This is a genomic window from Lysobacter sp. BMK333-48F3 (assembly GCF_019733395.1).
GTDB lineage: Bacteria > Pseudomonadota > Gammaproteobacteria > Xanthomonadales > Xanthomonadaceae > Lysobacter.
Window position 1 is genome coordinate 3,167,425 of sequence record NZ_JAIHOO010000001.1, and the last position, 226,570, is coordinate 3,393,994.

The 226,570-nt window shown below is 70.1% G+C and carries 203 protein-coding genes, 3 tRNA genes, 1 other RNA gene and 2 pseudogenes (2 of these 209 running past the window's edge); 113 read left to right on the plus strand and 96 right to left on the minus strand.

Translation table 11 applies throughout. The features are described from left to right. Positions 1–1,088: the 3' portion of a hypothetical protein gene (locus K4L06_RS13515; protein WP_221671858.1), read on the plus strand. The gene continues 505 nt to the left of window position 1, outside the view; the window shows 1,088 of its 1,593 coding nt (coding positions 506–1,593); its start codon lies beyond the left edge, outside the window; its stop codon occupies positions 1,086–1,088. Between the two features lie 121 nt (positions 1,089–1,209). Here the strand turns inward: K4L06_RS13515 and K4L06_RS13520 are convergent, their stop codons facing one another. Further along, entirely contained in the window at positions 1,210–2,607 is a 1,398-nt protein-coding gene (locus tag K4L06_RS13520) for a hypothetical protein (RefSeq protein ID WP_221671859.1), read from the minus strand. A 397-nt stretch (positions 2,608–3,004) separates the two neighbouring features. Here K4L06_RS13520 and K4L06_RS13525 point away from each other — a divergent pair, with 397 nt between their 5' ends. Then, positions 3,005–3,400, plus strand: a complete 396-nt coding sequence (locus K4L06_RS13525) for a ribonuclease domain-containing protein (RefSeq protein WP_255595121.1) — start codon at positions 3,005–3,007, stop codon at positions 3,398–3,400. Between the two features lie 484 nt (positions 3,401–3,884). Here K4L06_RS13525 and K4L06_RS13530 read toward each other — a convergent pair whose 3' ends face one another. After that, a complete protein-coding gene (locus K4L06_RS13530) occupies positions 3,885–5,273 on the minus strand; it encodes a hypothetical protein (protein ID WP_221671860.1) in 1,389 nt (462 codons plus the stop codon). A gap of 374 nt (positions 5,274–5,647) precedes the next feature. On the opposite strand from K4L06_RS13530, the gene K4L06_RS13535 reads away from it, so the two are divergent. Then, complete coding sequence (locus K4L06_RS13535; protein WP_221671861.1) at positions 5,648–6,184, plus strand: hypothetical protein; 537 nt, start codon at positions 5,648–5,650, stop codon at positions 6,182–6,184. Positions 6,185–6,239: 55 nt separating this feature from the next. Here the strand turns inward: K4L06_RS13535 and K4L06_RS13540 are convergent, their stop codons facing one another. The 5 genes from K4L06_RS13540 to K4L06_RS13560 form a co-directional block, all read right to left on the minus strand. Then, positions 6,240–6,668 (minus strand): hypothetical protein, encoded by a 429-nt coding sequence (locus K4L06_RS13540; protein ID WP_221671862.1) that lies wholly within the window; start codon positions 6,666–6,668, stop codon positions 6,240–6,242. 11 nt (positions 6,669–6,679) lie between these two features. Next, positions 6,680–10,003, minus strand: coding sequence for a winged helix-turn-helix domain-containing protein (locus K4L06_RS13545; RefSeq protein WP_221671863.1), 3,324 nt, complete (start codon positions 10,001–10,003; stop codon positions 6,680–6,682). 382 nt (positions 10,004–10,385) lie between these two features. Then, positions 10,386–10,607 carry a hypothetical protein gene (locus tag K4L06_RS13550; RefSeq protein ID WP_221671864.1) on the minus strand — a complete coding sequence of 74 codons (222 nt, stop codon included), beginning with the start codon at positions 10,605–10,607 and terminating at the stop codon, positions 10,386–10,388. Positions 10,608–10,770: 163 nt separating this feature from the next. After that, positions 10,771–11,412, minus strand: coding sequence for a TlpA disulfide reductase family protein (locus K4L06_RS13555; protein ID WP_221671865.1), 642 nt, complete (start codon positions 11,410–11,412; stop codon positions 10,771–10,773). An 86-nt stretch (positions 11,413–11,498) separates the two neighbouring features. Next, positions 11,499–12,398: a DMT family transporter gene (locus K4L06_RS13560; RefSeq protein WP_221671866.1), complete on the minus strand. Its 900-nt coding sequence runs from the start codon at positions 12,396–12,398 to the stop codon at positions 11,499–11,501. Positions 12,399–12,495: 97 nt separating this feature from the next. Between K4L06_RS13560 and K4L06_RS13565 the strand changes: the two genes are divergently transcribed. Then, a complete protein-coding gene (locus K4L06_RS13565) occupies positions 12,496–13,278 on the plus strand; it encodes a helix-turn-helix transcriptional regulator (protein ID WP_221671867.1) in 783 nt (260 codons plus the stop codon). Positions 13,279–13,360: 82 nt separating this feature from the next. Here K4L06_RS13565 and K4L06_RS13570 read toward each other — a convergent pair whose 3' ends face one another. Beyond that, complete coding sequence (locus K4L06_RS13570) at positions 13,361–14,842, minus strand: amidohydrolase family protein (protein WP_221671868.1); 1,482 nt, start codon at positions 14,840–14,842, stop codon at positions 13,361–13,363. A gap of 201 nt (positions 14,843–15,043) precedes the next feature. Here K4L06_RS13570 and K4L06_RS13575 point away from each other — a divergent pair, with 201 nt between their 5' ends. Together K4L06_RS13575 and K4L06_RS13580 are read left to right on the plus strand one after the other, a co-directional pair. Then, positions 15,044–17,236, plus strand: coding sequence for an AAA family ATPase (locus K4L06_RS13575; RefSeq protein WP_221671869.1), 2,193 nt, complete (start codon positions 15,044–15,046; stop codon positions 17,234–17,236). Next, positions 17,233–18,192, plus strand: a complete 960-nt coding sequence (locus K4L06_RS13580) for a hypothetical protein (RefSeq protein ID WP_221671870.1) — start codon at positions 17,233–17,235, stop codon at positions 18,190–18,192. The genes K4L06_RS13575 and K4L06_RS13580 overlap by 4 nt, the downstream gene beginning before the upstream one ends. A gap of 320 nt (positions 18,193–18,512) precedes the next feature. On the opposite strand, the gene K4L06_RS13585 is transcribed toward K4L06_RS13580, so the two are convergent. Continuing rightward, positions 18,513–20,519 (minus strand): M2 family metallopeptidase, encoded by a 2,007-nt coding sequence (locus tag K4L06_RS13585; RefSeq protein ID WP_221671871.1) that lies wholly within the window; start codon positions 20,517–20,519, stop codon positions 18,513–18,515. A gap of 561 nt (positions 20,520–21,080) precedes the next feature. On the opposite strand from K4L06_RS13585, the gene K4L06_RS13590 reads away from it, so the two are divergent. Beyond that, positions 21,081–21,341, plus strand: coding sequence for a hypothetical protein (locus K4L06_RS13590; protein ID WP_221671872.1), 261 nt, complete (start codon positions 21,081–21,083; stop codon positions 21,339–21,341). Positions 21,342–21,624: 283 nt separating this feature from the next. On the opposite strand, the gene K4L06_RS13595 is transcribed toward K4L06_RS13590, so the two are convergent. The 5 genes from K4L06_RS13595 to K4L06_RS13615 form a co-directional block, all read right to left on the minus strand. Continuing rightward, entirely contained in the window at positions 21,625–22,098 is a 474-nt protein-coding gene (locus K4L06_RS13595; RefSeq protein ID WP_221671873.1) for a hypothetical protein, read from the minus strand. A 106-nt stretch (positions 22,099–22,204) separates the two neighbouring features. Next, a complete protein-coding gene (gene minE / locus K4L06_RS13600; RefSeq protein WP_064750057.1) occupies positions 22,205–22,483 on the minus strand; it encodes a cell division topological specificity factor MinE in 279 nt (92 codons plus the stop codon). Positions 22,484–22,487: 4 nt separating this feature from the next. After that, positions 22,488–23,297, minus strand: a complete 810-nt coding sequence (gene minD / locus K4L06_RS13605) for a septum site-determining protein MinD (protein ID WP_221671874.1) — start codon at positions 23,295–23,297, stop codon at positions 22,488–22,490. A 25-nt stretch (positions 23,298–23,322) separates the two neighbouring features. Then, positions 23,323–24,195, minus strand: a complete 873-nt coding sequence (gene minC / locus K4L06_RS13610; RefSeq protein ID WP_221671875.1) for a septum site-determining protein MinC — start codon at positions 24,193–24,195, stop codon at positions 23,323–23,325. Continuing rightward, entirely contained in the window at positions 24,192–24,818 is a 627-nt protein-coding gene (locus K4L06_RS13615) for a GNAT family N-acetyltransferase (RefSeq protein ID WP_221671876.1), read from the minus strand. The genes minC and K4L06_RS13615 overlap by 4 nt, the downstream gene beginning before the upstream one ends. Before the next feature lie 143 nt (positions 24,819–24,961). On the opposite strand from K4L06_RS13615, the gene K4L06_RS13620 reads away from it, so the two are divergent. The 5 genes from K4L06_RS13620 (at position 24,962) to K4L06_RS13640 (ending at position 29,841) form a co-directional block, all read left to right on the plus strand. Beyond that, complete coding sequence (locus K4L06_RS13620; RefSeq protein ID WP_221671877.1) at positions 24,962–26,164, plus strand: sensor histidine kinase; 1,203 nt, start codon at positions 24,962–24,964, stop codon at positions 26,162–26,164. Continuing rightward, positions 26,161–26,814 (plus strand): response regulator transcription factor, encoded by a 654-nt coding sequence (locus K4L06_RS13625; protein WP_064746291.1) that lies wholly within the window; start codon positions 26,161–26,163, stop codon positions 26,812–26,814. Before K4L06_RS13620 ends, K4L06_RS13625 begins: the two co-directional genes overlap by 4 nt. A gap of 474 nt (positions 26,815–27,288) precedes the next feature. Beyond that, complete coding sequence (locus K4L06_RS13630) at positions 27,289–28,380, plus strand: SRPBCC family protein (RefSeq protein ID WP_221671878.1); 1,092 nt, start codon at positions 27,289–27,291, stop codon at positions 28,378–28,380. Positions 28,381–28,762: 382 nt separating this feature from the next. Continuing rightward, positions 28,763–29,149: a DUF423 domain-containing protein gene (locus K4L06_RS13635; protein ID WP_221671879.1), complete on the plus strand. Its 387-nt coding sequence runs from the start codon at positions 28,763–28,765 to the stop codon at positions 29,147–29,149. Next, the gene (locus K4L06_RS13640; RefSeq protein WP_221671880.1) at positions 29,149–29,841 is read left to right on the plus strand and encodes a DNA-3-methyladenine glycosylase 2 family protein; all 693 of its coding nucleotides are present in this window, start codon (positions 29,149–29,151) and stop codon (positions 29,839–29,841) included. Before K4L06_RS13635 ends, K4L06_RS13640 begins: the two co-directional genes overlap by 1 nt. A 340-nt stretch (positions 29,842–30,181) precedes the next feature. On the opposite strand, the gene K4L06_RS13645 is transcribed toward K4L06_RS13640, so the two are convergent. The 7 genes from K4L06_RS13645 to K4L06_RS13675 all read right to left on the minus strand — a co-directional run bounded on the left by K4L06_RS13645 (position 30,182) and on the right by K4L06_RS13675 (position 35,412). Beyond that, positions 30,182–31,588, minus strand: a complete 1,407-nt coding sequence (locus K4L06_RS13645) for an FAD-binding oxidoreductase (RefSeq protein WP_221671881.1) — start codon at positions 31,586–31,588, stop codon at positions 30,182–30,184. A gap of 210 nt (positions 31,589–31,798) precedes the next feature. Continuing rightward, positions 31,799–32,602: a M15 family metallopeptidase gene (locus K4L06_RS13650; RefSeq protein ID WP_221671882.1), complete on the minus strand. Its 804-nt coding sequence runs from the start codon at positions 32,600–32,602 to the stop codon at positions 31,799–31,801. A gap of 78 nt (positions 32,603–32,680) precedes the next feature. Next, positions 32,681–32,863 carry a hypothetical protein gene (locus K4L06_RS13655; protein WP_064746286.1) on the minus strand — a complete coding sequence of 61 codons (183 nt, stop codon included), beginning with the start codon at positions 32,861–32,863 and terminating at the stop codon, positions 32,681–32,683. Beyond that, positions 32,860–33,045: an Arc family DNA binding domain-containing protein gene (locus K4L06_RS13660; protein ID WP_221671883.1), complete on the minus strand. Its 186-nt coding sequence runs from the start codon at positions 33,043–33,045 to the stop codon at positions 32,860–32,862. The genes K4L06_RS13655 and K4L06_RS13660 overlap by 4 nt, the downstream gene beginning before the upstream one ends. Then, positions 33,042–33,407 (minus strand): hypothetical protein, encoded by a 366-nt coding sequence (locus K4L06_RS13665; protein ID WP_221671884.1) that lies wholly within the window; start codon positions 33,405–33,407, stop codon positions 33,042–33,044. Before K4L06_RS13665 ends, K4L06_RS13660 begins: the two co-directional genes overlap by 4 nt. A gap of 10 nt (positions 33,408–33,417) precedes the next feature. Next, the gene (locus tag K4L06_RS13670) at positions 33,418–34,281 is read right to left on the minus strand and encodes an SPFH domain-containing protein (protein WP_221671885.1); all 864 of its coding nucleotides are present in this window, start codon (positions 34,279–34,281) and stop codon (positions 33,418–33,420) included. 168 nt (positions 34,282–34,449) lie between these two features. Beyond that, a complete protein-coding gene (locus tag K4L06_RS13675; RefSeq protein ID WP_221671886.1) occupies positions 34,450–35,412 on the minus strand; it encodes a hypothetical protein in 963 nt (320 codons plus the stop codon). A 135-nt stretch (positions 35,413–35,547) separates the two neighbouring features. Between K4L06_RS13675 and purT the strand changes: the two genes are divergently transcribed. The 3 genes from purT (at position 35,548) to K4L06_RS13690 (ending at position 37,705) form a co-directional block, all read left to right on the plus strand. Continuing rightward, positions 35,548–36,747: a formate-dependent phosphoribosylglycinamide formyltransferase gene (purT, locus tag K4L06_RS13680; protein WP_221671887.1), complete on the plus strand. Its 1,200-nt coding sequence runs from the start codon at positions 35,548–35,550 to the stop codon at positions 36,745–36,747. A 40-nt stretch (positions 36,748–36,787) separates the two neighbouring features. Next, positions 36,788–37,195, plus strand: a complete 408-nt coding sequence (locus K4L06_RS13685; RefSeq protein WP_221671888.1) for a hypothetical protein — start codon at positions 36,788–36,790, stop codon at positions 37,193–37,195. Between the two features lie 150 nt (positions 37,196–37,345). Further along, positions 37,346–37,705: an ADP-ribosylation/crystallin J1 gene (locus K4L06_RS13690; RefSeq protein ID WP_221671889.1), complete on the plus strand. Its 360-nt coding sequence runs from the start codon at positions 37,346–37,348 to the stop codon at positions 37,703–37,705. 36 nt (positions 37,706–37,741) lie between these two features. Here K4L06_RS13690 and K4L06_RS13695 read toward each other — a convergent pair whose 3' ends face one another. Further along, positions 37,742–37,903, minus strand: coding sequence for an ATP-grasp domain-containing protein (locus tag K4L06_RS13695; RefSeq protein ID WP_221671890.1), 162 nt, complete (start codon positions 37,901–37,903; stop codon positions 37,742–37,744). Between the two features lie 188 nt (positions 37,904–38,091). Between K4L06_RS13695 and K4L06_RS13700 the strand changes: the two genes are divergently transcribed. Together K4L06_RS13700 and K4L06_RS13705 are read left to right on the plus strand one after the other, a co-directional pair. After that, on the plus strand, positions 38,092–38,649 hold the full coding sequence (locus K4L06_RS13700) for a hypothetical protein (RefSeq protein WP_221671891.1): 558 nt from the start codon (positions 38,092–38,094) through the stop codon (positions 38,647–38,649). Between the two features lie 88 nt (positions 38,650–38,737). Beyond that, complete coding sequence (locus K4L06_RS13705; protein ID WP_221671892.1) at positions 38,738–39,625, plus strand: hypothetical protein; 888 nt, start codon at positions 38,738–38,740, stop codon at positions 39,623–39,625. Between the two features lie 64 nt (positions 39,626–39,689). Here K4L06_RS13705 and K4L06_RS13710 read toward each other — a convergent pair whose 3' ends face one another. The 3 genes from K4L06_RS13710 to K4L06_RS13720 form a co-directional block, all read right to left on the minus strand. Further along, on the minus strand, positions 39,690–40,919 hold the full coding sequence (locus tag K4L06_RS13710; protein ID WP_221671893.1) for an endonuclease/exonuclease/phosphatase family protein: 1,230 nt from the start codon (positions 40,917–40,919) through the stop codon (positions 39,690–39,692). A gap of 138 nt (positions 40,920–41,057) precedes the next feature. After that, a complete protein-coding gene (locus K4L06_RS13715) occupies positions 41,058–41,504 on the minus strand; it encodes a hypothetical protein (RefSeq protein ID WP_221671894.1) in 447 nt (148 codons plus the stop codon). 131 nt (positions 41,505–41,635) lie between these two features. Next, positions 41,636–42,370, minus strand: coding sequence for an arginyltransferase (locus tag K4L06_RS13720; protein ID WP_255595123.1), 735 nt, complete (start codon positions 42,368–42,370; stop codon positions 41,636–41,638). A gap of 149 nt (positions 42,371–42,519) precedes the next feature. On the opposite strand from K4L06_RS13720, the gene K4L06_RS13725 reads away from it, so the two are divergent. Beyond that, positions 42,520–43,158, plus strand: a complete 639-nt coding sequence (locus tag K4L06_RS13725; protein ID WP_221671896.1) for an EF-hand domain-containing protein — start codon at positions 42,520–42,522, stop codon at positions 43,156–43,158. Positions 43,159–43,405: 247 nt separating this feature from the next. On the opposite strand, the gene K4L06_RS13730 is transcribed toward K4L06_RS13725, so the two are convergent. The 5 genes from K4L06_RS13730 to K4L06_RS13750 all read right to left on the minus strand — a co-directional run bounded on the left by K4L06_RS13730 (position 43,406) and on the right by K4L06_RS13750 (position 48,863). Then, positions 43,406–44,695 carry an RNA polymerase sigma factor gene (locus tag K4L06_RS13730; protein ID WP_221671897.1) on the minus strand — a complete coding sequence of 430 codons (1,290 nt, stop codon included), beginning with the start codon at positions 44,693–44,695 and terminating at the stop codon, positions 43,406–43,408. A gap of 248 nt (positions 44,696–44,943) precedes the next feature. Continuing rightward, the gene (locus K4L06_RS13735) at positions 44,944–45,795 is read right to left on the minus strand and encodes a hypothetical protein (RefSeq protein ID WP_221671898.1); all 852 of its coding nucleotides are present in this window, start codon (positions 45,793–45,795) and stop codon (positions 44,944–44,946) included. 1 nt (position 45,796) lies between these two features. Next, positions 45,797–46,696, minus strand: coding sequence for an acyl-CoA thioesterase II (gene tesB / locus K4L06_RS13740; protein ID WP_221671899.1), 900 nt, complete (start codon positions 46,694–46,696; stop codon positions 45,797–45,799). A gap of 85 nt (positions 46,697–46,781) precedes the next feature. Next, complete coding sequence (locus tag K4L06_RS13745) at positions 46,782–48,110, minus strand: hypothetical protein (protein ID WP_221671900.1); 1,329 nt, start codon at positions 48,108–48,110, stop codon at positions 46,782–46,784. A 192-nt stretch (positions 48,111–48,302) separates the two neighbouring features. After that, positions 48,303–48,863: an N-acetylmuramoyl-L-alanine amidase gene (locus tag K4L06_RS13750; RefSeq protein ID WP_255595124.1), complete on the minus strand. Its 561-nt coding sequence runs from the start codon at positions 48,861–48,863 to the stop codon at positions 48,303–48,305. 40 nt (positions 48,864–48,903) lie between these two features. On the opposite strand from K4L06_RS13750, the gene K4L06_RS13755 reads away from it, so the two are divergent. The 6 genes from K4L06_RS13755 to K4L06_RS13780 all read left to right on the plus strand — a co-directional run bounded on the left by K4L06_RS13755 (position 48,904) and on the right by K4L06_RS13780 (position 54,474). Continuing rightward, the gene (locus K4L06_RS13755) at positions 48,904–49,407 is read left to right on the plus strand and encodes an MOSC domain-containing protein (protein WP_221671902.1); all 504 of its coding nucleotides are present in this window, start codon (positions 48,904–48,906) and stop codon (positions 49,405–49,407) included. Between the two features lie 95 nt (positions 49,408–49,502). Further along, on the plus strand, positions 49,503–50,048 hold the full coding sequence (locus K4L06_RS13760; RefSeq protein WP_221671903.1) for a YqiA/YcfP family alpha/beta fold hydrolase: 546 nt from the start codon (positions 49,503–49,505) through the stop codon (positions 50,046–50,048). After that, positions 50,045–52,216, plus strand: coding sequence for a bifunctional 23S rRNA (guanine(2069)-N(7))-methyltransferase RlmK/23S rRNA (guanine(2445)-N(2))-methyltransferase RlmL (rlmKL, locus tag K4L06_RS13765; RefSeq protein WP_221671904.1), 2,172 nt, complete (start codon positions 50,045–50,047; stop codon positions 52,214–52,216). The genes K4L06_RS13760 and rlmKL overlap by 4 nt, the downstream gene beginning before the upstream one ends. 55 nt (positions 52,217–52,271) lie before the next feature. Continuing rightward, entirely contained in the window at positions 52,272–52,865 is a 594-nt protein-coding gene (locus K4L06_RS13770) for a methyltransferase domain-containing protein (RefSeq protein WP_221671905.1), read from the plus strand. A 256-nt stretch (positions 52,866–53,121) separates the two neighbouring features. Further along, complete coding sequence (locus tag K4L06_RS13775; protein ID WP_221671906.1) at positions 53,122–53,982, plus strand: pirin family protein; 861 nt, start codon at positions 53,122–53,124, stop codon at positions 53,980–53,982. 243 nt (positions 53,983–54,225) lie between these two features. After that, positions 54,226–54,474, plus strand: a complete 249-nt coding sequence (locus K4L06_RS13780; protein ID WP_221671907.1) for a hypothetical protein — start codon at positions 54,226–54,228, stop codon at positions 54,472–54,474. Positions 54,475–54,715: 241 nt separating this feature from the next. Here K4L06_RS13780 and aqpZ read toward each other — a convergent pair whose 3' ends face one another. The 8 genes from aqpZ to K4L06_RS13820 form a co-directional block, all read right to left on the minus strand. Next, positions 54,716–55,426 (minus strand): aquaporin Z, encoded by a 711-nt coding sequence (aqpZ, locus tag K4L06_RS13785; protein WP_221671908.1) that lies wholly within the window; start codon positions 55,424–55,426, stop codon positions 54,716–54,718. Positions 55,427–55,645: 219 nt separating this feature from the next. After that, positions 55,646–56,080, minus strand: coding sequence for a hypothetical protein (locus K4L06_RS13790; protein WP_221671909.1), 435 nt, complete (start codon positions 56,078–56,080; stop codon positions 55,646–55,648). Positions 56,081–56,218: 138 nt separating this feature from the next. Further along, on the minus strand, positions 56,219–57,076 hold the full coding sequence (locus K4L06_RS13795; protein WP_221671910.1) for a pirin family protein: 858 nt from the start codon (positions 57,074–57,076) through the stop codon (positions 56,219–56,221). A 191-nt stretch (positions 57,077–57,267) separates the two neighbouring features. Then, on the minus strand, positions 57,268–57,657 hold the full coding sequence (locus K4L06_RS13800) for a hypothetical protein (protein WP_221671911.1): 390 nt from the start codon (positions 57,655–57,657) through the stop codon (positions 57,268–57,270). A gap of 150 nt (positions 57,658–57,807) precedes the next feature. Beyond that, positions 57,808–58,371: a phosphoglycerate mutase family protein gene (locus K4L06_RS13805; RefSeq protein ID WP_221671912.1), complete on the minus strand. Its 564-nt coding sequence runs from the start codon at positions 58,369–58,371 to the stop codon at positions 57,808–57,810. 26 nt (positions 58,372–58,397) lie between these two features. After that, a complete protein-coding gene (locus tag K4L06_RS13810; RefSeq protein WP_221671913.1) occupies positions 58,398–58,889 on the minus strand; it encodes a heme-binding protein in 492 nt (163 codons plus the stop codon). A gap of 268 nt (positions 58,890–59,157) precedes the next feature. Further along, the gene (gene mfd / locus K4L06_RS13815; RefSeq protein ID WP_221671914.1) at positions 59,158–62,604 is read right to left on the minus strand and encodes a transcription-repair coupling factor; all 3,447 of its coding nucleotides are present in this window, start codon (positions 62,602–62,604) and stop codon (positions 59,158–59,160) included. Positions 62,605–62,775: 171 nt separating this feature from the next. Further along, on the minus strand, positions 62,776–63,402 hold the full coding sequence (locus K4L06_RS13820) for a GNAT family N-acetyltransferase (RefSeq protein WP_221671915.1): 627 nt from the start codon (positions 63,400–63,402) through the stop codon (positions 62,776–62,778). A 411-nt stretch (positions 63,403–63,813) separates the two neighbouring features. Here K4L06_RS13820 and K4L06_RS13825 point away from each other — a divergent pair, with 411 nt between their 5' ends. From K4L06_RS13825 to K4L06_RS13840, 4 genes are all read left to right on the plus strand, one after another. Continuing rightward, positions 63,814–65,898 (plus strand): TonB-dependent siderophore receptor, encoded by a 2,085-nt coding sequence (locus K4L06_RS13825; protein ID WP_221671916.1) that lies wholly within the window; start codon positions 63,814–63,816, stop codon positions 65,896–65,898. A gap of 149 nt (positions 65,899–66,047) precedes the next feature. After that, positions 66,048–66,962, plus strand: coding sequence for a cation diffusion facilitator family transporter (locus K4L06_RS13830; protein WP_221671917.1), 915 nt, complete (start codon positions 66,048–66,050; stop codon positions 66,960–66,962). 103 nt (positions 66,963–67,065) lie between these two features. After that, positions 67,066–68,100, plus strand: coding sequence for a DUF1963 domain-containing protein (locus tag K4L06_RS13835; protein WP_221671918.1), 1,035 nt, complete (start codon positions 67,066–67,068; stop codon positions 68,098–68,100). A gap of 7 nt (positions 68,101–68,107) precedes the next feature. Further along, complete coding sequence (locus tag K4L06_RS13840; protein ID WP_221671919.1) at positions 68,108–68,599, plus strand: GNAT family N-acetyltransferase; 492 nt, start codon at positions 68,108–68,110, stop codon at positions 68,597–68,599. A 51-nt stretch (positions 68,600–68,650) separates the two neighbouring features. Here the strand turns inward: K4L06_RS13840 and K4L06_RS13845 are convergent, their stop codons facing one another. Together K4L06_RS13845 and rlmJ are read right to left on the minus strand one after the other, a co-directional pair. Next, complete coding sequence (locus K4L06_RS13845) at positions 68,651–68,857, minus strand: hypothetical protein (RefSeq protein ID WP_221671920.1); 207 nt, start codon at positions 68,855–68,857, stop codon at positions 68,651–68,653. A gap of 259 nt (positions 68,858–69,116) precedes the next feature. Further along, positions 69,117–69,977 (minus strand): 23S rRNA (adenine(2030)-N(6))-methyltransferase RlmJ, encoded by an 861-nt coding sequence (gene rlmJ, locus K4L06_RS13850; RefSeq protein WP_221671921.1) that lies wholly within the window; start codon positions 69,975–69,977, stop codon positions 69,117–69,119. Between the two features lie 189 nt (positions 69,978–70,166). Here rlmJ and creB point away from each other — a divergent pair, with 189 nt between their 5' ends. Beyond that, the gene (creB, locus tag K4L06_RS13855; protein ID WP_221671922.1) at positions 70,167–70,841 is read left to right on the plus strand and encodes a two-component system response regulator CreB; all 675 of its coding nucleotides are present in this window, start codon (positions 70,167–70,169) and stop codon (positions 70,839–70,841) included. A 13-nt stretch (positions 70,842–70,854) separates the two neighbouring features. Beyond that, entirely contained in the window at positions 70,855–72,303 is a 1,449-nt protein-coding gene (creC, locus tag K4L06_RS13860) for a two-component system sensor histidine kinase CreC (protein ID WP_221671923.1), read from the plus strand. 162 nt (positions 72,304–72,465) lie between these two features. Here creC and K4L06_RS13865 read toward each other — a convergent pair whose 3' ends face one another. The 6 genes from K4L06_RS13865 to K4L06_RS13890 form a co-directional block, all read right to left on the minus strand. Then, positions 72,466–73,260, minus strand: coding sequence for an EAL domain-containing protein (locus K4L06_RS13865; RefSeq protein WP_221671924.1), 795 nt, complete (start codon positions 73,258–73,260; stop codon positions 72,466–72,468). Next, on the minus strand, positions 73,257–75,257 hold the full coding sequence (locus K4L06_RS13870) for a carboxypeptidase-like regulatory domain-containing protein (protein ID WP_221671925.1): 2,001 nt from the start codon (positions 75,255–75,257) through the stop codon (positions 73,257–73,259). The genes K4L06_RS13865 and K4L06_RS13870 overlap by 4 nt, the downstream gene beginning before the upstream one ends. A 32-nt stretch (positions 75,258–75,289) precedes the next feature. Continuing rightward, positions 75,290–76,084: a hypothetical protein gene (locus K4L06_RS13875; protein WP_221671926.1), complete on the minus strand. Its 795-nt coding sequence runs from the start codon at positions 76,082–76,084 to the stop codon at positions 75,290–75,292. Then, positions 76,084–76,542 carry a hypothetical protein gene (locus K4L06_RS13880; RefSeq protein ID WP_221671927.1) on the minus strand — a complete coding sequence of 153 codons (459 nt, stop codon included), beginning with the start codon at positions 76,540–76,542 and terminating at the stop codon, positions 76,084–76,086. Before K4L06_RS13880 ends, K4L06_RS13875 begins: the two co-directional genes overlap by 1 nt. Next, entirely contained in the window at positions 76,539–77,231 is a 693-nt protein-coding gene (locus tag K4L06_RS13885; RefSeq protein WP_221671928.1) for a hypothetical protein, read from the minus strand. The genes K4L06_RS13880 and K4L06_RS13885 overlap by 4 nt, the downstream gene beginning before the upstream one ends. Positions 77,232–77,328: 97 nt before the next feature. Next, complete coding sequence (locus K4L06_RS13890) at positions 77,329–77,946, minus strand: hypothetical protein (RefSeq protein ID WP_221671929.1); 618 nt, start codon at positions 77,944–77,946, stop codon at positions 77,329–77,331. Positions 77,947–78,434: 488 nt separating this feature from the next. Between K4L06_RS13890 and creD the strand changes: the two genes are divergently transcribed. The 3 genes from creD (at position 78,435) to K4L06_RS13905 (ending at position 81,455) form a co-directional block, all read left to right on the plus strand. Then, positions 78,435–79,838: a cell envelope integrity protein CreD gene (creD, locus tag K4L06_RS13895; RefSeq protein WP_221671930.1), complete on the plus strand. Its 1,404-nt coding sequence runs from the start codon at positions 78,435–78,437 to the stop codon at positions 79,836–79,838. A 118-nt stretch (positions 79,839–79,956) separates the two neighbouring features. Continuing rightward, positions 79,957–80,565, plus strand: a complete 609-nt coding sequence (locus tag K4L06_RS13900; protein ID WP_221671931.1) for a GNAT family N-acetyltransferase — start codon at positions 79,957–79,959, stop codon at positions 80,563–80,565. Then, the gene (locus K4L06_RS13905; protein ID WP_221671932.1) at positions 80,562–81,455 is read left to right on the plus strand and encodes a carbon-nitrogen hydrolase family protein; all 894 of its coding nucleotides are present in this window, start codon (positions 80,562–80,564) and stop codon (positions 81,453–81,455) included. The genes K4L06_RS13900 and K4L06_RS13905 overlap by 4 nt, the downstream gene beginning before the upstream one ends. A gap of 438 nt (positions 81,456–81,893) precedes the next feature. Here the strand turns inward: K4L06_RS13905 and K4L06_RS13910 are convergent, their stop codons facing one another. After that, positions 81,894–82,433, minus strand: coding sequence for a phosphatase PAP2 family protein (locus K4L06_RS13910; protein ID WP_221673633.1), 540 nt, complete (start codon positions 82,431–82,433; stop codon positions 81,894–81,896). A gap of 131 nt (positions 82,434–82,564) precedes the next feature. Beyond that, positions 82,565–83,674 (minus strand): annotated as a pseudogene (locus K4L06_RS13915) (glycosyltransferase family 1 protein); the annotation flags it as partial. A gap of 238 nt (positions 83,675–83,912) precedes the next feature. Between K4L06_RS13915 and K4L06_RS13920 the strand changes: the two are divergent. From K4L06_RS13920 to K4L06_RS13930, 3 genes are all read left to right on the plus strand, one after another. Next, positions 83,913–85,433 (plus strand): glucan biosynthesis protein G, encoded by a 1,521-nt coding sequence (locus K4L06_RS13920; protein WP_221671934.1) that lies wholly within the window; start codon positions 83,913–83,915, stop codon positions 85,431–85,433. Continuing rightward, positions 85,430–87,349, plus strand: coding sequence for a glucans biosynthesis glucosyltransferase MdoH (gene mdoH / locus K4L06_RS13925; protein ID WP_221671935.1), 1,920 nt, complete (start codon positions 85,430–85,432; stop codon positions 87,347–87,349). The genes K4L06_RS13920 and mdoH overlap by 4 nt, the downstream gene beginning before the upstream one ends. Before the next feature lie 70 nt (positions 87,350–87,419). After that, a complete protein-coding gene (locus K4L06_RS13930; RefSeq protein WP_221671936.1) occupies positions 87,420–89,132 on the plus strand; it encodes an AMP-binding protein in 1,713 nt (570 codons plus the stop codon). Positions 89,133–89,169: 37 nt separating this feature from the next. Here the strand turns inward: K4L06_RS13930 and ppx are convergent, their stop codons facing one another. The 5 genes from ppx to K4L06_RS13955 all read right to left on the minus strand — a co-directional run bounded on the left by ppx (position 89,170) and on the right by K4L06_RS13955 (position 96,816). Next, complete coding sequence (ppx, locus tag K4L06_RS13935; protein ID WP_221671937.1) at positions 89,170–90,699, minus strand: exopolyphosphatase; 1,530 nt, start codon at positions 90,697–90,699, stop codon at positions 89,170–89,172. 16 nt (positions 90,700–90,715) lie between these two features. After that, entirely contained in the window at positions 90,716–92,800 is a 2,085-nt protein-coding gene (ppk1, locus tag K4L06_RS13940; protein ID WP_221671938.1) for a polyphosphate kinase 1, read from the minus strand. An 18-nt stretch (positions 92,801–92,818) separates the two neighbouring features. After that, positions 92,819–94,174: a phosphate regulon sensor histidine kinase PhoR gene (gene phoR, locus K4L06_RS13945; protein ID WP_221671939.1), complete on the minus strand. Its 1,356-nt coding sequence runs from the start codon at positions 94,172–94,174 to the stop codon at positions 92,819–92,821. Between the two features lie 9 nt (positions 94,175–94,183). Continuing rightward, the gene (gene phoB, locus K4L06_RS13950; protein ID WP_221671940.1) at positions 94,184–94,891 is read right to left on the minus strand and encodes a phosphate regulon transcriptional regulator PhoB; all 708 of its coding nucleotides are present in this window, start codon (positions 94,889–94,891) and stop codon (positions 94,184–94,186) included. Positions 94,892–95,187: 296 nt separating this feature from the next. Further along, on the minus strand, positions 95,188–96,816 hold the full coding sequence (locus tag K4L06_RS13955) for a M48 family metalloprotease (RefSeq protein WP_221671941.1): 1,629 nt from the start codon (positions 96,814–96,816) through the stop codon (positions 95,188–95,190). 378 nt (positions 96,817–97,194) lie between these two features. Between K4L06_RS13955 and grxC the strand changes: the two genes are divergently transcribed. The 6 genes from grxC (at position 97,195) to K4L06_RS13985 (ending at position 102,071) form a co-directional block, all read left to right on the plus strand. Beyond that, entirely contained in the window at positions 97,195–97,470 is a 276-nt protein-coding gene (gene grxC, locus K4L06_RS13960) for a glutaredoxin 3 (RefSeq protein WP_221671942.1), read from the plus strand. Positions 97,471–97,729: 259 nt separating this feature from the next. Next, the gene (locus tag K4L06_RS13965; RefSeq protein WP_255595643.1) at positions 97,730–98,065 is read left to right on the plus strand and encodes a carboxymuconolactone decarboxylase family protein; all 336 of its coding nucleotides are present in this window, start codon (positions 97,730–97,732) and stop codon (positions 98,063–98,065) included. Positions 98,066–98,436: 371 nt separating this feature from the next. Further along, on the plus strand, positions 98,437–99,450 hold the full coding sequence (locus K4L06_RS13970; RefSeq protein WP_221671944.1) for an isocitrate dehydrogenase: 1,014 nt from the start codon (positions 98,437–98,439) through the stop codon (positions 99,448–99,450). Positions 99,451–99,677: 227 nt separating this feature from the next. After that, positions 99,678–99,911 carry a hypothetical protein gene (locus tag K4L06_RS13975; protein WP_221671945.1) on the plus strand — a complete coding sequence of 78 codons (234 nt, stop codon included), beginning with the start codon at positions 99,678–99,680 and terminating at the stop codon, positions 99,909–99,911. Between the two features lie 119 nt (positions 99,912–100,030). Beyond that, positions 100,031–100,267, plus strand: a complete 237-nt coding sequence (locus tag K4L06_RS13980; RefSeq protein WP_221671946.1) for a hypothetical protein — start codon at positions 100,031–100,033, stop codon at positions 100,265–100,267. Between the two features lie 460 nt (positions 100,268–100,727). Further along, positions 100,728–102,071, plus strand: a complete 1,344-nt coding sequence (locus K4L06_RS13985; RefSeq protein WP_221671947.1) for a Na+/H+ antiporter NhaC family protein — start codon at positions 100,728–100,730, stop codon at positions 102,069–102,071. A gap of 150 nt (positions 102,072–102,221) precedes the next feature. Here the strand turns inward: K4L06_RS13985 and K4L06_RS22735 are convergent, their stop codons facing one another. Then, on the minus strand, positions 102,222–103,457 hold the full coding sequence (locus tag K4L06_RS22735) for a lytic transglycosylase domain-containing protein (protein WP_221671948.1): 1,236 nt from the start codon (positions 103,455–103,457) through the stop codon (positions 102,222–102,224). Then, the gene (gloB, locus tag K4L06_RS13995) at positions 103,454–104,242 is read right to left on the minus strand and encodes a hydroxyacylglutathione hydrolase (protein WP_221671949.1); all 789 of its coding nucleotides are present in this window, start codon (positions 104,240–104,242) and stop codon (positions 103,454–103,456) included. Before gloB ends, K4L06_RS22735 begins: the two co-directional genes overlap by 4 nt. Positions 104,243–104,541: 299 nt before the next feature. Between gloB and K4L06_RS14000 the strand changes: the two genes are divergently transcribed. From K4L06_RS14000 to dnaQ, 3 genes are all read left to right on the plus strand, one after another. Further along, complete coding sequence (locus K4L06_RS14000) at positions 104,542–105,252, plus strand: methyltransferase domain-containing protein (protein WP_221671950.1); 711 nt, start codon at positions 104,542–104,544, stop codon at positions 105,250–105,252. A gap of 31 nt (positions 105,253–105,283) precedes the next feature. Next, a complete protein-coding gene (rnhA, locus tag K4L06_RS14005; RefSeq protein WP_343225760.1) occupies positions 105,284–105,754 on the plus strand; it encodes a ribonuclease HI in 471 nt (156 codons plus the stop codon). Positions 105,755–105,938: 184 nt separating this feature from the next. Continuing rightward, positions 105,939–106,673 carry a DNA polymerase III subunit epsilon gene (gene dnaQ / locus K4L06_RS14010; RefSeq protein WP_221671951.1) on the plus strand — a complete coding sequence of 245 codons (735 nt, stop codon included), beginning with the start codon at positions 105,939–105,941 and terminating at the stop codon, positions 106,671–106,673. 119 nt (positions 106,674–106,792) lie between these two features. Here dnaQ and K4L06_RS14015 read toward each other — a convergent pair whose 3' ends face one another. Further along, entirely contained in the window at positions 106,793–107,497 is a 705-nt protein-coding gene (locus tag K4L06_RS14015; RefSeq protein ID WP_064746225.1) for a PP2C family serine/threonine-protein phosphatase, read from the minus strand. 336 nt (positions 107,498–107,833) lie between these two features. Continuing rightward, positions 107,834–107,924: transfer RNA gene (locus K4L06_RS14020), tRNA-Ser, on the minus strand. Between the two features lie 130 nt (positions 107,925–108,054). On the opposite strand from K4L06_RS14020, the gene K4L06_RS14025 reads away from it, so the two are divergent. After that, positions 108,055–108,462: a DUF6165 family protein gene (locus tag K4L06_RS14025; protein ID WP_221671952.1), complete on the plus strand. Its 408-nt coding sequence runs from the start codon at positions 108,055–108,057 to the stop codon at positions 108,460–108,462. Between the two features lie 28 nt (positions 108,463–108,490). Here the strand turns inward: K4L06_RS14025 and K4L06_RS14030 are convergent, their stop codons facing one another. After that, positions 108,491–109,078 (minus strand): hypothetical protein, encoded by a 588-nt coding sequence (locus K4L06_RS14030; RefSeq protein ID WP_221671953.1) that lies wholly within the window; start codon positions 109,076–109,078, stop codon positions 108,491–108,493. A 215-nt stretch (positions 109,079–109,293) separates the two neighbouring features. Next, positions 109,294–110,379 carry a glycosyltransferase family 9 protein gene (locus K4L06_RS14035; RefSeq protein WP_221671954.1) on the minus strand — a complete coding sequence of 362 codons (1,086 nt, stop codon included), beginning with the start codon at positions 110,377–110,379 and terminating at the stop codon, positions 109,294–109,296. Positions 110,380–110,400: 21 nt separating this feature from the next. On the opposite strand from K4L06_RS14035, the gene K4L06_RS14040 reads away from it, so the two are divergent. The 8 genes and pseudogenes from K4L06_RS14040 to K4L06_RS14070 all read left to right on the plus strand — a co-directional run bounded on the left by K4L06_RS14040 (position 110,401) and on the right by K4L06_RS14070 (position 116,224). Further along, positions 110,401–111,150 carry a 3-deoxy-D-manno-octulosonic acid kinase gene (locus K4L06_RS14040; RefSeq protein ID WP_221671955.1) on the plus strand — a complete coding sequence of 250 codons (750 nt, stop codon included), beginning with the start codon at positions 110,401–110,403 and terminating at the stop codon, positions 111,148–111,150. A gap of 30 nt (positions 111,151–111,180) precedes the next feature. Next, complete coding sequence (locus tag K4L06_RS14045; protein ID WP_221671956.1) at positions 111,181–111,936, plus strand: MBL fold metallo-hydrolase; 756 nt, start codon at positions 111,181–111,183, stop codon at positions 111,934–111,936. Positions 111,937–111,996: 60 nt separating this feature from the next. Further along, entirely contained in the window at positions 111,997–112,995 is a 999-nt protein-coding gene (gene moaA, locus K4L06_RS14050) for a GTP 3',8-cyclase MoaA (RefSeq protein WP_221673635.1), read from the plus strand. Between the two features lie 41 nt (positions 112,996–113,036). Then, on the plus strand, positions 113,037–113,759 hold the full coding sequence (locus tag K4L06_RS22630) for a phytanoyl-CoA dioxygenase family protein (RefSeq protein WP_255595130.1): 723 nt from the start codon (positions 113,037–113,039) through the stop codon (positions 113,757–113,759). Further along, positions 113,756–114,226 (plus strand): annotated as a pseudogene (gene moaC / locus K4L06_RS14055) (cyclic pyranopterin monophosphate synthase MoaC); the annotation flags it as partial. The gene K4L06_RS22630 and the pseudogene moaC, both read left to right, overlap by 4 nt. A 218-nt stretch (positions 114,227–114,444) precedes the next feature. After that, positions 114,445–114,687 (plus strand): molybdopterin converting factor subunit 1, encoded by a 243-nt coding sequence (gene moaD, locus K4L06_RS14060; protein WP_221671957.1) that lies wholly within the window; start codon positions 114,445–114,447, stop codon positions 114,685–114,687. A 3-nt stretch (positions 114,688–114,690) separates the two neighbouring features. Then, complete coding sequence (locus tag K4L06_RS14065) at positions 114,691–115,113, plus strand: molybdenum cofactor biosynthesis protein MoaE (protein ID WP_221671958.1); 423 nt, start codon at positions 114,691–114,693, stop codon at positions 115,111–115,113. A 109-nt stretch (positions 115,114–115,222) separates the two neighbouring features. Beyond that, entirely contained in the window at positions 115,223–116,224 is a 1,002-nt protein-coding gene (locus K4L06_RS14070; protein WP_221671959.1) for a YncE family protein, read from the plus strand. A 9-nt stretch (positions 116,225–116,233) separates the two neighbouring features. On the opposite strand, the gene K4L06_RS14075 is transcribed toward K4L06_RS14070, so the two are convergent. Then, the gene (locus tag K4L06_RS14075; RefSeq protein WP_221671960.1) at positions 116,234–117,211 is read right to left on the minus strand and encodes an AraC family transcriptional regulator; all 978 of its coding nucleotides are present in this window, start codon (positions 117,209–117,211) and stop codon (positions 116,234–116,236) included. Positions 117,212–117,469: 258 nt separating this feature from the next. Here K4L06_RS14075 and K4L06_RS14080 point away from each other — a divergent pair, with 258 nt between their 5' ends. Next, positions 117,470–118,357, plus strand: a complete 888-nt coding sequence (locus tag K4L06_RS14080) for an NAD(P)H-binding protein (RefSeq protein ID WP_221671961.1) — start codon at positions 117,470–117,472, stop codon at positions 118,355–118,357. A 59-nt stretch (positions 118,358–118,416) separates the two neighbouring features. Here K4L06_RS14080 and ffs read toward each other — a convergent pair. Then, positions 118,417–118,513, minus strand: an RNA gene (gene ffs / locus K4L06_RS14085) — signal recognition particle sRNA small type. Positions 118,514–118,672: 159 nt separating this feature from the next. Between ffs and K4L06_RS14090 the strand changes: the two genes are divergently transcribed. Then, positions 118,673–119,407 (plus strand): metallophosphoesterase family protein, encoded by a 735-nt coding sequence (locus tag K4L06_RS14090; RefSeq protein WP_221671962.1) that lies wholly within the window; start codon positions 118,673–118,675, stop codon positions 119,405–119,407. 268 nt (positions 119,408–119,675) lie between these two features. Here the strand turns inward: K4L06_RS14090 and K4L06_RS14095 are convergent, their stop codons facing one another. Beyond that, positions 119,676–120,950 carry a glycoside hydrolase family 55 protein gene (locus tag K4L06_RS14095; protein WP_221671963.1) on the minus strand — a complete coding sequence of 425 codons (1,275 nt, stop codon included), beginning with the start codon at positions 120,948–120,950 and terminating at the stop codon, positions 119,676–119,678. A gap of 845 nt (positions 120,951–121,795) precedes the next feature. Here K4L06_RS14095 and K4L06_RS14100 point away from each other — a divergent pair. Together K4L06_RS14100 and K4L06_RS14105 are read left to right on the plus strand one after the other, a co-directional pair. Next, positions 121,796–122,794, plus strand: a complete 999-nt coding sequence (locus K4L06_RS14100; RefSeq protein ID WP_221671964.1) for a hypothetical protein — start codon at positions 121,796–121,798, stop codon at positions 122,792–122,794. Beyond that, entirely contained in the window at positions 122,791–123,783 is a 993-nt protein-coding gene (locus tag K4L06_RS14105) for a hypothetical protein (RefSeq protein WP_221671965.1), read from the plus strand. Before K4L06_RS14100 ends, K4L06_RS14105 begins: the two co-directional genes overlap by 4 nt. Positions 123,784–124,722: 939 nt before the next feature. On the opposite strand, the gene K4L06_RS14110 is transcribed toward K4L06_RS14105, so the two are convergent. After that, positions 124,723–124,815, minus strand: a tRNA-Ser gene (locus K4L06_RS14110). A gap of 289 nt (positions 124,816–125,104) precedes the next feature. Between K4L06_RS14110 and dnaX the strand changes: the two genes are divergently transcribed. The 5 genes from dnaX (at position 125,105) to K4L06_RS14135 (ending at position 129,400) form a co-directional block, all read left to right on the plus strand. Further along, positions 125,105–127,558, plus strand: coding sequence for a DNA polymerase III subunit gamma/tau (dnaX, locus tag K4L06_RS14115; RefSeq protein ID WP_221671966.1), 2,454 nt, complete (start codon positions 125,105–125,107; stop codon positions 127,556–127,558). 131 nt (positions 127,559–127,689) lie between these two features. Next, a complete protein-coding gene (locus K4L06_RS14120) occupies positions 127,690–128,010 on the plus strand; it encodes a YbaB/EbfC family nucleoid-associated protein (protein ID WP_221671967.1) in 321 nt (106 codons plus the stop codon). A gap of 13 nt (positions 128,011–128,023) precedes the next feature. Further along, complete coding sequence (locus tag K4L06_RS14125; protein ID WP_221671972.1) at positions 128,024–128,257, plus strand: hypothetical protein; 234 nt, start codon at positions 128,024–128,026, stop codon at positions 128,255–128,257. 16 nt (positions 128,258–128,273) lie between these two features. Continuing rightward, positions 128,274–128,867, plus strand: a complete 594-nt coding sequence (recR, locus tag K4L06_RS14130; RefSeq protein ID WP_221671973.1) for a recombination mediator RecR — start codon at positions 128,274–128,276, stop codon at positions 128,865–128,867. 179 nt (positions 128,868–129,046) lie between these two features. Next, a complete protein-coding gene (locus tag K4L06_RS14135; protein ID WP_221671978.1) occupies positions 129,047–129,400 on the plus strand; it encodes a histidine triad nucleotide-binding protein in 354 nt (117 codons plus the stop codon). 207 nt (positions 129,401–129,607) lie between these two features. On the opposite strand, the gene K4L06_RS14140 is transcribed toward K4L06_RS14135, so the two are convergent. Genes K4L06_RS14140 through K4L06_RS14155 form a run of 4 tightly spaced genes read right to left on the minus strand, consistent with a single transcriptional unit; the run spans position 129,608 to position 134,109 of the window. Then, on the minus strand, positions 129,608–130,093 hold the full coding sequence (locus tag K4L06_RS14140; RefSeq protein ID WP_221671979.1) for a Slp family lipoprotein: 486 nt from the start codon (positions 130,091–130,093) through the stop codon (positions 129,608–129,610). Then, positions 130,090–132,138 carry a DUF3488 and transglutaminase-like domain-containing protein gene (locus K4L06_RS14145; protein WP_221671980.1) on the minus strand — a complete coding sequence of 683 codons (2,049 nt, stop codon included), beginning with the start codon at positions 132,136–132,138 and terminating at the stop codon, positions 130,090–130,092. The genes K4L06_RS14140 and K4L06_RS14145 overlap by 4 nt, the downstream gene beginning before the upstream one ends. Further along, entirely contained in the window at positions 132,131–133,129 is a 999-nt protein-coding gene (locus K4L06_RS14150; protein ID WP_221671981.1) for a DUF58 domain-containing protein, read from the minus strand. Before K4L06_RS14150 ends, K4L06_RS14145 begins: the two co-directional genes overlap by 8 nt. An 11-nt stretch (positions 133,130–133,140) precedes the next feature. Further along, positions 133,141–134,109: an AAA family ATPase gene (locus K4L06_RS14155; protein WP_221671982.1), complete on the minus strand. Its 969-nt coding sequence runs from the start codon at positions 134,107–134,109 to the stop codon at positions 133,141–133,143. Positions 134,110–134,480: 371 nt separating this feature from the next. Here K4L06_RS14155 and K4L06_RS14160 point away from each other — a divergent pair, with 371 nt between their 5' ends. Continuing rightward, positions 134,481–136,337 (plus strand): glycosyltransferase family 39 protein, encoded by a 1,857-nt coding sequence (locus K4L06_RS14160; protein WP_221671983.1) that lies wholly within the window; start codon positions 134,481–134,483, stop codon positions 136,335–136,337. Between the two features lie 35 nt (positions 136,338–136,372). Here K4L06_RS14160 and K4L06_RS14165 read toward each other — a convergent pair whose 3' ends face one another. Together K4L06_RS14165 and K4L06_RS14170 are read right to left on the minus strand one after the other, a co-directional pair. Beyond that, positions 136,373–136,951 carry a Maf family nucleotide pyrophosphatase gene (locus K4L06_RS14165; protein WP_221671984.1) on the minus strand — a complete coding sequence of 193 codons (579 nt, stop codon included), beginning with the start codon at positions 136,949–136,951 and terminating at the stop codon, positions 136,373–136,375. Between the two features lie 37 nt (positions 136,952–136,988). Next, a complete protein-coding gene (locus tag K4L06_RS14170; protein ID WP_221671985.1) occupies positions 136,989–137,351 on the minus strand; it encodes a hypothetical protein in 363 nt (120 codons plus the stop codon). Between the two features lie 128 nt (positions 137,352–137,479). Between K4L06_RS14170 and K4L06_RS14175 the strand changes: the two genes are divergently transcribed. The 11 genes from K4L06_RS14175 (at position 137,480) to K4L06_RS14225 (ending at position 147,640) form a co-directional block, all read left to right on the plus strand. After that, positions 137,480–138,001, plus strand: a complete 522-nt coding sequence (locus K4L06_RS14175; protein WP_221671986.1) for a YceD family protein — start codon at positions 137,480–137,482, stop codon at positions 137,999–138,001. Between the two features lie 120 nt (positions 138,002–138,121). Then, entirely contained in the window at positions 138,122–138,316 is a 195-nt protein-coding gene (gene rpmF, locus K4L06_RS14180; protein WP_064748741.1) for a 50S ribosomal protein L32, read from the plus strand. Between the two features lie 287 nt (positions 138,317–138,603). Beyond that, on the plus strand, positions 138,604–139,584 hold the full coding sequence (locus tag K4L06_RS14185) for a beta-ketoacyl-ACP synthase III (RefSeq protein ID WP_221671987.1): 981 nt from the start codon (positions 138,604–138,606) through the stop codon (positions 139,582–139,584). Positions 139,585–140,500: 916 nt separating this feature from the next. Next, positions 140,501–141,442, plus strand: a complete 942-nt coding sequence (fabD, locus tag K4L06_RS14190; RefSeq protein ID WP_221673636.1) for an ACP S-malonyltransferase — start codon at positions 140,501–140,503, stop codon at positions 141,440–141,442. Positions 141,443–141,632: 190 nt separating this feature from the next. Next, positions 141,633–142,379 carry a 3-oxoacyl-ACP reductase FabG gene (fabG, locus tag K4L06_RS14195; protein WP_221671988.1) on the plus strand — a complete coding sequence of 249 codons (747 nt, stop codon included), beginning with the start codon at positions 141,633–141,635 and terminating at the stop codon, positions 142,377–142,379. A 128-nt stretch (positions 142,380–142,507) separates the two neighbouring features. Next, entirely contained in the window at positions 142,508–142,747 is a 240-nt protein-coding gene (acpP, locus tag K4L06_RS14200) for an acyl carrier protein (protein ID WP_031373652.1), read from the plus strand. Positions 142,748–142,902: 155 nt separating this feature from the next. Beyond that, positions 142,903–144,153 carry a beta-ketoacyl-ACP synthase II gene (gene fabF / locus K4L06_RS14205; RefSeq protein WP_221671989.1) on the plus strand — a complete coding sequence of 417 codons (1,251 nt, stop codon included), beginning with the start codon at positions 142,903–142,905 and terminating at the stop codon, positions 144,151–144,153. A gap of 349 nt (positions 144,154–144,502) precedes the next feature. Continuing rightward, positions 144,503–145,651: an endolytic transglycosylase MltG gene (gene mltG / locus K4L06_RS14210; protein ID WP_343225761.1), complete on the plus strand. Its 1,149-nt coding sequence runs from the start codon at positions 144,503–144,505 to the stop codon at positions 145,649–145,651. Further along, on the plus strand, positions 145,648–146,310 hold the full coding sequence (gene tmk / locus K4L06_RS14215; protein WP_221671991.1) for a dTMP kinase: 663 nt from the start codon (positions 145,648–145,650) through the stop codon (positions 146,308–146,310). Before mltG ends, tmk begins: the two co-directional genes overlap by 4 nt. Continuing rightward, entirely contained in the window at positions 146,307–147,284 is a 978-nt protein-coding gene (locus tag K4L06_RS14220; protein WP_221671992.1) for a DNA polymerase III subunit delta', read from the plus strand. The genes tmk and K4L06_RS14220 overlap by 4 nt, the downstream gene beginning before the upstream one ends. Continuing rightward, on the plus strand, positions 147,281–147,640 hold the full coding sequence (locus tag K4L06_RS14225) for a PilZ domain-containing protein (protein ID WP_064748727.1): 360 nt from the start codon (positions 147,281–147,283) through the stop codon (positions 147,638–147,640). The genes K4L06_RS14220 and K4L06_RS14225 overlap by 4 nt, the downstream gene beginning before the upstream one ends. A 270-nt stretch (positions 147,641–147,910) precedes the next feature. Here the strand turns inward: K4L06_RS14225 and K4L06_RS14230 are convergent, their stop codons facing one another. Continuing rightward, the gene (locus tag K4L06_RS14230) at positions 147,911–149,980 is read right to left on the minus strand and encodes a 3-hydroxyacyl-CoA dehydrogenase NAD-binding domain-containing protein (RefSeq protein ID WP_221671993.1); all 2,070 of its coding nucleotides are present in this window, start codon (positions 149,978–149,980) and stop codon (positions 147,911–147,913) included. 235 nt (positions 149,981–150,215) lie between these two features. On the opposite strand from K4L06_RS14230, the gene rpoE reads away from it, so the two are divergent. The 9 genes from rpoE (at position 150,216) to recO (ending at position 159,519) form a co-directional block, all read left to right on the plus strand. Further along, positions 150,216–150,818, plus strand: a complete 603-nt coding sequence (gene rpoE, locus K4L06_RS14235) for an RNA polymerase sigma factor RpoE (RefSeq protein WP_064748725.1) — start codon at positions 150,216–150,218, stop codon at positions 150,816–150,818. Then, positions 150,818–151,747, plus strand: coding sequence for a sigma-E factor negative regulatory protein (locus tag K4L06_RS14240; protein ID WP_221671994.1), 930 nt, complete (start codon positions 150,818–150,820; stop codon positions 151,745–151,747). Before rpoE ends, K4L06_RS14240 begins: the two co-directional genes overlap by 1 nt. Before the next feature lie 133 nt (positions 151,748–151,880). Beyond that, on the plus strand, positions 151,881–153,446 hold the full coding sequence (locus K4L06_RS14245; protein ID WP_255595137.1) for a Do family serine endopeptidase: 1,566 nt from the start codon (positions 151,881–151,883) through the stop codon (positions 153,444–153,446). A 187-nt stretch (positions 153,447–153,633) separates the two neighbouring features. Then, the gene (lepA, locus tag K4L06_RS14250; RefSeq protein WP_221671999.1) at positions 153,634–155,427 is read left to right on the plus strand and encodes a translation elongation factor 4; all 1,794 of its coding nucleotides are present in this window, start codon (positions 153,634–153,636) and stop codon (positions 155,425–155,427) included. Between the two features lie 232 nt (positions 155,428–155,659). Then, on the plus strand, positions 155,660–156,445 hold the full coding sequence (gene lepB, locus K4L06_RS14255) for a signal peptidase I (RefSeq protein WP_221672001.1): 786 nt from the start codon (positions 155,660–155,662) through the stop codon (positions 156,443–156,445). 68 nt (positions 156,446–156,513) lie between these two features. Next, positions 156,514–156,891 (plus strand): DUF4845 domain-containing protein, encoded by a 378-nt coding sequence (locus K4L06_RS14260; protein WP_221672002.1) that lies wholly within the window; start codon positions 156,514–156,516, stop codon positions 156,889–156,891. Further along, positions 156,884–157,543, plus strand: coding sequence for a ribonuclease III (rnc, locus tag K4L06_RS14265; RefSeq protein ID WP_221672003.1), 660 nt, complete (start codon positions 156,884–156,886; stop codon positions 157,541–157,543). Before K4L06_RS14260 ends, rnc begins: the two co-directional genes overlap by 8 nt. Before the next feature lie 158 nt (positions 157,544–157,701). Further along, on the plus strand, positions 157,702–158,595 hold the full coding sequence (gene era / locus K4L06_RS14270; protein WP_221672004.1) for a GTPase Era: 894 nt from the start codon (positions 157,702–157,704) through the stop codon (positions 158,593–158,595). A gap of 174 nt (positions 158,596–158,769) precedes the next feature. Beyond that, positions 158,770–159,519, plus strand: a complete 750-nt coding sequence (recO, locus tag K4L06_RS14275; RefSeq protein ID WP_221672005.1) for a DNA repair protein RecO — start codon at positions 158,770–158,772, stop codon at positions 159,517–159,519. 6 nt (positions 159,520–159,525) lie between these two features. On the opposite strand, the gene K4L06_RS14280 is transcribed toward recO, so the two are convergent. Then, a complete protein-coding gene (locus K4L06_RS14280) occupies positions 159,526–160,233 on the minus strand; it encodes a response regulator (RefSeq protein WP_221672006.1) in 708 nt (235 codons plus the stop codon). A gap of 45 nt (positions 160,234–160,278) precedes the next feature. Between K4L06_RS14280 and K4L06_RS14285 the strand changes: the two genes are divergently transcribed. From K4L06_RS14285 to rlmD, 3 genes are all read left to right on the plus strand, one after another. Beyond that, positions 160,279–162,300 (plus strand): YdbH domain-containing protein, encoded by a 2,022-nt coding sequence (locus K4L06_RS14285; protein ID WP_221672007.1) that lies wholly within the window; start codon positions 160,279–160,281, stop codon positions 162,298–162,300. A gap of 132 nt (positions 162,301–162,432) precedes the next feature. Further along, the gene (locus K4L06_RS14290; RefSeq protein ID WP_221672008.1) at positions 162,433–163,071 is read left to right on the plus strand and encodes a DUF1318 domain-containing protein; all 639 of its coding nucleotides are present in this window, start codon (positions 162,433–162,435) and stop codon (positions 163,069–163,071) included. Between the two features lie 166 nt (positions 163,072–163,237). Beyond that, a complete protein-coding gene (rlmD, locus tag K4L06_RS14295; RefSeq protein WP_221673639.1) occupies positions 163,238–164,581 on the plus strand; it encodes a 23S rRNA (uracil(1939)-C(5))-methyltransferase RlmD in 1,344 nt (447 codons plus the stop codon). Positions 164,582–164,614: 33 nt separating this feature from the next. On the opposite strand, the gene K4L06_RS14300 is transcribed toward rlmD, so the two are convergent. Next, a complete protein-coding gene (locus K4L06_RS14300) occupies positions 164,615–165,253 on the minus strand; it encodes a hypothetical protein (RefSeq protein WP_221672010.1) in 639 nt (212 codons plus the stop codon). A gap of 83 nt (positions 165,254–165,336) precedes the next feature. Between K4L06_RS14300 and K4L06_RS14305 the strand changes: the two genes are divergently transcribed. From K4L06_RS14305 to K4L06_RS14330, 6 genes are all read left to right on the plus strand, one after another. Further along, a complete protein-coding gene (locus K4L06_RS14305; RefSeq protein WP_221672012.1) occupies positions 165,337–165,861 on the plus strand; it encodes a CYTH domain-containing protein in 525 nt (174 codons plus the stop codon). Positions 165,862–165,950: 89 nt separating this feature from the next. After that, positions 165,951–166,961 carry a beta-N-acetylhexosaminidase gene (gene nagZ / locus K4L06_RS14310; RefSeq protein WP_221672013.1) on the plus strand — a complete coding sequence of 337 codons (1,011 nt, stop codon included), beginning with the start codon at positions 165,951–165,953 and terminating at the stop codon, positions 166,959–166,961. Further along, entirely contained in the window at positions 166,961–167,515 is a 555-nt protein-coding gene (locus K4L06_RS14315) for a hypoxanthine-guanine phosphoribosyltransferase (RefSeq protein ID WP_221672014.1), read from the plus strand. The genes nagZ and K4L06_RS14315 overlap by 1 nt, the downstream gene beginning before the upstream one ends. A gap of 1 nt (position 167,516) precedes the next feature. Continuing rightward, a complete protein-coding gene (locus tag K4L06_RS14320) occupies positions 167,517–168,275 on the plus strand; it encodes an S-methyl-5'-thioinosine phosphorylase (protein ID WP_221672015.1) in 759 nt (252 codons plus the stop codon). A 195-nt stretch (positions 168,276–168,470) separates the two neighbouring features. After that, entirely contained in the window at positions 168,471–168,677 is a 207-nt protein-coding gene (locus K4L06_RS14325; RefSeq protein ID WP_064748709.1) for a cold-shock protein, read from the plus strand. 453 nt (positions 168,678–169,130) lie between these two features. Then, the gene (locus K4L06_RS14330) at positions 169,131–170,771 is read left to right on the plus strand and encodes an acyl-CoA dehydrogenase family protein (RefSeq protein WP_221672017.1); all 1,641 of its coding nucleotides are present in this window, start codon (positions 169,131–169,133) and stop codon (positions 170,769–170,771) included. An 88-nt stretch (positions 170,772–170,859) separates the two neighbouring features. On the opposite strand, the gene K4L06_RS14335 is transcribed toward K4L06_RS14330, so the two are convergent. Further along, a complete protein-coding gene (locus K4L06_RS14335) occupies positions 170,860–171,087 on the minus strand; it encodes a hypothetical protein (protein ID WP_221673640.1) in 228 nt (75 codons plus the stop codon). 129 nt (positions 171,088–171,216) lie between these two features. Between K4L06_RS14335 and K4L06_RS14340 the strand changes: the two genes are divergently transcribed. Further along, a complete protein-coding gene (locus K4L06_RS14340; protein ID WP_221672019.1) occupies positions 171,217–171,393 on the plus strand; it encodes a hypothetical protein in 177 nt (58 codons plus the stop codon). Positions 171,394–172,453: 1,060 nt separating this feature from the next. After that, positions 172,454–173,653, plus strand: a complete 1,200-nt coding sequence (locus K4L06_RS14345) for a S1 family peptidase (protein ID WP_221672020.1) — start codon at positions 172,454–172,456, stop codon at positions 173,651–173,653. Between the two features lie 48 nt (positions 173,654–173,701). On the opposite strand, the gene K4L06_RS14350 is transcribed toward K4L06_RS14345, so the two are convergent. The 5 genes from K4L06_RS14350 to K4L06_RS14370 all read right to left on the minus strand — a co-directional run bounded on the left by K4L06_RS14350 (position 173,702) and on the right by K4L06_RS14370 (position 178,279). Further along, complete coding sequence (locus K4L06_RS14350; RefSeq protein WP_221672021.1) at positions 173,702–174,025, minus strand: hypothetical protein; 324 nt, start codon at positions 174,023–174,025, stop codon at positions 173,702–173,704. Positions 174,026–174,212: 187 nt separating this feature from the next. Next, positions 174,213–176,012 carry an ABC transporter transmembrane domain-containing protein gene (locus tag K4L06_RS14355; protein WP_221672022.1) on the minus strand — a complete coding sequence of 600 codons (1,800 nt, stop codon included), beginning with the start codon at positions 176,010–176,012 and terminating at the stop codon, positions 174,213–174,215. Positions 176,013–176,022: 10 nt separating this feature from the next. Beyond that, positions 176,023–176,640 (minus strand): YigZ family protein, encoded by a 618-nt coding sequence (locus K4L06_RS14360; protein WP_221672024.1) that lies wholly within the window; start codon positions 176,638–176,640, stop codon positions 176,023–176,025. Continuing rightward, positions 176,637–177,728 carry a hypothetical protein gene (locus K4L06_RS14365; protein ID WP_221672025.1) on the minus strand — a complete coding sequence of 364 codons (1,092 nt, stop codon included), beginning with the start codon at positions 177,726–177,728 and terminating at the stop codon, positions 176,637–176,639. The genes K4L06_RS14360 and K4L06_RS14365 overlap by 4 nt, the downstream gene beginning before the upstream one ends. Further along, a complete protein-coding gene (locus K4L06_RS14370) occupies positions 177,725–178,279 on the minus strand; it encodes an RNA polymerase sigma factor (protein WP_064748702.1) in 555 nt (184 codons plus the stop codon). The genes K4L06_RS14365 and K4L06_RS14370 overlap by 4 nt, the downstream gene beginning before the upstream one ends. Before the next feature lie 271 nt (positions 178,280–178,550). Here K4L06_RS14370 and K4L06_RS14375 point away from each other — a divergent pair, with 271 nt between their 5' ends. After that, positions 178,551–181,445, plus strand: a complete 2,895-nt coding sequence (locus K4L06_RS14375) for an EAL domain-containing protein (RefSeq protein ID WP_255595140.1) — start codon at positions 178,551–178,553, stop codon at positions 181,443–181,445. Here K4L06_RS14375 and K4L06_RS14380 read toward each other — a convergent pair. From K4L06_RS14380 to xseA, 4 genes are all read right to left on the minus strand, one after another. After that, entirely contained in the window at positions 181,435–183,321 is a 1,887-nt protein-coding gene (locus tag K4L06_RS14380; RefSeq protein ID WP_221672026.1) for a VWA domain-containing protein, read from the minus strand. The genes K4L06_RS14375 and K4L06_RS14380 overlap by 11 nt on opposite strands. 191 nt (positions 183,322–183,512) lie before the next feature. Next, entirely contained in the window at positions 183,513–184,991 is a 1,479-nt protein-coding gene (locus K4L06_RS14385) for an aldehyde dehydrogenase family protein (protein ID WP_221672027.1), read from the minus strand. 34 nt (positions 184,992–185,025) lie between these two features. Beyond that, the gene (locus K4L06_RS14390) at positions 185,026–186,672 is read right to left on the minus strand and encodes an acetolactate synthase large subunit (protein WP_221672028.1); all 1,647 of its coding nucleotides are present in this window, start codon (positions 186,670–186,672) and stop codon (positions 185,026–185,028) included. Between the two features lie 101 nt (positions 186,673–186,773). Then, the gene (gene xseA / locus K4L06_RS14395) at positions 186,774–188,153 is read right to left on the minus strand and encodes an exodeoxyribonuclease VII large subunit (RefSeq protein WP_221672030.1); all 1,380 of its coding nucleotides are present in this window, start codon (positions 188,151–188,153) and stop codon (positions 186,774–186,776) included. Positions 188,154–188,490: 337 nt separating this feature from the next. Between xseA and ispG the strand changes: the two genes are divergently transcribed. The 14 genes from ispG to K4L06_RS14470 all read left to right on the plus strand — a co-directional run bounded on the left by ispG (position 188,491) and on the right by K4L06_RS14470 (position 210,461). Next, entirely contained in the window at positions 188,491–189,762 is a 1,272-nt protein-coding gene (ispG, locus tag K4L06_RS14400; RefSeq protein ID WP_221672031.1) for a flavodoxin-dependent (E)-4-hydroxy-3-methylbut-2-enyl-diphosphate synthase, read from the plus strand. Further along, complete coding sequence (locus K4L06_RS14405) at positions 189,746–190,519, plus strand: phosphatase PAP2 family protein (RefSeq protein WP_343225762.1); 774 nt, start codon at positions 189,746–189,748, stop codon at positions 190,517–190,519. The genes ispG and K4L06_RS14405 overlap by 17 nt, the downstream gene beginning before the upstream one ends. Before the next feature lie 283 nt (positions 190,520–190,802). Beyond that, positions 190,803–194,081 (plus strand): S8 family serine peptidase, encoded by a 3,279-nt coding sequence (locus tag K4L06_RS14410; RefSeq protein ID WP_255595142.1) that lies wholly within the window; start codon positions 190,803–190,805, stop codon positions 194,079–194,081. 139 nt (positions 194,082–194,220) lie between these two features. Beyond that, a complete protein-coding gene (locus K4L06_RS14415) occupies positions 194,221–195,489 on the plus strand; it encodes a YadA-like family protein (RefSeq protein ID WP_255595143.1) in 1,269 nt (422 codons plus the stop codon). Positions 195,490–195,864: 375 nt separating this feature from the next. After that, a complete protein-coding gene (locus tag K4L06_RS14420; RefSeq protein ID WP_221672033.1) occupies positions 195,865–199,176 on the plus strand; it encodes a S8 family serine peptidase in 3,312 nt (1,103 codons plus the stop codon). Between the two features lie 243 nt (positions 199,177–199,419). Next, positions 199,420–204,750: an RHS repeat protein gene (locus tag K4L06_RS14425; protein ID WP_221672035.1), complete on the plus strand. Its 5,331-nt coding sequence runs from the start codon at positions 199,420–199,422 to the stop codon at positions 204,748–204,750. A gap of 15 nt (positions 204,751–204,765) precedes the next feature. Further along, positions 204,766–205,740 (plus strand): RHS repeat-associated core domain-containing protein, encoded by a 975-nt coding sequence (locus K4L06_RS14430; protein ID WP_221672036.1) that lies wholly within the window; start codon positions 204,766–204,768, stop codon positions 205,738–205,740. Continuing rightward, the gene (locus K4L06_RS14435; RefSeq protein WP_221672037.1) at positions 205,719–206,093 is read left to right on the plus strand and encodes a hypothetical protein; all 375 of its coding nucleotides are present in this window, start codon (positions 205,719–205,721) and stop codon (positions 206,091–206,093) included. Before K4L06_RS14430 ends, K4L06_RS14435 begins: the two co-directional genes overlap by 22 nt. A 2-nt stretch (positions 206,094–206,095) precedes the next feature. After that, on the plus strand, positions 206,096–206,671 hold the full coding sequence (locus K4L06_RS14440) for a hypothetical protein (protein WP_221672038.1): 576 nt from the start codon (positions 206,096–206,098) through the stop codon (positions 206,669–206,671). A gap of 12 nt (positions 206,672–206,683) precedes the next feature. Then, complete coding sequence (locus tag K4L06_RS14445; protein ID WP_221672039.1) at positions 206,684–207,559, plus strand: RHS repeat-associated core domain-containing protein; 876 nt, start codon at positions 206,684–206,686, stop codon at positions 207,557–207,559. 76 nt (positions 207,560–207,635) lie between these two features. Continuing rightward, complete coding sequence (locus tag K4L06_RS14450) at positions 207,636–208,136, plus strand: OmpA family protein (RefSeq protein WP_221672040.1); 501 nt, start codon at positions 207,636–207,638, stop codon at positions 208,134–208,136. A 673-nt stretch (positions 208,137–208,809) separates the two neighbouring features. Continuing rightward, a complete protein-coding gene (locus K4L06_RS14460) occupies positions 208,810–209,541 on the plus strand; it encodes a pentapeptide repeat-containing protein (RefSeq protein ID WP_221672043.1) in 732 nt (243 codons plus the stop codon). A 59-nt stretch (positions 209,542–209,600) separates the two neighbouring features. After that, positions 209,601–210,038, plus strand: a complete 438-nt coding sequence (locus K4L06_RS14465; RefSeq protein ID WP_221672044.1) for a hypothetical protein — start codon at positions 209,601–209,603, stop codon at positions 210,036–210,038. A gap of 63 nt (positions 210,039–210,101) precedes the next feature. Next, positions 210,102–210,461 (plus strand): hypothetical protein, encoded by a 360-nt coding sequence (locus K4L06_RS14470; RefSeq protein ID WP_221672045.1) that lies wholly within the window; start codon positions 210,102–210,104, stop codon positions 210,459–210,461. Between the two features lie 182 nt (positions 210,462–210,643). On the opposite strand, the gene K4L06_RS14475 is transcribed toward K4L06_RS14470, so the two are convergent. Next, the gene (locus K4L06_RS14475; protein WP_221672046.1) at positions 210,644–211,006 is read right to left on the minus strand and encodes a hypothetical protein; all 363 of its coding nucleotides are present in this window, start codon (positions 211,004–211,006) and stop codon (positions 210,644–210,646) included. Positions 211,007–211,355: 349 nt separating this feature from the next. On the opposite strand from K4L06_RS14475, the gene K4L06_RS14480 reads away from it, so the two are divergent. Then, positions 211,356–212,423 carry a sensor domain-containing diguanylate cyclase gene (locus tag K4L06_RS14480; protein ID WP_221672047.1) on the plus strand — a complete coding sequence of 356 codons (1,068 nt, stop codon included), beginning with the start codon at positions 211,356–211,358 and terminating at the stop codon, positions 212,421–212,423. Between the two features lie 15 nt (positions 212,424–212,438). On the opposite strand, the gene K4L06_RS14485 is transcribed toward K4L06_RS14480, so the two are convergent. The 13 genes from K4L06_RS14485 to parC all read right to left on the minus strand — a co-directional run bounded on the left by K4L06_RS14485 (position 212,439) and on the right by parC (position 225,027). Then, positions 212,439–213,056 (minus strand): hypothetical protein, encoded by a 618-nt coding sequence (locus K4L06_RS14485; RefSeq protein WP_221672048.1) that lies wholly within the window; start codon positions 213,054–213,056, stop codon positions 212,439–212,441. A 1-nt stretch (position 213,057) separates the two neighbouring features. Further along, positions 213,058–214,461, minus strand: coding sequence for a pectinacetylesterase family protein (locus K4L06_RS14490; RefSeq protein WP_221672049.1), 1,404 nt, complete (start codon positions 214,459–214,461; stop codon positions 213,058–213,060). 319 nt (positions 214,462–214,780) lie between these two features. Continuing rightward, entirely contained in the window at positions 214,781–215,650 is an 870-nt protein-coding gene (locus tag K4L06_RS14495; RefSeq protein ID WP_221673644.1) for a DMT family transporter, read from the minus strand. Between the two features lie 38 nt (positions 215,651–215,688). Continuing rightward, the gene (gene murB / locus K4L06_RS14500; RefSeq protein ID WP_221672050.1) at positions 215,689–216,729 is read right to left on the minus strand and encodes a UDP-N-acetylmuramate dehydrogenase; all 1,041 of its coding nucleotides are present in this window, start codon (positions 216,727–216,729) and stop codon (positions 215,689–215,691) included. A gap of 66 nt (positions 216,730–216,795) precedes the next feature. Further along, on the minus strand, positions 216,796–217,854 hold the full coding sequence (locus K4L06_RS14505) for a quinone-dependent dihydroorotate dehydrogenase (protein ID WP_221672051.1): 1,059 nt from the start codon (positions 217,852–217,854) through the stop codon (positions 216,796–216,798). Between the two features lie 233 nt (positions 217,855–218,087). Then, a complete protein-coding gene (locus K4L06_RS14510; RefSeq protein WP_221672052.1) occupies positions 218,088–218,312 on the minus strand; it encodes a hypothetical protein in 225 nt (74 codons plus the stop codon). Between the two features lie 76 nt (positions 218,313–218,388). Beyond that, the gene (locus K4L06_RS14515) at positions 218,389–218,619 is read right to left on the minus strand and encodes a hypothetical protein (RefSeq protein WP_221672053.1); all 231 of its coding nucleotides are present in this window, start codon (positions 218,617–218,619) and stop codon (positions 218,389–218,391) included. 146 nt (positions 218,620–218,765) lie between these two features. Continuing rightward, positions 218,766–219,059 carry a DUF4190 domain-containing protein gene (locus K4L06_RS14520; RefSeq protein WP_221672054.1) on the minus strand — a complete coding sequence of 98 codons (294 nt, stop codon included), beginning with the start codon at positions 219,057–219,059 and terminating at the stop codon, positions 218,766–218,768. A gap of 164 nt (positions 219,060–219,223) precedes the next feature. Continuing rightward, a complete protein-coding gene (locus K4L06_RS14525) occupies positions 219,224–219,451 on the minus strand; it encodes a hypothetical protein (protein WP_221672056.1) in 228 nt (75 codons plus the stop codon). A 194-nt stretch (positions 219,452–219,645) separates the two neighbouring features. Further along, positions 219,646–221,178, minus strand: coding sequence for an aldehyde dehydrogenase family protein (locus tag K4L06_RS14530; protein WP_221672057.1), 1,533 nt, complete (start codon positions 221,176–221,178; stop codon positions 219,646–219,648). Positions 221,179–221,273: 95 nt separating this feature from the next. Continuing rightward, positions 221,274–221,350, minus strand: a tRNA-Arg gene (locus K4L06_RS14535). A gap of 337 nt (positions 221,351–221,687) precedes the next feature. Beyond that, the gene (locus K4L06_RS14540) at positions 221,688–222,290 is read right to left on the minus strand and encodes a hypothetical protein (RefSeq protein WP_221672058.1); all 603 of its coding nucleotides are present in this window, start codon (positions 222,288–222,290) and stop codon (positions 221,688–221,690) included. A gap of 493 nt (positions 222,291–222,783) precedes the next feature. Further along, complete coding sequence (gene parC / locus K4L06_RS14545) at positions 222,784–225,027, minus strand: DNA topoisomerase IV subunit A (protein WP_221672059.1); 2,244 nt, start codon at positions 225,025–225,027, stop codon at positions 222,784–222,786. Between the two features lie 167 nt (positions 225,028–225,194). Here parC and K4L06_RS14550 point away from each other — a divergent pair, with 167 nt between their 5' ends. Together K4L06_RS14550 and K4L06_RS14555 are read left to right on the plus strand one after the other, a co-directional pair. Beyond that, complete coding sequence (locus K4L06_RS14550; RefSeq protein ID WP_255595145.1) at positions 225,195–226,019, plus strand: glutaminyl-peptide cyclotransferase; 825 nt, start codon at positions 225,195–225,197, stop codon at positions 226,017–226,019. 249 nt (positions 226,020–226,268) lie between these two features. Further along, a protein-coding gene (locus K4L06_RS14555) for an efflux RND transporter periplasmic adaptor subunit (protein ID WP_221672060.1) crosses the window boundary here: on the plus strand, positions 226,269–226,570 show its 5' portion. 859 nt of this gene lie beyond the right edge of the window; 302 of the gene's 1,161 nt are visible here — the first part of the coding sequence; the start codon lies at positions 226,269–226,271; its stop codon lies off the right edge, out of view.

Genomic DNA, 226,570 nt, shown 5'->3' on the forward strand with positions numbered 1-226,570 from the left:
CGCGCAACGCCGCGCGCGGCGACGCGTTCTATCGCCAGCAATTGGCCATGCTCGCGCAGTTGGCGCGCGAGCGGCCGCAGCCGGCCGATGCGGTCGAGTACGCGGCGGCGATGGCGGCGTATCAGCGTCTGATCAACCAGGACGAAGGACGGCCGCGCGAGGGCGCGCAGTCCGATGCCGCGATCGAGCGAGAACTGACCATCGCGCTCGACGCCGATCCGCACAGCAGCCTGGCCGCGCGCGAACTCGGCATCCGCCGCCTGCGCGCCTTCATGGGCGAGTTGTCGACGCCGATGCAGGAGGGCGAAATCGGCTCGCTGAAGCGCGAGCGCCTGCGACGCCAGCGCGACGCCGCGCAGGCGATGTTCGAGCGCGCCTTGCGCGCCAACCCGCGCTACGACGGCGCCTGGCGCGGCTGGGCCTGGGCCTGGCTGTATCGCCAGCCGGAACTGGCGCGGGGCGCCTTGTTGATCGATGCCGAACTGCGCAACGACGCCGGTGGCTCGCGCCAGGTGCGCGCGCGCATCGACGCGGCCGGCGGCGCGGCGGCGCAGCCGTATTTCGAGATCGTGCGCGCGCAGGCGGAGATCGCTGGGTTGAAGCAACGTCGCTCGTCGCTGCCGCCGGCACTGCTGGAGCAGTCGCGGCAGCCGCTGCCGGCCGTGCCGGAACTGGCCCGAGCGATCGCCGCCGAAGACCCCGTCGAGAGCACGAACAGCAACGCCTTCGGCCGCGCGCTCGGCGAGTTCCTGCGCGAGGCGGACGAGGGCGGGGCGAACGTGGTCGAGCGTTTCGCCGAGCCCTGGCAGCGCGGCGCCCTGATCGTGGCCAGCGACCCGGACTTGCGCGGCTGGCGCGGCTCCGGCGACGCCGCCAAGCGTTTCGACCGCCGTTTCGCCGGCGTGCCGCGGTTCCGCGTGGTGCGCAGCTTCGAACTGCCGGCCGGACTCGGCCGCAGCACCGCGGCAATCCTGTTCGTGCCGATCGGCGTCGACCCGCCGCGCGGCGACCTCGGCCAGTCGGTGCTGCTGCACGAGGCCACCGGCGAATGCGAGGGCAGCAATTGCCCGCGGGTGTTCGGGCGGTGAGAAGCTGAGGAGGGAGCGGAGAGGAGCGAGGAGTGAGCGAAAGCCGAAGCTTTTGCTCCTGCAGTTGCTCACTCCTCGCTCCTACACGCTAACTCCTGGCTCCTGTGCTCACTGCTCGCCTTCAGGCGTTCGGCAGTTCCCCGATCCCCACCCCGATGATCATCGGCACGTCCGAGGTCGTCGTGCCGGTGAAGGTGCGGGTGGCCGCGTCGGCGCGCCAGCCGGCGGCGCGGCTGCCGCCTTGCGCCTCGAAGGTGAAGGGGCCGATGCGCAGGCCGGTCGCGGCCTGGAACGGATAGCCGAAGCGGCGGAAGGTCGAGGTGGTGGTGCGGATCGCGAAGCTGGGCTTGTAGCCGACGTACATCGAGCGCTTGACCAGGCCGAAGAAGCCCTTTTCGCCGAATACCGCCTGGCTGCGTTCGTCGCCGAAGGCGCTGTAGCCGTGCGCGAACGGGCCGTCGATCAGGCTGCGGGCGAAGTCGCCGTCGTACCAGTCGCCGGGAGCGATGGCGATGCGGTCGACGGCGCGGAAGTCCAGCGACAGCTCGAGCTGGTGGTCGTATTCGAACTCGTCGATGCGTTCCCAGCGGTCGTCGATGCGCAGCTGCCAGAACAGCCGGCGCACCTTGCTTTGCCGGCCGGCCCAGGTCTGGCCGAAGTCGTAGGGCGCTTCGCGGTTGCTGAAACCCAGGGTCACGCCGGCCGGACCGTCGTCGCGGCGCGCGCGCTCGGTCCAGGCCTCGGCGTGCTCGGCGATGCGCCAGTCGGGGACCTTCGGCATGCGCAGCAGGTCCAGGTCGGCCAGGCGCACGCGATGGGCTTCGTCGCCGCAACGGCGCTGGGCGGCGCCGAGCTCGGCGTTGTCGCATTGCGCGACCAGCGCGGCGTAGTGCGCCTGGGCCTGGTTCATCGGCACTTCGGCGGCGACCATGCGGTTCTGGTAAGGGCGGCCGTCGCGGCTGCCCAGCCATTGGCTGAAGCTGGAGGCGTCCTCGCCGCCGCGGTTGGCGTGCACCGAAGCGGCCGAGGTCGCGGCCAGGGTGTATTGGTTGGTCGCCGCGACCAGTTCGTCCTCGGCGTCGATCAGGTGCCGGCGCAGGCTCGGGTACTCGGTCTCGGACTGGGCGACGTTGAGGCATTGCTGATAGGCCTGGTGCACCGTGTCGCCGCTGGAGACGAAGGCGGCGATCGCGCTCCATTGCGGCGCGGTGGCGCAGAAGTCGAACTGGGCGCCGGGGATGAAACCGGCCTGGGTGCGCGGCCAGTCCCAGGGCTGGGCCGGATAGATCAACTGGAAATCGTCGGGCGAGGCGTACAGCGAGTCGATCAGGGCGCGATAGAGCAGGCCCCAGGGTTTGTCGTCGAAGTCGAGATTGGCGGCCAGGCCGGCATCCAGGCGGGCGAGTTCGAGCAGGCGCCGGTCCTGGGCGCCGTGGCGGAATTGCGAAAGCGGACCAAGGTCGTCCTGCACGTCGAGGGTCTCTTCGGCGTCGGGTGCCAGGTAATCGGACTGGGACATGAGCGGCTCCTTGCTGCTGCCGCGCGGTCGGCGGCCGTGCCCGGTCTCGTCCGCCGGACGGCGGGGCGATCCCGGGCGGCGGCACGCGGCGGCCCGGTGTCTCAGCGTTGCTTGAACCGGCCACGCGCAACCTTACGGCAACCTTACGGTCGTCGATTTTGAGATGGATCAATGGTTTAGCGAATCGCGCGCGGCTGCGACGCAGACCGCGCGCGATCGTAAGTTCGCGGTAAGGCGAAGCCTTCGAGGCGGCGTCATGGTCGCTGTGCGGACGCCGATCCCCGGCGTCGCGGACCGCGCGGCCGGTCCGCTCGCATTCCGCAAGGACAGCGCCGTCTTCCTCGCCGCGCTTCGTCGCCGGCCCTCGACGGCCTCGGCGACCTCCAGGAGAACGACCATGAACGTCAAGATCGCCACCCCCGTGCTGCTCGCCCTGCTGGCCGCGGCGCCCACGCTGGCCCAGGCCGACGCGGCCAAGCCGCCGGTCTGCCGCAGCCTGCCGCCGGACATCAAGGAAGCCATGCGCAACATGTCGTACTGCATCACCATGCCGGACCCGATCCCCGAGTGCGCCCGCGCCGGCATGGATGTGCAGGTCTACAACAACGACCCGGCCAAGCTGCCGCGCGCGGCGCGCGGCCAGCAGTACTGGGAAGGCAAGATCCGCAAGGACGACGGCTCCGCCGGGCAGCGGCGCCTGGTCTATCTGGTGACCATGGGCGCGCGCAAGAACGTGGTCGAGATGCGTTACTACACGCCCGATCACTACCAGACCTTCTGCCAGATCCAGTGATCGCCGCAGCCGGCGGTCCGGGCCAGCGGCGTCAGCCGCGATCCCCCGAACCGGCGTAACTCAGCGCCACCACCGAAGCCCGGGCGACCGGGCTTCGGCATTTGCGACGATGCGGCCTCGAATACGGCATGCCGTGTCCCCGCTGCGACGGTCGCGTTACCAAAGGGCCGCCGGCACATCCGCGCCATCCGCCTGTAGGAGCGGCGTGAGCCGCGACATCCGAAGCGAGGTACGTTAGCGCCGCAACCGAAGCCCGGGCCTTCGGGCTCGTTTCCGCCTTGCCCTGGCAAGACGGGACTCCGGTCGCAAGCGTGGTATTTCGTCGCTTCGGATGTCGCGGCTCACGCCGCTCCTACAAGGCCGCGCCGCGTTGCGGCTCGGAGCGCCTCGAAAACGGCGACGCCGGTCGGGAGGCCCCGGCCGGCGTCGCTTGGCTTTTCTACCGCTCCGGGGCGAGCGTCACGCGCTCGCCCCCGGCTCGCGCTTAGGGCAGCTTGGAGATGCTCACGCCGATGATCAGCGCCTGGTTCGAGGTGGTGGTGCCGGTGAAGCTGTTGCCGGAGGCGCTGGCGTTCCAGCCGGCCTGCTCGCTGCCGCCGGCGGCTTCGAACACGAACGGCCCGATCCGCAGCCCGGTCGCGGCGCTGAACTTCTGCTTGAACGAGTCGAAGGTCGACTTGCTGGTGCGGATCGAGAAGCTCGGCTTGAAGCCGACGATCATGCCGGTCTTGAGCAGGGTGAAGAAGCCCTTCTCGCCGAACACGGCCTTGGTGCCGCCCCCGCCGAACTCGCTGTAGCCGGTGGTGTACGGGCCCTGGGACAGGCTGCGCACCACCGGGCCGTTGTACCAGCCCGAAGGCTGGATCTGGATCTGGTCGATGGCTTCGAACTCCAGCGAGACTTCGAGCTGGCTGTCGCTCTCGAACTGGGTCACGCGCTCCCACTTGCCGGCGACCTGCACCTCCCAGAACCACTGCCGCACCGACGCCGAACCGCCGGCCCAGGTCTTCTTGTAGTCGTAGGACGAGTCGCGCGCGGTGAAGCCCATGGTCGCGCCGGCCGGGCCCTCGCCGGCGAGCACCGCGTCGACCCATTCGGCCGAGTCCTGCGCCACCGCCCAGTACGGCACCTTGGGGAAGTTCTGCAGCGCGACCGATTCCAGCCGGGCGTAGAAGTCTTCGTTCTCGAACTGCTTCTGCGCGTCGGCCAGGCCCGGCGTATTGGCTTTCGCGACCAGCGCGTTGTAGGTCTTCTGGGTCTGCAACAGCTTGGTTTCGGCGGTGGCGAGCTTGGTCGCCCAGCCCTTGCCGGCGGCCGAGCCGAGCCAGTCGCTGAACGAGGGGTCGTTGTCCTTGACCTTGTCGCCGTAGCTGGTTTCGGCCTGGCGGTAGATGGTGTCGTAGTCGTTGCTCGCCTTGGTGACCTGCTGGTCGGCGTCGCGGATCTGCTGGCGCAGCTTGGGATCGTCGGTGGCGGCGAGGATCACGTTGAGGAACTGCTGGTAGGCGTCGTTGAAACGGTCGCCGCTGGAGACGTAGCTGCCGACCGCGCTCCACTGCGGCACGGTCGAGCAGAAGTCGTATTGCGCCGAGCCGATGTAGCCGGCCTGGGCGGTCGCCCAGTTCCACTTGGTGTACGGATACACCAGTTGGAACGTGTCCGGCGTCACGCCCAGCGAGTTGATCAGCGCGCTGTACAGCAAGCCCCACGGCTTCTGGTCGTAGTCGCCCGCGGCGGCCGCATCGTCGGCGACGAGAGCGTGCTGCTGCGCACGGCGCTCGTAAGCCTGGTCGCGGAACACGGAGACGACGTCGTCGTTGTCGTTGTTGCCCGGTTGGGCGTTGTTGGCATCCTGCGGTTGATTCTTGAGCATGGCCCTGGCTCCCTGAGCCCGCCGCTTGGCGGGTCCGTGCGGATACCGCGCGCCGGACGGCGCCGCGATCCCGGATGCGGCACGGCGCCGTCCGAGGCCGCCGACTGTGGGCGCGTCGCCAACGGCGTGCCTTACGGCAACCTTACTGTTCGCATCGGCCCGTGGTTTCAGGCGTTTACGGCGGTGTCCGGACGCGCGGGCGAACAGCGGTGATCGAAGGTGAGTGCGCGCAGCGGGCGTTGCGGGCGCGATCGTAAGCCGCCGGTAAGGTGCCGCGCGCGTTGCGCCGCCACAGTGGCGCCGCGTTGCCGCTCTGCGCGACGACGCGACGGCATCGGCCGTCGCGAAACCTCTTGCCGATGAGAGAACCGACCATGAAAACACTGCGATTGCTGACACTGTCGTGTCTGATGGCGTTGGCGACGACGCTCGTCGCGACGTCGCCGCGCATCGAGGCGGGCGAGACCACATCGCAGCCGGACGATAGCGACGATCTGGAAAAGAAAGACGTGGAGCGGCGATCCAAGCTGGCAGGCTGCCAGCTGATTCCTTACGCGATGCGGCGCGACAACTGCGTCACGGAAAGCGAGGGGCTGAACGGGGCGCAGGCCTGCGGCGCCAAATCCTGCTCGGGCGACACGCCGAAGCTCAACCCGATGCTGCTGCAAGCGTGGAAACGCTGCGCGAGCCGGCGCGGCGCGATTGTCGACGACTACCACAAGAGCCTGGCCGCGATTGGCCGCTACAAGGCGTCGGCGAAATACAAGGACTGGACAGCGGACGAACGCGCTGCGCTGGATACCTTGACCGGCAAGATCGAGATCGCGATGCGGGTGGGCGCGAAGGAACGCAACGCGGCCAATTCGATGGTCGTCTACTGCGAAAGCCTGATCCGCAAGGACGGAGGCTGACCGTTCGGCGAGACGTTCCGGGCGCTGGCCGCGCCCGGAGCGCCGTGCTCGGCGGTTACTTGGCTTTCTTGCTGGTCTTCTTGGTCTTGTTCGCCTGCGGGGTGATCTCCGGATCGTTGCCGACCTGCGGATCGCAGGGAACCATCGCCTTGCGCTTCATGTCGCGCACCAGGACCGAGAAGAAGATCAGGGTCGGCTGGTCGTTGCGGTTCATCAGGCTGACGCTGCGGCCGTCGGTAGCGATCTTGATGTCGTAGATCTGGTCCTTGGCGTCGGAGCTGAGCAGGCTCTCGATGACGAAGTGCTTGGACACGCCTTCGTCGAGCTTGTAGATCATCTGCACCGGCTTCTGGTCCTTGTAGGCCATGACCACGTCGGGCGAGAAGCTGTAGAAGTACTGGCCGCCGCCGGCGTTGCCGCCGAATACGACATAGGCGACGGTGAATTCGATGACGATGGGCTTGGGGGCCTTGGCTTTGGGCATGGTGGAGCTTCCTAGCGGGTGGATGGATCGTAGAAGGCGATGAAGTCGGGGTGGCGATAGCCGCTGCTGCGCAACCAGTCGAGCTGGCGCGCCGCGGCGTCGCGCGCGCCCAGGTGGACCTGGGCGCGGCTCCAGGCGTCGAGCAGGGCGCGGTCGCTGGAATCGGCGGCGCGGCCGGCGACCAGATCGCGCACCCGCGTCCAGTCGGCGCGGGCGAGTTCGGCCTGTCCGCGCGCGGCCGACCGCTCGCCGCGCCAAGCCAGGGCCCAGGCCAGCGCGGCCAGGCTTTTGGCGTCGCCCGGCGCCTGCGCCTGCAGCGCGGCCAGTTCGGCTACGGCGCGATCGACCAACTGCGGCTGGCTCGCGGTTTGCGGATCGACCTCGGCCAGGCGCAGGTTCAACAGCGCGCCGACCCGGCGCCACTCCGGCAGCGGTTCCTGTTCGGTCAGCAGCGGCGCCAGGCTGTCGCGGCCCTCGCGCAGCAGCGCGGCCGCGCGTTCGCGCGCGCCGCGCAGGGTCTCGATCCGGCCCGCATGCGCATAGGCGTGGGCGAGGTCGCGGCGCCAGGTGCTGTTGTCGGGTTGCTGGCGCACCAGCGCGCGCAGCAGGGTCAGGGTTTCGTCGACTTCGGTCGCGGCCTGTTCGGTATGGCCGCGATCGATGGCCAGGATCGAGCTGCGCAACAGCGAGGTCGCCAGCTTGCGCCGCCAGGCGTCGGCATCGGGCTCGCTGGCGACCAGTTCGCGCAGCATCCGGTTCTGCATTACGTAGCCTTGCGCGGCGGCGTCGAGCTGGCCGCGCGCTTCCTGCGAGCTGCTGAGCCAGGATAGGCTGTCGACCAGGTCGAAGCGCAGCGGCTTGTCGTCGGGCTTGTCCGCCAGCAGCCGCTGTTTGATCGCCACCGAGCGCGCGAACAGGTCGGCGGCCTCGGCGCTGCGCTGGCGGCTGTGGGCGAGAGTGCCGAGGTTGCTCAAGGCGTAGGACAGCTCCAACTGCCAGCGCGGGTCGGCCGGCGCGCGCGCGACCAGGGTTTCGCTGGCGCGCAGATATTCGCGCCAATGCGCATGTGCCGCGTCGAGGCGTTTTTGCTGATAGTCGTAGTAGCCCTGCCAATAGGCGACCGTGCCCGACTCGGCCAGCGCGTCCAGCGAATCGGGCGCGGCCTGGCGGGCCAGGCGCAAGGCCGCGGCGGCGCGCTCGAAGGCCTGGTGGGCTTCGTCGAAACGGCCCTGGTTCATCAGCACTTCGCCGACCGTGCGCAGGGCGCGCACGTGGCTGAGCAATTCGCCCGGCTGCATCCGCGCGTCCGGCATGCGCTCCAGATAGCGCAGGGCCTGGCTGCCGACGCTGTCGAGCAGCTTGAGGTTGCCGAGCGGCCGCAACTGTTCGGCCAGGTCGCCGAGCATGAAGCCGACCAGTTGCTGCGCCTGGTCGCGGTGCCGTTCGGCCTCGCGCCGCGCCTGCCAGGCTTGCAGCCCTAAGCCGGTCGCGGTCAGGGCCAGGACGCCGAGCGAACCCAGGGCGGCGGTGCGCAGCCAGCGCTTGCGTTGCTGCTGGCGCTCGCAGGCGTGCAGGAATTCGCGTTCGCCCGGGCCGAGTTCGGCCGGCAGGCGGCGCGCGGCTTCCTGCGCCTCGGCCAGCGGCCGTCCCGGGTTGAGCAGATGGTCGGCGCGGCGGCCGCCGTCGATCCAGCGCCGGGTCGCGCGCTGCAGGCGTTCGCGCGCCTGCAGCAGTTGGCGGTTGTCGTGCGCCCATTCGCGCGCGCGCGGCCATTGCCGCAGCAGCGCTTCGTGGGCGACGCCGAAGCCCGGTTCGCCGCCGCTGAGTTCGCCGACGAACAAGCGCGCGCGGATGAAGGCCTCGGCCAGCTCGCGCGCCGCCGGCGCCGGCAGCGACGACCACGACACCCGGCGCGCGGTGACCGCGTCGCTGTCGGGGCGGATCACGATCAAGGCCGCCAGCACCTGCTCCAGGCTGGCCTGCGCATCGCTGGGCAGTTCGCTGTAGACCTGCTCGGCGCGGTGGGCGAGGGCGCCTTCCAGGCCGCCGATCGCGCGGTACGCGGCCAGGCTCAGCACGCCGCCCGGCGCCTGGCGTTCGTACAGGGCCTGCAGGGTGTGCTGCAGCAGCGGCAGCGAATCGGGATGCTGCGCGGCGGCATCGCGCAGCAGGTCGTCCAGGCGCACCGAACTGTCGGGGTCTTCCTGGAAACTCAGCCCGGCCAGCGCGGCCGGGGCGCGGATGATCTGGCCGATCTCGCCCACCCGCGGGGTCAACAGGTCGATATGGCCGTCGCCGGCCTTGAGTTCGGCGATGCCCGGCACCTCTTCGATCAGGCGCGGGTAGAAGTCGCTGCGGGTGATCGCGATCGCGGCGACGCCGGCGCAAGCGCACAGGCTGCGCAGAGCGGCGCCGAGTTCTTCGCGGTCGCGCTCCAGCATCGCCGGCTCGGCCACCGCCGCTTCGGCGTGATCGATCGCCAGCAACAGGTGCGCGTCGGCGGCGCGTTGGCCGCCGAGGCGGACGAAGGCGTCGGCGATGCGCGCCTGCAGCGCCTCCGGCGCGTCGCGCAATTGCAGCGCCAGCGCGTCGGCTTCCAGGGCCAGGAACACCGGCCGGCCGGCCAGGCTCCAACCGCACAGGGCCTGGGCCAGGCGCGCGAGCACGTCGCCGCCGCGGCAGATGCCCAGGTCGAAGTACACCGTCGACAGCGCGTGCAGGCCGTCGAAACCGCCGGCCTGCTGCAGCAGCGGCATCACCCCGGCGCGCAGCAGCGAGGTCTTGCCGCAGCCGCTGGCGCCGGAAACCAGGACGAAGCGGCGTTGGCTCTGCACCTGTTCGCGCAGGGTCGACAGCAGCTCGGCGGTGGCGCGGGCGCGGCCGAAGAACACGCCGGCGTGGGCTTCGTCGAACGAACGCAGGCCGACGTAGGGGCTGCCTTCGGTCCAGGCGGCGGCGCGCGGCAGGCCGCTGCGGTAGTCGTCGGGAAAGGCGACCGTTGCGACCAGCCGGTAGCCGCGCTTGCGGATGGTCTCGATGTACTCCGGTTCGCGGCTGCTGTCGCCGAGCCGGCGGCGCAGCTGGGCGATGGTCTTGTGGACCGGGTTGTCGCCGTAGAAGGTGCCGCGCCAGATCTCGATCAGCAGTTGTTCGGCGCTGACCACCTCGCCGGCGCGCTCGGCCAGCGCGACCAGCACCTCCATCATGCGCGGCTCCAGCGCGGTGACCACGCCGTCGCGCACGATCGCCAGGCGATCGGGTTGGACCAGCAGCGCGCCGACGCGGAACTGCGACACCGAAGCCAGGTTCTTGATCCGGTCGATGCGTTGTGGCATCGCAGCGCACGCTCGTGGTTGGTCGTCGACGCGGGGAGGGCGCATGCCGGTGCATGCCCGCCCCGTCGTCTGCGCCACCGGACCTCGGTGCGGCAGGCGGGAGGCCGCGGCGTTGCGCCCCATCGCGACGCCGGCGGAATCGATTGCGCGCTAAAACTAGCAAAACCCTCGCTGCCCGTGTGTGTTCGCAGGCGAACTTTGCCGGGCGTGCCGGCATCGCGGGGCGATGGCCGCTGTGCGCGCCGGTTTGCGTTGGCTGCGCGGCTCCGGCGCGGCGCGGTGCGCGGCGCTCGCGCCTGCGAGGCGGGCGGCGACCGCGCCGACAAAAAAGCCGGCCCGGGGCGGCGCCCCGAGGCCGGCACAGGCTATCGGCCGAGGGGGATCAGCCGCAGCAATAGCAGACCAGGGGACGGCCGGGGCCGCCGGGGCCGAGATCGCCGCCGAATTCCGGGCACTCGCTGCGGCAGGCGAACGAGCTGCAGGATTCGGACTGCGCCGGCTCGGCGCCGTTGCCGGCGACGACCTGGAAGGCGCCGAATCCCATCGCGGCCGAGAACAGCAGGGCCGCCAAGACGATGCGGACGCCACGGTTACGCTTCTTCATTGCTGAGCTCCTGTCGATGTAAGCCGCGGTCCCGGTCGGGCCGGCGGCAAGGGACGCCGGAGCCCGGCACGATGCCGGCCCGGCCGAACCGGTGCGGCCGCGGCCGCACCGTCTGCGGACGCCGATGCGTCCGCGCAGCCGTCGCAACCGCCGACGGCGCAGATCACGGCCGCGCCGCCGCAGCGGCGATGGCCGGGGCCGCTGCGGCGCGCGGCGGCGTGGGCCGCAGCGCGCGCAGCAGTTCGCGCAGGGTGCGCTTGTCGTTCAAGGCGCCGATGTGGCTGTAGCGCACCCGGCCGTCGCGGCCGACCACCAGCAGCGCCGGCACCTGGCGCGCGCGGAACAGCGCCGCGGTGCGGCGATCGTCGTGGGCGACCAGCGGGAAGTCGAGCGCGTGTTCGCGCGCATAGGCGCGCGCCTGCTCGGGCGGGGCCAGGGCGACGCCGATCAGCTCGGCGCCGCCGGCGGAGGCCTGCGGCAACTGCTGCGCGACCCGCTTGAGTTGCGGCAGCGAGGCGCGGCAATAGGGGCAGGTGGTGGTGAAGAAGAACAGCACCTGGCTGTCGCCGCGCGGCTGGCCGAGCTCGATCGCCTCGCCGTCGAGGCCGCTCAGCGCCACCCGCGGCACGTACATGCCGACATAGGGCGCGGTGACGCGGTCGGCGAGCCAGCGCTGGTCCTCGCGCATGCGCCCGACCTGCCAGCCGAGGGCGACGACGAGGACGCTGGCCAGGGCCAGCGAGGCCCACAGCCAGCGCTGGCCGGTCGGCGAAACCGGTTTGGGAATGTCGGGTGGCGACGACATGCCGCCGACCCTAGCAGCGCGTTCCGGCGGCGAACTTGACGCGCCTCACAATGGCGAGGAGTGCGCGCGGTCGCAGCGGCCGCGGCTCAGCCGGCGCACTCCTGAGCCTGCAAGGCCGGCGCCGGACGCTGTTTCAGCAGTTGCGCGACCGCGACCCCGAGCAGGGTCAGCACGCCGCCGACCCAGTGATAGACCTGCAGCGGCTCGCCGAGGAACAGCACCGCGAAGGCGGCGGTGAACACCGGGGTCAGGTTCATCAGCACCGCGGTCTTGTCCGGGCCCAGGCGCAGCAGGCCGCGCATCCAGAACCACGGCGCCAGGGTCGAGGCGAGCAGGCCGGCGTACAGCACCAGCGGCAGGTTGTGCGCGGTCAGCGCCACCGACGGCGCCAACAGGAAACCGGGCAACAGCAGCACGGTGCCGCACAGGACCTGCAGGTACAGCGATTCGCCGTTGCCGATCGGCAGCGCCCAGCGCTTCACCAGCACGCCGTAGGCGGCGTAGGAGGTCGAGGCCAGCAGCATCATCAGCTCGCCGCGGCCCAGGCCCTGCTGCAGCAGACGCACCGGATGGCCGGCGCTGAGCAGCCAGCTCAGGCCGACGAAGGAGATCAGCGCGCCGATCAGCATGCCGGGCGAGGGGCGGGTGCGCAGCACGACCATGCCGATCAGCATCGTCATCGGCGGAATCGCGGCGATGATCAGGCCCATCGACATGGCGCTGACGCTGTGCGCGGCGAAGTAGGCCAGCGACTGGTACATGACCATGCCCAGCGCCGCCAGCACCACCAGCTTGCGCCAGTAGGGGCGCACCTGCGCGCGCAGCTTCCAGACTTTGGGCAGCATGAACGGGGTCAGCGCCAGCAGCGCGACCAGCCAGCGGTAGAAGGAAATCGCCGCCGGCTCGATCGCGCCGGCGGACAGCTTGCTGACGATCGTGTTTCCGGCCCAGATCAGCGTGGCCAGGATCGGCAGTAACACATGCATCGGGAACATCCGTACGACAACGTGGGGCGGCTCATTCTAGAATGTCGGGTAATCGGCAGATATCGATAACCAGACAGCGCATAGCGAGCTTCCGACAATGCCGCGCAAACATCGTTTCCATTACCCCTACCGGAGCCTGCCGGGCCCGCTGCTGCTGCGCTACGAAGCGTTGGCGGTGGACACCGAAAGCGCCCTGCACCAGCATCCCTGGGGGCAACTGGCGTTCGTCGAGTCCGGCAGCATGGCCTTCCTGGTCGAGGGTCAGCCGTTCTTCGCCCCGCCGGGCTATGCGGTGTGGATTCCGCCGCGCATGGACCACAGCTCGCACAACCGGCGCGAAGTGCATTGCCGGCTGATCAACATCGCCGAGCGCTATACGCCGCTGCTGCCGGTGGCGCCGGGCATCGTCCGCCTGCATCCCTTGTTCGTCGCCGGGGTCGAGGACCTGTTCGCGCGCGGGGTGGAAATCCCCGACACGCCGGCCGACCGGCGCCTGGCGCGGGTGCTGATCGACAAGCTGCTGGCCACGCCGATGCTGTCGCGCTTCGTGCCGCAGAGCGAGGACCGCCTGCTGGCGCCGATCCTGGACGCGCTGCAGCACCGCCCCGGCGACAACACCACCCTGGCGCAATGGGCGCAGCGCGTGCACACCACCGAGCGCACCCTGAGCCGGCGCTGCCGCGACGAGTTGGGCATGTCGTTCAGCCAGTGGCGCCAGCGGCTGCGTTTCCAGCAGTCGATTCCGCTGCTGGAGCAGGGCCGCAGCGTGCAGCAGGTCGCCGCGGACATGGGCTATGCCAGCGCGTCGGCGTTCATCGCCATGTTCGCCGAGCTCAGCGGTGCCACGCCGCAGAAGTTCCGCCAGGGGGCGGGGCGGTAGGGGAGCGAGAAGCGAGCGCAAAGGAGTGAGCAGCGAGTGGAGCGCGCTGCTCTTGCTCGCTCCTCTACGCTCACTCCTGGCTTCAGCGCTCGTCGGTCTTCGCCGCGTCCTGCGCCGCCTTCTCCGCCGCGCGTTGCTCGGCGACCTTGCGCCTGACCCCGTCGAGCAGGCCGTCCAGCGCCGCGCGGTCGTAGACCTTGCCGCGCAGGACGAAGGCGTCGATGCGCCGGGTCGCGGCGATGTCGCGCAGCGGATCGGCCTCGAGCAGGACGATGTCGGCGGCCTTGCCGGCCTCCAGCGAGCCGTAGCGGTCGTCGCGGCCGAGGAAGCGCGCGCCGTTGATGGTCGCCGCCTGCAGGGTCTGCAGCGGGCTCAGGCCGCTTTCGACGAAGCGCTGCATCTCGTCGTGCAGGCCGATGCCGGGATAGTTGTAGGAGTTGAGGAAGCCGGCGTCGGTGCCGGCCAGGATCCGCACTCCGGAGCGCTGCAGCAGCGGCAGGATCGCCGCGTTGCGCTGGTAGCGCCGGTGGCGGCGTTCGACCGCGGCGGCGTCGTCCTTGGCGGCGCGCTCCACCCGCCAGGCGTAGGTCGCTTCCAGGCCCGGGCCGATGTACTGCAGGTAGGCGTCGTCGCGGTGGTCGTCGCGGTCGAGGTAGGTGGTGACGTAGCTGCCGTTGAGGGTCGGGGTGATCGCGGTGCCGCGCTGGGCCAGGCGCCGGTAGGCGGCCAGGGCGGTGCGGCGGTCGAAGCTGGCCTGGATCCGGTTCCAGCCTTCCTTGCTGTCGATTTCGCCGCGGCGGACCATCGCGCTGATCTCGGCTTCCTTCGACGAGCCGGCCTTGTAGGCGTATTCGATGTGCTCGATCGAGCTCAGGCCGGCGGCGCTGACCTCGTCGACGGTCAGTACGAACGGCAGGTGCGCCGACACTTTCAGGCCGCGCGCATGGGCCTGTTTCAGCGCATCCACGAACAGTTCCGGGCTGAGCGTGTTGTCGGTGATCTTGACGAAGTCGACCTTCCAGCCCTGCAGGCGGTCGAGCGCGGCGGCGATCTCTTGGTGGCTGCCGACTTCGATGTCGCCGGGCCAGATCGACTTGTAGCCTTCCAGCTTGGGCCCGGAGGTGAAGATGGTCGGGCCTTCCAGCCGGCCCGCGGCGACCGCGTCGCGCCATTCGAACACGCTGGGGCTGAGGTCGCCGGCGGCGTCGCGCACCGCGGCGATGCCGTGGGCCAGGTACAGCGGCAGCAGGTTCTTGTTTTCTTCGATCAGCGCCTCGCCGCCGCCGAAATGCACGTGCATGTCCCACAGCGCCGGGATCGCGTAGCGGCCCTTGGCGTCCAGGCTGCGCTCGGCGGCGTAGTCGCCGGCGCGGGCGTCGTCGACGATGGCGGCGATGCGGTCGCCGCGCACGGCGATGGCCTGGTCGCGGCGCAGTTTGCCGGCGACCACGTCGACCACCGCGGCGTGGCGGATCAGCAGGTCGACGGGTTCGGCCGCGGCCGCATCGGCGGCGAAGGCGCAGGCCAGCAGGACGGCGGCGGAAAGGCGGGTCGGTCGGAACATGCGGGAACTCCGGAACGGCGGCCGCCGCCGCGACGGCCGAAAGCGGGTGCGATGCGCGCGGCGGGCGGATCCATTCTGCCCCAGCCCCGCGGCCGCGGGTCGCCGCGAACGCCAACCCTGTCTTATTCCGCCAGACCCGGCCACTTCATAATGCCGTTCACGCCGCGGCCAACGGTCGCCAGCGCCCAGCGGAGGGGCGGAATGAGGAAAGTCAAACGGATCGCCACGCCGCCGTCGCTGCGCCGGCCCGAACTGCTGGACTGGGCGCAGGCGCTGACCGAGTTCTACAGCCGTCCGGCCGACGAACGCCAGCGCCAGCGCGTGCCGTTCGAACAGTACGCGCGGCTGTTCCTGGCCGGCGACGTGCGCAGCGCGCTGGAAGCCCAGTTCGAGCAAAAATGCGCCTATTGCGAAGCGCGCCTGCTGGGCGACGGCGCGATCGAGCAGTTCCGGCCGGTATTCGCCGCGGCCGATGCCGACGGCGGCGCGGAGAGCCCGGATCATTACGGCTGGCTCGCGTTCGAGTGGCGCAACCTGATGCTGGCCTGCCGCGAATGCGCGGCCGCCAAGCGCAACCGCTTTCCGGTCGACACGCCGCGCGCCCTGCCGATGACGCCTTGGCGCTCGGCAGTGGCCAGCGAAGGCGCGTTGCTGCTCGATCCCTGTCGCGACGACCCGAAGCGGCACCTGGGGTTCAGCCCGCATGGCGAACTGGTCGCGGCGAGCGAACGCGGCGCGGCGACCATCGGGGCGCTGGGCTTGAACCGGCCGGGGCTGATCGCGGCGCGGCGCGCTGCGATGGAGCGCATGCTGGGGGCGATCGTCGCCCAGCCGTATCGCCTGGACGAAGGTTTCGCCGTGTCCGAGCTGGACACGCTGCGCCGCTTCGCCCACACCGCGGCGGTCGACCATGCGCTGCTCACGGTCTATGGGGCGTTTGCGCGCCGGCTGGGGCTGCGGGTGGAGCGCGACTTCCGCTTCGCCCGCGATCTGCCGCGCCTGCTCGGCCATGAGCAGGAATGGGAATCGGCCGCCCACGCCTACCTGGACGATCGTCCGGACGAGGCGCCGGAGGAGTTCGACTTCGATCCGCCGCCGCGCGCGGCGCGCGCGCCGGAACCGCGCTGGGACCCGTCCTACGTCGAGCGAGTGCGGATCTTCCATTTCAAGGGCATCGAACAGGTCGAGTTGAACCTCGGCGCCGGCACGGGCGGCGAGGCCGGCGCGCCGGGGGCGATGCTGCTGGGCGAGAACGCCGCCGGCAAGAGCACCGTGCTGCAGGCGCTGGCCCTGGCCCTGATGGACGAGCGCCAGCGCAACGGCAGCCGCGCCCAGGGACTGGAGTTCCTGCCGCGCCAGCGCGACTCCTGGGACGTGTCGATCCAGCGGCCCTACGTCGAGGTCTTGCTGTCCTCGGGCGAGAGCCGGCGGGTCGAGATCGACTCGCTGGGACGCTTCCAGACCCACGCCGGCGGTCCGCCGTCGATGGTGCTGGCCTACGGCGCGCGGCGGTTCTTCCGCGCCCACGGCCGGATCCCGGCGCACGGCATCCACCGCAGCCTGTTCGATCCCTTCGCGGTCCTGGAAGACCCGTCGACCTGGCTGACCGAGGCGCCGCGCGCGGCCTTCGACGCGGTCGCCCGGGCGATGCGCGAGATCTTCGCCCTGCACGGCGACGACGACATCTTCCGCAACCACAGCGGCCACGTGCTGGTGCGCGCCCACGGCCGGGTCACTCCGATCGAGCGCATGAGCGACGGCTACCGCGCCCTGTTCGCGATGGCGGTCGACATCATGCGGCGGATGGTCGAGGCCTGGGGCAACCTCGAGTACGCGCAGGGCACGGTGCTGATCGACGAAATCGACGTGCATCTGCACCCGCGCTGGAAGATCGAAGTCATGTCGGCGCTGCGCCGGGCCATGCCGCGGGTGCAGTTCGTGGTCAGCGCGCACGACGCCCTGTGCCTGCGCGGCATGCGCGACGGCGAGGTGCACGTGCTGTACCGCGACGAGGACGACCGCATCCGGGCGCGCGAGGACCTGCCCAATATCGAACTGCTGCGCACCGACCAGCTGCTGACCTCGGACATCTTCGGCCTGGCCAGCACCGCGCGGCCGGAAACCGAGGCGGCGCTGAACCGCTACGCCTATCTGCTCGGCCTGCCCGAGCCGCGCGCGGAGGAAGCGCTGGAGCGCCGGCGCCTGGGCGCCGCGCTGCAGGCGCTGCCGCGCGGCGACACACCGGCCGAACAGCTGATCGGCGAAGCCACCGAACGCTACATCGAAGGCCGCCGGCGCGGTTCGGCGATCGAGCGCGGGGCGATGCGCGAGGACGCGCTGGACGAGATCGTGCGCCGGCTGGAGCGCCATCTGGGCGTGGAGGCGGACGGATGAGGTACGTCGACCGCCGAGGCGTCGCGCCGCCGGCGTCGCTGACCCGCAGCGACGGCGCCGGCGCCAGGGAGCTCAAGCGCGCCCGCGGCCATTATCGCGACAAGAGCGCCGGCAGCTTCGCCTTCGCCGCCTACAAGGGCGCCGACGTGGCCGAGGCCATGCGCAGCCTGTTCGCCGGCAAGTGCGCCTATTGCGAGTCCTTCCACAGCGCCAGTTCGCCGACCGACGTCGAGCACTACCGGCCCAAGGCGGGTGTCGAGGGCGACGCCGCGCATCGGGGCTACTGGTGGCTGGCGGCCGACTGGTCGAACCTGCTGCCGAGTTGCGCCTTATGCAATCGCCGCAACGGCCTGCGCATCGCCCAGCCGGGGATGGGGCGCGCGGAAGTATCGGCGTTGGCGCCGGTGACGGTCGGCAAGGGCAATCTGTTTCCGATCCGCGGCCGGCGCGCGAGCGGGCCGCGCGGCGACTGCGAGGCCGAGGATCCGCTGCTGATCGATCCGACCCGGCGCGACCCCGCCCGTCACCTGGAGTGGCCGCAGGACAAGCTGTCGTTGCTGGCGCCGCGTTTCGACGGCCGCGAGCCCGACCCCTACGGCCGCGCCACGATCGACGTCCTCGGCTTGAACCGCCAGGACCTGGTCGAGGAACGCAGCCGCTATCTGGGCATTGCGCGCGTGTTGCTGGCCAATGCCGAGTTCGCGCTGACCGCAGCCAGCGTCCTGTCCGGCGCCGGCCTGCAGCAGAGCCTGCTGCGGTTCGACGAAAACCTGGCGTCGCTCAAAGGCATGTGCGCGCCGGACCAGCCGTATTCGGCGATGCTCGATGCGCACCTGAACCAGCGACTGCAAGACCTGCTCGCGCAGTACCGGGCCTTGCGCGCGCAGCGGCGAGCGAGCGCGAGCGAAGCGTCTGCGGGCGAACGGGAACTGGCCGAGGACGCGGTCGACGCCTGAAGTCCGCCGCGATGGTGGGAAAGTCGGTTTCGATCGTTGGCGCGGCGGCTGTGGTTTCTGCGCGTTCCGGTCGCGGCTGACGCCGCTCCTACAAGAGCCGGTGTCGCTTGGGGGTAGGAGCGGCGCAAGCCGCGACCGCGGGGTTGCAGGTCGTTGCGCGGCCGCGGGCGGGTTCGATGTCGCGACTTGCGTCGCTCCTACCCCGGTGCTGGGGTGATGGCTCCCCAATCCCCAATCCCTAATCTCTAATCCCCGCCCCAAAGAAAAACCGGCCGAAGCCGGTTTTTCCGTTTGCGCCGCGCGGCCGTAGCCGCGTTGCTTCAGCCCTTGGCCGGCTTGGCCGCCGCCGGCTTGGCCGGCGCCGCAGCGCCCGCCGCCGAGGCTTGCCAGCCGCAGCTCTTGCCTTCGTTCTGCTGCTTCAGCCAGGTCTGCAGCGGGGCGAAGTACTCCAGCACCGCCGAGGCGTCCATCTTCTCGCCGCCGGTCAGCTCCTTCATGGTCTGCTGCCAGGGCTGGCTGGCGCCCTTGCTCAGCATCGCCTGGAACTTCGCGCCGGCGGCCTTATTGCCGTAGAAGCTGCATTCGTACAGCGGGCCCTTGTAGCCGGCCGCGTCGCACAGCGACTTGTAGAACTGGAACTGCAGCACGTGCGAGAGGAAGTAGCGCGTGTAGGGCGTATTGCCCGGCACGTGGTACTTGGCGCCGGCGTCGAAGAACTCTTCGCCGCGCGCCTCGACCGGGGCCACGCCCTGGTACTTGGCCTTCAGCTCCCACCAGGCCTTGTTGTACTCGCCCGGCTTGATCGAGCCGTCGAACACGCCCCAGCGCCAGCGGTCGATCATCAGGCCGAACGGCAGGAACGAGACCTTGGCCAGGGCCATGCGCATCTGCGCGTTGATCAGGGATTCGTTGCTCTGCTGCTGAGCGCCGACCAGGCCGATCGACTGCAGGTACTTCGGCGTCATCGCCAGCACGATGGTGTCGCCGATGGCTTCGTGGAAGCCGTCGTGGGCGCCGGTCTGGAACAGCGGCGGCTGGTTGTTGTAGGCCAGGTAGTAATAGACGTGGCCGAGCTCGTGGTAGATGGTGGTGAAGTCTTCCTCGTTCGGCTTGATGCACATCTTGGTGCGCACGTCGCCGGACATGTTCATGTCCCAGGCGCTGGCGTGGCAGACCACGTCGCGATCGCGCGGCTTGATGAACTGGGTCTTGTTCCAATAGCTGTCGGGCAGCTTGGGCATGCCGAGCGAGACGTAGAAGTCCTGCGCGCGCTCGGTCATCTGCTTGGCGTTGGCCTGCGCGGCGTCGACGTCGACCTGCGCCTCGGCGCCCGGGCTCAGCTCATCGCCGGCTTTGGCGCGCTGGGCGTCGAGGTGCTTTTGATACTGGGCCGCCAGGGCGCCGTTGATGTCGAGGCTGCCGGCCTGCTGTTCGCTGTAAGGAGCGAGGATGTCCCACAGATTGCCCCAGTCCTGCTGCCACATGTTGCCGAGCAGATGCGCCGGCAGCATGCCGCCGGAGACCTGGCCCTTGTCGGCGCCGTACTTGGTTTCCAGGCGCGTGCGGGTGTAGCAGTGCAACTGTTCGTACAGCGGCTTGACCTGGCCCCACAAACGGTCGGTTTCGGCGGCCAGCTCGGCCGGGCTCATGTCGTAGCCCGAGCGCCACAGCTCGCCGGTGTCGGCGTAGCCCAGGTTCTGCGCGCCTTCGTTGACCAGCTCGACGAAGCGGGTGTAGTCCTTGCGCATCGGCTTGGAGATGCTGTGCCAGCCCTTCCAGGCGTCGAGCTGGGCGTCGTAGTCGCGGGTGGTGCTGCGCAGCACGTCCTCGAGTTCGCCCAACTGGCGGCATTCGCTGTCGTTCGGGCCGGTGCAATAGGTGCCCGAGCCGTACATGCCTTCCATGCGGGTCGCGATCTGGGTCAGTTCGGCGAGCCGGGCCGGATCCTTCGGCGCCGGCATCGCGGTGCCGATCTTCAGCAACTGGATCGCGCGCGCGGTGGCCGGCGACATCGGCTGGCCTTCGAACTTCTTGGATTGCTCGATCCAGCTGTTGAGCTGGCTCAGGTAGCGCTCGTTGGCCTTGGCCGAGAGCAACTGGCTGTCGTCGTTGATGTAGGTCGAGGACAACCACTGCGCCGCGGTCATCTCCGGGTACATCTTCTTGTACTCGTCGTTGACCCGGGCGATGAACTGGTCCGCGGTCTCGCCTTCGGGGGCGGCCGGCTTGGCGTCGCTGGAGGAGGGGACGGGTTCCTTCTTGCAGGCGCTCAGGCCGATCACGGCCGCAGCGATGCCGAGCGCCAGCAAGGCGCGAACATGTTTCATGGGTGCTCTCTCCAGGGATGTGCCGCGCTGTTCGCGCGTGGGCAGAAGGCTAGAGGCCGGGTCGGCCGGACGCAAGCCGTGTCGCGCAGATGTGCGAGACGCTTCGGTTCAGTGGCCGGGCGGGGCGATCGCGGCCGGCGGTTTCGCGCAAAGTCGGCAAGCAGCGGCGCCTGGAAACGTTTACCGGCATCGCTGCGGACGGCGGCTGTTGGCCGAGTCGGGCGAGTCGTCGAAAGTGCTGCGACCATGAAATGGTTATTTTTTCGTTATTAAATCAGCGCCATTCGTTAATTTTCTGGAAATACGCCTGCGGTGGCGCAACGATGTGCCCGAAGTCGCAGTGTTGTTCAGCTTTCGAAACACCGGTCGCGCTCCCGAATCGAACGCTGTCACACAAATCCATTTGACCCGTGACGCGAAATTGGAAAAAGTGACGTCCAGCGACAGCTGCGAGGCAGCTGTGCCGTCGGCGGGGAAAAGCCGGCGGCCGATCCAGGCTCAAGTGGGAACGATATGAATCAAACGACCGGGGCAGCGCACGAGCGAGGCCCGACCGCATGGGTGCGCGATCGCGATGGCGGCGAGAGCCTGTTCCGTCAGGATCTGCAATGGCACGGCGACGAACCGGTGGCCGTGTCCTCGCGCCGCACCGCCGATCTGGGGCGGGTGCTGTTCACCGCGCTGCTGGCCCTGGCGGTGGTGGGCATCGTGATGATGAACGGTCCGGCCGATGCCGGCCCGGTGCGGCGCAGCTCGTCCGCGCTGCCGGCGCCGGTGGTCGATGCCGAACCGGCGGCCGCTGCGGTTCGCGGCGCGCGCTGAGCGCGGCCGCGGCCGCGGCGGCACGGCCGCGATATGGAACTCGGTGGGGGTAGCGTCCGGAGGGGCGCAGTCAGGGGAAGGGAAGCGGCAAGAGGCGACGCCGGTTATGGGGATAGCCGGGCACGCAAAGTTCGAATGGCGTCGACGCCACGGAGGGCGTCGGTGACCGCTGGCGCGGATCGCGCGGCGGCGCCTGCGTTCGACCCCGACCCGCACGGCGGACGCGATCGCGCGCTGTCGCGCGCAGCCCCCGGATGAAGACGGCCGGCCGCGCCGGCACCGCTCACAAGACCAGGGTGCGCTCCGGCATCCGCACCAGGCCGTGCTCGGCCAGCCATTGCCAGGCGCTTTCCGCGTCCTGTTCGACATAGGCGCGCGCCGAACCGAGCCGGAAGCTGTAACCCCAGGCGTCCATGTCGGCGAGGATGCGCTCGCGTCCGGCGCCGGGAATGGCGTCGCCGAGCAGGGTCTGCAGCACGCACACCGCGTCTTCCTCGGCGATCGAGTCGGTGGCGTCGGTATGCACCGCGGCGCGGCGCTCCGGCGGCAACACGATCAGATGGCCGGCCTCGTGCAGCAGCGAGTGCACCGGGGTGTCGCCGCGCGCGTACACGGTGCTGCCGATCAGGCCGGCCTCGCTGTCGCCCCAGAAGCTGCCGGGGATGGCCTTGCCGTCGGCGACGCGCTCCAGGCGCAGGTCGTAGCGCGCCAGCAAGGCGGCGACGTCGTCGAAGGCGATATCAGCGAGAGTGAGCATGAGCGGCGAGCGGCGGCGCGATGGCGCCGCGATAGCGGAGTAGGGACGGACAGGGACGGAGGGGGTTAAGCGCGCTTAACCCCCTGCGTCCCTTGGCGGCGCGGGCTCAGGCCTGGGCCGGCGTGCCCGGGTTTTCCGGCAGGGCCACCGAGATGTCGAGGACCTTGTTGTCGCCTTCGCCGATCAGGTCGACCTTGACCGATTCGGTATCGACGTTGACGTACTTGCGGATCACTTCGAGCAGTTCGCGCTGCAGCATCGGCAGATAGTCGGGGCCGCCCGGGCCGCCGCGACCGGCGCGTTCGTGGGCGACGATGATCCGCAGGCGGTCCTTGGCGACCGCGGCGGTCTGCTTCTTGGCCAGCAGGAAGTCGAACAGACCCATGAGCTCAACCTCCGAAGATCTTGCTGAAGAAGCCCTTCTTTTCCACCTGGGTGAAGCGCATCGGGCGGGTATCGCCGAGCAGGCGGGCGACCGCGTCGTCGTAGGCCTGGGCGGCGTCGGATTCGGTTTCCAGGATCACCGGCTCGCCCTTGTTGGAGGCGTTGAGCACGTCGCCGGATTCGGGGATCACGCCGACCGTCTTCAGGCCGAGGATTTCCTCGACGTCGCCGATGCTGAGCATCTCGCCGGTTTCCACCCGCTTCGGGCTGTAGCGGGTCAGCAGCAGATGCTCTTTGACCCGTTCGCCGTTCTCGGCGCGGCGGGTCTTGGACGAGAGCAGGCCGAGGATGCGGTCGGAGTCGCGCACCGAGGAGACTTCCGGATTGACCACCACCACCGCCTGGTCGGCGAAGTACATGGCCAGGAACGCGCCCTTTTCGATGCCGGCGGGCGAATCGCAGACGATGTAGTCGAAGCCGTCGGCGACCAGGTCGTCGAGCACTTTCTGCACGCCTTCCTTGGTCAGCGCGTCTTTGTCGCGGGTCTGCGAGGCGGCCAGGATGAACAGGTTCTCGAAGCGCTTGTCCTTGATCAGGGCCTGCTTGAGGCTGGCTTCGCCGTTGACGACGTTGACGAAGTCGTACACGACCCGGCGTTCGCAGCCCATGATCAGGTCGAGGTTGCGCAAACCGACGTCGAAGTCGATCACGGCGACCTTGTGGCCGCGACGGGCGAGCCCGCAGGAAAGGCTGGCGCTGGTCGTGGTCTTGCCGACGCCGCCCTTGCCCGAAGTGACTACGATGATCTCGGTCAAAACACGTTCCTCCAATGGTGCGGCGTCAATCGAGCGCCGCAATTCTGATTTGCTCGTCTTCCAGCCAGACCTGCACGGCCTTGCCGCGCAACTCCTTCGGGATGTCTTCAAGCACCTTGTAATGGCCCGCGATCGCGACGAGTTCGGCGTAGAACTCGCGGCAGAAGATGCGCGCCTTGTTGTTGCCCTGGGCGCCCGCCAGCGCGCGTCCGCGCAGCGGGCCGTAGATGTGGACCGAGCCGTCGGCGATGACCTCGGCGCCGGCGCCGACCGTGGTCAGCACGGTCAGGTCGCGGCCGTCGGCGTAAATCTGTTGCCCCGAGCGTACCGGGGCGGACTGGATCAGACCAACCGAAGAGGACGAGACCCCAGCCGCCGCTCCGCTACCCGAGCGCGACGCGCTGTCCGGCCCTGCGTTGTGGCCGCGCGACGCGCCGTCCGGCCCGGCCGCTCCGCCCCGCACCGGTTCCGCGGCCACCGGCCGCGCCCGCTCCGGCTCGGCCGGCCGCGCCGGTTCCGCCGCCCGCGCCGGCGCCGCCTCGGCCGCGCCGTCCGCCCGTTCGTACGAAGCGCGGAACTTGGCCAGCAGGGGCAGGCCCAGGGCCTGCGACAGGCGATCGGTCTCGCTGGTGCCGTAGGCCAGGGCGACCGGCAGCACGCCAGCCTCGCGCAGGCCGTCGATCAGGGCCCGGGCGGTGGCCGCGTCCGGGGTCTGGCTGAGGCCGCCGAAGTCGATCACCACCGCCGCGCGGCCGAACATGTTCGGCGCGCGCTGGACCCGGGAACGCATTTCCGCGACCAGGCGGTCGACGTCGAGGGTGCGGATGCGCAGGTTGGCGATGCCGACCTGGCCGATTTTGAGTTCGCCGGCCTGTTCGTAATCCACGGCCACGCTCACGGGCAGGTACCGGTGGGGCGCGGGGCGAGGGCCGCCTCGGCCTGGGCGACGCGCGCCGCCGGCACCCGCGGCCGGGTCAGCCAGTCGACCAGGGGCAGGGCGTCGCCGTAGGTTTCGCGCACCCAGGGATAGCTGCACAGCGGTTTCATCAGCATCGCCGCGCGCACGCCGGCTTCCTCCATCACGTGTTGGCCGACCTCGCGGAAGCCGAAGCTGCCGTGGAACAGCAGGGCCGGGTCGTTGCCGCCCTCCAGGAACACTTCGCAGGCCAATTGCGGATAACGCATTTCGGCATAGCTCTGCGCATCGGCGTAGAACGCGCGGCCGACGCCGCCGCCGCGGCGGCGGCTGGCGACCACGATGCGGTCGATATAGAAGAAATCCGGGTAGCGCTGGTGGAACCAGCGGAAATTGCTGCTGTCGTGGGCGCTGTCGGCGCCCATGCCGATCAGGAAGCCGGCCAGGCTGCCGTCGCGTTCGGCGACGCGGAAATATTCGGCGGTATCGAAAAAGTGACGCAGACGGGCCGCATCCAGCGGCAGGATCGCGGGTCCGGCGGCATTGTTGAGGGCAAGGACGGAATCCAGCTCGTGCTCGCGCACGTCGCGGACGACGATCGACATTCCAGGCTCCAGGTATTCGAAAACCGGCAACGCGTTCCGTGCCGGCGCGCCCGATTATCGCATGGCCCCGGCCCCGCGGCGAACGCCAAATGCATGACTTTCGGATGGCTGTGTTAGGCCCCGCGTACCGTTAGCATGCGTTCATGCTGGCTCGCCTGACCCATACCCGACTGCTGCGCTACGCCGGCCTGTTTACCTGGGGCCTGGTCGGCTCCTGGCTGCTGTCGATCTGGCTGGACCCGGATTTCTTCCAGCCCAGCCATGGCGAGCCGGCGTCCGGGCTGTATTTGCGGATCCTGCGCTGGGTCGCGGTTTACATGACCTTCGGCGCGGTCTACTGGTGGATCACCCGCTCCTTGGGCGAGCGCCGCATCGGCCTGCTGGACTACCTGCAGTTGCTGGTGCTGGGCGGCTGCGCGATCGGGATCAGCTACTACTCCAACAGCGGCCTGGGCAGCGTCCTGCTGATGGTCCTGGCCGGGCTGCTGCCGTGGATGGTGCCGCTGCGGATCGGCGTGGCCGGGCTGATGGTGCTCAACCTGGTGATCATCCCGGTGTTCATCGAGGCGCTGCAGATGCCGCCCTTGGTGGCCGTGCTGCAATCGCTGCTGTACACCGGCTTTTCCGGTTTCGTGTTCCTGACCGCGTTGGTCGCCAAGCAGCAGACCCAGGCGCGCGAGGACCAGCGCCGGCTCAACGCCGAATTGCGCGCGACCCGGGCCCTGCTGGCCGAAAGCGCGCGCATCAACGAGCGCACCCGGATCTCGCGCGAGCTGCACGACCTGCTCGGCCACCACCTGACCGCATTGAGCCTGAATCTGGAAGTCGCCGGACACTTGTCCGAAGGCCGGGTCAAGGAGCATGTGCAGCAGGCCCACACCCTGGCCCGGTTGCTGCTGACCGACGTGCGCGAGGCGGTCAGCCAGTTGCGCGAGAACGGCGCCATCGACCTGGCCCTGGCGCTGCGGCCGCTGGCCGAAAACGTGCCCGCGCTCGACATCCGCATGGACATCGACGAGCCGCTGACCCTGGACGACCCCGAGCGCGCCCACGTGCTGCTGCGCTGCACCCAGGAGATCATCACCAACGCCGTGCGCCACGCCGGCGCCGAGCATCTGTGGATCGACGTGCGCCGCAACGACGGCCACATCGTCATGAGCGCGCGCGACGACGGTCGCGGCGCCGATCATCTGGTCGCCGGCAACGGCTTGCGCGGGATGCGCGAGCGTCTGCAGCAATACGGCGGCCGGCTCAGCATCGAAACCCGCGCCGAAGCCGGCTTCTGCCTGCAACTGACGCTGCCCGCCACCGCGGCCGCCATGGCCCGCGAAGGAGCTTTGACATGATCCCCAACCCCATCCGCGTGTTGCTCGTCGACGACCAGACCCTGGTCCGGCAGGGCGTGCGCTCGCTGCTCGCCCTGGCCGACGGCATCGAGGTCGTGGCCGAGGCCGGCGACGGCCGCCAGGCGGTCGAGATGATCCCCACGCTGCGTCCGGACGTGGTCCTGATGGACATGCGCATGCCGGTGATGTCCGGCCTGGAGGCGCTGCAGGCGCTGGCGCGCTCGGGCTACCTGCCGCCGACCATCATCCTGACCACCTTCGACGACGACCAACTGGTGCTGGCCGGGCTCAAGGCCGGGGCCAAGGGCTATCTGCTCAAGGACGTCTCGCTGGAGCAACTGGTCGGGGCGATCCAGACCGTGGCCGAGGGCGGTTCGCTGGTCCAGCCGGCGGTGACCCAGCGCCTGCTGTCGGGCCTGGAGCACATGCGCAACGATTTCGTCAGCCTGGACCGGCCGGACCCGCTGACCGAGCGCGAGACCGAGATCCTGCGCCTGATGGCCGGCGGCTTTTCCAACAAGGAAATCGCCAATTCGCTGGGCGTGGCCGAGGGCACGATCAAGAACCACGTGTCCAACATCCTGTCCAAGCTCGGCGTGCGCGACCGCACCCGGGCGGTGCTCAAGGCCTTCGAGCTGCAGTTGGTCTGAACCCGGAGCGTCCCGGCGCGCCCCGGCACCGCGCGCCGGGCCCGCGCGAGCGCGCGGTGGGCGGCGGCGTCTGTCGCCGGATTCCGCGCCCGCGGCGTGCAGGCGAGGGCCGGGGGACCGACGCCGGCGGGGCCGGAACGGCCGGCCGCGGCCCCGCGCCGGACATCGGCGCGTTTCGCCGGCCGCTGCGACTGCGGCGCCCGGACCGGGCACCGACCATCGCCGCCTTGCGGACTTGTCCGGATTTGTGCATCGGTGCCGCCGGCCTTGCGGCATACCTCGGCGAATGTGCCGCAGCAGCCGCAAAAACCCCGGGTTTTCAGCGGTTTTTCTTCGTCGCCGCAGTGTGCGGGGCGCTCGCTCGGGCAGGGGCGGAGATTCTTGCTTGTGACGGGTGCCACTGCCGGGATTTATCTTGCTACGATTGTGGGTCTGCGCCCCGGCCCGACCCGGGCCCGGCCCTGGAGAACCTGAATGACCCGTCTTATCGAGATTCTGATTTCGCTGGCGATCGTCGCCGTGCTGTTCCTGGTAGTCGGCGTGGTTCTGCCGTCGAGCCGTCACCTGTCGCACTCGGTTGAGACCAACCGCAAGCTCACCATCGTCTTCGACACCTTGAACAGCATGCGCCGTTTCAAGGATTGGAACCCGCTGGTGCTGCGCGATCCCAACATGGAAGTGAAGCTGGTCGGCAAGGATGAGGGCGTGGGCGCCCGCCTGGAGTACTCGTCCAAGGAGCGCGGCCTGGGCAAGGGCAGCTGGGAAATCGTCAAGAGCGAAGCGGGCAAGCTGGTCGGGTTCAAGATCAGCAATCCGGAACCGGGCGAGAACAAGCGCACGCAGTTCAGCCTGCGTCCGACCGGCAAGAACAACCGCAACGTCGAGATCACCCAGACCTACGACGTCGACTACGGCTGGAACCTGCTCGGCCGCTACTCCGGCCTGTACGTCAGCAGCAACGTCGGCGAAGACATGAAGATGGGCCTGGCCCGCCTGAGCAACCTGCTCGCGACCGTGCCCAACTACGACTACGCCAAGCTGTCGGAAACCGATCCGAACAACGCGCCGAAGATCGTCGACCGCCCGGCCGAGAACGTGCTGACCGTGACCGCCGCGGTCGAGCGCAACAACGACAAGATCAAGGCCCAGATCCAGGGCAACATGGAGTGGATCAAGAAGGTCATCGCCGCCAACGGCCTGGAAGCGGTCGGGCCGGTCCGCATCGTGACCAACGAGTTCGGCACCGAAACCTACTCCTTCGACGTGGCCCAGGTCGTGCGCAAGATCGGCGACACCAGCCCGGAAGCGGCCAAGCTCGACGTCAAGGTCGACGGCGCCGGCAATCCGGTGAAGGCCGAGTACTGGCCGGCGACCAAGGTCGTCGTCGCCACCAGCGGCGGCCACAACATCGCCGGCCTGCCGCCGGTGCGCGACGCGGTCCGCGCCTGGGCGCTGACCCGCGGCTACACCACCACCGAACGTCCGTACGAAGCCTGGAAGGCCGGCATCGACGCCAGCTTCGACCCGGCCCTGGGCCAGTTCGACGTTTACTGGCCGGTCAAGTAAGCCGGCCCGGCCCGCGCTCCGCGCGCGGGCCGCACGCGACACCCGAGAACGCGCCGCGCAAGCGGCGCGTTTTCTTTTGCCTGAGCGGGCCCGATGCCCGCCTGTAGGAGCGGCGTCCCACCGGGATTTCCTTCGGTCATGAGCCGCGACCGCCGAAGCGGTGGACGCAAGCGCAACCACTGAAGCCAAGATGCATCGACGCCAGAGAGCTCGAGTGCTTCGGGTGCCGCATGCAAGCCGCTTCGGCGGTCGCGGCTTATGGCTGGAAATCCCTGCGGGACGCCGCTCCCGCACCAGCGACGGGCGCCGCTACACGAACCGCAACATGCGCACAGCAGCGGCTGCTATCGTGATCGCCCGACGACCCGCGCAGCCCGAACGCATGAACGCTTCCGCCGTTCCGCCCGAATCGCTCGCCCTGCCGCTGCGCGCGCGTGCGCTGGCCGCCGCCGGCGCCGTGCTCGCCGCGCTGGCGGTAGCCTTGTCCGCCTATGCCGCGCATGTCGCCGATCCGGCTGCGCAGTCGCGCCTGCAGATGGCGGCGGTGTTCGCCTTCGGCCACGGCGTCGCCCTGGCCGCGCTGGCGCCGCGCGCGCGACGCCGGCTCGGGCAATGCGCGCTGGCCGGCCTGCTGCTCGGCGTGCTGATGTTCGCCGGCGGTCTGACGATGGCGTATTTCGCCGGCACCTCGACCCGCCTGCTGCCTTATGGCGGCAGCCTGATGATCCTGGCGTGGCTGGTCTACGCCGCCGACGCGGTGCGGCGCTGATGCCGCGCCAGACCCGCGGTTACGACACCGAAGCGGCGCACGCCTGGTTGAGCAAGCGCGACCGCAAGCTCGGCGCCTGGATGCGCAAACTCGACCGCCAGCGCCCAGGGCCGATGCCGGCCGACCCGCGCTGGCGCCAGCGTTTCGACCCGGTCGATGCGCTGGCGCGCGCGATCTTGTTCCAGCAGCTCAGCGGCAAGGCCGCCTCGACGATCGTCGGCCGGGTCGAAACCGCGATCGGCAGCGACCGCCTGCACTACGACACCCTCGGCCGCTGCGACGACGCGGCGCTGCGCGCCTGCGGCGTGTCGGCGAACAAACTGCTGGCGCTGCGCGACCTGGCCGCACGCGAGGCGCGCGGCGAGATTCCCGATTTGCGGCGCATGGCGACGATGAGCGACGACGCCCTGGTCGAAGCCTTGGTGCCGATCCGCGGCATCGGCCGCTGGACCGTGGAGATGATGCTGATCTTCCGCCTGGGCCGCGCCGACGTCCTGCCGGTCGACGACCTGGGCGTGCGCAAGGGCGCCCAGCGCGTGCATGGCCTGGACGCCATGCCGGCGCCCAAGGCCCTGGCCGAACTCGGCGAGCGCTGGGGCCCTTACCGCAGCTACGCCAGCCTGTACTTGTGGCGCATCGCCGACTTCGCCGACGGCGCGGCCAAGCCGGCGACCAACCGTTCGCAGGATTGAGCCCCTCCGATCCTGCGTGGCATGCCGCTGTAGGAGCGGCGTAAGCCGCGACCGCGATACAACAGGTCGCTGCGCGGCCACGGCTGGTTCGATGTCGCGACTTGCGTCGCTCCTACCCCCGCGATGGGGTCGCGGCTCGATCGTTGGTGGGGTGGCGGGGCATATCGCGTTCCGGCCATAAGCCGCGGAGCGGACGCGCACAGAAAGCAAAGCCGTCGACATTCATCGAAGACGAAGGGCTATCGCCTGCTCTTGGGGCGGCCGCATTCCCTGGGGTATCTATCCTGTGCTGGCCCTGCGGTTTGTCGGGAGGCTGTGTGTGCGGCCGGTCCGGGACGTACTACTCGGGAAGATACTTGTCCCACAGCCGGTTGCGGAATCGCCGCTGCGGATCGATCCCTTGCTTCAGCTCGGCGAATCGCTCCGCGCCGGGATATCCGCGTCTGAACTGCTGTCGAGTGGCGTGCAGCCGATAGGGCAGGTAGTGGCGGCCGCCGTGATCGAGAGCCAGGTCGATAAGGCGTCGAGTCCATTGCCCGGCGACCGCGTCGGCGCGTTCGCCGCTGCGTTGCTTGTGATACAGAACGAAAGAGAACACCGGTTGCGGCGACCAGCTCAGAAGCGATTCGCGGTCGGCTGGAGCATGTCGGATAGAAACGTTGAGCGCATGCACTTCGTTGTCGCGCAGGATCTTGGCCATGGCCCGGGAGAAATCGACGAAAGCCGGCGCCGGCACGAAGTACTCTTGCAGCAGGTAGGTCGAAAGTCGTCGAGTGGCCGGCTCGAGTTCGGCGATGTCCAGGCTTGCTTCGCGATTGCGCCATAGCACCTCGCGCTGGTGCAGCATGGCTTCGACCGAGTAGCGATCGCGCAACCACGGCCCGAACGGCATTTCGGACACGCTCCAGATCAACTTGCGTTCGCGGCGGTAGTCCGCGGCGCGAGGCGTGAGTCGTTCGGCGAGCGTCGGTGCCTCGTCGGTGCGATTCCAGGTTACCGCCACCGGCGCATCGAAGCGCGGCGGCAGCAAGTCCGCGTTGTGCAGCACGCTTGCCGGATCGGCCAGCACTCGCTGTGCGAACCATTGGGGATAGTCTTCCAGCGGTACCCGTTCGACCCGACGTTCCAGACGTACGTTGTCGGTCAGGTCGAACTCTGCTTCTGTTATCACTCCCAGCCCGCCATAACCGCCAATCGCCGCGCGCAACAGTTCCGGCTCACGATGACGGTCGAGTTCGCGCACGCGGCCTTCGGCGTCGACCAGTTGTAACGCCCTCAGGCTATGGATCAGCGCACCCTTGCCGACGTAGCGACCATGGCAATTGACCGAAAGCGAGCCGCCGATGCTGAAACTGGCGTAGCTTTGCATGATCGATACCGACAGGCCCAGCGGGTCGATCAAGTCTTGCAGGTCGCGCCAGAGCATGCCGGCCTGCACGCGTGCGGTGCGGCGTTCGACGTCGATGGCGACCGGCCGATTCATGCCGCGCATGTCCAGATGCAGCGAACCGTCGCAGGCGATTTGTCCGCCCATGCTGCAACGCGCGCCGCCGACGGAGACTGCGCCGCGACTCGACCTCAGCGCGGCCGAGACCTGAGCGACGCTGACGGGGCGCGATACTTGTCCGGCGCGGACGTAGTCGATTCCGGAGATGTCGCGCAGCCAGCGCGGGTCGCTATCGATTCCCCCGTCGCGCTGGCAGCCTGCGATGCTGGCGGCCGCAATCGCCGCTGCCGTCTGAAGCATGCGGCGGCGTCCAGGGTCGGCGCAGGTGTCGTGGCGCCGTGAAGGCGAAGGGCCGCTTGCGTCCATGCTCGTCCTTTAACAGATACGGAGGCGATCATTCGCCGTCGAGCGCGACAATACGTCCATGCAGCTAAACCGGCGGCAAACGTTACAAAGCCGGCCCGCCAGTACTGGCCCGACGGCGCGCAGCGGTGGCTCGGACGCGTATCCTCAACCCAGCGCGCAGCGCCAATGCCAAGGCTCGTACACGATCCCGTGCGGGTTGTCGCGCGGGTAGCTCATGAGGTAGCCGTAGCCGCCGGCGTGTTCGCGCAGCCAGGCGAAGGCGGGGGTGGTTTCGAAGGATTCTTCGGCCGGCGCTTCGCCCGAGGTGCCGATGTCCAGGGCCAGGCCGCTGTGGTGCTCGCTGTAGCCGGGGGCGGCGTTGACGCTGAGGATCTGCTCGACGCTCTGGCCGCGGGCGAGTTTGCGTTCGAAGATGCCGAGTTGGTAGTCGTGGCTGCGGTAGCCGGAGATCGCGTCGAGCACGATGCCGTCGCCCAGGGCGGCCGCGCGCAGGTGGGTCCAGGCGCGCGCGGCGGCGGGGTGCAGCCACAGCGGGCGGCCGAAGCGGTCGCGGCCGGCGTAGCCGAGGCGGTCGGGCTCGGCGACCAGGTCCAGGCCGGTGCGGGCCTGGTAGCCGTTGCAGTCCAGGCCCAGCGCCTCGAGCCGATGTTCGATCCGGTCCAGCGGCAAGTCGTGGATCTGCAGCAGGCCTTCGCGGCGGTACTCGGTGGCGCGTTCCAGCGCATCCAGGGCGGCGTCCAGGCCGGGCTCGCGGTTCAGCCGCGGTACCAGCGGCAGCAGGCCTTCGGCGAGGTCGGCGGCGAGGAAGCGGCCGTCGCGCTTGCGCCGCAGCAGGTGCCGCGCGCGCGCCAGGGCGCGGGCGTCGTGGTTGCTGCGCGCGCGCAGCAGGCCGCCCGGCCAGAGTTCGATCTCCGGCGTGTTGATCAGCAAGTGGGCGGGGCCGCGCATCGGCTCAGGTTAGCCCGCGCGCCGCGGCGGCGCCATCGCGGTAGATGCGGCGGGCATGCGCGACGCAGCGCATCGCGCTCAGGCCGGGCGCTTGAAGTACAGGCGGGTGCCGAGAATGGCGGGGTCGTGTTCGACCGCGACCAGTTCCCAGCCTTGCGCGCCGCGCGCGTCGAGCTCGTCCTGGATGCGTTGGCGGGTCGGCGCTTCGAACAACTGGTAGGTGATCTCGGTGACGTGGTGGGTCCACTTCGGGGCGGTCATGGCTCGTTCTCGGCGGGCGGGGGCTCCGGCTGCCGCGGCAGCCGTCCGTTGCGACGCAGGGCGTCGCGCAGGACATATTCGATCTGAGCGTTGAGCGAACGCAACTCGTCGTCGGCCCAGCGCTGCGCCGCGGCGAGCACGTCGGCGCTGATCCGTAGCGGATAGGCCTTCTTGTCGCTCACCGCGGCCGCTTCCGTTGGCCGTCGTCGGGGTCGCGGTAGCTGCGCCGCGCCGCCGCGACCGCGCGGATCAGCAGCACGGCCAGGCCGTTGACCGCGACCAGCAGGGCGAAGGTGACGCCGGTGACGCGGCCGTTGTCGCCGTTCGCCCAGTAGTAGCCCAGCGCCGCGAACAGCATCGCCATCGCGGTCAGCGCCAGCAGGCGCGCGATCCGCGCCGCGACCGCGTCGGGGTCGCGCAGCCGTTGCGCATCCAGGCCGTTGACCAGATGCAGATTGCCGCGCGCGACCAGCACCGCGCAGACCAGGATCGGCATCGAGGTGATCACCATCGCTGCGGGCAGGATGAAGTCGTCCAGATCCATCGCCGGGCCCTCAGTACAAGGTGCCGGCGTTGACGATCGGCTGGGTGCTGCGGTCGCCGCACAGCACCACCAGCAGGTTGCTGACCATCTGCGCCTTGCGCTCTTCGTCCAGGTGCACCACGCCGTTCTTCTGCAGTTCGGCCAGGGCCATCTCGACCATGCCGACCGCGCCGGCGACGATCCGGGTGCGCGCCGCGATCACCGCGTTGGCCTGCTGGCGCTGCAGCATGGCGTGGGCGATTTCCGGCGCGTAGGCGAGGTGGCTGATGCGCGCGTCGATCACGTTGACGCCGGCGTCGGCCAGGCGTTCCTGCAGCTCCTGCTTGAGGTGCTGGGAGATCTCGGCGGCGTGGCTGCGCAGCGACAACTGGCCGTCCTCGTGCTGGTCGTAGGGATAGCTGGTGGCCATCGCCCGCAGCGCCGACTCGGACTGGATGTGGACGAAGGTTTCGTAGTCGTCGACGTTGTAGACCGCTTCGGCCGAATCGACCACTTGCCAGACGATCACCGAGGCGATCTCGATCGGGCTGCCGTCGAGTTCGTTGACCTTGAGCTTGCCGCTCTCGAAGTTGCGCACGCGCTGGCTGACCTTGCGCTTGGAGTACAGCGGGTTGTTCCAGCGCAGGCCGTTGTCCTTGACCGTGCCGACGTACTTGCCGAACAGGCTCAGCACCGCGGCCTGGTTGGGTTCGACCATGTACAGGCCGGTCAGGCCGAACACCGCCGCCAGGCCGATCAGGGCCGCGACGACCAGCAGCACGGGCTGGCCGTTGTGGGCGCCGGCCAGGAAGCCGTAGACGGCCACCAGCAGTACGACGAGCAGGCCCAGCAGGGTCGGGATGCCGGGCAGGGATTGAGTGGGGTTTTCCTTCATGGCGGCGTCTCGTCCGTTGGGCTGGATGTATTGATATCAAATTGATATCAGATTGCCCAGGGCCGCTCGTCGGAGGGCGCGGCCCCGCTCCGACACGCGGACGCCCGGAGCCGGTTCGGTCTGGAGAGCAGGCGATGCGACGTCCGGCCGCGACGCGGCGCGAAGCGCTCAGGGCACGATGCGGTACAGCGGCGCCGGAATGAATTCGCCGGTGGCGTACAGGCTGCGGCCGTCGGCCGACCAGCCCAGGGCCTCGGCCTGCGGCAGCCAGGGCAGGTCGCTGACCCGCGGCTTGGCCGCGACCGCCTCGGCCCAGGTCTGGCGCGGCGCGCGCGGGTACTGCAGCAGGTAGCGGTAGGTCATGACCGCCAGGGTGCGGCCGTCGGGCGAGACGTCGGCGGCGGTGACCTGTCCCTGCAGCTTGGCCCGCGCCGGGCTGTTGCGCCGGGTCTGCTCGTCCGGTTCGGGGATGCCGGCCAGGGCGCCGAGCCGGGTCGCGGTCTGCAGCGCGTTGCCGGCCGGCATCAACGGCACGGCGAACAGCTCCGGCGGCCGGCGCTTCTTCGAAATCAGCAGCACCTGCTTGCGCTGGATGTCGACCGCGACCGCCTCGCAGTCGCGCGCCCCGTCGGGCCAGCGGAAGGCGATCGACCAGGCCGGCTTGAGGCGCGCGTTTTCGAGCTTGGCCGGTTCCTCGATCACGTGCAGCTGCAGGCTGCGGCGCAGGCCGCCGTTGTCGCCGGTGTCGGCGATCAGCAGGTAGGCGCGGCCGTCGAGTTCGAACCCGGCGATGTCTTCCCAGTCGGTCTTGGTGACGCCGTCGATGCGCAGCGTCGCCAGCCGGTCGCCGTTGGCCGAGACCGCGAACAGGCGCTCGGGATTGCCGCCGTCGTCGTGCATCCACAGCACGTCGGGGTGGCGGCGCGAGGCGGCCAGGCCGCTGATTTCGGACAATTGCGGGTCCAGCATCATCCCGGCCAATTGGCTGCTGCCGTGCGCCGGCGGCGGCGATTCGGCCGCGCAGGCGGCCAGCAGCAGCGCCGCGCACAGCGACAGCGCGCGGCGGGCGCGGGCGGGCGGCGGAGCGGAGGCGACGGCGCGCGCGGCGGGCCGAGGGCGGGGGAATCGCATGGCCACAGGATCGCATGCGCGGCGCGCGGCGCCATAGCCCATCGGGCCGAAGTCCGCGGCCTGCGGCCCGCGATTCGGGCACGGGCGCTAGACTAGCCGTCCCATCGCCCCCGCCCGCTACACGAAGGAATCCGCATGACCACGCTCGGCACGCCGCTGTCCCCGTACGCTTTCCGCGTACTCCTGCTCGGTTCGGGCGAACTGGGCAAGGAAGTGGCGATCGAACTGCAGCGCTTCGGGGTCGAAGTGATCGCCGCCGACCGCTACGCCGACGCCCCGGCGATGCAGGTCGCGCACCGCAGCCACGTGCTCGACATGCTCGATGGCCAGGCCATCCGCGCCCTGATCGCGGCCGAGCGGCCGAACCTGATCGTGCCGGAGATCGAGGCCATCCATACCCAGACCCTGGTCGAGCTGGAGCGCGAGTTCGCCGAGCGCGGCAGCGACACCCGGGTGATCCCGACCGCGCGCGCCGCGCGCCTGACCATGGACCGCGAAGGCATCCGCCGCCTGGCCGCCGAGACCCTGGGCCTGGCGACCTCGCCCTACCGTTTCGTCGACACCGCCGAGGACTACCGCGCCGCGGTCGCCGCGCTCGGCCTGCCGTGCGTGGTCAAGCCGGTGATGTCGTCCTCCGGCAAGGGCCAGAGCCTGGTGCGCAGCGAGGCCGACATCGACGCGGCCTGGGATTACGCCCAGACCGGCGGCCGCGCCGGCGCCGGCCGGGTCATCGTCGAAGGCTTCATCGACTTCGATTACGAAATCACCCTGCTGACCGTGCGCCACGCCGGCGGCGTCACTTTCTGCGCGCCGATCGGCCACCTGCAGCGCGACGGCGATTACCGCGAAAGCTGGCAGCCGCAGCCGATGAATCCGGTCGCCCTGGCGCGCGCGCAGGAAATCGCCCGCGCCATCACCGACGACCTCGGCGGTTGCGGCGTGTTCGGCGTCGAACTGTTCGTCAAGGGCGACGAGGTCTGGTTCAGCGAGGTCTCGCCGCGCCCGCACGACACCGGCCTGGTGACCCTGATCTCGCAGGACCTCAGCGAGTTCGCCCTGCATGCGCGGGCGATCCTCGGCCTGCCGATCCCGACCATCCGCGAGCACGGCCCGTCCGCGTCGTGCGCGGTGCTGGCGCAGGGCCACGGCGTGCCGGTGTTCTCCGGCGTCGACGCCGCGCTGGGCCAGATCGACACCCAGTTGCGCCTGTTCGGCAAGCCGCGGGTGGAAGGCCAACGCCGGGTCGCGGTGACTCTGGCGCTGGGCGAGGACATCGACACGGCGCGGGCCAAGGCGCGCGAGGCCGCGGCGCAGCTGCGGGTCGAGCTGCGCTGAGCGCGCGGCCGCCTCCCTTTTCACTCTCACCGGAGCGACGATGAACGAGACTCGAGGCTATGCGGTGTTCTTCTTCCCGCAGGCGCTGGAAGTGCTGGGCGACGCGATCCGGCCCTACCTGCTCGACGGGCCGGTCGGGCCGCATCTGCTGTGCCGCGAGATCGATACCGGCGGTGCGTTCACCGAAATGACCCTGGAAGGCCGCGACCCCGACGGCCGGGTGGTGTCGCTGGAGCTGATGGTGCCCGGCAGCATGGTGCGGATGATCGTGTCCGCGCACGGCGAGGGCTCGTTCGGTTTCGGCTCGCGTTTGCGCGGGGCCGCGCCAGCGGCGCCGGGCGCGGCGCAAGCCGGCGCGCCGCCATCGGGCGGCGCCGCTGCCGCGCCGGCGACGCCGGATGCGCCAGCGACTCCGAACGCGGCCGGGCAGGAAGAACCCGAGGGTTGAGCGAGCTGGGCCGCCGTGCGGGTTTCGCGTGCGGCCGTGCCGGCCGGCGTCGCGATGGCGGCGGCTTGCGCCCAGCCGCTACGCTGTATCCGGGCGCGATCGGTGTTGCGCCAAGCTGGCGCCGCTGTCCGGCGCCGATGAGGTCTTAGGATGAGTACCGCTCCCACCGTCACCCTGTATCGCCCGGTCGGCCCGGAAGAACTGGTCCTGTTGCGCGACAGCGGTTTCAAGCGCTGGCCGCCGCGCCTGCCGGAACAGCCGATCTTCTATCCGGTCACCAACGAACGCTACGCGGCCGAGATCGCCGAACGCTGGAACGTCCAGGACAGCGGCTACGGCGCGGTGACCCGTTTCGAGGTCGACGCCGCCTTCATGGCCCGTTACCCGCTGCAGAAGGTCGGCGGTGCGCACCATACCGAGTGGTGGGTGCCGGCGGAGGAACTGGAGCAGCTCAACGACCATATCGTCGGGACGATCGAGGTGATCGCGGAGTTTCATCCGGTCGAGTAAGCAAAGGCCGCTGTCCGAACGCCGGTGCCGGATGGATCAGCCGGCCTCGGCGAAATGCCGGGTTACCGCGACCACCACTTTCTCGATGTCGTGGGCGTAGAAGCCCGACGAGTTGAAGGTGTTGAACTCGATCACCTTGTAGCCCTCGTCGGTGGTCGACCGTTCAACGTGTAGCGCTTCGCAGAGAATAGTGTGCAATAGATGTCGGTTGTCCAGTCTGTGCGGATTCAGTAAATAAAGTGTGCTTATTGCGGCTCAGGTTGACGAGCGAAAAATTCTGCGAGTGTGGGCTTTACAGTATCTGTCGGTTGGTCGAAACTTGAGCCGCCACTTATGTGAGGTGGTGAACCAACATCGATGACGAAAACTCATTCAAGGACTGAATCATGAGAATCGGGCTGCTCGCTTCTGCTTGTCTTCTACTGTTGGCCTCGGCTTCTGCGGCATCGGCTGTTTATACGGATTCCAGTGTGCATGGGCGTGGGGACGCTCAAGCCAGTATCAATGCCGCCACGGCTCAGGTCAGGTCGAAAGCTGCATTGATCCAGTATGTGTCCAGCAACAGCAACTCTCCCTTGCGAAAGCTCCCGCCGCTGGTTCTGCAGAATTTCGTCGATAGTGTCGTATTCACGCCAAGAGGGGTTGGCTCCTATTCGTACCTGGGTCTTTCTTCGCACCTCAGTACTACCGAGGTTTACCAGGTGCTCGCTCTCATCGGTGCTCAGCACACCATTTCGAGCATTCCGGGCCTGAAAGTTGCTTCTCCCGCCGAGGCTTTGATTGTCCGCCCAATGAGCGATGTCTGCGAAGACCCCAATTCGCCCATGTGCCAAGTCAACGGGGGTAAGGCTAAGACGGACTATGTCTGCTCTATCGACTGGGGCACCGAATACAACTGCAACTTCAGTTTCGGCGATATCTGTGCGAGCAACTGCGGAAAGTGATTTCCATCGGTTGATTATGGGCGCTAGACAGTGGGTCTAGCGCTCTTTTATCGAGGAGCGGATGGTGTCGCGGCTAAAGATTGCGGGCGTGGCGATAGCGCTGATGATCATTGCTGTCCAGGCGTCGGCTGGGCCGCGTGAAGATTATCAATCTGTCATGTTGACGCTCAGTCGGAACTCCAGCCTGTCGACGGATGTCAAGACTGATAGGTTGAGTGAGGCATACGCCTTGCATTTTGAAGGGCTGGTGCGACGGGAGGGTATGTCGCCCGATGACCTTCAAGCGCTGTTCGACGCATCGAACATGTTGGCTAGCTACACCATGTACTTCAGGAGCGGAGAGAACTCTAACTACGTCGCAAACATGGTTTATGCGCGTGAAGTGCTTGCGTCTCTCGGCGTTCACTCTGAGCGAAACGATCAGGATCTTTATGGCGCCTTGATTGCGGCGCGGCGATTCGATGAAGCTAGGGGCCTTGCGCGAGCGAGCGTGGTTCTAGGGCGTCAGGCTCCTTTGGAGTTTGATATTGCCAGGGATTTTAGTCCGGTGCGCTCGGGCTATTTTGATCTTCCGAGCGGCGGTCGAAAATTTATACTGCGCAACTCAGCTGCAGCGGGAAGCGGTGTGCGCGTCATTGTCGTTTCAGGCTGTCATGCCGCTCGGGATGCTGCTCGTGGAATTGCCAGCGACGCTGCTCTTCGCGAAGCATTCCTGCATGCAGATGCGTTGTGGTTGGCGCCGGCGGATAGGGCTTTTGATTCGGCCGAGATTAGGCAATGGAACTTGGAGTTCCCGGATAGTCCCATTCGAATTGCTTTCAATCATGCCGCGTGGAAAGGCGTGGATTTTTCCCGGCAGCCGGCTTTTTTCTTCTTCAAGGACGGGCGCCTGGTAAGCAAGAGCGTTGGTTGGAGTCGCTCCGGGCCACCGCAGGCGCTGCTCAAAGCGTTGCGCGACACTGGGCTTATACGTTAGCGGCTCAAATCATGCGGCAGGACTACAGCGGAAGCGGCTGGCCTGCGCTCACGCATCGCCGAACTCAATCCGCCAGATCCACCCACACCAGATGATGATCGCTGGCGTCGGCGATCTTCGCCGCTTCGCTGTCGGCCTTGGGCCAGAACACGCCGCGCTCGCGCACGCTCCAGCCGCGCGAGGGCAGGACGTAGTCCAGGCGCAGGGTGCCGGCCTTGGGGCCGAAGTCGCCGGTGTGTTCGGCGGTGTCGCCCTTGCGGGCGAAGCCGTAGGCGGCGGCGCGTTCGGCCGCGCCTTCGCTGCGCGGCGCCGGGCCGGCGGCGACGCGCGGGTGGTCGAGCAATTGCTTGATCGCGCTGGGCATGCCGTCGCCGTCGGACGGGTCGGCGTTCATATCGCCGACGACGACGAAGCGGGCGCCGTCGGCGAGCCCGCCGCAGCGGCCCTGGTCGTCGCATAGCCAGGCCGGCGCGCCGCCGTCGAGGTAGCGCGCCCACAGGCCGATCTCGTCGTAGTTGCGCGCGCCGTTGCGGTCCTCGGGGCCGTCGAACACCGGCGGGGTCGGGTGCGCGGCGAGGAAGTGCAGCACGCCCAGCGGGGTCTTCACCGGCACGTCCCAGTGCGATTTCGACGACAGCCGCATCTGCGGCCACACCGCCGGCGCGTACCAGGACTTGCCGCTGGCCGGGTCGCGCGGCTGACGCGCGTTCGGCAGGTTCGCCCACTTGAAGGTCTGAAAGCTGCGCACCGCGGCGGCGTCGATCGGGTACTTCGACAGCACCAGCATGCCGTACTGGCCCGGGTGCAGGCCGTAGCCCCAGGCGTCGTTGCCGCGCGCGCGGTCGCTGCGCGCGGCGGTGCCGGACTGGCCGTCGCCGTCCAGGTCCAGGCCGCTGGGCACGCCGGTGTTGACCGGGGCCAGGTAGCGGTAGGGGTAATGCAGCGCTTCGCCGCCGCCGGGCTGGGCGACTTCGAGGTAATCGCGCTGGAACAGGTCGGCGGCGCGCTGCTGCGGGTCGTAATCGAACTCGTTGAGCAGCACCAGGTCGGGGCGCACGCGCTGCAGCACCGCGGCGATCTTGCGCGCGTTGCCGTCGCCGGCTTCGAGGCGGCGGATCAGGCCGCCGGCGCTCTCGTCGTACAGCGAGGTGTTATAGGTCGCCACCCGCAGCGCCGTGGCGGCATCGGTCTGCGAACGCAGCCAGCCTTGCGGATCGCCGTGGACGTTCACTTGGGTGCAGGCGCCGAGCATCGCCGCGGCGAGGGCGGCGCAGAAAAGGGGGAGTCGTGACATGCGCGCATGATGGCACGGTCCTTCGGCGCGGTTGATTACAGGGCCGGGCGGCTCGGCGCCGCGCGGCGCCGCAAACGACGACGCCCCGGCGGGGCCGGGGCGTCGCGGGTGGCAACGGTCGGAACCGTCGCCGCCGGATTACAGGGTGCAGCCGAACGCGGCGTACTGGGCCTTGCTCTGGTCCAGGGCCATCTTGCAGGCCTGGGCCAGGCCGGCCTTGCCTTCCGGCGTCGAAGCGGCCTGCTTCCAGGCGTTGCGGCTGGAGTCGATGCCGGTCTGGAACGCGGCGCGCTGGGCTTCCGGCACCTTGTCGGCCAGGCAGGAGGCGATCTTGTTGAGGTAGTCGTCGCACTCGGCGACGCCGACGCTGTCGGCGGCCGGGGCGGCGGCAGCGGCCGGATCGGTCGCGGCCGGGGTAGCGGCCGGAGCCGAGGCGTCGGCAGCCGGAGCGGCGGCGGCATCGGCGGCCGGAGCCGCAGCGGCGTCGGTCGCCGGGGCGGCGTCGGCCGGCTTGTCGGCCGGCTTGTTGCAGGCGGCCAGAGCCAGAGTGATGGCAGCGGCCAGGAACAGGGTGTTGAACTTCATCGCGGACTCCATGTGGCGGTGATTGAATCGGGTGGCGGCTCCATTGCCATGCCTGGGCGGCGCCTTCCCGCGTGTCGTGGGACTAAGGTCACGACCGGGCAACGTGATACACGACCTGAACGAGACGAGTGTTACAAATGTGTAAAAACGCGCCAATCTCGTCCGTCGAAGGCCTCGAGCGGACGGAAGCGGCGCTTGTAGTCCATCTTCGGATGGCCGGCGATCCAGTAGCCCAGGTACAGATGGCTGCGACGCTCGCGCCGGGCCCATTCGATCTGGCGCAGGATCGCCAGCGTGCCCAGGCCGCGGTCGGCGTACTCGGGGTCGTAGAAGGTGTAGACCGCCGATAGGGCGTGGTCGACCACGTCGGTGACCGCGACCGCGAGCAGGCGGCCGTGGCCGGGCTCGCGCAGTTCCAGGAAGCGGTTCTCGCTCCAACTGCCGATCAGGAACTGGTCGAACTCGACCGCGCCGTGGCCGTCCATGCCGCCGCCGGCGTGGCGCGAGGCCAGGTAGCGCTTGTACAGATTCAGTTGCTCGGCGGTGCGCTCGGCGGCGTGCACGCGCATCTCGACCGCGGCGTTGCGGGCCAGGCAGCGGCGCTGGCTGCGGTCGGGGACGAAGCGCTCGACCGGGATGCGCACCGCGACGCAGGCGCGGCAGGCGGCGCAGTGCGGGCGGTAGACGATGTCGCCGGAGCGGCGGAAACCCCAGCCCAGCGCATGCGGGTACCAGTCGCGCAGGCGCGGGTCGCGCGGGTCCAGCACCAGGTCGCGAGCGGTGCGCTCGGGCCAGTAGCCGCAGGCGTGCTCGCCGGTGTGGAACAGGCGGAGGTCGTCGCTGTCCGGCTGCGGTTGCGTGCCCATGCGGCCAGCATAGCGCCGCCCGCGCGCGCCGCGCATGGCCTGCGTCGCTGTCTTGCGACTGAACCTGGCCGGACCGATGTCAACCGGTTCGCGGCGCGGGCGTTGACCGTCTATCGGCGCCGCGGTGGCGCCCGTCGAGGAGTCAACGCATGAACCGTTCCCCCCTTTACGTCGCCGCCCTGGCGGCGCTGGTGTTCGCCGGTGCGGCCGCGGCCGTGCCTCCCGCCGACGGCGCCGCGCAGCGCCCGCGGATCCAGCTCGACGCCAACCAGGACGGCGTGATCAGCCGTGAGGAAGCGGCCAAGGTGCCGCGCCTGGCGGAGAAGTTCGACAGCCTGGACAAGAATCGCGACGGCAAGCTGGATGCGAGCGAGCGACCGCAGCGCCGCGGCGGGCGCGAGCACGGCGGCCGCCATGGCGGTCCGGGCGGCCACGGCGGCATCGGCGCGCTCGACGCCGACGGCGACGGCCGGATCAGCCGCGCCGAGGCGGGCAAGTCGCCGCGCCTGGGCGAGTCCTTCGAACGCATCGACCGCAATCGCGACGGCTATCTGGTGCGCAGCGAACTGCGCGCCCACCACGAGGCCGAGCGTCCCAAGCGCGACGCCGAGCGCGCCAAGCGTTTCGACGAGCACTTCGCCGCCGCCGACCTCAACCGCGACGGCAAGCTGAGCAAGATCGAGGTTGAGGAAAAGATGCCGCGGCTGGCGCGCAGCTTCGCCTTCTACGACGAAGACCGCGACGGTTTCCTGACCAAGGCCGACCTGAAGCCGACGCCGCATCGCTGAACCCCGGCGACGGCCCGGATCCGTCGCGGCCGACCGCCGCGACGCCGGCATGCCCAGCACGACCGGGCATGCTCCCCCTTGGGCGTGCGGAGCACGCCCGTTTTTTTTGGGGATGTCGCGTGCGGAGCACGCCCGTTTTTTTGAGGGGGATGTCGCGTGCGGAGCACGCCCGCTTTTTTGAGGGGGGTGTCGCGTGCGGAGCACGCCCGTTTTTTGGGACGTAGCGTGCGCGGCGCGCCGATCCGGCTCAGCCGAAGCGGCCGGTGTGATAGAGCAGGTACACGACGATGCCGGTCAGCAACAACGAACTCCAAGCGATCGCCTTCGGCCCGAGCACCCAGCGGTACATGCGATCCTGGCGCGGGTCGCGCCCGGTTTCGCGTTGGATGCGCGCCATGCTCGGCGCCATCAGGCGCGGCATCGAGTACAGGTATTGCCACAAGGAAATCGCCTGCGCCACAGCCAACAGCGCGATCGGCACGACCCAGCCACGGCTGAATTCCAATGCCGCCAGCACCATCAGCGCTGCGGCAGTGCCCACTACCGAGATCTCCCAGATCAGGCGCACGATCAGCCGGCGCTCCTGCGGGGTGCCGGCGAACGAGAGCAGGTAACGGGAGATCAGCACCGTCATGGTCGCGCCGCCGATGAAGCCGCCGATCAGCGGACCCATCGACGCTTCGATCCATGCGGCGTAGCGCAACGACAGCGCGGCCGCGTCGAGCGGGGCGCCGGTCACTGCCTCGGTCACCGGCGAAACCACCCGTTCGAGTACGAACATGAGCACGCTGCCGCTGACGCCGCCCATGGCGCCGACGGCGCTACTGGCGCCGAACTTGCTCGCCAGCCCCGAACCCAGCGTACCGGCCGCGACCGCCGCCGTGGTCGTGCCGCCCGGGCCGATCACGCCCAGGGCGCTGGCGACCAGGGTGGTGAAGCCCACCGAGGGCGCGCTGGCCTGGGCGAACGCGGCGAAGCGTTCCAGCAGTTCGGCGCGCACCGTGCTGCGCGCGCGCGACAGGCGCTTGCGCACCGCCGCGTCGCTGAGCCCGAGCAGGGCCGCGACCTGTTGCGAGCTCTGGCCTTCGCGGTAATACAGCAACAGCACTTCGCGGCTCTCGTCGGGCAGGGCCGAGATCAGCTCGGCGGCGGCCTGCGCGCGCTCGAGCTGGATCAGGCGCTCGACCGTGCTGGGCTCCGGATCGGCCGCGGCGGCGATCGCCGCTTCGAAATCGTCGGCCTCGCGCGGCTGGCGCGAGCGCGCGCGCAGGTGGTCGTGGGCGAGGTTGCGGGTGATCTGCCGCAGCCAGGGCAGGAAGCTGCTCGGGTTGTGCAGCTTGCGGATGTTCTGCCAACCGCTGAGGAAGGCCTCCTGGGCGATGTCCTCGCTGGCGGATACGTCGCGGACCATCGCCAGGGCGATCGCGGTGATCGAGTTCTGGCAGGCGGAGACGATGCGCGAGTACGCGGCGGCGTCGCCGTTGGACGCCGCCGGCAGGTCGCCGCCGATCAGCGAGTTGAGCGCCTCGGCGTTCATCGCGCGGCCTCCGCGGCGACGGCCGGGGACGCCGGCAGGGCCGGTGCGAGGAAGGGGCGGAACGGGTGCGGGCAGGACATCGGGTCGGTCTCCGGGCGGCGGCATCGCGCGATGCCTGTTTCCCCAGACGTCGCCCCTGCGGAAATGTGACCACGCCGGCCGCACGGCTGTCCATGCGGCCGATCACCGGCGCCGCCGATCGAACGATCGGACCAGGCGGGGGCGCAAACCGAGCCGGCGGCGCCGGCTCAGCCCATCGCGCGCACGGTCTTGGCCACCCGCACCACCGTCCAGCGCCCGCCGACCCGCTTGACCTCCAGGGTCTTGTAGGCCGCGGCCAGGCGGTGGTGGTAGGCGCTGTATTCGATCGTGCCGGCATCGGCCGAGCTCGGCCGGAACGCATGCACCTCGATCAGCTCGGCCGGCTTGCCATCGAGGGCGTGGCTGCCGCGTTCCTCGTCGGCGACTTCGACGCACTGGCTGGCCGGCAGCAGGCGCAGGCCCGGCCGGGCCAGGGCGGTCAACAGCTTGCGCGGCGCATCGCGCCGGTCGACGCGCAGGCATTGGGTGGTCTGGTCGGCCTCGGCGAGCTGGTGGGCGAACACCGCCTGCGCCAGCGCCGCCGGCGTCGCCGCGGTCTTGCCGTCGAAGGCGTGCGCGGCCAGGGCGACCTCGGCCGGGTCCTTCGCCGGAGTCGGCGCCGGCCGGTTGCGCAGGTTGTGGAACATCGCCAGGCCCAGCACCACGGCGATGCAGACCAGCAGGCCGACCTTGATCCGCAGCGCGCGCTTCTGCCCCGGGGTGCGGGCCTGGTCGATCCGCGATTCGAAGCGGAACGGCGCGTGGCTGGGTTCCTCGGCGCGGGTGCTGTCGATCAGTCCGGCCTCGCGCAGCAGATCGCGCGCGCGCAGCTGGTCTTCGGAACGGATCACCCATACCGCCGGCCGCTCGGGCGCCTGCTCGCGGTAGCTGAAATTGGAGCGGCGGTTGCCCTTGTAGGAACGGTCGTTGGTGACCCGCACCTCGATCCCGGCGTCGCGCAGCAACTGCGCCACGCCTTCGACGTTTTCCAGCCGCGAACTGCTGAATACCTGCCTCATGTCATTCCTTCGCCGGCACGTGGCTCGCGCTGGCGGCGTCCTTGACCACGCGGATCAGGCCCTCCTGCGCGCTGCTGGCGACCAGGCGGCCGTCGCGGTCGTAGATCTGCCCGCGCGCCAGGCCGCGCGCGCCCTGCGCGCTGGGGCTGTCGATCGAGTACAGCAGCCATTCGTCGGCGCGGAACGGGCGATGGAACCACAGCGCGTGATCGAGCGAGGCCATCTGCACGTTCGGCTGGTAGTAGCTGATCCCGTGCGGAAAGGTCGCGGTGCCGAGCAGGTGGAAATCCGAGGCGTAGGCGAGCAGGGCGCGGTGCAGCTCGGGCGCGTCGCCGACCCGCTCGCTGAGGCGGAACCAGACCTGCTGGTACGGCGGGCGCTTGGGCGGATTGAGTTCGTCGCGCGGATAGACGTGGCGGAACTCGAACGGTCCCTGCCGCGACAGCCAGCGCTGGACCTTGTTCGGCAGCGAGGCCATCACCTCCGGCGGCACCGCCGGCGCCGGGTCGATGTCCTCGGGCTTGGGCACCTCCGGCATCGACAACTGGTGTTCGCCGCCGTCCTGGTCTTCCTGGAACGAGGCGGCGAGGAAGAAGATCGGCTGGCCGTGCTGGATCGCGGTGACCCGGCGCACCGAGAAGCTGCCGCCGTCGCGGGTGCGGTCGGCCTGGTAGACGATCGGCGCCTCGATGTCGCCGGCCTTGAGGAAATAGGCATGCAGCGAATGCGCGGTGCGCGCGGTCTGCAGGGTCGCCTGCGCCGCCGACAGGGCCTGGCCGAGGACCTGGCCGCCGAACACGTATTTGGTGCCGATGTCGCGGCTCTGACCGCGGAACAGGTTGTCTTCCAGCCGCTCCAGCGACAGCAGTTCGATCAGTTCGGAGACGGGCGAGGTGGTCATGCGGCCGGGGCCAGGGGGCGAGGCCGGCAGTATAGCGAAGGGGCAAGGACGGGCCGGCCGGCGGGCCGGCCCGTCGCGGCGCGGTTCAGCGCGGGCAGTAGCGCGGCGGCACGCTGACGCGCAGGTCGGCGAGGAAGATCGCCGGGGCGTTGACGCCCGCGATCAGCCGGCCGTAGCCGGAGACGAAGGCGGTGCGCAGGCCGTCGGCGCTGATGCTGGCGTAGCTGCTGTCCTGCGGCGAGCCGTCCTGGTAACCGGGCGACAGCAGCTCGGTGGCGCCGTTGCTGCGGTCGCGACGATACAGGCCGGCCGGGCTCCACTGTCCTTGCGACGGCGAGCTGAAGGCCACATGCCGGCCGTCGTGGTCCAGGGCCGACCAGCGGCTCTGGTACGGCGTCGGTGCGTTGCCCGGATTGATCGTGATCATCTCCAGCGTGCCGGCGACGGTGTCGCGGACGAAGATCTGCGGCGTCAGCGGCGACGTGCTGCCGGTGAGGTCGGCTGCGGAACTGCGGAACGACACGTAACGGCCGTCGCCGCTGATCGCGTCGACGTCGGTGGCGCCCTGGCTGGGGATCAGGCCGTCGCTGCGGCGGTCGACGAGCTGGTTGCGGCCGGCGTCCAGGTCGCGCAGGTAGACGTGCGGAGTGGTGGACCAGACGATGTCTTCGGCGATCAGGTTGAGCGCGCCGCTGCGGAAGGCCAGGTGCCGGCCCTGCGCGTCGATGCGCGGGTACTGGCCTTCGGCCGGCTTGCCATCGCGGTCGCGGCTGACCAGGGCGAGGGTGTCGGCCTGCAGGTCGTAGACGAACACGTTGGTGCCGGAGGTGTCGTTCGGCACCAGGTTGTTGGCGGCGGACTGGAACGCGAGATAGCGGCCGTCCGCGCTCAGCGAAGGCTGATCGCTGGGGCCGTTGCTGCCGGCGGTGCGCGCGGCGCTGACCCGGCGGATCCGCTTGGGATCGCCGACCGGGCGGTGGCGGTCGAGCAGGAACACGTCGGTATGGCCGTTGCTGTCGTTGTCGCCATAGACCAGGTTGCTGGCGCGCGAGGCGAAGGCGACGTAGCGGCCGTCGCCGCTGATCGACGAGCGCCCCATCGAGCCGCCGGAAGCCTCGTTCGGGGCCTTGCCGTCCCAGGTGAGGCTGGCGACTTCGGTGCGCCGGCAGAACACGTCGTAGACGAACACGTCGGCGCCGATGAAGCCGTCGGCACCGGGCGCGACGAAGCCCGATGCGGTCGAACTGAACGACACCCACTGGCCGTCGGCGCTGAGTTCGGGGTAGTAGGCGTTGATCGACGCGTTGGGGTTGTCGTAGGCGTGGCTGATCAGTTGCAGCCGCGGTTGCGCGGCGAGCGGAGCGGCCGCGAGCGCGAGCGCGAGCGCGGCGGCGAGGGCGGTGGCACGGGTCATGAGTAGGGCGTCCTTGATCCTGTGGGGAGAATGCGCGCCGCTGCTGCGGGCGCTTGCGCCGCTGCGATGCCTGTCGGCGCTTCCTGTCGGCGCGGGATCAGTATCCAGGCAGCGCGGATCGCCGGGCGAGAACGAAACCCGGGTTTCGTCGCGGCTACGGCGGGTTCCGTCGCAAGCCGTCGGCGGCGAGGCTCAGGGCAGGCGCTGCAGCCCGCAGCCGGCCAGCACCTGCGGCCAGGGGAAACGCGGGCCGGGGTCGCGCTTGCGCACGACCTCGACTGCGGCGTCGTCGCTGGCCGCGACCCGGCTGGTGTCCAGGTCTTCGTGGCCGGCGATATAGCGCAGCGACGGCAGGCGCGCGCGCAGGTCGGCGAGCAGGGCCAGCAGGGCCTGGATCTGCGCCGCCGGGTAGGCCTCGTCCATCGCCTGGTGGCGCGAGTCCAGCCAGTGCGGATAGCGCCCGGTGTTGACCAGCTCGATCCCGATCGAGCGCGGGTTGTAGCCGCGCACGTGGTGGGCGATGCGGTCCTCGGCGACGTAGCGCAGGGCCCGGCCGTCGCGGTCGAGGTAGTAATGGCCGCTGTTGCCGGTGCCCGAGGCCGGATAGAGCACGCGTTCGCCGTATTCGCGCGCGGTCGCCAGGTCCGGCAGTTCGGTGCAATGGATCACCACCAGGTCGATCGCGCCGGGTTCGCGCGCGTCGAGGCGGGCTTCGTAGGGCAGGGGGGCGATCGTCAGGTTCAGGGGCGGCATGGGCCCGGATGCTACCATTCGCCTTCCTACGGAGCCCGCCATGACCCTGCCGCCTGCCGACTCCGCGCTCGCAAAACTGATGGCCACCCTGCCGCGGCCCGGCCGGGTCGAGTGGATCGGCGTGCGCCCGGCGCGCGGCGTGCTCATGCAGGCCCTGGACGAAGTCGTCGCCACCGCCGGCGCCGGCCTCGCCGGCGACCGTTACAAGAACGCCAGCGGCAAGCGCGGGATCACCCTGATCCAGGCCGAACACCTGCCGGCGATCGCCGCCCTGGCCGGCCGCGACGCGGTCGAGCCGGCGCTCCTGCGGCGCAATATCGTCGTCTCGGGGTTGCCGCTGATCGCGCTGAAGGACCGCCGCTTCCGCCTCGGCGAAGCCTTGCTGGAATGGACCGAGTCCTGCGATCCGTGCTCGATGATGGAAGCGGCGCTGGGCCCGGGCGGCTTCAACGCCATGCGCGGCCACGGCGGCGTGTGCGCGCGGGTGGTCGAGGGCGGACGCATCCGCCGCGGCGACGCGCTGGTGCCGGCGCCGGACGCCTGAGCGCGGCGCGCGGATCGCCCGCCGGCGCGGACCGCGGTTGCGGCCCGTGCGTCTCCGGCGCGGCGAATTGAAACTACTTCACTCAGATCGGACCGATGGCCATTAGCGGACACTGCATTCTTTCCCACGGCTTCGAAAGCGGCCCCGACGCGACCAAGGTCGCCGCCCTGGCCGAAGTCGCGCAGCGTTGCGGCTGGACCCACGAGCGCCCGGACTACACCGACCTGGACGCCAAGCGCGAAGTCAGCTCGCTCGGCGACGTGATGGCGCGCCAGCAGCGTCTGCTGGACCTGGCCCGCGCCGCCGCCGCGCGCGGGCCGCTGCTGCTGGCCGGTTCGAGCCTGGGCGCCTACATCTCGGCGCAGGTTTCGCTGCAGGTGCCGGTGGTCGGTCTGTTCCTGTTGTCGCCGCCGACCGCGATGGGCCCGGCGCCGGCGCTGGATGCCGCGCCGGTGCCGCTGAGCATCGTCCACGGTTGGGACGACGAACTGATCCCGGCCGCCGAGGTGGTGGCCTGGGCGCAGCCGCGCCGCGCGCGCCTGCTGCTGGTCGACGACAGCCACCGTTTGTCGGCGCACGTCGAGGCCAGCGCCGAGGCCTTCGCGCGCCTGCTCGAGCGGATCGGCGGGAGCGCGGCATGAACAAGTTCTACGCCAGCTGCGGCAAGGGCCTGGAATACCTGTTGGCCGACGAACTGGTCGCGCTGGGCTGCCATCGCGCCACCGCCGCCACCGCCGGGGTCAACGTCGAAGGCACGCTCGCCGATGCGCAGCGCGCCGTGCTGTGGTCGCGCCTGGCCAGCCGGGTGCTGTGGCCGATCGCCGAATTCGACTGCGCCGACGAACACGCGCTGTACCACGGCGTCGCCGCGGTCGACTGGACCGAACACCTGGAAAGCGTGCACACCCTGGCGGTGGACGCGCACGTGTCCGGCGAGGCCATCACCCATGCGCGCTACGCCGCGCAGCGGGTCAAGGACGCGGTGGTCGACACCTTGCGCGCGCGCACCGGCGCGCGCCCGGACGTCGATACCGAAAGCCCGGACCTGCGCCTGAACCTGGTGGTGCGCAAGGGCCGGGCGATCCTCTCGGTCGATCTCGGCGGCGGCTCGCTGCACCGGCGCGGCTGGCGGCAGAAGCAGGGCGAAGCGCCGCTGAAGGAAAACCTGGCCGCGGCGGTGCTGCTGCGCGGCCAGTGGCCGAAGCTCTACGCCCAGGGCGGCGCCCTGTTCGACCCGATGTGCGGCAGCGGCACCTTGCTGATCGAAGGCGCGCTGATGGCCGCCGACGTCGCCCCGGGCCTGCAACGCCACGGCCTGCTGCCGCCGACGCGCTGGCGCGGTTTCGACTTCGCCGGCTGGCGCGCGCTGTGCGACCAGGCGAGGGCGCGCGAAAGCGCCGGCCTGGCCGCGCTGCGGCCCGCGTTCGCCGGCAGCGACCTGGACCCGCACGCGATCCGCGCGGCGCGCGAAAACGAGGCGGCGGCCGGTCTGACCGGCTTGATCCACTGGCAGGTCGCCGATGTCGCGCAACTGCAGGCCTTGCCGATCGACGCCGGCGATGCGCCGGGAGTCGCGGTCTGCAACCCGCCTTACGACGCCCGCCTCGCCGCCGACCCCGCGCTGTACCGCGCGCTCGGCAGCGCGCTCAAGCGCCTGGTGCCGTCCTGGCGCGCCAGCCTGCTGTGCGGCGACGCCGAGCTGGCCCAGGCCACCGGCCTGCGCGCGAGCAAGAAATATCAGGTGTTCAACGGCGCGATCGAATGCGCGCTGATCGTCTGCGATCCGATCGCCCGGGTCGGCCATGCCGAGCAGCGCGCGCAAGCCCAGGACGCCGCGCCGGCGCCGCTAGGCGAGGGCGCGCAGATGGTCGCCAACCGGTTGCGCAAGAACCTGCGCAAGCTCAAGTCCTGGCGCGAGCGCGAAGGCGTGACCTGCTACCGCGCCTACGACGCCGACCTGCCCGAGTACGCCGCGGCGATCGACGTCTACGCCAGCGACGAGGCGCAGCCGCGCACCTATCTGCACGTGCAGGAGTACGCGGCGCCGGCGACGATTCCCGAAGCCGACCAGCGCCGGCGCTGGAACGAACTGCTGGCGGCGGCGCGCGAGGTGTTCGCGGTGCCGCGCGAGCAGATCGCGCTGAAGACCCGCGCCCGCGGCAAGGGCGGCAGCAAGTACGGCCAGTTCGACCACCGCGGCGAGTTCCTGACGGTGCGCGAAGGCGCGGCGCGGCTGCGGGTGAATCCCTTCGACTACCTCGACACCGGCCTGTTCCTCGATCACCGGCCGATGCGCCTGCGCATCGCCGCCGAGGCGCGCGGACGCCGCTTCCTCAATCTGTTCGCCTACACCGGCGCGGCGACCGTGCATGCCGCGGTCGGCGGCGCCAGCGAGACGACCACGGTCGATCTGTCGGCGACCTATCTGCAATGGTGCGCCGACAACCTGCGCGAGAACGGCATCGCCGGGCCGCAGCACCGCCTGGTCCAGGCCGATGCGATGCAGTGGCTGGAGGCCGACCGCGGCCGTTACGACCTGATCTTCTGCGACCCGCCGACCTTCTCCAACTCGGCCCGCGCCGACGATTTCGACATCCAGCGCGAACACGTGCGTCTGTTGCGCGCGGCGGCGGCGCGCCTGGCCGACAACGGCGTGCTGTATTTCTCCAACAACTTCCGCCGGTTCCGCTTCGATGCCGAGGCGGTGGCGCAATTCGCCCGCTGCGAAGAGATCAGCGCCGCGACCGTTCCGCCGGATTTCGCCCGCGACGCCCGGATCCACCGTTGCTGGCGCCTGGAACCGCGTTGATGCCGTTGTTTTCGTTTTTGCCGTTCGCCGGCCGTGGTGCGATGGAGTCTGGCCGATGAAACCCGTACGCAAGCCCGGCGCCTGGACGTTCTTCCGCCAATGGCTGAAGAACCCCTTGCGGGTCGCCGCGGTGGCGCCGTCCAGCGCCGAACTGGCCGCGGCGATGATCGCCGAACTGCCCGACGACGTGCGGCGGGTGATCGAACTCGGCGGCGGCACCGGCGCGATCACCCGCGCCCTGCTCGAGGCCGGCATCCTCGAGCGCGACCTGCTGGTGCTGGAACTCAACGAGGAACTGCACGCGCACCTGCAGCTGCGCTTCCCGCGCGTGCCGGTGCTGCTCGGCGACGCGCGCATGCTGCCGGACCTGGCGCGCGAGCAGGGCTATCTGGAAGACGGCCCAGCCGACGCGATCGTGTCCGGCCTGGGCCTGCTGACGATGCCGCATCCGCTGCAGCGCGACATCCTCGCCGCGGCCTTCGACTGCCTGCGCGAGGGCGGGGTGTTCGTGCAGTTCACCTACGGCCCGAGCGCGCCGGTCGCCGAAGCGGTGGCGCGCGGACTGGGGCTGCAGGTGCATCGCGGCGAATTCGTGCTGCGCAACGTGCCGCCGGCGACGGTGTACGTCTACCGCAAGCCGCAGCGCTGAGCGCAGCGGCGTCGGTTGCCGGCAGGAGCGCCGTCGCACAGCGATCTGCTTCGGCCACACGCCGCAACGCCGCGGCAGTGGGCGCCGGCGCCCCCTTCGAAGCCGGCCTTGAAGGCTCCATCCCGCGGCGACCGTCGCCGGGCGATATTGTTTCATTTATGTAATTGATGATTGCAGTATCGTTGCCATTGTTCTGAATTTGCCGTGACATCCTAGCCGCCATCGCCGATCCGGCGTGTCGAATCTGGAGCGTCCCATGGCCACCGCCACCCCCATTGCCTATGCCCGCGTCGGCCGCAAGCTGCGCGGTCAGCCGACCTCGGACGGCGCCGGCGTGCGCCTGACCCGGGTCATCGGCGGCCCGCAGCTGCCCGACCTGGACCCGTTCCTGCTGTTGGACGAGTTCGGCACCGACCGTCCCGAGGATTATCTGGCCGGCTTTCCCGAGCATCCGCACCGCGGCTTCGAGACCGTCACCTACATGCTCGACGGGCGCATGCGCCACCGCGACAACCACGGCAACGAAGGCGTGCTGGTGCCCGGCAGCGTGCAGTGGATGACCGCCGGCCGCGGCCTGGTGCATTCGGAGATGCCCGAGCAGGAGCAGGGCCGCATGCGCGGTTTCCAGTTGTGGGTGAACCTGCCGGCGCGGGACAAGATGAGCGAGCCCAAGTACCAGGAATTCGCCCCCGAGCGCATCGTCCAACTGGCGCCGGCGCCGGGCGTGCAGATCAAGCTGATCGCCGGCCGCATCGGCGAGCTGCGCGGCCCGATCGCGCAGCCGGCGACCGACCCGGTCTACCTCGACCTCGCCTTGGACGACGGCGCCTATTGGGAATACGAGCTGCCCGAAGGCCATAACGCTTTCGCCTACGTCTACGAGGGCGAAGCGGCGATCGGCGAGGGCGAGGACGCGCGCACGGTGCAGGCGCAAGAGTTGGCGGTGCTGGCCGGCGGCAGCCGCTTGCGGGTGCAGGCGCGGCATCCGGACACGCGCCTGATCGTGGTCGCCGGCCGGCCGTTGCGCGAGCCGGTGGCGCGCTACGGCCCGTTCGTGATGAACACCAAGCAGGAACTGATGCAGGCCTTCGTCGACTTCCAGGAAGGCAAGTTCTGAGGCGCGATGCGGCGGCGGCCCCGCCGCCGTCCCGCAGTGCGAACGCCGAAGGGCCGCGCGCGAGCGCGGTCCTTCGCCGTTTTCCGGCCTGCGGTCCGGAGCGGCGGGCGCGAGTGTTGCAGAAACGAATGGCCGACCGCTGCGGGCCGGTGCGTTGATCGAGTATGGAGCGCAGCGCGGCGGCGTCGGCCGCCGCGGTTGCGATGACGCGCGGCACGCCGCGCCCGCATGGAGCAATCGCCAATGGCTACCCGACTCGATCCCAAGCAGTTCACCATCGTCGCCACCTTCGTCTCCGCCGGCGTCGCCGCCGGTGCGGGCGGCTTCGTCATCGTCGGCGGCAAGCTGAAGAAGGTGCCGCCGCGCGGCATCAAGCAGTTGCAGGCGGCGTATCAGATGCTGGAAAGCGCCGACGGTCTGGCCGCCGGCCGGCTGAAGACCGACTTGCAGAACAACGCGGTGCAACTGGCGCAGCAAGCCGTCGGCGCCTGAGCCGGCGCGGGCCTGCGCCCGTCGCGGCAACGCGGCATTCGGCCGTGCCGGCGCAAGCCGGAATCCATTCCGCTCGCCTTTCCACCGGCGCCGTTGCGCCGCGAGAGGCCAAGCCATGCGGCGAGCGGTGTTCGCGGGTCGGAATGGATTCCTGCTTGCGCCGGCGCGGAACCGAGGCGCAGGCGAGAAAAACGAAAAGCCGCGCTCGCGCGCGGCTTTTCGTGTCGCGCGGCGGGACGGTTCAGTCCTTGCCGAGCCAGCGATAGATCGCGCCGCCGAGCAGGCCGCCGAGGGTCGGCGCGACCCAGAACAGCCACAGCTGGCCGATCGCGGCCGGGCCGGCGAACAGCGCCACGCCGGTGGAGCGGGCCGGGTTCACCGAGGTGTTGGTGACCGGGATGCTGATCAGGTGGATCAGGGTCAGGCCCAGGCCGATCGCGATCGGCGCGAAGCCGGCCGGCGCGTTGCGGTGGGTGGCGCCGAGGATGATCACCAGGAACATCGCGGTCATCACCACTTCGGTCAGGAACGCGGCGTGCATCGAGTAGCCGCCCGGCGACATCACTTCGTAGCCGTTGCTGGCGAAGGTGCCGGCCGCGGTCGGGTCGATCGAGAAACCGGCCGCGCCGCCGGCGATCTGCAGCAGGACGAAGCCGGCCAGGATCGCGCCGACGACCTGGGCGACGATGTAGGGCGCCAGATCCTTGGCCGGGAAACGGCCGCCGGCCCACAGGCCGAAACTCACCGCGGGATTGAAGTGGCCGCCGGAGATGTGGCCGAGCGCGTAGGCGCCGGTCAGCACGGTCAGGCCGAAGGCCAGCGACACGCCGAGCAGGCCGATGCCGAGCGGATTGCCGGGCCCGCCGAAATTGGCGGCGAGCACGGCGCTGCCGCAACCGCCGAGCACTAGCCAGAACGTTCCGATGAGCTCTGCACCGAGTCGCTTGATCATGTCGTTTTCCTCCGAGTGATGGGACGTGCCCTCGGCCGGGGATCGGACGGCGTTCCCGTTCAGGCGGGGAACGACGCGTCGCGACCCCATTCAGCCGGGTCGATTCTCATGCTGGCGGATAACGTGAAAATGAGCAATCGGTCACAAAAATGTGCCGAGAGCGAATCCCCCCGCAAGCGCGGCGCAGAGTGCCGCGCCGCGCGTGCAGAGCCGGTGAGGTCAGCGGTTGCTGCTCAGTCGGGTCGCGGAAAATCGCAGGCCCTCGGCTTGGCCGAGAACCTCCTTCAGCTGTTCCGGCGAGTTCGCCTGCAACCAGATGTGGGCGAGCTTGCCGCTGCCGACCTCGATCAGGGTTTCGCGCACCTGCACATTGGGTTTGCCGGCCAGTTCGCCGCGGTACCAGTGCATGGAATGGCCGTCGATCGAACCGGCTTCGGCGCGGTCGCCGCGGCGCGGCGCGAACGGCGACTTGGCGGCGATGTACAGGCCGAAGGCCTCGCTGCCGTCGCTGTTGCGGATCGCCCGGCAGAAGTCCGAATCGGCGCCGGCGCGGTATTCCCAACGCAGGCTGCTGCCGTCGGGCAATTGCGGGCAGGCGCCGTTGTCGCCGGCGGGCTCCTGCGCCTGGGCGCAGGCAAAAAACAGCAATACCAACCATGGCCAAGCGTGTTGGCCTTTCCCACCTGACTTCACGACACGTCCCCCTGAACCTGGAATAGGTCAAACGGTGTTGAGAGCCTTTGCAGGTTGTGACCTTAGTCCAGTTCGAACCGGTTGACAAACGTTAAAGCACTATTCAGGTAACGGAATGAACTCATGCTCTCCGGGAATAAGGCCGAAGCGGCCTTCGGCCCAGTCGAGCTTGGCCTGCTCGATCCGCTCACGCGAGGACGAGACGAAGTTCCACCACAGGTGGCGCGGGCCGTCGAGCGGTTCGCCGCCGAGCAACATCGCCTTGAGCGGGGTCTTGGCGCGCAGCCGCGGGCGGGTGCCGGGCTCGAGCACGACCAGGTGTTTCTCCGGCAGGTCGGCGCCGTCGAGCTGGGCCTGGCCCTCGAGCAGATACAGGGCGCGCTCGGCATGGCTGTCCTCGATGTCGAGCTGCGCGTCCGGATCGAGGTCGATGGCGACGTAGAGGGTGTCGGCGAACACCCGCACCGGCGACTCCTCGCCGAAACCGCGGCCGGCGACGACGCGCAGCCAGGCGCCGTCGCGGCGCTGCTGCGGCAGGGTCGCGGCGGGGTGGTGATGGAAGGCCGGCGCGGTTTCCTCGAACGAGCGCGGCAGCGCGACCCAGGTCTGCATGCCGTGCAGCGCGTGGCCGTCGGCGCGCGGGCCCTGCGGGGTGCGCTCGGAGTGGGCGATGCCGCGGCCGGCGGTCATCCAGTTGACGTCGCCGGGCTGGATGTCCTGCACGCTGCCGAGGCTGTCGCGATGGCCGATCGAACCGGCCCAGAGGAAGGTCACCGTGGCCAGGCCGATGTGCGGATGCGGGCGCACGTCGATGCCGTGGCCGGGTTCGAACAGCGCTGGCCCCATGTGGTCGACGAACACGAACGGGCCGACCGAGCGGGCCTGGATGGACGGCACGGCGCGACGGACCTGGAAGCCGCCGAGGTCGTGGACGCGCGGGGCGATGATCGTGGTCATGGTCGCGATTCCTGCAGGACGATGCCTGCAGGGTGGCATGAGTCGGCGACGATCGCGCTACCGATGCTGCAACTGCGTGTTGCGACGGCGAGGCCGTGCGCCGCCGCCGACGGTGGCTATGCGGCGGCGCCAGTCGATGGCCGCGTGGACCGCAGCTTCGGCAGGGCGAGCTGCGGCGTGCGGCGATGCGGTCACTTCGCCTCGATCTTGAGCGTCGCGTTCGGCGGATCGGCGAAGTCCAGGCCCTGCACTTCGATCGTCCAGGCGCCGGCGCTGTGGCGCGGATCGCTGACGGTGTTGAACGACAGCGGCGTGCGCGCGCCGTCGGCGGCGGTGAATTCGAACGCCAGCACCGCATCGCCGGCCCAGACGCATTGCAGCTTCGGCGGGCAGCGCGAGTCGGCGCTGACCGCGGCGAAGCGCAGGCGCGCGCCGTCGGGCAGGGCCAGGCTGTCGCCGCGCGCCAGGGCGGTCGGCTGGCCGGGCACGGCTTGGCGCGGCGCGGCGCCGCCGGGGCCGGCATGGGCGCAAGCGGTCAGCGCGGCGACGGCGAACGCGAGGGCGGCGAATCTGGATTTCATCGGCGGCTCCGGGCGGCAGGACGGCAACGAGTCTAGCCCTTGCCGGCGCGACGCTGCGCCGACGCCGTCACGGCACCGGAGTCGGTTCGCCTGCGGATCGCTTCCGGCTCCCTGCCGGCTCCCTTCCCATTCCGGCGGCGACGGCGCGCGTTACCGGCCGGGTGCGGATTCCGGCCCGGTGTCGCGGCCTACGCGCAATTGCGCGCGGCCTTGCGCATCCACCCGCACCCACATGCGCCGGTCGTACTCGTGTTCGCTCATCGGCTCGACCGCGCAACCGCACAGGGCTGCGGCGATGCCGGGCGCGGTATTGCTGTGCGCCACCACCAGCACCGTGCCTTGCGGCCAGTCGCGGCGCAGGGCAGCGGCGAAATCGGCGGCCGGCTGTTTGGCGTCGTAGAGCGTGACCTGCAGGCCGTGCGCGGCCGCGGCCGGTGCGGCGGTGTCCTGGGTGCGGCGATAGCCGGTCGCGTACGCGGCGCGCAGCGGCGTGCGCGCGAGCGCCTCGATCAGGCGCTGCGCGCGCGCCTGACCGGCTTCGGCCAGGCCGGGGTCGCGCGGGTCGTCGGCGGCCTTCTCGGCGTGGCGCACGATCAGATAGGTGGCGCCGGCGGCGGTGTCCACCACGGTCGGTGCGTCCGGCTTGGGCGCGGTGGCGCAGGCCGACAGCAGCGCCGCGCAGGCGGCGAACGAAAGGCGGTGCAGAACGTTCATGAGGGCATCCCGATTCGCTGGCGAGTTCATGGGCGCAACAGATCGGCGCCGGCCTGGGCGATGGCGCCGTCCTGCGCCGCCTGCGCGCCGGACACGCCGATCGCGCCGATCACCTGCTCGCCGAGCAGCAGGCGCACGCCGCCTTCGATGGGCAGCGCGTTAGGCAGGCCGAGCACCACCGCGTTGCCGCCTTCGAGCAGCTTCTGGTGGAAGACCGAGTCGCGGCGGTAGTTGGTGGCGTGCACGGCCTTGCCGATCGAGACCTCGACGCTGGAATTGGGCGTGCCGTCCATGCGCTGGAAGTGCAGCAGCCGGCCGGCCTCGTCGACGATCGCGATGGCGACGTTCAGGCCGTCGGCGCGGGCTTTGTCCTCGGCCGCCTGGGCGATGCGCTGCGCCGCGGCGAGGTTGAGCACGGTGCGCTGGCTCAGCTGCTGCTTGAGCGGCGTCGCCGCCGGGCTCGGCCAGGAGGCGGAGGCGAGGGCGGCAACGAGCAATACGGACGGCAGACGCAGCATGGCGGACTCGGACCGGGAGATGGCGCGAGAGTAGCGGCGTTGCGGGCGCGAGGGCAGTGCTGTTGGTCTTGCGGGGGGAAGGAAAAGGCAACGGCAAAAGCAAAAGCAAAAGCAAATCCCCCCTGGCCCCCCTTTTTCAAAGGGGGGATCGATAGGTGGGTCGCAAGAGGGGGGCGATAGGTGGGGCGGCGCTGCGTGTGCGTTTTTGCTGTTGCCCCCTTTGACAAAGGGGGGCGGGCGACCGCGTAGCCGGCGCGGCGGATTTGCTTCAGTGCTTGGTGTCGAGCAAGGTCAGCAGGCCCTTGGCGGCGGCCAGGCGCGCCGGCGGGTCGGGCAGGTCGAGCTTGATCCTGAGCTTGTCCGGGCCGTCCATCTGGTAGAGCTTGGGCTGGCCCTGGATCATCTTGATGATCGACATCGGGTCGACGTTGGGACGTTCGACGAATTGCAGGCGGCCGCCCTTGTCGCCGAGGTCGAGCTTGCGGATACCCAGCGCGGTCGCGCCGAGCTTGAGTTCGGCCACCGCGAACAGATGCTTGGCCGCGTCCGGCAGCAGGCCGAAGCGGTCGATCATCTCGACCTGCAACTCGCGCAGTTCGTCGCCGTTGCGCGCGCCGCTGATGCGCTTGTACAGGGTCAGGCGGGTGTGCACGTCGGGCAGGTAGTCTTCCGGGATCAGCGCCGGAATATGCAGCTCGACCTCGGCGCCGCGCGCTTCGGCCGAGTCCACGTCGGGCAGCTTGCCCTGGCGGATCGAGCGCACCGCGCGCTCCAGCAGTTCGGTGTACAGGCTGAAGCCGACCTCGGCCATCTGCCCGCTCTGGTCCTCGCCGAGCAGTTCGCCGGCGCCGCGGATTTCCAGGTCGTGGGTGGCCAGGGTGAAGCCGGCGCCCAGTTCGTCCATCGAGGCGATCGCTTCCAGGCGTTTCTGCGCGTCGGCGGTGATCGAGCGCTGGTCCGGGATCACCAGGTAGGCGTAGGCGCGGTGGTGCGAACGGCCGACCCGGCCGCGCAGCTGGTGCAACTGGGCCAGGCCGAACTTGTCGGCGCGGTTCATGATGATGGTGTTGGCGTTCGGGATGTCGATGCCCGACTCGATGATGGTCGTGCACAGCAATACGTTGAAGCGCTGCTTGTGGAAGTCGAGCATGACGCTTTCCAGCTCGCGCTCGGCCATCTGGCCGTGGGCGATGCCGATCCGCGCTTCCGGCACCAGCTCTTCCAGCTGGCGCTTCATCCGGCCGATGCTTTCGACGTCGTTGTGCAGGAAATACACCTGGCCGCCGCGCGAGAGTTCGCGCTGGAAGGCTTCGCGCAGCTGCATGTCGTCCCAGGGCACGACGAAGGTCTGCACCGCCAGGCGGTGCGCCGGCGGGGTGGCGATGATGCTGAGGTCGCGCAGCCCGGCCATGGCCATGTTGAGCGTGCGCGGGATCGGCGTGGCGGTCAGGGTCAGCAGGTGGACGTTGGCGCGCAGCGCTTTCAGCGCTTCCTTCTGGCGCACGCCGAAGCGCTGTTCTTCGTCGACGATGACCAGGCCCAGGTCCTTGAAGCGCACGTCGCTCTGCAGCAGGCGGTGGGTGCCGACCACGACGTCGATCTTGCCCTCGGTCAGCTTCTCCAGTTCGGCCTTGATCTCCTTGCCGGTCTTGAAGCGCGACAGCACTTCGACCTTGAGCGGCCAGTCGGCGAAGCGGTCGCGGAAATTGCGGTAGTGCTGCTCGGCCAGCAGGGTGGTCGGCACCAGCACCGCGACCTGCTTGCCGGCGGCGGCGGCGACGAAGGCCGCGCGCACCGCCACTTCGGTCTTGCCGAAGCCGACGTCGCCGCAGACCACCCGGTCCATCGGCTGGCTGCTGGACAGGTCGCGGATCACCGCCTCGATCGAAGCGTGCTGGTCGGGGGTTTCCTCGAACGGGAACGCGGCCGCGAACGGCTCGTACATGACCCGGTCGACGTCCAGCGCCAGGCCGGCGCGGGCCTGGCGCTTGGCCTGGATCTCGAGCAGTTCGGCGGCGACGTCGCGGACCTTCTCGGCGGCCTTGCGCTTAGCTTTGGTCCACTGCTCGCCGCCCAGCGAATGCAGCGGCGCGGTTTCGACCGAGGCGCCGGAATAGCGGCTGATCAGGTGCAGTTGCGCGACCGGCACGTACAGGCGGTCGCCCTTGGCGTATTCGATTTCCAGGTATTCGCCGGGCTGGCCGCCGGCCTCGAGCACGATCAGGCCGCGGTAGCGGCCGACGCCGTGGTCCTCGTGCACGATCGGCGCGCCTTCGGACAACTCGCCCAGGTCGCGGATGATCGCTTCGGGCTCGCGGCCGACGCGCTTGCGCCGGCGCGGTTGCGAAGCGCGTTCGGGGAACAGTTGGCGTTCGGTCAACACCGCCAGCGGCGGATGGTCGAGGGCGAAGCCGTCCTCCAGCGGCGCCACCGCGATCGCGAAGCGATCGGCGCCGTCGCGGAACCCGCGCCAGTCGGCGACCACCTGCGGGCGCAGCTGCGCGGCCTGCAGCACTTCCAGCAAGGCCTCGCGGCGGCCGGCGCTGTCGGCGGCGATCAGCACCCGGCCGGGGTAATGGCCGAGGAAGGACTTCAGCGCTTCGGCCGGCGCGGCGTCGCGCGCGGCGACCGGCAGCGCCGGCGCCGGTTGGTCGCCGAGGGCGAGGGCCCGCTCGCGCTGCGCATGGCCTTCGCCGCACAGCTCGATGCGCCGGCCCTGGTTGAGCCGTTCGCGCAGGCCGACCGGGGTCAGGTAAAGCTGGTCCGGCGGCAGCAGCGGCCGTTCGATGTCGTGGCGGCGCTGTTCGTAGCGCTCGCCGGTGTGGCTCCAGAACTGGTCCGCGGCTTCCAGCGCGCCGTCGGCGAGCACCGGCAGGGCGGCTTCGTCGAGATAGTCGAACAGGGTCGCGGTCTGTTCGAAGAACAGCGGCAGGTAGTACTCGATGCCGGACGGCGCCAGTCCGGCCTTGAGGTCCTGGTACAGCGCGCTGCGCCGGGTGTCGAGGTCGAAGCGCTCGCGCAGCGCGTCGAGCGCGCGCTTGAGCGAGGCCTCGTCCAGCGGCACTTCGCGCCCAGGCAGCATGCGCACCGCCTCGATCTTGTCGAGCGAGCGCTGCGACTCGGGATCGAAGGCGCGGATGGTTTCGATTTCGTCGTCGAGCAGCTCGACCCGGAACGGCGATTGCGCGCCCATCGGATAGACGTCGAGCAGGCCGCCGCGCACGGCGAAGTCGCCCGGGTCCAGCACCTGCGGCACGTGCCGGTAGCCGGCCGATTCGAGCCGGCGCTTTTCCGCGTCCAGGTCCAGGCGCTGGCCGACGGCCAGGTCGAAGCTGCCGCCGACCACGTGGCGGCGCGGCGCCAGCCGTTGCAGCAGGGTCTGCACCGGCACCACGACGATGCCGCGCTGGAGGCCGGGCACGCGGTGCAGCGCCGCCAGGCGCTGCGAGACGATGTCCGGGTGCGGGCTGAAGACGTCGTAGGGCAGGGTTTCCCAGTCCGGAAACGCCAACACCGGCAAAGCCGGGTCGGCGCCGAGCAGGGTGCGCAGGTCGGATTCGAGCTGGTGCGCGCCGTGGTTGTCGCGGGCGATCGCCAGCAGCGGCGCGTCGTGTTCGGCGGCGGCGCGGGCGAGCGCCCAGGCCAGGGCGGACGGCGAGGCCGGCGCGCGCCACCAGGCGCGCTGCTGGCCGGTCTTGGGCAGAAGAGAGGGCACAGGGCAGCGTTTTTCGCGGGGGGCGCTAGGTTAGCTTTCCCCCGGGACCGCGTCACGCCGCGCGGTGCCGGCGGTCATCGCGGCCTCGGTCGCTGCGCGCGGTCCTGCGCGCGACGACGAACGCCGCGCCGCCGCGGCGCTCGATCGCGCATCCGCAGCGGAGCGATCCGCTCAGCCGGACGAGGGTTCGTCCCGATCGGGCTCGGCCTCGTCGCCCAGCTCCGCATCGCCCAGGCCTTCGGCCTGCGACGGCGGCTTGGCGCGCAGGTCCAGCACCACCCGGATCAATCCCGGCGAGTCCTGCTGGAATTCGCGTTCGAAGCCCAGCGACTGCGCCAGCGACAGCATCGGCGCGTTGTGCTCGAACACGTCGCCGTACAGCCGATGCACCTTCTTGCCGCGCGCCCACTTCACCAGCCGGGTCATCAGGTAGCGGCCCAGGCCCATGTTGGCGATGTAGCGGCTGACCAGGATCGCGAACTCGGCGTCGCGGGTGCGCTCGTCGACGGCGATCCGCGCGACCGCGCCGACCAGGGCTTCGCCGGGAGGGAAGGGTTCGGCGGCGACCAGGGCGAACTCGGTGCGCGGATCGATGCGGGTGAAGCGCTCGGCCATTTCCGGCGTGAGCTCCTTCAGCGCATACAAGAAGCGCTGACGCACTTCGTCGGGCTGCAACAGGGCGAAGCCGGCCCGCAAGGGCTCGGCATCTTCGGGCCGGACCGGGCGTATCAACACCTCGCGTCCGTTGGGGAGACGCTGGCGTTCGTGCCAGGGCGGCAATCGTTCACGCGTGGCCATGGGTTCGATAGTGGCACATTGTGACGGATTTAGCCCTTCCTCTTTGCGATGCCGGTCGGAGCTTCCCGACCGGCGGGCTGCGGCATGCCGGCGAGGCGGCAGCGGGACGAAGGGCATGGTCCCGTGCGGGGCTTCGGCGGCCTGGGTTTCTTGACGCAGTCCATGCCTGAAATGAGAATTGGTTTCATCATGGCCGGCTAAGCGCGGCCTGACAACTGCCGTTCGCCAGCCAGACCCACGCCTAATGTGCGTAGGTCGAGCCAGCCTCGCCCTCATCTCCCCGCCCGGACGTCCCGCCGGCGGCCCGTTCGCATGCTCCGTCCGCCGTCCTGCGCGCTCGTCGCGCGGGGCGGGGGTGCGCCTGCGCGGCGGCCGCGGCGCGGGCGCACGGGCCGTCCGCGGAACCCGTCCATGCCTGCAAAAATGTGCTTTTCCCCGCTCGCCCTCGGTCTCGCCGCCGTCGTGCTCGCCGTGTCCGCGCCGGCGCGCGCCGACGACGAGGCCACCCGCCTGGATGCGGTGGTGGTGGTCGCCGACCGCGCCAGCACCGCGACCAAGACCGATACGCGCCTGATCGAAACGCCGCAGTCGATCAGCGTGATCGGCATGGAGCAGGCCGCCGACCGCGGCGCGCAGAACCTGCAGGAAGTCCTGCGCTACTCGGCCGGCGCGGTGGCCGAGGCCTACGGCCTGGACACCCGCAGCGACGTGGCGCTGGTGCGCGGTTTCTCGCCGGTATCGTTCCTCGACGGCATGACCCGCCAGATCGGCTCCAGCCTGGTGCCGCGGCCCGAGCTGTACACCCTGGAGCGGCTGGAACTGCTGCGCGGCCCCTCGTCGATGCTGTACGGCGCCGGCGGCTCCGGCGGCGTGCTCAACCAGGTCAGCAAGCGCCCGCAGTTCCAGCGCGCCGGCGAAATCGGCCTGAGCCTGGGCAGCCACCAGCGCCGGCAGCTGCAGTTCGACCTCACCGGCCCGCTCGACGCCGCCGGCACCCTGGCCGGGCGCATCGTCGGCGTGGCCCGCGATGCGCAACTGCAGACCGATCGCCTGCCCGACGATCGCCGGGTGCTGGCGCCGTCGCTGACCTGGCGTCCGTCGGACGCCACCACGCTGAGCTTGCTCGGCCTGTGGCAGCACGACCGCAGCGGGTCCAGCCAGCAGTTCCTGCCGGTCGTGGCGACCCTGCACGCGCCGCCCGGCCGGCGCCTGCCTTCGCACCGCCTGCTCGGCGAGCCGCAGGCCGACCGCCTCGACAGTCGCCAGTCCAGCGCCGCGCTGCTGTTCGAACACGCCTTCTCCGACGCGCTGCGGCTCAACAGCGCACTGCGTTACGCCCGTTCGCGCACGCGCTTCACCGAGATCTATCCGGACGTGTACTCCAATCCGGCCGATCCTTTCATCGACCCGGCCAAGCGGGTGCTGGCGCGTTCGGCGTACATCAGCAATCCCGACATCGCCACCCTGACCAGCGACCACAACCTGCAGGCCGAGTTCGCCACCGGCGCGCTGCGCCACACCGTGCTCGCCGGCATCGACTACCTGCGCTTCCGCCAGACCGCCACCACCGGCTTCGGCGCGACCACGCCGATCGACGCCTACGCGCCGGTGTACGGCGATTTCGTCCTGCCCGCATTGAGCCGGCAGCCGCGCCAGGACCAGAGCCAGCTCGGCGTGTACCTGCAGGACCAGATCCGCTGGGGCCGGGCGACCGCGGTGCTCGGCGCGCGCCGCGACCGCGCCCGCACCCAGGTCGAAGGCCAGGCGCAGATCGAGGACTACGCGACCAGCTACCGCGCCGGCCTGATCGTCGACGCCGGGCGCGGTTTCTCGCCCTACCTCAGCTACAGCGAGTCGTTCCTGCCGATCGGCAGCCTGGATTTCTTCAACCAGCCGTTCAAGCCGCAACGCGGGCGCCAGTACGAACTGGGCCTGAAATGGCAGCCGCGCGCGCAGACCCTGCTGACCCTGGCCGCTTACGACATCCGCGAAAAGAACCGCCAGACCAACGACCCGGAGAACGTGCTCAACTCGGTGCAGACCGGCGAAGTCAGCGCCAAGGGCGTCGAGTTCGAGGCCAGCCATCGCTTCGACGGCGGCTTCTACCTCACCGCCAGCTACAGCCATAACCGCGCCGAGGTCGCGCGCAGCAACTTCGCTGCGGAGGTTGGCCGCCAACTCGCCGACGTGCCCAAGCGCCTGGCCTCGGCCTGGGGCGTGAAGCAGTTCGACTGGGGCGACGACGGCCGCATCCGCCTGGGCCTGGGCCTGCGCGAGGTCGGCCCGACCCTGTCGATCGGCGGCAACGGCCAACTGCGCACGCCGGGCTACACCCTGGCCGACGCGCTGGTCGCGTTCGAGCGCCCGCAGTGGTCGTTCGCGCTGAACCTGACCAACCTCGCCGACAAGCAGTACTACGCGCCGTGCCGGGCCTTCGGCGATTGCTTCACCGGCAACGGCCGCAACGTCACCGGGACGGTGACCTACCGGTTCTGAAGCCGGCTTGTGCGGCGGCCGGGCCACGCCGGCCGCCGCGGGGCGCCCCCGCCGCGGCCGATGCCCGCGAGCCCCGGCTTTCGGCCCTAAACCGCCAGCATCGGCAATGCTAGACTCCGCCGCTTGAAACCCGAAGGAGCAGTTCAGTCATGGCAGGTGGTGGTGATTCGACCCGCGCGATTCTGTTCGCGCTAGGCGCCAATTTCGCGATCGCGGTGTCCAAGGGCGTGGCGGCGTTCTTCACCGGCTCCAGTGCGATGCTGGCCGAGACCGTCCACTCGCTGGCCGACTGCGGCAACCAGGGCCTGCTGATCCTGGGCCTGAAGCAGTCCAAGCGCCCGCCGTCGCCGGACTACCCGTTGGGCTACGGCAAGGCGATCTATTTCTGGTCGTTCCTGGTCGCGGTGATGCTGTTCACCGTCGGCGGCATGTTCTCGCTGTACGAAGGCATCCACAAACTGCAGCACCCCGAACCGCTGAAGCAGTGGTGGTGGGCGGCCGGCGTGCTGACCTTCGGCATCGTCGCCGAGGCGATCTCGATGCGCGCCTGCCTGCAGGAAGTGGCCAAGGCCCGCGGCCAGCGCACCTTGTGGCAATGGTTCCGCGAAAGCCGCCAGGCCGAACTGGTGGTGATCTTCGGCGAAGACCTCGCCGCGCTGCTGGGCCTGGTGCTGGCGCTGGCCGCGGTGATCATGACCGTGGTCACCGGCAACCCGATCTGGGACGCCATCGGCACCGTCAGCATCGGCGCGCTGCTGATCATCGTCGCGGTGTTCGTCGCGATCGAGGTCAAGGCGATGCTGATCGGCCAGAGCGTGGACCCGCTGCGCCAGCAGCAGATCCGCGAGTTCCTCGACGCGCGCCCGGAAGTGGCGCGGGTGATCAGCGTGATCACCCTGCAGCTGGGCAACGAGGTGATGGTCTCGGTGCAGGCGCAGATGCGCGAAGAGCACAGCGTGGCCGGGCTGACCGAGCAGATCAACACGGTCGAACGGGCGATGAAGCAGGCCTTCCCGGAAGTGCGCTGGAGCTTCTTCGAGCCCGACGTCGCGCGCGGCGACTGAAGACCGCCTTTCGCGGGCGGTCCGAACGGGCCGGAAGCGCACTGCGCTTCCGGCCTTTTTGTTGGCGATAATCGTCCCGACGACGACGGATGGACCCCGAACGATGAAGACCGGCCAAGCGGTATTGCTGTCGATGGCGATCGTGGCGGCCGCTGCGGCGGCCCTGGGCGGGGTGGGCTACCTGGCCTATCGGCAACTCGACGACAACGTGGCGCAACCCAGCCGGGCGGGGCTTGAAGATGCCGCCGGCGAAGCGCGCAGCGCGGCCGGGCCGTCGGCAGGGGACAGCGGCAAGGGCGGCGGCTGCGCGATCCAGGACCCGGACGCGAGCGCCCGCGCGGTGCTGGCGCCGGTGGCCGCCGCGGTCCAGGCCAGCCAGCGGCCGGTGGCGCGGATCGAGCTGAGCGAACTGAAAACCGATGCGCCGCGATCGAGCAAGGTCGGCGGCCGCGCCTATTGGGCGGCCGGGCGCGACTATCCGCGCGATCCACAGGGCCGGCCGCTGTTCCTGCTGGCGCAGATCGATTTCGCCGAACTGCCGGCGATGCCGGGCTACCCGCGCCAGGGGCTGTTGCAGTTCTTCGTCGCCGCCGACGATTACTACGGCGCCGGTCTGGATCGCGCCCACGGCGAGGACCGCATGCAGGCGCTGACCGAGCCGCGCGGTTTCCGCGTCGTGTACTGGCCGCGCATCGACGCCGCCGCGGTCGCGCCGCCGGCCGAGGCGCTGAAGGGCGAGGGCCTGCCGTTCGATCCGGCCCGGCCGCGGCGGATCCGTTTCGTCGCCGACCACGAGACCATCGGCGGCAACGACGCCGGTTTCGAGCGCGTGCTGGGGCGCGAGGTCGACGGCCTGATCGCCGACTACCGCAAGCTCCATCCGGACGCCGACGCCGAGGAACTCGGCGACGACGTCGCCGCCTACCTGGAGCGCGCCGGGCACAAGCTCGGCGGCTACCCGGATTTCACCCAGTCCGACCCGCGCGCCGCCGGCGACCGGCGCGTGCTGCTGTTGCAACTCGACAGCGACGAGGCGCTGATGTGGGGCGATTCGGGCATCGCCAACTTCTTCATCGACCCCGACGACCTGGCCCGCGCCGACTTCAGCCGCGTCGCCTACCACTGGGACTGTTACTGAGTCCGCGATGGCGCAGCCCGCAACCGAATCAGCGCGTCTGCGCCGGTACCGCACCAGCGACCGCGCGGCCTGCCTGGCGTTGTTTTCCGGCAACGTGCCGGAGTATTTCGCCGAACTCGAACGCGCCGACTTCGTCGCCACTCTCGACGACATCGCCGACTACTGGGTGCTGGAAGCGCCCGGTGAGGGCGTGGTCGCCTGCGGCGGCTATGCGCCGGTCGAGCGGGAACCCCGCACGGCGGCGTTGTGCTGGGGCATGGTGCGGCGCGACCTGCACCGGCGCGGGCTGGGCGAACGCCTGCTGCGCGAACGCCTGCGACGCCTGGATCGCGATCCGGCCTATGCCCGGGTGTTGCTGGAAACCACCCAGCACAGCTGCGGCTTCTACGCCCGCTACGGCTTCGTCGCGGTGCGCGAGGTGCGCGACGGCTTCGCCCCGGGATTCGATCTGGTCGAGATGCGCCGCGCCACGCCGCACGCGGACCCAGCGCGGCGATAACGGCCGGAGGCGCGCCTCCGGCCGTCGATCCGGGCGGAGACCCCGCTCAGATCAGGGCAGCACGCAGCCGCAACGGCGATAGCAGTTGTAGTAGTCGACCCAGCAGCGGGTGCCGCCGCTGTTTTCGCAGTTGGTCAGCGCGGTTTCGCAACCCAGCCGGCAGGTGTTGTTGCAGGCGAACGCGCCGGCGCTGCTGGCGATGGTCATGCCGAAGGCGAACGCGCACACGGCGAGAAAACCGATCTTCTTCCTGATCATGCGAAATCCCTCTCTTCCGCCCGTCATTGGGCGGCGCCGTGATACGACGCCGGCTGCGGCCGATGCAAGCGGCCCGGTGCGCGCCTGCGGCTGCCGGCGGTCCGGCGGCCTGGCGAAAATCCGCGGCGGGAGGGCAAGGCCCAGGCTGCGCGGCGTGGCCGCGACGGCGCGGGAGCGCGCCGGGCGGCCAGTAAGGAGCCTGCGCCAAGCGTGCGTTCGGACGCGATTTTCGCTGCGTTGCAGCGCGTCGCTGCGCGGCTCAGTCGGGCCGCTTGAGCCAGTTCAACGCGCCCTCGGCGGCGTCGGTCTCGCCCAGGGTGCGGGCCAGCGCCGGCAGCGCCGCGGACAAGGTCGCGTCCAACTGCCAGGGCGCGTTGAGCAGCAACAGGCCGCTGCCGTTCATGCGCAGCGGCGAATCGTCGGCGCGCACCAGCAGTTCGACGGTCAGGATCGACTTGGCCGGCAACGCCGCGGCGCGGCGGTAGAACGGCTGCAGCGCGCGCCGGCGCTTGATCGGGTACCACAGCGCGTAACAGCCCTGCGGCCAGCGGGCCAGGCCCTCGCGCAGCGCCGCCAGGGCGGTGTCGAACTCGTCGAGCTGGGCTTCGTAGGGCGGGTCGATCAGGACCAGGCCGCGGTTGTAGCGGGCCGCGCCGATCTTCGGCGGCAGCAGCGCCTTCATCGCCGCATAGCCGTCGCGGGCGTGCACGGCCATGCGCGGGTCGGCGTGGAAATGCTGTTTGAGCTGGCCGGCTTCTTCCGGCTGCAGCTCGCAGGCGGCGATGCGGTCGTCTTCGCGCAGGGCGTGGGCCAGCAGCCAGGGCGACCCCGGGTAGGCGGCCGGGCCGTGCACGCTGCGGCAGGCCCGCACCGCGGCCAGGTAACGCGCGATCGCCGGCTGCTTCGGCGCCTCGGCGATCAGCCGCCCGATCCCGCCCTCGGCCTCGCCGGTGCGCTGGGCCGAATTGCCGTCCAGCGGATACAGCCCGCGCCCGGCGTGGGTGTCCAGCGCGAACACCGGCGCCGGCTTGACGGTCAGCGCGTCGCACAGGGCCAGCAGGGCGACGTGTTTGAGCACATCGGCGTGGTTGCCGGCGTGGAAGGCGTGGCGGTAGTTCATTGGGGGGCCGGGAATGGGGAATCGGGAATGGGGAATCGGAAAAGCGAAGCGCGGCTTGGCCGGGCCATTATGAGGCCATGAGGATCGGGCCGTTTTTCGCCTGAAGCGACATCCGCCGGCCCGGCGAGGCATCATGAGCGACGCCAGCGCTTTCCGATTCCCCATTCCCGATTCCCCATTCCCCGCCCCATGCGCATCCTCCTGGTAGAAGACGAATCCGCCATCGCCGACACCGTGCTGTACGCCCTGCGTGCGGAAGGCTACGAGGCGGTGCATTGCCTGACCGGGGGCGAGGCGCTGCGCGAGGCGGCGCGGGTGGCGTTCGACCTGGCGGTGCTGGACGTCGGCCTGCCCGACATCGGCGGCTTCGCCTTGTGCCGCGAGTTGCGCCGCGAGCGCGATCTGCCGGTGATCTTCCTGACCGCGCAGAACGCCGAGGCCGACCGCATCCTCGGCCTGGAGATCGGCGCCGACGATTACGTGACCAAGCCGTTCTCGCCGCGCGAGCTGGCGACCCGGGTGCGGGTGGTGCTGCGCCGGGTGCGGCCCGGCGGCGGCGAGGCGGCGCCGGCCGAGGACGGCTTCGTCCACGACCCCGAGGGCAAGCGGATCCGCTACCGCGGCCAGGCGCTGGACCTGACCCGCTACGAATACGGCCTGCTGGCGGCGTTGTTGCAGCGGCCGGGCGCGGTGCTGTCGCGCGCGCAGCTGATGGACCGGGTCTGGGGCGACGCGCTGGACAGCGGCGACCGCACCGTCGACACCCATATCAAGACCCTGCGCGCCAAGCTGCGCGAGGTCGCCGCCGACGCCGACCCGATCCGCACCCATCGCGGCCTGGGTTACTCGCTCGACAACGGTTGAGCCGGAGCCGGCGATGCGCATCGGCCTGCGGATCTTCCTCGGCTACTTCCTGATCGTCGCGGTCGCGGCCTTCCTGCTGGCGCGGGTGTTCGTGGCCGAGGTCAAGCCCGGCGTGCGCCAGGCGATGGAAGACACCCTGGTCGACACCGCCAACGTGCTGGCCGAGCTGGCCACCGACGATTTCCTCGCCGGGCGCATCGACCGCGGCGATTTCGCCAAGCGGGTGCGCTCGCTCGACGGCCGCGACGTCGGCGCGGCGATCTGGGGCTTCCGCAAGCCGGAAACCAGCTACCGCGTGTACGTGACCGATGCGCGCGGCATCGTCGTGTTCGACAGCAGCGGCGCCGCGGTCGGCCAGGACTATTCGCGCTGGAACGACGTCTACCTGACCTTGCGCGGGCGCTACGGCGCGCGCTCCAGCGCGGTCGATCCGGCGCGTCCGGACGACACCGTGATGCACGTGGCCGCGCCGATCCGCGACGAGCGCGGGCGGGTGATCGGTTCGCTGACCGTGGCCAAGCCGAACGCCGCGATCGCGCCGTTCATCGCCCGCAGCCAGGCGGTGGTGACGCGCTGGGGTTTCGTGCTGATGGGCGCGGCGCTGGCGGTCGGGGTGATCGTGTCGTGGTGGCTGTCGCGCCAGATCGGCCTGCTGCGGCGTTACGCGCAGGCGGTCACCGCCGGCAAGCGCGCCGATCCGCCGCACGCCGCCGGCGAGTTCGGCGAACTCGGCCAGGCCCTGGAGACCATGCGCGCGCGCCTGGAGGGCAAGCAGTACGTCGAACAGTACGTGCACACCCTGACCCACGAAATGAAAAGCCCGCTGGCGGCGATCCGCGGCAGCGCCGAACTGCTGGAATCGCCGCCCGGCGACGCGCCGATGCCCGACGCCGACCGCGCCCGCTTCGCCGGCAGCATCCGCCGCCAGGCCGAGCGCCTGGCGCAGATGATCGACAAGCTGCTGGCGCTGGCCGCGGTCGAGCATCGCCAGCGCCTGGAGCGGCCGGAGCCGGTGGCGTTGGCGGCGATCGCGCGCGAGGCCGCCGAGCAATGCGCGCAGCGGATCGAAAGCGCCGGCGCGCGTTTGCTGCTGGACCTGGACCCGAGCCTGCCGCCGGTGCGCGGCGACGCCTTCCTGTTGCGCCAGGCATTGATCAACCTGCTCGACAACGCCGCCGATTTCTCGCCGCCGGGCGGGGAGATCGCGCTGCGCCTGCAGGCGGTCGGCGAGGCGCAGCGGATCGAAGTCGGCGATCGCGGGCCGGGGGTGCCGGACTATGCCCTGGGGCGGGTGTTCGAGCGGTTCTATTCGCTGCCGCGGCCGGCCGGCGGCAGCCGCAGCAGCGGCCTGGGCCTGTGCTTCGTCGCCGAGGTGGCGTCGCTGCACGGCGGCGTGGCCGAGCTGCGCAACCGCGGCGACGGCGAGAGCGGGGCGATCGCCGGGATGTCGATCCCGGGGTAGCCGGAGCGCGGGCCGTGTAGGAGCGGCGCCCCACAGGGATTTTTTCCGGCTGTTTTGTCGCAGCTACCGGGCTTCGGACCGCGGCGTGGTAGTTCGCGGCTTCGGTGGTCGCGGCTTACGCCGCTCCTACAGAGGCGGTTACGCCGCTGCAGGGACGCCGGATCACAGGGCGCGGCGATCGATCGCGCGTCCGCCGACGGCGGCCCATACGTCGGGCGCGGGCTGCGGCCAGCGGCCGACCTGGGCGCGGGCGTACAGATAGCCTTGCTGCAGCACGATCCCCATCGCTTTGAGCTGGGCCGCGTCGGCCTGGGTTTCCACGCCCTCGGCGATCAGGGCGATGCCCAGTTGCGCGGCGATCGAGACCAGGCCGGCGACGATCACCTGGCGGGGACGGTCGGCGGCGATGCCGCGGACCAGGCCGATGTCGATCTTGAGCAGGTCCGGCGGGCAATCGGCGAGCAGCGCCAGGCCGGCATAGCCGGCGCCGAAGTCGTCGATCGCGGTGGCGTAGCCCCAATCGCGCAGCGACCGTTGCGCTCGGCTCCAGGCGTTGCGCGCGATCGGACAGGACTCGGGGAACTCGAACACGATGCGCTGGCCGTCCAGGCCCAGCGACTGCGCCTGGCGGTGCAGCTCGTGCAAGGCGATCGGGTCGCCGAGCATCGACGAACCGAGGTTGATCGACAGCCGCTGTCCGCCGGGCATGTGCGCGGCGGCGCGCAGGGCCGCGCGCGCCAGGCGCCGTTCCAGGTCGGCGCGCGCCGGCGCGTCCAGGCCGGCGAACAAGGCCGCGGCGCCGTCGCTGCCGGCGCGCCGCCCCAGCGCTTCGTAGGCGAACACCTCGCGCCGGGCGAGATCGACGATGGGCTGGAAGGCGATCGCGAACGCGCCCGAAACGGCGCAACGCCGGCTCGCGGACTGGGCCGAACGCGGCGGCAGGGGTACGGCGCTCATCGCGGCCGTACCGCCGGAATGTCGACCCGCGCGTTGCGCCGCACCGTCACCTCGATGCGGCGGCGGGCGAACTGTTCGCGCACCGACCACGGCAACGGCAGGTTGTCGGCGATCACCTCCAGGGTGTGTTCGCCGACCGAGACGCGCGGAAAGGAGAATTCGCCGTTGCTGTCGGTGCGCACCGCGTAGCGGCCGTCCAGGACCACGGTGACGGCGGCTGCGGCCTGTTCGGAGGCGGCGCGCACGCCGTCGTCGTTGTCGTCCAGGAACAGCGAGCCGGCGATGCCGCCGGTGGCCGCGCCCGGCGCGCCGCCGAGCACCGCCTGGCTGCGGCCGCGCTGGCGGTCGTAGCGCAGGCTGAGCAGCGCCGAGCGTTCGCGCGGCAAGGCCAGGAACGGCGATTCGATCGCCAGCGGGTCCAGCGCGAACGGCGAGCGCTGGCGGCCGCGGCTCTGGTACACGGCCAGGTTGAGCGACCAGCGCGGCGCGATGCGCCAGTCCAGGCCGAGGTTGAGGTCGGTGCCGCGCAGCGCGCTGGCGCCGTCGCCGTAGGTCCAGCGCGCGTTGCCGTCCAGGCTGACCCGCGAACCCAGGGCCAGGCCGCCGTAGAAGGCCAGGGTGGCGGTGCGGGTCGAACCGAGTTCGGCGTCGGCGATCTCGCCGTAGCCCAGCGACACCGACAGCCGCCGGCCGGCGCGCAAGGGCAGCGCCTGATCGAGGCTGGCCTGCCAGCTGCGGCCGGCGCCGGCGCCGTCGGCGTGGTCGAACTGCAGCCGGGTCTGGCCCCAGTCGCCGGCGCGGTCGGCGAACAACTGCACCGCATGCGCGTTGCCGTCGGCGTGGCGCAGGCTGAGGCTGGCGCCGTAGCCGATGCGGCTGCTGGTCTGGTAACGCGCGTAAGCGGTGGCGTACTGGCCGTCGAAGCCGTCGCCGCCGATCGAGCGGATGTCGTCGATGCCGGCGTTCCACTGCCAGCGTCCGTACTGGTAGCCGATGCGGTAGTAGCCGCCGCGCACGTCCTGATTGATCGGCAGCGCGCCCCAGGCCAGTCCCGGGTCGAGCGAGAACACGCCGTAGTTGTGGCGGTAGCGGCCGCGCCTGGCGCTGGCGTCGATCCAGGCGCCGGCGGCGTCGCGGCCGTCGCTGCGGCTGCCGAGCAGATTGAACTGGACGCTGTCGTTGGCCGAGTGCCAGGCGCCGGCCCAGTGCGCGGCCTGACTGTCGCCGGAAGCGAAGCCGATGTCGCCGCGGCCGTCGGCGACGATCCGGCCGCCGCTGCCGAGCAGCGCCAGCGACTGGCTCCAGGCCGCGCCGCTGCGCCACTGCACGCCGGCCGCGGCGACCCGGCCGTCGCCGGGGTCGAAGCCGATCATGCGCCGGCCGTCGTAGACGCCGGCGCGGCCGAACGCGGCGTAGGCGGTGGTGCCGCTGGCGTCCTGCCGCCACTGGGTGCTGGCGCCGGCCAGCGGCGCGGTCGGCAGGAAGAACCGGTACTGGTTGCGTTGCAGCTCCGGCGCGGGGGTGTTGAGCACGCCCAGGCCGTTGTCCAGGCGCCAGCCGCCGTCGAGGTAGAGGTTGCGCTGCCACAGCGTGGCCAGCCCGCCCCAGTCGCGGCCGTCGCCGTCTTCGCCGTGCAGGCGATCGCTGCGGAACAGGTTCGCGTCCAGCGACAGGCTGCCGTGGTCGGCGGTTTCCCAGAAGCCGCCGGCCGAGAGGCCGTGCTCGTCGTAGCTGCGCTCGCCGCGTTCGCTGCGCGCCAGGTGCAGCTCGACCCGCAGCGCGCGCGGCGGACCGTCGTCGGCGGGCGCTTCGTCCTCGTCCGGCGGCAACGGCGCCAGCGCCTGCGGCGCGATGATGCGGTCGCGGTACGCGCCCGGGTCGGGCGCGGTCTGCGCCATCGCGACCGGCGCGACGAACAGGGCGCCGGCGATGGACCAGGCCAGCCGGCGCAGCATCGGCCGGCTGACGCCAAGCCGGCTGACGCCAAGCAAGTCCACGCCAGGCCAATCCACGATGGGTGGGACTGGCCTCATCGGGCCAGCACGGCGTCGAGCTCGAGCCGCTGCTTGTCCCAGTCCAGGGCGCCCTTGAGCCGCAAGGGATAGGCCACCGGCGGCGCCGGCGTGGCCGGGTCGTCGCCCTGCGGCTGCAATGCGATCAGCCGCGTTTCGCCGGGCAGGATCGGCAGGTTGGACGGTGCGAAGGCGAGCTTGCGGCCCTGCGCGTCGGTGCCGTCGATCAGGCCTTCCAGGCGCGAATGGGCGTTGCCGGCGTTGTGCACTTCCAGCACCGGCAGATCGCGGCCGTCGATCCGCTCGACCCGGCTGGCGCGGGTCTGCAATCGCGCCGCGGCATCGCCGACGGCCAGGTAGACGATGATGCCGATCCGTCCCGACACCGGCAGCGCCACCGCGCCGCGCACGGTTTCCGGCTCGCCTTCCAGCAGGATCGCGAAGCGGCACTCGCCGGCCGGCGCGTCGGCCGGCACCGCGACCTCGAAGCGATAGCGCCGCTTGCCCTGCGCGCCGACCTCGATCTGCGCCGCTTCCAGGCCGACCCACGGCCGGCAGCTGCCCGGGGCGAGGGCTTCGTCGAAGATCGCCGCGCCCTGCGCGTCCAGGCGCCAGTCGGCGGTCTTGAGCGTGTAGCGCGCCGCGGCCGGCGACAGGTTGGAGATCTCGACCACGTTGCGGTAGGTGGTGCCGGGCTTGGCCGAGTCTTCGAAGCGCGGCGGCGAGACCAGGGCCGAAAAGCCCTGCGCGGCGGCGCAGACGGGCAGGAGCGCGAACAGCGCGGCGAGGGCGCGCAGGCGGGCGAGGCGCATCACGGGGTGTCCAGGTCGATTTCGAAGGAGAAATGCAGTTGTTCGGCGCGCGCCAGGCGCTGGCCGTCGGCTTGCAGGCTCAGGCGCACGGTGTCCTCGAGCAGGCCGGCCGGCAGCGGGCCGGCGTAGACCAGGGCGCGCTCGCCGGCGCGCAGCGCGCCCGGCAGCAGGCGGCCGCGAGTGGTCCACTCGGCCAGGATCGGACCGGACGGCGAAGCGGGCAGGGTCATGTAGACGCGGCCCTGGCGGCCCTGCCACGGCGACAGGTCCAGGCGCACCAGCACGGTCAAGGCGCCGGACACGGTCTGGCGCGCGTTGCGGCCGGGCACGGCGTCGTCCCAGCGCATCTGCACGTCGTTGTCGAGCACCTGGCTGGCGCTGTCGTCGACGCGGAAGGTCGCGGCCGGGGCCAGGCCGGCGCACAGCCACAGCAGCACGATCGCAAGCGCGCGGCTCATGGCGCGCTCAGGGTGTAGACCACCCGCCCGGTGTAGGTGCCGGCGGCGACCACCGCGTCGTTGCTGTAGCGGAAACGGTGACAGCTTTCGCGCCAGGTGTTGGCCGGGAAGCTGGCCAGGGTCTGCACGCCGCCGTTGAAGCTGCCGGCCGGGATCGGCTGGGCGTCGGTGTCGCCGTTGCCGCTGCTGGCCCAGGCGATCTGGGTGAAGGGAATGCTGTCGCCGCTGCCGTTGCCGAGATTGGCCGGCGAAGAGACGGTCAGGCTGGCCGAACCGGTGGTGGTCGAACGGCGGTAGAAGCCGCCGACGTAGACCTCGTTGGGCACGTTGCAGAAGGTGTAGCCGTCGTAATGGCTGGTGGTCTGGGTGCCGTCGCTGGTCATCAACTGATCGCTGCCGTTGCCGAGCTGGGCGGCCGGCACGGTCACCGAGACCTTGTTGAGCGTGCCGCCGGAACCCGGCGTGCCCCCGCCTTGGTAGGTGCCGGTGAATACGCCGTTGCCGACGCGCAGGTAGACCGCGCGCGTGCCGGGCGAGATGGTGACCACGAAAGCCTGGGCGGCGCCGAACCACAGCGCGGCCAGCGGCAACAGGGCCCAGCGGGACGTGCGGCTCTTGATCGGATTGATCTTGATCGCGCTGATCTTGATCGGGCTGATCTGGCGGATTGCGCGCAGCGACGGCGTCATGACGGCGGTTCCGGTGCGGAGGCGGAGACGTCCTCCCGCGGCGGACCGCGGGAGGCGGTGGCGTAGCGGGCGGCGCCAGGCGCCGCCGGCTCGCCGCTTACGGCATCGAAGCGGTGTAGGTGACGCGGCTGTTGTTGGCGTTGACGCCGCCGTACACGCCCGGGGCGACGACGTTGTTGTTGAGGTAGGTGTAGGTCCAACGCGCGCTGCGGTTGACCACCTTGCCGCTGGCCGGGGCGATGGTCAGCGGGGCCGAGGCGCCGTCGGTCAGCGTCGGCGCCGGCAGGGCGGCGGTGTCGCTGGCAGTGGCGATCTGGCTGTAGGAAATGGTGTCGCCGGCGGCGCCGTTGCTGAGCGCGCCCAGCGCGGTCGCGCCGAGGGTGATGTTGCCGTTGTTGCCGACCACCTTGGCGGTGACCTCGCCGTTGCCCAGGTCGCCGGAGGTCGCGGTCGCGGTCACGGCGGCGCCGTTGCCGACGTTGGCGGCCGGGACCGCGAAGGCGATCTGGTTGACCGTGGCGGTGGTGGTGTAGTCGGCGCCGCTGCCGACGCGCAGGAACAGGATCTTCGGAATCGTGATCTGGAAGTCGAGCTTGGCGGCGGCGGTCAGCGGGGTGGCGCTGCCGGTGCTGTACTGCGATTCGGCCTGGGCGAGCAGCGGCGCGCCGGCCAGCAGGGCGACGGCCAGAAGAGAGGTCGGAAGCTTGCGCATCATGCGGTGTCCAAAGGAGGTGGGCGGCCGGGGCTCCGGACGCTGAGGGCAGGCAAAAGCATGTTCCGTGCCAAGAAATGTGATCGATAGCTCATTGAAATTGTTAACAGCAAGTGATTTTTGCGTGAGAAGAAGTGAGTCAGAAGCTGACCCCAGGCGTCGGTTTGCGTCTTTTCGGGCCAGGATCGGCACGTCCGCAGGCCCTTAGCGGTCAGAAAACCGGGCGATAACGGCCTGTACGCCGAAGATCGCGTCGTTTCCCAATTCAGATTTATGAAGGCGGCGGAGGCGGCCGACCGCTGCGCCGCGGCGCCGGACGGGTAGCGAAAGCAGGGCCGAAACCTGGCGTCCGTGCCGGGGCGGTGGTCCGGCCGCGCATCGCGTCGCGTGCGTGCTTCACCGCTGCTTCACTGCCGCCACACCGCCGGGCCATCGCCTCTACGCACGGGCTGCGCAAGCTGCGCTCCGAGTTCGTAACCAGGAGCAAGACCATGCGGGTGTGGCTGAAGATGTTGTTGGTGCTGGGGATGACCCTGGCGATCCTGATTCCGCTGCTGATGATCGGCGGGATCATCGACGAGCGGCAGGGCTATCGCGCCGAGGCGGTGAACAAGATCGCGCGCAGCTACGCCGGCGCGCAGGCGTTTTCCGGGCCGGTGCTGGTGGTGCCGTACGAGGACACCTGGATCGAGCAGCAGAAGGACCTCGACGGCGCGATCAAGCAGGTGCGCCGCCGCGAGCTCGGTCACTGGACCTTCTTCCCCAACAAGCTCGACGTCGACGGCGAACTGCTGCCGCGGGTGCGCCAGCTCGGCCTGCACAAGGTGCGGGTATACGACTGGGCCGGCAGCGCGCGCGCCGACTTCAGCGCGACGATTCCGGCCGAGCCGGCGGCCGACCCGGTCCGCAACGGCCGGGTGCGCAGCATCGGCCGGCCGTGGATCAGCTACGCCTTCACCGACGTGCGCGGCCTGCGCGCGCCGAAGCTGCGCTTGAACGGGGTCGAGGCGGCGATCGAGGACGGCCTGGGCGCGCGCGACGGCGGCGGCATCCATGCCCGCCTGGCGATCCCGGCGCCGGGCGCCCAGTTGCGCCTGAACACCGAGCTGAGCTTCGTCCTCGGCGGCACCGAATCGCTGGCCCTGGTGCCGCTGGGCAAGAACAACCGCTTCGCCCTGCATTCCAAGTGGCCGCACCCCAACTACGGCGGCAGCTTCCCGCCCAGCTCGGACGACATCGGCAAGGACGGCTTCCGCGCCGAATGGCAAGTGGCTTCGGTGGCGACCAACGCCCAGCGCCAGTACCTGGCCGGCACCGTGCTGCCGGCCGTGCACCTGGCCCGCGACGAGGCGGCCAACGAGCCCGGCGGCGAGATCAACGCGGTGCAGGTGACGCTGAAGGACCCGGTCAACGTCTACAGCCAGGCCGATCGCGCGACCAAGTACGGCCTGCTGTTCGTGCTGCTGACCTTCGTCGGCTTCTTCATGTTCGAACTGATCAAGCAACTGCGCATCCACCCGATCCAGTACGGCCTGGTCGGCCTGGCGCTGGCGATCTTCTTCCTGTTGCTGGTCAGCCTCAGCGAGCACATCGCCTTCGGCCAGGCCTATCTGGCGGCGAGCGCGGCCTGCATCGGCCTGCTGGTGTTCTACCTGAGCGCGGTGCTGCGCAGCCTGGTGCGCGCGCTGGGCTTCGGCGCCATGCTGACCACGCTGTACGGCGCCCTGTACGGGCTGCTGGTGTCGGAGGACAACGCCCTGGTGCTCGGCGCCGGCCTGCTGTTCCTGATCCTGGCCACGATCATGGCGGTGACCCGCAAGGTCGACTGGTATCAGCTCGGCGGCGGCCTGCCGCGGCGCGCGCCGGTGCCGGACCCGCCGGTCGGCCCGGCCTGAGCCCCCGCGCTGCGCCCGGAGGCCCCGGGCGCAGCGCAACGGCGGTTGCGCAAACCTTGATACAGAAAAAATCGCGCCAGGGACGGCGCAGCGCACCGGCGCTGACTAAGATGGAGCGATGAAAAAGCCGATGCCCGTAATCCGCAGTTTCGCTGGAGTGGAAATCGCCCCGCATCTGCCGGCATTGGCCGAACTGCGCATGCGGGTGTTCCGCGAATGGCCGTATCTGTACGACGGCGACGCGCAGTACGAGGAGCGGTACCTGCGCACCTATCGCGACTCCTGGCGCAGCGTGGTGGTGCTGGCCTTCGACGGCGGCCGGGTGGTCGGCGCCTCGACCGGGCTGCCGCTGAGCGACGAGACCGACGAGATCCGCGCCGCCTTCGACGGCCACCTGGTCCAGGTCGAGCACGTGTTCTACTGCGGCGAATCGGTGCTGCTGCCGGAGTATCGCGGGCTCGGCGTCGGCCACCGTTTCTTCGATCTGCGCGAGGCGCACGCGCGCGCGCTAGGCGACCTGCGCTGGACCACGTTCTGCTCGGTCGAGCGCGACCCCGACGACCCGCGCCGGCCGGCGTTCCATCGCGGCAACGAGGTCTTCTGGCGCAAGCGCGGCTATACCCATCGTCCCGAACTGCGCGCCCACCTGAGCTGGAGCGAGATCGGCTGCGGCGAACAGCCGCATACCCTGAGTTTCTGGCTGCGGCCGTTGGAGCGAGCGCGATGAGAGTGGCGGTGGCCAAGTACCGGATCGGCGCGCCGCGCGATTTCGCCGAGTTCGCCGACAAGCAGGCGCAGTGGCTGGCCGAGGCGCGCGCCGGCGGCGCGCAGGTGGCGGTGTTGCCGGAGTATCTGTCGCTGGAGCTGGGCGCGACCTTCGGCGCGGCGACCCAGGGCGATCTGCACGCTTCGCTGGTCGCCACCCAGGCCTATCACGGCGCCTGGCTGGAACTGTTCGGCCTGCTCGCGCGCGAACTGCGCCTGCACGTGGTCGCCGGCAGTTTTCTGTTCGATCCCGGGCACGGCCGTTATCGCAATCGCAGCTACGCCTTCGCGCCCGACGGCGGGCGGGTGTGGCAGGACAAGCTGCAGCTGACCGGGTTCGAAAAGCGCGCCGGGGTGATCGAGGCCGGCAACGAATTGAGCGCCTTCGCCCTGGGCGCGGCGCGCGCGGGCATCGCGATCTGCTACGACATCGAGTTCCCGCTGCCGGTGCGCGCGCAATGCGAGGCCGGCGCGCGGCTGCTGCTGGCGCCGAGCTGCACCGACACCGACGCCGGCGCGACCCGGGTGCGGGTCGGCTGCCTGGCGCGGGCGCTGGAGAACCGCTGCTTCGTCGCCCAGGCGGTCACCGCGGGCGACGCGGCCTGGAGCCCGGCGCTGGACGTCAACACCGGCGAGGCCGCGGTGTACGCGCCGATGGACGTGGGCCTGCCGGCCGACGGCGTGCTGGCGCAGACCCGCGGCGGACAACGCTGGGCCTATGCCGACCTGGACTTCGCCGCGCTCGAGGCCAGCCGCGCGCAGGCGCAGGTCGCCAACGACCGCGACTGGCCCGGCCAGCACGCCCCGGCGATCGCGCGGGCGAGGTTGCAGGGCTGGGAGCCGCGGGGCTGATCCACGGTCGTCGCGCAACCCGCGCGCCTGTAGGAGCGGCGTCCCACGGGGATTTGCTCCGGTCATGAGCCGCCCATCGAAATGACGTGCGCAAGCGCGGCCGCAAGAAGCCTGCATGCACGAGGCTGTTCAAGCCAGCGCCTAGTGTTCGAATCGCTTCGGCAGCGGACGTGGTATGGCCTCGCTTCGGTTGTCGCGGCTGACGCCGCTCCTACAGGGGCAGGCCGACGGCGCCGCGAGATCGGAGCAGGGCGGTCGCGGCTTGTGACCGGAGGAAATCCCGTGGGACGCCGCTCCTACCCCGGCTGCGCGCTCCCCCCGAGGCAGCATCGCCTTTCCCCCCTTTGCAAAAGGGGGCAGGGGGGATTTGCTCTTCCCGATTCCCGATTCCCGATTCCCGATTCCCGATTCCCGATTCCCGATTCCCGATTCCCGGCCTCACCACAACGACACGCCGGGCACCAGCCACAACGACAGCCCGGCCAGCGCGCTGCCGATCGCGGTCGCGGCGAGCACGTCGCTGGGGTAATGCAGGCCCAGCACCACGCGCGAGGCGGCGACGCTGGCGGTGAACGGGATCAGCAACCAGGCCAGGATCGGGTAGTGGGCCATCGCGACCAGGCTGAAGGCGACGGCATGCAGGGTGTGGCCGGAGGGAAAGCTGAACTCGTCCAGCGGCGCGACCCAGGCGTGGATGCGCTGGTCGGAGGCGAACGGACGCGGACGCCGGGTCCAGCGCTTGAGCAGTTTGTACAGCGCCAGCGCGATCACCCCGGTCGCGGCCAGGTGCAGCGAGGCGCGCAGGCCGTCGTAACCGTCGGCGACGATCAGGCCGGCCATCAGCGAGTACCAGAACACGCCGTCGCCGAGCCGGCTGATCGCGGCGAAGTAGGCGCGCGAACCGTTGCGTTCGCCGAGCCGGTTGGCGCGCAGGCACCAGCCGGATTCGCCGTCGCTGAGGCGTTTGCGCAAGGGCATGCGGTTCATGCGACCTCCTGGGGCGGTTTGCCGGGAGCGGTGGGGGGAGCGACGGTTTCGGCCGCGGGCCGAGCGGCGGTTTCGGCGCCGTCGTCGCTGCGGCGCGGGCGCCCGGGCGTGTTGCGTTCGGCCAGGCCGCGCAGCAGGGCATCGAAGTCGGCCGCGACCTGTTCCGGGCGCAGGCCGGCGATTGCTTCGCGGCCGGCGCGCGCCATCGCCGCGCGCAGCGCGTCGTCGCCGCCGATCCGCACCGCCGCGGCGACGAAGCCGGCGTCGTCGCCGTCGGCGATCGCCGCGCCGTCGACGCCGTCGCGCAGGTGTTCGTGGGCGGCGCCGTAGTCGAAGGCCACCGTCGGCACCCCGCTGGCCATCGCTTCCAGGGTGACGTTGCCGAAGGTCTCGCTGTGGCTGGGGAACAGGAACAGGTCGCCGCTGGCGAAATGGCTGGCCAGGGCGGGGCCGCGCTGCAGGCCGCAGAAGATGAAGTCCGGGTTGTCGCGCTGCAGCTTCTCGCGCGAAGGCCCGTCGCCGACCCAGACGAAGCGCGCCTGCGGCCGTTGCGCCTGTAGCGAGCGGAACGCGCGCACCGCCAGGTCGAGATTCTTCTCCGGGGCGACCCGGCCGACGTAGATCGCCGCCAAGCCGTCCTCGCCCAGGCCCCAGTCGCGGCGCAGCGCGGCGCTGCGTCGGTGCGGGGCGAACAGCGCGGTATCGACCGCGCGCGGCAGCCGCACCACGTCTTCGAAGCGGCGCGCGCGCAGGAACTCGACCAGCTCGCGGGTCGGCACCAGGGTCGCGTCGGCGCCGTTATGGAAGCGGCGCATCCAGTCCAGGGCGACGCCACCGAGCCAGGGCGCGCCGTAGTCGCGCATGTACTCGTCGAAGCGGGTGTGGAAGCCGGTCGCGGCGGGGATGCCGAGCCGGCGCGCGGCGCGCAGCGCCGACCAGCCCAGCGGGCCTTCGGTGGCGACGTAGATCGCGTCCGGACGCTGCCGGGTCCAGGCCGCGCGCAGGCGGCCGGCGCAGGGCAGGCCGAAGCGCAGCCCCGGATAACGCGGCAGCGGCAGGCCGCGCACCAGCAACTCCTGCCCCGGGCCCCGGGCTGGGTCGCCGGCCTGGCGCGGCCGCACCAGCTCGACCGCGTGACCGCGCTCGCGCAGACCCTGTTCCAAACCCTGGACGGTCAGGGCGACGCCGTTGATCTCCGGCGGATAGGTCTCGGTGACGATCGCGTAGCGCATGCGCGGCTCCCGGTTTGGGCAAGCCTGGGCGCGCGGCATGTCCCGGCGATGGCGCCGGCATGACCGTGGCATGACGCGGGCCGGGGCCGACTTCGAGACCGTGACGCAAAGCGCATTTGCCCGCCGCGGAACGGGTCGGGCCCGGGCCGTCAATGCCGGCACACTGGGGTCACGTTCCGGAGTGTTAACAACCCGATCCCTACAATCGCCCGATTCATTGGATCCGGATCCCCCGCCGGTGCACCGACGCGAGCTACTCAAAACCGGGCTGTCGTTGCCTTGGCTGGGCCTGGGCGCGGCCTCGCCGTGGGCGGCGCTGGCCGCGGCCGGGCCGGCGCGCCCGTTCGGCCCGGACACGGTGCCTGCGCTGGCGCGCGCGCTGGCCGCGAAACCCTACCGCGCCGGCGACAGCGAGCTGCCGCCGGCGCTGGCCGCGATCCCCTACGACCGCTACCGCGACATCCGTTTCGACCCGGCGCAGGCGCTGTGGAAGGCCGAGCGGCTGCCGTTCCAGCTGCAGTGCTTCCACCGCGGCTTCCTGTTCAAGCAGCGGGTCGACGTGCACCTGGTCGAAGCCGGGCAGGCCACGCCGCTGGTGTACCGGCCGCAGATGTTCAGCTTCGGCGCCGCGCCCAAGCCGCAGCAGGACGACCTGGGCTTCGCCGGTTTCCGCATCCACGGCCCGATCAACCGCGCCGACTACTACGACGAAGTCGCCGCCTTCCTCGGCGCCAGCTATTTCCGCGCGGTCGCCAAGGACCTGCTGTACGGCCTGTCGGCGCGCGGCCTGGCGCTGAACACCGGCGCCGGCCAGGACGAGGAGTTCCCGGCGTTCACCGGTTTCTGGATCGAACGGCCGGCGCGGCGCGCGCGCAGCATCGTGGTCCACGCCTTGCTCGACAGCCCCAGCGTGGCGGGGGCGATGCGGTTTTCGATCACCCCCGGCACCGAGACCGTGTTCGACACGCAGTTGCGGTTGTACCCGCGCGTGGCCCTGCAGCGGGTCGGCATCGCGCCGTTGACCAGCATGTACCACTTCGACGCGGCCAACCGGGTCGGCATCGACGACTTCCGTCCTTCGGTGCACGACTCCGACGGCTTGGCGTTGTACAACGGCGCCGGCGAGCAGATCTGGCGCCCGCTGCACAATCCGCGCGCATTGCAGGAAAGCGCGTTCCAGGACCGACGCCCGCGCGGTTTCGGCCTGATGCAGCGCAAGCGCGCCTTCGCCGACTACGCCGATGCCGAGGCGCATTACGAGCGCCGGCCCAGCCTGTGGGTGGAGCCGCTCGGCGATTGGGGCGAGGGCGCGGTGCACCTGATCGAGATTCCGACCGGCGACGAATACCACGACAACATCGTCGCCTTCTGGCGCCCGCGCGCGGCGCTGGCGGCCGGCCGCGAACACCGTTACGACTACCGCCTGCACTGGTGCGCGCGCCACGCCTGGAAGCCGGAGCTGGCGAGCGTCGCCGGCACCCGCATCGGCGCCGGCCGCGACGGCGCGCGGCGGGTGGTGATCGACCTGGAGGGCGGCCGCCTGGCCGCGCTCGGCCGCGACGCGCGCTTGCGCGCGTCGGTGTGGGCCTCGGCCGGCCGCGTCGTCGACGCGGTCGCGCACGCCAACGCCGGCACCGGCGGCTGGCGCATGGCCTTCGAATTGCAACCGCAGGACGCGCGCGCGATCGAATTGCGCGCCGTGCTCGAAGACGAGCGCGGTCCTGTTTCCGAAACCTGGCTTTATCGTTGGACCGCATGAATCCCACCGTCGCTCCGTTGCACCGTCCCAGTTCCGTGCCGTTCGAGGCCTTGCCGCCGGAGTCGCCGTTGGCGATGCCCGTGCAGACGCTGTCCGCCGGCGCGCTGTCGCGGGCGCCGCTGCCGACCGTGCCCAGCGCGATGGCCTGGCGCCGCCTGTACGTGATCGGCGGCGCCGCGCTGCTGACCCTGGTCGCGGCCTATCAGATCCTGCGCGTGCTCTACGTCGGCGGGCTGAATCTGCTCGAAGGCGTGCTGTTGCTGCTGTTCGTGTTCCTGTTCGCCTGGATCGCGCTGGCCTTCACCAGCGCCTTGGCCGGTTTCGCCCTGATCCTGTCGCGGCGGCGTTGGCGGCTGGGCCTGAAGCAGGACGGCGAACTGCCCGCGCTGGGCGAACGCACCGCCTTGCTGGCGCCGACCTACAACGAGGACCCCGAGCGGCTGATGGCCGGCCTGCAGGCGATCTACGAATCGGTCGCCGCCACCGGCCAGCTCGACCGCTTCGACTTCTTCATCCTCAGCGACACCACCAAGGAACCGATCCGCCAGGCCGAGATCCGCGCGTTCCAGGCGCTGCGCGAGCGCACCGGCGGCCAGGCGCGGATCTTCTATCGCCGGCGCAAGAACAACGCCGAGCGCAAGGCCGGCAACATCGCCGAGTGGGTGCGCCGCTTCGGCGCGGCCTATCCGCACATGCTGATCCTCGACGCCGACAGCCTGATGACCGGCGAGGTCATCGTGAAGCTGTCCGGAGCGATGGAGCGGCATCCGGACGTGGCCCTGATCCAGACCCTGCCGATGATCGTCAACGGCCAGACCCTGTTCGCGCGCATGCAGCAGTTCGCCGGCCGCGTGTACGGCCCGGTGATCGCCTACGGCATCGCCTGGTGGCACGGCGCGGAAAGCAATTACTGGGGCCACAACGCGATCATCCGCACCCGCGCCTTCGCCGATCACGCCGGCCTGCCCGAACTGCGCGGCCGGCGCCCGTTCGGCGGCACTGTGCTCAGCCACGATTTCGTCGAGGCCGCGTTGATGCGCCGCGGCGGCTGGGCCCTGCACATGGTGCCGGGCCTGGTCGGCAGCTACGAGGAAGGTCCGCCGTCGCTGACCGACATGCTGGTGCGCGACCGGCGCTGGTGCCAGGGCAATCTGCAGCACACCGCGGTGCTGCCGGCGCGCGGCCTGCACTGGATCAATCGCCTGCACCTGCTGATCGGCATCGGCCATTACTTCACCGCGCCGATGTGGGCGATGCTGATGCTGATCGGCCTGGCGATTCCGCTCGACCACGCCGGTTTCTTCAACTGGGACAGCGTGCGCTTGCCGGGCTTCTCGCCCAGCGCCTACTGGCGCGACCAGGACCCGGACCGGGTGCTGTGGGTGTTCGTGGCGACCATGGCGGTGCTGCTGGCGCCGAAGTTCATGGCCTACCTGGCCCTGCTGACCGATCCGGAAACCCGGCGCGGCTGCGGCGGCGCGGTGCGCGCCTTCGTCAGCATGATCTTCGAGACCCTGCTGGCGGCGCTGATGGCGCCGATCACCATGTACGTGCAGTCGCGCGGCGTGGCCGAAGTGCTGGCCGGCAAGGACTCGGGCTGGGAGTCGCAGCGCCGCGACGACGGCAGCCTGCCGCTGTCGGGGCTGATCCGCAGCTACGGCGGGCTGAGCCTGCTCGGCTTGTTGATCGGCTCGATGGCTTATGTGATTTCGCCGCCGCTGGCGGCGTGGATGTCGCCGGTGATCCTGGGCCTGGTCGTGTCGATCCCGGTGGTCGCGTTCACTTCTTCGCGCGCGCCGGGGCTGTTCCTGCGCAAGCTCGGGATCTTCCGCATCCCGGAGGAAATCGCCCCGCCGCCGGTGCTGGTGCGGGCGCGGCAGTTGCGCATCGAGGCGGCCCAGCGTTCCTCAGCCTGAGTCACGGATCGGCCGCGGCCCGGGCGGCCGCGGGCGTTTGCGCGGTGCGGCGAGGGGCTATGCTCGGCGCATGGACCAGACCCGCGACGCTCCCGATCCCGCGCTGAGCCACGTCGTCGGCGCGACCGCGCCAGCGCTGCTGGACGAAACCATCGGCGCGATGCTCGCCCGCATCGCCGCCGCCTGGCCCAAGCGCGAAGCGCTGGTGGTGCCGCCGCAGCACCTGCGCCTGAGCTGGCGCGCGTTCGACGCCGCGACGACCCGGCTCGCCGCCGGCCTGCTCAGGCTCGGCCTGGCGCCCGGCGACCGGATCGGGGTGTGGTCGCTCAACCGCGCCGAATGGGTATTGCTGCAGTTCGCCAGCGCGCGCGCCGGGCTGATCCTGGTCAACATCAATCCGGCGTATCGCACTCACGAGCTGGAATACGCCTTGAACCTGGTCGGCTGCCGCGCGCTGGTGATCGTGCCTTCGTTCAAGAGCTCGAACTACCTGGACATGCTGCGCGAACTGGCGCCGGAGCTCGGCCGCCACCCGCCCGGCCTGCTGCGCGCGCGGCGCCTGCCGGACTTGCGCCACGTACTGATCATGGGTGCGGGCGAGCCGCCGCCGGGCGCGCACGCCTTCGATGCGGTCGCCGCCTGCGACGACCCGGCCGCGCACGCGTTGCTGCGCAGCCTGAGCGAGCAGCTGTCGCCGGACGACCCGATCAACATCCAGTTCACCTCCGGCACCACCGGCGCGCCCAAGGGCGCGACCCTGACCCACCGCAACATCGTCAACAACGGCTTCTTCGTCGGGCAGGCGATGCGGCTGAGCGAGCGCGACCGGCTGTGCATCCCGGTGCCGTTCTATCACTGCTTCGGCATGGTCCTGGGCAATATGGCCTGCGCCACCCACGGCGCCTGCATGGTGATTCCGGGCGAAGGCTTCGATCCCCTGATCACCCTGCAGACGGTCGCCGCCGAGCATTGCACCGGCCTGCACGGCGTGCCGACCATGTTCATCGCCCAGCTGCAGCACCCGCGTTTCGCCGAGTTCGACCTGAGCAGCCTGCGCACCGGCATCATGGCCGGCGCCAACTGCCCGATCGAGGTGATGAAGCAGGTGGTCGGGCGCATGCACATGGAGCAGGTGACCATCGCCTACGGCATGACCGAGACCAGCCCGGTCAGCTTCCAGACCGTGCCCGACGACCCGCTGCAGCGGCGCGTGGACTCGGTCGGCCGGGTCCACCCGCATGTGGAAGTGCGGATCGTCGACGAGCGCGGCGCCACTGTGCCGCGCGGCCAGGTCGGCGAGCTGCTGACCCGCGGTTACTCGGTGATGCAGGGCTATTGGGGCGATCCGCGCCGCACCGCCGAGGCGGTCGACGGCGAGGGCTGGATGCATACCGGCGACCAGGCCACGATCGACGCCGACGGCTATTGCCGCATCGTCGGCCGGCTCAAGGACATGCTGATCCGGGGCGGCGAGAACGTGTATCCGCGCGAAGTCGAGGAATTCCTCTACACCCATCCGGCGATCGCCGATGTGCAGGTGTTCGGCGTGCCCGACGAGAAGTTCGGCGAGGAAGTCTGCGCCTGGGTCCGCCTGGCCGAAGGCGCCGCGCTCGATGCCGAAGCCCTGCGCGGCTTCTGCCAGGGGCGCATCGCCCACTACAAGATTCCGCGCTACGTCGAATTCGTCGACGCTTTGCCGATGACGATCAGCGGCAAGCCGCAGAAGTACCTGATGCGCGAGCGGATGGTCGAGCTGTTGGCGCGGCGCCCCGGCGCGGGCTGAGCCGGGCGCAGGCGCGCCTCGCCGCGGACCGGTCGGCTTACGACGCCAGCAGCTTCAGCGCGATCCCCAACCCGGCCATGTCCTGCGGTTCGCCCTCCAGGTCGGCGCGGATCAGCGGCCGCGACTCCAGCCAGCGCCTGGACACGGTCAGGGTCAGGGTGCCGCCGTCGGCGTGAGCGTCGAGCTGCGGGATCGGATCGGACTCGTGGGCGCGGTGCAGCAGCACCGCCAGGCGCAGCAGAGCCGAGCTGCGCCGGACCGCGGCGAGCAGGCGGTCGGGCAGGGCCTCGAAGGCGGACTTGGGAATGCCGCGGCGGTGGGTGCGCACTAGCGCGGCGAGGAATTGCTGCTGCTGGCGCGAGAAGCCGGAGATGTCCGAATTCTCGATCACGTAGGAGCTGTGCACGTGGTACTGGCTGTGGGCGATGGCCAGGCCGAGCTCGTGCAGGCGCGCGGCGCGCTGCAGCATCAGCCGGTCGTCGGCGTCCAGGCTCCAGCCCTTGGCGACCTGGTCGAACAGTCGCATCAGGGTCGCCTCGACCCGCGCCGACTGCTGCTCGTCGATGCCGTAGCGCTTGACCAGGGCCGCGACCGCCGCGTCGCGCGGATCGTCGGCGCCGCCGCGGCCGAGCATGTCGTACAGCACGCCCTCGCGCATCGCCGCCTTGCTGACCGCCATGCGCTGCAGGCCGAGCACGTTGAACGCGGCCTCCAGGATCAGGATGCCGCCGGCGATGATCGGCCGGCGGTCGGCCGACAGGCCGGGCAGGTCGATGGCCTCGATGCGCTCGGCCTGGAGCAGGCGCTCGCGCAGCTGCGGCAGGGCTTCGGCGGTGACCGCGCCCTTGGTCAGCTTCATCGCCGCGCAGATCTCGCCGATCGCCTTGTTGGTGCCGGACGAGCCCAGCGCCTCGTGCCAGCCCAGCGCGCGGTAGGTGCCGGCGAACTGCTGGAACTCGGCCGAGACTTCGTTCAGCGCGTCGCGCCATTTCTTCTTCGACAGCTTGCCGTTTTCGAAGAAGCGGCGGGTGCTGGCGACGCAGCCGACCTGCAGGCTCTCGCGCTCGATCGCCTCGAAGCCGCTGCCGACGATGCATTCGGTGGAGCCGCCGCCGATGTCGATCACCAGCCGGCGCTCGCCGGGCTTGGACGGCTGAGCGTGGGCCACGCCGAGGTAGATCAGGCGCGCCTCTTCGCGGCCGGAAACGACTTCGATGGCGTGGCCCAGGGCCGATTCGGCAGGCATCAGGAAGGCCTGCGGCGCGGCCAGGCGGCGCACGGTATTGGTCGCGATCGCGCGCACCCGCTGCGGCGGCACGTCGCGGATGCGCTGGCCGAAGCGCGACAGGCAATCCAGCGCGCGCTGGCGCACTTCCGGCGCCAGGCCGCCCTTGCGGTCCAGGCCTTCGGCCAGGCGCACGGTCTCGCGCAGGCGGTCGACGGTGCGCAACTGGCCCAGCACGTAACGCGCGACCACCATGTGGAAACTGTTCGACCCCAGGTCGACGGCGGCGAGCAGGTCGCCGTCCTGGAGCGGCAGGCGGGTGGTCGGGAACAGGTTATTCATGGCGCGGAATTTTCGACTATCCGCACAGTTTGGCCAACAGGGTGGCCTGGGCCGAGTGCGGCATCGCGCCGTCCTCGGGCGCCACCCGCTGGTAGCGCCCGTCGGCGCCGAGCTGCCAGGCGTTGAGGTTGTCGTTCAAGTAATTGGCCAGCGCCTCCTCATAGACCCGCGCGCGCAGGTCCGAATCCAGGATCGGAAAACCGGTTTCGACCCGGCGCAGCAGGTTGCGCTCCAGCCAGTCGGCGCTGGAGCAGAACAGGTCCGGGGCGCCGTCGTTGGCGAACCAGTAGACCCGGTGGTGTTCGAGGAAGCGGCCGACGATCGAGCGCACCCGGATGTTGTCGGACACGCCTTCCACGCCCGGGCGCAGGGTGCAGGCGCCGCGCACGATCAAGTCGATCTGGACCCCGGCCTGCGAGGCCTGGTACAGGGCGCGGATCACCTGCGGCTCGTTCAAGGCGTTCATCTTGGCCACGATCCGCGCCGGCTTGCCGGCGCGGGCGTGCTTGGTCTCGCGATCGATCCGCTTGAGCACCCCTGCGTGCAGGGTGAACGGCGATTGCAGCAGGCACTTGAGCTTCAGCGACGGCGCCAGGCCGGACAGCTGCTGGAAGATCAGGTGCACGTCGTTGCCGATGTCCGGGTCGGCGGTGATCAGGCCGAAGTCGGTGTAGGCGCGCGCGGTGCCGCTGTGGTAGTTGCCGGTGCCCAGGTGCACGTAGCGTTTGAGCTTGCGGCCCTCGCGGCGCACGATCAGCAGCATCTTGGCGTGGGTCTTGTAGCCGACCACGCCGTACACCACCTGCACCCCGGCCTCCTGCAGCCGGTCGGCTAGGCCCAGGTTGGCCTCCTCGTCGAAGCGCGCGCGCAGTTCGACCACCACGGTGACGTCCTTGCCGTTGCGCGCGGCCTGGACCAGCTGCTCGACGATCGGCGAATCCTTGCCGGCGCGGTACAGGGTCTGCTTGATCGCCAGCACGTTCGGGTCTTCGGCGGCCTGGCGGATCAGCTCCAGCACCGGCGCGAACGAATCGAAGGGGTGGTGCAGCAGCAGGTCGCCGTCGGCGACGGTATCGAAAATGCTGTCGATGCCGGCCGGCACGCGCTGCTGGTAGGAGGGGAACTTCAGCTCCGGGCGCTGCACCAGATCGTAGACCTGGATCACCCGGTTGAGGTTGACCGGGCCGTTGATGCGGTAGACCGCGTTCTCGGGCAGGTCGAAGTTCTCCAGCAGGGTGCGCACGATCGGCTTGGGGCACTGCTCGGCGATCTCCAGCCGCACCGCGCGCAGGTAGCCGCGGCCGATCAGCTCGTCGCGCAGGGCCAGGGCGATGTTGTCGACCTCTTCCTCGTCGACCAGCAGCTCGGAGTTGCGGGTGACCCGGAACTGGTAGGCGCCCTTGACCTCCATGCCCGGGAACAGCTCGTCGACGAAGGTCGACAGCACCGAGGACAGGAATACGAAGTCGTGCTTGCCGCCGGACACGTTCTCTGGCAGCTGGATGATCCGCGGCAGCGAGCGCGGCGCGCGCACGATGGCCAGGTTGCCGGCGCGGCCGAACGCGTCCTTGCCCTTGAGCACGACGACGATGTTGAGCGACTTGTTGAGGATCTTCGGGAACGGATGCGCCGGGTCCAGCCCCAGCGGCGACAGCACCGGCATGATCTCGTCGCGGAAATAGGCGCGCAGCCAGCGGGTCTGGCGCGCGTTCCAGGAATTGCGGCCGAGCACGCGCACGCCGGCGTCCGACAGCGCCGGGCGCAGCACCTCGTTCCAGCATTCGTACTGGGCCTTGACCAGCTCGGCGGCGCGCTCGTGGATGTGCGAGAGCACGGTCTGCGGCGCCAGCCCGTCCGGGCCCGGCGCCAGGCCGAGGTCCTGGGCGTGGCGCAGGGTGCCGGCGCGGATCTCGAAGAACTCGTCGAGATTGGTGCAGGAGATGCACAGGTACTTCAGCCGCTCCAGCAGCGGCACCTGCGGGTCCTGGGCCTGGGCCAGGACGCGGAAGTTGAAGTCCAGCTGCGACAGCTCGCGGTTGAAGTACAGCGCGCTGTCGCGCAGCGGGTCGGTGTCCAGCGGTGTTTCCGTCATCGCGTTCATGGCGCTACAGCGGCGGTCCTAGGGCAGTGCTTCGGGAAGAGTATCGGAATAGCCGTCGTAGGCGTCGCGACGGCGCAGCCGGTCGGCGCCGAAATGGCAGGCGAAGGTGCTGCCGCGGCCGACTTCGCTGGCGATTTCCAGCCGCGCCTGGTGCAGGTTCAGCACGTGCTTGACGATCGACAGGCCCAGGCCGGTGCCGCCGCTTTCGCGCGAGCGGCTGGTGGACACGCGATAGAAACGCTCGGTGATCCGCGGCAGGTGCGCGGCGGGAATGCCGTAGCCGCTGTCGACCACCTCCAGCACCGCGCCGCGCGCCAGGCCGTCGCTTTCGGGACGGAAGCGGATGCGGATGGTGCCGCCGGCCGGGGTGTAGCGGATCGCGTTGCTGACCAGGTTGGAAAAGGCGCTGTGCAGTTCCTTGTTGGAGCCGAACAGGTCGACCCCGGCCAGGTCGTCCATCGCGATCTCGTGCCGGCCTTGGCTCAGGGCGTTGGCCTCGCGCCTCAGCGTGGCCAGCATCGAGGCCATCGCCACGGTCTCCTCGCCGGCCAGCCCGTCCTGCGATTCCAGCCGCGACAGGGTCAGCAGGTCCTCGACCAGTTGGGTCATGCGCTGCGACTGGCGCTGCATTTCGGCCAGCATCGGCGCCCAGTCCGGGTGCTCTTCCGGATCGAGCATGTCCAGGTAGCCGTGGACCACGGTCAGCGGGGTGCGCAGCTCGTGCGAGACGTTGGCGACGAAGTCGCGGCGCATCTGCTCCAGCTGCAGCAACCGGCTGACGTCGCGCGCGACCAGCAGCCACAGGTTCTCCGAATACGGGATCAGGCGCAGGCTCAGGGTGATCGCCGGATTCCACGGCGAGGCCGCTTCCAGCGGCTCGGCGTTGCGCCCGGAGGCCAGCCAGTGCGCCAGTTGCAGCGGCTGCAGGCGCTGCACCACCGGCGCGCCGATGTCGCGCGGATAGCGCAGCCCGAACAGGCCGTTGGCGGCTTCGTTGAACCATTGGATGCGCTGGCTGTTGCGCTCGACCACCACGATCGCGTCGGGCATCGCCGCCGCGGCCGCGCGGTAGGCGCGCAGCATTTCGATCAGGCGGCGCTTGCGCCCGCGCATCTCGGCCTGGCTGCGGTGGAGCAGGCGGTCCAGTTCGTTCCAGATCCCTTCGCCCAGCGGCGGGGTCAGGCGCTGGCGCGCGGTCAGCCGGATCAGCACCCGGCGCAGACGCCAGTAATGCCAGGCGACCACGCCCAGGGCGGCGGCGGTGACCACCGGCCAGGGATGGCCGATCAGAACGCCGAGTACGGCCGCAGCGACCAGGATCAGCGCGAGCTGACCCAGGGTGCGGAACCAGGCGGAGCGTGCGCGGGGCGGCATACCCCCAGCTTACGCGGCGAGCGAAGCGGAAAAACGATACCCGGCGCCACGAACGGTCTGGACCATGCCATCCAGGCGGTGCGGCTCCAGGGTCTTGCGCAGTCGGCGGATGTGCACGTCGACGGTGCGCTCCTCGACGTAGACGCTGCCGCCCCAGACGTGGTCGAGCAGTTGGGTGCGCGAGTAGACCCGCTCGGGGTGGGTCATGAAGAAATGCAGCAGCCGGTACTCGGTCGGGCCGATCTGCACCGGCTGGTCGCCGCCGTCGGCCTGGGCGAACACCCGGTGCGCGGCGCCGTCGATGCGCAGCGGGCCGACGCCGACGCTGCCGTCCTCGTCGTCCTCGCGCGAGCGGCGCAGCACCGCGCGGATCCGCGCCAGCAGTTCGCGCGCCGAGAACGGCTTGACCACGTAGTCGTCGACCCCGGCCTCGAGCCCGCCGACCCGGTCGTTCTCTTCGCCGCGGGCGGTGAGCATGATGATCGGGATCTCGCGGGTCAGCGATTCCTTGCGCCAGCGCCGGGCCAGCTCCAGGCCGCTGGTGCCGGGCAGCATCCAGTCGAGCAGGATCAGGTCCGGCACCCGGTCGGCGATCGCCGCCTGGGCCTCGCGGGCGTCGCCGGCATGGACCGGCTCGTACTCGCCCTTGCGCAGGGCGAAGGACACCATGTCGCGGATGGCGGGTTCGTCTTCGACTATCAGGATGCGCTTCTGCACACGGTCACCGGGGGAGGCTGGGGAGGGCCTTGAAACCGCGTCAGTACACTACCGTTTTATGACTGCTCCGTGACATGGGACGGGCGGTCTTGAGCGGACTGTGATCGCCAGCGTCGCCGCCGCGGCGCGGAGGGAAACCCCCGGGGGGTGGGGCTTGCGCGGATCAGGCGCCAGTTTCGCCGGCGATGACGGCGCGATCGGCGACGCTCGAGTTTGGCCGCCAGATGACATGGGCATGGCAGTCGGCCGCGCGCCGGCGCGGCCGCCGGCGGCAGGGCGCCGCGCAGGGAGGCCGGTTACTGGCGCCGCAGGTCCTCGTCGCGCACGCCCTGGCGGCGCAGTTCCAGCACGGTCGGGGTGATCGCGGCGATGCGCGCCTCGATCCGGGCGCGGGCGTAGTAGTCCAGGTCGGGCTTGCGCTTGAGGTTGTTGAGCTGGACCAGGGCCTGTTCCGGCCGGCCGCGCAGGTAGGCGGCCTCGGCATAGGCCTCGCCGGCGCGGATCGCGTCGCCGGCGATCTCGCAGGCGCGGGCGTAGGTCTGCTGCAGCAGCGGGTCTTCGCCGCCGCCGCCGAGCAGGGGCCGCAGCACCGCCTGGGCGCGTTGGCCGGCGGCCGGCGTATTGCGGTCGGTCAGGACCTTGGCGTAGCCCAGGGCGACGGCGCGGTTGTTCGGGGTCTGCCGCAGCAGGGCCTCGAAGCGGGCGTCGGCGGCCGCGGTCTGGCCGGCCTGGGCCTGCGCCTCGGCCAGGGCCAGGCTCAGCCACATTTGCCCGGGGTGCTTGCGCAGCAGCGTCTCCAGCGCCGGCACCGCGGCGCCGGGCTGATTGCTGCGCATCTGCGCCAGGGCCATGCCGTAGCGCTGGGCGTCGCTCTGGGTGCCCAGGCGTTCGTATTCGCGCACCGCGTCGCGCGGCGAATTGGCGCTGAGCACGCGGATCCGCTCGCGGGCGAAATCGAACACGCCGGTGCCGCCCGCGGTCAGGGCCTGGTCGCTGATCCGGATGCCGCTGGGCAGCAGCGGGTTGTCGCTGCTGTCGGGCAGGCTGAAGGGCGTCTTGGGAATGCGCTCGACCCGGGTCGCGTCCGGCGTGGCGGTGATCGCGGTGACGCTGTTCTTGGCCGCGATCTGCTCGGCGCGCTCCTTGGCCTCGCTGATCCGGGTGGTGGTGACCGGGTGGGTCATCAGATAGTCCGGCGTCTCGCCGTACCAGTTGGCCTTGTTGCTGCGCGAGACCAGCTGCATGCGGGCGAAGAAATCGGCCATCGCGGTGGTGTCGTAGTGGCTGCGCGACAGGGTCTGGATGCCGATCCGGTCGGCCTCGGACTCGTTGGAGCGGGTGTAGTTGATCTGCCTTTGCTGCATCAGGCCCATGCCGGAGCTGACCGCGGCCATGGTCGCGTCGTCGCTGGAATTGCCGCCGGCGGCCTGGGCGGCGACGATCGCGCCGAGCATCGCCAGCAGGATCGGCAACTGGTCGCGCTGGGCGCGTTCGACCCCGCGCAGCACGTGCTGTTGGGTGACGTGGGCGATTTCGTGCGACAGCACCGCGGCGACTTCGTCCTCGCGCTCGGCGGTCAGGACCAGGCCGGAGTTGACCCCGATATAGCCGCCGAGGGTGGCGAAGGCGTTGATCTGGCGCTCGCGCAGCATGAAGAAATTGAACGGCTGGCGCGGCTTGTCGCTGTTGGCGGCCAGGCGCGTGCCCAGCATCTCCACCCAACTGTCGACCAGCGGGTCTTCGAGCAGGTAATCGTAATGGCGCAACTGGGCCAGCATCATCGCGCCGTACTGGCGCTGCTTGGCCGGGGTCAGCAGTTCGCCGGCCGAGGAACCGATGTCCGGCAGCTTGGATTCCTGCGCGTCGGCGCAGAGGCTGCCGAGGGCGAGGGTGACGGCGGCGGTGAGCAGGGCGATGCGGCGCAAGCGGTGGTCCTCGGGCCGGCGGGGCCGGTCGGCTGGGTGCGGCGACGCGGCTGGAGTACGCGCGCAGCGGATGCATGGCAGGATGCCGCCCGGATCGGCGGACGGCGTGAACACGGTGTTAACTTCGGCGCCTCGTCTTCGGTGCGTTCACCCTGGGATCGGTAGCGTCGGCAAGCCGGCATCCGATCGAAGACGGCCGCGGCGGTTGCGCGCGGCCGGTATCCTTCTTGCAGACGCCTTGTTCCGGACGCCGGCGTATCGAATGCCGGTGGAGTGCGTTCCGCCGGCGAACTTTAAACTCGCCGGGTCTGCGCCCATGTTTCGAGCGCAAGCCTTCGACCGCAAGCGCACCCCAGAGTTCAGGCAGGAGAAACCGTTTTGAGCGACACCGCCCCCAGCACGCCCGAAATCCTCATCTACACCACCGCGATCTGCCCCTACTGCGTCGCCGCCAAGAACTTCCTCAAGAGCAAAGGCCAGCAGTGGACCGAGGTCCGGATCGACCTGGAGCCGGGCGAGCGCGAGAAGATGGTCGCCCGCACCCAGCGCACCAGTGTGCCGCAGATCTTCATCGGCCAGACCCATGTCGGCGGTTACGACGACATGATCGCGCTGCACCGCGCCGGCGGCCTGGAGCCGTTGCTGGCGGGGTGAGCGAGCGCGCCCAGGCGGCACCGCCGCCTGCGCTCGCGAACGCCCGGCCAGGGATGGCCGGGCCGGACGATCCGGAGCCGGCCAAGTCGCGCCAGGGACGGCATGCGCGGCGGTTCATTCTCCGCGCCCAGCCCCTCTATGCCATAGCTTCTTATCCAAGCTTCTTACCCAAGGACCCCGCGTGAGCCATCCCCCCGCCGACGACGCCGCCTCGTCGCAGCAAGACCGAGTCGCCGAATTCACCGCGTTCCGCAAGCGCATGAACGAACGCATCCTGGCCGAACCCAACCAGGTCGTGCGCCGCTTCTTCGCCCTCGACACCCAGACCTACCAGGCCGGTGCGCTGGACGTGAAGACCAAGGAGCTGCTGGGCCTGGTCGCCTCGCTGGTGCTGCGATGCGACGACTGCATCAGCTACCACGTCGCCCAGTGCAAGGAAGCGGGGGTGAACCGCGACGAAATGTTCGAGACCTTCTCGGTCGGCCTGGTGGTCGGCGGCTCGATCGTGATCCCGCATCTGCGCCGCGCGGTCGATTTCCTCGACCGGCTCGAACAGGGCGAGGCCCAGGCCCCGGCCGGCCACGACCACGGCTGAATCCCCTGTAGGAGCGGCGTAAGCCGCGACCCCGAAGCCCGGTGCCTCCGTTTTGCGACGGCGGGACCGGGTTTTCGCGTCTTGAGAGGCCGCGAGACTGGCGCCATGCCGCAGGGCGGCCGCCTGCGCGGTCGCGACTTGTGACCGGAGGAGATCCCTGTGGGGCGCCGCTCCTACCCTTTGGCGAGCGCCCGAAGCCGCCCGGCTTGGCCGAATCGGGCCGCTGGGGGCGAAACCGGCCATCCGACCTTGGTCCAGTACGGCCGCGAATGCAGGGCGGGACGGCTTCCGGCATAATTGTGCGGTTAACACTTTCGTTTCGTGCGCCGCGCCACAGCGCCGCGCGCCCTACCGCTGGAAGAACCTTTCTCATGACGCAAACGATTACGGTCATCCGTGGCGACGGCATCGGCCCCGAGATCATGGACGCGACCTTGCACGTGCTCGACGCGATGAACGTCGGCCTGTCCTACGAGTTCGCCGACGCCGGCCTGGTTGCGCTGGAAAAGCACGGCGAGCTGCTGCCGCAAGCCACCATGGATTCGATCCGCAAGAACCGCATCGCGCTGAAGAGCCCGCTGACCACCCCGGTCGGCGAGGGCTTCAGCTCGATCAACGTCGAGCTGCGCAAGCGCTTCGACCTGTACGCCAACGTGCGTCCGGCCAAGTCGTTCCCGAACACCAAGTCGCGCTTCCCCTCGGGCGTGGACCTGATCACCGTGCGCGAGAACACCGAAGGCGCGTACATCGGCGAAGGCCAGTCGCTGTCGGAAGACGGCGAAGTCGCGACCCTGACCCAGAAGATCACCCGTCGCGGTTCCGATCGCATCGTCCGCTACGCCTTCGACCTGGCCCGCAAGACCGGCCGCAAGAAGGTCACCGTGGTGCACAAGGCCAACATCCTGAAGTCGACCTCGGGCCTGTTCCTGAAGACCGCGCGCGAAGTGGCGCAGCAGTATCCGGACATCCAGTGCAACGAGATGATCGTCGACAACACCTGCATGCAGCTGGTGATGCGTCCGGAGCAGTTCGACATCATCGTCACCACCAACCTGTTCGGCGACATCATCTCCGACCTGTGCGCCGGCCTGGTCGGCGGCCTGGGCCTGGCCCCGGGCGCGAACATCGGCACCGACGCGGCGATCTTCGAGGCTGTGCACGGCTCGGCGCCGGACATCGCTGGCAAGGGCATCGCCAACCCCTGCGCGCTGCTGCTCGGCGCGGCGCAGATGCTCGATCACCTGGGCCAGCCGGACAAGGCGACCAAGCTGCGCGACGCCATCGTCGCCACCCTGGAAGCCAAGGATTCGCTGACCCCGGACCTGGGCGGCGAAGCCGACACCCTGACCTTCGCCAAGGCCATCGCCCGCCGCGCCGCGGCCTGAGCGACACCGCCCGCTGCGATCGACGACGGGGCGCCTTCGGGCGCCCCGTTCGTTTTTGCGGCGCGCCGCACGCCTGCGCGCGGCCCGCGGCGCTAGGCTCCTGCGGCGAGATTCCGGCAGGTCGCCGTCGACTGCCCGAAGGGGCCGCGCGCGCATTCAAGCCCGTCACCGCTGGGGAGCGGCGGCGGCCCCGCATCCCGGCGGTCAGGTTCGCATCGAGGAACGACATGAAGATCAGGAAGATGAAGGGCAAGGCCTTGGCGTTGCTGGCGATCGCGCTGATGGCGGCGGCCGGCACCGTCGCCGCGATCCCGCCGCGCAGCACCTGCACCGCGGAAAACCAGGGCCAGCGGGTCAAGGAATACGGCGCCAACGGCACCTCGCGCATCTACCAGTGCGAAGACGGGGTGTGGTTGCTGTATGCGATCTGCGATTACCGCGGCTGCGTCATCGTGATCTGAGCGATCGCGGCATGAGACCGGCAGGACGCCGTCGACTGCCGAGCGCGCCGCCAGGCGCGCCACGGGCGCCGCATCGCGACGCGCCTTTCCGGCGGCACCTTGTATGCATTGAGGCATCCATGAAGATCAGGACGATGAAGGGCAAGGCGATCGCATTCGTGGCGATCGTGTTGATGAGCGCCGCCGGTACCGTCGCCGCGATTCCGGCGCCGGGCACCTGCACCGCGGAAAACCAGGGCCAGCGGGTCACCGAACGCTCCTGGGACGGCAGCTCGCGGATCTATCTGTGCGACGAAGGCGTGTGGCAGACCTACGCGATCTGCGACCGCTACGGCCGCTGCGTCATCGTGATCTGAGCCCTCGCGCCGGCGCTCCGGGCCGTCTGCAACACGGCGGCCCGGCGCCGGCCGGCCAACGCGATATCGACGGGGCGCCTGCGGGCGCCCCGTTTTCGTTGGCCGCCGCCCTCATCCGCCCTGCGGGCACCTTCTCGGCTCTGCACTTCCTGCGGTCGCCGCAAGCGGGAGAAGGGAAGAGCAGAAGCGATGTAGGGGGGCGGCTGGCAGAAGGGGAGAGGACCGCCGCGTATCGCCCCCTCTCCCGCTTGCGGGAGAGGGCTGGGGTGAGGGTGGGGCGAAAGCCTCCAGGCCAGGCTAAAGCCCTGGGCCGACACCAAACCCCAATCCCCAATCCCCAATCCCGAATCCCGAATCCCGAATCCCGAATCCCGAATCCCAGCTTTCCACCCCCGGCACTCGACATTCGTGATGCTGCGCTGCAAAATCGCCCAGTTTTCTATTCCATTCGGATGAAGAGATGAATGATCCGTCCCGCCCCGGCGCGCCCCTCTCGCCGAGCGCGCTGGCGCTGAGCCCGCTGCTGGTGTTCCTGGCCCTGTTCTTCGGCGCCGGGCTGTACTTCACCGCGCACGGCGATGCGATGGGCTTCTATCAGCTGCACGCGCCGGTGGCGATCCTGCCGGCGCTGGCGCTGGCCGCCTTCATCGCCTGGCGGCGCGGGATCAAGCCGCTGGACACCCTGCTGCAGGGCATGGGCGACCACAACGTGGTGCTGATGTGCCTGATCTTCCTGCTCGCCGGCGGCTTCGTCGAAGTGTCCAAGGCGATCGGCGCGGTCGACGCGATCGTCGCGCTCGGGGTCGGCAACGTGCATCCGGCGCTGCTGCTGCCGGCGCTGTTCGTGGTCGCCGGCTTCATCTCGATGTCGCTGGGCACTTCGATGGGCACGATCGCCGCGGTCGCGCCCATCGCGTTGGGCGTGTCCGACGCCTCCGGCCTAGACCGCGCCCTGGTGCTGGGCGCGGTGATCGGCGGCGCCACCTTCGGCGACAACCTGTCGGTGATCTCCGATACCGCGATCGTCGCCAGCCGCACCCAGGGCTGCACCATGCGCGAGAAGTTCCGCGAGAACTTCAAGCTGGCCCTGCCGGCGGCGCTGGCGACCCTGGTGCTGCTCGGTTTCCTCGGCGAGACCGCGCCGGTGGAAACGCCGGATCCGGTCTCGCCGTGGCTGATCCTGCCCTATCTGATCGTGCTCGGCCTGGCCATCGCCGGGATCGACGTGATCATCGTGCTGAGCCTGGGCCTGGTGGTGGCCGGCCTGTTCGGCGTGTTCTTCGCCGAGGACTTCGGTTTCGCCGCCTACACCAGCCATATCTGGGACGGCTTCGAGAGCATGGTCGAGATCACCCTGCTGTCCTTGCTGGTCGGCGGCCTGGGCGCGCTGATGAAGGCGGCCGGCGGGCTGGCCTGGTTGGCCCAGGTGATCGGCAAGTTCGCCCGTGGCCACCGCAGCCGCCGCGCCGGCGAGATCAGCATCGCCGCGCTGTCGGCGACCACCGACGTGTTCACCGCCAACAACACGGTCGCGATCCTGATCAGCGGCGGCCTGGCCCGCGACGTCGCCCAGCAGCACGGCGTGCCGCCGGCGCGCGCGGCCAGCGTGCTCGACATCTTCGCCTGCGTGACCCAGGGCGTGCTGCCCTACGGCGCGCAGATCCTGCTCGCCGCGTCGCTGAGCAAGGTCTCGCCGCTGCAACTGGTCGGCAACGTCCACTACAGCTGGCTGCTCGGCGGGATCACCCTGGTGGCGATGCTGTGGCCTGCGCGCAAGCGCGCGGCCGAGGCGGCGGCGGGCTGAGCGCGCTGGCGCGCCAGGCGCAGCGCGCGAGCGATTCGCCCCAACCCGGCCGACCGTCTGCGTGGGGACGGGCAATAGGCAAGGACCGCGCCGATCGCCTGCGGCGCTGACCCGGTTCGCTGCCGCCGCCGGTTCCGGCCCGGCCGGGGTTCAGTCCTGCTTGCGCCCTGGCGCGTCGATCAGCAAGGCCTGGCCCGGCTTGAGCACGGCCTTGGGACTCAGGCCGTTGCGCTGCAGCAGGTCGGCGACGCGGATCCGGTAGCGCTTGGCGATGGTCCAGGCATTGTCGCCGCGGCCGACGGTATGGCGGCGGCCGGCGCCGGGCTCGCCCGGCGGCGCGGCGTCGGCTGAGGTACGGGTGAGCGGGGCGTCGGCGGCGGAGCCTTCGATGGCGCTGGCCGGGCTCGAGGGCAGCGCGCCTTCGGCCACGGCCACCTCGGCCGCGACCGGCCCGGGCGAGCCGATCGCCGGCTTGGCCACCGCCAGCAACGGCGCGCGCTTGCCGCCGGCGCGGGCGATGCGGCCGTCGCGGAAGGCCGGGTTCAGGCGCAGCAGCCGGGCCGGGTCCTGGTCGGTGCGCGCGGCCCACTCGCCGATGCTGTCGACGTCGGCCGGCACCTGCACCGCCTCCAGCCGCGGCACCGGGCGGTCCAGCGCGGCCAGCCACTCGTCGCGGTCGTCGGCCTGTTCCATCAGGCAGGACAGGGCGTGCAGCTTGCGCACATAGGCGGTGGTGATCTCGGACAGGCCGCTGAGGCTGTCGTGGCGGGTCTGGGCGATCGGCGTGCCGGCGCGCCGGACCGCGTTGAGCACCCGGTACTCGCCGGCGTTGTAGGCCATCACCGTCAGCCGCCAGTCGCCGCCGAACATGCCGTGCAAGGTCTTGAGGTAGCGCACCGCGGCCTGGGTCGACTCGACCGGCGACAGGCGGCCGTCGTAGCCCTCGCGGATCGGCACGCGATGGTTGCGCGCGGTCATCGCGATCATCTGCCACAGCCCGGCCGGGCCGGCGGCGCTGCGCGCGCCGGGGCGGTAGCCGCTTTCGACGAACGGAATCAGCGCGTACTCGGTCGGCAGGCTGGCCTCGCGCAGCGCGTCGACCACGTAGCCGAACAGCGGCAGCAGGTCGTCGTCGGAACGGGCCAGGCGCTTGGGCGCGGTGGCGAAGTGCTGGCGCCAGCGGCTGCTGACCCCGGGCTCGCAGCTCGGGTCGGCCAGGCCCTCGCGGAAGCGGCGGTAGATCTCGCGGCCGTTGCGGGTGCTGGCGGCGGCCTCGTCGGCGGCGGGCTCGGCCGCAGCCGCCGGCGCGGCGCCGAGGGCGAGCGCGCAGGCCAGGGCCGCGCCCAGGGCGAGCCGGCGGACGCCGTGCGAGGCGGCCGCGTTCACGCCTGGAACCCGTCTTTCCAGCGCCGCAATTCGGCGAAGGCTTCTACCTCGTCGGCCGGCGCGCGGCCGAGCCGGGCGGTCAGCGAACGCAGCACCGCGGCTTCGCGGCTGCGCAGGAAGGGGTTGGTCGCGCGCTCCTCGGCGAGCGAGCTGGGAACCGAGGGGCGTCCGGCGTTGCGCATGGTCTGGGCCTGTTCGATGCGGCGCCGCAGCGCCGGATTGTCGGGTTCGACCACGCGCGCGAAGGCGGCGTTGGCCAGGGTGTATTCGTGTCCGCAACAGACCCGGGTGTCGTCCGGCAGGGCGGCCAGCCGGGTCAGCGAGCTCAGCATCTGCGCGGCGGTACCTTCGAACAAGCGGCCGCAGCCCAGGCTGAACAAGGTGTCGCCGCTGAACAGCAGGCGCTGCCCGTCGCTGCCGCTGCGGTCCAGGTAATAGGCGACGTGGCTGCGGGTGTGGCCGGGCACGGCCAGGACCTGCAGGGTCCAGCCGGCGACATGGACCCGAACCCCGTCGTCGACCCGCACCGTGGCCTGGTCGATGCGTTCGTCGTCGGGAGCGAACACCGGCAGGCCGGGCCAGCGCTCGCACAGCGCGGCGGTGCCGCCGATGTGGTCGTTGTGGTGGTGGGTCAGCAGGACCCCGACCGGGCGCAGGCCGTTGGCGGCCGCGGCCAGCACCGGCGCGGCGTCGCCCGGATCGACGATCAGCGCGGTCTCGTCGTCGCTGCCGCACAGGGCCCAGATGTAGTTGTCGCTGAGGGCGGGCAGGGCGAGCAGCCGCATCGTCGGTCTCCTGGCGGACGCCGGCGGCGCGCCGTCGGCGTGGGCGGGTGGCTGGGCTGGTCCGGCCGGCGCCGCAGGCGCACAGTCCGGGCGAGCGCCCGCCGCGGTCGGGGCCGGCCCAGGGCCGGCCGCCGGTCGGTACGCGGGGAGGGCGGCTCGTCGCCGCCGGCGATGGCCGGACCACGCCGGCGTAACCGCGATCTGCGACCATGGCGGCGAACTCCGGCTCCGTCCGGGCGCCGCTTTCGGCGCCGCCGACGGTCCCCGCCAGTTCCGCCCCGTCCCTGCGAGACGCGACCATGCCCGCCCTGTCCCACGGCCGTCAACCCGAAGTCGACCCCGCCGGCGCCCTGCGCTGGTTCGGCGAGGTCGCTGGGCAAGGCCTGCTCGAGGTCGAGGCGGCGGCGATGAGCCGGGTCCTGGCGGCCAGTCCGGCCTTGCCCTGGGCCTGGTTCGGGTTGCCCGCGGCGTCGGCGCCGGGCGGGCGCGGGGTGGCCCTGCGCCGCAGCCGCTACGGCTTCGACGGCGCGGTCCGCTGCCGGCTGCCGCTGCCGCTGGCCAGCGAGGCCTTCGGCGCGGTCCTGCTGCAGCACGTGTTCGACGACGGCGCCGACCCGCGGCCGTTGCTGAGCGAATGCGCGCGGATCCTGGCCCCGGGCGGGCGGCTGTGGCTGGCGACCCTGAACCCCTGGAGCCCCTACCGGCTGCGCTGGGCGCGTAGCGGCCTGATCGCCCGCGACGCCGGCCACTGGCAGGCGATGCTGCGCAGCTCGGGCTTTTCCTCCGATGCGGTCAGCCTGCAATGGCTGGGGCCGCGCTGGCGGGTCGCCCACGGCGACGCCGGGGTGGCCGCGGCCGATGTGTTCCGCGCCGGAGTCGCGCTGACCCTGACCAAGCGCGTGCATGCGGCGATTCCGCCGCCGCGGCTGCAGGTGCTGCGCTGGCAGGGCAGCGGCGGATTGATTCCGCGCGCCCAGCGCGGCTCGACCCGGGGCGCGCAACGGCGATAATGTCCGGCTGCCGTTCAAGAGAAACCGCTGCGTGAGCCAAACCAGTCCGGGCGCCGACAAGCTCGTGGAAATCAACACCGACGGCGCCTGCCTCGGCAACCCCGGCCCCGGCGGCTGGGCCGCGCTGCTGCGCTACAAGGGGCGCGAGCGCGAGCTGTCCGGCGGCGAGCCGGACACCACCAACAACCGCATGGAGCTGATGGGCGCGATCATGGGCCTGGAAGCGCTCAACGAACCGTGCAAGGTGGTGCTGACCACCGACTCGCAGTACGTGCGCCAGGGCATCACCCAGTGGATCAACAACTGGGTGCGCAAGGGCTGGAAGACCGCCGGCGGCGACCCGGTCAAGAACCGCGACCTGTGGGAGCGCCTGCACGCCGCGAGCCTGCGCCATTCGATCGAGTGGAAGTGGGTCAAGGGCCATTCCGGCGACCCGGACAACGAGCGCGTGGACACGCTGGCGCGGGTGCAGGCGGAGCGGCTGCGGCCCTACCGACCGTAATGCATCAACGAGCGAAGACCGGGAGCGGCGCAGAGCAACCTCGCACGCGACGAGGTCGCCTAGTGCCGAGCAACCTCGCACGCGACGAGGCCGCCTAGTGCCGAGCAACCTCGCACGCGACGAGGTCGCCTGGCGACGAGCAACCTCCCGCACGCTCGCTCCCGGCATCTGAGACAATCCCCCCATGCGCCAAATCATCCTGGACACCGAAACCACCGGCCTGAGCTGGGAGCGCGGCAACCGCGTGGTCGAAATCGGCTGCGTCGAGTTCGTCGAGCGCCGCCCGACCGGCCGCACCTATCACCAGTACATCAAGCCCGATTGCGAGTTCGAGGCCGGCGCGCAGGAAGTCACCGGCCTGTCGCTGGAGCGGCTGGCCAACGAACCGCGCATGGAAGCGGTGGTCGAGGAGTTCCTGGCCTTCATCCAGGGCGCCGAGCTGATCATCCACAACGCGGCCTTCGACGTCGGCTTCCTCAACAACGAGCTGTCGATCTGCGGCGCCCAGTACGGCAAGCTCGGCGACCACGTCAGCAACATCGAGGACTCGCTGCTGCTGGCGCGGCAGCGCTTCCCCGGCCAGCGCAATTCGCTGGACGCGCTGTGCAAGCGGCTGGGCGTGGACAACTCGCACCGCCAGCTGCACGGCGCGCTGCTCGACGCCCAGATCCTCGGCGAGGTCTACATCGCCCTGACCTCGGGCCAGGAAGAGATCGGCTTCGGCGACACTGCGGTGGCGGCGCAGGACGCCCAGGTCAGCCTCCAGGTCGACCTCGGCGCGGCGCGGCCGCGGGTGGTGGTGCACGCCGACGAACTGGCCGCGCACCGCGCGCGGCTGGAAAAGCTGCGCAAGAAGGCCGGCAAGTGCGTGTGGGACCAGGTCCTGCCGGAACCGGCGCTGGAAGCGGCCGAGGCCTGAGCGCGCGAGCCGCGCACGCAAAGCGCGCGCCGGTCCGCGGCGCGGCTTTGGAAATGTTTGGAATTTCTTGGTTCTTCGGGCGCTCGTCTAAAAACGCCCGTCGGCCGGGCCGGCGCGGCTCAGTGGCTGCGCACCAGCACCACGGTGACGTTGTCCGAACCGCCGCCGTCCAGGGCCGCGGCGACCAGCGAATCGACGCATTCCTGCGCGCTGCAATCGTTGTGCGCCAGCACCCGGGCGATGCTGCGGTCGTCGACCTCTTCGGTCAGGCCGTCGCTGCACAGCAGCAACTGCATGCCCGAGCGCAGTTCGCCGGTCATGGTCTCGACGTTGAGATTGCGCGGGTCGGTCACTCCCAGCGCCTGGGTCACCACGTTGCGGTGCGGATGGCTGCGCGCCTGTTCGTGGGTGATCGCGCCGTTGGCGATCAGCTCCTGGACGTAGCTGTGGTCCTGCGAGAGCTGGGCCAGATGGCCGTCGCGCCACAGGTAGACCCGGCTGTCGCCGACCCAGGCCACTTCGAAGCGGTTGCCGGCGATGCGCGCGGCGACCACGGTGGTGCCCATCGGCAGGGCTTCGTTGCGCCGCCGCGACATGCGGATGATCTCTTCGTCGGCGATCCGGATCGCCTGCGCCAGCGCGGTGCCGTTGCGCACTTCGCGCACGATCACCTCGCGCGCCAGCGCGCTGGCGACCTCGCCGTATTCGTGGCCGCCCATGCCGTCGGCGACCAGCCACAGCCCGAGTTCGCTGTCACCGTAGTAGGTGTCTTCGTTGAGTTCGCGGCGCAGGCCGACGTGCGTGAGGTGTCCGAATTCGATCATCTGCCGGTCGTGCCGTTCGCGTCCGTCGTGTGCGCCAATGCAATGAACGGAATCATCGCGGTCCAGCGGCCGCGTAGCAAGAAAGCGTGATCCCTGCACGGCTTCATGCACGAGGGTGGATGAAGGCCGTGTATGCGTTCGATAACGTGGCCCGGCTGCAGGCGTGAGTCGCGTGCCTGCAAGCGGGGTAGCCGGCAGCCTGGCCCGCGCCGGCCGAACCGGCGATGAAGCCCGCCTCGCTGCCGGACTGGCCGCACGCTCGCGTGGACGAGCGTGTCGCCGGGACCGGCGCCGGAAAACAAAACGGGCCCCGAGGGGCCCGTCGTGTTGCGTATCTGGCGGAGAGGGGGGGATTCGAACCCCCGGTACGCTATAAACGTACGCCTGATTTCGAGTCAGGTACAATCAACCGCTCTGCCACCTCTCCGGGTGCGTGCGAGCCGAGAATGATACGGGGTGCCGCGCCCGCCGACAAGCGCTTCGTGCCGGGCCGCCCGGCGACCCGGATCGTCGCGGGCTACACTAGCCGCCCCTACGCTGACGAACGGCTGCGCGACATGTCCGAAATCCTGGTTCCGGTGTCCTTTGGCGAACTGCTCGACAAGATCGCGATCCTGCAGATCAAGTCCGAGCGCATGAGCGACGAGGCCAAGCTGGCCAACGTGCGCAACGAGCTGACCGCGCTGGAGAAGACCTGGATGGCGCACCCGGCCGCCGGCCACGACATCGTCCGCCTGCGCGCCGACCTCAAGGCGGTCAACGAGCGCCTGTGGGTGATCGAGGACGACATCCGGATCAAGGAAAAGCGCCAGGAATTCGACGCCGAGTTCATCCGCCTGGCGCGCTCGGTCTACGTCGAGAACGACGAGCGCGCGCGGGTCAAGAAGCAGATCAACATCGCCCTGGGCTCGACCTACGTCGAAGAGAAGTCCTACCAGGACTACGGCAGCGGCCCGATCGGCTGAGCGCCGCGCCGCGGGCCGCGCCCGCGGCTCAGTGGCGGCGCGGATCCAGCGCCGCCTCGTACAGGCGTTGCTGCAGGCTGGCCGGATGAGTGGCCGCGTCCGGCCAAGCCGGCTCGCTGCGGCCGCGGGTCGGCGCGGCGATCCCGAGCCCGGCGAACAGGCGGGCGAAATCGCCCGCCGCGGCCGGGTCGGCGCGGCCGAGTTCGCCGAGCAGGGCCTCGATCAGGTGCCGGCCCGGCAACAGTTGGAAGCGCCCCCGGGCCTCGAGCTTGACGATCGGCGCCTCGTGCAGCGAGCGCTGCTCCGGGCCGTGCCAATAGCCGATCACCTCGCCCTCGTCGTTCTCGATCACGAAGCTGATGTAGGCGCTGACGCCCTCGATCGCGGCGCAGCGCGCGCGCACCATCGGATCGGCCAGGTCGGCGCGGCTCAGATAGCCCTCCGGGTCGAGCAGGGCGGGCTGGTAGTCGTGATCGATCACCGTGCAGCCCAGTTCGGCGAGCAACTGCAGCAACGGCGGATGCTGGCGCCGCCACAGGCGCAGCAGCGCCTCCAGGTCGGCGGGCAGGGAACCGGGCGGCGGCGCGTGGAAACCGGCGTAGGCGGCCGAAGCCATGGGCAGCGTCTCGTTGGGGACGGTTCAACGTCGCATCGGGCCGTGTCGGTCAGACGACACCGCACCTTCGTTAACGCAAAACCCGGCCGATTCAGGCCGCGCCAGCGGTCCGGCCGGGTTGCGTCGGGGAATTAGGCGGGCAGGGTATACGTACCCGTATGGAGTAGAAACTCGGCCAGCGCCGGCCGGCGGCTGGCCCGGCCGCTGGCCCGTGCTCAGGCGCCCGCTTGCGCCGGGTGGTCGGCGCGGTAGCGCTCGAACGCGGCGATGCCGTCCTCGACCGTGATCAGGTCCATGACCCCGTCGTGCTCGATCTTGCGGCCCCAGCCGATTTCGGCCGCGGGCTTGCCCAGGTACTTGCGCGCGGCGTCGTCGTAGCGGTCGGCGCAATAACGGCGGTCGCTGTAGGGCCCGCTGCGCGCCGGATTGCTGGCCGCGTGCAGGCCCAGCACCTTGGTGCCCATGGCGTTGGCGATGTGCATCGGCCCGGAGTCGGGGGTCATCAGCAACTGGCCGCGCTCGAGCAAGGCCGGCAGTTGCTTGAGCGTGTCCTTGCCGACCAGGTCAAGCGCGGGATGGCGCATCGCGGCCAGGATGGCGTCGGCGGTGTCGCGTTCGAGCTGGCTGCGGCCGCCGCACAGCACCACCCGCCAGCCGCGGTCGGCGGCGTGGTCGGCGACCGCGGCATAGCGTTCGTTGCGCCAGTTGCGCAGCACGTGGCTGGAGCAGGGCGAGATCAGCAGGGTCGGCACGCCGTCCTGCGGCCACTGCGCCCGCGCCCATTCGCGCGCCTCGTCGGGCACCGGCAGGTCCCAGCGCACTTCGGTCTGGCGCAGCCCCAGCGGTTCGCAGAAGCTGCCGATCGCGTCGAGCACGTGGATGCCTGGGCGATCGGCGATGCGTTCGTTGACGAACAGGCCGTGCAGGTCCTTGGAGCGGGCGCGGTCGTAGCCGACCCGGCGCCGGGCCGGAACGAAGGCCGACAGCAGGTTGGCGCGCGCGGCGACCTGCATCTGCAACAGCGCCTCGAAGCGCCCGTCGGGCAGTTCGCGCTGGCGCAGCGCGCGGCCGACGGCGCGCATGCCGGCCAAGCCGGTCTTCTTGTCGTACTCGACGAACTCGACCCCCTCCAGGCCGTCGAGCAGGCGTCGTTCGCCCTTGCCGATCAGCCACACGATCGAGGCCTGCGGGCGCGCCGCGCGCAGGGTCCGCACCAGCGGCACGACATGGGTCACGTCGCCCAGCGCCGACAGGCGCAGCAGGCATAGGGAAGGCGAAGAACTGAGAGGCGATTGGCTCACGTGCTTGTTAGACTCGGACGGATGACGGGTTATGACGCCGCCGAGGGACTGACGCCGTACCGCGACGACAGCGGCTACGGTGCGATTCTGTTCGACCGCGAGCGGGTGCAGCAAGCGCTGCCGGAGTGGTTCTCGCCCGCGCACTGGGGCGCCAAGGCGCGTCCGGTCGACAGCGGCGGCCGCGGCGGGGCCTGGTTCGTGGACGCGCCGTTCGGCCAGGCGGTGCTGCGGCGCTACCTGCGCGGCGGCCTGGTCGCGCGCTTCAACCGCGACCGCTACTGGTGGCAAGGCGCCCACCGCACCCGCAGTTTCGCCGAGTTCCGCCTGACCCGCGAGGTCGCGCGCAAGGGTCTGCCGGTGCCGATGCCGGTCGCGGCCTGGTACCGGCGTGACGGGCTGCACTATTACGCGGCGATCCTGATCGAGCGCCTGAACGACGTGCGCTCGCTGGCCGACCGCGCCGCGGTCGCCGGCGACGGCGCGCCCTGGGAGGAGGCCGGCCGGCTGATCGCGCGCTGCCACCGCGCCGGGCTCGACCACGCCGACCTCAACGCCACCAATCTGCTGTTCGACAGCGGCGGCCGCGGCTGGGTCATCGACCTGGACCGCGGCGCGATCCGGATCCCGGCCACCGCCTGGCGCGAGCGCAATCTGGCCCGGCTGCTGCGTTCGCTGCAGAAGCTGCGCGGCGCGCGCTCGCCGGCCGAGGTCGAGCGCGATTTCGCCCGACTGCGCACGGCCTATGACCGCGCCTGGGAACGTGGTTACTGAAAGAGTGTTCGGTCAAAGGCGAGGGTGGGCATGAGTTGGCGGTTGCGTCTGCACGGCGTCGGCAATGCGTCGGCGGTGGAATTGGGTTCGGCGATGGCGACGCTGGAGCGCGACGGCGAGCCGTGGCTGACCGTCGACTGCGGCGGCGAAGGCCTGACCGCGTATCTGGCCCACTACGGCCGGATGCCCGAAGCGCTGTTCGTCACCCACACCCACCTCGATCACGTCGCCGGCTTCGAGCGCTTGTTCGTCGCCCACTATTTCGATCCGGCGAAGCGCGGCAAGGTGCGCCTGTACGTGCCGGCGCCGGTGGTGCCCTTGCTGCACCAGCGCGTGGCCGACTACCCCAACGTGCTGGCCGAGGGCGGGGTGAACTTCTGGGATGCGTTCCAACTGGTTCCGGTCAGCGGCCATTTCTGGCACGACGGCCAGCGCCTGGAAGTGTTCGCCACCCGCCACCATTGGCCCGACAGCGCCTTCGGCCTGCGTCTGCGCGGCAGCGCGATCTGGACCGGCGACACCCGGCCGATTCCCGAGGTATTGGCCAAATACGCCGACGCCGGCGAACTGATCGCCCACGACTGCGCCCTGCACGGCAACCCCTCGCACAGCGGCATCGAGGACCTGGAGCGCGAATACCCGCGCGAGTTGCTGAACCGCTGCGTCCTGTACCACTACGGCAGCCGCGAGGAAGGCGACGTGCTGGCCGCGCGGGGGTATCGTGTGGGCAGGCCGGGCGAGGTGATCGAGCTGGCCGAGCCCCATCAGACCCAGGTGCCGTCCTAGGTGAATGCCGTCGCAGCGCAGGAGCTTGCCGCACGGGCCGCTGGCGAAGCGGCGCCGGCGCTGCCGCTCGACCGGCTCGGCCGGCCGCTGCGCGACCTGCGCCTGTCGCTGATCGAGGCCTGCAATTTCCGCTGTCCGTATTGCATGCCGGCCGATCGGGTCGGCGACGACTACGGCCTGGACGCGGCCGGGCGGCTGAGCTTCGACGAGATCGAAACCCTGGTGCGCGGCTTCGTCCGCATCGGGGTCAGCAAGCTGCGCCTGACCGGCGGCGAACCCCTGCTGCGCAAGCGCCTGCCCGAACTGATCGCGCGCCTGGCGGCGATCCCCGGCCTGGACGATCTGGCCCTGACCACCAACGGCTCGTTGCTGGCGCGACAGGCCAAGGCCCTGCGCGAGGCCGGCCTGCGCCGTCTCACCGTCAGCCTGGACGCGCTCGACCCGGCCTTGTTCCGGCGCCTGTCCGGCGGCCGCGGCGAGGTCGCGCAGGTGCTGGCCGGGATCGATGCGGCGCATGCGGCCGGGTTCGGGCCGATCAAGCTCAATTGCGTGGTCCAGCACGGGGTCAACGAAGACCAGGTGCTGCCGCTGGTCGAGCGCTTCCGCGCCGGCGGCGACGTGCTGCGCTTCATCGAATACATGGACGTCGGCAACTGCAACGGCTGGAGCCAGGCCGGCGTCGTGCCCTCGCAGGCGCTGCGCGACCGGATCCATGCGCGCTGGCCGTTGCGCGCGCTCGACGCCAACTACCGCGGCGAAGTCGCCTCGCGCTACGGCTTCGTCGACGGCGCCGGCGAGATCGGCTTCGTCTCCTCGATCAGCGCGCCGTTCTGCGGCGACTGCCATCGAGCCCGGGTCTCCGCCGACGGTCGTCTGTACACCTGTCTGTTCGCCGCCGAAGGCAGCGATCTGCGCCCGCCGCTGGCCCAGGGCGAGGACGCCTTCGCCGCCCACCTGGCCCGGCTGTGGTCGCAACGCGGCGACCGCTACAGCGAGTTGCGCGCCGCCGACGCGCCGCGCCCGCGCCGGCATGTGGAGATGTTCCTGATCGGCGGTTGAGCGCTGCGGCGCGGGCCGTGCGGAGCGGGCACAATCCAGGCATGAACGCGATCGCCGCTGCGCATGTCCAGCCGACCGGGGCGCAGCGATTGCGCAGCCAGGGTTTCCTGCTCTGGCCGGGCGCGCTGTCCGGCGCGGACCTGGCGCGGGCGGGCGCGCAGGCCGATGCGGCGGTGCAGGGGCTCGACGAGGCCGAGGCGGGCAGCCGCGATCTGCTCGCCCACGCCGGTTGCGCGGCCTGGGTCGCGCCCTTGCGGCGCCTGCTGGCGGCGTCGGACGTGCTCGACGCGGACGCCGTCGCGGTGCAAGCCAGCTTGTTCCGCAAGAGCGCGTCGCGTAACTGGAAGGTCGCCTGGCACCAGGATCTCTCGGTGCCGGTCGCCGAGCGCATCGAACATCCGCAGTTGCGCGGCTGGTCGCGCAAGCAGGGGTTGGATTTCGTCCAGCCGCCGGTGGGATTGCTGGCACGGCTGACCGTGGTGCGCCTGCACCTGGATCCCTGCGGCGGCGGCGACGGTCCGCTGCGGGTGGTGCCGGGCTCGCACCGGCACGGGCGTTTGCGCGCATCGCAGGCGCAGGCATTGCGCGCCGGCGCGGGCGAAACCGAATGCAGCGCGCAGCCCGGCGATCTGCTTATCATGCAACCCTTGCTGCTGCATGCCTCGTCCAAGGCGGTCCGACCGCAGGGCCGGCGGCGGGTGCTGCATTTTCTGTTCGGACCGCGCGAGCCGGGGTACGGACTACGCTGGAGTGTGACGATTTGAGCGCCGATTCCGCCCTGACCCATATCGATCGCGACGGCCGTCCGGCGATGGTCGACGTGTCCGCCAAGGCGACCACCGCGCGCGAAGCCGCGGCGCGTTGCCGGGTGACGTTTCCGGCCGCGGTCGCCGCGCAGTTGCGCGCCAGCGGGCTGCGCAGCAAGAAGGGCGCGGTGATCGACACCGCGATCGTCGCCGGCACGATGGCGGTCAAGCGCACCCACGAGCTGATTCCGTTCTGCCATCCGCTGCCGATCGACGGCTGCCGGATCGCCATCGACTGGGACGGCGAACGCAGCCTGGCGATCGATTGCGCGGTGCGCACCACCCATCGCACCGGGGTCGAGATGGAAGCGTTGACCGGGGCCACGGTCGCGGCGCTGACCGTGTACGACATGTGCAAGGCCTTGTCGCATGCGATCGTGCTCGGCCCGGCGCGGCTGCTCGGCAAGCGCGGCGGCAAGCGCGATTTCGGCCGCAGCGGATTCGCCGAGGACGCCATCGCGGCGGCGAAGCCGCGCCAAAGCGCCGCGAAGCGGGCGGCTGTGGCCAAGCCCGCTACCGTCAAGCCTGCCGCAGCCAAGCCTGCCGCGGCCAAGCTTGTCGCAGCCAAGCCCGCTGCAGGCAAACGCGTTGCCGGCAAGCCGGGCCCGGCGCGGCCGGCGCGTGCGCGTCGCGGAGGCGCCGCATGAGCCGTCTGACCGTGCTGTATTTCGCCAGCCTGCGCGACGCCGCCGGCGTCGCCAGCGAAACCGTCGACGCCGACGCGGCCGATCTGCGCGCGTTGTACCAAGTCTTGCGCGCGCGCCACGGTTTCGCCCTGCCGGTGGAGCGGCTGCGGGTCGCGGTCGACGGCGCCTTCGCGCGCTGGGACGACGCGCCGCGCGCGGGCAGCGAAGTTGCCTTCATTCCGCCGGTGTCGGGAGGCTGAGCGATGACCCGGTTCCGATTGTCCGAGCAAGCCTTCGACATCGCGCCGCTGCGCGAGCGCCTGCTCAGCGAACGCGCCGGCGCCTACGCCAGCTTCGAAGGCTGGGTGCGCGACCACCACGGCGGCCGCGCGGTGGCCGGCCTGCGCTACGAGAGCTATGCCGCCCTGGCCGCGGCCGAAGGCGAGCGGGTGCTGGACGAGGCGCTGGAGAAATTCGCCATCGTCGAAGCCTGCTGCGTGCACCGGGTCGGCGAGCTGGCGATCGGCGAACTGGCGGTGTGGGTCGGGGTCAGCGCCGCGCACCGCGACGCCGCCTTCGCCGCCTGCCGCTACATCATCGACGAGACCAAGCGGCGGGTGCCGATCTGGAAGCACGAGCGCTACGCCGACGGCGCCGCCGACTGGCTGCATCCCGAACCGCCGTAAACGCGGTCGCGCGAATGCGACGCAGGTGCGCGGCCGCTGGCCGGCGTTACGCTAGGCTCCGCTCGACGCCGTCGCGCGCTGTCGCGAACCTCATCGGAGCCGGACCGCCATGCGCTTGCGATCCCTGGGACTGGGCCTGTATCTGCTGATCGCGCCTGCGGCCGCGGGCGAACTGCTGGTCGGCAACAAGGCGGCCGACACGGTCTGGCGCCTGTCGCTGGACGACGGCCGCAAGCTCGGCGAATTCGCCAGCGGCCACGGCCCGCACGAAATCGCGGTCGACGGTGCGCTGGCGGTGGTCGCCGATTACGGCGACAAGGACGCGCCCGGACATACCCTGACCGTGCTCGATCTGCAGGCAAGGCAAGCGCCGCGGCGGATCGAGCTGGGCCGCCATGGCCGCCCGCACGGCCTGCGCTTCCTGCCCGGCGGGCGCGAATTGCTGGTCACCACCGAGGCCAGCGCGCACTTGCTTCGGGTCGACGTCGCCAGCGGCCGGATCGTCGCCGAGATCGCGCTCGGCGAGGGCCGCGGCCACATGGTCGCGCTGAGCGCCGACGGCGCCAGCGCCTACGTCAGCAAGATCGACCGCGGCAGCCTCAGCCGCATCGACCTGGACGACAACCGCAAGACTGCCGAAGTCGCCGCCGGGGCCGGCGCCGAAGGCCTGGCGGTGCGGCCCGGCAGCGGCGAAATCTGGGTCGGCAACCGCGACGCGGGTACGGTGACGGTGCACGACCCGCGCGACCTGTCGGTTCGCGCGACCCTGGACAGCCCCGGCTTTCCGATCCGGGTTGCGTTCACCGCCGACGGCCGCTACGCCCTGGTCAGCAACGCGCGCGCGGCGACGCTGTCGGTGTTCGACGCGCGACGCAAGCGCCTGCAGGCGCGCATCGCCTTGGCGCGCGAGGGCGCGCAGTACCGCGACACGCTGCTCGGCCGGGCCGCGTTGCCGATCGGGGTCGTCGCCGATCCGCAGCGGCCGCGCGTCTATGTCGCGATCAGCGGCGGCGACGAGATCGCGGTGATCGACCGTCGCCGCTGGCGGGTGACGGCGCGTTGGCCGACCGGACGCGAGCCCGATGCGCTGGCGCTGACGGCGGCGCCCTGAGCGGTTTCTTCAGGCGTCGAGCGCGACCGTCGCTTCGCCCTGGCGCGCGGCGCCCGGGGTGATGCCGAGCACGCGCTTGAACGCGCGCGAAAACGCGGCTTCGGACTGGTAGCCCAGTTGCTCGGCGATGTCGGCGACGGCGCGGTCGCCTTCGCGCAGCCAGGTCAGGGCGATGTGCATGCGCCAGCGCGCCAGGTATTGCATCGCCGGCTCGCCGACCAGTTGGTGGAAACGCGCGGCGAAGGCCGAGCGCGACATCGCCGCGACTTGCGCCATCGCCGCCAGGGTCCAGGCGCGCGCCGGTTCGCGGTGGATCTGGGCGATCGCGCGGCCGATCTGGCGGTCCTGCAGGGCGCCCAGCCAACCGCTGCGCGCGGCCGGATCGCGTTCGATCCAGGTGCGGATGGCCTGGATCACCAGGATGTCGGCCAAGCGGGTGATCACGGTTTCGCTGCCGGGGCGCAGCTCGCTCGCTTCGCTGGCGACGAAGCGCAGGGTGCTGCGCAGCCAGTCGCTGCGCGGACCGTCGTCGGCGTCGTCGCGGCCGACGTGCACGACCTGCGGCAGCAGGCCGATCAGCCGCTGCGCGGCGGGATGGTCGAAACGCACCACCGCGCACAGCAGCCGCGCCGGCGCGCCGCCGCCGCCGAGGCGGATCACCTCGTAGCGCTCGCCGGCCTGCGCTCGCGGCAGATCGAACAAGGGCGTGGCGAGTACGCCCGGCCGGCTGCACAGGCGATGGCCGAGGCCGTGCGGGACCAGCAACAGGTCGAACGGCCGCAGCGGCAGCGGCGCGCGGCCGTCGAGCTCCAGCCAGCATTCGCCCTGGGTGACCACGTGCAGCATCAGGCACTGCGGCATCGCCGGCAGGGCCAGCCCCCAGGGTTCGCTGAACTCCGAGCTGCAATAGAACGCGCCGCTCATGCGCAGCGAGTGCAGGGCTTCGCCGAGCGGATCGAGCGGCGACCAGACGTCGGGGGCGGGCATGGGGGGAGTGTGGGGCGCCGCGGTCGCCCAGGGCAAGGCGTCGACGCTGAGGAGACAGAAGACAGCGGCTGCGGGATTCCGAGTCCGCGCTCCCGCCCTCCTGGACGCGCGATCAAGAATCCGCGACGCCCCGGCATGGGCCGGCGGCGGCCGCGGGACGAGAGTGGGCGGCAACGAAGGCGAGCCCGCGACACGGTTCTCGCGCTGCTGGTTCCTCGTTTCTTTCCCCTCGTTCCCAGCCCCAACAGGAGTTCCGCCATGTACGTCGTCATGGGCGCCACCGGCCACACCGGGCGAGCCATCGTCCACCATCTGCTGCGCGCCGGCGTGCCGGTGCGCGCGCTCGGCCGCAACCGGCAACGCCTGGCGCCGCTGGCCGCGGCCGGCGCTGAGGTCCGCGCCGGCGATCCGGCCGATGCGGAGTTTCTCGCCGACGCCTTCCGCGGCGCCGCGGCGGCCTATACCTTGCTGCCGTACGAGATCTCGGCGCCGGGCTATCACGTCGCCCAGGACCGCCAGGGCGAGGCGATCGCGCGCGCCCTGCACAGCAGCCGGCTGCGCCATTGCATCGCCCTGAGCAGCCTCGGCGCCGATCTGGAACAAGGCACCGGGCCGATCCTGAGCATGCGCCGGCAGGAGCAGCGTTTGAGCGCGATCGACCGACTCGATCTGCTGGTGTTGCGCGCCGGCGCGTTCATGGAGAACTTCCACGGCGCGCTCGGTTCGATCCGCGCCTGCGGCTGGGTCGGCGACGCGTTCGCGCCGGACGCGCCGCTACCGATGATCGCCGCGCGCGATATCGCCGAAACCGCGGCCTGGGCCTTGCTGGCGCGGCGTTGGCGCGGGGTGGAGGTGCGCGAGGTGCTCGGCGAGCGCGACCTGAGCCATGCCCAGGCCACCGCGATCCTGGGCGAGCGCCTGGGGCGGCCCGACCTGGAGTACCGGCAACTGGACGCGGGCGATGCGGTGGACGCGCTGGTCGGCGCCGGCTTCGCCCCGGACCTGGCCGCGGCCTATGTCGAGCTGGCGCACAGCATCAACGCCGGGCTGATCCGGTCGCTGCAGGGGCGCAATGCGACCAACACCACGCCGACCCGGTTCGAAGACTTCGCCGCGGAGCTGGCGCAGGCCTGGCGGGCGATGTGAGGGGAGAGGCGCGCGACGTAGGTGCGGTCGGGCGTTTTCGGGCCCGGAAAAGGCGGCGGCCCCGCAAGCGTGACTCCGGCGCCCGAATCAGTCGATACCGTTGCTGCCTTCCGGCCCTGGCGGGGTTTTCGACCTATCGTCGCGGAGGCGCCAACGGGGCCACCATAGACTCGGCGATGCGCGGGCGCGTCGCGAGGCCCGGCATTCTGCCTGAGCCCCCGCCGCGACGCAATCGCGGCGGGGGCCGGCGTTCAGCGCGGCGGTCCTGGCATGCGGCGGCGCGAGGGATGGGCCGTTCGGCCGTAGAATCGGCGCATGCGCCTGGCAGTGCTCTCCGATATCCACGGCAACCTCGCCGCGCTCGAGGCGGTGATCGCCGATTTCCGCGCCCGCGGCGTCGAGCGCGCGCTCGACCTGGGCGACCTGCTGTCCGGGCCGCTGCAAGCGCGCGAAACCGCCGACCGCCTGATCGGCCTGGGCTGGCCGACCATCGCCGGCAATCACGAGCGCCAGGTGCTGAACGACCCGCCCGAGCGCATGAGCGCCTCCGACCGCCATGCCGCCGGCGAATTGCGCGCCGACCAGCGCGATTGGCTGCGCAGTCTGCCGCCGAGCCTGCGCCTGGACGATGAGGTGCTGCTGGTGCACGGCACCCCGGCCAGCGACCTGGAATGTTTTCTGGAAACCGTCGATGCCGGCGGCATGCGCGCGGCCAGCGCCGCGGAAGTCGCCCGGCGCGCCGGCGCCGATCCGGCGCGGCTGATCCTGTGCGGCCACACCCACGTGCCGCGCGCCGTGCGGCTCGACGACGGCCGCCTGATCGTCAATCCCGGCAGCGTCGGCCTGCAGGCCTACGCCGGCGAACACCCGCATCCGCACCGGGTCGAGAACGGCACGCCGCAGGCGCGTTACGCCATCGTCGAACGCGACGCCCGCGGCTGGCATGCGCAACTGCTGCAGGTCGATTACGACTGGGGCGCGGCGGCGGCGCTGGCCCGGCGCAACGGCCGCGAAGATTGGGCCCGCGCGCTGCTGACCGGCCGGGTCTAGACGCCCGCAACGGTTCATCGCGCGCTGGTTCCCTTCGCCGGCTCGCTGCAGGAGCGGCGTAAGCCGCGACACGGGACGCGCAGCGCCCGCACCGCCCTTCGCCCCTCGAAATCGAAGCAAGCGCTTTCAGAGCAAGGCGCACGTCCTGTGCGCCGCCCCTGGGATTCGCGATCGTTCCTACGGCCGCCGTTTGGCGGATTCGTCGGCGCAACAGCCGCCGAGTCTTCGCTCTGAGCTGCGGCGCGATCCACGATCGCAACGGTTCACATCAACGCTGCACCACGAACGTCGCCGCGGTCGCGTTCAAGGTGTTGCACTGCTCGAACAACAAGCGGTCGCGGTTGACCGTGGCATAGGACTCGTGCCGGCCCATCAGCTGGCAGGACTGCCACTTCACGAACGGCATGTCGCCGTTGCGCGGGCGGTAGGTGACCGGGAACGACACCGGGCCGACCGAGGATACGTGCGACCAGGCCGCGTCGGTGCAGCTGATGAAGGTCAGGCTGCCGTTCTTGGCGTCCCAGCCGCAGTTGAGCAGCTTGCTGCTGGTCGAACGCAGCTCGAAGCGCACGCCGATCACCACCAGGGTCTTGACCGTGTTGGAATGGCTCTGCGCCGGCAGGTCGAAGAACACCGACGGCACCTGCGGGTCGGTATTGGTGTGGATCCACGAGCCGCCGTAGACGTTGATGTAGCCGCCCTTGGCGAAGCGCAGCAGGGTGCCGCTCTTGTACTCGAACTTGCAGTCGCGGAACCAGAAATTGAGAAACTGGTCCTGCTGGGAGAATTCCGGCGACATGCCCGAGTGCAGGAAGGCGTCGCTCAACACCACGTCGTTGGTCAGGTGGCAGCGGTTGAACGACCACTCCGAATTGAGGTTGGAATCGCTGGGGCCGTCCAGGCCGATGATGCGCTCCCACGGCCCGCGCCATTCGACGTCGTCGAAGGCGAAGTCCTGGTTGGAATCGTTGACCGCCGACCAGGCGAACAGCCAGCTCAGGCCGGCGCGTGCCGAACGGAAGCCGATCTCGCGCACCCGGAACTGGCGCAGGCGGCCGGCCGCGGTCATCAGGTTGTTGTTGAAACGGTCGCCGCTGACCAGCGGCGCGTCGAACAGGATTTCCGAGCTGCGCTTGCCCTGGCCTTCGATCACGTAGTTGCGCAGTTGCGGGCCGACCATCGGCAGCAGCGCGTCGGCCTTGGTCACCCGGTACACGCCGGCGGGGAAGTACAGATGATGGGTCAGCCAGCCGTTGCTGTTGACCGAAGCGAACACCGCATCGCGCGCGCGCTCGATCGCCGCGGTGTCGTCGGTGCTGCCGTTGCCGAGCGCGCCGTGGTCCTTGACGTTGACCCGGCCGTCGGCCGGCAGCGCCAGGGTGCCGACAGCGGCGGCGGTGCGGCGCGGCGTCGGCGCGACGGCCGCGGCGGCGGCCGCACCGGCGCCGGCGGTGGCCGCGGCCATCAGGCCGGCGGCGCCGATCAGCTGGCGGCGCGAACGCGAAGTCGGAGTGGCGTCGTTGCCGGAAGATTTCTTGCTCATGAGAATCCTTGTGTAGTGGATGCGCCCGCAAGGGCGAGGGCCGCGACGGCGGCGGGGGCGAACGCGGGTGGAGCCGGTCCGTCGCAAGCCGCGCGCAATCTAGGCGCGACGCCTCGATGGAATTGCGATGCGCAACGCAGTTCGCCTGTGCAACTGCGATGGCAGTTGTAACGAAAGGTTGTAGTGAGTCCGCAGTCGCGCTCTGTCCATACGCCGACGCGCCGCACTGCGACCGCCGGTCGGCGATGGAAGGCGCTTGCGCTGCATTGCGTGCGTTGGCCGCGCGACGATGCGCCGCGCGGCGGACTGCGTCGGGTATGGCGCGATGCCGGCGCGCGGGTGCTCAAGCCGGCCGGGGCAGGTTGTCGGTAGCAGGCCGTCGAGAGCGCAGGTCGCCGGGAGTAGACCTGTCAGAGCAGGAGAGCGATGGAGGCAAGGTGGCTGCGGACGGTACGGCCCGATCGTCGAGCGGGATGCAGCGGGTGGCCATCGCCGATGAAACAAAAATGCCCTCGAGCGGACTCGGGGGCTTTCTTTACTTCAACTTAATCGCGCCGGACTGCAATCGGCATCTGGTCGAGAACACGCCGCATGCGGCCTGGTACGCCGCGCCTCGTCTCGGTTCTTGCGAGGCGGGCGGTCCATGATGGAACGCGCCGGTGCGGTACGGGATAACTTGCCAGGCGATCATGGGGCGGCGATGCTTGGGGCAAGATGCGTTGGAAGACCCATGTATCGGAGCGGTCTGGGCTTGACGCTGCGTCGCCCCCTGGTTCCGCGCCGCCGGGAGCTTCGCGTATCGGCAGTCGCAATCGCTGTGCCCGAGATGCGCAACGGTTCCGAAAATGCGCAAGCGCCCGGGCGCGTATTACGACGAAAAAAGTACGGTCGCAATAGAGAGAAGGGAGTTCCACGCATTCCTCACCCGTTCTCGATCAGTTGCAAACCGGTTCCGGAAGCGATTACCACAAGGAGAATGTGAAATGCGGGGATCCGTAATACTGGCTTCGATATTGTTCGGCTGCAGCTTCTCCGCAGCCACTGCAGCCACCAATCAGCGTGTATCCGACGGCGGTCGTACGCAGATCCAGACTCAGCAGCAAAGCCGTCTCCAGGCCCTGGCCAAACGGGGTCGTTACAGCAATTACCAGCAGTTGTTGGGGGCTAGCCAAGTTCAAGTCAAGCACGGCGCGGTGGGCGGGGGGCTCAAAGGCGCGCGGCCCACACCCGAGCAAGTGCAAGCGTTGACGCAGCAGACCGCGGTCGACCTGGCGGCGCTGGGGTTCACGGCAAAGGACGTGGCGGTCTACCGGCAAAGCGAGATTGACTTGTTCGATATCGCGCAGCGGTTTTTTGCGGGCAGCACCACTGCCGCCGAGCAAATGCTCATGGCCGACACCGTGGTCATAGCAACAGCAGGCAAGACGATGGACGGTCGGGCACGCTTGGATGGGTTCTTGTCGACGAGTCCGTTTACCGTTGTGAAATCGCTTAAGGGCGCGCGGGCGCCAGGCGACACGGTTTACGTCCCACGAAAATCCGGGGCGAACCCGGATGGCACCGTCCTGACCGTAACCTCCGACATCGAATTCACGGTGGGAAAGAAGTACTTGTTGGTATTGTCGAAGAATTGGTACGAGCAGTGGGTCGCTGAGAAGCGCAAGCAAACCGAGGCCGGTTTCATCGCGGTGCCGTATCTGGCGTACGAAATACTCCCCAACGACACCCTGCGGGACGGTCCGCGCGCCACGCGCTCGGGCGAAGACCCGCGCAGTATCGCCGAGGCTGCGAACGAGTTAAAGAAGTTTTCTCCTGGCAAGCGTAGCGCCGGGAGCACGCCATGATTTCGGCTCGCATGCTTGTGGCGACGGCCCTGGCCGTCTGCGGCTTTCAAGCGTCGGCCCAGGCGCCGGTCATCACTTCGCAATGGGAGGCCGCCTCGGTCAATATTGGGTTTCACGACTCAGTTTCGGCCTGCATCTTTTCCAGCATAGGGGCCAGCAATACCTGGAACCGCGTGGGAGTGGATTTGCATCTGCAGACCGACTCGCTTGCGACGCATCCTCGCGTTGATGAGCAAACTCAGGCCTACAATTATTCGCACATAACCGTCGAAGACGACGCGCAGCTGCTTCCCGGCGCCCTTATGGAAGCCCGGATCATGACGAATTCCCAGACGGGAACGATTCTGAACGCCGATATATTCGTGGATCGGCGGCACATGAATCAGACTCAGGGGCTGTTCCAGTTCAGTTGCGATACCGGCAGTAGCGTGCCGCCGGACAAGTACGACTGGGAGTCGGCGATCCTTCACGAGTTTGGGCATGCTGTCGGCTTTCAGCACACCTACGACCAGACCGGTTGTTCGATGTACAAAACGCTGAAAGAGGGCGAGTCGCGTAGGGTGCTGTGCGAAGCCGAAAGGCAGGAGTACATCCGAGCCTACGGTTTGACGTTCAGGATCATGGCCCTCGAGAACGTGGCGGGGCCGCAGGGTGCCAATATTCTGGCCCGAGTCTTCTACAAGGGCGCGCCGGTCTTTCCGGTTAGGAGAGAGACGAAAATCGTCGAATGCGCCAGCGGCTGGGAGTGCAGCGACTACATCGGAACCTACAGTGCTCAAACGCCGTCGCCGCTGACTTTCTATTTCAGGTGCACTAATACCACGCCCCTTCCCACTGCGACATTCCGTTGGCGCACGACGCTGATAGACGCCAATGGGATGAAGACCAACAGTGTCGACCACACCAGCACTTGCACCACTCCGCCCGGCGCGACCCAGACCGACAGCGCAGATCCTGTGGGCGGCAACAGGATCATCATTACCCAGTGACATGAAGAACAGACGCGTGTTCTTTAGCGCGATACCGGGCAAAGAATCCGATAGGCAGAAAGAACTAAGTCCCTGAGGATCGGGGCTTAGTTCTTTGTATGGGGAATTCCTGGCCATGCCGGACCAAAATCCAAGAGGGTTTGGCCATGAAGCGATGCCCCAACTATGAGGGTGGTCGCGACGTCTACCTAGAACTCTTATTTTTAGGCCTATGAAGCGTGCGTCGATACAGGGGCTTAGGCCCACGTTGGTCCGGAAAGGGTAGGGGTTGCCATGGATCACATCGAGGCGATCCTCAAAAACGTTGCTTGGAGCGACCGCTACGATGAAGATTCGTTCAACGGCGCCCTGCATGAGCGGGCCGTCTGGGACACTGAGAAGTGCTGGGAGTTGGAGGCCTCATTTACTTCCTTGCCGCTCACCCAAGGATTTTCCCCGGCTGATGTGTCCCCTGTTCCGCCTCTTCAGCTACACCATGGTCAGTCTCGGAGCGGACTTCTATCCAAACGATGCCTTCAGGATCGATAACCTGACTATGCGCAGGTCTATGACTACCGGGAGAGGGCCCAGCTTGTCTTCGAGGGAGTGTTCTCGGGAAACATGCCGGTTCAGTCCTCAGGCTTTGGGACGCCCAACCGACGGTTTTATGCCAACGATTGATTCAGGCCGAAGCCGCTTCATCGGCTCGGCCTAATTCGAGCACTGTCGTAGAGCAGGCACTTGGCGAGTCGTAAGGGGGGCGAACCTTCGACCTATGGGTCAAGAGTCAACTGTTCGACGAGTCGAAATAATTTGAACTCGGAAGTCTGCGAGGCTGCCGGCGCCGGGGGCGGGCCCAGCCGCTGGCCGTCCACCGCGCTGCGGCCTGGGGCGGGCGTCTCGCATGCGGCGAGCACAAAAAAGCCCCCGAGCGGACTCGGGGGCTTTCTTTACTTCAACTGGCGGAGAGAGGGGGATTCGAACCCCCGAAGCGCGGTTTAGACGCTTACACACTTTCCAGGCGTGCTCCTTCAACCACTCGGACACCTCTCCGGGATCTGGCGGTCCGCCTGGGCGGGCCGTTCAGAGCCGGGAATTCTAGCCTTGCAGGGCCCTGGGGGACAAGCTGGGCGGCGGCGGGGCGGTCTCTGCCCGGTGCGGGCGGCCCGGGTCCGGTGTGTGGCGGTCGGGTTGCGCCCTTGCTTCGAGGGGCGGGCGCGAGGGGCCGGCGTGGCACAATGCGAGGGTCTCCCCCGCGTCGCGCCGGCCTCCGCTCGCGCGCGCCGTCGCGCCGCCGCGTTACCCTGGCGCTTCGTCCGCACGCCTCATCGCAAAGGATCCGATGTCGTATCTCGTCCTCGCCCGCAAGTGGCGCCCCAAGCGTTTCGCCGAACTGGTCGGGCAGGAGCACGTGGTGCGTGCGCTGACCAACGCGCTCGGCACCGGGCGCGTGCACCACGCCTTCCTGTTCACCGGCACCCGCGGCGTCGGCAAGACCACCATCGCGCGCATCTTCGCCAAGTCGCTGAACTGCGAGCGCGGCACCTCGGCCGACCCCTGCGGCGAGTGCGCGGCCTGCCTGGACATCGACGCCGGGCGCTACATCGACCTGCTCGAGATCGACGCCGCCAGCAACACCGGCGTGGACGACGTGCGCGAGGTGATCGACAACGCCCAGTACATGCCCAGCCGCGGCCGGGTCAAGGTCTACCTGATCGACGAAGTCCACATGCTGTCGAAGTCGGCGTTCAACGCGCTGCTGAAGACGCTGGAGGAGCCGCCGGGCCACGTCAAATTCCTGCTCGCCACCACCGACCCGCAGAAGCTGCCGGTGACGGTGCTGTCGCGCTGCCTGCAGTTCAACCTCAAGCGCCTGGACGAGCAGCAGATCAGCGGGCAGATGACCCGGATCCTCGCCGCCGAGCAGATCGGCGTCGACGAATCGGCGATCCGCCAGCTGGCCAAGGCCGCCGACGGCAGCCTGCGCGACGGTCTGTCGCTGCTCGACCAGGCGATCGCCTACGGCGGCGCCGGCGGCGATACGCGCCTGGAGGGCAGCGCGGTCGCGGCGATGCTGGGCTCGGTCGACCGGACCCGGGTCGGCGCGGTGCTGGCCGCGCTCGGCGACGGCGACGGCGCCCGGCTGATGGCCGAGGTCGCGACCCTGGCCGAGTTCTCGCCCGATTGGGGCAGCGTGCTGGAGTCGCTGAGCGACGCCCTGCACCGGATCCAGGTCCGCCAGTTGGTGCCGGAAGCGGCGGTCGAGGCCGACGGCGTCGACGTCGACGCGTTGGCCGCGCAGCTGCGGCCGGAGGTGGTGCAGCTGTGGTACCAGATGAGCGTCAACGGACGCCGCGACCTGCCGCTGGCGCCGAGCCCGCGCGCCGGTTTCGAAATGAGCGTGCTGCGCATGCTCGCCTTCCGCCCCTCCGGCGCGGCCGAACCCGGCCCGGCGCCGGGCTCGGGCGGACGCAGCGAGCCCGCGCGCGGCCGCGACGCCGCCGCCCAGGCGGCTGCGGCGATGCGCGAAATGGGTGCCGGCCCGGTACGCGAGGGCGCGGCGCGCGAATCGGCGCCGTCCGCAGCGCCTGCTGCGGCGGCGAAGACGTCGGTCGCGCCTGCCGCGTTCGAGCCCGCTCCGGTCGAACCCGCTCCGGTCGAACCCGCGGCGCGAGCGCAACCGGCGCGCGACGCGTCCGGTTCCGGACCGTCGCCGCGTTCGGTCGCGCCGTTCGAAGCATCGCCGTTCGTAGCGGCGTCGTCCCAACCGAAGCCGGTCGAGCCCGCGCCTGCCCGCAACGAGCCGGCCCGGATCGAGCCTACGCCTGCGCCGGTCGCCGCTGCGCCGGCGAGCGAAGCGCCGCTGTGGCCGGACGAGGAACCGGCGCGCCGCGTCGAGCCGGCGCGTCCGCCGCAGCCGGTCCATGCGGTCCGCGAGGAAGCGCCGCTGTGGCCGGAGGACGATGCGCCGTCGCGGCCGGCGTCGGGCCGGTCGGAGCCTGACCGGTCGGAGTTCGCTCGTCCGGAACTGGCTCGCGGCGAGTTGGGCGGTGAGGGACGGGCTCATGAGGCGTTGGCCCATCAGAAGCCGGCCCATCAGGAGCCGACCCATCAGGAGCAGGCGCGCCCGGTGCCGCAGGACGCCCCGGCGCCGGCCGTCGAGCTTGTCCCGGTCGAACCCGACCCGATCGAATCCGTCCGTACCGAGTCCATCCATACCGAGTCGCAGCCGGCACGGGTCGAACCGATCGCCGCCGAACCCGAACCGCGCGCGCCCGCAGTCGCGGTCGCGCCGCCGCCCGGCGTGGTGCCGGACGAAGTGCCGCGCGAAGACATGTTCGCCAGCCAGGCGCCGCGTGCGTCCGAGCCGATCAGGATGCCGGCGCGCGCCGGCGCGGGCGGCGGCATCGCCGACGCCGACGCCTGGCACGCCCTGGTCGATGCCAGCGGCCTGCGCGGCCCGGCGCGGATCCTGGCCGAGCATTCCGGATTTCTCGGCTATGCCGACGGCGTGCTGAGCCTGTCGCTGGGGCCCAACGACGACCACCTGCGCGCGCCGGCGTTGATCAAGATGGTCGCCGACGCGCTGGCCCAGCGGCTCGGCGCGGCTCCGCAGATCCGCTTCGAGACCGAGGCCGGCGGCGAATCGATGCATGCGCGCAACCTGCGCGCGCGCGACGAGCGCCAGGCTTCGGCCGAGGACATGTTCATGAACGATCCCGACGTGCGCCGGCTGATCGACGTTCACGGCGCCAAGCTCGTGCCGGACTCGATCCGCCCTTACGACGAGCCCTGAGCCCTTGCGCGGCGCCCGCCGCGCCCTCATCCCTTCGAGCGGGCGCCGTCCTCGCGCGGCGCCGCTGTCCGGATCCGGTCGCCCCGACCGGCTCCTCCAGATTCCCAACACGACCACGAGGCAGGACCACCATGCGCGGCAACATCGCCCAACTCATGCAACAGGCGCAGAAGATGCAGGAAAACGTGCAGCGCGCCCAGGAAGAACTGGCCAAGATCGAAGTCACCGGCAGCGCCGGCGGCGGCATGGTCAGCGTGACCCTGACCGGCCGCATGGACTGCCGCAAGGTCCGCATCGACCCGAGCGTGCTGTCCGACCAGGAAATGGTCGAGGACCTGATCGCCGCCGCCTTCAACGACGCGGTCAACAAGATCAACGCCGAGTCGCAGGCCAAGATGTCGGCCGCCACCGCCGGCATGCCGATGCCGCCGGGCATGAAGCTGCCGTTCTGAGCGACGCGCGTCCATGAACCTGCACATCGGCGCCACCGCCGCGATAGTCGCTGCCGGTCTGCTCGGGCTCGACGCCTACGCCACCTGGGCGATCTGGCGCGAGCCGGACCTGACCGGTGCGCAGAAGGGGCTGCAGTCGGCGCTGGTCTGGCTGCTGCCTTTGCTCGGCGCGATCGTCTGCCTCAACGTGGTGCGGGCGATGAACCGCGAGCCGGCTGCGCGCAGCGGCTTCACCATCAGCGAATGAGCGGACCTCGGCGCGCATGAGCAGCAGCCTGCTCGAACAACTGATCGACGCGTTCCGGGTCCTGCCCGGGGTCGGGCAGAAGTCGGCCCAGCGCATGGCCTACCACGTGCTCGAACGCGAGCGCGCCGGCGGCCAGCGCCTGTCCCAGGCCCTGGCCGAGGCGATCGACAAGATCGGCCATTGCGTGCGCTGCCGCGACTTCAGCGAGAGCGAGGTCTGCCCGACCTGCGCCAGCGCCGCGCGTGACGCGCACCTGTTGTGCGCGGTGGAATCGCCGGCCGACCGGCTGGCGATCGAACAGGCCACCGGTTACCGCGGCCTGTACTTCATCCTGCAGGGCCGGCTGAGCCCGCTCGACGGCATCGGCCCGCGCGAACTCGGCCTGGACGCGCTGGCCGCGCGCCTGGCCGAAGGCGAGGTGCAGGAGCTGATCGTGGCCACCAACCCGACCGTCGAAGGCGAGGCCACCGCCCACTACCTGGCCCAACTCGCGCGCCAGCACGGCGTGCGCCCCAGCCGCCTCGCCCACGGCGTCCCGCTCGGCGGCGAGCTGGAGTACGTCGACCGCGGCACGCTGTCGCATGCGTTCGGCAGCCGGAGCGAGATGTAGCTGGGGGCGGGGAATGGGGAATCGGGAATAGGGAATGGGGTGAGCAGGGCGCTGAGGGCGGGTTGGGTCCATCGTTCGCTGCGGATGAAAGGTTCGAACGGGAGCGGGGGCGAGGATTCGTCCGCCGCCGCGAGGTACGATTCCCCATTCCCCATTCCCCATTCCCCATTCCCGGCCCCATGACCGACTCGACCATCTTCGGCAAGATCATCCGGCGCGAGCTGCCGGCCGACATCGTTTACGAAGACGCGGACCTGATCGCGTTCCGCGACATCGCCCCGCAGGCGCCGGTGCACGTGCTGTTCGTGCCGAAGACGCCGATCGCCACCCTCAACGATCTGCAGGCCGATCAGGCCGCGATCGTCGGCCGGCTGGCCCATGCCGCGGCGCAGTACGCGCAGCGCGAAGGCTTCGCCGAAGACGGCTACCGCATCGTCATGAACTGCAACGGCCACGGCGGCCAGACCGTGTTCCAGTTGCACCTGCACCTGCTCGCCGGCGACCAGCTCGGCCGCTTCGGCACCCCGCGCTGAAGCAGCGCCGCGCAGCGCGCGTTCGAACCGCTGCCGCCGCACCTCCCTTCGCCCCAAGCCTTTCCCCCTTTGAAAAAGGGGGGCAGGGGGGATTTGCCCTTGGCTCTTGCTTCGGCGCCCCCAAAAACCCCACCGGCAAAACCAACGAAGGCGCCCAAGGGCGCCTTCGTCGTCACTGCCTCGCGCGACCGCGATCGCGCGCCGCGCTCACCACCAACCCCACCACGGCCACGGCGCCGGACGCTCGATCACGTCGACCCGTTCGCGCACCGGCCACAGGTAGACCACGTCGGCGTCGAGCTGCGGGAAACGGTACTCGTAGCCGCCGATGCGCCGCGACTCGTAGCCGGCGATGCGGCCGGTGAAGGTGACTTCGCGGTTCTTCTCGAACAGCGCCGGGTCGTAGAACCCGGAGCGGCAGGCCAGGAAGCGGCCGCCGACGTCGTCGCTGGCCCAGTACGGCCGGCCCGAATCGCCGAGCCGGGTCGAGATCATCTCGAAGCAGGTGCGGTTGGCCTGCGGCTCGACATCGACGATCCGGCCGCCCCAGCGCACCACCGCGCCGGTGCTGTCGTTGGCCGCGGCGTCGGCCGGGGTGATGGGCGAGAACGCCCCCTGTAGCGGTTTGGGCTGGGTGGCGCAGGCGCCGAGCAGCGCGACACCGACAGCGATAACGGCAAGACGCAGCTTCATCGTCGTTCTCCAGAAGGGCCGGGCCGGTGCGCGCGTAAGGCCCGGACCAGTTCGTTGCGCAGCGCTCGGGCCTCGCGCCGCCCGGGTTCAGTACCAGCGTAGCGCCAATCGCTGAAATGTTGGCTGAGCCGGAGCAAGCTTTCGCCCAATTCCGGTCGCGTCCGGCCGACCCGCTCGGCCCAGGCCAGGGCCGGCTCGTGCGGCTGGCGCTCCAGGCCCAGGCGCCGGTAGCGCCGGCCCAGGGCGCGCCAGGCCCGCACCACCGGGTCGCGCTCGCGTTCGCCGCGGCTGCTGAGCCAGACCATCCACAGCCCGGCGAGGCTGGCGAACAGCACGAACAGCAGTACCAGCTTCTGGTTGTCCAGGCGGTCGACGCCGAACGGCTGCAGCATGCGCTGCTGGCGGCTGGCGTCGAAGCCGAGCACGAAATCGTTCCAGCCGCGGCGCAGCCAGTCGCTGAGATTGAACAAGGGCGTGGCCGCGGCGATGCCGCCGAACAGGCCGCCGGTGCCGGGCCGGCGGTCGGCCAGGGTGTCGTAGATGCGCTCCGGCGCGACCGCCGCGGTCGGGTCGACCCGGATCCAGCCGCGCCCGCTCAGCCAGACCTCGGCCCAGGCGTGGGCGTCGGAACGGCGCACCAGCCAATAGTTGCCGACCGGGTTGTAGTAGCCGCCGGCGTAGCCGGTGACCACCCGCGCCGGGATCCCGGCGCCGCGCATCAGCACCACGAAGGCCGAGCTGAAATGCTCGCAATAGCCGGCCTTGTGATCGAACAGGAATTCGTCGACCGAGTGCCGGCCGAGCAGGGGCGTGGCCAGGGTATAGGCGAACTCGCCGCGGATCATCGCCATCGCCCGGCGCACGATCGCCGCGTCGTCGGCGCCGGCTTCGCTGCGCCAGCGCTGGGCCAGGGCCAGGGTGCGCGGGTTGTAGCCTTCGGGCAGTTCCAGGGCCATGCGCCGGATGGTTTCGCGCAGCTGCGGCTCGTAGCTGGCCGGCGGCGCCGAATGCAATTGCCAGCGGGTCAGGGTGCTCAGCGGGCGGCGCGTGTAGAGGTTGTGGTCCAGGGTCAGCCGCGCGCCCGCAGGCGCCGCGCGCGGCAGGTCCAGGGCGACGAAGTCGCGGGTGTCGGTCGGTTCGACCTCCAATTCGTAGTCCCAGCCGTTGCCGGCGGCGCGGATCGGCGCCGCCGGCAGGCCCTGGACCCAGCGCGAGCGGGTCCATTCGCGGCCGTCGAAATTCCACAGCACCGGCCCGCGCCAATACATCTGCGAGGTCGGCGGCGCGGCGCCGCGGAAGCGCGCGCGCAGGGTGACGGTCTCGTCGTTGAGCAACTCGACCATCTCGCCCGGGCTCATCCGGTCCGACAGGCCGGGCTTGGCCAGGGCGCGGTCGGGGATGCCCCACAGCGGCGAGCTCAGGCGCGGGAACAGCCAGAACACCGCCAGCGCCAGCGGCAGGCCGATCGCGATCAGGCGGCCGATCGCCAGCAGACGCTGGCTCGGCGGCAGGGCCGGTTCCGCGGCGCGCGCCGGGTCGGGACGCGATTCGTATTCGGCCAGGCGCTGCAGCGTCGCCAGCGCCAGCATCGCCGCGGCCAGGCCCAACGCCAGCGACCACGGACCCTGGTCGAGCAGGAAGGTCGCGAACGGGCCGAACAGGGCGAAGCCGATCAGGCTGCGCGCGTCGCGCAGGGTGTAGGTCTCCGACGGCTTGAGCGCGAACATCGCCGCGAGCAGGGCGCAGCCGGTGTCGCGGCCGAGCGAAAACCCGGCCAGCACCATGACCGCGCCGACCAGACCCAGCACCATCAGCAGGCGCAGCGTGCTCGGCAGCGGGCGGCGCCAGGACAACAGACCGATGCCGACGCCGACCGCGGCGATCAGCCCGGCGATGCTCGGCGGCAATTGCAGCAGCAAGGGCAGCAGGCAACTGGCGCCGGCCAGCAGGGTGGCGCGCCGCGCCGACGGCGGCAGGCCTTCGGCCGGCGCGGCGTCGACGGCGCGCCGGGCGGACGCGGCGAAGGGCAGGCGCAGCTCAGCCATGCGGCATCAGCGCCAGGGCGCGCAGGCAGGCATGGCGATGCGCCGAGCCGCTGCCCGGGCCCAGCGAGGGTTGGTGGGGCAGGCTCAGCCGGTAGCGGCACCCGTCGCGTTCGGCCTCGTCGACCCAGCGCGCCAGGCGCGATATGCGCGCTTCCTGGTCGAGCCCGGTCAGGCGCTGCCATTCCAGTTCGACGTCGGCGCCGAGCGGTTGTTCGTATTCGCGCACCAGCAGGATGTCGCGCCGCGCCGAATGCTTCCAGGAGATGGTCCGGCGGGCGTCGCCGGGACGGTAGGCGCGCAGATGGTGGACATCCTCGCCGGCCGGGTGCAGCCGGGTCACGGCCTGGTCGCCGCCGCCGGTCGGCAGCGGCGGACCGTGCGGTTCCGGCGCCGGGTAGACCAGCAGCGGCGCCTGCGGCCAGACCAGGGCCCAGGCCCGCGCCAGGCCCAGCGGCCGGGTGGTCCACACCCGCAGCCGCGGCAGTTCGAGCCAGCCGCGCCGTTCGGTGAGCACGCGCAGCGCCGCTTCGCCGGCGCCCTGGTCCAGGTCGAGCGCGGCGACCCCGGCGCCGAGCGCGCCTTCGTCGTCCACGCGCAATCCGCGCCGGGCGCGATCGGGCTTGGCCCGCGCATGCACCCGCACCGTCATCGGCTGGCCGGCCGGCACCGGTTCGGCGTCGATCGCGACGATGCTCAGCCCCGACAACTGCAACTGCGCGGCGATCAGGCTGGCCAGGCCGGCGCCGGCCAGCAGCAGCGCCAGCAGCAGCGCCGGGTTGTTGTTGTAGTTCAGCGCGCCCAGCAGCATGGTCGCCAGCAAGGCGCCGTAGAACGCACCGAAACCGGTCGGCAGCACGTAGATGCGGCGGCGGTCGAACCGAGCCGGCAAGGCTTCGCGGCGGCGCGGCCGGGTCAGCGCCAGCAGGCGCCGGCGCCATTGGCTCAGGCGCGGCTGCGGCGATGGCGCGGCGGTCGTTGCGGCCTGGGCCATGCGCGACCGGTTCAATCCACCGCCACGGCGAACAGGATCGACTTGGCCACGTCGGGGCCGGCATCGGCCTCGGCCACCAGACGGTGCGAGGCGACCGCGGCGAACAGCGCCTGCACGTCCTCGGGCACCACGTGCGAACGGCCGAGCAGCAGCGCGTAGGCGCGCGCGGCGCGCAACAGGGCCAGGCCGGCGCGCGGCGACAGGCCGACCCGCACGCCCGGGTGCTTGCGGCTGCGCGCGAGCAGCGCCTGCACGTAGCCGATCAGGCTGTCGCTGGCGTAGACCGCGTCGACCGCGCGGCGGATCGCCAGCACGTCTTCGGCGCTCAGCAGCGGCCGGGTCTGGGCGATCAGGTTGCGCCGGTCGGCGCCGGCCAGCAGGTCGCGCTCGGCGGCTTCGTCCGGATAGCCCAGGTGCAGGCGCAACAGGAAACGGTCGAGTTGCGAGTCCGGCAGCGGATAGGTGCCAGACAGGTCGACCGGGTTCTGGGTGGCGATGACGAAGAACGGATCGGGCAGGGCGTGGGTGCGCCCGTCGACGGTGACCTGGTGTTCGGCCATCGCTTCCAGCAATGCGCTCTGGGTGCGCGGCGGCGCGCGGTTGATCTCGTCGGCGAGCAGCACCTGGGTGAACACCGGCCCGGGATGGAACTGGAACTGGCGCGACTGCGGATCGAACACCGACACGCCGACCACGTCGGCCGGCAGCAGGTCGGAAGTGAACTGCACGCGCTGGAACTCCAGCCCCAGGGTCGCCGCCAGCGCATGCGCGAGCGTGGTCTTGCCCAGGCCGGGCAGGTCTTCGATCAGCAGGTGGCCGTCGGACAGCAGCGCGACGAAGGCCAGCCGCACCGCCTGCGCCTTGCCCAGCACCAGCGAGTTGACCTGGGCCTGCGCCTGCTCCAGGGCGCTGCGCAGGGCGTCGGGTAGGATGGTCTCGCGCTGCGCCGGATTCGCCGCCGTGGTCTTGCCTGCCGTCATCGTGCTGGGTTCCTGTGTCGGTATCGTCGTCGCTGCGATGCCGCGTCGCGCCGTCGTCGGAGCATCATCGCGCGCGGTCGCGATCGGTGCAGCCGCCGGTTGGGTGCGTGCGGATGTTCTGGGACGGGCATCAACAAAAATCGGATGTCGATAAAACCAGCGTTCGCCGTGCCGGCGTTCGCGTGCGGATCTCGCCTGCGGCCCGGCCGTGCGGGCTTCGCCGCAGGCGTTCGGTCGAGCGGCCCGGTCGTGCGGATTTGCCGAGTCTGGCGCGCCCGCGACGATCGCCCGAACGGCGGCGTGCGAGGATTCGTGCGCGCCGATGCGCGGCAGGTCCAACCCCATTCGAAGTGTAGCGAGGTCGAGCGTCGATGCGGCAACCCAAGCAGGACACAGGCGATGCCGCGCGCGCGTTCTGGGCGCTGTGGAGCGTGTTGCTGGCGTTGAAGGCGGCGGTGGCCGCGCGCCTGCCCTTGTTCGTCGACGAAGCCTTCTACTGGCAGGAGGGCCAGCATCCGGCCGCGGCCTATTCGGACCTGCCCGGGCTGACCGCCTGGCTGACCCGGCTCGGGGTCGAACTCGGCGGCGCCCAGGCCTGGGCCTTGCGCCTGCCGTTCCTGGCGGTCGCCGCGCTGGTGCCGCTGTTGCTGGTGCGGATGACCGCGCGCGAGTTCGGCGCCCGCGCCGGCTGGGTCGCCGGCTGTTTCGGCCTGCTGCTGCCGTTGGCGGGCACGCTCGGCCTGCTCGCCTTGCCGGACGCGATGATGGCGCTGGCGACGCTGCTGTGCCTGGACGCCGGCGCGCGGCTGTTGCGCGAGGTCGATGCGCGCGCGGCGGTGGAACTCGCCGCCGGGCTCGCCCTCGGCGCGCTCAGCCACTATCGCTTCATCGCCGTGATCGCGGTCGGCGGCGCGGTGCTGCTGTTGCTGCCGGAAGGGCGGCGCGCCCTGCGCGACGTGCGCGTGCTGATCGCCGCGGCGATCGGCGCTTCGGCCTGGGCGCCGCTGGTGGCCTGGAACATGGACAACGCCGACGCCGGGTTGCGCTTCCAACTGGTCGACCGGCATCCCTGGGCGTTTCACGCCGACGGCCTGTGGTTCGTCGCCATTCAGGCCTTGCTGGTCACTCCGCCGCTGCTGGCGGCCCTGGTCCTGGCCGCCTGGCGCGGCGCCCGCGCGGCGACGCCGGCGGCGCGCTACTTCGCCCTGTCCGGGGCGCTGATCGTGCTGGGCTTCTTCGCCCTCGGTTTTTTCGCCGATACCGAACGGGTCAGCTTCCACTGGCCGTTGCCGGGCTATCTGGCCCTGCTGCCGTTGTTGCCGGGCGTGCTCGCGGCCTGGCCGCGCTGGGCGCGCGGCCTCACCGCGGCGCTCGCCGGCGCGGCGGTGCTGGCGGTGCTGGGCTATTACGTCGCGGTATCGGTGCCGGCGCTGCGCGCGCGCAGCGCCGGCGAGAAGTGGTACCCGTCCAACTTCGCCGGCTGGAACGAACTGGCCGCGCAGGTCGAACGCCGCTTGCGCGAGTCGCCGCCGAACACGCGGGTGCTGGCCGACAACTTCAAGATCGGCGCCGAACTCGGCTTCGCCCTGGGCGATGCGCGGATCGAAGTGCTGGATCATCCGATCAACCACAAGCACGGCCGCGCGCCGCAGTTGCGCCTGTGGGGGCTGGAGCGCGATCGCCGCATCGATGTCGCCGGCGAGCCGGCCTTGCTGGTGGTCGGTGCGACCGAGGTCGACTACAAGCACCTGCTGCAGCGTTACCACGACCTGTGCGCGATGCTCGGGCCGTTGCCGGCGCCGCAGGCGCTCAACGTCGATCACGGCCGGCAGCGTTTCCTGCTGTTCGCGCTCGACGGCCGGCCGCGTCAGGGCGCATGCACGACGCCGGCGATGGCCTGGGTCGACGCGCCGGCGGCCGGCGCGCGGGTCGGGCGCGAGTTCGAGGTCGCCGGCTGGGCGTTCAAGGACGGCGTCGGCCTGGCCCGGGTCGAGATCCTGCTCGATGGGCGGCCGCTGGCGCCGGCGCAGTACGGGCGCGAGTTGCCGGGCGTGCGCGAGTTCTGGCGGATCAGCAACGATCCCCAGCATCCGCGGATCGGCTTCGTTGCGCGCGTGCGGCTGGACGCGCAGGCGCCGGGACGGCATTGGCTGGGGCTGCGCCTGCACGGCCGCGACGGCAGCGTCGAGGATTGGGCCGAACAGCCGATCGAACTGGCGCCGCGCTGAGCGCGGACGCATCCGCTCGCTCCGGCGCGGCAGGCTCAGGGCAGGGCGTAGCCGGCCTGGCGCAGCAGTCGCGCAGTGGCGATCAGCGGCAGGCCGATCAGCGCGGTCGGGTCGCTGGACTCGATCGCCTCGAACAGGGCGATGCCCAGGCCTTCGGACTTGAAACTGCCGGCGCAGTCGTAGGGCTGCTCGGCGTCGACGTAGCGGGCGATCTCGGCCGCGTCCAGTTCGCGGAAGCGGACCGTGGTCGTGTCCAGCGCGGTCAGCGCGGGCCGGCCGTGGCGCAGCACGCACAGCCCGGTCAAGAACCGCACTTCGCGCCCGGACATGGCCTGCAACTGGGCCAGGGCGCCGTCGCGGCCGCCGGGCTTGCCGATCGGGCGGCCGTCGAACTCGGCCACCTGGTCCGAGCCGATCACCCAGGCCTGCGGTTGCTGGGCCGCGACCGCGGCGGCCTTGGCCACGGCCAGGCGGGCGGCCAGTGCCGCCGGGGCCTCCCCGGGCAGCGGGGTCTCGTCGGTCTGCGGGCGGGCGGTGTCGAAGGCCAGGCCCAGACGGCCGAGCAGTTCGCGGCGGTAGACCGAGGTCGAGGCCAGGATCAGCGGGGAGGGCATCGCGAGTCTCTTGCTCTATTGAGATGGCGCCGACGTCTCAGCCGGTCGGCAGACGCGCGCGCTCGATCTGGTTCAATTGCTGCTCGATCCGGTCGCGCGCGGCATCGATCGAACTGCGCACCTCGGCCAGTTGGGCCAGGCTGGCGCGGCGCCCGTACTCGCGCAGCCACAGGCGCTGGCGCAGCATCTCGCGCATCGCCTCGCCGACCGGGTCGCGGCCCTCGTCGCCGGCGACCGCCTCGATCTCGGCCCGGGCGGCGCGCAAGCGGGCCTCCAGGGCGTCGGCGGCATCGAGCAGTTCGCGCACCGCGCGCTGGCGCCGGACCGGCCCCAGCACCACGACGGCGGCCGCGGCCAGCGCCGCCAGCACGACCAGGGTCAGCAGCAGGAAGAGGATCAAGGGGGCGGCTTCGCTCGGCGGGAGGCCGGAAAGTCTGCACGCGTGGCGGGGGCGGCGGCAAATCCCCTGCGCCGGCCGGGGCTTACGGTTTGACAGCGGGGGGCGGGGTCTCTACCATTCCGCGGCTTATGTCAGCCGATGTGCCATCTGGGCGGGTGCCCGACGTCCTCGATGCCTGGCGCCTGGTGGCGGCACGGCGCGGCGTGGAAGGCCGTGTGCCGTTGTCGGATTTCGTCCGGCTGCGCGACAGCCTGGTCGACGCCGAAGGCGAAGTCAGCTTTTCGCTGGATTTCGACAGCGACGCGCTGCAGGTGCCCTACGTCGAACTGAAGATCGACGCGCAGTTGCCGCTGTTGTGCCAGCGCTCGCTGGAACGGTTCCTGTTGCCGGTGCAGATCGTGCAGCGGCTGGGGCTGATCCGCGACGAGGCCGACGAAGCCGCGTTGCCGCCGGGCTACGAGCCGCTGCTGATGCCCGACGACGGCATGCTGCGGCCCGTGGAGCTGGTCGAGGACGAACTGATCCTCGCCGTTCCGGTGGTGCCGATGGCGCCCGGCAGCGAGGCGGTCGAGCGCGAATGGGAGGCCCCCCAGGCCGAACAGGACGCGGCCAATCCGTTCTCGGTGCTGTCCTCGCTGAAGAAGAACTGACGCAAGACCGGTTTCACCCTTTTCGTTCCACTCCGACCTGCAGGCGAAGCAGCAAGCCGTTCCTGCGAATCGGGCTACGCTATCCACCTCAGGTTTCCACCGCTTTTCCGGAGCAAGACCATGGCTGTTCAGAAGTCCCGCGTTACCCCGTCCCGTCGCGGCCAGCGCCGCGCCCACGACGCGCTGACCAGCAAGCAGCTGGCCACCGACCCGACCACCGGCGAGACCCACATCCGCCACCACGTGACCGCCGACGGCTACTACCGCGGCAAGAAGGTCATCGAGACCAAGACCCGCATCGTCGACGAAGAATAATCTTCGTTCGCGCCGCGACGTGCGCCCGGTTTCCGGCGCGCGTCGCCGCCGATCTGGGCCGGCGGCCGGGAGCGCATCCCCACGCCGGCGCCGATCCGCTCCGCCGCCCGCGGCGGCGCGTCCGAATTCAGACCTGCGGCCGTCGCGGCACCGTTCCACCGCCAGCTCACGCTGGCGGCCTGCGTTTGTGGCACTGATGACTTCGGCGGCCTGCGTCCGGCGACGACGCTGCATCGCGGCGTGCGCAGCCTGAGCGGGCCCCTACACGGCAACGCCGCGGAGTGGTGATGACAGATCGGATTTACGCCCGCATCGCGGGTACCGGCAGCTACCTGCCGGAAAAGGTGTTGACCAACGCCGACCTGGCCAAGTTGGTCGATACCAGCGACGAATGGATCGCGACCCGCACCGGCATTCGCGAGCGCCATATCGCGGCCGAGGGCGAGACCACCGTCGACCTGGCTTACCACGCCTCGGTGCGTGCGCTGGAAGCCGCCGGCGTAGCGGCCAGCGAGATCGACCTGATCGTGCTCGGCACGACCACCCCCGACCTGATTTTCCCGTCCAGCGCCTGCCTGCTGCAGCACCGCCTGGGCGCCGACGGCTGCCCGGCGTTCGACGTCAACGCGGCCTGCTCGGGCTTCGTCTACGCGCTGACCGTGGCCGACAAGTTCATCCGTTCCGGCGCGGCCAAGACCGTGCTGGTGGTGGGCTCGGAAACCCTGACCCGGATGCTGGACTGGAACGACCGCGGCACCTGCGTGCTGTTCGGCGACGGCGCCGGCGCGGTGGTGCTCAAGGCCGACAGCGAGACCGGCATCCTCAGCACCCACCTGCACGCCGACGGCGGCAAGAAGGAGCTGCTGTGGAATCCGGTCGGCGTCTCGGCCGGTTTCAAGCCCGAAGAGCACAACGCCGGCGTGCGCGTGCTGATGACCGGCAACGAAGTGTTCAAGCACGCGGTCAAGGCGCTGGACTCGGTGGTCGAAGAGACCCTGGAAGCCAATGGCCTGGACCGTCACGAGATCGACTGGCTGATTCCGCACCAGGCCAATCTGCGCATCATCGAAGCCACGGCCAAGCGCCTGGACATGCCGATGGAGCGGGTGATCGTGACCGTCGACCGCCACGGCAACACCTCGTCCGGGTCGGTGCCGCTGGCGCTGGACGAGGCGGTGCGCTCGGGCAAGGTCCAGCGCGGCCAGTTGCTGCTGCTGGAAGCCTTCGGTGGCGGTTTCACCTGGGGCTCGGCGCTGCTGCGCTACTGATCTTCGCATCCCGCTGTTGCTTCGCCGGGGCCGGCCGCGATTCGTCGCGAGCCGGCCTTTTGCGTTTTTGATCTTGCGCATTTGTGTAGCAGCGACGTCCCACCAGAGATTTCCTTCGGTCGCAAGCCGCGCCCGCCATCCCGCCCGTTCGCCGCGTCTTTGTCCTAGCCCCCTGTAGGAGCGGCGTAAGCCGCGACCACGGGACGCGCAGAAGAACCAAGGCCGACGCCATGGATCGAAGCTCGAAACCATCGCAGGGTAGGAGCGGCGCAAGCCGCGACCGCGCTGCTACGGTCTCGCGCCGTTTGTCGTTCGAAGGTTTCCAAAGCCTTAGAGCCTCTAAAGCAAAGCTTCCGTCCGCAAGCGGCCGGGTCACTTTCTTTGTCCAAGGCGACAAAGAAAGTAACCAAAGAAAACGCCGTTCCTGTTTCGAATCAAGAGCCACTATGGGACGGAGCTTGCGCGGGGCTGCTCCGCACAGGCCATCCCTGGCCTGGCTACGCACGGGCCGCATCCATGCGGCCCGCCCTTCGGGGCTTCAGGGTGTTCTCGCGAGATCGAAACCGCGCCAAGCTCTTCACGGCAACGGCAACGGCAACGGCAACGGCAACCGCAACCGCTAACCGCTAACGGCTAACGGCTAACGGCTAACGGCAACTGCTGTGCGCGGCTCCTGCAAAAGGTCCGGATAGGGGGCGATATGTGCCATCGCGTTGATCGGCCCGAACCGGCAAACCCGGGGTGGTTCGCCCGGATCGCCCTGCGCCATCGGTGGCGGTGCGGTTTTCCGCGCCGCAGCGAGGTTCTGCGACGGATCGCGGCAGTCTGCGACGCGGCGTGACGCCGTACCGCCCGGTACAGACGTTCGCAAGCGTTCGCCCGTATGATTCGCCATCCCTTCGATGTGGCGGCACGTGTGACCGATCAGCGCCTTTCTTTCGTTTTCCCGGGCCAGGGCTCGCAGTCGCTGGGCATGCTGGCCGAGCTGTCCGAACTGCATCCGCAGATCCGAGAAACCTTCGCCGAAGCCAGCGACGGCGCCGGCGTCGATCTGTGGGCAATGAGCCAGGGCGGCCCGGAAGAACAGCTCAACCGCACCGAGTTCACCCAGCCGGCGCTGCTCGCCGCGGGCGTGGCGGTGTGGCGCCTGTGGCAGGCGCAGGGCGGCGCGCAGCCGGCGCTGCTGGCCGGGCACAGCCTGGGCGAATACAGCGCGCTGGTCGCGGCCGGCGCCTTGTCGCTGCGCGACGGCGCGCACCTGGTGCGCCTGCGCGGGCAACTGATGCAGGACGCGGCTCCGGCCGGCGTCGGCGCGATGGCCGCCGTGCTCGGCGCCGAGGACGCGCTGGTCGAGGAAGTGTGCGCGGCGGTGTCCGGCGCCGAAGTGGTGGTGCCGGCCAATTACAACTCGCCGGGCCAGATCGTCATCGGCGGTCACGCCGGCGCGGTCGACAAGGCCCTGACCCGGCTCGCCGAAGCCGGCGTGCGCAAGGCGGTCAAGCTGGCGGTGAGCGTGCCTTCGCACACGCCGCTGATGCGCGAAGCCGCCAACCGCCTGGCCGAAGCCATGGCCGGCCTGGACTGGCGCGCGCCGTCGATTCCGGTGGTGCAGAACGTCGACGCCCAGGCCGAGGACGGCCTGGATGCGATCCGCGACGCCCTGGTGCGTCAGCTCTATCTGCCGGTGCGCTGGACCGGCTGCGTGCAGGCCCTGTCCGCGCGCGGCGCGCAGCGCATCGCCGAATGCGGTCCCGGCAAGGTGCTTGCCGGCCTGATCAAGCGCATCGACAAGGCCATCGACGGCCGCGCGATCGGCACGCCGGCGGAGTTCGAATCCGCGCTGGCGGACTGGCGCTGAATCGGGCCGTCGCACACCGCCGACCCTTGCGCTACTCAACCCCGGCCCCCAGCCTGTAGCCTTGACCGCGCCGATTCGTGGCGCGCGCCGGCCGGCCTGGAGGCGGGACGCCGCGCCCGCCCGCGGTCGACCACGACCGGGCGCCGCGCCGCCACCCACGAGCCCGCAGCCTTTACGGAGTGAAACACGCATGAGCACGACCCCGCTTTCGGGCGAAATCGCGCTGGTCACCGGCGCCAGCCGCGGCATCGGCGCGGCGATCGCCGACGAACTCGCCGCCCAGGGCGCGACCGTCGTCGGCACCGCGACCAGCGAAGCCGGCGCGCAGGCCATCGCCGCCCGCCTGGCCGGCCACGGCGGCCACGGCCGGGTCCTCGACGTCGCCGATCCGGCCTCGGTCGAGGGCCTGATCGACGAGGTCGCCAAGACCGTCGGCCCGATCTCGATCCTGGTCAACAACGCCGGCATCACCCGCGACAACCTGCTGATGCGGATGAAGGACGAGGACTGGCAGGCGATCCTCGACACCAACCTCAGCAGCGTCTACCGCACCAGCAAGGCGGTGATGCGCGCGATGATGAAGTCGCGCAAAGGCCGGATCATCAACATCGCCTCGGTGGTCGGGGTGACCGGCAACCCGGGCCAGGCCAACTACGCCGCGGCCAAGGCCGGCGTGATCGCCTTCAGCAAGTCGATGGCGCGCGAGATCGGCAGCCGCGGCATCACCGTGAACGTGGTCGCCCCCGGATTCATCGACACCGACATGACCCGCGACCTGCCCGAGGACGCGAAAAAGGCCATGTTCGACCAGATCGCGCTGGGCCGCTTCGGCGACCCGGCCGACATCGCCCGCGCGGTGGCGTTCCTGGCCGGCCCCGGCGCCGGCTACATCACCGGCGAAACGCTGCACGTCAACGGCGGCATGTACATGCCCTGAGCCTTTGGCGTAGGCTGTAAGCGATTGAACCCAAAGGGGTTTCGTCGAAAGGCGCCCGGCCCTCGCGAAACCCTCCGATTCCATTAGACTATTCCGTCGAAAAACCCCTCACGGGAGGAGCAGCATCCATGAGCAGCATCGAAGAACGCGTCAAGAAGATCGTGGTCGAACAGCTTGGCGTCAAGGAAGAGGAAGTCACCAACAACGCTTCGTTCGTCGACGACCTCGGCGCGGATTCGCTCGACACGGTCGAGCTGGTGATGGCGCTCGAAGAAGAGTTCGAGTGCGAGATTCCGGACGAAGAGGCCGAGAAGATCACCTCGGTGCAGCAGGCGATCGACTACGTCAAGGCGCACGTCAAGTCGTAATGCGCCCGCTCGTCCGCGATGCGCCTTGGCGGCTCGCGGACGGCATGCCATGCCATACAGCGACAACTCGGGGCCGCATTGCGGCCCCGTGCTTTTCAGGCCGGTCGATACGCCGGCGTAGCGTCCGCAGACGGATCCAGCAGAGGTAGCGTTGCATGTCCAACCGTTCCTTCAACCGCCGCGTGGTCGTCACCGGCCTCGGCCTCGTCTCCCCGCTCGGCAACGACGTCGTCAGCAGCTGGGACGGCATCGTCAACGGCCGCTCCGGTATCGGTCCGATCACCCATTTCGATCCGGCCCTGTTCACCACCCGCATCGCCGGCGAAGTGCGCGACTTCGACATCACCCGCTGGGTGAACCCGAAAGACGCCAAGAAGATGGAGGAGTTCATCCATTACGGCGTCGCCGCCTCGCTGATGGCGCTGGAAGACGCCGGCATCGTCGTCGACGATTCCAACGCCGAGCGCATCGGCGCGCTGATCGGCTCCGGCATCGGCGGCCTGCTCGGCATCGAAGAGCAGACCATCAAGTACCACGAGGGCGGCCCGCGCAAGATCTCGCCGTTCTACGTGCCCAGCACGATCATCAACATGCTGCCCGGCCAGGTCTCGCTGCTGACCGGCATCAAGGGCCCGAATTTCTCCGCCGTGTCGGCCTGCGCGACCTCGAACCATTCGATCGGCATGGCGATGCGGATGATCCAGTACGGCGACGCCGACGTGATCCTCGCCGGCGGCGCCGAGCGCGGCTCCTCGCCGACCTCGGTCGGCGGCTTCTGCTCGATGAAGGCGATGTCGACCCGCAACGACGACCCGACCCGCGCCTCGCGGCCGTGGGACAAGGAGCGCGACGGCTTCGTCCTCGGCGACGGCGCCGGCATCCTGGTGCTGGAAGAGTACGAACGCGCCAAGGCGCGCGGCGCGCGCATCTACTGCGAACTGGCCGGCTTCGGCGCCAGCTCGGACGCGTTCCACATGACCGCGCCGAGCGAGAACGGCGAGGGCCCGGCGCGCTGCATGGCGGCGGCGTTCGCCGACGCCGGCATCAACCCGGACCAGGTCGGCTATCTCAACGCGCACGGCACCTCGACCCCGCTCGGCGACCTCGCCGAGACCCTGGCGATCAAGCGCGCGCTGGGCGATCACGCCTACAAGACCATGGTCAGCTCGACCAAGTCGATGACCGGGCACCTGCTCGGCGCGGCCGGCGGCGCTGAGGCGATCTTCTCGGTGCTGGCGCTGTACCACGGCATCATTCCGCCGACCATCAACCTGGACGAGCCGGGCGAGGGCTGCGACCTGGACTACGTGCCCAACACCGCGCGCGAAGCCAAGGTCGACATCGCCGTGTCCAACGGCTTCGGTTTCGGCGGCACCAACGGCACCCTGGTGTTCAAGCGCGTCTGAGGTCCGCGCCCCGCGCTGCGTGCGGGGCGATGCGCAGCCGGCCGCGCCGGTTGCGCCGTGTCGGGCGCTACTGCGGCGCCCGGCGTCCGTACCGCAGGCCGGGCCTGCGCACGGTGCGGCGATCCGGCGCACGCCGTTTCGCAGCGATTTTCATCCGCCGCGCCGCGCGCGGTATCCTGACCCAGGCGCGGCTCGACGAGCGGTTCGCGCGCCGCCTCCGGCCCGGCCGGAACGCGGCGCCGGCTCGGCGCAGCCCATCCCGCCGCCTACGGTCGACGACTGAGCCTCCGCGCCGCGGACGCGGTCCGCGCCGGTGCGCGGCGGCTCGGATCGTAGGCTTGGAGGTGTCGTGGGTAAGACTGGCAAACGCGGCTGCGGCTGTCTGATCGTGATCGTGCTGCTGTTGGCCGCGCTGGCCGCCGGCGGGGCGTTGCTGTGGCAGCGCTATCAGGGTTTCGCCGACGCGCCGATGAGCGGCCTGGAAAAGGGCGAGAGCCTGCGCGTGGAGCGCGGCGATTCGCTGCCGGCGGTGGTGCGCAAACTGCGCGCGGCCGGGGTCGCGGAGGGCCAGGCGCTGGAATGGCGCGCGCTGGCCAAGCAGTTGGGCGCGGCCGGCCGGCTGCAGGTCGGCGAGTACGCGCTCGAGCCCGGCACCACGCCGCGCCAGCTGTTGACCGCGATGCGCGACGGCAAGGTCGTCAGCCACCGCTTCACCATCGTCGACGGCTGGAACATGCGCGAGCTGCGCGCGGCGCTGGCCCGCGCCGCGCCGTTGAAACAGGACGCCGCGCAGCTCGACGACGCCGCGCTGATGAAGGCGATCGGCCGCCCCGGCCAGCATCCGGAAGGCCGCTTCCTGCCCGAGACCTATCTCTACACCGGCGGCGACAGCGACCTGGACGTGCTCAAGCGCGCCCATCAGGCGATGGACCGCGCGGTGCAGGCGGCCTGGGAAGGCCGCGACCGCGACAGCGTGCTCAAGAGCCCGGCCGAGCTGCTGATCATGGCCTCGATCGTGGAGAAGGAAACCGGCCTGGCCGCCGAGCGGCCGCAGATCGCCGGCCTGTTCGAGCGCCGGCTCAAGCTGGGCATGAAGCTGGAGACCGACCCGACCGTGATCTACGGCCTGGGCGCGAACTACGACGGCAACATCCGCAAGCGCGACCTGCAGACCGACACGCCGTACAACACCTACACCCGCACCGGCCTGCCGCCGACGCCGATCGCGATGCCGGGGCTGGCGGCGCTGAAGGCCGCGGCCAATCCGGCGCCGGGCGATGCGCTGTTCTTCGTCGCCGCCGGCGACGGCACCGGCCGCAGCCTGTTCGCGGCGACCTATGCCCAGCACCAGGCCAACGTGCGCCTGTACCTGCAGCGTTACCGGCAGCAGCGCACCCACAGCCAGCCGGAAGAAGGCAAGGCGGTGCTGGAGGAGGCCGAGCAGGACGGCGCGGCTTCCGCGCCCGCCGCGCCGGCGCAGAACGGGACGCGCCGATGAGCGCGCCGCTGCGCACCGGCGCGCGTTTCGTCACCCTGGAAGGCGGCGAGGGCGCCGGCAAGTCGACCGTGCTGGCCGCGCTGCGCAGCGCGTTCGAAGACGCCGGCATCGACGCGGTCTACACCCGCGAGCCCGGCGGCACGCCGCTGGCCGAGCAGATCCGCGGCCTGATGCTCGACACCCATCACGAGCCGGCGGCGCCGGAGACCGAATTGCTGCTGGCCTTCGCCGCACGCGCCCAGCACGTGCGCACGGCCATCGAGCCGGCGCTGGCGCGCGGCCGCTGGGTGATCAGCGACCGCTTCACCGACGCCAGCTACGCCTACCAGGGCGCCGGGCGCGGCCTGGACCTGCAGTTCATCGCCGAGCTGGAGCTGCGCGTGGTCGGCCTGCGGCCGGCGCTGACCTTGTTGCTCGACGTGCCGGTCGACGTCGGCCTGGCGCGCGCGCGCGGCCGCGGCGCCGCCGACCGGATCGAAAGCGAGCGCAACGACTTCTTCGAGCGCGTGCGCCATGCCTATCGCGAACGCGCCGCGGCCGAGCCGCAGCGCTTCGCCGTGATCGATGCCGGCCAGCCGGCCGAGGCGGTCGCGCAGCAGGCGGTGGCGCAGCTGCGCGCGCTGATCGCACGCACCCCGGCCGGCGGAGCGCAGGCATGAGCGCGCCGGCCTTCGCCAGCTGGCAGCGGCGCATCTACGATCAGGCCAAGGCCTCGATCGCCGCCGGACGGCTCGGCCACGGCCTGCTGTTCTGCGGTCCGGCCCAGCTCGGCAAGCGCGCGGTCGCGCAGCGCCTGGCGCGCGGCCTGCTGTGCCGCGAACCCGACGCCGGCGGCGAGCCCTGCGATCGCTGCCGCAGCTGCCTGCTGCTGGACGCCGGCACCCATCCGGATTACCAGTTCGTCAGCTTCGTGCCGAACAAGGAAGGCACCCGGCTGCGCACCGAGATCGTGATCGAGCAGATCCGCTCGCTGTCCGAGCGGCTGGCGCTGACCCCGCAGTACGGCGGCGCGCAGATCGCGATCATCGACCCGGCCGACGCGATCAACAACGCGGCGTGCAACGCCTTGCTCAAGACCCTGGAAGAGCCGGTGCCGGGGCGCTACCTGTGGCTGGTCAGCTCGCATCCGGCGCGGCTGCCGGCGACCATCCGCAGCCGCTGCCAGCGGCTGGAGTTCCGCCTGCCGCCGCACGACGAGGCGCTGGCCTGGCTGCGCGCGCAAGGCCATGCCGAAGCGGCCGCGGGCGAAGCCTTCGACGCCGCGCGCGGGCATCCCGGGCTGGCCCAGGAGTGGCTGACCGGCGACGGGCTGAAGCTGCGGCGCGAAGTCGCCGCCGATCTGGCCAAGCTCGGCCGCGGCGAAATCTCGGCGCCGGAAGTGGCCCAGCGCTGGGTCGGCGACGAGCACGCCGCGCTGCGTCTGCGACACGCGTCGGACATCGCGTTGGCCGAAGCCGCCGGCGGCTTGACCGACCCGGGCCGCGCGCGCAGTCTTGCGGCTTGGTTCGATCGCGCCAACCGTACCCGCGATCTGCTGCGGACCACGGTACGCGCCGATCTGGCGGTTATCGAATTGTTGATGGCCTGGCGCGCCGACGAGGCGCGCCGCGGCGCAGGAGGAAGCAAGGCATGAACGCACCGGCAGGGGCAGCGCGGCAGGGCATCTTGTCGCTGACGATCAAGGACAAGGCGGCGCTGTACAGCGCCTACATGCCGTTCCTCAAGTTCGGCGGCATCTTCGTCGCCACGCCCAAGCGCTATTTCATCGGCGACGAAGTGTTCCTGCTGCTGACCCTGCCCGAGTCCGGCGAACGCATGCCGGTGGCCGGCAAGGTGGTCTGGGTCACCCCGACCGGGGCGCAGGGGCATCGCACCGCGGGCATCGGGGTGCAGTTCGCCGAGACCGCCGAAGGCGACGCGGTCAAGGGCAAGATCGAGGCCCTGCTGGCCGGCACCCTCCACGCCGAGCGGCCGACCCACACGATGTGATTCGCCTCGTGTAGCCGCTTCTGCTTTTTGTAGGAGCGGCGTAAGCCGCGACAACCGCAGCGACGTGCGCAAGCGCGATCGCCGGAGCCCGGACACTCGGGGCGCTTGTTTGCCGTGCAGCAGGGCTTCGGGCCGCGCATGGAATTACGTCGCTGCGGTTGTCGCGGCTCACGCCGCTCCTACAGGGCCGCGCCCCGCACGACGACGCCCTGCGCAACAAAAAAAGCCGCGCATTCGCGCGGCTTTTTCGTCGTCATCGTCGATGCGCGCTTACTTGCGCAGCAACGGCGAATCCCAGCCTTGGCGCGGGGCGAAGCGCAGGCCGTAGCGGGCCTGCAGTTGCTGCAGGCGGGCGAGGACGTTGTCGACGCCGGTTTCGCGCACGTACTGGATCGGGCCGCCGCGGAACGGGGCGAAGCCGGTGCCGAAGATCACCCCGGCGTCGAGCAGGTCGGGGTCGGCGACCACGCCGTCGTGCAGGCAGGCCACCGCTTCGTTGATCAGCGGCAGGATCAGGCGGTCTTCCAGGTCGTTCGGCGCCTTGTAGTCCTTGGCCAGCTCGGGCTTCTGGGCGCGGCCGTTCTCCCACTTGTACAGGCCCTGGCCGTCCTTCTTGCCGCGCTTGCCCGGCTCGACATTGCTCAGCGCGGCCGGCACTTCCAGGCCCAGGAACGGCGCCAGTTCGGCGCCGACGCCGGCGGCGACGTCCAGGCCGACGGTGTCGATCAGCTCGATCGGGCCCATCGGCATGCCGAACTTGAGCGCGGCCTTGTCGATCGCCGGCCCCGGAATGCCCTCGGCGAACGCGGTGCCGGCTTCGAGCATGTACGGGAACAGCACCCGGTTGACCAGGAAGCCCGGGCTGCCGGCGACCGGCACCGGCAGCTTGTCGATCGCCTTGCAGAACGCCGCCAGGCGTTGCTCGGTCTCCGGCGCCATCGCGTCGTGGCGGATGATCTCCACCAGCGGCATCAGCGCGACCGGGTTGAAGTAGTGCAGGCCGCCGAACTGGGCCGGGCGGCGGATGTGCCCGCGCAGTTCGTCGAGCGGAATCGACGAGGTGTTGGTGGTCAGCAGCGCCTCGGCCTTCAATCGCGGCTCGACCTGCGCGTACAGCTCGCGCTTGGCCTCGGGCTTTTCGATGATCGCCTCGATCACCAGGTCGGCCGCGTCGGCGCCGTCGCCAGCCAGGTCGCTGCGCAGGCGCGCGGCGACCGCGGCGCGCTTGCCGTCGTCCTTGACCTTCTTGGCGAACAGGGCCTGGGCGCGTTCGAGCGCGCCGTCGATGAAGCGCTGCTCGCGGTCGGCCAGGGTCACTTCGAAACCCTTGTAGGCCGACCAGGCGGCGATGTCGCCGCCCATCACCCCGGCGCCGACCACGTGCACGTGCTTGATGCGGTGGTCCTTGCCGCCCTGGCCCTTGAGCCGTTCCTGCAGGAAGAACACCCGGATCAGATTGCGCGCGGTCGGGGTCGAGGCCAGCTTGACCACCGACTTGCGCTCGCCGGCCAGCAAGGCCTGCACGCCGCCGCCGGTGCGTTCCCAGGTCGAGATCAGCGCGTACGGCGCCGGGTAGTGCTCCTTGCGCGCCTTGCGCGCGACCTGCTTGACCAGCATCGGCGCGAGGATCTTGCGCGCCGGCCAGGTGTTGCTGGCCCAGGCGGTGAAGCGCTGCTTGAACGGACGCTGCGCGCCGTTCAGGGCGATGCCGGCGGCGGTATCGACCAGCACCGCCGGCTCGGCGATCTTGTCGACCAGGCCGATCGCGCGCGCCGCCGTCGCCGACAGGCTGCGGCCGGTCAGCATCAGGTCGAACGCGGCCGGCGCGCCGACCAGGCGCGGCAGGCGCACGCTGCCGCCCCAGCCCGGGTAGATGCCGAGCTTGACCTCGGGCAGGCCGATCCGGGTCGAGCCGTCGCTGCTGGCGACGCGGTAGCGGCAGGCCAGGGCGATTTCGGTGCCGCCGCCCATGCAGAAGCCGTGGATCGCCGCGACCGTGGGGCAGGGCAGTTCGGCCAGGCGCTGGAACACCTGCTGGCCGCGCCGGATCGCGTCGCCGACCGTGCCCTTCTGGTCGAAGGACTGGAACTCCTTGATGTCGGCGCCGGCGATGAAGCCGGTGCTCTTGGCCGAGCGCAGCACCAGGCCCTTGGGCGGGTCCAGCGCCAGCCGCTCGAGCAGGCCGTCGAGTTCGATCAGCACGTCCTGGGCGAAGGTGTTGACCGGCGCGCCTTCGCGGTCGAAGGAGAGCACCAGCACGCCGTCCGCGCGCAGTTCGGTGTGCCAGTGCCGGGCACGGAGCCCGTCAAACGCGGTGAGGCCGTCGAGGGCTGCAGTCATTGCCGCACCATCCGTTCAGGTATGGGGAGGCCGCTATCATCCCGATTGTGTTTCGCCGCCGTCAAATCCGTTCGCTCCGGCGCCCGTCCGTACGGCAAGTCTCCGGCCGCTGTGTGACACTTGGCGGTTGCGAGCGTTCGCCGCCGACCCCATTAATCCGGCGATTGAACTTTTTCCCCGACAGGGTTGTCCCATTGTTCGGCCATGGCCGAGCTGACAGGAGTGCCGGCGCGGTATGGCCGAGAATGAGTTGGACCAGGAGCTGGTCAGGCGTGTCCAGCGCGGCGACAGCGCGGCCTTCGATGCCTTGGTGCGCAAGTACCAGCATCGGATCACCGCGTTGATCGGGCGCTACATCCCCGACTGGAGCGAATGCCAGGACGTGGCCCAGGAAACCTTCATTCGCGCCTACCGCGCGATGGCGAACTTCCGCGGCGACGCCCAGTTCTATACGTGGTTGCACCGTATCGCCGTGAATACCGCCAAAAACTACCTGGTAGCGCAGAACCGCCGGCCGCCGACCGACGACATCGACGCCGGCGACGCCGAGCAGTACGACGCCGGCATCCGTCTGCGCGATACCGATACGCCGGAACACGAACTGCTGCGGCAGGAGATCGAACGCACCGTGATGCGGGTGGTCGAATCCTTGCCGGAGGAACTGCGGGCCGCCATCACCATGCGCGAGGTGGACGGCCTGAGCTACGACGAGATCGCGCAGAAGATGGGGTGCCCGATCGGCACGGTGCGGTCGCGGATCTTCCGCGCCCGCGAGGCGATCGACACCGAACTTCGGCCCTTGCTGGACAATCAGGACACCCGGGAGCGCGCGCACTGATGATGTCGAACACCTTCCATGGCGATGATGGCGAGAACCTGAGCGCCCTGTTCGACGGCGAACTGGACGGCGACGCCGCGCGCTTCGCGCTCAAGCGCCTCGGCCACGACGCGCAATGGCGCCAGGCCTGCGGCCGCTGGCAGCTGTGCGGCGACGTGCTGCGCGGCCGCGCCCAGGGCGTGGCGCCGGCCGATTTCGCCGACCGCGTCGCCGCCGCGATCGCCGCCGAGGCCGCGATCCAGCGCTCGCGCGACAGCGTCGCCGCGGCTCCGGCCGAGGCGATCCGCGAGCGTTCGCGCAGCCGCCGCGGCTGGTTCGGCGGCGCCGCGTTGGCGGCCTCGGTCGCGGTCGCGGCCCTGTTCGTGGCGCGTCCGTTCTCCGACGAATCCGCCGGCGGCGCCGACCCGGCCCAGGTCACGGTGCCGGCGCTGGCCGCCGCCCCGGCCCAGCCGCAGCCTTCGGCGCCGGCCGCGGCCGATCCCGCTGCGGCGCCCGCCGCCACGCCGGCCGCGACCTCGGGCGACGCCTCGGCCCTGGCCGGCGGCGCGGCCGCGACCGCGGTCGCGGTGGCCGAGCTGCCGCGGCGCCTGAACGAACGCCGCTCGCGCGGCCAGAGCCAGCGCGCCGCGCTGCGCGCCTCGGCCGAGCGCCAGGCCGAAGCGCCGGTGCAGGTCGCCGCGATCGGCGGCGCCTCGCCGCTGCCCTCGGCCGACGCCGCGCACAACCCGTTCCGCCCGCAGCAGAGCGAAGCGCCGGCGGCGCGGCCGTGGCCGCGCGCGGTGCTGCCGAACTTCCCGGCCAACAGCGGCTATACCGCGAGCTACGGCAGCAGCGCGCTGTCGCCGTCGTTCTATCCGTTCGAGCCCGCCGCCGCGGCCGACGAGGGCCGTGCGCGCCCGCCGGCCCCGGAACGGGCGCCGCAGCGCTGAACCCCGGCCCGGCCGGCGCCGCCGGTCGGGCCGTCTTTGGCTGTCTTTATTCCGTCCCTGTGCGGCTGCGCCGCGCGACGGGCTCCTGTTGCTGGTAATCCACCCCCAACCCCCATCGTCACGAGGCCGCTCCATGACCCGTTTCCCGATGCCCCGCCTGTCGACCCGCGCCCCGGCCGCCGGCCGCGCGCGCAGCCGCCCCCTGCATTCCCTGGCCCTGGTCGGCGCGATCGCGGTCGCCTTGCCCGTGGCGTGCACGGCGCAGGCGCCGACCACCCCGATCGCGCCGCCGCCGTCGGCGACCCCGGCCGCGCCGATCGTGACCGGCCTGCCGGACTTCACCGCCCTGGTGCAGCGGGTCGGCCCGGCGGTGGTCAACATCAGCGCCGAAACCACGCCCAAGCGGGTCGCCCGCGGCGGCATGCCCGACGAGGAACAGATCCCCGAGTTCTTCCGCCGCTTCTTCGGTCCCGATTTCCCCGGCCCGGGCGGCCAGGGCCCGCGCCAGCCGCGCGGCGGCGGCCGCTCGATCGGCAGCGGCTTCCTGATCTCCCAGGACGGCTACGTGCTGACCAACCATCATGTGGTCGACGGCGCCGACACGGTCACGGTCAAGCTGACCGACCGACGCGAGTTCAAGGCCAAGGTGATCGGCAGCGACGAGCAGTCCGACGTCGCCCTGCTCAAGATCGAGGCCAAGGGCCTGCCGTTCCTGCGCGCCGCCCAGGCCGGCCACACCAAGGCCGGGCAGTGGGTGGTCGCGATCGGCTCGCCGTTCGGCCTCGACCACTCGGTCACCGCCGGCATCGTCAGCGCGGTCGGCCGCAACAATCCCTACGCCGATCAGCGCTACGTGCCCTTCATCCAGACCGACGTGGCGATCAACCAGGGCAATTCCGGCGGCCCGCTGCTCAACACCGGCGGCGAGGTGGTCGGGATCAATTCGCAGATCTTCTCCAACTCCGGCGGCTACATGGGGGTCAGCTTCGCGATCCCGATCGACGTGGCGATGAACTCGGCCGAGCAGTTGCGGGCCAAGGGCAAGGTCAGCCGCGGCCAGCTCGGCGTGGTGGTGCAGCCGATGGATTCGAAGAAGGCCGCCGCGCTGAGCCTGCCCGACAGCAACGGCGCCCTGATCGCCCAGGTGCTGGACGGCGGTCCGGCGGACAAGGCCGGGATCGTGCCGGGCGACGTGGTGCGCTCGGTCAACGGCACCCCGGTGTACGAGTCCAGCGACCTGCCGCCGCTGATCGGCAACCTGGCGCCGGGCAGCAAGGCGCGGGTCGGCGTGTTCCGCGACGGCAAGACGGTCGAGCTGACCGTGGCGGTCAACGAACTGAACGTCGACGGCGCGCTGGCCGCCAACGATGCCCCGGGCAACGGCGGCGAGGCCGGGCCCTCGCGCAGCGGCGGCAACGCCCTGGGCATCGCCGCCCAGGACGTCGACCCGGCCGCCCGCCAGCGCCTGGGCCTGAAGGCCGGCGAGGGCGTGGCGGTGCGCGACCCGGGCGCGGCGGCCGGCGAGGCCGGGGTGCGTCCCGGCGACTTGATCCTCTCGGTCGGCCGCACCCCGGTCGGCAGCGCCACGGCGCTGGAGCGGGCCCTGGCCGGGACCCGTCCGGGCCAGACGGTGATGCTGCTGGTGCGCCGCGGCGGCGCGACCCAGTTCATCGCGGTCCAGGCCGGCGAGGGCAAGTGAATCCCGGCCGGCCGGGCGCCGGCCGCTGATCGCCGGGGCCGCCCGGCCCGCGTCGGCGCCCGTCCCAGGCGCCGGCGCGCCGCTGCGGCCGCGCCCCGGTCGCGCGGCCCGCGCCGCGACGGGCCGGGGGCTATGCGATAATCCCCCGTTAACTCTCATGGAACCGGCGAGCCTCACGTCGCCCCGCATGCAACAGATCCGAAACTTCTCGATCATCGCCCACGTCGACCACGGCAAATCGACGCTCGCCGACCGCATCATCCAACTGTGCGGCGGGCTGGAAGCGCGCGAAATGGAAGCCCAGGTGCTCGACTCCAATCCGATCGAGCGCGAGCGCGGCATCACCATCAAGGCCCAGTCCGTGTCCCTGCCGTACAAGGCCAAGGACGGCAAGGTCTACCAGCTGAACTTCATCGACACCCCCGGCCACGTCGACTTCTCCTACGAAGTCAGCCGTTCGCTGGCGGCCTGCGAGGGCGCCTTGCTGGTGGTCGACGCCGCCCAGGGCGTGGAGGCGCAGTCGGTCGCCAACTGCTACACCGCGGTGGAGCAGGGGCTGGAAGTGGTGCCGGTACTGAACAAGATCGACCTGCCGACCGCCGACATCGAGCGCGCCAAGACCGAGATCGAAGCGGTGATCGGCATCGACGCCGAGGACGCGGTCGCGATCAGCGCCAAGACCGGCCTCAACGTCGAGCTGGTGCTGGAGGCGATCGTGCATCGCATCCCGCCGCCGCAGCCGCGCGACACCGACAAGCTGCAGGCGCTGATCATCGACTCCTGGTTCGACAACTACCTCGGCGTGGTCTCGCTGGTGCGGGTCATGCAGGGCCAGATCGGCCCGGGCAGCAAGATCCTGGTGATGTCGACCGGTCGCACCCATCAGGTCGACAAGGTCGGCGTGTTCACCCCCAAGCGCAAGGAGCTGGCCAAGCTCGGCGCGGGCGAGGTGGGCTGGATCACCGCCTCGATCAAGGACGTGCACGGCGCGCCGGTCGGCGACACCCTGACCCTGGCCGCCGATCCGGCGCCCAAGCCGCTGCCCGGCTTCCAGGAGATGCAGCCGCGCGTGTTCGCCGGCCTGTTCCCGGTCGACGCCGAGGACTACCCGGCGCTGCGCGAGGCGCTGGAAAAGCTGCGCCTCAACGACGCCGCGCTGCGCTTCGAGCCGGAAAGCTCCGAGGCGATGGGCTTCGGCTTCCGCTGCGGCTTCCTCGGCATGCTGCACATGGAAATCGTGCAGGAGCGTCTGGAGCGCGAGTACGACCTCAATCTGATCAGCACCGCGCCGACGGTGATCTACGAGGTGCTCAAGACCGACGGCACCACGATCCCGATGGACAACCCGGCCAAGCTGCCGCCGGTGAACATGGTCGAGGAGATCCGCGAGCCGGTGATCCGCGCCAACATCCTCACCCCGCCGGATTACATCGGCAACGTGATCAAGCTGTGCGAGGAAAAGCGCGGCGTGCAGATCGGCATCACCTACATGGCCAGCCAGGTGCAGATCAGCTACGAGCTGCCGATGGCCGAGGTGGTGCTGGACTTCTTCGACAAGCTCAAGTCGGTGTCGCGCGGCTACGCCTCGCTCGACTATCACTTCCTACGTTTCCAGGAAGGCCCGTTCGTGCGCGTGGACACGCTGATCAACGGCGACAAGGTCGACGCGCTGTCGATCATCGTCCACCGCAGCCACGCCGACCGGCGCGGCCGCGAGCTGTGCGAGAAGATGAAGGACCTGATTCCGCGGCAGATGTTCGACGTCGCGATCCAGGCCGCGATCGGCTCGCAGATCATCGCCCGCAGCACGGTCAAGGCGATGCGCAAGAACGTGCTGGCCAAGTGCTATGGTGGCGACATCAGCCGCAAGAAGAAGCTCCTCGAGAAGCAGAAAGAGGGCAAGAAGCGGATGAAGCAGGTCGGTCGCGTGGAGATTCCGCAGGAAGCCTTCCTGGCGGTGCTTTCCACCGGCGACAAGTAAACGAACGGCGGAAACAGGGATCGAGGGGTTGAGGGACCGCGGCCGCCCGATCCGGCGCCTGGCGGTTGCGAGGTTCGCTCGGGGAGTTTCCGTAACATCATCGGAAGGCGAGGGCAGGCGGCGGTAGGGACAGGCGCAACGCGATCGAGCCGTCACGGCCCGGTCGCGCACGACGTTCGGCCCGTTGCCCGCGTTTCTCGATTCCGGCTCACAACACCGCAAGGAAACGGCAATGCGTTGGTTCGAAATCGCCCTGGTGTCGCTGACGATCTTCACCGGCGTGGTCTGGCTGCTGGACAAGATGGTGCTGGCCAAGCGCCGCGCCGCGAGCGAAGGCCTGCTGGACGACGGCAAGGAGCCGGTGGTCGTCGACTACTCCAAGGCGTTCTTCCCGGTGCTGTTCGTGGTCCTGATCCTGCGCAGCTTCATCGCCGAGCCGTTCCGGATCCCGTCCAATTCGATGATGCCGACCCTGCTGACCGGCGACTTCATCCTGGTCAACAAGTTCACCTACGGCCTGCGCCTGCCGATCACCAACCACAAGGTGCTGGCGATGGGCGAGCCCGAGCGCGGCGACGTGGTGGTGTTCCGGCCGCCGCACCATCCCGAGCAGGACTGGATCAAGCGGGTGATCGGCCTGCCCGGCGACAAGATCGCCTACCGCGACGGACGCCTGACCGTGAACGGCGAGCCGATCGCCTACGCCCCGGTCGGGGTCTACCAGGGCCGCGGCAACGGCACCGAAATGACCGGCGCGCAGGAGCTGCGCGAACAGGTCGGCAAGCACGTGCACAATATCCTGCTGCGCACCGAGTCGCCGCTGCTGGACCAGGGCGAGGGCGAGTGGGAAGTGCCCGAGGGCGAGTATTTTGTGATGGGCGACAATCGCGACAACAGCGAGGACAGCCGATACTGGGGCTATCTGCCGGAGCGCAACCTGCGCGGCAAGGCGTTCCTGATCTGGATGAACTTCGATGGGGGCGTGGACTTCTCGCGCATCGGCAGCAGCATCCCGTGACGGCACGCGCCGTCGCGGCGGGGACGTGATTGGGTTGGACCAACCGGTTGATCGAAGGGGATCGAGGTATGAAGCGTAATCAAGGCGGTATGACCCTGCTCGGGTTCATCATCGTGCTGTCCGTGGCCGGCCTGTTCGCCTATATCGGCATGAAGCTGGTGCCGATGTATTCGGAGTTCTATTCGGTCAAGCGTTCGCTGGCCGACCTGTCCAAGGAGCCCGGCGCCGGGCAGATGGACAGCGCCAAGGCGCGCGACCTGTTCTTCCGCCGCATGGACATGAGCTATGTCGAGAGCGTGAAGCAGGAGAATTTCAAGATCGTCCGCAACGACCGCGGCATGGAAATCACCGTGGCCTACGAAGTGCGCCGGCCGCTGATCGCCAACCTCGACGTGGTCGGCCGCTTCCACGCGGTCCAGCAGCTGACCTCGAAAGAAGGTGACTGATCCGATCGGCCATCGCTTCGCCAACCCGGCGTTGCTGCGGCAAGCCCTGACCCATCGCAGCGCCGGGGCGCCGCATAACGAACGCCTGGAGTTCCTCGGCGACGCGCTGGTCAATCTGATCGTGGCCGAAGCGCTGTATCAGCGTTGGCCGCAAGCCGACGAGGGCGCGTTGACCCGCGCCCGCGCCGAACTGGTGCGCGAATCGGCGCTGGCGCCGATCGCGCGCGGCCTGGAACTGGGCGCCCGCCTGACCCTGGGCCCGGGCGAGATGAAGTCCGGCGGCCACCGCCGCGATTCGATCCTGGCCGACGCGCTGGAAGCGGTGGTCGCGGCGATCTACCTCGACGCCGGCTTCGAGGCCTGCCGCGCCCAGGTCCTGCCCTGGTTCGTGCCGGCGATGGAGGCCCTGCCGCCCGCGCACAAGGTCGGCAAGGACGCCAAGACCCGGCTGCAGGAATGGCTGCAGGGCCGGCAAAAGCCTTTGCCCGTCTACGCCCTGCTGGCGGAGAGCGGCGAAGACCATGCCAAGACGTTCCGGGTCAGCTGCAGCCTGAGCCAGCCGCCGCTGAGCGCCGAAGGCGAAGCCGGCTCCCGCCGCGCCGCCGAGCAATTGGCCGCGGACGAGGTCTTGCGCCAGTTGAAGGCGGATTGACGGCCGGGGATCGGGAATGGGGAATAGGGAATCGTGAAGAGCGGCGCGCCAGCATCCTGAATGCCCCGCCCTTAGCCTTCCGATTCCCGATTCCCCATTCCCCATTCCCCATTCCCGGCTCCATTGCCCCCGCCGTCGCCCAGGGGGACAATTCCCGCATGACTTCCTCTTCTCATCGCGCCGGCCACGTAGCCGTCATCGGCCGTCCCAACGTCGGCAAATCCACCCTGGTCAATGCCTTGGTCGGGGCCAAGGTGAGCATCGTCTCGCCGCGGCCGCAGACCACCCGCCATCGCCTGCTCGGCATCGCCACCTTTCCCGAGGGCCAGCTGCTGCTGGTCGACACTCCGGGCATCCACCGCGAGCAGAAGCGGGCGATGAACCGGATGATGAACCGCGCCGCGCGCGGTTCGCTGGAGGGCGTGGACGCGGCCTTGCTGGTGGTGCGCGCCGGGCAGTGGGACGACGAGGACACGCTGGCGTTCGACGCCCTGCGCGGCGCCGGCCTGCCGGTGGTGCTGGTGGTGAACCAGGTCGACCGCATCGCCGACAAGGGCGAGTTGCTGCCGTACCTGGCCAAGGTCAGCGAAGGCCGCGATTTCGCCAGCGTGCATCCGGTCTCGGCGCTGAAGAACAAGGGCCTGGAAGCGCTGGTCAAGAGCGTGCTGGCGTTGTTGCCCGAGCAGGAAGCGCTGTACGGCGAGGACGAGATCACCGACAAGAGCCAGCGTTTCCTCGCCGGCGAGATGGTGCGCGAACAGCTGATGCGCCAGCTCGGCGAAGAGCTGCCGTACGCGACCACGGTCGAGATCGAGCGCTTCGCCGTCGACGGCGCGATGCTGCGCATCGGCGCGGTGATCTGGGTCGAGCGCGACGGCCAGAAGGCGATCGTGATCGGCAAGGGCGGCGTCCGCCTGCGCGAAATCGGCGCCAAGGCGCGGGTGCAGATGGAGCGCCTGTTCGGTTCCAAGGTGTTCCTGGAAACCTGGGTCCGCGTGCGCGAAGGCTGGTCCGACGACGAGGCGGCGTTGCGCCAGTTGGGCTACGAGTAAGGCGGGGAATAGGGAATTGGGAATAGGGAATGGGTAAGGCATGACGATTTCGGCCGCTTCGCGCGTCCATGTCAATGCGAGTGGGCAGAGCAAGAATCGTTCAGTTCGCGGCGTTCCGCTCTAACCATTCCCCACTCCCCATTCCCCACTCCCCATTCCCCATTCCCGGCTCCAATGCACCTGACCGCCGAACCCGCCTACGTGCTGCATGCGCGCCCCTGGCGCGAGACCAGCCTGTTGGTGGAGGTGCTGAGCGAGCAGCACGGGCGGCTCGGCCTGGTCGCGCGCGGGGTGCAGGGGCCGAAGCGGCAGGTGTTGCGGGCCGCCCTGCAGCCGTTCCAGCACATCCGCGTCGATGCGCTGTTGCGCGGCGAACTGGCGCGGCTGACCGCGGCCGAAGCCCTGGATGCGGCGCCGCGCCTGGACGGTGATGCGGCGCTGGCCGGGTTCTACGTCAACGAACTGTTGCTGCGGCTGGTGCCGCGGCACGACCCGTTCCCGGAGTTGTACGAGCTTTACGGACGCACCCGCGCCCGGCTGCCGGGCGAAGGCCTGGCCTGGACATTGCGCCGGTTCGAGCGCGATCTGCTCGAGGCGCTGGGATCGGGCTTCGACTGGAGCGTCGACGCCGATGGCGCGCCGATCGATCCGGCCGCGCGCTATCGCCTGGACCCCGAGCAAGGGCCGCGCCGCCTGCTCAGCGACCGCGGCCATGGCGAACGCAGCGCCGCCGCGACCGGTCGCGCGCTGCTGGCCCTGGCGCGCGACCTCGCGCCGGAGGCGTCCGACCTGCCGGGCTTGCGCCAGGCCCTGCGCGCGGTGCTGACCCATCATCTCGGCCCGCGCGGGCTGAAATCCTGGGAAATGATGGCCGAGCTGGCGCGGGTGCGCAGCCGCCCCGAGCCGGGCGCGGCGCAGGACTAGCGCCGCTCAGCCGGCGCTGCGGACGGTTTCGTCGGCCGCGCTTTCGAAACGCGCCAGCAAGGCGGCCGAGTCGGGCTGCGCCTGCAGCTCCTGCACCGCCTGGGCCAGCCGCACCGCGCCGACGAAGCCGCAACTGGCGCGCAGCTTGTGCAGTTCCGCGCGCACCGCATCGACATTGCCGAGTTGATGGGCGCTGCGGATCGCGTGGCGCGCATTCGGCAGTTCCTGCACGAACAGCCCGCGCAGGGTGGCGATGTGGGTGCGATTGCCGTTCAACGCACGCGCCGCGCTGTCGTCGTCCCAGGCCGGCGTGGACGCTTCGGCGGCGGATTCCGGCTCGGGCAGGACCAGCAGGCGGCGGATCGTGGCGCGCACCGCGGAGGCGGGCAGCGGCTTGACCAGCACCTCGCAGAAGCCCGAGGCGATCAGCCGCTCGCGCACTTCGCTTTCGCCGGTGGCGGTATGGGCGACCGCGAGGGTGCGCGGGTGGCGCATGCGCAGGCGCGCGAGCAAGTCGCTGCCGCTGCCGTCGGGCAGGTTGGCGTCGAACAGCCAAAGTTGGTAGTCGTGCGCATCGCCGAGCGCGAGCGCGGCGGCGAGGCTGTCGGCGCCGTCGACCTGGGCCGGCATCGCCTCGACCGCGGCGGTCAGGAAGGCGCGGGTGACCGGGTCGTCCTCGACCAGCAGCACGCGGGGGACTGGGGAATTCTTCATTGCCGGTTCGCTTTCGCCCGCTATCCTGCGTCCATGCTGCGGGCCATGTTACGCCTACTGATCGGTTTGTCGCTGCCCCTGGCCGGGATCGCAGCGGCCGATGTGCAGGCGCGCACATTGAACGCCCGAATCGCGCGCGTCAGCACCGCCGTGGCGACGCTGGACGGCGTGACAGTGCGGCTGTCGTGGCCCGACGGCGCCGAGCAGGGCGAACTGCAACTGCGCGCAGCCAAGGTGACGGCGCCGGACCTGGGCTATCGCTTCGCCGACCTGAGCTGGCGCTGCCCGCTGCGGCGCGACGGGCGCGGCGGCTGGGCCTGCGCCGGCGAGTTGCGCAGCGGCCGCGGGCGGGCGCTGCGTCTGGCCCTGGACCTGGGCGTCGCCAGCACCGATGCGCGACTGACCCGCGGCGACAGCGCGATCGCCTTGCGCCGCGATGCGGCCACCCCCGACCTGACCCGGATCGACCTGACTCGTGTGCCGCTGGCCTGGACCCAGGCCTTGCTGGCCCAGGCCTGGCCGGAGGGGCGGATCAAGGCCGGCCGGCTCGACGGCCGGCTCGACATCGCCGCGCCGGCGCGCGGGCCGCTGCGCATCGCCGGGCCGCTGCGGCTCGACGGCGCCGCCTTCGACACGCCCGACGGCTCGGTCGCGGCCGAACGCCTCGGCGCGCGCCTGGACTTGGACAGCGCGCTCGGCGGCGGCGAGCGGTTCGTTGTCGACGGGCGCCTGCTGGGCGGCGAGCTGCTGTTCGGCAACGCCTATATCGCCCTGCAGCAGCGGCCGGTGGAGCTGCGCATCGAAGCCGAGCGCGGCGCCGGCGAGAGCGGCTGGCGTCTGCCGCAGTTGCTGTGGCGCGACGGTCGCCTGCTGCAGGCGCAGGGCAGCGCCGCGCTGGACGCCGACGCCGGCCTGGCCGCGCTCGACCTGCAAGTGCGCAGCGACGATCTGGCGCCGCTGCGCGACGGCTATCTGTCCGGTTTCCTGGCTCTGGCCGGGCTGGCGCAACTGGAACTCGGCGGCGCCGCGCAGGCGCGATTGCGGCTGCGCGGCGGCGAACTGCAACAGGCCCAGGCGCAACTGGGCGCGGTGCGCATGAACGACCCGCAGGGCCGGTTCCGTTTCGAGGGCCTGGACGGCGAGTTGCGCTATTCCGACGCCGATCCGGTCGACAGCGAACTGGCCTGGTCGGGCGGGGCGCTGTACGGGCTGGAATTCGGCCCGACCCGGCTGCCGTTCTCCAGCGACCACGGCGAACTGCGCCTGCGCCGCGCGATCGGCTTCCCGATGCTGGGCGGCCAGGTCGGCATCGACGGTCTGCGGCTGCGCCCGCCGGCCGGCGGACGCGGCCTGGACCTGCGTTTCGGCCTGACCCTGGACCGGCTCGACATCGGCCGCCTGGCCAAGGCCCTGGACGGCCCGGCCTTCGTCGGCGAACTCAGCGGCCGCCTGCCGCAGGCGCATTACGCCGACGACCGGCTCGAACTGGACGGCGGCCTGAGCATGCAGTTGTTCGGCGGCACGGTGGCGGTGTCGTCGCTGGCGATGGAGCGGCCGTTCGGGGTCGCGCCGACCCTGAGTTCGGACCTGGCGCTGGAAAACCTGGACCTGGAATCGCTGACCGGCGTGTTCGGTTTCGGCAGCATCACCGGCCGTCTGTTCGGCCGCATCGACCGGCTGCGCCTGGTCGACTGGCAGCCGGTCGCGTTCGATGCCGAGCTGCATACGCGCAAGGCCGCCGGCGTGCGCCAGCGGATCAGCCAACGCGCGGTGCAGGACCTGTCCAGCGTCGGCGACTCGTCCTTCGTCGGCAGCCTGCAGGACCGGCTGATCGGTTTCTTCGACGACTTCGGCTATGCGCGCATCGGCATTTCCTGCCGCCTGGCCGAGGAGGTCTGCCATATGGACGGTCTGGGGCCGGCCAAGAACAACGGCTTCCTGATCGTTCAGGGCGCCGGCCTGCCGCACCTGGACGTGGTCGGCTACAACCGCCGGGTCGACTGGCCGACCCTGCTCGAACGCCTGGAAGCGGTGAGCAAGGGCGAGCTCAAGCCGGTGGTGCAATGACCGCGATGCGGTCGCGTCCGTGTATCTCGCCGTTCAACGGCGCCGTGGTTCAATAGGCGCCGACTCGTTCAGCCCGCGCCCGGAAGCGCGGGGCCCCGCGCAGGATGCGCGCCCACGAAAAGGAAACCGATCATGCGCCGTTGGATGGGAGTACCGGTCGCTGCCGTGATGTTGACGGCCTGCGTGACCATCAACGTCTACTTTCCGGCCGCCGAGGCCAAGGAAGCGGCCAAGGAGTTCGTCGAGAAGGTGATCGGCGACCAGGCTCCGGCGGCGACGCCGCAGCCCGAGCCGGCCAAGTCCGGCGGCGGCCTTGGCGCGGTGCGGCCGCAGGCCCCGGCCAGCGACGCGGCCCGGTTCGCCGCGCGCATCGACTGGCTGTCTCTGGTCGGCATCGGCAGCGCCTACGCGCAGTCGCCGGACATCTCGATCAAGACCCCGGCGATCCAGGCGATCCAGTCGCGCATGGCCTCGCGCTTCGACAGCCAGCTGCGCGCCCACTTCGATTCCGGCGCGCTCGGCTTCACCAGCAACGGCACCGTCAGCGTGCGCGACGCCGGCAAGATCCCGCTCGGCGAGCGAGTCGCGGTCAACCAGGCGGTGGCCGACCAGGGCCGCGACTCGGCCGCGGTCTACCGCGAAATCGCCGTCGCCAACGGCCACCCTGAATGGGAAGGCCAGATCCGCCAGGTGTTCGCCCGGCAATGGATCGAAAGCGCCAAGGGCGGCTGGTGGTACCAGGACGCGGGCGGCGGTTGGAAGCAGAAATAGCCGGGAATCGGGAATCGGGAATCGGGAATCGATTCGAGCAAAAAGCCCGCCGTTTGGCGGGCTTTTTGCCGTTTGGACGCTATCGGCTCTTGCTTCTGACCATTCCCAATTCCCGATTCCCCATTCCCGGCCGGCCGAAAATGCGACAATGGCCGGCCTTTGATTCCTGCCAGCAGCTGTGGCCCGCATCGATCAAACTCCTTTCGAGGCCGCCATCGCCGGCCTCACTCATGATGGCCGCGGCGTCGCCCGGCGTCCGGACGGCAAGGCCGTGTTCGTCGCCGGCGCGCTGCCGGGCGAACGGGTCATGGCCAAGCAGACCGCGCGTTCGCGCCACTACGACGAAGCGGTGACGCTGGAGGTGCTGGAAGCCTCGGCGGACCGGGTCGTGCCGCGTTGCGCGCACTTCGGCACCTGCGGCGGCTGCGCCCTGCAGCACATGGCCGAAGACCAGCAGATCCTGGCCAAGCAGAACGTGCTGCTGGAGAACTTCGAACGCATCGGCCACGTCGCGCCCGAACGGGTGTTGCCGGCGCTGACCGCTTCGGCCTGGGGCTATCGGCGCAAGGGCCGGTTCTCGGTGCGCCGGGTCGAGAAGAAGGACAAGACCCTGGTCGGCTTCCGCGAGACCGATCCGCGTTTCGTCGCCGAGATCCGCCGCTGCGACACCGTGATCCCGCAGATCGGCGACAAGATCGAAGCCCTGGCGACGCTGATCGACGGCCTGCAGGCGCGGCGCGAGATTCCGCAGGTCGAGTTCATCGGCGGCGATCCGCAGAGCGACCACGGCGGCATGGCGCTGACCTTCCGCCATCTGGCGCCGCTGTCGGAAACCGACCGCGAGGCCATCGTCGGCTTCGCCCGCGAGCACGCTTTCGCGGTGTTCCTGCAGCCCGGCGGCGTCGACAGCGTGCACCCGTTGTGGCCGGCCGATCCGCAGCTGTCGTTCTCGCTGCCGCAGTGGGAGCTCGAACTGAAGTTCCGGCCGCTGGACTTCATCCAGGTCAACGCCGCGCTCAACGGCCGCATGATCCAGCACGCCATCGACCTGCTCGAACCGCAGGCCGAGGACCGCGTGCTCGACCTGTTCGCCGGCCTGGGCAATTTCACCCTGCCGCTGGCGCGCACCGTGCGCGAAGTGGTCGGGGTCGAGGGCGAGGCCGGGCTGGTCCAGCGCGCGAGAGAGAACGCCGCGCACAACGGACTGGGCAACGCCCAGTTCTACGCCGCCGACCTGGGCAAGGACCTCAGCGCCGAGCCGTGGATGCGCGAAGGCTTCGATCGCCTGCTGCTGGATCCGCCGCGATCGGGCGCCGACTTCGTGCTGACCCAGCTGCCGCTGAAGCAGTTCAAGCGCATCGTCTACGTCAGCTGCCATCCGGCCTCGCTGGCGCGCGACGCCGGCTATCTGGTGCGCGAGAAGGGCTGGAAGCTGCGCGCGGCCGGGGTCATGGACATGTTCCCGCACACCGCGCACGTGGAATCGATCGCGATGTTCGAGCCGCGCTGAGGCGCGGCCCGCGCTGGTCGCCGTCCGCCGCGCTCAGCGCTGCGGATCCAGGCGCCAGCTGCCGTCGGCCTGCGCCGCGAAGCGCAGCCTGGCCTGGTCGTCGCCTTCCGGCAGGCGCATGGCGACGTCGCAGGCGACCAGGCCTTCGTCGCGGTCCAGTTCGCAGTCTTCCAGTGCCGACACGATCAGGCTGGTCGCGGCGCGCTCGTAGCGGGCGCGCTGCTCGGCCTTGTCCAGGCGCGGGGCGCGCACCAGCAGGTCCGCGCGCAGCAGCGCCTGTGCCTGCGCCTGGGGCGGCGCCGGCGGCGCCAGGTCGGCCAGCGGCAGCAGCGTCCAGGCGCCGTCGCGCAGTTGGAAACGGTAGGTCTGGTAGGCGCCGCCCAGGCCCGATTCGAGCCGGACGATGCAATCGACCCGGTCCTCGTGCAGCGGACCGCAGAGGCGCAACTCGCTGAGCCGGATCGATTCGACCAGCGCCTGGCCCATCGGCGTCGCCGCCGGCGATTCGGCGGCGAGCGCTGTGCGCTGCGCGGCGATGGCCTGATCGAGCGTCGGCGCTGCCGGCGTGGACGCGACCGGCGCGGCGGCGACGGCCAGCGGCAACGACAGGCACAGCAGCGACAGGCTCAGCCGTGCAGCGCGATGCCGCAGCGGAAAGGGCAGGGGGAGCATGGCGTCCTTGCGGGATGCGGCGTTGCGCCGGGAGCGCGCATTCTACGTGCGCATTCGCTCGCCGCCCTCGGTCATAATGGCGCATGGGCATCGAAATCGAACGCAAATTCCTCGTCGTCGGCGACGCGTGGCGCGCCAGCGCGCACAAAGTCGTGCCGATGGCGCAGGGCTACCTCAACGACCTCGACGCGATGGAGCCCGCCGCCGGGCGCAGCGCGATGAAAGCCTCGGTGCGGGTGCGCATCGCCGGCGACGAGGCTTATCTGAACCTGAAATCGCGCGAACTCGGCCACACCCGGCAGGAGTTCGACTACCCGATTCCGGTCGCTGACGCGCGCGCGCTGCTGGCGCTGTGCGTCGGCGGCCTGGTCGACAAGCGCCGCCATTACGTCGAGCACCAAGGCCGGCTGTGGGAAGTCGACGAATTCCTCGGCGACAACGCCGGGCTGGTGGTGGCCGAGATCGAGCTCGAACGCGCCGACGCGCCGTTCGAGCGCCCGGACTGGGCCGGCGCCGAGGTCACCGACGCGCAGCGCTACTACAACCTGGCCCTGGCCACCCGGCCGTACTCGGCCTGGACCCAGGCCGAGCGCGACGGCGCGGGCTGAACCGCCCGGCCGGGCGGGGTGCGCCGGCCACGGCACTGCGAGACAATGGCGCCCGCGCGTCCGGCGCTGACTTTTCCCAGGAGTTCCGCATGCTCGTGATCGGCGTCGCCGGTACCGAACTCACCGCGCAGGAGCGCGACTGGCTGCAGCACGACGCCTGCGCCGGCGTGATCCTGTTCAGCCGCAACTTCGCCTCGCGCGCGCAGGTGACCGAGCTGTCGGCGGCGATCCGCGCCGCCGCGCCGCGGCCGCAGCTGATCTGCGTCGACCAGGAAGGCGGGCGGGTGCAGCGTTTCCGCGAAGGCTACAGCGCGCTGCCGCCGCTGGAGGTGTTCGGCAAGCTCTACGCCGACGACCGCGACGCCGCGCTGCGCCTGGCCGAGGAGCACGCCGGACTGATGGCGGCCGAGGTCCAGGCCAGCGGCGTCGACCTGAGCTTCGCCCCGGTGGTCGACCTGGGCCGTGGCAACCTGGCGATCGGCAACCGCGCTTTCGACGCTGATCCGCAGATCGTCGCCGAGTTCACCCGCGCCTACATCCGCGGCATGCACGGCCGCGGCATGGCCGCCACGCTGAAGCATTTCCCCGGTCACGGCTCGGTGCTGGCCGACACTCACTTCGACCAGGCGGCCGACCCGCGCACGCTCGACGAGCTGCGCGCCACCGACCTGATCCCGTTCGTCGCCGGCGTCGAGGCCCAGGCCGATGCGGTGATGATGGCGCACGTGTCCTATCCGGCGGTCGCGCCGGAGCCGGCCGGTTATTCGCGACGCTGGATCGAGGAGATCCTGCGCGGCGACCGCGCTCACGGCGGCCTGGGCTTCCGCGGCGTGGTGTTCAGCGACGACATCGGCATGGCCGCGGCGTTCTCGGTCGGCGGCATCAAGGCGCGGATCGACGCGCACCTGGACGCCGGCTGCGACGTGGTCCTGGTCTGCCATCCGCAACTGGTCGAGGAATCTCTGGCCGCGGTCGAGGGCCGCCGCCTCAACACCGCCGCGCTGACCGGCCTGATCGGCCGCGGCGCGCTGGGCTGGGACGGCCTGATCGCCGACGCCGCCTACGCACCCACCCGCCAACGCCTAGAAGGACTGGCCTGATGACTTCGCACGATTTGGCCGCGGCGCTCGCCGATGCCGACCTGATCCACGACCGCCGCAGCCTGGAGCGCGAGATCGCGCGCATGGCGGTGTCGATCCGCAACGACTACGCCGGCGCCCGCCCGGTGTACCTGACCATCATGCACGGCGGCCTGCCGTTCGCGGCGCAGCTGGCGATGGAACTGGGCCAGCGCGGCCTGGACCTGGAATTCGACTACCTGCACGCGACCCGCTATCGCGGCCAGACCACCGGCGCCGACCTGGTCTGGAAGCACCGTCCGGCGACGCCGCTGCGCGGCCGCCGGGTGCTGTTGGTCGACGACATCGTCGACGAAGGCCATACCCTGCTCGGCATCCGCGACTGGTGCCGCGAACAGGGCGCCGCCGAAGTCCGCATCGCCGCGCTGGCGGTCAAGCGCCACGACCGCTGCGTCGACGGCCTGCGCGCCGACTACGTCGGAGTCGAGGTGCCGGACCGCTACGTGTTCGGCTACGGCATGGACTTCTACGAGCAGGGCCGCAACCTGCCCGCGATCTACGCATTGAAGGATTGAGATGAGCGCGCCCGCAATCGACCTGGCCGTGATCGGCGGCACCGGCCTGTACCGCCTCGCCGAGCTGCAGGACGTGCAGTCGCAGCAGCCCGACACCCGCTACGGCGCGCCGTCCGGGCCGATCCGGATCGGCACTCTCGGCGGGCGCCGGATCGCGTTCCTGGCGCGCCACGGCGAAGGCCACTCGCTGCCGCCGCACCAGATCAATTACCGCGCCAATCTCGCCGCCTTGCAGGCGATCGGCGCGCGCCGGGTGCTGGCGCTCAATACGGTCGGCGGCATCACCGAACGGTTCGGGCCGCGCGTGCTGGCCTGCCCGGATCAGCTGATCGACTACACCTGGGGCCGGATCTCGACGATCTGCGAAGAGCCCGGCAGCGAGGTGCTGCACGTGGACTTCGGCGAGCCCTACACGCGCAGCCTGCGTGCGGCGGTGCTGGCCGCGGCGGCGCGCGCCGGCGTGGCCCTGGTCGACGGCGGTTGCTACGGCGCGACCCAGGGGCCGCGCCTGGAAACCCGCGCCGAGATCGTGCGCATGCGCCGCGACGGCTGCGACCTGGTCGGCATGACCGGCATGCCCGAAGCCGGGCTGGCGCGCGAGTTGGGGCTGGACTACGCCTGCCTGGCGATCGTCGCCAACTGGGCCGCCGGCGCCGGTCCCGACCCGGACGAGGTGATCACCCTGCAGGACGTGCTCGACAACGTCGCCGCGGCCTCGGCCGGGCTGCCGGCCTTGCTCGGCGCGGTGCTGGATCAGTGATCGTCTTCGCATAAACCGCGACGCGCACGGGCGATCCGTCCTGCGCGTGGCCGGTTCGGTTGCGCAAATACGTGGCCGATGCCGTCACGTTGGGCCGTTGTCTTCCACGGGCGCAGTTTGCATACTCGCCTTGCGTCTTGAGGCACACTCGCCGGCGACGCACGTCAACGCATCCAGCATGAGGTCAATAAGGATATGCAGTACGGCACCGTGAAGTGGTTCAACGACGCCAAGGGCTTCGGTTTCATCTCGCCCGAAGACGGTAGCGCGGATGTATTCGTGCACTTTTCCGCGATCAACGCCAAGGGTTTTCGCAGCCTGCAGGAAGGCCAGCGCGTCAGCTACCAGCTGACCCAGGGCCCGAAGGGCGCCCAAGCCTCCGAGGTCACCCCGGCGGCCTGATCGCGTCGCTCGCGGCACGACCGCGCCTGACCGATCGTATCGGACAGTTTCCAAGGCCCCGCATCGCGGGGCCTTTCTTTTTGTCTGTTCGGGGTTGGAGCGGAGCAGGAGCAAGAGCAAGAGCAAGAGCAGGAGCAGGAGCAGGAGCAAATCCCCCCTGGCCTGTCCGGCCAGCAGGCACAGCCTGCTGGCGTTCGATCATGCGCGAACCTGCGGTTCGCAAGCGCACGCTCTCACCCTTTTTCAAAGGGGGGGAACAGCAACGGCAACGGCGGCGCGATACTGAGCCCAGGCTCTCGCCCGAGCCTCTAAGCTCTTTCCTATTCCCGATTCCCGATTCCCGATTCCCGATTCCCGAATCTCGAATCCCGAATCCCCGAATCCCCGAATCCCCGAATCCCGAGTCCCGAGTCCCGAGTCCCGAGTCCCCGTCCCCGTCCCAGGAGAAGCGCAATGAAGGAACCTTTGCCGCCGTTCGCCACCCATCGGGTCGAGAACCAGCCGCCGGCGTTCGCGCCGCGCGATCTGTGGCGCGAGGATGCGGCCTTGCGCGAGGCGGTCGCGGCCGAGGGCGGCGCGGGCCACGGCGAGGCGCTGGCGCGCTACGGCGCGCTGGCCGGGGACGAGTTGTACCGGCTCAGCTTCGATGCGCACCGCGACAAGCCACGACTGCGCCAGTACGACGCCGGTGGCCAACGCATCGACCTGGTCGAATTTCATCCCAGCTATCACGCCATCATCGGCGCGGCGATCGAGCACGGCGTGGCCGGGCTGTCCTGGCACCGACCCGGGCCCGGCGCGCACGTGGCGCGCGCGGCCTTGAGCTATCTGCATCACCAGGTCGAGCCGGGCACCAGTTGCCCGCTGACCATGACCCATGCCGCGGTGCCGGTGTTGCGCCACGCGCCGGCCTTGGCCGACTGGGCGCGCAAGGCGGCGACGCCGGCTTACGACGGCCGCGACGTCGCCGCCGCCGACAAGCCCGGCTTGACCCTGGGTATGGGCATGACCGAGAAGCAGGGCGGCTCGGACGTGCGCGCCAACGAAACCGTGGCGCGGCCGCTGACCGGCGACGAGTACGAACTGGTCGGGCACAAGTGGTTCTTCTCCGCGCCGATGTCGGACGCGTTCCTGGTCCTGGCGCAGGCGCCGGCCGGCCTGAGCTGCTTCCTGATGCCGCGCTGGCATCCGCACGGCGGCAAGAACGCGCTGCGGCTGATGCGGCTGAAGGACAAACTCGGCGACTGGTCCAACGCCTCCTCGGAGGTCGAGTTCCAGGGCGCCTGGGCGCAGCGGATCGGCGAGGAAGGGCGCGGCGTGGCGACCATCATCGAGATGGTGATGCTGACCCGGCTGGACTGCATGCTCGGCTCGGCGGCCGGGATGCGCATGGCGCTGGCGCAGGCACTGCACCACGCGCGCCACCGGCGCAGTTTCGGCAAGCGCCTGGTCGAGCACGCGCTGATGCGCAACGTACTCGCCGACCTGGCGATCGAGTCGGAGGCTGCGACCGGTTTCGCGATCCGCGTCGCCGGCGCGGTCGACCGCGCCCACGCCGATCCGGCCCAGGCCGCGTTCGCGCGCATCGCCACCGCGATCGGCAAGTACTGGGTCTGCAAGCGCGCGCCGGCCTTCGTCAACGAAGCCCAGGAATGCCTCGGCGGCGCCGGCTACGTCGAGGAATCGCTGCTGCCGCGCCTGTACCGGCAGGCGCCGCTGAATTCGATCTGGGAAGGCAGCGGCAACATCCAGTGCCTGGACGTGCTGCGCGCCCTGGGCCGCGAGCCGCAGACCGCGCAGGCGCTGCTGGCCGAGCTGGACGCCGCGGCCGGGCGCGATGCCGATTTCGATGCGTATCTGGCGCCGTTGCGCGATGCGTTGGGCGGGCGCACCATCATCGCCGAAGCGCAGGCGCGGCTGTGGACCGAGCGCCTGGCCCTGGGCCTGCAGGCGGCGAACCTGTTGCGCAGCGGCAGCCCCTTGGCCGGCGCGTTCTGCGCCAGCCGGCTCGGCGCCGGCCGCGGCCAGGCGTACGGCAGCCTGCACAGCGACGAGAACTTCGAACTGGCGCTGCAGCGCGCCGGCGGCGAATGAGCGCGGCGACGCAGCGGTTGCCGCGCAGCGGCTCGCGCTGGCGCGCTCGATTCGGTGCGCTTGATTCGGCACGCTCGATTCGGTTGGTTCACTTCAACTTGCGCGCATAGGCATCGTGCGCATGGCGGTTGATATAGGTGGACAGGCCGCGCCCGGCCCGGGCCAGCGCCTGCATCCGCGCGATCGCCTCGGCGCCGGCGCTGGCCGCCGTGTACAGGTAGTGCGAGCCGTCGACGAACTCGACCGCGATCGCCTGCGGTTCGATCCGGTAGCGGCGCACGCCGGAATCGCCGGCGAGATTGCGGTAGCGGGTCATCGTCGAGGACGGCATCTGAATGGCGCGGACGACCGGTCGTCGCCCCGATCGCGGAGATTGACCGCATCCTGCGCCGGATGGGTGTAAGTTCGGGTGAGGCGGCCCTGGGCGCCGCCGCAGGAGGTCGCCATGCGTGGTCCTCGCAAAACCCAGGCGCTGGCCTTGCTCGCCCTGGCCGCCGTGCCGCCGCCGGCGCACGGTTCGGATTTTTCGCTGGCTCTGATGCTGCTCAGCCGCGGCGCCGGTCTGGTCGCTTTGTGCCTGTGCGCGGCGTGGTGGATCGGCGAGCGCTATCGCGAGCAGTGAGTGTCGCGTCGCCGCCGCGACCGCCATCTCTCCCGCTGGCCGCGTCTTTGTCCTGCGCCCTCTGTAGGAGAGGCGTCCCACAGGGATTTCCTTCGGTCATAAGCCGCGACCGCGCTGCTGCGGTCTCGCGGCGTCTGTGTTCGAAGGCCTCTAAAGCCGCGACCGCCGTCCCTCCCTCTCGCCACGTCTTTGTCCTGTGCCCCCTGTAGGAGCGGCGTAAGCCGCGACCGCGCAGCTGCGGTCTCGCGGCGTATGTGCTCGAAGGCCTCTAAAGCCGCGACCGTCGTCCCTCCCTCTCGCCACGTCTTTGTCCTGCGCCCCTGTAGGAGCGGCGTAAGCCGCGACCGCGTTCTTGCGGTCTCGCGCTGTCTGTCGTTCGAAGGCTTCGAAAGCTTCAAAGCCCAAAGCCCAAAGCAAAGCTTCCGTCCGCAAGCGGCCGGGTCACTTTCTTTGTCCAAGGCGACAAAGAAAGTAACCAAAGAAAACGCCATTCCTGTTTCGAATCAAAAGCCACTATGGGACGAGGCCTGCGCAGGGCTGCTCCGCACAGGCCATCCATGGCCTGGCTGCGCACGGCCCGCATCCCTGCGGGCCGCCCTCCGGGGCTTCAGGGCGTTCTCGCGAGATCGGTGCGGCGCCAAGCTCTCTACGGCAACGGCAACGGCAACGGCAACGGCAACGGCAGAGGGCTTGTTGTGGGGTAGGAGCGGCGCGAGCCGCGACCGCGCTGCTACGGTCTCGCGCCGTTTGCAATTCTTCATCTGCCTGTACGCAACGCATGCTGCAGCGCAAGGATGCGCCGGCGCATCGTCGCTGCGATCGGCTGCGCGTGCCGTACTTGTGACGCGCTTGGGGATCAGCGTGTGATGCGCCCTCGCAGCGGCGGCTTGCCGCGGCGGTGGGCGATCTTCTTGACTGAGCGCTCCCGTTGTCCGTCCGTCACGACGCCACGAAGCAAGCCGGGATTCGACGACGGGCCGCCGTCCCGGCGACGGCGCCGCGAGGCCTCTGCGGCCTCATCCGAGTCATGTCAGTTCCCCATTCCAAGGAGCTTTCCAACATGTCCGTTTCGATTTCCCGCCTGCGCACCCGCACCACCTCGCTGTCCGCCTGCCTCGCTCTCGCCGCCGCGGCCACGTTCGCGTCCGGCGTCGCCGCCGCCGGCGACAACGTCGACGCGCAGCTGAAGTTCGCGATGCAGCGCGACCTGGGCATCTTCCCGGGCCAGTACGCGCAGTACCTGGCCACCGAACGCCTCGCCCAGAGCCAGGCCCGCGCGATCGAACGCGAGTTCGGCGGCGCTTACGCCGGCAGCTGGATCGAACGCAATGCCGACGGCAGCTTCAAGCTGGTCGCCGCCAGCGCGGGCGCGCGCAAGTCCTCGTCGATCGGCGGGGTGGAAGTACGCAACGTGCGCCACAGCCTCAAGCAATTGCAGCAGTCGATGGACCTGCTCGATGCCGGTTCGCGCGCCCGGATCAAGGGCATCGCCAAGCCGCTGACCGGCGTGCAGAGCTGGTACGTCGACCCGGTCAGCAATTCGGTGGTGGTCAAGGTCGACCAGGGCGCGGTCGAGCGCGGCGTCGACTTCGTCGCCCTCAGCGGCGCCGACAGCGGTTCGGTGCGGATCGAGGAAACGCCGGGCACGCTGCAGACGGCGGCGACGATCATCGGCGGCATCGAATACTCGATCAACAACGCCTCGCTGTGCTCGGTCGGCTTCTCGGTCACGCGCAGCACGACCAAGGGCTTCGTCACCGCCGGCCATTGCGGTTCGGCCGGCGCGATCGTACGCATCGGCGGCGCCCAGGTCGGCTCCTTCGCCGGCTCGGTGTTCCCGGGCAACGACCGCGGCTGGGTCAGCGTCAGCAGCGGCAACACCCTGCAGCCGTGGGTCAGCAACTACAGCGGCGGCAACGTGATCGTGCGCGGCAGCACCGAGGCGGCGATCGGCGCGGCGGTGTGCCGCTCCGGCCGCACCACCGGCTACCGTTGCGGCAACATCACCGCCAAGAACGTCACCGCCAACTATGCCCAGGGCGCGGTCTACGGCCTGACCCAGGGCAATGCCTGCATGGGCCGCGGCGACTCCGGCGGTTCCTGGATCACCAGCGCCGGCCAGGCCCAGGGCGTGATGTCGGGCGGCAACGTCCAGGCCAACGGCAACAACTGCGGCATTCCGGCTTCGCAGCGCAGCAGCCTGTTCGAACGCCTGAACCCGATCCTGAGCCAGTACGGGCTGAGCCTGGTCCGCGGCTGATCGGCATGCGGCATCGAGGCGCCTGGCTGCGGGCGGGCGCCTCGATGTTCAGCCGGCCACGACCGCCGCCACGATCAGGGCGCCGACCACCAGCACCGCGGTGCTGACCGCGCTGACGATCAGGCCTTTGACGAAGGTGGTGCCGAGCAGGAACTGGTACAGCAGGCCCGCGCCGAGAAAGCCGATCACCAGCGCCAGCGGTTCGGAGGCGATGAAATGCTCGACCGACTTGGCGAAGGCCTGCTGCACGATCAGCGCGAACACCACCGTGCCCAGACTGCTGCGCTGCGCATCGACGGCGCGCGCGGTGAACATGACCGGCGCGATGGCCAGGGCGAGCAGGACGGCGAGGACGATCAGGATCTTGAGCATGCGGGCGAGCGGGGCGGTAAGGCAGGGAAGACGGCAGCGGAGCGATTGCCGCCCGGCGCAGGGCGAAAGCGGCGTCGGCTAAGGCCGAGAAACCGCAGCAGCGCCGCAAGCAGCGGGGCGAAAGCCGCGCGCAACGCTTTCGATCTTACTCACTCCTGGCTGCTGCGCACTCGTTCCTGGCTCTTTGTCAGTCCAGGAACTGCAGCTTGGCCAGCTCCGCGTACAAGCCGCCCTGCGCCAACAGCTGTTCGTGGGTGCCTTCGGCGACGATCCGGCCGCGGTCCATGACCACGATGCGGTCGGCCTTGAGCACGGTCGCCAGGCGGTGGGCGATGACCAGGGTGGTGCGGCCCTGCATCAGGGTCTCCAGCGCCTGCTGCACCGCGCGTTCGCTCTGCGCGTCGAGCGCGCTGGTGGCCTCGTCGAGCAGCAGGATCGGCGCGTCCTTGAGCAGGGCGCGGGCGATCGCGATGCGCTGCTGCTGGCCCCCCGACAGGCGGGTGCCGCGTTCGCCCAGTTCGGCCGACAGGCCCTCGGGCAGGGCCTGGATGAAGTCGGCCGCGTGCGCTGCGCGCACCGCCTGTTCGACGTCGGCGTCGCTGGCCTCGAGGCGGCCGTAGCGGATGTTGTCGCGCGCGCTGCTGGCGAAGATGGTCGGTTGCTGCGGCACCAGGGCGATCGACTGGCGCAATGCGGCCGGGTCGAGCTGGCGCACGTCGATGCCGTCGACCGAGACCGAGCCCTGCTGCGGGTCGTGGAAGCGCAGCAGGATCGAGAACACCGTGCTCTTGCCGGCGCCGGACGGGCCGACCAGGGCCACGGTCTCGCCCGGACGCACGCGCAGGCTGAAATCTTCCAGCGCCGGCAGGTCCGGGCGCATCGGGTAGTGGAAGCCGATCCGGTCGAACGCCAGTTCGCCGCGCACCGGTTGCGGCAGGGCGCGCGGTTGCGCCGGCGCGGTCACCGCATTGGTTTCGTCGAGCAGCTCGCCGATCCGGCTCATGCCGCCGGCGGCCCGCTGCAGGTCGTTCCAGACTTCGGCCAGGGCGCCGACCGAGCCGCCGCCGATCAGCGCGTACAGCACGAACTGGCCGAGGGTGCCGGCGCTCATGCGTCCGGCGACCACGTCGTGCGCACCCGACCACAGCACCAGGGTGATGGCGCCGAACACCAGGGTGATGGCGATCGCGGTGACCCAGGCCTGGGCGCTGATGCGCCGGCTCGCGGCCTTGATCGCGATCAGCAGCGAGGCGTTGAAGCGGCCGCGCTCGTACGGCTCGCGCGCATGCGCCTGGACCGTGCGCACCGCGCCGAGGGTTTCGCTGGCCAGGGCGTTGGCGTCGGCGACGCGGTCCTGGCTGGCGCGCGAGATCTTCTGCAGCCGGCGCCCGCCGACCACGATCGGCAGCACCGCCAGCGGAATCGCGACCAGCGCGTACAAGGCCAGGCGCGGGCTGGTGACGAACAGCATCGCCAGGCTGCCGACCACGGTGACCGCGCTGCGCAGCGCCACCGACATGCTCGAGCCGACCACGCTGCGCAGCAGCTCGGCGTCGGCGGTCAGGCGCGAGACCAGCTCGCCGCTGCGGTTGCGGTCGTGGAAGCCGACGTCGAGGGTGATCAGCTGGTTGTACAGCGTCTCGCGCAGGTCGGCGACTACGCGTTCGCCGAGCACCGAGACGAAGTAGAAGCGCACCGCGGTGGCCAGGGCCAGGGCCACCGCGACCGCGAACAGCAGCAGGAAGGCGCGGTCGATCGCGCTGCTGCCGCCGCCGGCCGCGCTCTGGGCGAAGCCTTGGTCGATCATGGTCTTGAACGCCAGCGGCAGGCTCAGGGTCGCGGTGCTGGACGCGGCCAGCGCGAACAGCCAGGCCACGAACAGGCCGCGGTGCTTGCGCACGAACGGCCACAGGGTGCGCAGGCTGCCGATCGGGGCCTTCTTGCGCGGCTCAGGGGCGGCGCGGCGGCCGGTGGGCGTGTCGCTCATCGGGTCAGGGTCATCCAAGGGGGCTCGCGCCGGGCTCGTCCAGACGTACCCGGTTACGTGTGGCGTCGCGCAACTGCGCTTTCAAGGCGGGCAACTGCGACGCCGGCAGGCGGATCCGCACTCGCACGCCGTCGGCGCTATAGCGTTCTTCGGTCTTTTCCGCGCCGTAGGCGGCGAGCGCGGCATGGACCGCGCCGGTGTCCTCGAAAGCGAAAGCCAGGCCGAGCTCGTCGTAGCGCACCAGCTCGCGACGCGGCGCGCGGCGCAGGCATTCGGCCGCGCAGCCGCCGTAGGCGCGCACCAGGCCGCCGGCGCCGAGCTTGATGCCGCCGTACCAGCGGGTCACCACCACCGCGACCCGGTCGTAGCCCTGACCGTCGATCGCGGCCAGGATCGGCCGCCCGGCGGTGCCGGCCGGCTCGCCGTCGTCGTTGAAGCGGTACTGGGCGCCGATCCGATAGGCCCAGCAATTGTGGGTCGCGGCCGGGTCGCCGACTTCGGCGAAGAAGGCCAGCGCCGCCTCCGGGCTCTCGACCGGGGCGGCCAGGGCCAGGAAGCGGCTGTGCTTGACCTCCTGGGCCAGGCTGGCGCGCTCGGCCAGGGTCGAGGCGCCGGCGGGCGCGTTCATTTCAGCAGCGGCCGCAGATCGTCCGGAATCCGTACCCGCGGGTGGGCGCTGCGGAAACGGCGCAGGCCGTCGCGGGCGCGCTCGGTCTGGCCGGCATCGCGGTACTCGCGGATCCGCTGCAGCCATTGCGCCGGGGCCAGGCGGGCGTCGGCCGCATCGGCGTCGGCGGGCACGCCGGTCGTGCCGACCGTGCGGATTCGGCTGCCGGTGACCTGGACCCGGTCCAGCACGGCCGACTCGGCGGCGCTGTCGGCGGTCGCCGCCGCGGCCTTGGCTTCGGCGGCATTGGCGGCGCTGGCCTTGTGCGCCGCGGTGGGTGCGGGCGCGCGCTGCAGTTCCGCGGCGCGGTAACCGTCGTTGTCGGCGCCGGCGGACGCCGCGCCCGGCGCGGCAGCGCCGCTGGGCGGAGCCGCCGCTGCGGCGGCCGGAGGCGCCGGCGGGGCCGGCGGAGGCGGTGGCGCAGGCAGTTCGATCGGGGCCGGCGCTTCCGGCGAGAACGCCTGCGGGGCGCGGCGGGCGCGCAGCGGCTCGGCGCGCTGCTCGGCCTTGGCCGCTTCGTCGGCCTGTTCGCGCTGCGCGGGCTCGGCCGGCGGCGGCATCCGCGCCGGCGTCGCCGGGGCGGCCACCAGCGGCTCGACGGTCTCCACGATCTGGCCGGCGGCGTCCGCGGCGATGCTTGGCGGCGGCGGAGGGGCGGCGTCCTGGGCCTGCAGTTCGGCGGTCGCGGCGCTGTCGGCCGTCGCGCTGGCGGCCTGCTTGCTGGCGGCCTGCTCGGCAACGGCAGCGGGCGCCGAGGCGGGTAGGGCGGCCTGGTCTTCGCCGACCGCCTCGAAACTCTTGCCGGCCGGGCGCAACTGCCAGGCGATGCCGACCGCGAGGGTCAGCGAGGCGGCCACGCCGATCCACGCCGGCCAGCGCGAACGCGGCCGCGCGCGCGGCGCCTGCGCCACCGCGGCATGGGCGGCGGCCAGGATCCTGGCGTCGAGCGCGGGCGAAGGGCCGTCGTGCGGACCCAGCCGCAGCAGCCGGTCGGCCAGCTCGCGTTCTTCGGCCGACAACGGATCGGGGGCGTCGGGACGGCGGTTCATTCGGTCAACCTCGCGCGCAACTTGTCCATCGCGTAGCGCAACCGGGACTTCACGGTCTCCCGGCCGGCTCCGGTGATGGCGCCGATATCCTCCAGACTGAGTTCCTGTTCCAGGCGCAGCAGCACGACTTCGCGCTGTTCCTGCGGCAATTCTTCGATGGCGCGCTGCAGGCGCCGGCGCTGCTCGAACTCGGACAGCTCGCGCTCGGGCGTGGTCGGGTCGGGCACGCGCGCGGCGCGCTCGTCGCCGTCCTCCGGCGCCGCCGGGCGGTGCTTGAGCCCGCGCCAGTGGTCGTTGAGGCGATTGTGGGCGATCCGGAACAGCCAGGTGCTGAACGCCGCCTCCGGCTTCCAGCCGTGCCGGGCCGCGATCACCCGCTGCCAGACGTCCTGGAAAAACTCGTCGGCGAGCGCCGAATCACGGATTTGCCGCAGCAGGAAGCGGTACAAGGGGCCGCGATGGCGCGCATACAGCACCTCGAACGCAGCGGCATCGCCGCCGGTCCAGGCGAGCATGAGCACGTCGTCGCTGGCGTCCGCACCGGAATTCATCCGCGGCAGGGTACGGCCTGGCGGCCCCGACGGGAAGCGCTTGCGCGCCTGGGGAGCCTCGTATAGCGGTAGTTGCAGTGCCATCGACATGCTCGGGTTAACGGTTCGGCGACCGGCATGGGGTTGGCCTATGCCGCTTGCGTAAAGCTCGCGTTATCCTGCGTCCTGCGCAGAAGGCGGCGATCCGGTGCAGAGCAGTGACGTACTTCCAGTGGCGGTAGGCGGACGCTCGTCTGCGGGCGACGCCCTGGCCTGTGCGCTGCAGGAGGCCTTGCCGGCCGGTTCCCAGGTCGTGGTGTGCTGGCGCGATGCGCAGGGGCGGGTGGCCGATTCGTCGACCCCGGTCGCGCCGGCGCCGTTGCGCGCCGACGCCGCCGCCTGGCTGGAGCGCGACCCGCCGGCGGTGGGCGCCTCCGGCGACACCCGCTCGGACCGCATCGAGGCCGCCTGGTGGCTGGAGGACGGCAGCCGCGCGGCCCTGGTCGCGGCCCTGCCGCAGTCGATGCCGACGCCGTTGCGCGCGGCCTGGCTGGCGATGGCGCGGCGCATCGTCGCCGCCGACCTGGCCGCGGTGCGCGCGCACGCCCGCGCCGAGGCGCTGGAGAAGTCCGAACGCCTGCAGCAGGCCTTGTACGGCATCGCCGACCTGGCCGGCTCGGGCCTGGAAATGAGCGATCTGCTCGGCCGCATCCACGGCGTGGTCTGCGGCCTGACCTACGCCGAGAATTTCTACATCGTGCTCTACGACGACGTCGCCGACACGATGCGCTTCCTGTACTTCGCCGACCGCGCCGACCCCTTCGTCGCCGATCCCGAACAGGTGATCCGCGCCGCCGACACGCCCAACAGCCTGACCCTGGCGCTGCTGCGCCACGGCGAGGCCTTGCAGGGCAGCTCGACCAGCCTGCGCGAGCTGCTGGGGGTGGCGCCGGACGAGGTCCACGGCCCGGACAGCGCCGACTGGCTCGGCGTGCCGATGCGCCGCGGCGAGCGCGTGTGCGGCGCGATCGTGGTGCAGAACTACGACACCCCGGGCAGCTACGGCGAAGAGGACCGCGCCCTGCTGTCGTTCGTCGCCCAGCACATCCTCACCGCGCTCGACCGCGTCCACGCCCGCGAAGAACTCGAGCGCCGGGTCGCCGAGCGCACCTATGCGCTGCAGCTGAGCAACCGCGACCTGCAGGCCGAGATCATCGAGCGCCAGCGCTCCGAGCGCCTGCAGCGCGCGCTGTTCCGGATCGCCGAGCTGACCATCACCTCCGACACACTGAGCCGGTTCTACTCCCAGGTGCACGACGTGGTCAGCGAGCTGCTGTACGCGCGCAATTTCTACATCGCGCTGCTGTCCGACGACGGCGAACGGCTGCAGTTCCCGTATTCGATCGACGAGCGCGACATGATCCGCGAGTCGCGCCGGCTCGCCGACGGCCTGACCGAGTACGTGATCCGCCAGGGCCGGCCCTTGCTGGCCGACCGCAACCGCATCGCCGAGCTGCACGCGCGCGGCGAGGTGCGCAGCCACGGCGCCGCCGCGCATTGCTGGCTGGGCGTGCCGCTGTTCCGCGACGAGGCGGTGGTCGGGGTGATCGCGATCCAGAGCTACTCGCGCGCGATCGCCTTCAATGCCCGCGACCAGGAACTGCTGACCTTCGTCGCCCACCACATCAGCATCGGCCTGGCGCGCAAGCAGGCCCAGGACCGGCTGGTCACCGCGCACGGCGAACTCGAACAGCGGGTGGCCTCGCGCACCCGCGAGCTGGCCCATACCAACGCCGAACTGGTCGAGCAGATCGGCGAGCGCGTGCGCGCCGAGCAGAAGCTCACCCACCAGGCCTTGCACGACACCCTGACCGGGCTGCCCAATCGCGGCCAGTTGCTGGAACGGCTGGGCCAGGCCATCGCCCATGCGCGCCGCGACCGGCGTGCGTTCGCGGTGCTGTTCCTGGATCTGGACCGGTTCAAGCTGGTCAACGACAGCGTCGGCCATTCGGCCGGCGACGAACTGCTGGTCGAGAGCAGCCGCCGGATCGTCGCCGCGGTGCGCGCGGAGGACACGGTGGCGCGGCTGGGCGGCGACGAATTCGCGATCCTGGTCGAGGACCTCGACGGCCAGGGCATGGTCGAAGAGATGGCGCACCGGGTGCTGCGCGCGCTCGGCGAGCCGTGCTGGATCGCCGGGCGCGAGGTGTTCCCTTCGGCCAGCATCGGCATCGCCCTGTGGCATCCGCGCTATCGCGACGGCATCGAACTGCTGCGCGACGCCGACGCCGCCATGTACCGGGCCAAGGGCCTGGGCCGCGGCCGCTGCGCGGTGTTCGACGAGGAGATGCGCGAGCAGGCGATGCGCATCCTCGACCTGGAAGCGGACCTGCGCCGGGCGATCAACGGCGACGCCTTCGTCGCCTACTACCAGCCGATCGTGCGCCTGGACGACCGCGCCCTGATCGGCCACGAAGCCCTGCTGCGCTGGCGCCACGAAAAACGCGGCCTGCTGCTGCCGCGCGAGTTCATCGGCGTGGGCGAGGACAGCGGCCTGATCGAAGAGGTCGATTGGATCCTGTACGGGCGCGCGGTGGCCGAACTGGCGCGCGGCGGCGAGGGCTACATCTCGGTCAACGTCTCGCCGCGGCATTTCCGCGCCGGCGACTTCGCCGACCGCCTGCTGCGCCTGCTCGACGACGCCGGCGCCGACCCGCAGCGCCTGCGCATCGAGATCACCGAGGTCGCCCTGCTCGACGACGTGCCGCGCGCGCTGCGGATGCTGCGCACCCTGCGCAATCACGGGGTGCTGGCGCAACTGGACGATTTCGGCACCGGCTTCTCGGCGTTGTCGTACCTGCACCGGTTCCCGATCGAGTGCCTGAAGATCGACCAAAGCTTCGTCGCCGGTCTGGTCGGCGAATCGCGGCCGGAGAGCGTGGCGGTGGTGCGCGCGATCCAGGCCCTGGCCGGCACCTTGGGCATCCACACCATCGGCGAGGGCGTGGAGACCGAAGCCCAGCGCGCGGCCTTGCGCGAACTGGGCTGCGTCTACGGCCAGGGTTTCCTGTTCGGCCGTCCGGCCGAGCGGCTGCTGAGCGGCCCGGTCGCCGCGCCGCCGCTGCCGGCGGCCGACGGCGCGCCGGCTTCGCGCGCCGCCGGCGCCTCGTCCTCGCTCAGCGGCTGACTGCGACCTCGGTCGCCGGCGCCGCCGGCGTGCCGAGCTGGACCCGGGCGCGCTCGACCAGGCCGATGAACTCCGCGCGCAGGCCCCAGCGATCGTCCAGGCGCACGCTGCGCGCGGTCGCGGCGATCCGCTCCCAGCCCCAGCCGTCGATCTGCTTGCCGCCGCGCAGCGCGTCGGCGAAAGCGGCGACCGCGGCGGCCAAGCGCATCGAGTCGCTGGCGACGGCGCGCAGGCCATCCTTGCGCACCGGGGCCTCGATCAGCTGGCTGCGTTCTTCGCCGGGGCGCTTGTAGCGCAGCTTGAGCAGGGCGATCTCGTCCTGGCCGCCGGCCGCGGCCGGCGCGGAGGCGGCGTAGCGCAACGCCGGCAGACGCGCAGCCTTGGAACCGACCGGGGTGATCTCGTACAGCGCGGTGACCTGGTGGCCGGCGCCGATGTCGCCGGCGTCGACCTTGTCGTTGGCGAAGTCCTCGCGCTTGAGCAGGCGGTTTTCGTAGCCGATCAGGCGGTATTCGGCGACCTGGGCCGGGTTGAACTCGATCTGGATCTTGACGTCGCGGGCGATGGTCAGCAGGGTCGAGCCCATCTGCTCGACCAGCACCTTGCGCGCTTCCTGCGCGGTGTCGATGTAGGCGTGGTTGCCGTCGCCGACGTCGGCCAGCTTCTCGGCCAGCGCATCGTTGTAGTTGCCTTGGCCGAAGCCGAGTGTGGTCAGGGCGATGCCGCTCTTGCGCTGGTCGGCGACCAGGGTTTCCAGGGCGTTGTTGTCGACCGTGCCGACGTTGAAATCGCCGTCGGTGGCCAGGATCACCCGATTGACGCCGTTCTTGACGTAGGCCTGCTTGGCCATGGCGTAGGCCAGGCGGATGCCGTCGCCGCCGTTGGTGCTGCCGCCGGCCTGCAGCCGGTCCAGCGCGGCCAGGATCTCGTCCTGGCGGTCGCCCGGCGTCGGCGCCAGGACCAGGCCGGCGGAACCGGCATAGACCACGATCGAGACCCGGTCCTGCGGGCGCAGCTGGCGGGTCAGCATCGAGAACGCGTTCTTCAGCAGCGGCAGCTTGTCCGGCGAATCCATCGAGCCGGAGGTGTCGATCAGGAACACCAGGTTGGCCGGCGGCAGGGCGCGCTTGGGCATCTCGTAGCCCTTGATGCCGATCATCAGCAACTGGCGCTGGGCGTTCCATGGCGCCGGCGCCAGTTCGGTGCTGACCTTGAAAGGTGTCGCCAGCGAAGCAGGAGCCGGGTGCTGGTAGTCGAAGTAGTTGATGAACTCCTCCGCGCGCACCGCATCGGACGGCGGACGCACGCCGTCGTTGATCATGCGCCGCACGTTGGCATAGCTGCCGGTGTCGACGTCGATGGAGAAGGTCGACAGCGGCTGTTCGCTGGCGCGCTGCACCGGGTTGTCTTCGCGCGCGGCGTACTTCTCGGTGTTGGCCGCTTGGGCGTACCCGGGCGGCGGCGGGGGCGCGGGCGGGGCGCTGTAGCCGAGCGCGGCCGGCGCGGCCTTCAGGGCCTGGGACGTTGCCCGCACGCGCGAGGCGGTGACCTGGATCCGCGCCAGCGCGGCGCCGGCCTTGGCCTCGGTGCGCGGCGGTGCGGGCGGCGCCGCGGGGGCGGGCGGGGCGATGGATGCGGCCGGCGCGGCGTAGGCGTCGGCAGCGGCTGGGGCGGCCTCGATCGGGGCGGCATTGCCGGATGCGGTCGCTTCGGCCTCGGCCGGCGGTATTTCCGGTGCCTGCTTGGCCAGATCGCCGGGCGCCTGGCAGGCGCCGAGCGAGACGGCCAGGGCCGCGAGCAGGGCGACGCGCAGTGCGCGCGGGTGGGACGGGATCGAAGCGGACGCGGAACGGGCGGATGTGGCGCGGGCGGACATGGCGGCTTCCCTGGTGTGTGGACCTGGGAAGATCAACGCGCCGCCGCGGCGGACGGGGTTGCGGGCGGTGCAAATAATTTTCGGTCGCTGCGCAGACCCCGCCGCGGCGCCGGTTCAAGGCGCGGGTTGACGCGCCGGTTCAAGGCGCCAATTCAACGCGCCGGTTCAACGTGCCGGTTCAACGCGCCGATTCAACCGGCCGGGTCGCGGATCACCAGCAGCCGCTGTTCGCTCATGTCATCGATCGCATAGCGCACGCCCTCGCGGCCCTGGCCGGAGTCCTTGACCCCGCCGTAGGGCATGTTGTCGACCCGGAAGCTGGGCACGTCGCCGACGATCACCCCGCCGACGTCGAGCCGGTCCCAGGCGCGCATGGCCCGATCCAGGCGGCCGGTGAAGACCCCGGCCTGCAGGCCGAAGTCGCTGTCGTTGACCCGATCCAGCGCGCGCTCGAAATCGTCGAAGGGCTCGATCAGCGCGACCGGGCCGAACGCCTCCTTGCGGTACAGCTCGGCGTCGCGCGGCACCTTTTCCAGCAGCGTGGCCGGGATCATCGTGCCCTGGCGCGGGCCGCCGGCGATGCGCTTGGCGCCGCCCTTGAGCGCGGCGTCGATCCAGCCCTGGATGCGCTGCGCGGCTTGCTCGTCGACCACCGGTCCGATGAAGGTGCTCTCGTCGCGCGGGTCGCCCATGCGCAGCGCGCCGACCGCGGCCTTGAGCTTCTTGCGCAGCTTGTCGTAGATATCGGCGTGGGCGTAGATGCGCTGCACGCTGATGCAGCTCTGGCCGCTCTGGTAGTAGGCGCCGAACACCAGCCGCTGGACCACGTGGTCCAGGCTCGCGCCCGGGTCGGCGTCGACGATGCAGGCCGCATTGCCGCCCAGTTCCAGGGTGACCTTCTTCTTGCCGGCGCGGGCTTTGAGGTCCCAGCCGATCAGGCCGCCGGTGAAGCTCAGCAGCTTGATCCGTTCGTCCTCGACCAGCAGCGAGGCGTCCTCGTTGGAGCAGCACAGGGCCGAAAACGCGCCTTCGGGCAGGTCGGTCTCGGCCAGCACTTCGGCGATGATCAGCGCGCCGACCGGGGTCTTGATCGCCGGCTTGAGCACGAACGGGCAGCCGGCGGCGATCGCCGGCGCGACCTTGTGCGCGACCAGGTTGAGCGGAAAATTGAACGGAGTGATGAAGCTGCACGGGCCGATCGGCACGCGCTTGACCATGCCGCGGTAGCCGCGGGTGCGCGGCGAGATCTGCAGCTCGAGCAGTTCGCCGGGGCTGCGGGTGGCCTCGTTGGCGGCGATGCGGAAGGTGTCGATCAGCCGGGTGACCTCGCCGCGCGCGTCCTTGATCGGCTTGCCGGCCTCGATGCACAGCGCCAGCGCCAGTTCTTCGAAACGCTCGCCGAAGCGGCGCACGCAGTGTTCGAGCACGTCGCGGCGGCGGTCGGGAGCGAACTGCGCCATCGCCTCGCGCGCCTTGTGCGCGGCGACGATCGCCTTGCGCACCGCGGCCGCGTCGGCCATCGCCACGCGGGTGGCGCGCTTGCCGCTGTACTTGTCCAGCACGTCCAGGTCGGTGTTGGCGGCGACCGCGCGGTTGGCGAGGTAGTAGGGGTAACTGGGCTTCAGGCCCTTGCCGGCGCGGGCGGCGGTGGCGGTCTTGGACTTGGCCATGGAATGCTCCGGAGAAGTGGAAAGCGGGGCGCGCTCAGCGCAGCGCGGCGGCCAGGCGCGGAATGTCCTGGTTGAGGATACGGTCGTCGTCGGCGTAGTCGATCGGCACTTCGATCAAGTCCACCCCGGGCGTGTCCAGCGCCCGCCGCAGCAGCGGCAGGAAAGCGTCGCTGGACTCGGGGCGGTGGCCGCGCGCGCCGTAGCTGCGCGCGTAGGCGACGAAATCGGGATTGCCCAGGTCCATGCCGAAGCTGGGATAGCGCTCGTGGGCCTGCTTCCACTTGATCATGCCGTAGGCGTCGTCGCGCAGCACCAGCACGGTCAGGTCCAAGCCCAGCCGCACCGCGGTCTCCAGTTCCTGCGAGTTCATCATGAAGCCGCCGTCGCCGCACACCGCCAGCACCCGGCGGTCGGGGCAGACGATGCGCGCGGCGAGCGCCGAAGGCAGGCCGGCGCCCATCGTCGCCAGTGCGTTGTCCAGCAGCAGGGTGTTCGGTTCGCGGCAGCGGTAGCTGCGCGCGAACCACAGCTTGTACAGGCCGTTGTCCAGGCAGACCACGTCGCGCGGCGCCATCGCCGCGCGCACGTCGGCGACCAGCCGCTGCGGCGCCAGCGGGAAGCGGTCGTCCTCGCAGCGCTCGCGCAACTGCGCCAGCAGCGCGTCGCGGACCCGGCCGAAGAAGGCGAAGTCCCAGTGCGGCTGCGGTTGCAGCACCTCGCCAAGGCGCCACACCGAATGGGCGATGTCGCCGACCACTTCGATCTGCGGGAAATACACCGGGTCGACCTCGGCCGCGTCGTAATTGACGTGGATGACCGTGCGCCGGCCCTCGCGCATGAAGAACGGCGGCTTTTCGATCACGTCGTGGCCGATGTTGACGATGCAGTCGGCGGCGTCGATCGCGCGGTGGACGAAGTCGTGGTCGGACAGGGCGGCGTTGCCCAGCCACAACGGCCCTTCCTCGTCGAGCACGCCCTTGCCCATCTGGGTGCTGAAGTAGGGGATGCCGAGCTTGGCGACGAAGGCGTGCAGGGTCTTGGCGGTGGTCTTGCGGTTGGCGCCGGCGCCGATCATCAGCAGCGGGTGGCGCGCCTGCGCGATCGCCTGCGCGGCGCGTTCGATCGCCTTGTCCTCGGCCACCGGCCGGCGCGAGAACGCGGCCGGGATCGGCCGCGCCTCGGTAGGCTCGCCGGCGACGTCCTGCGGCAGCTCCAGGTGGACCGCGCCCGGGCGCTCTTCCTCGGCGCGGCGGAAGGCCTCGCGCACCCGCGCCGGAATGCTGTCGGCGGAGACGATCTGGCGGGTGTACTTGGTCAGCAGGCGCATGGTGTCGACCACGTCGACGATCTGGAAGCTGGCCTGCTTGCTGATCTTGATCGGCTTCTGCCCGGTGATCATCAGCATCGGCATGGCGCCGAGCTGGGCATAGGCCGCGGCGGTGACCAGGTTGGTCGCGCCGGGGCCGAGGGTGCTCAGGCAGACCCCGGCCTTGCCGGTCAGCCGGCCGTAGGTCGCGGCCATGAAGCCGGCGGCCTGTTCGTGCCGGGTCAGCACCAGCTCGATCGAGGAGGTGCGCAGCGATTCGAGCAGGTCGAGGTTCTCTTCGCCGGGAATGCCGAATACGTACTCGACGCCCTCGGCCTCGAGCGCGGCGACGAACAGATCGGACGCCTTGGTCATGCCGGACTCCATCGCGGGCAGTGCCCGAAGCCGTGCATGGTCGCCCAGGCCGCGTTAGCGGCGGGCGATGACCGGCGCCGCGGCGCGTCGCGGCCGCCGGCTCAGAGCGGCAGCGTGGCCTGGCTGGGCGCGGCTTCGTCGCCGCCGTCGGCCTCGACCCGCAGTTGCAGCTCGCCGTCGCCGACGCGCGCGCTCAGGCGTTCACCTGCGGCGGCGTCGCCGACCCGGCGCACCACCCGGCCGTCGCGGTGTTGCAGGATGGCGTAGCCGCGCGCCACGGTCGCCAGCGGGCTGCAAGCCTCCAGCGAGCGCGCCAGGCCGCGCAGGCGCAACTGCTCGGCGCTCAGGCGCCGCACGATCGCATGGCGCGGACGCGGCGCCAGCGCGGCCAGGCGCTCGCGCAGGGCGGCGATGCGGCGTTGCGGCTGGTGCGCGCGCAGCACCGCATCGGCGTGGCGCAGGCGCGCGCGTTCGCGCTCCAGGCGCAGGCTCCAGGCCTGCTCCAGCCGGCGCCAGGCCTCCTGCTGGCGGCCGCGCAGCGCGGCCAGCCGCGCCTGCGGGCGCAGCGCGTTGAGGCGCAGGCCGGCGCGGTCGGCGCGTTGCATGGCCTGGCGCAGGCGCTGCGCCTGCAAGTTGCACAGGCGCGCATCGAGATTGCGCAGGCGGTGCAGCAGGTCTTCGCGCTGCGGCACCAGCAATTCGGCCGCCACCGACGGGGTCGGCGCGCGCAGGTCGGCGGCGAAGTCGGACAGGCTGAAGTCGGTTTCGTGGCCGATCGCCGAGACCACCGGCACGCCGGCGGCGGCGATGGTCCGCGCCAGGCGCTCGTCGTTGAACGCCCACAGGTCTTCCAGCGAGCCGCCGCCGCGCGCCAGCACGATCACGTCGTAGCGCTGCGAGGCGTCGGCGCGCTGCAGCATGGCGACGATCTGCGCCGCGGCGCCTTCGCCTTGCACCGGCACCGGCAGCACCTCGGCTTCGACCAGGGGGAAGCGGCGCGCCAGCACGCTGAGCACGTCGCGCACCGCCGCGCCGCTGGGCGAGGTGATCACGGCGATGCGGCGCGGGTAGCGCGGCAGTTCGCGTTTGCGTTCGCGGTCGAACAGGCCTTCGGCGGCCAGGCGCGCCTTGAGCTCCTCGAACGCGCGCCGCAGCGCGCCTTCGCCGGCCTCTTCCATGTGGTCGAGCACCAGCTGGTAGTCGCCGCGCGCCTCGTACAGGGTCAGCCGGCCGCGCGCGAGCACGCGCAAGCCCTCGCGCGGGACGAACTTGAGCCAACTGCTCTTGGGCTTGAACATCGCGCAGCGGACCTGGGCGCGCGCGTCCTTGAGGGTCAGGTACAGATGCCCGGAGGACGGCCGCGACAGATTGCCCAGCTCGCCCTCGACCCAGATCAGCGGAAAGGTGTCTTCCAGCACGTTGCGCGCGAGCGCGTTGAGCTGGCTGGGGGTGAGGACGTCGTCGGGAGAACTGGGGGGCATGACGAAGCAGGAGCGAGGCAAGCCGCTCGAAGCGAAACAGGTGCGGCGATGGTAACCCGTCCGGCGCGGGGCTTCCGGGGTAGGCGGCGGGTCGCAAGGAACCGGGCCGGGAGACCTTCCCGCATGAGAAGGCTGGAGCGCCCGGAGCGTCATCCCGACGGCGCGGATGACCGCCTGCAGGAAACGCGGACTTTCTTGGAAGGCCTTCAGACTCCGCGCGCTCGGCCCGGCCGCGCCGAAACCCAGGCGCAGCCGGGCCGAGCGCGGTTTCGCCGCGTCAGCCGCGCTTCACCCCCGCCGCACCTGCGCCCGCCGCGGCGGCGTTACAATGCAGCCCATGAATTCCGATGCCGTCCTGCCCTGCGCCCACCCCGATTTCGGCCCGATGCCGCGCCGCCTGACCCGCTCCGTGCAGATCGGCGGGGTCCAGGTCGGCGGCGGCGCGCCGGTGGTGGTGCAGTCGATGACCAACACCGACACCGCCGATGTCGCTTCCACCGCCAAGCAGGTCGCCGAACTGTGGCGCGCCGGCTCGGAGATGGTGCGCATCACCGTCAACACCCAGGAAGCCGCCGCCGCGGTGCCGCGCATCGTCGACAAGCTGGCGATGATGGGCATCGAAGTGCCGATCATCGGCGACTTCCACTACAACGGCCATCAACTGCTGACCGCCGAGCCGGCCTGCGCCGAAGCCCTGGCCAAGTACCGGATCAATCCCGGCAACGTCGGCTTCGGCAAGAAGAAGGACAGCCAGTTCGCGACCCTGATCGAGCTGGCGATCAAGTACGCCAAGCCGGTGCGCATCGGCGCCAACTGGGGCTCGCTGGACCAGGCCTTGGCCGCGCAGCTGATGGACGAGAACCACACCCGCGCCGAGCCCTGGGACGCCGGCCGCGTCTTGCGCGAGGCGCTGATCCGCTCGGCGCTGGACTCGGCCGCGCGCGCGGTCGAACTGGGCCTGGCCGCCGACCGGATCGTGCTCAGCGCCAAGGTCAGCGGCGTGCAGGAACTGATCGCGGTGTATCGCGAACTGGCCACCCGCGGCGACTACGCCCTGCACCTGGGCCTGACCGAAGCCGGCATCGGCAGCAAGGGCATCGTCGCCTCCAGCGCCGCGCTCGGCGTGCTGTTGCAGGAAGGCATCGGCGACACCATCCGCATCTCGCTGACCCCCGAGCCGGGCCAGGCGCGCAGCAACGAGGTCATCGTCGCCCAGGAACTGCTGCAGACCATGGGCCTGCGCGCGTTCACGCCGATGGTCACCGCCTGCCCGGGCTGCGGCCGCACCACCAGCACCTTCTTCCAGGAACTGGCGCAGACCGTGCAGGAGCACGTGCGGGCGAAGATGCCGGAGTGGAAGATCACCCACCCGGGCGCGGAAAACCTGACCCTGGCGGTGATGGGCTGCGTGGTCAACGGCCCGGGCGAATCGCGCCACGCCAACATCGGCATTTCCCTGCCGGGCACCGGCGAGGCGCCGTCGGCGCCGGTGTTCGAGGACGGCGAGAAGACCGTCACCCTGCGCGGCGAGAACATCGCCCGCGAGTTCGTCGATCTGATCGACCGCTACGTCGACCGCAACTACGCCGCCCGTGTCGCAGGTGCCTGAGGCCGAGATCCGGCGCACGGACGACGCCGGAACCCGCGAAGACGCCGCCGCGCTCCGGCGCGGGCCGGGCGACAGCGCGCTGGAACAGGAGGCGCGCTTCGGCATCGCCTTGCTGCGCCGCCACGGCTGGGCCCTGGCCCTGGTCTTCCTCGGCCTGCTGCTGCCGCTGTGGGCCTTCGCCGAACTGGCCGACGAGATCCACGAACGCGAAGCGATCGTGTTCGACGTGCCGATCCTGCAGTACGCGCACGGCCTGGCCCGCGAAGGTTTCGACACCGCCTTCGTGCTGCTGTCGCAACTGGGCTATCTGTGGGGCGTGGTGCCGTTCGACATCGGCCTGGTGCTGATCCTGACCCTGCGCCGGCGCTTCCGCGAAGCCAGCTTCGCCGCGCTCGCGCTGGGCGGCTCGGGCCTGCTCAACATCGCCGCCAAGCAGTTCTTCGCCCGCGAGCGGCCGTCGCTGTGGGAATCGATCGCGCCAGAGCACAACTACAGTTTCCCCAGCGGCCATGCGATGGGTTCGATGACCCTGCTGGTCACCCTGCTGCTGCTGAGCTGGCCGACGCGCTGGCGCTGGCCGGTGCTGGCGATCATGCTGCCGTTCGTACCCGCGGTCGGCTTCTCGCGCCTGTACCTGGGCGTGCATTACCCCTCCGACATCCTCGCCGGCTGGGCGGTGGCCACCGCCTGGGTAGTGGCGGTCTACCTGGTCGTGTACCGCGGCGGCCTGCGGCGTCCCTGGCATCGCTCTAGCTGATCGAGAGCCCGCCGGCAAGGGGCGGCGCGGCCATCGTTGCCGCGTTTTCGCCAAAACAAGCAAACTTATTCCGCAGATACTGCATGGGCCGGGTAGGGGGAACCCTGTCCGCCTGCGTTGTCACCTTCAGGGGGAAGTGAGCGACGCAGCGTATGCGCCCGTGTCCAGTCCGGGCCGCTATGGATCCACCTCTCCCTACACGGGTGCGCAACGCCGGTCGCGTTGGCCGCGTTGCGCTTAGCGCAAGCGTCAGCAATGAGGGGCTAGGGGAATGCGGAAAGTGATGAAGAGGACGTCCATCGCGACGGCCATCGCTGCGGTCGCGGCCATCGCCGGAGCGACGGCGATGATGTCGGGCCGCGAGTCGGGACAGAGCGGGCCGATCGGCGGCGCGCCGTCGCCGTCGTTGGCGAGCGAAGCCGCCCTCGACGGCTACAAGCGCTACATCGTGGTCTATCGCGAAGCGCCGCTGAGCGCCTACAAGGGCGAACTGCGCGGCATGCCGGCGCCCAAGCGCCTGCCCAGCGTCAGCGGCGGCAACGGCCGCATCGATGTGCAAAGCGCGTCGGCGCGCAGCTACGTGCAGCACCTGGGCGACGTCCAGTCCGCGCACGAGCGCCGCATCAGCGGCCTACTCGGCCGCAGCCCGCGGGTGGATTTCCGCATGCGCCACGCCCTCAACGGCATGGTCGCCGAGCTGACCTCGGCCGAAGCCGACCGCATCGCCCAACTCGACGAAGTGCGTTTCGTCGAGCCCTATCAGGAATACGAGCAGGCCACCGACGTCGGTCCGGCCCTGATCGGCGCGCCGGCGTTGTGGAACGCCGCGCCGAGCGGGTTCCGCGGCGAAGGCATGGTGGTCGGCATCATCGACTCCGGCATCAACTTCGGCAGTCCGGCCTTCACCGCCGTCGACGACAGCGGCTACCAGCACGTCAACCCGCTCGGCGCCGGCACCTACCTGGGCTCCTGCGCGCCCGGCGGCGTCGACGAGGGCCGTTGCAACGACAAGCTGATCGGCGGCTACGACTTCGTCTGCCAGGCGCCCGGCAACCAGTGCGACGTCGCCGACGTGCGCGAAGAGCCCGGCTTCGGCGACACCAACAGCCACGGCAGCCACGTCGCCTCGACCGCGGCCGGCAACGCCTGGACCGCGACCTATCGCGGCCACAACATCCGCATCTCCGGCGTCGCCCCGCGCGCCAACATCATCGCTTACGACGCCTGCTACACCCAGATCTCCACCGGCCGCGGCCTGTGCCCGAACACCGCGACGGTGCGCTCGATCGACCAGGCCATCGCCGACGGCGTGGTCGACGTGATCAATTACTCGATCGGCGGCGGTTCCAACCCGTGGAGCGAGGCGACCTCGCTGTCGTTCCTCAACGCCACCGACGCCGGCATCTACGTCGCCGCGGCCGCCGGCAACGACGGCCCGGCCTCGTACACCGCCAGCCATCTGGAGCCGTGGGTCGCCACCACCGCCGCCTCGCAGCACGGCCGCGGCACCTTCGCATGGGTGCTGTCGGTGTCCGGCCCGGGCAGCGTGCCCGGCGACCTGCAGGCGATCGAGTTGACCGAAGGCAGCGGCGGCACGCCGTTCGCCGTCGCCATTCCGAACAACACCCCGGTGCGGGTCAGCGCCGGCATCGATACCGCCAACGACGGCTGCGCCGCGTTCCCGGCCAACAGTTTCCAGGGCGCGGTCGCGGTGGTTCGCCGCGGCACCTGCAACTTCACCGACAAGGTCGCCAACGCCGCGGCCGCCGGTGCGGTGGCGGTGGTGATCGCCAACAACCAGCCCACCGGCCTGACCCCGACCGTGACCGGCGCGACCGTGCCGGCCTTCGTCGCCAGCCAGGCCGACAGCAACCTGCTGCGCGACTTCGCCAACGCCAACGCCAACACCAGCACCGGCGGCATTCCGTTCCCGTCGGTGATCGTCAACAACACCCCCGACCAGCTCGCCGATTTCAGCTCGCGCGGTCCGGCCGGGGTGCTCGACGTGATCAAGCCGGAAATCACCGCCCCGGGCGTGGACATCCTGGCGGTCACCGCCGGCACCTCGATCAGCGGCAGCGAGAACTCGGTCGGCCTGATCAGCGGCACTTCGATGGCCTCGCCGCACCATGCCGGCGCCGCCGCGCTGGTGCGCCAGGCGCGTCCGAACTGGACCGTGGCCGAGGTCAAGTCGGCGCTGATGATGACCGCCAAGCAGGAAGTGCTGAAGGAAGACGGCGTCACCCAGGCCGACGCGCACGCAATGGGTTCCGGCCGCCTGCAGCTCGAGCAGGCGATCCGCGCCGGTCTGGTGCTCAACGAGACCACGGCCAACTACCGCGCGGCCAACCCGGCCGGCGGCGGCGACGTCTCGACCCTGAACCTGGCCAGCATGGCCAAGTACAGCTGCGCCAACTCGTGTTCGTTCACCCGCACTTTCCGCAACGTGCTGCCGACCCGGCAGACCTGGACCGGCAAGGTGCAGGGCCTGAGCGCGCTGGTCTCGCCGTCGCTGTTCACGCTCAACCCGGGCGAGACCAAGACGGTCAAGATCACCGTCAGCACCAGTTCGCTGGCGCCCAACGGCAACTTCAACTTCGGCAAGCTGGTGCTGACGCCGTCCGGCGGCGATACCAGCCAGCCGCTGTTGCGCCTGCCGATCGCGGTCGCGGTGCAGCCGCCGCGCCTGGACGCCACGCCGTCGACTTCGTTGACCCTGACCCAGGGCAACAGCGGCAACGTGACCTTCCGCCTGGCCAACATCGGCGGCTCCAACCTGGATTGGCAGATCGACAACACCGGCAGCGGCGGACGCACGCTGGTGGCGCAGTTGCCGAACAACACCAACGGCCGCCGCTCGACCCGGTTCACCGACGCGGCCACGGTCGGCGCGCGCGCCCAGCTGTCGGCGGACGACTTCACCCTCAGCGACGCGACCGGGATCACCCGCATCGTCGCCGACGGTTTCGTCAACGGCGGCACCCTGGCGACGTCGACCAACATCAACTGGTCGATCTTCCGCGACGTCGGCGGCAACCCCGAAGGCAATCCGGAGTCGACGCCGCAGTTGGCGGTGTGGAGCCACACCTCCACGTTCAACGGCGCCGGCGTGTCGACCTCGGGCTTCGCCAGCATCAGCCTCAACCTCGCCACCGCCGGCCAGAACCTCAATCTGCCGGCCGGCCGCTACTGGCTGGTGGTGTCGGTGCGCGCGCCGTTGGCGACCAGTTGGTTCTGGTTCAACGCCACCAGCGGCGACAACGTCTATCGCGGCGCGATCATCAACCCCGACGGCAGCGGCGCCTGGTCGGCGACCGCCGGCGCGCCCGGCCTGGCCTACCAGCTGCAGGGCGCCAACGCCTGCGGCGCCACCTGGATCGGCGCGCCGTCGCGCGCGTTCGGCCGCCTCGCGGTCGGCGCCAATGTCGACACCCTGGTGCAGATCAGCGCCGCCGGCCTCGCGCCGGGCAGCTACTCCGGCTATGTCTGCGTGGCCAGCAACGATCCGCTGCGTCCCAAGGCGGCGCTGCGGGTCGCGCTGACCGTTACGCCTTCGCCCTGACCGCGCTGCGCGCCGGGTCCGTTCGCGGACCCGGCGCGTTCCATCCGGCCGGGCCGAGCGCGGCCCGCGCCGACGCCACTTTCGCCGCCGCGCACGATCACGGTCGCGCGGCGCGCACGACATCCTCCTGGGGGACAGTTTGAACATCACGCACAAGACCCTTCTCGCCGCCGCGCTCTCGCTGGCTTGCGCCTCGGCCTGGGCCGGCGAAGCCTGCCTGCTCGACGACGGCTTCGGCGGCACCACCACCGGCGGCGCCACCGCCAACGGCGGCAGCGCGCTGGCCTGCGGCCAGGGCGCGACCGCGGACGGCGATTTCGCCGTCGCCCAAGGCGCCGGCGCCACCGCCAGTGCGGTCGGCGCGGTCGCGGTCGGCGCAGGTTCCACCGCATCGGGCGACCAGAGTTCGGCGGTGGGCGCGGGCGCGACCGCCTCGGGCGCCAACGCCAGCGCGATCGGCGACAGCGCCACCGCCTCCGGCGAATTCTCCACCGCGAACGGTTCGGCCAGCACCGCCGGCGGGCGTTTCGCCACCGCCAGCGGCGCCGGCAGTACCGCCAGCGCCGACAACGCCACCGCGCTGGGCGCGAACAGCTCCGCCTCGGCGGTCAATTCGGTCGCGCTGGGCGCAAACTCGATCGCCGATCGCGCCAACACGGTATCGGTCGGCGCCGCCGGCGCCGAACGCCAGTTGGTCAACGTCGCCGCCGGCACCGCCGACACCGACGCGGCCAACGTGTTCCAGCTCAACACCCTGGCCGGCGCGCTCGGCGGCGGCGCCAGCTTCGCCGGCGGCGCGTTCACCGCGCCGACCTACTCGATCCAGGGCGGCAGCTATCGCGACGTCGGCTCGGCCTTCGCCGCGGTCGACGGCCGCCTGACCGATCTGTACGGCCGGGTCGGCGCCGGCGCCGCCAATTCGGTGACCTATACCGACGCTTCGCAGACCCAGGTCGCGCTGCAGGGCGCCGGCGGCACCCGCGTGTCCAACGTCGCCGCCGGCACCGCGCCCACCGATGCGGCCAACGTCGCGCAGGTGCAGAGCGGCGACGCCCAGACCCTGCGCAGCGCCAACGCCTACACCGATTCGCGCGTGACCCAGATGCTGGCCGCGCCGACCGAGGCGATCAACGAACTGCGCGACGACATGAACTGGCGTTTCAACAAGCAGGACCGCCGCATCGACAAGCTCGGCGCGATGACCTCGGCGATGGTGCAGATGTCGGCCAGCGCGGCCGGGCTGCGCACGCCGAACCGGGTGGCGGTCGGCGCCGGTTTCCAGGGCGGCCAGCAGGCCTTGTCGATCGGCTACCAGCGTGCGATCAGCGACCGCGCCACGGTGACCCTGGGCGGCGCGTTCAGCGATTCGGAAAGCTCGGCCGGCATCGGCGTGGGTTTCGGTTGGTGAATGGAGCCGGGGCGGGCCGCAACGGCCCGTCCCGACCGCCGCCGCGCGGCCGCGCGCGGTGTTGCAGGAACGTAACGGCGGTCCGCTTGCGGGGCGCCGGTCGCGGACTAGAATCGGCCGGACACGCGCGAAGCGTGGCGGTCGTCACGGAGCTGTCGCGTCGCCGCGGGAACCCGGCGGCGACCGTGGGGGGAGTGCCGCCCGGATTGCGTTAGTGGCTTTAGCCGGGGCCGGAGGAAGCGGGCCGGGCGCAGCGGGCACGGCGCAGGGCCGGTGTTCGTCGTGGACGATGTTTCTTCCTGAACTCGCGCCGCGATATGCCTGAGGGGGCAGGCGGGGAGCGGTGTCTTCGCGAACGACGCAGAGGACCTCTCGATGCCTAACGCAGTCAATCGATTGACGATCGCGATCAGCCTGATCGGGCTGGCCGCCATCGCCGGAGCCGCGATCCGCGGCCTGTCCGACGACACGCCGGCCGACGCCGGCGCGATCGGCGGCGCACCGTCCCCCAGCCGCATCGACAGCGGCCTGGAAACCCAGACCAGCCGCTACATCGTGCTGTACAAGGAAGCGCCGCTGGCCACCTACGCCGGCGAGATCGCCAGCCTGCCGGCGCCGCAGCGCATGGCCGGCGCGCAGAACGCCAACAGCGCGGCCGACGGCGGCGCGCCCGGCCGGCTCGACGTGCGCAGCGCGCAGGCGCGCGGCTACGTGCGCCATCTCGATCGGGTCCAGCACGACCACGAGCGCGGCATCAACGCCCTGATCGGCCGGCCGCTGGCGATCGAACGGCGCATGCAGCACGCAGTCAACGGCGTGATCACCCGCATGACCCAGAACGAAGCCGCGCGCATCGCCAAGCTGCCCGGCGTGGAACTGGTCGAGGAGTACCGCGAATACGAGCAGGCCACCGACGTCGGTCCGGCGCTGATCGGCGCGCCGGGGCTGTGGAACGCCACCCCGACCCAGTACCGCGGCGAAGGCGTGGTGTTCGGCATCCTCGACTCGGGCATCAATTTCGGCAGCCCGGCGTTCGCCGCGATCGACGACACCGGCTACCAGCACGTCAATCCCTTCGGCAGCGGCACCTACCTGGGCAGCTGCGCGCCCGGCGGCGTCGACGAAGGCCGCTGCAACGACAAGCTGATCGGCGGCTACGACTTCGTCTGCGGCGCGCCCGGCAATACCTGCGGCGTGGCCGACATCCGCGAAGAACCCGGCTTCGGCGACACCAACGGCCACGGCAGCCATACCGCGTCGACCGCGGCCGGCAACGCCTGGGACGCCAACTACAAGGGCCGCACGGTGCGCATTTCCGGCGTCGCGCCGCACGCCAACATCATCGCCTACGACGTCTGCTACACCCGCATCTCCACCGGCCAGGGCCTGTGCCCGAACACCTCGGCGGTGGCCGCGGTCGACCAGGCGATCGCCGACGGCGTCGACGTCATCAACTACTCGATCGGCGGCGGCAGCCAGCCCTGGGGCGAGGCGGTGTCGCTGGCCTTCCTCAACGCCTCCGACGCCGGCATCTACGTCGCGACTTCGGCCGGCAACTCCGGTCCCGGCCCGAACACCATGGGCCACCTGGAACCGTGGACCGGCTCGACCGCCGCCGCCCAGCACGGCCGCGGCACCTTCGCCTTCCTGTTGCAGGTCACCGGCCCGGGCACCGTGCCGCCGGCCCTGCAGGCGATCCAGCTGACCGAAGGCAGCGGCGGCGCCGCCTTCAACGCCAGCCTGCCGCCGACCACGCCGATCAAGGTCAGCGCCGGCATCGACACCGCGACCGACGGTTGCGCGGCGTTCGCGCCGGGCACGTTCCAGAACGCGATCGCGCTGATCCGCCGCGGCACCTGCAGCTTCTCGATCAAGGTCAACAACGCCGCGGCCGCCGGCGCGATCGGCGTGGTCATCGCCAACAACCAGCCGGGCGCGACCACGCCCAGCGTGCCGGGCACGACCATTCCGGCGTTCCTGGCCCTGCAGACCGACAGCGACGCGCTGCGCAACTTCGCCGCCGGCAACGGCAACACCACCACCGCCGCGATCAACTTCCCGCCGACGCCGATCCCGAACACGGCCGATGCCTTGGCGGCGTTCAGTTCGCGCGGCCCCGCCGGCGACTTCAACCTGATCAAGCCCGACATCACCGCGCCGGGCGTGAGCGTGTTGGCGGTGCTGTCCGGCAGCACGATCAGCGGCAACGAGAATCTGGTCGGCCTGCTTAGCGGCACCTCGATGGCCTCGCCGCACCACGCCGGCGCCGCCGGTTTGTTGCGTCAGGCCAAGCCCGACTGGACCGCTGCGGAAATCAAGTCGGCGCTGATGATGACCGCTGAGCGCAAGGTCTATACCGAGGACGAAGTCACCTTGGCCGATCCGTTCGACGCCGGCGCCGGCCGGGTCCAGGTCGATCGCGCGCTGCGTGCCGGTCTGGTGCTCAACGAGACCACCGCCAACTACCTGGCCGCCGATCCGGCGACCGGCGGCCAGGTCGCGAGCCTGAACCTGGCCAGCCTGGCCCAGCGCGAATGCGCCCAGGCCTGCGTGTTCAAGCGCAGCTTCCGCGCCGCACAGGGCAAGCCCGGTTTGTGGGTGGCGCAGCTCAAGGGCGTCGACGGCATCGCCTTCCCGCCGGTGTTCCTGTCCCAGCCGGGCCGCACCCAGGACGTGACGGTGATCGTGCTGACCCATCAGTTGCCCAAGGACGGCGCCTGGCACTTCGGCGCGCTGCAGTTGGATCAGGTGCTCGGCGGCCCGTCGCCGCAGTTGCATCTGCCGGTCGCGGTCGCCGTGCCGCCGCCGCAGATCGAACTGCGCCCGGCGCAGGTCGCGCTGAGTCTGCCGGCCGGTACGCGCGGCTTCGCCGATTTCGCGATCGGCAACCTCAGCGCCTCGGCCCTGCAGTTCCAGATCGACAACACCGGCGAAGGTTCGCGCAGTGTGGTCGACACCAACTCCGACGGCGTCAGCAGCGGCTTCCGCAGCACCGTCTACACCGACCCGGCCTCGGCCGGCGGCCTGCCGGCGCAGTTCTCCAGCGACGACTTCGTGCTCAGCGACAGCACCCGCCTGTCGCGGCTGTTTGCCGAGGGCTTCGTCTCCAGCGGCGCCGCGCTGGCCAGCACCGCGACCAGCCTGACCTGGAGCGTGTTCGCCGACAACGGCGGTAACCCGGCCAGCAACCCGCTCGCCGGTTCGGCCTTGTGGACCTACACGGCGGCGCCGAACGCCGCCGGGGTCCGGGTGGATGGGGCGAACATCACCCTCGACCTGGCCGCGGCCGGGCAGAACGTGCAGTTGCCGGCCGGCCGTTACTGGCTGGTGGTGCATGCGCGCACCAGCTTCGCCAACCGCTGGGTCTGGTACGCCTCCAACAGCGGCGACAACCAGTTCCGCACCATCGCCCCCTCGGTCGGCGGCGCCGGCAGCTGGAGCGCCGGCGCGGGCTTCGCCGGACTGGCCTACGCCATCCAGGGCGCCAGCGCTTGCGGCGCACCGTGGATCGGCGCGCCGGTGCGCGCCTTCGGCACCGTCCCGGGCCGCGGCGAAGTCGCCAACCGCGTGCGCATCGACGCGCGCGGGCTGAGCGCAGGCAGCCACATCGGTTACGTCTGCGTCGCCAGCGACGATCCGGTCCAGCCGAAGGTGGCGTTGCGGGTGGCGCTGACGGTGACCGACTGAGGCAGGGCGCAAGCCCGCGGTTCGAACCGAACCGACAATGCAAGTGTCGTCCAAGCCGGGCCCGTTCGCGGGCCCGGTTTTTTTCCGGTCGCAAGGTCCGCGCGGCTTGGACGAGTGTGACTTTATCCCTTTTAAATCGAGACTTGCATAGCACATTTGTTCGGGAGAAAGATCGCTCAAGGATCGGGCGATGGCGCCCGAGCGCGATCGCAGCCGCAACGGCTGCTGGACAGGGATGGAATCATGCAGGCTTCCCCGACGCACAAGGACCGCGGCTTCTGGTTGCGGCGCGCCTTGCCTTGGCTGGCGTTCTTCGGCCTGGCGCTCGTATTGGGCTCGGTGCGCGCCCAAGGCACGGACTGGCCGAACGAGTACGCCAAACGGGTGCGTTCGACCGAGCACGTCTCGCCGTTGAGCGACGAGGCCTTCGGCGACAAGGTCAACCTGTTCAACGGCACGGTCCGCTTCAGCCACGATCTGGTGTCGCTGCCGGGCAACAGCGCCTTGCCGGTCGCGCTGGGGATCTTCTACGACCCGCACGACATCACCGGCGGGCCGCTCAACGGCTACTGGGACCTCGACCTGCCTTACGTGGGCGCGGTGCACCACAGCAAAAGCGCGGAAGCGAACGGCTGGGTGGCGATCCCGCCCAACGTCAACAACGGCTATGTCGAATTCGACCGCTCGATTTTCTGGAGCGGCAACCGCCTGACCATCAACGGCGGCGGGGGCGGCGATCTGCTGACCATCCCGGACGACCCCAAGCGGGTCAAACCGCAGAACTCGGTCGGCTACAAGTTCGCCACCAAGGACGGCTGGTTCTTCGCCGAACTGCCCAGCGTGCAGAACGGTCCCGGCAAGGGCCTGGTGGGCTATGCGCCGGACGGGACCAAGTACACCTTCGACTGGCTGGTGTACCGGCGCTATTCCTCGATCAGCCATCCCTGGGGCTATACCGTTCCCAACGCGTTGCTGCATCGCTACAAGCTCAAGCTCTATGTCAGCAAGATCGAGGACCGGTTCGGCAACTGGGTCAGGTACGACTGGGAGTACGACCACCCCACGCGCATCTACGCCAACGACGGTCGCGAGATCGTCATGACCTACTCCAGCCCGGCGCCCTACCTGTTCGACGGCAACTACCAGACCAACATCAAGACCGCGACCGCGAACGGCCGCACCTGGACGTTCGACTACGCCAACGCCTATGGCGGCAACGTGCGCAATCCCGACGGCTCGGAATGGAAGTTCGACGGGCCGGCGGTGTTCGACATGCCGCGCCTGGACGTGGCCGAGTATCTGATCAACCCCGACAACAACCAGCACTATCCGCAGAAGAACGTTCCCTGTTCCCCGGGCAGCATCCTCGCCGATACCCGTTCCAAGGTACGCATTGTCCATCCGTCGGGAGCGGCCGCCGAATACCTGTTCAAGTCGATGCGGCACGGCCGTACCAACGTGCCCTACATCTGCGAAACCGGCAACGACGAAGGCAGCAGCGGGCGCAACCGTTACTCGACCTTCCACGACACCTGGTCGCTGATCGAAAAGCGCATCAGCGGCGCCGGCATTGCCGAGAAGGTCTACCGCTACGGCTACGAAGGCCTGGGCGAGGGCTACGAAACCCAGGACGAGAATCGCTGGGACATCGGCCCGGGCTGGAACGCCAAGTACGCGCCGCCGGCGCCGAACTACAAGACGGTGACGGTGACCGAGCCGGACGGCACCCAGAACCTGCACACCTTCGGTCGCGACCGCGATCTCAACGAAGGCCAGTTGTTCCGGGTCGAGACGCGCAAGGCCGGCACGACCTATCGCAGCGTCAGCAACAGCTACGTGAGCGATTCGGAAGCCGCCGGCATGCCGTTCCCGTCCTGGATGGGGTCCAACGGCGACGAGTTCGCCGACCGGCTGCCGAATTCGAACCGGCCGCTGAAGTCGACGGTCACCGCCCAGGACGGCGCGACCTTCAACCGCAGCATCAACAGCTTCGACGCCCAGGCGCGGCCCTTGAGCGTGGCCAAGTGGTCCTCGGGCAGTCATACCGACCGCGGCCGCACCGACGCCACCGAGTACTACGACGACCTGGGCCTGTGGGTGCTGGGGCAGGTGCGCAAGGAGTCCAATACGGACACCGGCTGGGTGATGTCGCAGACGGACTACAATGCCCAGGCCTTGCCATCGCAGCGCTTCGCCTTCGGCAAGCCGATCGAGAGCTACGAGTACAACCCCGACGGCACGCTGGCGGCGCTGACCGACGGCGCCGGACGCAAGACCCGGTTGGAAAACTGGAAGCGCGGCGTGCCGCAGTCGATCCGTTACGCCGATCAGAACGGCGATTCGGCGGTAGTGGACGACAACGGCTGGCTGACCTCGATCACCGACGAGAACGGCTACACCACCGGCTATGCCTACGACGCGATGGGCCGGTTGCAGACGGTCAGCTATCCCGGCGCCGACAGCAACGCCTGGGAGCCGATGCAGTTGCGCCTGGAACAGCGCGGGCAGGCCGAATACGGCCTGCCCGGCGGGCATTGGCGGCAGAGCGTGACCGTCGGGCGACGCAACAAGCATGTGTACCTGGATGCGATGTTCCGGCCGGTGCTGACCCACGAATTCGATGGCAACGACTTCGCCGGCACGCTCAAGGCCGGTGCCGCGGCGTTCGACGAAGACAACCGGGTCGTGTTCGCGAGCTATCCCAGCCGTCAGCCGGCGGGCTCTACGCAGGGCACCCGCACCGCCTACGACGCGCTCGGGCGGGTCACTTCGGTGCAGCAGGACAGCGAGTTGGGCGTGCTGACCACGACCACCGAATACCTGCCGCAGTTCCTGACCCGGGTCACGAACCCGCGCCAGCAGCAGACCTGGTACAGCTACTTCGTGCTCGATCAGCCCAGCTACGACACTTTGACCGGCATTACCCATCCCGGTGGTCGCCTGACCTGGCTGTATCGCGACCTGCTCGGCGCGATCACCAGCCTGCGCCGTACCGACAGCGCCGAATCGGTGCAACTGCTGCGCCAGTACGGCTACGACATCCATCACCAGTTGTGCAAAACGGTCGAGCCTGAAACCGGCGCGACGGTGACCGCCTACACCGCGACCGGAAAAGTGGCCTGGTCGGCCAGCGGCCTGAGCCTGCCCGATACCGGCAACTGCAATCACATGGAGGCCTATCAGTCCGGCCGTCGGGTCGACCGCAGCTACGACGCGCGCGACCGTCTGTACCAGTTGTCGTTCCCGGACGGCGCCGGCAACCAGACCTGGAGCTATTACCCCGACGGCCAGGTCCAGCAGGTGACGACCCACAACGGCGCGACCGGCGACAGCGTGGTCAACAGCTACGAGTACAACAAGCGGCGTCTGCCGACCCGCGAGCGCATGCAGTTCGACGCGATCGACTGGGCGTTCGGCTCGACCTACGACAACGAGGGCGCGCTGGCCAGCCACAGCTATCCGAACGGGCAGGCGGTCGCTTACGCGCCGAACGGGCTGGGCCAGCCCACCCAGGCCGGCAGCTACGCCACCGGCGTTGCCTACCATCCCAATGGCGGCATGTCGGGCTTCGCCTACGGTAACGGCATCGTCCACAGCCTGCAGCAGAACCTGCGCGGTCTGCCCGAGCGCAGTCGCGACGCCGGCAGCGCGACGGTGCTCGACGACAGCTACGACTACGACGCGGTCGGCAACGTCGCCGCGATCAGCGACGGATTGCCTGGCGCGCGCGGCGATCGCAGTCTCGGCTACGACGGCGCCGACCGCCTGACCAGCGCGGTCTCGCCGATGTTCGGCCCGGCCAGCTACAGCTACGACGCCTTCGACAACCTGCGCACGGTCGAGGTGGCCGGGCGCAAGCACACCTACTACTACGACGGCGCCAACCGCCTGACCAACGTGCAGCTGACCGACACCGGCCAGTCGGTGATCGGCCTGGGTTACGACGTCCAGGGCAATCTGCAGAACAAGAACGGCAAGGAGTTCCGTTTCGATTTCGGCAACCGCCTGCGCGAGGCGGTCGGTGCGGAGAGCTATCGTTACGACGCTCATGGCCGGCGCGTGCTCGCGACCAGCCCCAGTCTCGGCAGCATCGTTTCGATGTACGACCAGGGCGGCGCGCTGCGCTACCAACGCGACTACCGCAAAGAGAAGGACGTCGCCTATTTCAGCCTCAACGGCAGCCTGGTCGCGCGCGCCAGCACCGCGATCGCGCCCGATGTGCCGGTACTGACCGCGCCGAGTTTCGTCTCCGCAGGCAGCTTCACGGTCGGCTGGAGCCAGACCACCGCCCAGGGCAGCTACGAGTTGCAGGAGCAGGCCGGCGGCGGCGCCTGGCAGGCGCTGTACAGCGGCGGCGAGCGCAGCCGCACCGTGTCCGGCCGTAGCGACGGCAGCTACGGCTATCGCGTCCGGGCCTGCAACGCGGTCGGCTGCGGCGGCTGGAGCGCAACCGCGACCGTGGTCGTGCAACGTCCGCCGTCCTCGGCGCCATCGCTGTCGGCGCCGGCTACCGCGGTCAACGGCCAGTACGGCGTCAGCTGGACCTCGGCCGGCGGCGCCACCGATTACCTGCTGGAGGAAAGCGCCGGCGGCGCGGCATGGACCACGGCTTATGCCGGCGCGGATCTGTCCAAGGCCTTCAGCGGCCGTGCGGGTGGCAGCTACAGCTACCGGGTCAAGGGCTGCAACCCGGCCGGTTGCGGACCGGTGTCGAACACCGCCAGCGTGCAGGTGATCTACCCGCCGGCTTCGGCGCCGTCGATCAGCGCGCCCGCGCAGAGCACCCAGGGCAGCTTCAGCGTCGGCTGGACCGCGGTCGCCGGCGCCGCGGGCTACCAGCTCGAACAGAACGCGCTGGGGCAGGGCTGGGCGCTGATCCAGGACGGCGGCGCCACCAGCCGCACGATCTACGGCGGTTCCACCGGCAACTACGCCTACCGGGTGCGGGCCTGCAACGCCGCCGGCTGCGGGCCGACCTCGGGCGAGGCCAACGTCTACGTGATCGGCCCGCCGACCGCGGCGCCGGGCATCAGCGTGCCGGCCAGCAGCAACAACGGCACCTTCTGGGTCGGCTGGAACGGCGTCGACAACGCGACCCGCTATCAGCTCGAAGAGAGCGCCGGCGGCGGGGCCTGGACCCTGATCTACGAGGCCAACACCGGCGGCGCGACGATCTGGGGACGCTGGGACGGCACCTACGGCTATCGCGTGCGCGGCTGCAACGATGCCGGTTGCGGTCCGTACTCCTCGCCGGGCTTCATCACCGTCGACCACCCGCCAGCGGCGCCGTCGATCAACCTGGCCGACTGGCTACGCAACACCCTGCGCGGCCGCGTGGTCCTGGACACCTGCACGATCCGCTGGAACGCGGTCGCCAAGGCGAGCAGCTACCAGCTCCAGTCCACCGACAACGGCGCCCAGCTGTACAGCGGCTCGGCCACCCAGATCCAGTCCGGCTCCAGCGGCCAGTACTGCGCCTACAACTACGCCGTCCGCGCCTGCGGCAGCGGCGGCTGCTCAGCCTGGTCGAGCCCGCCGTATCCGGCGACTCGGCGGACTGAGGCGATGGATTGAAGGGGGAGCGATGACATGAAATGGATCTCAATGTTCGCCTGTTCGACGCTGCTTATCGCCTCACCGAGTGTCAAGGCGCAGACCGTAGTCGAATACATTCATACCGATGCGCTCGGCAGTCCGGTGGCGGTGACCGATGCCGGCCAGAACACAATCGAGCGGAGCGAGTACGAACCTTATGGCCAATTGCTGAATCGACCTGCGGCCGACGGGCCGGGATATACGGGGCATGTGGTTGATACGCAGACCGGGCTTAGCTACATGCAACAGCGTTACTACGACGCCGAGTTAGGCAGGTTCTTGTCCGTGGATCCTGTAGCAGCCAGCGGGAGGGAGGGGGGTAACTTCAACCGTTATCGGTATGCAGACGGCAATCCTTATAAGTTTATCGATCCGGACGGACGAGCAGCGTGTCCTACTGGTACGCGGGTTTGCTATCAGTCGATTAAAAGCGAGACTGGTACGGCACAGCAGCCTGGGCCAAATGCGAGAACTCAAGCGAAAGATGCGCAAGCAGTTCAGGCCCATAAGGCCGGCCGACTCTCCGACGGTACGAAGCTGAATGTCAACAAGAAGACCACTGAAGAGCAAGGCATCAAGGTCGGGGCTGACGGAACCTCATCCAATCCATTCCAGAAAATATGTTGGTCCTGCAGCGATGGTGATTCTGGAACAGGGGGTAGATATAATGTCGCTGGGCTGATCGGAGACGATAGTGCCGGCCATACCCATCCGGGTGAAATTAGTGAGATTCCCGGTCGGGGTGATGCTGGGCTTGTCAATGTGACCGGGCAGACCAATTATGTTTTTTCTCGTGCGGGTGTTTTTGCTATAGAAAAAACAGGGGTTGGTTACAGGGTCAGACAGATCGAAGGAGCAGCGTTGCGTGGGGAGGCTCGCCGTAACTTGATCAATCAGATTGATGCATGGAACCGGTCCGACGGTGCATCCAACTCGGGAGGGGTGTCATGTTCTTCAAGCTCTTGTTGAGCTTTGGTGTGGCTTTGTCATGTGCTTGCCTATCATCGTGCACGTTGCAACAGCCTGTGCTAACGAATCCGAAGGCGATTGAAGTGAAAGGAATTCTTGAGCTTTTTCCTGGAGGGTACGGCGCTGCCTCGGTACGCGTGATCGATGGAAAATGCTATGACTTGGCGCTGCCGAAGTCGGTTATGAGAGAACATGATCGGTGGAGTGAGCGGGTTGTAATTTTGTCAGGCACTACTGTTCTCCGCCCTCGCTTTCCCGATGCGGCATGGTTTGACATCAAGGACCGTCGCATCGAGGCTGGCGGTTGTTCTGACAGCGTGATTTATGTGGATACGATTAAGGTCGTAAAATAAAGGTGATCGGCCCGCCGACCGCGGCGCCGGGCATCAGCGTGCCGGCCAGCAGCAACAACGGCACCTTCTGGGTCGGCTGGAACGGCGTCGACACCGCGACCCGCTATCAGCTCGAAGAGAGCGCCGGCGGCGGCGCCTGGACCCTGATCTACGAGGCCAACACCGGCGGCGCGACGATCTGGGGACGCTGGGACGGCACCTACGGCTATCGCGTGCGCGGCTGCAACGATGCCGGTTGCGGTCCGTACTCCTCGCCGGGCTTCATCACCGTCGACCACCCGCCGGCGGCGCCGTCGATCAACCTGGCCGACTGGCTACGCAACACCCTGCGCGGCCGCGTGGTCCTGGACACCTGCACGATCCGCTGGAACGCGGTCGCCAAGGCGAGCAGCTACCAGCTCCAGTCCACCGACAACGGCGCCCAGCTGTACAGCGGCTCGGCCACCCAGATCCAGTCCGGCTCCAGCGGCCAGTACTGCGCCTACAACTACGCCGTCCGCGCCTGCGGCAGCGGCGGCTGCTCAGCCTGGTCGAGCCCGCCGTATCCGGCGACTCGGCGGACTGAGGCGATGGATTAAGAGGACGACGATATGAAATTGATCTTGAACCTCATCGCGGCAGCGCTGCTGAGCTTTGTCCCGTTTGGGGCAAAAGCGGAGACTGCAGTCGAATACATCCATACGGATGCGCTCGGCAGCCTCGTGGCGGTGACCGACGTCAATCAAAATGTTACGGAACGTAGCGAGTACGAGCCGTATGGTCGACTCTTGAATCCCCCAGGGGGCGACGGCCCTGGCTATACCGGTCATGTAAATGACACTGCGACCGGTTTGGTCTACATGCAGCAGCGCTATTACGACTCAGATATAGGTCGTTTCCTGTCAATCGACCCAGTCGGTGCAAACTCAAAGACGGGAGGAAACTTCAATCGCTACTGGTATGCGAATGACAACCCCTACCGCTTCATTGATCCTGATGGGCGATATGTGTGTACGGGCGATAAGGGGAATTGCAAAAGATTCGATGTGGCAATCGGCATGGCGGCGAGAGCGGCCGTTGACCCGAAGCTGTCGTCTTCGCAGAGAGCTGCTCTCAGCAAAGCCGTTGCGTTCTATGGTAAGGCGGGTGTAGAAAATGTAAAAATCTCCTTTGGTAGTCTTAAGGGAGATTACGCGAACATCAATACGGATAGGACGGGTCGCGGTACTGTTACGTTTGATCTTGCGGCTATTTCCGGAAGGGATTCTGCGAGAGCATCAGGCCTCGTCAATGGGCTAGCTATGAGGGCGGTTCATGAGGGCGACCATGGGGTGCGAATAGTCGAAAAAGGGTTTCCGTCATCGAGAGCTGAGAGATTTGAAAGGGAGCAGCACGGCTATCGGGCTGAAGGCTATTACCAGAAGGCCACTGGATACATGCAAAATGGAAACAACATATGGACTCCTTGGGGGCGGGCGATGGAATAAGTGAGGAGGCGGTGAACGGGCGAGCTAAGATGTCTGTGATGTCGTCTTGCGCTAAATCTAGCGAAGGGAGTTGCCGATGATTGGTTTCCATTGGTATTCGCGGTGCATGGCCATGTGCTTGATTCTCCTGATGTCTGCATGTGCAGGTGTGGATACGGGAGAGGGGCAGGCGATGGGTGGTGCTCGGAATATTGTATTTTCCGATCCGGTTGACTTTATCGGCGTAAATTTTAAAACGGCTAGACCTAGGCAGGGTGAAGATTTTTCTGTTGCTCTGTTGAGTTCGTCGGCGGATCGGGAGGCTCTTAAGCAAGATTTGCATCTGCTTGGAAAAATGCCATCGGACATTCCGCTCAGAGTGGTTGGGTTCACGGATTCCAGGGAGTGTGCTGGTGAAGAATGCCGTGAATTGTCATTGCGCCGGGCCAAAGCCATAACTGATTGGCTAATTGGCATGGGTATTCCGAGTTCCAGGCTCGCCGCGCCACAGGGGTTTGGCGCCGAAAGGCCCATAGACGACAACGGAACAGAGAAGGGGCGTGCTCGTAACAGACGTGCTTATGTTAGTTACGATTGATGCGACGCTTCTCGCGTCGACAAGATGCCGGGTAGGCGACGAAGCTGTCTGGCGGATTGAAGTGATATGCAGGGTGATTCTGCTATCGCTTCTATCGGTCGCGTTTGGCTCCTCATGCGGGCGGGCAACTCAGATCAGAACAGATGGAGCTTCGTTGTTCTCTGGGCTGGAGATGGTTCCCTTGCACATGAAGTCCGGGCATCCAATGGACGACGAAGGCATCGAGACGGCGCTGGCCGAGCCCGAGGAGTTCTATCGAAGAGCGCTCCAATTGAATGCTGAGACTATCAAGGCTACGCCCGGGATGAGCTTCGAGGTGGTCGGTTTCACCGACGCAATCGAGTGCAGCGGAAACTGTCGGGAGCTGTCCGCTAGACGAGCCAGGATCGCGTATGACTGGCTACTTGCCGCAGGGGTGTCTCCATCCTCACTGAGAACTCCTGTCGGACATGGGAGCGACCTGCCGGTAGGCGACAATGGAACGGACGAAGGACGGTCGCGGAATCGACGCGTAGAAATTAATCCAGTTGCTGATTAGCACGTTGCTGAGCGATATGGCAGGGGCCTGCAACGTACACTCCGGCTGGATTCTCGCGCCGGTCGTTCTCGACAGGATTCCGCCCTAGTCGGGCCAGACCCTAAAAGGGGGGGGCTAAGGTGGAGTTATGCCGCTATGAAGATTGTCGCTAAGGCCGTTGGCGGTTCTGGCAAGAACAGGTTGGCATCCCTGGAGATAACGACCGACCGTAAGGATGATAAGTTCTCCGATATGCGGGTGGATTCTTTCCGGATTGAGGCGAGTACGCTGCAGTCGTGTGCTTTTACTGGGATACATGCCAAGCAAGCTTGCTTTGGTTCCGGTCCGAAGATGTCTTATCTCAATGAGTGTGTTTTCGAACGCTGTGATTTGAGACTGTCGGTAGCAGGAAGAGCTAGTCTGACAGAGTGTCGGTTCGTTGAATGCACTCTCCGGGAAGTCATCGCTTTGGATCTGGAATTGATCAACTGCGTTTTCGAGAGGACGGTGATCAATGAAGCCACATTTCATGGTGCGGTGCCGGCGGAGGATGCGCAGTTGGTCGGGCGTTGGCGGAATGAGTTCTGCGGCAATGATTTCTCGTCGGCTACTTTGCGGGACGTTGGGTTCAATACGGGAATCTGTGTTGCTGCGCAAACACTTCCCGTTGGCGACGATTATCTATACATAGCAGACACAGCGGCAGCTGCGGCTTGGCTCAGGGCCGCTCCAGTGCCTCCAGAGCCGGCGGCAGCCAGGCAGCAAAAGACTCTGCTCGCTCTTCTGGATTACGACGCATCGACTGGGCAGAAGGATCAGCTTTTGGTCGGGCCATTCCCTGAGGGGCTGCGAGAAGCGGCTGCGACGTTCGGGTCGTTGCTGGCCTGACTCAGGATGAAAGGCAGTATCGACTCGTTTGGAGTGGGGCATTACACCTTCAAAGGCCAATGGTTCTGCAGATGAGGGAAATAATCAGCGTTCATGTCGAGAAATCATTGGTGTTCGTCGCCGGTTCTATGGCGTGCGAGCTTCCGGCCCTGGTTGGTAATGAGCTGGCGACTGCGACCGACTCCTGCGTTGCTGTGGGAACGCTCAATGGCGCCGATGGTCTGACGAAGATCGTGCTTTCTTCGCGGCCAGCTGAGACGGGGATGCTTGCTTACTCGGGGCGATTGAGTTCGCCCGAAGGTATGGTGTCGGTGTTCAACATCAGGTTGGAAGAACTGCTCAGCCTGGAGGTCGGTTCGGATGAGGTCGATATCGCGATCTTCGTCAACGATGCGATCGAACCCGATCGGGTCGAAGTGGTCGTATCGTGCCAAGGCCGCGGGTTGTTGGTTCCAGATCGAATCGTTCGCCGCAGCGAGGGCGGCAGCGCGGAATAAGCAAGTGGCAGGCAGCTCCGAGGTCGGTGCTGCCGCTATCCATGCTCTCAGGGAGGTCGAGCTATGAAGGCGAAAATGCTGTGGAGTGGCGCAATGTACATGTTCGCAGCGGGCGCCCTCGCTTCCGACGACCAGGGCTACCGGAAACTGTCCGGTAGCTACGCGATTACTTCAGCGCACCTGGTCGATCCGGGGCCGGCGCAAAAGCGCGACCGGGCCGTGTTCTTTGTCGAGTCGGACGCTGCCAAGGATCTGTACCAGGCGATGAAGGGGAAAGCTGTCAGGGACCCTTGCTCCGACGAGCTGACGACCAAGACTGCAGGTGGCTTGGCGTGTTCGAAAGAGGTTGGCCGGGAGGTGTATACATGCGCTTTCGGGGTGAGGCTCGAAAGTGGGACGTTGATCGGGGCCAAGGTTTGTTGATGCATGGCGTTGCCAGCGACTGAGGCAGTCGGCGCTTGTTGCAGTGCCCACCCGCGGCGTGCTGAGACCGGGGGCTCGATACCTCCGCTAGCCCGTTGCCAAGCGGCGGCGTAGCCCGTCGACGGGGTCGACTCGACCTCGGCGTGGAACCCCGAGTTTGATGGCGGCGAGCGCCTCGCCTTTCACCACTCCCGCCAGGCCTCGGTCAAATCCTCCTCGCCCGACCCCAGCCCGGCCTCGGCCGCGGCGCCGAGCAGCAGGTCGCACAGGCCTTCGCGTTGCTCGGTCTCGATCAGGGCGTAGCCGCAGCGGGCGTTGAGCGCGTTGAGGGCGAGCACGGCGGTCTTGAGCGCGGCGCGGACGCGGGCAAGGTCGCCGCTGCCGTCGCGGGCGGCGTCGAGGTAGCGGTCGACGATGGCTTCGCAGGCGTCGATGTCGCGTTCGGCGTAGCCGGGGGCGGCGCCGTCGGCGCGCAGGTCGTCCATGTAGCTGCGCATGCCGTCGAGGATCTCGCTCTTGAGCTCGACGTAGTCGTGGGCGTTCACTGCATCGTCCTGCAAGGACCGGCGACGCGGGGTCGGCGGCCGGGTGGGCCGCGCCGGCGGTCGGTCGGCGCGTTCGGGGGACGCCATGCTAGGCAGGGCAGATTGCAGTCGATGCGTCGGCGTCGGCGGCGCGGCGCGGAGCCGCGGAAGCGTGACCGCCGTCGATGGATCGCTGCGCGTCGGCGCGGTTTCGCTCGCCGGACGGGCGAGACGACGAACGGCCCGGCTGGCGGTTGTGATCGGCGCCGCAGGATGCCGGGTCGGTGAAGTGGCCTCACATGCGGCTTGTTAGACTGCCCGCACCGGTACCGGCCGTCGGGCCGGCGCCCGTCGTCAGGAAACTCGTGCCGTGATCAAGCCCGATATTCCTGCCAACGAAGCCGAGCGCCTGGCCGCGTTGCGCGGCTACGACATTCTCGACACGCCGCCGGAGCCGGACTTCGACGATCTGGTCGCGATCGCCGCGGCGATCTGCGACGTGCCGACCGCGCTGGTCAGCCTGGTCGACTCCGACCGGCAATGGTTCAAGGCCAAGCTCGGCCTGGCGGTGGACCAGACCCCGCGCGAGTTGGCGTTCTGCGCCCACGCCATCCTCGATCCGAGCCAGCCGCTGGTGGTGCCGGACACGCACCAGGACGAACGCTTCCACGACAGCCCGTTGGTGGTCGACGATCCGAATATCCGTTTCTACGCCGGAGCGCCGCTGGTGACGCCGCAGGGCGAGGCGATCGGCACCTTGTGCGTGATCGACACTGTGCCGCGGCAATTGCTGCCGCATCAGCGCAAGGCGTTGCTGGCGCTGTCCAAGCAGACCTCGCGGGTATTGGAGCTGCGCCGGGTCAGCCGCGCGCTGGCGCGTCAATTGCAGGAAAGCGACTGGTACGAAAAACAGCTGCTGCAGTACCAGCAGCAGCTCGAAGCCAGCAACGCCGACCTGACCGCCTTGACCCGCACCGATCCGCTGACCGGATTGCCGAACCGACGCGCGTTCGCGGCCGCGTTCGAACAGGCGCAGGCGCGCCGCGACGGCGGCCAGTTGCATGTCGCGGTGCTCGACATCGATCACTTCAAGGTGATCAACGACGTCCACGGCCATCCGGAGGGCGACCGGATCCTGGTCGCGGTGGCCGAAACCCTGCGCCTGTACGCCGCCGGGCCGGCCGGAGTGGCGCGCTACGGCGGCGAAGAATTCCTGATGATGTTCGAGACCGGCCTGCGCCAGGCCGAGCTGCAATGCGAGTTCGTGCGCGAGGCCATCGCCAACCTGCCGGTCGGGCTGCCGCTGACCCTCAGCATCGGCCTGGCCACGTACCGCGCCGGCGAAACCAGCGACGACACCATCGCCCGCGCCGATCAGGCGCTGTACGCGGCCAAGCGCGGCGGGCGCAACCGGGTGGTGGTGGCGCACGGCGACTGAGCCGGACCGCCCGGCTCAACGGTAGGCGCGCTCGCGTTCGGCCTGCAGCCGTTGGCGCAGGTATTCGTTACGGCTCAGTCCGTTCGGTATGGCCTCCATCGCCATGACTTCGGCGACGATTTCCCGTTCGCGCTGCTTGTACTGGCGAAAGCGCGGGTCTTGCGCCTGCTGCTGCGCCCATTGCGCGTTGCGCCGTTCGGCTTCGCCGCGGTAGCGCACCGCCAGGGACTCGACCAACTCGGCCTGTCGTACCGGATCGGCGACGGTGGCGCGGATCAGGGCGACCCGCAGCAGCACGGTTTCGCCGGCCGAGAGTTCGCCGGCGCGCTCGTAGGCGTCGATGCCCTGCTGCAGGGCCTGCGCGCGGCGCTCGCGTTCGACGGCCGGCAGGCGCGCGGCCTGGTCGAAGAACTGCCGTGCCTCGCGCTGGAACTGCTGGCGTTCGCGATATCGCCGCGCTTGCGGCGTGGCGAGCAGGGGCTGCGCCTGCGCTGGCGCGGCGGCCGAACTCGCGAACGCCGGTGCGGGTGCGGGCGCGACGCCGGCGTCGCGCCGCGCCCACACCGCGCTGCCGACCGCCGCGGCCAGGGCCGCGGCGGTCAGCGTGGTGGCGATCAGGACCGGCTTGCGCATCTCAGGTCAGCAACTGGTCGACCAGCCAGTACAGCAGGTTGAAGGGTTTGGCGCGGTCGGCCGCGTCGCTGTCCTCGGCCGCGTCGAGCACCTTGCCCTGGCCGTCGAGCACGCTGTCGATGAAGTGCTTCAGCTCCAGGTTCTGCGCCTGCACGTCGCCGTTCTTGAAATCGACGATGGTGGTGCAGTGGCTCTCGTTGAGCTTGCGGTACTGCGGGAAGTAGCCGCCGAAGTTGTCCAGGCCGTTGAGGCGGGCTGCCAGGCGCTGGGTGTCGACGCCCCATTTGGCGTGGATCAGCGCCTGCTTGGCTTCCTGGGTCGGCGCCTGGCGGATGTCGTCGTGGAAGCGCTCGTAGGAATACGACGAGTAGTTCAGGTCCTTCCAGAAGTGGGTGTGGCCGAGGCGATCGTTGCGGTGCTTGTTGGCCAGCGCCGGATAGATCGAGCCCAGCTCGTTCAGATCGACCTGCGGCAGGCCGGCGGAGAGGAAGGCCAGCGGCCCGTTCGGCGCGTCCAGGCCCCAGACTTCGCGGATCGTGGTCATCAGCGGCTGCGAGGGGTACTCGGCCGGATTGCCGTTGCGCGGGGTCGGGAAGATCGGGCCGGAATCGTCGATCAGGAAGCCGTTGGTCGGCGCCAGTTCGGTGCGCAGCGAGTCGAACGAGATCAGGCTGCCGGCGCCGCCGGCGCTACAGCCGGTGCTGAGCATCTGCCCCGGACGCGGCAGGTTGTCCTTGAGCCAGGCGGTGATCGCGCGGGTGTTGCGCAGGCCGTTGTGGTGCCAGACCAGCGGCGGCTTCTGTCCGCTGGGGTCGTCGTACACCGCGACCTTGTCGCCGCTGTAGATGTCGCCGGTGCAGTAGGGCACGTAGACCATGTTCCAGCCCTGGGTCTTGACCGCGTCGAAGGGGCTGACGCGGGTCACGAACGGGCTGACCAGGCTCGCGCCCGGGTTGAGCAGCTTCATGTAGTCGTCGGGCACGCCGTTGGGATTGCGCGCGCCGCGCACGCCGGTGGCGCCGGTGCAGCTGGCGTAGTCCCAGCAGGCGCCGCCGCCCTCCATGTAGATGATGGTGTTGGTGGTGTTCGGCACCCGGTTGACGAAGATCTTGTACGGCGAGCCGTTGCCGCAGATCGCACCGGTCTCGGCCGGCAGTTGCACGGTCTGCCACGAGTAGTAGGCGGCGGGGTCGAAGCCGTCGCTGCGCGCGGCGCTGCGGCTCAGCAGCGGGTAGTGGCCGCTGCGCTGGGCCGGTTGCACCGGATTGTCGGCGCGCGGCGGCGAGAACAGATTGCGCAGGGTCTGGAAGAACCCGTAATCGCCGGTTTCGGCCTGCGAGGGCAGGCTGGACAGGGCGACCAGGCCGCCCAGCATCACGGCGGCGGCGTGTCGGCTCAGGGCCATAAAACTCTCTCCTTGTTGGGCATCCGAGGGGCGGACGAGCGCCGTGCATATCGGCGCAGGCGGGGAGGGCGCGTCCGTACTGCCGCGTCTGGATAGCCCCGGCGCGAGGGCGGGTCAATCGGCTCGAGGCCGGAATTGCGTCGCGCGGCGAGTTTGTCCGCGAATGCTTACGCCGCTGTCCGCTTTTGCCCCGCAAACGATCACGGAATCGGCTCTGCGCGAGCTGATGTCGTGCGCTGCAGCATGTGATTGTCTTCGCCCAATGCGCGGACCTCGCGCGAGGCCGGGGTCGCCGTCGCCTGAGATCCGGTCGCGGCGTTTACTCGCCGGGCGTCGCGCCGGCGGTGGCGGCGGCCGAAGCGCGCCGCCGCGCCAGCACCGCCTCGCGATGGGCGATGTAGGCGTTGGAGCCGAGGATGATCGCGGCGCCGATCACGGTGTAGCTGTCCAGCGACTCGCCGAACCACAGCCAGCCGGCGGCGGCGACCAGCGGCAACTGCATGAAGCTGATCGGGGTCAGCGCCGAGACTTCGCCGAGCTTGAGCGCATGCGTCCACAGCACCTGGCCGCCGGTGCCGAACACGCCGGCGGCGACGATCCACAGCCAGTCGATGCCCTGCGGCCACTGCCATACGAACAGCGCCGGGACCAGCGACATCGGCACCCAGAACGCGTAGGTGTACAGGACGATGGTGTTGGCCGAGTCGATCCGCGACAGCTGCTTGATCTGGATCGAGATCACCCCGCCCAGCACCGCGGCCAGCAATGCGGCCAGGCTGTCGATGGAGAACTCGGCCGAACCCGGGCGCACGATCACCAGCACGCCGAGGAAGCCGGCGGCGACCGCCAGCCAGCGCCGCGCGCGCACCTGTTCGTGCAGGAACAGCACCGCGGCGATGGTGACGAAGATCGGGGTCGAATAGGTCAGCGAGATCGCCTGCGCCAAGGGCAGGTGGCCGATCGCCCAGAACCCGGCCAGCATCGAGCATATGCCGATCAGGCAGCGCACGAAGTACTTGGGCAGCTGGCGGGTGCGCAGGTCCGCGCGCTGCGCGCCCAGCAGCAGCGGCAGCACCGCGAGCAGGCCGAACAGATTGCGGAAGAAGGCGATCTCGAAGGTGTGCAGCGACTGCGAGGCGAAACGGATCGCGATCGTCATCACCCCGAACGACAGGGTGCTGGCCAGCATCAGGCCGGCCGCGCGCAGCGGATGCGCCGGCGCGGCGTTCACCAGCTCGCGCCGACGACGCGCGGCTCGGGTTCGATGGCGATGCCGAAACGCAGCTGCACCGAGTCGGCGATGCGCCGGGCCAGGTCGAGCAGTTGCCGGCCGCTGGCCTGGCCGTGGTTGACCAGGACCAGGGCGTGCGCGGCGGACACGCCGGCGTCGCCGTCGCGATGGCCCTTCCAGCCGCAGGCGTCGATCAGCCAGGCCGCCGACAGCTTGCGCGTGTCCGGGTCCGGACCGCGGAACACCGGCGCTTGCGGATGCAGCGCCTGCAGGGCTTCGGCCTGCGCCGCCGGTACGATCGGGTTCTTGAAGAAACTGCCGGCGTTGCCGAGCACCGCCGGGTCCGGCAGCTTGCGCCGGCGGATCGCGATCACCGCCTCGGCCACCGCGAGCGGGGTCGGCGCGGCCACGCCCATCGCCGCCAGTTCCTCGCCGATGCCGGCGTAGTCCAGGCGCAGTTGCGGCCGGCGCGACAGGGCGAATTCGACCGCGACGATCAGATAGCGGTCGGGGGCCTGCTTGAACAGGCTGTCGCGATAACCGAACCGGCACTGCGCGGCGTCGAAGCGGTGCCAGCGCGCCGTCGCCGGCTCGTAGGCCTCGACCGCATGCACGAACTCGCGCACTTCCACCCCGTAGGCGCCGATGTTCTGGATCGGCGCGGCGCCGACCGTGCCCGGAATCAGGGCCAGGTTTTCCAGGCCGGCGTGGCCTTGCTCGAGCATCCGCATGACGAAGCCGTGCCAGGGCGCGCCGGCGTCGGCGCGGACGATGGCGCGTTCGCCGTCGTCCTCGAGGGTGCGCACTGCGCGGCCGCTGAGTTCGAGCACGGCGCCAGCGGGATCGCCGGCGAACAGCAGGTTGCTGCCGCCGCCGAGCACCAGGGCCGGGCCGTCGCGCAGTTCCGGCAGCGCCAGGGCCTGCGGCAGCGCGGCGGCGTCGTCGACGCCGACCAGCCAGGGCGCGCGCGCCTGTACGCCGAAACTGTTGCGGTCGCGGAGGGACACGTCGCGCTGCACGCGCACGCTGGAGTTCATGCGCTGGGGCCTGCGGCTACGGGGGCGGAAGCGGGGATGGAAAAAGAAAGCAGGATGGCGGCGCGCTCAGATCGTCGGCGGCATGTTGCCGCGGCTGGGCGCTTCCTTGCGGCGGCGGATCGCCTCGACGCATTCGTCGACCAGCGCCGGGCCGCGATAGACCAGGCCCGAATAGCACTGCACCAGGCTGGCGCCTGCGGCCATCTTGGTCACCGCGTCGGCGCCGGACAGGATGCCGCCGACGCCGATCATCGGAATGCTTTCCGGCAGGCGGGTGCGCATCTTGCGCAGCACCGCGGTCGATGGCGCCATCAGCGGCCGGCCGGACAGGCCGCCGGCCTCGCCCGCATAGGGGCTGCCTTCGATGCCGTCGCGGGCGATGGTGGTGTTGGTGGCGATGACGCCGTCGACCTGCAGCTCGCTCAGCACCCGGCTGGCGGCCTCGATGTCGTCGTCGGACAGGTCGGGCGCGATCTTGACCAGCATCGGCACGCGCCGGCCTTCGCGCGCGCCGAACTTCTCCTGCGCCTCGCGCAGGGTGCCGATCAGGCGGCGCAGCGACTGTTCTTCCTGCAGCTCGCGCAGGCCGGCGGTGTTCGGCGAGGAGATGTTGACGGTGATGTAGTCCGCCAGCGGATAGACCCGCTCCAGGCAGTACAGGTAGTCGTTCTCGGCGCGCTCGTTCGGCGTGTCCTTGTTCTTGCCGATGTTGATGCCGAGCAGGCCGCGCTTGCGCCGCGCCTTGGCCACGTTGCGCACCAGCGCCTCGACGCCTTCGTTGTTGAAGCCCAGGCGGTTGATCACCGCCTGCTGCTCGGCGAGGCGGAACATGCGCGGGCGCGGATTGCCCTCCTGCGGCTTGGGCGTGACCGTGCCGATTTCGACGAAGCCGAAGCCCAGCGCCAGCAGCGCATCGATATGCGCGCCGTTCTTGTCCAGGCCGGCGGCCAGGCCGACCGGGTTGGGGAAGGTCAGGCCGAGGACCTTGGTCGGCAGCGGCTTGGGCGTCCGCGCCATCAGCGGATTGAGGCCGGTGCGATAAGCGGTTTCCAGCGCCGTCAGGCCGAGGCCATGGGCTCGTTCGGCGTCCAGGCCGAACAGGAAGGGTCGGGCGAGGCTGTACACGAGGTCGTTGGGGGCGCTCGGGGACGGGAACGCCGATTATCGCCGATGCCGCGCCGCGCCGCGACCTCGACGGGGCGTTTGTGGCCGAAAACCGTCACTCGCCGGGGCGGACTGTGACGCGGCGGGGCGGCCGGGGCGGGGCCGGGACCTGCGCCGCGTCGCGCCGACGGATCGGCTTGCGCACGGCGCCGGGGAAAACGCGCGCCGCCGCAGGGCGACGCGCGCGGCCGGGCTCAGGGATCGGCCGGGCAGTCCAGGGTGCTGACGCAGTCGGCGTAGCGCAGCTCGCAGGCCTGGGCCTGGTTCGGCGTTTCGGCGACGAGCACGCAGTGCTCCCAGGCGATGCGGCATTGCCGGCAGCGTTCCTCGTCGGGCGAGGTCGCCGCCGCGGCGGCGGCGAAGCCGAACGCGGCCAGGGCCAGGGTCAGGCGGATACGTCGGGTCGGGCGGTGGCTCATCCTTGCGTCTCCTTGCAGTGGATGCGGTGCGGCGACGCGCCCGCTCGGGCGCGGCGCGCGGGCAGGGCTGGGGCGTTCAGGGCTCGAGCTGGCAGCCGTAGGCGGTCAGGCAGGCGCGGTACTGCATGAAGCAGCTCGGGCGCGCGTCGGGGGTGTAGAGCTGGCAAGGCTCGAGCACGTTGGTGCGGCACTCCTCGCAGCGGTCGACCGCCGCGAAGGCGGTGATCGAGGCGGCGAAACCGAACACGCCGGCGGCGAGCGCGGCGAGGCGGGCGGTGCGGGTCCATCCTTTCCATGCGGCTTTCATCGAAACGTCCTGTTCGTCGCCAGTCCGTCTGGCCCGGCCACGCTAGGCGCGCGCGGCGGGGCGGACAAGCTGCGCCGCAGCACGTGCGGCGCGAGCGGACCGGCGCCAGCGGCGCGCGGCCGCGCAGTGCGCCAGCGCGCGCTTGGTCAGTGGCTGCTGCCGGCCATCGCCGCGATCGCGGCCAGGCCGCCGAAGAACAGCACGATCACCACGATGCTGACGATGGCGATGACCACCGAGGCCCAGCCCAGGATCAGGCCGCCGATGGCCAGGCCGTCGCCGTCGTAGCGGTCGGGCTCGCGGCGGATCTGGCCGCGCGCCATGTGGCCGGTGACGATCGCGCCGAGGCTGCCGAGGATCGGCAACAGGGTCCAGCCGAGGATGCCGGCGATCAGGCTGATGATGGCCAGGACGTTGGTCTGGCGAACGGGTGCTTGCATCGAACGGTCCCTCGTTGCTTGAAGTTCGTCACAGCATACGACGGCGCCGGAAGGAACGAGAAACGCGCGCCTGGGCAAAGACAGGCGCGCGGCGGCCGCGCAGGGTGGCTTCGGCGCAGACGCGCGATCCGGGCCGGGCGGCCCGGACGGCGCAGCCGCGGCGCTCAGGCGTCGGGCGGCAGGCTGATCGGACAGCCGTTGGCCATTTCGCAGGCCCACATCTCTTCCAGGCAGGGCTGCGGGTCGGGGCTGTTGGCGCGGCAGGCGTAGTAGCCGGCCAGGCAGTGGTCGCATTGCGGCATCGCCGCGGACGCGGTCAGCGCGGCGGCGAAGGCGAACGCGCCCAGGGCGAGCGCGGCGGTACGGCTGGAAGTGCGGTTCCTTGCTTTCACGGGCATTCCCCTCGATGTCGCCAGTCCGTCTGGCGGATCCATGCTAGGGACGCGAACGCGGCGATTACGCCGATGCGGTCGCGGTCCGCGATCGAAGGCGCGGAACGGATTCGCAGCCTCGGTCACAAAACAGGGCGGCCGTCGCCGGCCGCCCTGTCGGGTCGCATCGAAGCCGGCCGAGGCCGGCGTGCGGATTACAGATCGAACTTGATGCCCTGCGCCAGCGGCAGCGCATCGGAGTAGTTGATCGTGTTGGTCTGGCGGCGCATGTAGGCGCGCCAGGCGTCGGAACCCGATTCGCGGCCGCCGCCGGTTTCCTTCTCGCCGCCGAAGGCGCCGCCGATTTCGGCGCCGGAGGTGCCGATGTTGACGTTGGCGATGCCGCAATCCGAACCGGCCGCGGACAGGAAGGCCTCGGCGGCCTTCAGGTTGGCGGTGAAGATCGACGAGGACAGGCCCTGCGGCACGTCGTTCTGCAGTTCGATCGCTTCCTCGAGCTGCTTGAACTTCATCACGTACAGGATCGGCGCGAAGGTTTCGGTCTGCACCACTTCGGCGTCGTTGCTCAGGCCGGTGACGATCGCCGGCAGGACGAAGTTGCCCTTGCGATCGATGCGCTCGCCGCCGGTCTCGACCTTGCCGCCGGAGGCCTTGGCCTTGGCGATCGCGTCGAGGTAGGCCTGCACGCCGTCCTGGCTGTTGAGCGGGCCCATCAGGTTGGCCGGATCGGTCGGGTCGCCGATCTTCTTCTCGACCTGCTTGTAGGCCGCGACCAGCTTGGCCAGCACGTCGTCATAGATCGACTCGTGCACGAACAGGCGGCGGGTGGTGGTGCAGCGCTGGCCGGCGGTGCCGACCGCGCCGAAGGCGATCGCCGGGATCGCCAGCTTCAGGTCGGCGCTGGCGTCGACGATGATCGCGTTGTTGCCGCCCAGCTCGAGCAGCGAACGGCCCATGCGGCGGGCGACGCGCTCGCCGACCTGGCGGCCGACCTTGGTCGAGCCGGTGAAGCTGACCAGGGCGATGCGCTTGTCGTCGACGAAGTTCGAGGCCAGCTCGGTGCCGGCGTCGTTGAACAGATAGAACAGGTCCGGGAAGCCGCCGGCGCGCAGGGCGTCGTTGCAGATCTTCATGGACGCGATCGCCGACAGCGGGGTCTTGGGCGAGGGCTTCCAGATCGAGATGTCGCCGCAGATGGCGGCGATGAACGAGTTCCACGCCCACACCGCGACCGGGAAGTTGAACGCCGAGATGATGCCGACCAGGCCCAGCGGGTGCCACTGCTCGTACATGCGGTGGCCCGGACGCTCGGAATGCATGGTCAGGCCGTACAGCTGGCGCGACAGGCCGACCGCGAAGTCGCCGATGTCGATCATCTCCTGGACTTCGCCGTCGCCCTCCGGCTTGGACTTGCCCATTTCCAGCGCGACCAGCGAACCCAGCGCGTCCTTATGCTTGCGCAGCGCGTCGGCGCACAGGCGGATCGCTTCGCCGCGGCGCGGCGCCGGGGTGGTGCGCCAGACCTTGAACGCAGCCTGGGCGCGCTCGACGATGGTCTCGTAGTCGTTCTGCGAGGAGGCCTGCACGCGCGCCAGCACTTCGCCGTCGGTCGGGTTGATCGGCTCGAGCACGCCCGCGTCGGCGGTCGTCGCCCACTCGCCATGGCCGAGGTAGGTGCCGGACTCGTTGTCTTTGAGTCCCAGGGCGGCGAGAACGGGGTGGGTCATACCGGAAGCTCCATGTGGTGCCGCGCCGGGGGGCGCGGCGAAACGGGAAGGGCGCCCGCGAGGGCGGGGCGACGCGCTGGGCGCGGCGCCGGGATTGGCGACCCCGACACGATTCGAACGTGTGACCTTCCCCTTAGGAGGGGGATGCTCTATCCAGCTGAGCTACGGGGCCGGCGTTTAAAATCAGTTACTTAGATCGTCCGCTCCAAGCTGCTGCGCTAACGATGCGCTAGAACCTCAGCTTATCCACAGAGTCTTGGCCGCCTCAGGCGCCCATCGAGCATTCCTCTGTGTGGTCTTGTAGTCGGCGCGACCAGCCAATAATTGTACCCGCCGCAGCGGTACCCCGGCCATGACCGGGCAGGTGCACGGGATAGGCCGTCGCCGGTGCAGCTTGCCCCGAGCCTCAGCGCCTGGCGTCCGCAGCGAAGCCGCGACCGCCGCTACGGTGCGCACAGCGCGGTCCCGGCAGCCCGGGCCGGCGATGGCGTTCGATCCCGGTGCGGCGCTTACGGCGCCAGGCATTCGCCCTGCTGCTTGAGCTTGTCCAGCAGCTCGGGATGGGTATCGGCGACATACCGACACACCAGTCCCTTGCCGTACTCGCCGAAGATGCGCCGTCCCGGTTCGGAGGACATGACGGCCAGGGTCTTGGCGTAGCACTCGGTGCCGACGAAGCGCTCGAGCGCTTGCTGCCGTTGCGGCGGCAGCGCCTGCAACTGCGCCACGATCTCGTTCGGCGAGGTGGCCTTGCGGCTGGCGGCCATCATCGCCGCGCCGTCCTCGGACTCGACGAACGCCAGGCAGGGTTCGAACTGTTGCGCCGGCAGGACCTGCGACAACAGCGGTTCGAGCTTGGCGGCCAAGGCGCCGGTGTCGAAGCCGGCGAGCGCGGCTTCGGCGACCGCGCGAAGCCTGGGATCGCTGGCGGTTTGCTCCACCAACTGCTGGTTCAGCGCATGCTTGCCGTGAAACACGTCGAACAGATAGACGACCAGCTTGGCCGGGCCGGTCGGCGCGGTTTCGGCCGGGGCGGGCGGAGCGGCGAAGCAGGCCGAACCGAACAGCAGCGCAGGAACAGCCGCCGCGAGGGCGCGCCTGGAAAGATGCATCGAACAATCCCCTGAAGTGCGGCGCGCGAGATCGCGCCGATCGAATGGCGCCGCCCGTCGCTGCGGCGGCACGGCGCATTCTGGCAGAGCCAGTTGCGTCCCTGCGAGTGATGCGGTCCCCGGTGCCGATCGGTTCGCGAAATCCGGTCGGTTGTCTGCAGGAGCGGCGTCCCACGGGATTTCCTCCGGTCATCAGCCGCGACCGCCGAAGCGGTTTTCGCAAGCGTGGTCACCCGAAACCGCGAAGAAACGGTTGATTGTCCTGGTCTCCGATTGTCCGGAGTTTGATTGTCCGGAGTTTGATTGTCCGCAGTTTGATGGTCCGCAGTTTCGGGCACCGGCGTGGTATTGCACCGCTTCGGTGGTCGCGGCTGACGCCGCTCCTACAGGAGGCGGCGCGTTGCGTCGGCGGATGCGCCGGCGGCGAAAACGCGAACGCCCCGCGCGGGGCGGGGCGTTCGGGCTTGCGACGGACGCAGGCGGCGCTGCCGGCTTACTCCACCGACAAGCCCTCGACCTTCTGCCAGCCGCGCGGCAGCAGGCCGCCGCGGGTGGCGCGGGCGCCGAGGTAGGGCTCCAGTTCCTTGAACGACAGGCCCATGCTGCGCGCGCCGGACTTGATGCTCAGGGTCTGGCCCGGGGCGACCACCGCCACCGCGACCACGCGCTCGGTGCCGAGCTTAGCCTTGGGGATGTCGATGATCTTGTTGCCCTTGCCCTTGTCCAGTTCGGGCAGCTCGGAGACCGGGAACGCGAGCAGGTGGCCGACGTTGGTCACCGCGACCACGCGATCCTGGTCGACGTCGCCGACCGGCGCCGGTTGCAGCACCTTGGCGTTCGGGGTCAGCGACAGCATCGCCTTGCCGGCCTTGTTGCGGCCGGTGAGGTTTTCGAAGCGGGTGACGAAGCCGTAGCCGTGGCTGCTGGACAGCACGAAGCGGGTGTCGTTGTCGCCGGCCGCGACCGCCTGGAACGAGGCCCCGGCCGCCGGCGAGAAGCGCCCGGTCAGCGGCTCGCCGTTGCCGCGCGCCGAAGGCAGGCTGTGGATCAGGCTGGAATAGGCGCGGCCGGTCGAATCCAGGAACGCGACCTGCTGGGTGCTGCGGCCCTTGGCCGCGGCCAGCAGGCCGTCGCCTTCGCGGTAGTTGAGGGTGGCCGCGTCGATGTCGTGGCCCTTGGCCGCGCGCACCCAGCCCTTTTCGCTGACCACCACGGTCATCGGCTCGCTGGCGACCAGTTCGGTCTCCGACAGCGCCTGCGCGGCGTTGCGCGCGACCAGCGGCGAGCGGCGCGCGTCGCCGAACTTCTTGGCGTCGGCAAGCAGTTCGTCCTTGATCAGCTTCTTCAGCTTGGTCTTGCTGGCCAGGATCGCGACCAGTTGCTCGCGTTCCTTCTCCAGTTCGGCCTGTTCGCCGCGGATCTTCATTTCCTCCAGGCGCGCCAGCTGGCGCAGGCGGGTCTCGAGGATGTAGTCGGTCTGCTCTTCGCTCAGGTCGAAGCGCTTCATCAGCACCGGACGCGGCTCGTCCTCGGTGCGGATGATGCGGATCACCTCGTCCAGGTTCAGGAACGCGACCAGCAAGCCCTGCAACAGGTGCAGGCGGCGGTTGACCTTGTCCAGGCGGTGATTGAGGCGGCGGGTGACGGTGTCGCTGCGGAAGCTCAGCCACTCGGTCAGGAAGGCCTTGAGGCCCTTGACCTGCGGCCGGCCGTCCAGGCCGATCACGTTGAAGTTGACCCGGTAGCTGCGCTCCAGGTCGGTGGTCGCGAACAGATGGCCCATCAGCTGGTCGACGTCGACCCGGTTGGAGCGCGGCACCAGCACGATCCGGGTCGGATTGGCGTGGTCGGACTCGTCGCGGATGTCTTCCAGCCACGGCAGCTTCTTGGCCCGCATCTGGGTCGCGATCTGCTCGATGATCTTGCCCGGCGAGGTCTGGTAGGGCAGGGCGGTGATGACGATGTTGCCGCCGTCCTTCTCGAACACGGCGCGGGCGCGCACGCTGCCCAGGCCGCTTTCGTACATCGCGATCAGGTCGGCGCGCGGGGTGATGATCTCGGCGGTGGTCGGATAGTCCGGGCCGAGCACGTGCTCGCACAGGTCGCGGGTGGTCGCGTCCGGATCGTCGAGCAGGCGCACGCAGGCGCTGACCACTTCGTTGAGGTTGTGCGGCGGCACGTCGGTGGCCATGCCGACCGCGATGCCGGTGGTGCCGTTGAGCAGCAGGTGCGGCAGCCGCGCCGGCATCCAGGTCGGCTCTTCCAGGGTGCCGTCGAAGTTCGGGTCCCAGTCGACCGTGCCCTGGCCGAGCTCGCCGAGCAGGACTTCGGCGATCGGGGTCAGCTTGGACTCGGTGTAGCGCATCGCCGCGAACGACTTGGGATCGTCGCTGGAACCGAAGTTGCCCTGGCCCTCGATCAGCGGATAGCGGTACGAGAACGGCTGGGCCATGAGCACCATCGCCTCGTAGCAGGCGCTGTCGCCGTGCGGATGGTATTTGCCGATCACGTCGCCGACGGTGCGCGCGGACTTCTTCGGCTTGGACGCGGCGTTCAGGCCGAGCTCGCTCATCGAATAGATGATGCGGCGCTGGACCGGCTTGAGGCCGTCGCCGAGGAAGGGCAGGGCGCGGTCCAGGACCACGTACATCGAGTAGTCGAGGTAGGCGCGCTCGGCGTACTCGCGCAGGGGGATCTGTTCGAAGCCGTGGAAGACCGGACGTACGGGATCAGTCATGGAACCTGGGGCTGGGTAGGGCTGACCGGGGATTCTAACCGGGCAGGGGGTGGCGGGGACGTCGCGGCCGCGGCGGCATCCGCCGCGCCGGCCGCCGCACCGGCTCTGCGGCCGATCCGGCCGGCGCGGTATCCTGCCAGCCCTCCATCGCTCAGCCTGAGACCGCCATGCCGAGTCGCCTGCGCCGCCTGCTCATGCCGATCCTGTGCCTGGCCGCGGCCGGCATCGGCATCGCCGCGGCGATGGCCGCGCAGGCGCCGCGCGGCGCGCCGGTCTGGTCCTACAAGGTCGTCGCCCGCTACCCGCACGACCCGGGCGCGTTCACCCAGGGGCTGATCTTCCGCGACGGTTTCCTGTACGAAAGCACCGGCCTCAACGGTCGTTCGACGGTGCGCAAGGTCAAGCTCGACACCGGCGAGGTGCTGCAGCGGGCCAATCTGCCGGCCTCGGTGTTCGGCGAGGGACTGACCGACCGCCAGACCGAGCGCGGCCGCCAGCTGCTGGTGCTGACCTGGACCTCGCGCGCCGGCTACATCCTCGACATGGGCAGCTTCGCCACCGCCGGCACCTTCAGCTACCCGGGCGAGGGCTGGGGCCTGACCCGCTCGCAGGACACCGTCTACCTCAGCGACGGCAGCGCCCAGATCCGCCTGCTCGACCCGAAGACGCTGAAGGAGCGCGGCCGGATCGAGGTGCGCGACGGCGGCCGCGCGATCGACCAGCTCAACGAACTGGAATGGGTCAAGGGCGAGATCTACGCCAACGTCTGGCAGACCGACCGGATCGTCCGGATCGACCCGAAGAGCGGGCGCGTGCTCGGCTGGATCGACCTCAGCGGCCTGTTGTCGCGCCACGGCAGCGGCGGCCGCGGCGCCGACGTGCTCAACGGCATCGCCTACGACGCCGCGCGCGACCGGCTGTTCGTGACCGGCAAATGGTGGCCGGACCTGTTCGAGATCAAGCCGGTGGCGCCGGCCGGCGGCAAGCGCTGATCGCGCCCTCGAAACCGCGCCCTCGAAAACTGCGTCTCGATACTCGCGCCGCGCCCGCCGGCGGCGCGGTCGCATGCCGCGGTGAGCCTGTCCCTCGCAGCTGACGAATTTGTCAGCGCCGCGACAGCCTGACGTCCGCGCACGCGGCCTAGAGTCGGCGCAGGTTCCGCGTGCATCCCCTGCGCGGCCCTGCGCGGCGCCGCGGCTTGCCCGGCGCCGCGTCCTCCCCCGCTGCCAAGGACGCCGCACATGCCCACCGCCGATCGCACGTTGTCGCCCCGCGCCCGCAAGCGCGCCTACGCCGTCGCCGCCCTGGCCGCCGCGCTGGCGGCGGGGCTGGCCTGGGGCGGTTTCGGCAGCCGCGGCGCGGCCCCGCCGAAGCCGCCGCCGCCGGTGCCGGTGACCTTCGCCAGCGTCGAACGCCGCGACGTACCGCACTGGCAGGAAACCGTCGGCACCGTGACTTCGCTGCAAAGCGCGGTGCTGCGCCCGCAGGTCGACGGCGTGCTGACCCAGGTGCTGTTCCGCGAAGGCCAGACGGTCAAGCGCGG

Coding starts and splice junctions, on each gene's coding strand:
- K4L06_RS13520 (WP_221671859.1), bottom strand. CDS start 2,607: ATGTCCCAGTCCGATTACCTGGCACCCGACGCCGAAGAGACCCTCGAC.
- K4L06_RS13525 (WP_255595121.1), top strand. CDS start 3,005: ATGAACGTCAAGATCGCCACCCCCGTGCTGCTCGCCCTGCTGGCCGCG.
- K4L06_RS13530 (WP_221671860.1), bottom strand. CDS start 5,273: ATGCTCAAGAATCAACCGCAGGATGCCAACAACGCCCAACCGGGCAAC.
- K4L06_RS13535 (WP_221671861.1), top strand. CDS start 5,648: ATGAAAACACTGCGATTGCTGACACTGTCGTGTCTGATGGCGTTGGCG.
- K4L06_RS13540 (WP_221671862.1), bottom strand. CDS start 6,668: ATGCCCAAAGCCAAGGCCCCCAAGCCCATCGTCATCGAATTCACCGTC.
- K4L06_RS13545 (WP_221671863.1), bottom strand. CDS start 10,003: ATGCCACAACGCATCGACCGGATCAAGAACCTGGCTTCGGTGTCGCAG.
- K4L06_RS13550 (WP_221671864.1), bottom strand. CDS start 10,607: ATGAAGAAGCGTAACCGTGGCGTCCGCATCGTCTTGGCGGCCCTGCTG.
- K4L06_RS13555 (WP_221671865.1), bottom strand. CDS start 11,412: ATGTCGTCGCCACCCGACATTCCCAAACCGGTTTCGCCGACCGGCCAG.
- K4L06_RS13560 (WP_221671866.1), bottom strand. CDS start 12,398: ATGCATGTGTTACTGCCGATCCTGGCCACGCTGATCTGGGCCGGAAAC.
- K4L06_RS13565 (WP_221671867.1), top strand. CDS start 12,496: ATGCCGCGCAAACATCGTTTCCATTACCCCTACCGGAGCCTGCCGGGC.
- K4L06_RS13570 (WP_221671868.1), bottom strand. CDS start 14,842: ATGTTCCGACCGACCCGCCTTTCCGCCGCCGTCCTGCTGGCCTGCGCC.
- K4L06_RS13575 (WP_221671869.1), top strand. CDS start 15,044: ATGAGGAAAGTCAAACGGATCGCCACGCCGCCGTCGCTGCGCCGGCCC.
- K4L06_RS13580 (WP_221671870.1), top strand. CDS start 17,233: ATGAGGTACGTCGACCGCCGAGGCGTCGCGCCGCCGGCGTCGCTGACC.
- K4L06_RS13585 (WP_221671871.1), bottom strand. CDS start 20,519: ATGAAACATGTTCGCGCCTTGCTGGCGCTCGGCATCGCTGCGGCCGTG.
- K4L06_RS13595 (WP_221671873.1), bottom strand. CDS start 22,098: ATGCTCACTCTCGCTGATATCGCCTTCGACGACGTCGCCGCCTTGCTG.
- minE (WP_064750057.1), bottom strand. CDS start 22,483: ATGGGTCTGTTCGACTTCCTGCTGGCCAAGAAGCAGACCGCCGCGGTC.
- K4L06_RS13615 (WP_221671876.1), bottom strand. CDS start 24,818: ATGTCGATCGTCGTCCGCGACGTGCGCGAGCACGAGCTGGATTCCGTC.
- K4L06_RS13620 (WP_221671877.1), top strand. CDS start 24,962: ATGCTGGCTCGCCTGACCCATACCCGACTGCTGCGCTACGCCGGCCTG.
- K4L06_RS13625 (WP_064746291.1), top strand. CDS start 26,161: ATGATCCCCAACCCCATCCGCGTGTTGCTCGTCGACGACCAGACCCTG.
- K4L06_RS13630 (WP_221671878.1), top strand. CDS start 27,289: ATGACCCGTCTTATCGAGATTCTGATTTCGCTGGCGATCGTCGCCGTG.
- K4L06_RS13635 (WP_221671879.1), top strand. CDS start 28,763: ATGAACGCTTCCGCCGTTCCGCCCGAATCGCTCGCCCTGCCGCTGCGC.
- K4L06_RS13640 (WP_221671880.1), top strand. CDS start 29,149: ATGCCGCGCCAGACCCGCGGTTACGACACCGAAGCGGCGCACGCCTGG.
- K4L06_RS13645 (WP_221671881.1), bottom strand. CDS start 31,588: ATGCTTCAGACGGCAGCGGCGATTGCGGCCGCCAGCATCGCAGGCTGC.
- K4L06_RS13650 (WP_221671882.1), bottom strand. CDS start 32,602: ATGCGCGGCCCCGCCCACTTGCTGATCAACACGCCGGAGATCGAACTC.
- K4L06_RS13655 (WP_064746286.1), bottom strand. CDS start 32,863: ATGACCGCCCCGAAGTGGACCCACCACGTCACCGAGATCACCTACCAG.
- K4L06_RS13665 (WP_221671884.1), bottom strand. CDS start 33,407: ATGGATCTGGACGACTTCATCCTGCCCGCAGCGATGGTGATCACCTCG.
- K4L06_RS13670 (WP_221671885.1), bottom strand. CDS start 34,281: ATGAAGGAAAACCCCACTCAATCCCTGCCCGGCATCCCGACCCTGCTG.
- K4L06_RS13675 (WP_221671886.1), bottom strand. CDS start 35,412: ATGCGATTCCCCCGCCCTCGGCCCGCCGCGCGCGCCGTCGCCTCCGCT.
- purT (WP_221671887.1), top strand. CDS start 35,548: ATGACCACGCTCGGCACGCCGCTGTCCCCGTACGCTTTCCGCGTACTC.
- K4L06_RS13685 (WP_221671888.1), top strand. CDS start 36,788: ATGAACGAGACTCGAGGCTATGCGGTGTTCTTCTTCCCGCAGGCGCTG.
- K4L06_RS13690 (WP_221671889.1), top strand. CDS start 37,346: ATGAGTACCGCTCCCACCGTCACCCTGTATCGCCCGGTCGGCCCGGAA.
- K4L06_RS13700 (WP_221671891.1), top strand. CDS start 38,092: ATGAGAATCGGGCTGCTCGCTTCTGCTTGTCTTCTACTGTTGGCCTCG.
- K4L06_RS13710 (WP_221671893.1), bottom strand. CDS start 40,919: ATGTCACGACTCCCCCTTTTCTGCGCCGCCCTCGCCGCGGCGATGCTC.
- K4L06_RS13715 (WP_221671894.1), bottom strand. CDS start 41,504: ATGAAGTTCAACACCCTGTTCCTGGCCGCTGCCATCACTCTGGCTCTG.
- K4L06_RS13720 (WP_255595123.1), bottom strand. CDS start 42,370: ATGGGCACGCAACCGCAGCCGGACAGCGACGACCTCCGCCTGTTCCAC.
- K4L06_RS13725 (WP_221671896.1), top strand. CDS start 42,520: ATGAACCGTTCCCCCCTTTACGTCGCCGCCCTGGCGGCGCTGGTGTTC.
- K4L06_RS13730 (WP_221671897.1), bottom strand. CDS start 44,695: ATGAACGCCGAGGCGCTCAACTCGCTGATCGGCGGCGACCTGCCGGCG.
- K4L06_RS13735 (WP_221671898.1), bottom strand. CDS start 45,795: ATGAGGCAGGTATTCAGCAGTTCGCGGCTGGAAAACGTCGAAGGCGTG.
- tesB (WP_221671899.1), bottom strand. CDS start 46,696: ATGACCACCTCGCCCGTCTCCGAACTGATCGAACTGCTGTCGCTGGAG.
- K4L06_RS13745 (WP_221671900.1), bottom strand. CDS start 48,110: ATGACCCGTGCCACCGCCCTCGCCGCCGCGCTCGCGCTCGCGCTCGCG.
- K4L06_RS13750 (WP_255595124.1), bottom strand. CDS start 48,863: ATGCCGCCCCTGAACCTGACGATCGCCCCCCTGCCCTACGAAGCCCGC.
- K4L06_RS13755 (WP_221671902.1), top strand. CDS start 48,904: ATGACCCTGCCGCCTGCCGACTCCGCGCTCGCAAAACTGATGGCCACC.
- K4L06_RS13760 (WP_221671903.1), top strand. CDS start 49,503: ATGGCCATTAGCGGACACTGCATTCTTTCCCACGGCTTCGAAAGCGGC.
- rlmKL (WP_221671904.1), top strand. CDS start 50,045: ATGAACAAGTTCTACGCCAGCTGCGGCAAGGGCCTGGAATACCTGTTG.
- K4L06_RS13770 (WP_221671905.1), top strand. CDS start 52,272: ATGAAACCCGTACGCAAGCCCGGCGCCTGGACGTTCTTCCGCCAATGG.
- K4L06_RS13775 (WP_221671906.1), top strand. CDS start 53,122: ATGGCCACCGCCACCCCCATTGCCTATGCCCGCGTCGGCCGCAAGCTG.
- K4L06_RS13780 (WP_221671907.1), top strand. CDS start 54,226: ATGGCTACCCGACTCGATCCCAAGCAGTTCACCATCGTCGCCACCTTC.
- aqpZ (WP_221671908.1), bottom strand. CDS start 55,426: ATGATCAAGCGACTCGGTGCAGAGCTCATCGGAACGTTCTGGCTAGTG.
- K4L06_RS13795 (WP_221671910.1), bottom strand. CDS start 57,076: ATGACCACGATCATCGCCCCGCGCGTCCACGACCTCGGCGGCTTCCAG.
- K4L06_RS13800 (WP_221671911.1), bottom strand. CDS start 57,657: ATGAAATCCAGATTCGCCGCCCTCGCGTTCGCCGTCGCCGCGCTGACC.
- K4L06_RS13805 (WP_221671912.1), bottom strand. CDS start 58,371: ATGAACGTTCTGCACCGCCTTTCGTTCGCCGCCTGCGCGGCGCTGCTG.
- K4L06_RS13810 (WP_221671913.1), bottom strand. CDS start 58,889: ATGCTGCGTCTGCCGTCCGTATTGCTCGTTGCCGCCCTCGCCTCCGCC.
- K4L06_RS13820 (WP_221671915.1), bottom strand. CDS start 63,402: ATGGCCACGCGTGAACGATTGCCGCCCTGGCACGAACGCCAGCGTCTC.
- K4L06_RS13825 (WP_221671916.1), top strand. CDS start 63,814: ATGCCTGCAAAAATGTGCTTTTCCCCGCTCGCCCTCGGTCTCGCCGCC.
- K4L06_RS13830 (WP_221671917.1), top strand. CDS start 66,048: ATGGCAGGTGGTGGTGATTCGACCCGCGCGATTCTGTTCGCGCTAGGC.
- K4L06_RS13835 (WP_221671918.1), top strand. CDS start 67,066: ATGAAGACCGGCCAAGCGGTATTGCTGTCGATGGCGATCGTGGCGGCC.
- K4L06_RS13840 (WP_221671919.1), top strand. CDS start 68,108: ATGGCGCAGCCCGCAACCGAATCAGCGCGTCTGCGCCGGTACCGCACC.
- K4L06_RS13845 (WP_221671920.1), bottom strand. CDS start 68,857: ATGATCAGGAAGAAGATCGGTTTTCTCGCCGTGTGCGCGTTCGCCTTC.
- rlmJ (WP_221671921.1), bottom strand. CDS start 69,977: ATGAACTACCGCCACGCCTTCCACGCCGGCAACCACGCCGATGTGCTC.
- creB (WP_221671922.1), top strand. CDS start 70,167: ATGCGCATCCTCCTGGTAGAAGACGAATCCGCCATCGCCGACACCGTG.
- creC (WP_221671923.1), top strand. CDS start 70,855: ATGCGCATCGGCCTGCGGATCTTCCTCGGCTACTTCCTGATCGTCGCG.
- K4L06_RS13865 (WP_221671924.1), bottom strand. CDS start 73,260: ATGAGCGCCGTACCCCTGCCGCCGCGTTCGGCCCAGTCCGCGAGCCGG.
- K4L06_RS13875 (WP_221671926.1), bottom strand. CDS start 76,084: ATGCGCCTCGCCCGCCTGCGCGCCCTCGCCGCGCTGTTCGCGCTCCTG.
- K4L06_RS13880 (WP_221671927.1), bottom strand. CDS start 76,542: ATGAGCCGCGCGCTTGCGATCGTGCTGCTGTGGCTGTGCGCCGGCCTG.
- K4L06_RS13885 (WP_221671928.1), bottom strand. CDS start 77,231: ATGACGCCGTCGCTGCGCGCAATCCGCCAGATCAGCCCGATCAAGATC.
- K4L06_RS13890 (WP_221671929.1), bottom strand. CDS start 77,946: ATGATGCGCAAGCTTCCGACCTCTCTTCTGGCCGTCGCCCTGCTGGCC.
- creD (WP_221671930.1), top strand. CDS start 78,435: ATGCGGGTGTGGCTGAAGATGTTGTTGGTGCTGGGGATGACCCTGGCG.
- K4L06_RS13900 (WP_221671931.1), top strand. CDS start 79,957: ATGAAAAAGCCGATGCCCGTAATCCGCAGTTTCGCTGGAGTGGAAATC.
- K4L06_RS13905 (WP_221671932.1), top strand. CDS start 80,562: ATGAGAGTGGCGGTGGCCAAGTACCGGATCGGCGCGCCGCGCGATTTC.
- K4L06_RS13910 (WP_221673633.1), bottom strand. CDS start 82,433: ATGCCCTTGCGCAAACGCCTCAGCGACGGCGAATCCGGCTGGTGCCTG.
- mdoH (WP_221671935.1), top strand. CDS start 85,430: ATGAATCCCACCGTCGCTCCGTTGCACCGTCCCAGTTCCGTGCCGTTC.
- K4L06_RS13930 (WP_221671936.1), top strand. CDS start 87,420: ATGGACCAGACCCGCGACGCTCCCGATCCCGCGCTGAGCCACGTCGTC.
- ppx (WP_221671937.1), bottom strand. CDS start 90,699: ATGAATAACCTGTTCCCGACCACCCGCCTGCCGCTCCAGGACGGCGAC.
- ppk1 (WP_221671938.1), bottom strand. CDS start 92,800: ATGAACGCGATGACGGAAACACCGCTGGACACCGACCCGCTGCGCGAC.
- phoR (WP_221671939.1), bottom strand. CDS start 94,174: ATGCCGCCCCGCGCACGCTCCGCCTGGTTCCGCACCCTGGGTCAGCTC.
- K4L06_RS13965 (WP_255595643.1), top strand. CDS start 97,730: ATGAACGAACGCATCCTGGCCGAACCCAACCAGGTCGTGCGCCGCTTC.
- K4L06_RS13970 (WP_221671944.1), top strand. CDS start 98,437: ATGACGCAAACGATTACGGTCATCCGTGGCGACGGCATCGGCCCCGAG.
- K4L06_RS13975 (WP_221671945.1), top strand. CDS start 99,678: ATGAAGATCAGGAAGATGAAGGGCAAGGCCTTGGCGTTGCTGGCGATC.
- K4L06_RS13980 (WP_221671946.1), top strand. CDS start 100,031: ATGAAGATCAGGACGATGAAGGGCAAGGCGATCGCATTCGTGGCGATC.
- K4L06_RS13985 (WP_221671947.1), top strand. CDS start 100,728: ATGAATGATCCGTCCCGCCCCGGCGCGCCCCTCTCGCCGAGCGCGCTG.
- gloB (WP_221671949.1), bottom strand. CDS start 104,242: ATGCGGCTGCTCGCCCTGCCCGCCCTCAGCGACAACTACATCTGGGCC.
- K4L06_RS14000 (WP_221671950.1), top strand. CDS start 104,542: ATGCCCGCCCTGTCCCACGGCCGTCAACCCGAAGTCGACCCCGCCGGC.
- dnaQ (WP_221671951.1), top strand. CDS start 105,939: ATGCGCCAAATCATCCTGGACACCGAAACCACCGGCCTGAGCTGGGAG.
- K4L06_RS14015 (WP_064746225.1), bottom strand. CDS start 107,497: ATGATCGAATTCGGACACCTCACGCACGTCGGCCTGCGCCGCGAACTC.
- K4L06_RS14025 (WP_221671952.1), top strand. CDS start 108,055: ATGTCCGAAATCCTGGTTCCGGTGTCCTTTGGCGAACTGCTCGACAAG.
- K4L06_RS14030 (WP_221671953.1), bottom strand. CDS start 109,078: ATGGCTTCGGCCGCCTACGCCGGTTTCCACGCGCCGCCGCCCGGTTCC.
- K4L06_RS14040 (WP_221671955.1), top strand. CDS start 110,401: ATGACGGGTTATGACGCCGCCGAGGGACTGACGCCGTACCGCGACGAC.
- K4L06_RS14045 (WP_221671956.1), top strand. CDS start 111,181: ATGAGTTGGCGGTTGCGTCTGCACGGCGTCGGCAATGCGTCGGCGGTG.
- K4L06_RS22630 (WP_255595130.1), top strand. CDS start 113,037: ATGAACGCGATCGCCGCTGCGCATGTCCAGCCGACCGGGGCGCAGCGA.
- moaD (WP_221671957.1), top strand. CDS start 114,445: ATGAGCCGTCTGACCGTGCTGTATTTCGCCAGCCTGCGCGACGCCGCC.
- K4L06_RS14065 (WP_221671958.1), top strand. CDS start 114,691: ATGACCCGGTTCCGATTGTCCGAGCAAGCCTTCGACATCGCGCCGCTG.
- K4L06_RS14070 (WP_221671959.1), top strand. CDS start 115,223: ATGCGCTTGCGATCCCTGGGACTGGGCCTGTATCTGCTGATCGCGCCT.
- K4L06_RS14075 (WP_221671960.1), bottom strand. CDS start 117,211: ATGCCCGCCCCCGACGTCTGGTCGCCGCTCGATCCGCTCGGCGAAGCC.
- K4L06_RS14080 (WP_221671961.1), top strand. CDS start 117,470: ATGTACGTCGTCATGGGCGCCACCGGCCACACCGGGCGAGCCATCGTC.
- K4L06_RS14090 (WP_221671962.1), top strand. CDS start 118,673: ATGCGCCTGGCAGTGCTCTCCGATATCCACGGCAACCTCGCCGCGCTC.
- K4L06_RS14095 (WP_221671963.1), bottom strand. CDS start 120,950: ATGAGCAAGAAATCTTCCGGCAACGACGCCACTCCGACTTCGCGTTCG.
- K4L06_RS14100 (WP_221671964.1), top strand. CDS start 121,796: ATGCGCAAGCGCCCGGGCGCGTATTACGACGAAAAAAGTACGGTCGCA.
- K4L06_RS14105 (WP_221671965.1), top strand. CDS start 122,791: ATGATTTCGGCTCGCATGCTTGTGGCGACGGCCCTGGCCGTCTGCGGC.
- dnaX (WP_221671966.1), top strand. CDS start 125,105: ATGTCGTATCTCGTCCTCGCCCGCAAGTGGCGCCCCAAGCGTTTCGCC.
- K4L06_RS14120 (WP_221671967.1), top strand. CDS start 127,690: ATGCGCGGCAACATCGCCCAACTCATGCAACAGGCGCAGAAGATGCAG.
- K4L06_RS14125 (WP_221671972.1), top strand. CDS start 128,024: ATGAACCTGCACATCGGCGCCACCGCCGCGATAGTCGCTGCCGGTCTG.
- recR (WP_221671973.1), top strand. CDS start 128,274: ATGAGCAGCAGCCTGCTCGAACAACTGATCGACGCGTTCCGGGTCCTG.
- K4L06_RS14135 (WP_221671978.1), top strand. CDS start 129,047: ATGACCGACTCGACCATCTTCGGCAAGATCATCCGGCGCGAGCTGCCG.
- K4L06_RS14140 (WP_221671979.1), bottom strand. CDS start 130,093: ATGAAGCTGCGTCTTGCCGTTATCGCTGTCGGTGTCGCGCTGCTCGGC.
- K4L06_RS14145 (WP_221671980.1), bottom strand. CDS start 132,138: ATGGCTGAGCTGCGCCTGCCCTTCGCCGCGTCCGCCCGGCGCGCCGTC.
- K4L06_RS14150 (WP_221671981.1), bottom strand. CDS start 133,129: ATGGCCCAGGCCGCAACGACCGCCGCGCCATCGCCGCAGCCGCGCCTG.
- K4L06_RS14155 (WP_221671982.1), bottom strand. CDS start 134,109: ATGACGGCAGGCAAGACCACGGCGGCGAATCCGGCGCAGCGCGAGACC.
- K4L06_RS14160 (WP_221671983.1), top strand. CDS start 134,481: ATGCGGCAACCCAAGCAGGACACAGGCGATGCCGCGCGCGCGTTCTGG.
- K4L06_RS14165 (WP_221671984.1), bottom strand. CDS start 136,951: ATGCCCTCCCCGCTGATCCTGGCCTCGACCTCGGTCTACCGCCGCGAA.
- K4L06_RS14175 (WP_221671986.1), top strand. CDS start 137,480: ATGTCAGCCGATGTGCCATCTGGGCGGGTGCCCGACGTCCTCGATGCC.
- rpmF (WP_064748741.1), top strand. CDS start 138,122: ATGGCTGTTCAGAAGTCCCGCGTTACCCCGTCCCGTCGCGGCCAGCGC.
- K4L06_RS14185 (WP_221671987.1), top strand. CDS start 138,604: ATGACAGATCGGATTTACGCCCGCATCGCGGGTACCGGCAGCTACCTG.
- fabG (WP_221671988.1), top strand. CDS start 141,633: ATGAGCACGACCCCGCTTTCGGGCGAAATCGCGCTGGTCACCGGCGCC.
- acpP (WP_031373652.1), top strand. CDS start 142,508: ATGAGCAGCATCGAAGAACGCGTCAAGAAGATCGTGGTCGAACAGCTT.
- fabF (WP_221671989.1), top strand. CDS start 142,903: ATGTCCAACCGTTCCTTCAACCGCCGCGTGGTCGTCACCGGCCTCGGC.
- tmk (WP_221671991.1), top strand. CDS start 145,648: ATGAGCGCGCCGCTGCGCACCGGCGCGCGTTTCGTCACCCTGGAAGGC.
- K4L06_RS14220 (WP_221671992.1), top strand. CDS start 146,307: ATGAGCGCGCCGGCCTTCGCCAGCTGGCAGCGGCGCATCTACGATCAG.
- K4L06_RS14225 (WP_064748727.1), top strand. CDS start 147,281: ATGAACGCACCGGCAGGGGCAGCGCGGCAGGGCATCTTGTCGCTGACG.
- K4L06_RS14230 (WP_221671993.1), bottom strand. CDS start 149,980: ATGACTGCAGCCCTCGACGGCCTCACCGCGTTTGACGGGCTCCGTGCC.
- rpoE (WP_064748725.1), top strand. CDS start 150,216: ATGGCCGAGAATGAGTTGGACCAGGAGCTGGTCAGGCGTGTCCAGCGC.
- K4L06_RS14240 (WP_221671994.1), top strand. CDS start 150,818: ATGATGTCGAACACCTTCCATGGCGATGATGGCGAGAACCTGAGCGCC.
- K4L06_RS14245 (WP_255595137.1), top strand. CDS start 151,881: ATGACCCGTTTCCCGATGCCCCGCCTGTCGACCCGCGCCCCGGCCGCC.
- lepA (WP_221671999.1), top strand. CDS start 153,634: ATGCAACAGATCCGAAACTTCTCGATCATCGCCCACGTCGACCACGGC.
- lepB (WP_221672001.1), top strand. CDS start 155,660: ATGCGTTGGTTCGAAATCGCCCTGGTGTCGCTGACGATCTTCACCGGC.
- K4L06_RS14260 (WP_221672002.1), top strand. CDS start 156,514: ATGAAGCGTAATCAAGGCGGTATGACCCTGCTCGGGTTCATCATCGTG.
- era (WP_221672004.1), top strand. CDS start 157,702: ATGACTTCCTCTTCTCATCGCGCCGGCCACGTAGCCGTCATCGGCCGT.
- recO (WP_221672005.1), top strand. CDS start 158,770: ATGCACCTGACCGCCGAACCCGCCTACGTGCTGCATGCGCGCCCCTGG.
- K4L06_RS14280 (WP_221672006.1), bottom strand. CDS start 160,233: ATGAAGAATTCCCCAGTCCCCCGCGTGCTGCTGGTCGAGGACGACCCG.
- K4L06_RS14285 (WP_221672007.1), top strand. CDS start 160,279: ATGTTACGCCTACTGATCGGTTTGTCGCTGCCCCTGGCCGGGATCGCA.
- K4L06_RS14290 (WP_221672008.1), top strand. CDS start 162,433: ATGCGCCGTTGGATGGGAGTACCGGTCGCTGCCGTGATGTTGACGGCC.
- K4L06_RS14300 (WP_221672010.1), bottom strand. CDS start 165,253: ATGCTCCCCCTGCCCTTTCCGCTGCGGCATCGCGCTGCACGGCTGAGC.
- K4L06_RS14305 (WP_221672012.1), top strand. CDS start 165,337: ATGGGCATCGAAATCGAACGCAAATTCCTCGTCGTCGGCGACGCGTGG.
- nagZ (WP_221672013.1), top strand. CDS start 165,951: ATGCTCGTGATCGGCGTCGCCGGTACCGAACTCACCGCGCAGGAGCGC.
- K4L06_RS14315 (WP_221672014.1), top strand. CDS start 166,961: ATGACTTCGCACGATTTGGCCGCGGCGCTCGCCGATGCCGACCTGATC.
- K4L06_RS14320 (WP_221672015.1), top strand. CDS start 167,517: ATGAGCGCGCCCGCAATCGACCTGGCCGTGATCGGCGGCACCGGCCTG.
- K4L06_RS14325 (WP_064748709.1), top strand. CDS start 168,471: ATGCAGTACGGCACCGTGAAGTGGTTCAACGACGCCAAGGGCTTCGGT.
- K4L06_RS14330 (WP_221672017.1), top strand. CDS start 169,131: ATGAAGGAACCTTTGCCGCCGTTCGCCACCCATCGGGTCGAGAACCAG.
- K4L06_RS14335 (WP_221673640.1), bottom strand. CDS start 171,087: ATGACCCGCTACCGCAATCTCGCCGGCGATTCCGGCGTGCGCCGCTAC.
- K4L06_RS14340 (WP_221672019.1), top strand. CDS start 171,217: ATGCGTGGTCCTCGCAAAACCCAGGCGCTGGCCTTGCTCGCCCTGGCC.
- K4L06_RS14345 (WP_221672020.1), top strand. CDS start 172,454: ATGTCCGTTTCGATTTCCCGCCTGCGCACCCGCACCACCTCGCTGTCC.
- K4L06_RS14350 (WP_221672021.1), bottom strand. CDS start 174,025: ATGCTCAAGATCCTGATCGTCCTCGCCGTCCTGCTCGCCCTGGCCATC.
- K4L06_RS14355 (WP_221672022.1), bottom strand. CDS start 176,012: ATGAGCGACACGCCCACCGGCCGCCGCGCCGCCCCTGAGCCGCGCAAG.
- K4L06_RS14360 (WP_221672024.1), bottom strand. CDS start 176,640: ATGAACGCGCCCGCCGGCGCCTCGACCCTGGCCGAGCGCGCCAGCCTG.
- K4L06_RS14365 (WP_221672025.1), bottom strand. CDS start 177,728: ATGAACCGCCGTCCCGACGCCCCCGATCCGTTGTCGGCCGAAGAACGC.
- K4L06_RS14370 (WP_064748702.1), bottom strand. CDS start 178,279: ATGAATTCCGGTGCGGACGCCAGCGACGACGTGCTCATGCTCGCCTGG.
- K4L06_RS14380 (WP_221672026.1), bottom strand. CDS start 183,321: ATGTCCGCCCGCGCCACATCCGCCCGTTCCGCGTCCGCTTCGATCCCG.
- K4L06_RS14385 (WP_221672027.1), bottom strand. CDS start 184,991: ATGGCCAAGTCCAAGACCGCCACCGCCGCCCGCGCCGGCAAGGGCCTG.
- K4L06_RS14390 (WP_221672028.1), bottom strand. CDS start 186,672: ATGACCAAGGCGTCCGATCTGTTCGTCGCCGCGCTCGAGGCCGAGGGC.
- xseA (WP_221672030.1), bottom strand. CDS start 188,153: ATGCCCCCCAGTTCTCCCGACGACGTCCTCACCCCCAGCCAGCTCAAC.
- ispG (WP_221672031.1), top strand. CDS start 188,491: ATGAATTCCGATGCCGTCCTGCCCTGCGCCCACCCCGATTTCGGCCCG.
- K4L06_RS14410 (WP_255595142.1), top strand. CDS start 190,803: ATGAAGAGGACGTCCATCGCGACGGCCATCGCTGCGGTCGCGGCCATC.
- K4L06_RS14420 (WP_221672033.1), top strand. CDS start 195,865: ATGCCTAACGCAGTCAATCGATTGACGATCGCGATCAGCCTGATCGGG.
- K4L06_RS14425 (WP_221672035.1), top strand. CDS start 199,420: ATGCAGGCTTCCCCGACGCACAAGGACCGCGGCTTCTGGTTGCGGCGC.
- K4L06_RS14430 (WP_221672036.1), top strand. CDS start 204,766: ATGAAATGGATCTCAATGTTCGCCTGTTCGACGCTGCTTATCGCCTCA.
- K4L06_RS14435 (WP_221672037.1), top strand. CDS start 205,719: ATGTTCTTCAAGCTCTTGTTGAGCTTTGGTGTGGCTTTGTCATGTGCT.
- K4L06_RS14445 (WP_221672039.1), top strand. CDS start 206,684: ATGAAATTGATCTTGAACCTCATCGCGGCAGCGCTGCTGAGCTTTGTC.
- K4L06_RS14450 (WP_221672040.1), top strand. CDS start 207,636: ATGATTGGTTTCCATTGGTATTCGCGGTGCATGGCCATGTGCTTGATT.
- K4L06_RS14460 (WP_221672043.1), top strand. CDS start 208,810: ATGAAGATTGTCGCTAAGGCCGTTGGCGGTTCTGGCAAGAACAGGTTG.
- K4L06_RS14465 (WP_221672044.1), top strand. CDS start 209,601: ATGGTTCTGCAGATGAGGGAAATAATCAGCGTTCATGTCGAGAAATCA.
- K4L06_RS14470 (WP_221672045.1), top strand. CDS start 210,102: ATGAAGGCGAAAATGCTGTGGAGTGGCGCAATGTACATGTTCGCAGCG.
- K4L06_RS14485 (WP_221672048.1), bottom strand. CDS start 213,056: ATGCGCAAGCCGGTCCTGATCGCCACCACGCTGACCGCCGCGGCCCTG.
- K4L06_RS14490 (WP_221672049.1), bottom strand. CDS start 214,461: ATGGCCCTGAGCCGACACGCCGCCGCCGTGATGCTGGGCGGCCTGGTC.
- K4L06_RS14495 (WP_221673644.1), bottom strand. CDS start 215,650: ATGCTGGCCAGCACCCTGTCGTTCGGGGTGATGACGATCGCGATCCGT.
- murB (WP_221672050.1), bottom strand. CDS start 216,729: ATGAACTCCAGCGTGCGCGTGCAGCGCGACGTGTCCCTCCGCGACCGC.
- K4L06_RS14510 (WP_221672052.1), bottom strand. CDS start 218,312: ATGAGCCACCGCCCGACCCGACGTATCCGCCTGACCCTGGCCCTGGCC.
- K4L06_RS14515 (WP_221672053.1), bottom strand. CDS start 218,619: ATGAAAGCCGCATGGAAAGGATGGACCCGCACCGCCCGCCTCGCCGCG.
- K4L06_RS14520 (WP_221672054.1), bottom strand. CDS start 219,059: ATGCAAGCACCCGTTCGCCAGACCAACGTCCTGGCCATCATCAGCCTG.
- K4L06_RS14530 (WP_221672057.1), bottom strand. CDS start 221,178: ATGACCCACCCCGTTCTCGCCGCCCTGGGACTCAAAGACAACGAGTCC.
- K4L06_RS14540 (WP_221672058.1), bottom strand. CDS start 222,290: ATGCATCTTTCCAGGCGCGCCCTCGCGGCGGCTGTTCCTGCGCTGCTG.
- parC (WP_221672059.1), bottom strand. CDS start 225,027: ATGACTGATCCCGTACGTCCGGTCTTCCACGGCTTCGAACAGATCCCC.
- K4L06_RS14550 (WP_255595145.1), top strand. CDS start 225,195: ATGCCGAGTCGCCTGCGCCGCCTGCTCATGCCGATCCTGTGCCTGGCC.